At 67.6% G+C, this 230,686-nt stretch carries 189 protein-coding genes, 6 tRNA genes and 3 pseudogenes (1 of these 198 cut by a window edge); 96 read left to right on the top strand and 102 right to left on the bottom strand.

The window, feature by feature from the left end; translation table 11 throughout:
- Positions 1-186 precede the first annotated feature (186 nt).
- The 3 genes from QTN24_RS14055 to QTN24_RS14065 all read right to left on the bottom strand — a co-directional run bounded on the left by QTN24_RS14055 (position 187) and on the right by QTN24_RS14065 (position 2,790).
- Positions 187-624, bottom strand: a complete 438-nt coding sequence (locus tag QTN24_RS14055) for a YbgC/FadM family acyl-CoA thioesterase (protein ID WP_124684345.1) — start codon at positions 622-624, stop codon at positions 187-189.
- A gap of 59 nt (positions 625-683) precedes the next feature.
- Complete coding sequence (locus QTN24_RS14060) at positions 684-1,667, bottom strand: tripartite tricarboxylate transporter substrate binding protein (RefSeq protein WP_124684346.1); 984 nt, start codon at positions 1,665-1,667, stop codon at positions 684-686.
- A gap of 112 nt (positions 1,668-1,779) precedes the next feature.
- Positions 1,780-2,790, bottom strand: coding sequence for an alpha/beta hydrolase (locus QTN24_RS14065; RefSeq protein ID WP_313837766.1), 1,011 nt, complete (start codon positions 2,788-2,790; stop codon positions 1,780-1,782).
- A 280-nt stretch (positions 2,791-3,070) separates the two neighbouring features.
- On the opposite strand from QTN24_RS14065, the gene QTN24_RS14070 reads away from it, so the two are divergent.
- Positions 3,071-3,592, top strand: a complete 522-nt coding sequence (locus QTN24_RS14070) for an O-acetyl-ADP-ribose deacetylase (protein WP_124684348.1) — start codon at positions 3,071-3,073, stop codon at positions 3,590-3,592.
- Between the two features lie 33 nt (positions 3,593-3,625).
- On the opposite strand, the gene QTN24_RS14075 is transcribed toward QTN24_RS14070, so the two are convergent.
- The 11 genes from QTN24_RS14075 to QTN24_RS14125 all read right to left on the bottom strand — a co-directional run bounded on the left by QTN24_RS14075 (position 3,626) and on the right by QTN24_RS14125 (position 15,964).
- The gene (locus QTN24_RS14075; protein WP_313837878.1) at positions 3,626-4,546 is read right to left on the bottom strand and encodes an alpha/beta hydrolase; all 921 of its coding nucleotides are present in this window, start codon (positions 4,544-4,546) and stop codon (positions 3,626-3,628) included.
- A gap of 66 nt (positions 4,547-4,612) precedes the next feature.
- Positions 4,613-5,515: an SDR family oxidoreductase gene (locus tag QTN24_RS14080; RefSeq protein WP_124684349.1), complete on the bottom strand. Its 903-nt coding sequence runs from the start codon at positions 5,513-5,515 to the stop codon at positions 4,613-4,615.
- 88 nt (positions 5,516-5,603) lie between these two features.
- Complete coding sequence (locus QTN24_RS14085; RefSeq protein ID WP_313837767.1) at positions 5,604-6,539, bottom strand: glutathione S-transferase family protein; 936 nt, start codon at positions 6,537-6,539, stop codon at positions 5,604-5,606.
- Between the two features lie 39 nt (positions 6,540-6,578).
- Positions 6,579-7,421 (bottom strand): class II aldolase/adducin family protein, encoded by an 843-nt coding sequence (locus QTN24_RS14090; RefSeq protein WP_124684351.1) that lies wholly within the window; start codon positions 7,419-7,421, stop codon positions 6,579-6,581.
- A 38-nt stretch (positions 7,422-7,459) separates the two neighbouring features.
- Entirely contained in the window at positions 7,460-8,473 is a 1,014-nt protein-coding gene (locus QTN24_RS14095; protein WP_313837768.1) for an NADP-dependent oxidoreductase, read from the bottom strand.
- Positions 8,474-8,531: 58 nt separating this feature from the next.
- On the bottom strand, positions 8,532-8,963 hold the full coding sequence (locus QTN24_RS14100; RefSeq protein WP_124684353.1) for a PaaI family thioesterase: 432 nt from the start codon (positions 8,961-8,963) through the stop codon (positions 8,532-8,534).
- 45 nt (positions 8,964-9,008) lie between these two features.
- Positions 9,009-9,791, bottom strand: coding sequence for an SDR family oxidoreductase (locus QTN24_RS14105; RefSeq protein WP_124684354.1), 783 nt, complete (start codon positions 9,789-9,791; stop codon positions 9,009-9,011).
- Positions 9,792-9,852: 61 nt separating this feature from the next.
- Entirely contained in the window at positions 9,853-11,712 is a 1,860-nt protein-coding gene (locus QTN24_RS14110; RefSeq protein ID WP_313837769.1) for an acyl-CoA dehydrogenase, read from the bottom strand.
- Positions 11,713-11,910: 198 nt separating this feature from the next.
- The gene (locus QTN24_RS14115; protein ID WP_313837770.1) at positions 11,911-13,089 is read right to left on the bottom strand and encodes an acetyl-CoA C-acyltransferase; all 1,179 of its coding nucleotides are present in this window, start codon (positions 13,087-13,089) and stop codon (positions 11,911-11,913) included.
- A gap of 88 nt (positions 13,090-13,177) precedes the next feature.
- Complete coding sequence (gene pncA / locus QTN24_RS14120; RefSeq protein WP_313837771.1) at positions 13,178-13,846, bottom strand: bifunctional nicotinamidase/pyrazinamidase; 669 nt, start codon at positions 13,844-13,846, stop codon at positions 13,178-13,180.
- A 36-nt stretch (positions 13,847-13,882) separates the two neighbouring features.
- Entirely contained in the window at positions 13,883-15,964 is a 2,082-nt protein-coding gene (locus QTN24_RS14125; RefSeq protein WP_313837772.1) for a 3-hydroxyacyl-CoA dehydrogenase NAD-binding domain-containing protein, read from the bottom strand.
- A gap of 521 nt (positions 15,965-16,485) precedes the next feature.
- Here QTN24_RS14125 and QTN24_RS14130 point away from each other — a divergent pair.
- Positions 16,486-17,976, top strand: a complete 1,491-nt coding sequence (locus QTN24_RS14130; RefSeq protein ID WP_313837773.1) for an amino acid permease — start codon at positions 16,486-16,488, stop codon at positions 17,974-17,976.
- 65 nt (positions 17,977-18,041) lie between these two features.
- Here QTN24_RS14130 and QTN24_RS14135 read toward each other — a convergent pair whose 3' ends face one another.
- From QTN24_RS14135 to QTN24_RS14160, 6 genes are all read right to left on the bottom strand, one after another.
- On the bottom strand, positions 18,042-18,755 hold the full coding sequence (locus QTN24_RS14135) for an ABC transporter ATP-binding protein (RefSeq protein WP_313837774.1): 714 nt from the start codon (positions 18,753-18,755) through the stop codon (positions 18,042-18,044).
- Entirely contained in the window at positions 18,752-19,531 is a 780-nt protein-coding gene (locus tag QTN24_RS14140) for an ABC transporter ATP-binding protein (RefSeq protein WP_313837775.1), read from the bottom strand. Before QTN24_RS14140 ends, QTN24_RS14135 begins: the two co-directional genes overlap by 4 nt.
- Positions 19,528-20,838: a branched-chain amino acid ABC transporter permease gene (locus QTN24_RS14145; RefSeq protein WP_124684363.1), complete on the bottom strand. Its 1,311-nt coding sequence runs from the start codon at positions 20,836-20,838 to the stop codon at positions 19,528-19,530. Before QTN24_RS14145 ends, QTN24_RS14140 begins: the two co-directional genes overlap by 4 nt.
- 3 nt (positions 20,839-20,841) lie before the next feature.
- Positions 20,842-21,789 (bottom strand): branched-chain amino acid ABC transporter permease, encoded by a 948-nt coding sequence (locus QTN24_RS14150; RefSeq protein WP_124684364.1) that lies wholly within the window; start codon positions 21,787-21,789, stop codon positions 20,842-20,844.
- A 109-nt stretch (positions 21,790-21,898) separates the two neighbouring features.
- Entirely contained in the window at positions 21,899-23,158 is a 1,260-nt protein-coding gene (locus QTN24_RS14155; RefSeq protein ID WP_124684365.1) for a branched-chain amino acid ABC transporter substrate-binding protein, read from the bottom strand.
- Between the two features lie 145 nt (positions 23,159-23,303).
- Positions 23,304-24,929, bottom strand: coding sequence for a 3-(methylthio)propionyl-CoA ligase (locus QTN24_RS14160; protein WP_313837776.1), 1,626 nt, complete (start codon positions 24,927-24,929; stop codon positions 23,304-23,306).
- A gap of 433 nt (positions 24,930-25,362) precedes the next feature.
- Here QTN24_RS14160 and QTN24_RS14165 point away from each other — a divergent pair, with 433 nt between their 5' ends.
- The 8 genes from QTN24_RS14165 to QTN24_RS14200 all read left to right on the top strand — a co-directional run bounded on the left by QTN24_RS14165 (position 25,363) and on the right by QTN24_RS14200 (position 30,511).
- On the top strand, positions 25,363-26,913 hold the full coding sequence (locus tag QTN24_RS14165) for a protein adenylyltransferase SelO (RefSeq protein ID WP_313837777.1): 1,551 nt from the start codon (positions 25,363-25,365) through the stop codon (positions 26,911-26,913).
- Positions 26,914-26,950: 37 nt separating this feature from the next.
- Positions 26,951-27,358, top strand: a complete 408-nt coding sequence (gene msrB / locus QTN24_RS14170) for a peptide-methionine (R)-S-oxide reductase MsrB (protein WP_124684368.1) — start codon at positions 26,951-26,953, stop codon at positions 27,356-27,358.
- 93 nt (positions 27,359-27,451) lie between these two features.
- Positions 27,452-28,006, top strand: coding sequence for a septation protein A (locus QTN24_RS14175; protein ID WP_313837778.1), 555 nt, complete (start codon positions 27,452-27,454; stop codon positions 28,004-28,006).
- A gap of 46 nt (positions 28,007-28,052) precedes the next feature.
- Complete coding sequence (locus QTN24_RS14180; RefSeq protein WP_313837779.1) at positions 28,053-28,337, top strand: BolA family transcriptional regulator; 285 nt, start codon at positions 28,053-28,055, stop codon at positions 28,335-28,337.
- Between the two features lie 35 nt (positions 28,338-28,372).
- On the top strand, positions 28,373-29,167 hold the full coding sequence (locus QTN24_RS14185) for a peptidylprolyl isomerase (RefSeq protein ID WP_124684371.1): 795 nt from the start codon (positions 28,373-28,375) through the stop codon (positions 29,165-29,167).
- Positions 29,168-29,386: 219 nt separating this feature from the next.
- Positions 29,387-29,680: a hypothetical protein gene (locus QTN24_RS14190; RefSeq protein ID WP_313837780.1), complete on the top strand. Its 294-nt coding sequence runs from the start codon at positions 29,387-29,389 to the stop codon at positions 29,678-29,680.
- A 211-nt stretch (positions 29,681-29,891) separates the two neighbouring features.
- Positions 29,892-30,335 carry a hypothetical protein gene (locus tag QTN24_RS14195; protein WP_124684373.1) on the top strand — a complete coding sequence of 148 codons (444 nt, stop codon included), beginning with the start codon at positions 29,892-29,894 and terminating at the stop codon, positions 30,333-30,335.
- Positions 30,336-30,373: 38 nt separating this feature from the next.
- On the top strand, positions 30,374-30,511 hold the full coding sequence (locus QTN24_RS14200; protein WP_172966060.1) for a hypothetical protein: 138 nt from the start codon (positions 30,374-30,376) through the stop codon (positions 30,509-30,511).
- 68 nt (positions 30,512-30,579) lie between these two features.
- On the opposite strand, the gene purL is transcribed toward QTN24_RS14200, so the two are convergent.
- Together purL and QTN24_RS14210 are read right to left on the bottom strand one after the other, a co-directional pair.
- On the bottom strand, positions 30,580-34,626 hold the full coding sequence (gene purL / locus QTN24_RS14205) for a phosphoribosylformylglycinamidine synthase (RefSeq protein WP_313837781.1): 4,047 nt from the start codon (positions 34,624-34,626) through the stop codon (positions 30,580-30,582).
- A 221-nt stretch (positions 34,627-34,847) separates the two neighbouring features.
- Positions 34,848-35,426, bottom strand: coding sequence for a winged helix DNA-binding protein (locus tag QTN24_RS14210; RefSeq protein ID WP_313837782.1), 579 nt, complete (start codon positions 35,424-35,426; stop codon positions 34,848-34,850).
- Between the two features lie 301 nt (positions 35,427-35,727).
- Between QTN24_RS14210 and QTN24_RS14215 the strand changes: the two genes are divergently transcribed.
- The 6 genes from QTN24_RS14215 (at position 35,728) to pgi (ending at position 43,166) form a co-directional block, all read left to right on the top strand.
- Complete coding sequence (locus tag QTN24_RS14215; protein WP_124684376.1) at positions 35,728-36,699, top strand: TRAP transporter substrate-binding protein; 972 nt, start codon at positions 35,728-35,730, stop codon at positions 36,697-36,699.
- A 133-nt stretch (positions 36,700-36,832) separates the two neighbouring features.
- A complete protein-coding gene (locus QTN24_RS14220; protein ID WP_313837783.1) occupies positions 36,833-37,384 on the top strand; it encodes a TRAP transporter small permease in 552 nt (183 codons plus the stop codon).
- Positions 37,384-38,694: a TRAP transporter large permease gene (locus QTN24_RS14225; RefSeq protein WP_124684378.1), complete on the top strand. Its 1,311-nt coding sequence runs from the start codon at positions 37,384-37,386 to the stop codon at positions 38,692-38,694. Before QTN24_RS14220 ends, QTN24_RS14225 begins: the two co-directional genes overlap by 1 nt.
- Positions 38,695-38,771: 77 nt before the next feature.
- Positions 38,772-40,361 (top strand): NAD(P)H-hydrate dehydratase, encoded by a 1,590-nt coding sequence (locus QTN24_RS14230; protein WP_409559025.1) that lies wholly within the window; start codon positions 38,772-38,774, stop codon positions 40,359-40,361.
- Positions 40,358-41,317, top strand: coding sequence for a DMT family transporter (locus tag QTN24_RS14235; protein ID WP_313837784.1), 960 nt, complete (start codon positions 40,358-40,360; stop codon positions 41,315-41,317). The genes QTN24_RS14230 and QTN24_RS14235 overlap by 4 nt, the downstream gene beginning before the upstream one ends.
- A gap of 220 nt (positions 41,318-41,537) precedes the next feature.
- A complete protein-coding gene (pgi, locus tag QTN24_RS14240) occupies positions 41,538-43,166 on the top strand; it encodes a glucose-6-phosphate isomerase (RefSeq protein ID WP_313837785.1) in 1,629 nt (542 codons plus the stop codon).
- Positions 43,167-43,212: 46 nt separating this feature from the next.
- Here pgi and QTN24_RS14245 read toward each other — a convergent pair whose 3' ends face one another.
- The gene (locus tag QTN24_RS14245; RefSeq protein ID WP_124684382.1) at positions 43,213-43,911 is read right to left on the bottom strand and encodes an ABC transporter ATP-binding protein; all 699 of its coding nucleotides are present in this window, start codon (positions 43,909-43,911) and stop codon (positions 43,213-43,215) included.
- Between the two features lie 88 nt (positions 43,912-43,999).
- Between QTN24_RS14245 and QTN24_RS14250 the strand changes: the two genes are divergently transcribed.
- Entirely contained in the window at positions 44,000-44,584 is a 585-nt protein-coding gene (locus tag QTN24_RS14250; RefSeq protein ID WP_313837786.1) for an arylesterase, read from the top strand.
- Positions 44,585-44,692: 108 nt separating this feature from the next.
- Here the strand turns inward: QTN24_RS14250 and QTN24_RS14255 are convergent, their stop codons facing one another.
- The 8 genes from QTN24_RS14255 to mnmC all read right to left on the bottom strand — a co-directional run bounded on the left by QTN24_RS14255 (position 44,693) and on the right by mnmC (position 55,955).
- Complete coding sequence (locus QTN24_RS14255; RefSeq protein ID WP_313837787.1) at positions 44,693-46,636, bottom strand: SurA N-terminal domain-containing protein; 1,944 nt, start codon at positions 46,634-46,636, stop codon at positions 44,693-44,695.
- 377 nt (positions 46,637-47,013) lie between these two features.
- Positions 47,014-47,090: transfer RNA gene (locus QTN24_RS14260), tRNA-Asp, on the bottom strand.
- 38 nt (positions 47,091-47,128) lie between these two features.
- Positions 47,129-47,204 (bottom strand) — tRNA-Val (locus QTN24_RS14265).
- A gap of 246 nt (positions 47,205-47,450) precedes the next feature.
- Entirely contained in the window at positions 47,451-49,862 is a 2,412-nt protein-coding gene (lon, locus tag QTN24_RS14270) for an endopeptidase La (protein WP_124685116.1), read from the bottom strand.
- A 266-nt stretch (positions 49,863-50,128) separates the two neighbouring features.
- Entirely contained in the window at positions 50,129-51,406 is a 1,278-nt protein-coding gene (clpX, locus tag QTN24_RS14275) for an ATP-dependent Clp protease ATP-binding subunit ClpX (RefSeq protein ID WP_124684385.1), read from the bottom strand.
- A gap of 275 nt (positions 51,407-51,681) precedes the next feature.
- Complete coding sequence (gene clpP / locus QTN24_RS14280) at positions 51,682-52,332, bottom strand: ATP-dependent Clp endopeptidase proteolytic subunit ClpP (RefSeq protein WP_124684386.1); 651 nt, start codon at positions 52,330-52,332, stop codon at positions 51,682-51,684.
- Between the two features lie 106 nt (positions 52,333-52,438).
- Positions 52,439-53,788 (bottom strand): trigger factor, encoded by a 1,350-nt coding sequence (gene tig / locus QTN24_RS14285; protein WP_124684387.1) that lies wholly within the window; start codon positions 53,786-53,788, stop codon positions 52,439-52,441.
- A 157-nt stretch (positions 53,789-53,945) separates the two neighbouring features.
- Positions 53,946-55,955: a bifunctional tRNA (5-methylaminomethyl-2-thiouridine)(34)-methyltransferase MnmD/FAD-dependent 5-carboxymethylaminomethyl-2-thiouridine(34) oxidoreductase MnmC gene (gene mnmC, locus QTN24_RS14290; protein WP_313837788.1), complete on the bottom strand. Its 2,010-nt coding sequence runs from the start codon at positions 55,953-55,955 to the stop codon at positions 53,946-53,948.
- Between the two features lie 114 nt (positions 55,956-56,069).
- On the opposite strand from mnmC, the gene QTN24_RS14295 reads away from it, so the two are divergent.
- Positions 56,070-56,927 carry a 23S rRNA (adenine(2030)-N(6))-methyltransferase RlmJ gene (locus QTN24_RS14295; RefSeq protein WP_313837789.1) on the top strand — a complete coding sequence of 286 codons (858 nt, stop codon included), beginning with the start codon at positions 56,070-56,072 and terminating at the stop codon, positions 56,925-56,927.
- Here QTN24_RS14295 and QTN24_RS14300 read toward each other — a convergent pair.
- On the bottom strand, positions 56,902-57,240 hold the full coding sequence (locus tag QTN24_RS14300) for a VanZ family protein (protein ID WP_313837790.1): 339 nt from the start codon (positions 57,238-57,240) through the stop codon (positions 56,902-56,904). The two genes, QTN24_RS14295 and QTN24_RS14300, sit on opposite strands and share 26 nt — an antisense overlap.
- A 155-nt stretch (positions 57,241-57,395) precedes the next feature.
- Here QTN24_RS14300 and QTN24_RS14305 point away from each other — a divergent pair, with 155 nt between their 5' ends.
- Positions 57,396-57,596, top strand: a complete 201-nt coding sequence (locus QTN24_RS14305; RefSeq protein WP_409559026.1) for a DUF2188 domain-containing protein — start codon at positions 57,396-57,398, stop codon at positions 57,594-57,596.
- Here the strand turns inward: QTN24_RS14305 and QTN24_RS14310 are convergent.
- A complete protein-coding gene (locus QTN24_RS14310; protein ID WP_409559027.1) occupies positions 57,572-60,280 on the bottom strand; it encodes an excinuclease ABC subunit A in 2,709 nt (902 codons plus the stop codon). The genes QTN24_RS14305 and QTN24_RS14310 overlap by 25 nt on opposite strands.
- A gap of 700 nt (positions 60,281-60,980) precedes the next feature.
- Here QTN24_RS14310 and wecB point away from each other — a divergent pair.
- The 10 genes from wecB to QTN24_RS14360 all read left to right on the top strand — a co-directional run bounded on the left by wecB (position 60,981) and on the right by QTN24_RS14360 (position 71,208).
- Positions 60,981-62,153, top strand: a complete 1,173-nt coding sequence (gene wecB, locus QTN24_RS14315) for a non-hydrolyzing UDP-N-acetylglucosamine 2-epimerase (protein WP_124684391.1) — start codon at positions 60,981-60,983, stop codon at positions 62,151-62,153.
- Positions 62,154-62,225: 72 nt separating this feature from the next.
- Positions 62,226-62,594 carry a hypothetical protein gene (locus QTN24_RS14320; RefSeq protein WP_313837792.1) on the top strand — a complete coding sequence of 123 codons (369 nt, stop codon included), beginning with the start codon at positions 62,226-62,228 and terminating at the stop codon, positions 62,592-62,594.
- 71 nt (positions 62,595-62,665) lie between these two features.
- Positions 62,666-64,492 carry a polysaccharide deacetylase family protein gene (locus tag QTN24_RS14325; protein ID WP_313837793.1) on the top strand — a complete coding sequence of 609 codons (1,827 nt, stop codon included), beginning with the start codon at positions 62,666-62,668 and terminating at the stop codon, positions 64,490-64,492.
- Positions 64,493-64,554: 62 nt separating this feature from the next.
- Positions 64,555-65,967, top strand: a complete 1,413-nt coding sequence (locus QTN24_RS14330; protein ID WP_313837794.1) for a glycosyltransferase family 2 protein — start codon at positions 64,555-64,557, stop codon at positions 65,965-65,967.
- A gap of 2 nt (positions 65,968-65,969) precedes the next feature.
- A complete protein-coding gene (locus QTN24_RS14335) occupies positions 65,970-67,073 on the top strand; it encodes a hypothetical protein (protein WP_313837795.1) in 1,104 nt (367 codons plus the stop codon).
- A complete protein-coding gene (locus QTN24_RS14340) occupies positions 67,070-68,080 on the top strand; it encodes a hypothetical protein (RefSeq protein ID WP_313837796.1) in 1,011 nt (336 codons plus the stop codon). Before QTN24_RS14335 ends, QTN24_RS14340 begins: the two co-directional genes overlap by 4 nt.
- A gap of 78 nt (positions 68,081-68,158) precedes the next feature.
- Complete coding sequence (locus QTN24_RS14345) at positions 68,159-69,001, top strand: YaiO family outer membrane beta-barrel protein (protein ID WP_313837797.1); 843 nt, start codon at positions 68,159-68,161, stop codon at positions 68,999-69,001.
- Positions 69,002-69,003: 2 nt separating this feature from the next.
- Positions 69,004-69,804, top strand: a complete 801-nt coding sequence (locus QTN24_RS14350) for a hypothetical protein (RefSeq protein WP_313837798.1) — start codon at positions 69,004-69,006, stop codon at positions 69,802-69,804.
- A gap of 17 nt (positions 69,805-69,821) precedes the next feature.
- Positions 69,822-70,118: a hypothetical protein gene (locus tag QTN24_RS14355; protein WP_313837799.1), complete on the top strand. Its 297-nt coding sequence runs from the start codon at positions 69,822-69,824 to the stop codon at positions 70,116-70,118.
- Between the two features lie 154 nt (positions 70,119-70,272).
- Positions 70,273-71,208: a LysR family transcriptional regulator gene (locus QTN24_RS14360; RefSeq protein WP_313837800.1), complete on the top strand. Its 936-nt coding sequence runs from the start codon at positions 70,273-70,275 to the stop codon at positions 71,206-71,208.
- Here QTN24_RS14360 and QTN24_RS14365 read toward each other — a convergent pair.
- Both QTN24_RS14365 and QTN24_RS14370 read right to left on the bottom strand, forming a co-directional pair.
- The gene (locus QTN24_RS14365; RefSeq protein WP_313837801.1) at positions 71,180-73,486 is read right to left on the bottom strand and encodes a xanthine dehydrogenase family protein molybdopterin-binding subunit; all 2,307 of its coding nucleotides are present in this window, start codon (positions 73,484-73,486) and stop codon (positions 71,180-71,182) included. The two genes, QTN24_RS14360 and QTN24_RS14365, sit on opposite strands and share 29 nt — an antisense overlap.
- Entirely contained in the window at positions 73,483-73,965 is a 483-nt protein-coding gene (locus QTN24_RS14370) for a (2Fe-2S)-binding protein (RefSeq protein WP_124684400.1), read from the bottom strand. Before QTN24_RS14370 ends, QTN24_RS14365 begins: the two co-directional genes overlap by 4 nt.
- 125 nt (positions 73,966-74,090) lie before the next feature.
- Here QTN24_RS14370 and QTN24_RS14375 point away from each other — a divergent pair.
- Together QTN24_RS14375 and QTN24_RS14380 are read left to right on the top strand one after the other, a co-directional pair.
- Positions 74,091-74,999, top strand: a pseudogene (locus QTN24_RS14375) (MFS transporter); the annotation flags it as partial.
- Between the two features lie 252 nt (positions 75,000-75,251).
- Positions 75,252-75,698, top strand: a complete 447-nt coding sequence (locus tag QTN24_RS14380; RefSeq protein WP_313837802.1) for a phage virion morphogenesis protein — start codon at positions 75,252-75,254, stop codon at positions 75,696-75,698.
- A 33-nt stretch (positions 75,699-75,731) separates the two neighbouring features.
- On the opposite strand, the gene QTN24_RS14385 is transcribed toward QTN24_RS14380, so the two are convergent.
- A complete protein-coding gene (locus QTN24_RS14385) occupies positions 75,732-76,091 on the bottom strand; it encodes a hypothetical protein (protein ID WP_313837803.1) in 360 nt (119 codons plus the stop codon).
- Positions 76,092-76,250: 159 nt separating this feature from the next.
- On the opposite strand from QTN24_RS14385, the gene QTN24_RS14390 reads away from it, so the two are divergent.
- On the top strand, positions 76,251-76,868 hold the full coding sequence (locus QTN24_RS14390; protein ID WP_313837804.1) for a phage baseplate assembly protein V: 618 nt from the start codon (positions 76,251-76,253) through the stop codon (positions 76,866-76,868).
- Positions 76,869-76,910: 42 nt separating this feature from the next.
- Positions 76,911-77,134 (top strand): annotated as a pseudogene (locus QTN24_RS14395) (hypothetical protein); the annotation flags it as partial.
- 72 nt (positions 77,135-77,206) lie between these two features.
- Here QTN24_RS14395 and QTN24_RS14400 read toward each other — a convergent pair.
- From QTN24_RS14400 to QTN24_RS14425, 6 genes are all read right to left on the bottom strand, one after another.
- Positions 77,207-77,911 (bottom strand): hypothetical protein, encoded by a 705-nt coding sequence (locus QTN24_RS14400; protein WP_313837805.1) that lies wholly within the window; start codon positions 77,909-77,911, stop codon positions 77,207-77,209.
- A 324-nt stretch (positions 77,912-78,235) separates the two neighbouring features.
- Positions 78,236-78,322 (bottom strand) — tRNA-Leu (locus tag QTN24_RS14405).
- Positions 78,323-78,543: 221 nt separating this feature from the next.
- Complete coding sequence (locus QTN24_RS14410) at positions 78,544-79,869, bottom strand: MFS transporter (RefSeq protein WP_313837806.1); 1,326 nt, start codon at positions 79,867-79,869, stop codon at positions 78,544-78,546.
- 161 nt (positions 79,870-80,030) lie between these two features.
- Entirely contained in the window at positions 80,031-81,353 is a 1,323-nt protein-coding gene (locus QTN24_RS14415; RefSeq protein WP_313837880.1) for an amidase, read from the bottom strand.
- Positions 81,354-81,429: 76 nt separating this feature from the next.
- Positions 81,430-82,107, bottom strand: a complete 678-nt coding sequence (locus QTN24_RS14420; protein ID WP_313837807.1) for a DUF2848 domain-containing protein — start codon at positions 82,105-82,107, stop codon at positions 81,430-81,432.
- Between the two features lie 34 nt (positions 82,108-82,141).
- Complete coding sequence (locus QTN24_RS14425) at positions 82,142-82,855, bottom strand: GntR family transcriptional regulator (RefSeq protein WP_124684405.1); 714 nt, start codon at positions 82,853-82,855, stop codon at positions 82,142-82,144.
- Between the two features lie 233 nt (positions 82,856-83,088).
- Between QTN24_RS14425 and QTN24_RS14430 the strand changes: the two genes are divergently transcribed.
- Positions 83,089-83,871 carry an IclR family transcriptional regulator gene (locus tag QTN24_RS14430; protein ID WP_313837881.1) on the top strand — a complete coding sequence of 261 codons (783 nt, stop codon included), beginning with the start codon at positions 83,089-83,091 and terminating at the stop codon, positions 83,869-83,871.
- A gap of 394 nt (positions 83,872-84,265) precedes the next feature.
- On the opposite strand, the gene QTN24_RS14435 is transcribed toward QTN24_RS14430, so the two are convergent.
- Complete coding sequence (locus tag QTN24_RS14435) at positions 84,266-85,513, bottom strand: Zn-dependent hydrolase (RefSeq protein ID WP_313837808.1); 1,248 nt, start codon at positions 85,511-85,513, stop codon at positions 84,266-84,268.
- 261 nt (positions 85,514-85,774) lie between these two features.
- Between QTN24_RS14435 and QTN24_RS14440 the strand changes: the two genes are divergently transcribed.
- From QTN24_RS14440 to QTN24_RS14470, 7 genes are all read left to right on the top strand, one after another.
- Positions 85,775-87,352, top strand: coding sequence for an ABC transporter substrate-binding protein (locus QTN24_RS14440; RefSeq protein ID WP_313837882.1), 1,578 nt, complete (start codon positions 85,775-85,777; stop codon positions 87,350-87,352).
- Positions 87,353-87,445: 93 nt separating this feature from the next.
- Positions 87,446-88,396: an ABC transporter permease gene (locus QTN24_RS14445; RefSeq protein WP_313837809.1), complete on the top strand. Its 951-nt coding sequence runs from the start codon at positions 87,446-87,448 to the stop codon at positions 88,394-88,396.
- Between the two features lie 8 nt (positions 88,397-88,404).
- A complete protein-coding gene (locus QTN24_RS14450; protein WP_313837810.1) occupies positions 88,405-89,292 on the top strand; it encodes an ABC transporter permease in 888 nt (295 codons plus the stop codon).
- Between the two features lie 2 nt (positions 89,293-89,294).
- Positions 89,295-90,377: an oligopeptide/dipeptide ABC transporter ATP-binding protein gene (locus QTN24_RS14455; protein ID WP_313837811.1), complete on the top strand. Its 1,083-nt coding sequence runs from the start codon at positions 89,295-89,297 to the stop codon at positions 90,375-90,377.
- Between the two features lie 18 nt (positions 90,378-90,395).
- Positions 90,396-91,427 (top strand): ABC transporter ATP-binding protein, encoded by a 1,032-nt coding sequence (locus tag QTN24_RS14460; protein WP_313837812.1) that lies wholly within the window; start codon positions 90,396-90,398, stop codon positions 91,425-91,427.
- 35 nt (positions 91,428-91,462) lie between these two features.
- Positions 91,463-92,653 carry an amidase gene (locus QTN24_RS14465; protein ID WP_313837813.1) on the top strand — a complete coding sequence of 397 codons (1,191 nt, stop codon included), beginning with the start codon at positions 91,463-91,465 and terminating at the stop codon, positions 92,651-92,653.
- Positions 92,654-92,700: 47 nt separating this feature from the next.
- On the top strand, positions 92,701-93,114 hold the full coding sequence (locus QTN24_RS14470) for a DUF3830 family protein (protein WP_124684413.1): 414 nt from the start codon (positions 92,701-92,703) through the stop codon (positions 93,112-93,114).
- A 44-nt stretch (positions 93,115-93,158) separates the two neighbouring features.
- On the opposite strand, the gene QTN24_RS14475 is transcribed toward QTN24_RS14470, so the two are convergent.
- Positions 93,159-96,269 (bottom strand): efflux RND transporter permease subunit, encoded by a 3,111-nt coding sequence (locus tag QTN24_RS14475; protein WP_313837814.1) that lies wholly within the window; start codon positions 96,267-96,269, stop codon positions 93,159-93,161.
- 9 nt (positions 96,270-96,278) lie between these two features.
- Positions 96,279-97,415: an efflux RND transporter periplasmic adaptor subunit gene (locus QTN24_RS14480; RefSeq protein WP_409559033.1), complete on the bottom strand. Its 1,137-nt coding sequence runs from the start codon at positions 97,413-97,415 to the stop codon at positions 96,279-96,281.
- Positions 97,416-97,911: 496 nt separating this feature from the next.
- Between QTN24_RS14480 and hpnD the strand changes: the two genes are divergently transcribed.
- Together hpnD and QTN24_RS14490 are read left to right on the top strand one after the other, a co-directional pair.
- A complete protein-coding gene (gene hpnD, locus QTN24_RS14485; protein WP_313837816.1) occupies positions 97,912-98,742 on the top strand; it encodes a presqualene diphosphate synthase HpnD in 831 nt (276 codons plus the stop codon).
- Between the two features lie 32 nt (positions 98,743-98,774).
- Positions 98,775-100,037 (top strand): Zn-dependent hydrolase, encoded by a 1,263-nt coding sequence (locus tag QTN24_RS14490; RefSeq protein ID WP_313837817.1) that lies wholly within the window; start codon positions 98,775-98,777, stop codon positions 100,035-100,037.
- Here QTN24_RS14490 and QTN24_RS14495 read toward each other — a convergent pair whose 3' ends face one another.
- Positions 100,038-100,334, bottom strand: coding sequence for a hypothetical protein (locus QTN24_RS14495; RefSeq protein WP_253699869.1), 297 nt, complete (start codon positions 100,332-100,334; stop codon positions 100,038-100,040).
- Between the two features lie 360 nt (positions 100,335-100,694).
- Between QTN24_RS14495 and ompR the strand changes: the two genes are divergently transcribed.
- The 6 genes from ompR to QTN24_RS14525 all read left to right on the top strand — a co-directional run bounded on the left by ompR (position 100,695) and on the right by QTN24_RS14525 (position 106,584).
- On the top strand, positions 100,695-101,417 hold the full coding sequence (ompR, locus tag QTN24_RS14500) for a two-component system response regulator OmpR (RefSeq protein WP_010810107.1): 723 nt from the start codon (positions 100,695-100,697) through the stop codon (positions 101,415-101,417).
- 22 nt (positions 101,418-101,439) lie between these two features.
- A complete protein-coding gene (locus QTN24_RS14505) occupies positions 101,440-102,789 on the top strand; it encodes an ATP-binding protein (RefSeq protein ID WP_124684419.1) in 1,350 nt (449 codons plus the stop codon).
- Between the two features lie 246 nt (positions 102,790-103,035).
- Entirely contained in the window at positions 103,036-104,325 is a 1,290-nt protein-coding gene (locus tag QTN24_RS14510) for an MFS transporter (RefSeq protein ID WP_313837818.1), read from the top strand.
- Positions 104,326-104,606: 281 nt separating this feature from the next.
- Positions 104,607-105,155, top strand: a complete 549-nt coding sequence (locus tag QTN24_RS14515; protein WP_313837819.1) for a peroxiredoxin — start codon at positions 104,607-104,609, stop codon at positions 105,153-105,155.
- A 120-nt stretch (positions 105,156-105,275) separates the two neighbouring features.
- Positions 105,276-105,797 carry a carboxymuconolactone decarboxylase family protein gene (locus QTN24_RS14520; RefSeq protein ID WP_124684422.1) on the top strand — a complete coding sequence of 174 codons (522 nt, stop codon included), beginning with the start codon at positions 105,276-105,278 and terminating at the stop codon, positions 105,795-105,797.
- Positions 105,798-106,002: 205 nt separating this feature from the next.
- Positions 106,003-106,584, top strand: a complete 582-nt coding sequence (locus tag QTN24_RS14525) for a GNAT family N-acetyltransferase (RefSeq protein ID WP_313837820.1) — start codon at positions 106,003-106,005, stop codon at positions 106,582-106,584.
- 22 nt (positions 106,585-106,606) lie between these two features.
- On the opposite strand, the gene ispF is transcribed toward QTN24_RS14525, so the two are convergent.
- Both ispF and ispD read right to left on the bottom strand, forming a co-directional pair.
- The gene (ispF, locus tag QTN24_RS14530) at positions 106,607-107,113 is read right to left on the bottom strand and encodes a 2-C-methyl-D-erythritol 2,4-cyclodiphosphate synthase (protein WP_313837821.1); all 507 of its coding nucleotides are present in this window, start codon (positions 107,111-107,113) and stop codon (positions 106,607-106,609) included.
- Positions 107,114-107,146: 33 nt separating this feature from the next.
- Positions 107,147-107,935 carry a 2-C-methyl-D-erythritol 4-phosphate cytidylyltransferase gene (gene ispD / locus QTN24_RS14535; protein WP_313837822.1) on the bottom strand — a complete coding sequence of 263 codons (789 nt, stop codon included), beginning with the start codon at positions 107,933-107,935 and terminating at the stop codon, positions 107,147-107,149.
- 114 nt (positions 107,936-108,049) lie between these two features.
- Here ispD and mfd point away from each other — a divergent pair, with 114 nt between their 5' ends.
- The 6 genes from mfd (at position 108,050) to QTN24_RS14565 (ending at position 116,223) form a co-directional block, all read left to right on the top strand.
- Positions 108,050-111,502, top strand: coding sequence for a transcription-repair coupling factor (mfd, locus tag QTN24_RS14540; RefSeq protein WP_313837823.1), 3,453 nt, complete (start codon positions 108,050-108,052; stop codon positions 111,500-111,502).
- A gap of 55 nt (positions 111,503-111,557) precedes the next feature.
- The gene (gene argE, locus QTN24_RS14545; protein WP_313837824.1) at positions 111,558-112,766 is read left to right on the top strand and encodes an acetylornithine deacetylase; all 1,209 of its coding nucleotides are present in this window, start codon (positions 111,558-111,560) and stop codon (positions 112,764-112,766) included.
- Positions 112,767-112,868: 102 nt separating this feature from the next.
- Positions 112,869-113,723 (top strand): phosphoserine phosphatase SerB, encoded by an 855-nt coding sequence (gene serB / locus QTN24_RS14550; RefSeq protein WP_313837825.1) that lies wholly within the window; start codon positions 112,869-112,871, stop codon positions 113,721-113,723.
- Between the two features lie 337 nt (positions 113,724-114,060).
- Complete coding sequence (locus QTN24_RS14555; RefSeq protein ID WP_253699871.1) at positions 114,061-114,294, top strand: hypothetical protein; 234 nt, start codon at positions 114,061-114,063, stop codon at positions 114,292-114,294.
- Positions 114,291-114,581 carry a hypothetical protein gene (locus tag QTN24_RS14560; protein ID WP_313837826.1) on the top strand — a complete coding sequence of 97 codons (291 nt, stop codon included), beginning with the start codon at positions 114,291-114,293 and terminating at the stop codon, positions 114,579-114,581. The genes QTN24_RS14555 and QTN24_RS14560 overlap by 4 nt, the downstream gene beginning before the upstream one ends.
- Positions 114,582-114,591: 10 nt before the next feature.
- Positions 114,592-116,223 carry a PepSY-associated TM helix domain-containing protein gene (locus QTN24_RS14565; protein WP_313837827.1) on the top strand — a complete coding sequence of 544 codons (1,632 nt, stop codon included), beginning with the start codon at positions 114,592-114,594 and terminating at the stop codon, positions 116,221-116,223.
- Positions 116,224-116,295: 72 nt separating this feature from the next.
- Here the strand turns inward: QTN24_RS14565 and QTN24_RS14570 are convergent, their stop codons facing one another.
- The 10 genes from QTN24_RS14570 to phaC form a co-directional block, all read right to left on the bottom strand.
- A complete protein-coding gene (locus QTN24_RS14570) occupies positions 116,296-117,510 on the bottom strand; it encodes a cystathionine beta-lyase (RefSeq protein ID WP_313837828.1) in 1,215 nt (404 codons plus the stop codon).
- 95 nt (positions 117,511-117,605) lie between these two features.
- Positions 117,606-118,172, bottom strand: a complete 567-nt coding sequence (locus tag QTN24_RS14575; protein ID WP_313837883.1) for a hypothetical protein — start codon at positions 118,170-118,172, stop codon at positions 117,606-117,608.
- Between the two features lie 85 nt (positions 118,173-118,257).
- On the bottom strand, positions 118,258-119,442 hold the full coding sequence (gene bktB, locus QTN24_RS14580; protein ID WP_124684433.1) for a beta-ketothiolase BktB: 1,185 nt from the start codon (positions 119,440-119,442) through the stop codon (positions 118,258-118,260).
- A gap of 115 nt (positions 119,443-119,557) precedes the next feature.
- Complete coding sequence (gene rimO / locus QTN24_RS14585; protein ID WP_124684434.1) at positions 119,558-120,931, bottom strand: 30S ribosomal protein S12 methylthiotransferase RimO; 1,374 nt, start codon at positions 120,929-120,931, stop codon at positions 119,558-119,560.
- 157 nt (positions 120,932-121,088) lie between these two features.
- On the bottom strand, positions 121,089-121,445 hold the full coding sequence (locus tag QTN24_RS14590) for a transcriptional regulator (RefSeq protein WP_313837829.1): 357 nt from the start codon (positions 121,443-121,445) through the stop codon (positions 121,089-121,091).
- Positions 121,446-121,448: 3 nt separating this feature from the next.
- Positions 121,449-121,751 carry a type II toxin-antitoxin system HigB family toxin gene (locus QTN24_RS14595; RefSeq protein ID WP_313837884.1) on the bottom strand — a complete coding sequence of 101 codons (303 nt, stop codon included), beginning with the start codon at positions 121,749-121,751 and terminating at the stop codon, positions 121,449-121,451.
- A gap of 154 nt (positions 121,752-121,905) precedes the next feature.
- Positions 121,906-122,457, bottom strand: coding sequence for a polyhydroxyalkanoate synthesis repressor PhaR (phaR, locus tag QTN24_RS14600; protein WP_124684435.1), 552 nt, complete (start codon positions 122,455-122,457; stop codon positions 121,906-121,908).
- Positions 122,458-122,868: 411 nt separating this feature from the next.
- Positions 122,869-123,609: a 3-ketoacyl-ACP reductase gene (locus QTN24_RS14605; RefSeq protein ID WP_124684436.1), complete on the bottom strand. Its 741-nt coding sequence runs from the start codon at positions 123,607-123,609 to the stop codon at positions 122,869-122,871.
- A 111-nt stretch (positions 123,610-123,720) separates the two neighbouring features.
- Positions 123,721-124,899, bottom strand: a complete 1,179-nt coding sequence (locus QTN24_RS14610) for an acetyl-CoA C-acetyltransferase (protein WP_124684437.1) — start codon at positions 124,897-124,899, stop codon at positions 123,721-123,723.
- A 75-nt stretch (positions 124,900-124,974) separates the two neighbouring features.
- Complete coding sequence (gene phaC, locus QTN24_RS14615) at positions 124,975-126,894, bottom strand: class I poly(R)-hydroxyalkanoic acid synthase (protein ID WP_313837830.1); 1,920 nt, start codon at positions 126,892-126,894, stop codon at positions 124,975-124,977.
- Positions 126,895-127,211: 317 nt separating this feature from the next.
- Here phaC and QTN24_RS14620 point away from each other — a divergent pair, with 317 nt between their 5' ends.
- Positions 127,212-127,445, top strand: coding sequence for a hypothetical protein (locus QTN24_RS14620; RefSeq protein WP_124684439.1), 234 nt, complete (start codon positions 127,212-127,214; stop codon positions 127,443-127,445).
- On the opposite strand, the gene pgeF is transcribed toward QTN24_RS14620, so the two are convergent.
- Both pgeF and QTN24_RS14630 read right to left on the bottom strand, forming a co-directional pair.
- Positions 127,442-128,236: a peptidoglycan editing factor PgeF gene (gene pgeF / locus QTN24_RS14625; protein WP_313837831.1), complete on the bottom strand. Its 795-nt coding sequence runs from the start codon at positions 128,234-128,236 to the stop codon at positions 127,442-127,444. The two genes, QTN24_RS14620 and pgeF, sit on opposite strands and share 4 nt — an antisense overlap.
- Positions 128,220-129,428 (bottom strand): RluA family pseudouridine synthase, encoded by a 1,209-nt coding sequence (locus tag QTN24_RS14630; protein WP_124684441.1) that lies wholly within the window; start codon positions 129,426-129,428, stop codon positions 128,220-128,222. Before QTN24_RS14630 ends, pgeF begins: the two co-directional genes overlap by 17 nt.
- A gap of 16 nt (positions 129,429-129,444) precedes the next feature.
- Between QTN24_RS14630 and QTN24_RS14635 the strand changes: the two genes are divergently transcribed.
- Together QTN24_RS14635 and QTN24_RS14640 are read left to right on the top strand one after the other, a co-directional pair.
- Positions 129,445-130,275, top strand: coding sequence for an outer membrane protein assembly factor BamD (locus tag QTN24_RS14635; RefSeq protein WP_124684442.1), 831 nt, complete (start codon positions 129,445-129,447; stop codon positions 130,273-130,275).
- A 447-nt stretch (positions 130,276-130,722) separates the two neighbouring features.
- A pseudogene (locus QTN24_RS14640) lies at positions 130,723-131,319 on the top strand (sugar transferase); the annotation flags it as partial.
- Here QTN24_RS14640 and QTN24_RS14645 read toward each other — a convergent pair.
- From QTN24_RS14645 to QTN24_RS14690, 10 genes are all read right to left on the bottom strand, one after another.
- Positions 131,313-132,347, bottom strand: coding sequence for a hypothetical protein (locus QTN24_RS14645; RefSeq protein WP_124684444.1), 1,035 nt, complete (start codon positions 132,345-132,347; stop codon positions 131,313-131,315). The pseudogene QTN24_RS14640 and the gene QTN24_RS14645 overlap by 7 nt on opposite strands.
- Positions 132,348-132,375: 28 nt before the next feature.
- Positions 132,376-133,665 carry a polysaccharide biosynthesis protein gene (locus QTN24_RS14650; RefSeq protein WP_313837832.1) on the bottom strand — a complete coding sequence of 430 codons (1,290 nt, stop codon included), beginning with the start codon at positions 133,663-133,665 and terminating at the stop codon, positions 132,376-132,378.
- On the bottom strand, positions 133,659-134,867 hold the full coding sequence (locus QTN24_RS14655; protein WP_313837833.1) for a polysaccharide pyruvyl transferase family protein: 1,209 nt from the start codon (positions 134,865-134,867) through the stop codon (positions 133,659-133,661). The genes QTN24_RS14650 and QTN24_RS14655 overlap by 7 nt, the downstream gene beginning before the upstream one ends.
- Complete coding sequence (locus QTN24_RS14660) at positions 134,864-135,985, bottom strand: glycosyltransferase family 4 protein (RefSeq protein WP_313837885.1); 1,122 nt, start codon at positions 135,983-135,985, stop codon at positions 134,864-134,866. Before QTN24_RS14660 ends, QTN24_RS14655 begins: the two co-directional genes overlap by 4 nt.
- A 23-nt stretch (positions 135,986-136,008) precedes the next feature.
- On the bottom strand, positions 136,009-138,213 hold the full coding sequence (locus tag QTN24_RS14665) for a polysaccharide biosynthesis tyrosine autokinase (RefSeq protein ID WP_313837834.1): 2,205 nt from the start codon (positions 138,211-138,213) through the stop codon (positions 136,009-136,011).
- A complete protein-coding gene (locus QTN24_RS14670; protein ID WP_313837835.1) occupies positions 138,210-138,656 on the bottom strand; it encodes a low molecular weight protein-tyrosine-phosphatase in 447 nt (148 codons plus the stop codon). The genes QTN24_RS14665 and QTN24_RS14670 overlap by 4 nt, the downstream gene beginning before the upstream one ends.
- Positions 138,653-139,753, bottom strand: a complete 1,101-nt coding sequence (locus QTN24_RS14675) for a polysaccharide biosynthesis/export family protein (protein WP_313837836.1) — start codon at positions 139,751-139,753, stop codon at positions 138,653-138,655. The genes QTN24_RS14670 and QTN24_RS14675 overlap by 4 nt, the downstream gene beginning before the upstream one ends.
- Before the next feature lie 171 nt (positions 139,754-139,924).
- A complete protein-coding gene (locus tag QTN24_RS14680; RefSeq protein WP_313837886.1) occupies positions 139,925-142,033 on the bottom strand; it encodes an ATP-dependent DNA helicase in 2,109 nt (702 codons plus the stop codon).
- A 206-nt stretch (positions 142,034-142,239) separates the two neighbouring features.
- The gene (locus QTN24_RS14685; protein ID WP_124684450.1) at positions 142,240-142,443 is read right to left on the bottom strand and encodes a YdcH family protein; all 204 of its coding nucleotides are present in this window, start codon (positions 142,441-142,443) and stop codon (positions 142,240-142,242) included.
- A 55-nt stretch (positions 142,444-142,498) separates the two neighbouring features.
- Positions 142,499-143,227: a hypothetical protein gene (locus QTN24_RS14690; RefSeq protein WP_313837837.1), complete on the bottom strand. Its 729-nt coding sequence runs from the start codon at positions 143,225-143,227 to the stop codon at positions 142,499-142,501.
- A gap of 210 nt (positions 143,228-143,437) precedes the next feature.
- Between QTN24_RS14690 and QTN24_RS14695 the strand changes: the two genes are divergently transcribed.
- The gene (locus QTN24_RS14695) at positions 143,438-145,795 is read left to right on the top strand and encodes a Tex family protein (RefSeq protein ID WP_313837838.1); all 2,358 of its coding nucleotides are present in this window, start codon (positions 143,438-143,440) and stop codon (positions 145,793-145,795) included.
- A gap of 353 nt (positions 145,796-146,148) precedes the next feature.
- On the opposite strand, the gene QTN24_RS14700 is transcribed toward QTN24_RS14695, so the two are convergent.
- From QTN24_RS14700 to QTN24_RS14735, 8 genes are all read right to left on the bottom strand, one after another.
- The gene (locus QTN24_RS14700; protein WP_313837839.1) at positions 146,149-148,050 is read right to left on the bottom strand and encodes a potassium transporter Kup; all 1,902 of its coding nucleotides are present in this window, start codon (positions 148,048-148,050) and stop codon (positions 146,149-146,151) included.
- Positions 148,051-148,446: 396 nt separating this feature from the next.
- Positions 148,447-149,163: an ABC transporter ATP-binding protein gene (locus QTN24_RS14705; RefSeq protein ID WP_124684454.1), complete on the bottom strand. Its 717-nt coding sequence runs from the start codon at positions 149,161-149,163 to the stop codon at positions 148,447-148,449.
- Complete coding sequence (locus QTN24_RS14710) at positions 149,160-149,933, bottom strand: ABC transporter ATP-binding protein (RefSeq protein WP_124684455.1); 774 nt, start codon at positions 149,931-149,933, stop codon at positions 149,160-149,162. The genes QTN24_RS14705 and QTN24_RS14710 overlap by 4 nt, the downstream gene beginning before the upstream one ends.
- Positions 149,930-151,009: a branched-chain amino acid ABC transporter permease gene (locus QTN24_RS14715; protein ID WP_124684456.1), complete on the bottom strand. Its 1,080-nt coding sequence runs from the start codon at positions 151,007-151,009 to the stop codon at positions 149,930-149,932. Before QTN24_RS14715 ends, QTN24_RS14710 begins: the two co-directional genes overlap by 4 nt.
- A gap of 169 nt (positions 151,010-151,178) precedes the next feature.
- Positions 151,179-152,045, bottom strand: a complete 867-nt coding sequence (locus QTN24_RS14720; RefSeq protein WP_124684457.1) for a branched-chain amino acid ABC transporter permease — start codon at positions 152,043-152,045, stop codon at positions 151,179-151,181.
- A 111-nt stretch (positions 152,046-152,156) separates the two neighbouring features.
- Positions 152,157-153,374: an ABC transporter substrate-binding protein gene (locus QTN24_RS14725; protein WP_313837840.1), complete on the bottom strand. Its 1,218-nt coding sequence runs from the start codon at positions 153,372-153,374 to the stop codon at positions 152,157-152,159.
- Between the two features lie 74 nt (positions 153,375-153,448).
- Complete coding sequence (locus QTN24_RS14730) at positions 153,449-154,276, bottom strand: alpha/beta fold hydrolase (protein ID WP_409559028.1); 828 nt, start codon at positions 154,274-154,276, stop codon at positions 153,449-153,451.
- Between the two features lie 33 nt (positions 154,277-154,309).
- The gene (locus tag QTN24_RS14735; RefSeq protein WP_313837841.1) at positions 154,310-155,986 is read right to left on the bottom strand and encodes a benzoate-CoA ligase family protein; all 1,677 of its coding nucleotides are present in this window, start codon (positions 155,984-155,986) and stop codon (positions 154,310-154,312) included.
- Between the two features lie 264 nt (positions 155,987-156,250).
- Here QTN24_RS14735 and QTN24_RS14740 point away from each other — a divergent pair, with 264 nt between their 5' ends.
- The 9 genes from QTN24_RS14740 (at position 156,251) to aat (ending at position 164,770) form a co-directional block, all read left to right on the top strand.
- Positions 156,251-157,207: a helix-turn-helix transcriptional regulator gene (locus QTN24_RS14740; protein WP_313837842.1), complete on the top strand. Its 957-nt coding sequence runs from the start codon at positions 156,251-156,253 to the stop codon at positions 157,205-157,207.
- Positions 157,208-157,321: 114 nt separating this feature from the next.
- Positions 157,322-159,004 (top strand): 2,3-epoxybenzoyl-CoA dihydrolase, encoded by a 1,683-nt coding sequence (gene boxC / locus QTN24_RS14745; RefSeq protein WP_313837843.1) that lies wholly within the window; start codon positions 157,322-157,324, stop codon positions 159,002-159,004.
- Positions 159,005-159,044: 40 nt separating this feature from the next.
- Positions 159,045-160,469, top strand: coding sequence for a benzoyl-CoA 2,3-epoxidase subunit BoxB (boxB, locus tag QTN24_RS14750; RefSeq protein WP_313837844.1), 1,425 nt, complete (start codon positions 159,045-159,047; stop codon positions 160,467-160,469).
- A gap of 27 nt (positions 160,470-160,496) precedes the next feature.
- Positions 160,497-161,774, top strand: a complete 1,278-nt coding sequence (gene boxA / locus QTN24_RS14755; RefSeq protein WP_313837845.1) for a benzoyl-CoA 2,3-epoxidase subunit BoxA — start codon at positions 160,497-160,499, stop codon at positions 161,772-161,774.
- A 96-nt stretch (positions 161,775-161,870) separates the two neighbouring features.
- On the top strand, positions 161,871-162,257 hold the full coding sequence (locus tag QTN24_RS14760) for an antitoxin Xre/MbcA/ParS toxin-binding domain-containing protein (RefSeq protein WP_124684464.1): 387 nt from the start codon (positions 161,871-161,873) through the stop codon (positions 162,255-162,257).
- Positions 162,217-162,981 carry an RES family NAD+ phosphorylase gene (locus tag QTN24_RS14765; protein ID WP_172966062.1) on the top strand — a complete coding sequence of 255 codons (765 nt, stop codon included), beginning with the start codon at positions 162,217-162,219 and terminating at the stop codon, positions 162,979-162,981. The genes QTN24_RS14760 and QTN24_RS14765 overlap by 41 nt, the downstream gene beginning before the upstream one ends.
- Before the next feature lie 111 nt (positions 162,982-163,092).
- Positions 163,093-163,169, top strand: a tRNA-Met gene (locus QTN24_RS14770).
- 217 nt (positions 163,170-163,386) lie between these two features.
- Positions 163,387-163,971: an NUDIX hydrolase gene (locus QTN24_RS14775; protein WP_313837846.1), complete on the top strand. Its 585-nt coding sequence runs from the start codon at positions 163,387-163,389 to the stop codon at positions 163,969-163,971.
- A gap of 34 nt (positions 163,972-164,005) precedes the next feature.
- Entirely contained in the window at positions 164,006-164,770 is a 765-nt protein-coding gene (gene aat, locus QTN24_RS14780) for a leucyl/phenylalanyl-tRNA--protein transferase (protein ID WP_124684466.1), read from the top strand.
- Between the two features lie 4 nt (positions 164,771-164,774).
- On the opposite strand, the gene QTN24_RS14785 is transcribed toward aat, so the two are convergent.
- Positions 164,775-165,164 carry a hypothetical protein gene (locus QTN24_RS14785; RefSeq protein WP_313837847.1) on the bottom strand — a complete coding sequence of 130 codons (390 nt, stop codon included), beginning with the start codon at positions 165,162-165,164 and terminating at the stop codon, positions 164,775-164,777.
- 181 nt (positions 165,165-165,345) lie between these two features.
- On the opposite strand from QTN24_RS14785, the gene QTN24_RS14790 reads away from it, so the two are divergent.
- From QTN24_RS14790 to QTN24_RS14810, 5 genes are all read left to right on the top strand, one after another.
- Positions 165,346-166,143, top strand: a complete 798-nt coding sequence (locus QTN24_RS14790) for an arginyltransferase (protein WP_124684468.1) — start codon at positions 165,346-165,348, stop codon at positions 166,141-166,143.
- Positions 166,144-166,258: 115 nt separating this feature from the next.
- The gene (locus tag QTN24_RS14795) at positions 166,259-167,296 is read left to right on the top strand and encodes a quinone-dependent dihydroorotate dehydrogenase (RefSeq protein WP_313837848.1); all 1,038 of its coding nucleotides are present in this window, start codon (positions 166,259-166,261) and stop codon (positions 167,294-167,296) included.
- A 362-nt stretch (positions 167,297-167,658) separates the two neighbouring features.
- Positions 167,659-168,639 carry an ABC transporter substrate-binding protein gene (locus QTN24_RS14800; RefSeq protein WP_124684470.1) on the top strand — a complete coding sequence of 327 codons (981 nt, stop codon included), beginning with the start codon at positions 167,659-167,661 and terminating at the stop codon, positions 168,637-168,639.
- A 100-nt stretch (positions 168,640-168,739) separates the two neighbouring features.
- Positions 168,740-169,636: an ABC transporter permease gene (locus tag QTN24_RS14805; protein WP_124684471.1), complete on the top strand. Its 897-nt coding sequence runs from the start codon at positions 168,740-168,742 to the stop codon at positions 169,634-169,636.
- A 1-nt stretch (position 169,637) separates the two neighbouring features.
- The gene (locus tag QTN24_RS14810; RefSeq protein WP_124684472.1) at positions 169,638-170,432 is read left to right on the top strand and encodes an ABC transporter ATP-binding protein; all 795 of its coding nucleotides are present in this window, start codon (positions 169,638-169,640) and stop codon (positions 170,430-170,432) included.
- Between the two features lie 84 nt (positions 170,433-170,516).
- On the opposite strand, the gene QTN24_RS14815 is transcribed toward QTN24_RS14810, so the two are convergent.
- Genes QTN24_RS14815 through QTN24_RS14825 form a run of 3 tightly spaced genes read right to left on the bottom strand, consistent with a single transcriptional unit; the run spans position 170,517 to position 172,944 of the window.
- A complete protein-coding gene (locus QTN24_RS14815) occupies positions 170,517-170,786 on the bottom strand; it encodes a hypothetical protein (RefSeq protein ID WP_124684473.1) in 270 nt (89 codons plus the stop codon).
- The gene (locus QTN24_RS14820) at positions 170,786-172,195 is read right to left on the bottom strand and encodes a LutB/LldF family L-lactate oxidation iron-sulfur protein (RefSeq protein WP_313837849.1); all 1,410 of its coding nucleotides are present in this window, start codon (positions 172,193-172,195) and stop codon (positions 170,786-170,788) included. Before QTN24_RS14820 ends, QTN24_RS14815 begins: the two co-directional genes overlap by 1 nt.
- A gap of 23 nt (positions 172,196-172,218) precedes the next feature.
- Positions 172,219-172,944 (bottom strand): (Fe-S)-binding protein, encoded by a 726-nt coding sequence (locus QTN24_RS14825; protein ID WP_124684475.1) that lies wholly within the window; start codon positions 172,942-172,944, stop codon positions 172,219-172,221.
- A gap of 244 nt (positions 172,945-173,188) precedes the next feature.
- Here QTN24_RS14825 and QTN24_RS14830 point away from each other — a divergent pair, with 244 nt between their 5' ends.
- On the top strand, positions 173,189-173,974 hold the full coding sequence (locus QTN24_RS14830; protein ID WP_124685129.1) for an IclR family transcriptional regulator: 786 nt from the start codon (positions 173,189-173,191) through the stop codon (positions 173,972-173,974).
- Positions 173,975-174,067: 93 nt separating this feature from the next.
- Here QTN24_RS14830 and pbpG read toward each other — a convergent pair whose 3' ends face one another.
- Complete coding sequence (gene pbpG, locus QTN24_RS14835; protein WP_409559029.1) at positions 174,068-175,030, bottom strand: D-alanyl-D-alanine endopeptidase; 963 nt, start codon at positions 175,028-175,030, stop codon at positions 174,068-174,070.
- On the opposite strand from pbpG, the gene QTN24_RS24945 reads away from it, so the two are divergent.
- The gene (locus tag QTN24_RS24945) at positions 175,023-175,292 is read left to right on the top strand and encodes a hypothetical protein (RefSeq protein ID WP_409559030.1); all 270 of its coding nucleotides are present in this window, start codon (positions 175,023-175,025) and stop codon (positions 175,290-175,292) included. The two genes, pbpG and QTN24_RS24945, sit on opposite strands and share 8 nt — an antisense overlap.
- A gap of 236 nt (positions 175,293-175,528) precedes the next feature.
- Here QTN24_RS24945 and QTN24_RS14840 read toward each other — a convergent pair whose 3' ends face one another.
- From QTN24_RS14840 to QTN24_RS14850, 3 genes are all read right to left on the bottom strand, one after another.
- Positions 175,529-176,224 (bottom strand): nitroreductase, encoded by a 696-nt coding sequence (locus QTN24_RS14840; protein WP_124684477.1) that lies wholly within the window; start codon positions 176,222-176,224, stop codon positions 175,529-175,531.
- An 11-nt stretch (positions 176,225-176,235) separates the two neighbouring features.
- A complete protein-coding gene (locus QTN24_RS14845) occupies positions 176,236-176,697 on the bottom strand; it encodes a thioesterase family protein (RefSeq protein ID WP_313837851.1) in 462 nt (153 codons plus the stop codon).
- A gap of 127 nt (positions 176,698-176,824) precedes the next feature.
- On the bottom strand, positions 176,825-177,769 hold the full coding sequence (locus QTN24_RS14850; RefSeq protein ID WP_313837852.1) for a histone deacetylase: 945 nt from the start codon (positions 177,767-177,769) through the stop codon (positions 176,825-176,827).
- 458 nt (positions 177,770-178,227) lie between these two features.
- Here QTN24_RS14850 and phaP1 point away from each other — a divergent pair, with 458 nt between their 5' ends.
- The 4 genes from phaP1 to QTN24_RS14870 all read left to right on the top strand — a co-directional run bounded on the left by phaP1 (position 178,228) and on the right by QTN24_RS14870 (position 190,783).
- Positions 178,228-178,806: a TIGR01841 family phasin PhaP1 gene (gene phaP1 / locus QTN24_RS14855; RefSeq protein ID WP_124684480.1), complete on the top strand. Its 579-nt coding sequence runs from the start codon at positions 178,228-178,230 to the stop codon at positions 178,804-178,806.
- Between the two features lie 418 nt (positions 178,807-179,224).
- On the top strand, positions 179,225-186,964 hold the full coding sequence (locus QTN24_RS14860) for a hemagglutinin repeat-containing protein (RefSeq protein WP_313837853.1): 7,740 nt from the start codon (positions 179,225-179,227) through the stop codon (positions 186,962-186,964).
- A gap of 125 nt (positions 186,965-187,089) precedes the next feature.
- Positions 187,090-187,392 (top strand): hypothetical protein, encoded by a 303-nt coding sequence (locus QTN24_RS14865; RefSeq protein ID WP_313837854.1) that lies wholly within the window; start codon positions 187,090-187,092, stop codon positions 187,390-187,392.
- A 1,630-nt stretch (positions 187,393-189,022) separates the two neighbouring features.
- Positions 189,023-190,783: a ShlB/FhaC/HecB family hemolysin secretion/activation protein gene (locus QTN24_RS14870; RefSeq protein ID WP_409559031.1), complete on the top strand. Its 1,761-nt coding sequence runs from the start codon at positions 189,023-189,025 to the stop codon at positions 190,781-190,783.
- A 49-nt stretch (positions 190,784-190,832) separates the two neighbouring features.
- Here QTN24_RS14870 and lpdA read toward each other — a convergent pair whose 3' ends face one another.
- From lpdA to aceE, 4 genes are all read right to left on the bottom strand, one after another.
- A complete protein-coding gene (gene lpdA / locus QTN24_RS14875) occupies positions 190,833-192,635 on the bottom strand; it encodes a dihydrolipoyl dehydrogenase (RefSeq protein WP_313837855.1) in 1,803 nt (600 codons plus the stop codon).
- 39 nt (positions 192,636-192,674) lie between these two features.
- Positions 192,675-193,307, bottom strand: coding sequence for an MFS transporter (locus QTN24_RS14880; protein ID WP_253699880.1), 633 nt, complete (start codon positions 193,305-193,307; stop codon positions 192,675-192,677).
- A 59-nt stretch (positions 193,308-193,366) separates the two neighbouring features.
- A complete protein-coding gene (gene aceF, locus QTN24_RS14885) occupies positions 193,367-195,034 on the bottom strand; it encodes a dihydrolipoyllysine-residue acetyltransferase (RefSeq protein ID WP_313837856.1) in 1,668 nt (555 codons plus the stop codon).
- Between the two features lie 200 nt (positions 195,035-195,234).
- A complete protein-coding gene (gene aceE, locus QTN24_RS14890; protein ID WP_313837857.1) occupies positions 195,235-197,922 on the bottom strand; it encodes a pyruvate dehydrogenase (acetyl-transferring), homodimeric type in 2,688 nt (895 codons plus the stop codon).
- A 434-nt stretch (positions 197,923-198,356) separates the two neighbouring features.
- Between aceE and QTN24_RS14895 the strand changes: the two genes are divergently transcribed.
- Positions 198,357-200,978, top strand: coding sequence for a PAS domain S-box protein (locus QTN24_RS14895; RefSeq protein WP_124684485.1), 2,622 nt, complete (start codon positions 198,357-198,359; stop codon positions 200,976-200,978).
- Positions 200,979-201,116: 138 nt separating this feature from the next.
- Complete coding sequence (locus QTN24_RS14900; protein WP_124684486.1) at positions 201,117-201,749, top strand: response regulator transcription factor; 633 nt, start codon at positions 201,117-201,119, stop codon at positions 201,747-201,749.
- A 55-nt stretch (positions 201,750-201,804) separates the two neighbouring features.
- Here the strand turns inward: QTN24_RS14900 and QTN24_RS14905 are convergent, their stop codons facing one another.
- Positions 201,805-202,503: an energy-coupling factor ABC transporter permease gene (locus QTN24_RS14905; protein WP_313837858.1), complete on the bottom strand. Its 699-nt coding sequence runs from the start codon at positions 202,501-202,503 to the stop codon at positions 201,805-201,807.
- Between the two features lie 159 nt (positions 202,504-202,662).
- Between QTN24_RS14905 and folD the strand changes: the two genes are divergently transcribed.
- The 5 genes from folD to QTN24_RS14930 all read left to right on the top strand — a co-directional run bounded on the left by folD (position 202,663) and on the right by QTN24_RS14930 (position 208,879).
- On the top strand, positions 202,663-203,520 hold the full coding sequence (gene folD, locus QTN24_RS14910; RefSeq protein WP_313837859.1) for a bifunctional methylenetetrahydrofolate dehydrogenase/methenyltetrahydrofolate cyclohydrolase FolD: 858 nt from the start codon (positions 202,663-202,665) through the stop codon (positions 203,518-203,520).
- 144 nt (positions 203,521-203,664) lie between these two features.
- Complete coding sequence (locus tag QTN24_RS14915; protein WP_313837860.1) at positions 203,665-205,770, top strand: M3 family metallopeptidase; 2,106 nt, start codon at positions 203,665-203,667, stop codon at positions 205,768-205,770.
- Positions 205,771-205,797: 27 nt separating this feature from the next.
- Positions 205,798-206,223, top strand: coding sequence for a hypothetical protein (locus tag QTN24_RS14920; protein ID WP_313837861.1), 426 nt, complete (start codon positions 205,798-205,800; stop codon positions 206,221-206,223).
- Between the two features lie 6 nt (positions 206,224-206,229).
- On the top strand, positions 206,230-207,027 hold the full coding sequence (gene xth / locus QTN24_RS14925; RefSeq protein WP_313837862.1) for an exodeoxyribonuclease III: 798 nt from the start codon (positions 206,230-206,232) through the stop codon (positions 207,025-207,027).
- A 4-nt stretch (positions 207,028-207,031) separates the two neighbouring features.
- Positions 207,032-208,879 (top strand): SulP family inorganic anion transporter, encoded by a 1,848-nt coding sequence (locus QTN24_RS14930; protein WP_216643958.1) that lies wholly within the window; start codon positions 207,032-207,034, stop codon positions 208,877-208,879.
- Between the two features lie 183 nt (positions 208,880-209,062).
- On the opposite strand, the gene QTN24_RS14935 is transcribed toward QTN24_RS14930, so the two are convergent.
- The gene (locus QTN24_RS14935) at positions 209,063-209,326 is read right to left on the bottom strand and encodes a DUF1488 domain-containing protein (protein WP_066738920.1); all 264 of its coding nucleotides are present in this window, start codon (positions 209,324-209,326) and stop codon (positions 209,063-209,065) included.
- A gap of 331 nt (positions 209,327-209,657) precedes the next feature.
- On the opposite strand from QTN24_RS14935, the gene QTN24_RS14940 reads away from it, so the two are divergent.
- A tRNA-Lys gene (locus QTN24_RS14940) sits at positions 209,658-209,733 on the top strand.
- A 77-nt stretch (positions 209,734-209,810) separates the two neighbouring features.
- On the opposite strand, the gene QTN24_RS14945 is transcribed toward QTN24_RS14940, so the two are convergent.
- Both QTN24_RS14945 and QTN24_RS14950 read right to left on the bottom strand, forming a co-directional pair.
- A complete protein-coding gene (locus QTN24_RS14945) occupies positions 209,811-211,196 on the bottom strand; it encodes an 8-oxoguanine deaminase (RefSeq protein WP_313837863.1) in 1,386 nt (461 codons plus the stop codon).
- 109 nt (positions 211,197-211,305) lie between these two features.
- On the bottom strand, positions 211,306-212,205 hold the full coding sequence (locus QTN24_RS14950; RefSeq protein WP_313837864.1) for a LysR family transcriptional regulator: 900 nt from the start codon (positions 212,203-212,205) through the stop codon (positions 211,306-211,308).
- A gap of 126 nt (positions 212,206-212,331) precedes the next feature.
- On the opposite strand from QTN24_RS14950, the gene QTN24_RS14955 reads away from it, so the two are divergent.
- The 5 genes from QTN24_RS14955 (at position 212,332) to QTN24_RS14975 (ending at position 220,028) form a co-directional block, all read left to right on the top strand.
- A tRNA-Lys gene (locus QTN24_RS14955) sits at positions 212,332-212,407 on the top strand.
- A gap of 273 nt (positions 212,408-212,680) precedes the next feature.
- Positions 212,681-213,658 carry a tripartite tricarboxylate transporter substrate binding protein BugE gene (locus QTN24_RS14960; RefSeq protein WP_124684494.1) on the top strand — a complete coding sequence of 326 codons (978 nt, stop codon included), beginning with the start codon at positions 212,681-212,683 and terminating at the stop codon, positions 213,656-213,658.
- A 166-nt stretch (positions 213,659-213,824) separates the two neighbouring features.
- A complete protein-coding gene (locus tag QTN24_RS14965; RefSeq protein ID WP_124685131.1) occupies positions 213,825-214,196 on the top strand; it encodes a hypothetical protein in 372 nt (123 codons plus the stop codon).
- A 297-nt stretch (positions 214,197-214,493) separates the two neighbouring features.
- Positions 214,494-215,015 (top strand): MarR family transcriptional regulator, encoded by a 522-nt coding sequence (locus tag QTN24_RS14970; protein ID WP_313837865.1) that lies wholly within the window; start codon positions 214,494-214,496, stop codon positions 215,013-215,015.
- Between the two features lie 141 nt (positions 215,016-215,156).
- A complete protein-coding gene (locus QTN24_RS14975) occupies positions 215,157-220,028 on the top strand; it encodes an NAD-glutamate dehydrogenase (RefSeq protein WP_313837866.1) in 4,872 nt (1,623 codons plus the stop codon).
- Between the two features lie 87 nt (positions 220,029-220,115).
- Here the strand turns inward: QTN24_RS14975 and QTN24_RS14980 are convergent, their stop codons facing one another.
- The 3 genes from QTN24_RS14980 to QTN24_RS14990 all read right to left on the bottom strand — a co-directional run bounded on the left by QTN24_RS14980 (position 220,116) and on the right by QTN24_RS14990 (position 221,375).
- Positions 220,116-220,505 (bottom strand): hypothetical protein, encoded by a 390-nt coding sequence (locus QTN24_RS14980; RefSeq protein ID WP_124684497.1) that lies wholly within the window; start codon positions 220,503-220,505, stop codon positions 220,116-220,118.
- A 92-nt stretch (positions 220,506-220,597) separates the two neighbouring features.
- On the bottom strand, positions 220,598-220,840 hold the full coding sequence (locus QTN24_RS14985) for a hypothetical protein (protein ID WP_313837889.1): 243 nt from the start codon (positions 220,838-220,840) through the stop codon (positions 220,598-220,600).
- A gap of 124 nt (positions 220,841-220,964) precedes the next feature.
- Positions 220,965-221,375, bottom strand: a complete 411-nt coding sequence (locus QTN24_RS14990; RefSeq protein ID WP_124684498.1) for a hypothetical protein — start codon at positions 221,373-221,375, stop codon at positions 220,965-220,967.
- Positions 221,376-221,640: 265 nt separating this feature from the next.
- Between QTN24_RS14990 and QTN24_RS14995 the strand changes: the two genes are divergently transcribed.
- Complete coding sequence (locus tag QTN24_RS14995) at positions 221,641-221,901, top strand: hypothetical protein (protein WP_124684499.1); 261 nt, start codon at positions 221,641-221,643, stop codon at positions 221,899-221,901.
- Positions 221,902-221,926: 25 nt separating this feature from the next.
- Here the strand turns inward: QTN24_RS14995 and QTN24_RS15000 are convergent, their stop codons facing one another.
- Both QTN24_RS15000 and QTN24_RS15005 read right to left on the bottom strand, forming a co-directional pair.
- Positions 221,927-223,426 carry a HAMP domain-containing sensor histidine kinase gene (locus QTN24_RS15000; protein WP_313837867.1) on the bottom strand — a complete coding sequence of 500 codons (1,500 nt, stop codon included), beginning with the start codon at positions 223,424-223,426 and terminating at the stop codon, positions 221,927-221,929.
- On the bottom strand, positions 223,423-224,163 hold the full coding sequence (locus tag QTN24_RS15005; RefSeq protein ID WP_313837868.1) for a response regulator transcription factor: 741 nt from the start codon (positions 224,161-224,163) through the stop codon (positions 223,423-223,425). Before QTN24_RS15005 ends, QTN24_RS15000 begins: the two co-directional genes overlap by 4 nt.
- Positions 224,164-224,330: 167 nt before the next feature.
- On the opposite strand from QTN24_RS15005, the gene msrB (QTN24_RS15010) reads away from it, so the two are divergent.
- The 3 genes from msrB (QTN24_RS15010) to msrA are packed head-to-tail and all read left to right on the top strand — an operon-like array spanning position 224,331 to position 227,514.
- The gene (msrB, locus tag QTN24_RS15010) at positions 224,331-224,852 is read left to right on the top strand and encodes a peptide-methionine (R)-S-oxide reductase MsrB (protein ID WP_124684502.1); all 522 of its coding nucleotides are present in this window, start codon (positions 224,331-224,333) and stop codon (positions 224,850-224,852) included.
- A 26-nt stretch (positions 224,853-224,878) separates the two neighbouring features.
- Positions 224,879-226,717 (top strand): cytochrome c biogenesis protein DipZ, encoded by a 1,839-nt coding sequence (locus tag QTN24_RS15015; RefSeq protein ID WP_313837869.1) that lies wholly within the window; start codon positions 224,879-224,881, stop codon positions 226,715-226,717.
- Positions 226,718-226,761: 44 nt separating this feature from the next.
- The gene (gene msrA, locus QTN24_RS15020) at positions 226,762-227,514 is read left to right on the top strand and encodes a peptide-methionine (S)-S-oxide reductase MsrA (RefSeq protein ID WP_313837870.1); all 753 of its coding nucleotides are present in this window, start codon (positions 226,762-226,764) and stop codon (positions 227,512-227,514) included.
- Between the two features lie 243 nt (positions 227,515-227,757).
- Here the strand turns inward: msrA and tssJ are convergent, their stop codons facing one another.
- The 3 genes from tssJ to tssF all read right to left on the bottom strand — a co-directional run.
- On the bottom strand, positions 227,758-228,327 hold the full coding sequence (gene tssJ, locus QTN24_RS15025) for a type VI secretion system lipoprotein TssJ (RefSeq protein ID WP_313837871.1): 570 nt from the start codon (positions 228,325-228,327) through the stop codon (positions 227,758-227,760).
- On the bottom strand, positions 228,324-229,319 hold the full coding sequence (tssG, locus tag QTN24_RS15030; RefSeq protein ID WP_313837891.1) for a type VI secretion system baseplate subunit TssG: 996 nt from the start codon (positions 229,317-229,319) through the stop codon (positions 228,324-228,326). The genes tssJ and tssG overlap by 4 nt, the downstream gene beginning before the upstream one ends.
- Before the next feature lie 68 nt (positions 229,320-229,387).
- Positions 229,388-230,686 carry the 3' portion of a type VI secretion system baseplate subunit TssF gene (gene tssF / locus QTN24_RS15035; RefSeq protein WP_313837872.1) on the bottom strand. Its footprint extends 522 nt past the window's final position, so only the last 1,299 of its 1,821 coding nucleotides appear in the window; the start codon falls outside the window, past its right edge; the stop codon is at positions 229,388-229,390.

Consider the following 230,686-nt stretch of genomic DNA (forward strand, 5'->3'; position numbering starts at 1 on the left):
CTTTGTCATGTCGTCCTTTCCTCGTCGATCGTGATTTTCCACCTATCGACCTGTCTGAGGAAATTGGACCACTACAGAGACAACCACGAGCTTGACGACCGCCTTCGGTGTGCTCCCCTCTCCCGCTTGCGGGAGAGGGGTTGGGGGTGAGGGCCAGCGCCCCAACCCCCAACTACGCCCATCCAATCACCCCCCCGGCTTCACCACCTCCCACGCCCCGATCGTCTCCCGCACCTGTGCCGGGATCGCCGCCGACTTCTGGGTCTTCGGGTCGGCGCACACATAGACGATCTCGCCGGTGATCAGGTGTTCCTCGCCGCGATACATCTCCACGCGGAACAGCATGCTGGAGCGGCCCAGGCGTGCCATGCGGCCGCGGATGTCGAGCATGTCGTCGAAGCGGGCCGACGCGTGGTATTCCAGCGTCGACTTGACCACGAAGATGTCCACGCCGTGGGCGTGCAGCACGTCCTCGGGATAGCGGATGCCCACCGCGCGCCAGTATTCGGTCACGCAGATGTCGCAATACGTCAGGTAGTGGGCGTTGAAGACGATTGACTGCGGGTCCACCTCGGCCCAGCGCACGCGCAGCGGCATGCTGTGGCGGAAATCCTCTTTTGCCATGCGGCCCCCCAAAAGCAAAACGGGGCGCTCCGTGGAACGCCCCGCTGGTTCATTGCGGCTTACTGCGGCTTGGCCAGCCCCAGCTTCTCGATGATTGCCCGCTCGCGCTTGACCGTGTCGGCGGCAAACGCGGCGTACTGGGCGCTGCCCATGTAGTACGGCTCCATGTCGAACTTGGCCAGCGACTCGCGGTAGTTCGGCATCTCCATGGCCTGCTTGAACGCGTCATGCAGCTTCTTGACGATGGCCGGGTCCGTGCCCTTGGGCGCCACCAGGCCGAACGGCGACGTCTGCACGATGCCCATGCCCAGTTCCTTGAGCGTCGGCACGTTCGGGAAGCGGGCCGAGCGCTTGTCGCCCCACGTCGACAGCAGGCGCAGCTTGCCCTGCTCCACGTACTGGGCCCAGGCCGGCGTGTCGGCCACCGACATCACGTGGCCGCCCAGCAGCGCCTGCATCGATTCCGAATTGCCCTTGTACGGAATGTGCGAGAACTGCACGCCCTGGCGCATGGCCAGGTCTTCCATGGTCAGGTGCAGCGTGGTCATCGACCCCGGCGAGCCGTAGGTGAGCTTGCCCGGGTTGGCCTTCGCGTAGGCGATGTACTCCTGCATCGTCTTGATCGGCGAATCGGCCGGCACGACCAGGCCGAACGAGTAGCCGGCCAGGTTGATGACGTAGCTCAGGTCCTTGACCGGGTCCCAGTTGATCTTGGTGGTGTACGGCAGGCGGTAGACGGGCATGGCCACCTGGGCCAGCGTGTAGCCGTCCGGCGCGGTGGACTGCATCATCTGCGCGGGCAGCACGCCGCCGGCGCCGGGCTTGTTCTCGACGATCACGGGCTGGCCCAGGATCTTCGAGGCGTTTTCCGCGAGCACGCGGAACGGGATGTCGGTGGAACCGCCGGCGGTGTAGCCGATCACGAGGCGGATCGGGCGGTTCGGAAACTTGTCCGCCTGGGCGTGGGCCGGCATGGCGGCCAGTCCGACAGCGGCCGAAGCGGCGAGCAGGCCCACCTGGGCCAGGAAGTGGCGGCGTTGCATGAGTAGTGTCTCCTTCTGCTGCAAAAATGCACTGTTGCGACTTCGATAAAGCGTGAAACAGGTGCTGGCCCGCCCCCGGTTCTGGTGGGGGGTCGGGCCGGAATGCGTCGTGCTACGTCCCGGGCGCCGCCCCAAAGGCTTGGCGCAGGGCGGCCACGGCGTCGGCATGGGCGCCGGCCACCGCGTGGATGAAGCGCCCGAGCTTGAAGAAATCGTGAATCATCGTCGGATAGTCGGCCAGCGTTGCCGCAACGCCCGCCGCCCGGAGCTTGGCCGCGTAGGCCACGCCCTCGTCGTGCAGCGGGTCGTAGCCGGCCACGGCAAGCCAGGCCGGGCAGACGCCGCGCACGTCGGCCCCCTGCCCGCCGCCATCGAGCGGCGCAAAGCGCCAGTCGTCGCGGCTGGCGTCGCGGTCCAGGTACTGCGCGAAGAACCACTGAATCATGTCGGCCGTCAGCAGGTAGCCGTCGGCCAGCGCGCGGTGCGAGGGCGTGTCCTGCCGCGCGCTGGTGCCCGGATAGACCAGCATCTGCAGCACCGGCGCCAGGCCGGTATCGCGGGCCTCGATGGCGCAGGCCGCGGCCAGCGTGCCGCCGGCGCTGTCGCCGCCCAGGGCGATGCGCGCCGGGTCGGCGCCCAGGCGGGCCGCTTCGGCGAACACCCAGTGCAGCACGTCGAATGCATCGTTGGCGGCGGTCGGGAATTTCCAGTCCGGGCCGAGCCGGTAGTCCACCGACAGCACCAGGCAGTCCGCGCCGTTGCAGAACACGCGGCACAGCGAATCGTGCGAGTTGACGCTGCCGACCGTGAAACCGCCGCCATGGAAATAGACCAGCAGTGGCAGCGGATCGGCCCAGCTGGCCTCGCGCGGCGCGTACAGCCGCACCGGAATGGCAAACCCGTCGCGCGCCGGCACCGTGAAATCCTCCACGCCGTGCACCGGGGCCGGCGACAGATCCAGGATCGGCGCGCTTTTCTCGTAGCCGATCTTGGCGTCGGCCGGGTCTATCGTATGGATGGCCGGACGCCTGGCGCGCGCAATCAGCTCCAGCAACTGCGCGACCTGGGGGTCGAGCGGCTGGGCAGGCAGGCCGGGAACGGACGGGGCGGGCTGGGCGGACATGGTGACAGGCGGTGTCGGGCGGTCGGTCAGTGTAGACCGGCCCCGACCGGGGGCGTTCGGGTGACGGAGGTTCGAATTGTGAACGGTCGTTCGATTTCCGTATATTGCCAGCGTTTGACCCGCCCGGCAGTCCGAAATAACCCTCGACATTGCCTTTGCTGCACCTTTTGCGCGATCACCGGCCATGCTGCCAGCGGCACGTTTGCCGCCTATGCTGGAGGGGTGCCGCGCCGGGCATGACGCCCGCGGCACCGGCAGCCCCATCGAACCAGGAGACACCATGACAGGCGAACACTTGCAGGTTGTGCACGGGGATATCACGCGGATGGAGGTCGATGCCATCGTCAATGCCGCCAACAGCGGGCTGCTGGGCGGCGGCGGCGTGGACGGCGCGATCCATGGCGCGGGCGGGCCGGCCATCATGGCCGCGTGCCGGGCCATCCGCGACGCGCAGGGCGGCTGCCCGGCCGGCGAGGCGGTCATCACCACGGGCGGCCTGCTGCCCGCGCCGTACGTGATTCATGCCGTGGGGCCGGTCTGGCACGGCGGCAGCCAGAACGAGGACGCGCTGCTGGCCGGCGCCTACCGCAACAGCATCCGGCTGGCCGCGGAGCACAACCTGCGCACCGTGGCGTTTCCGAACATCAGCACCGGCATCTATGGATTTCCGCGCGAGCGGGCGGTGGACATCGCCATCGGCGCCGTGCGCGAGGCGCTGGCCCGCGCGCCCAGCATCGAGCAGGTGACGTTCGTCTGCTACGACGACGAGAACTACCGGCTCTACCGGCAGCGGCTGGCCTGAGCCGCCCCGCCCGGTCGGCCGGGCTGGCAGCGATCAGGGCAGCGCGCTGCGGATCAGCAGGTTCACCCGTTCGGGTTGCTCGTGGATGATCCAGTGCGTGCCTTCGGGAATGCGCTCCAGCCGCAAGTCGGGCACGAAGTCGCCCAGCCCGTCGACCAGCGTCTTGGGCAGCGCGCGGTCGTTCTCGCCCCAGATCACGAGCGTGGGAACGCGCACGACGAACATGGCCGGGTCCAGCCGCGAAATGTCCGGCGCGGTCTCGCCCTGGGCCGGCGGGTGCATCGGCGTGGCCCGGTAGTAGTTCACGCCGCCGGTCAGCGGATGCGAGCCGTCGTCGCCCGGCTCCGACCACGCGCCGTGATAGCGGCTGCGCGTCTCGCCGGTGAACCAGGCCGGCAGCGCGCCGGCTTCGCCAGTCAGCATCTTTTCCAGCAGCGCAAAGTCGTTGGCGGCCAGCGCCTGCTCGGCGCCGGGCTTGCGCAGCCAGTTCATGTAGGCCGACGCCTGCTGCTGCGCCGGGTCGGCCGACAGCGCGCGGGCGAACAGGTACGGGTGGGGCGAGTTGATGATGACCAGCCGCTCCACCAGGTCGGGCCGCTGCGCGGCCAGGTTCCAGCAGACGGCGCCGCCCCAGTCGTGCGCCACGATCACGCAGCGTTCGTAGCCGAGCACGCGGATGAACTGCACCAGGTCCTCGACCAGCAGCTTCGGCTTGTAGGCATCCGGGCTGGCCGGCTTGCTCGACAGGTTGAAGCCGCGCAGGTCGGGTGCCACCGCGAAGTGGGTCTGGCCAAAATCGGCAAGCTGGCGCTCCCAGGCGTACCAGAACTCCGGAAAGCCGTGCACGAACAGGATCAGCGGCTTGCCCTGCTCGCCCGCGCTGCCGTAATGCAGCCGCGTGCCGTTGGGCAGGTTGGCGAACTGCAGGTGGTGAATCACGGCGGGTGCGGTCATCATGGTCTCCCTGGCCATCTCTGCCATCACTGGTCTCCCGTTCGACGATGCAAGAATGTGGCCAGGTCAGCCGCGCAGCGCGGCCACCAGGCCGGCGCGCACCTCGGGCTTGTCGCCAAACGCATCGCCGGGGTTCTGCTGGCGGACGATGTGTTCCATGCGGGACTGCACCGTCGCCAGGGCCTGCGGGTGCGAATAAATATAGAAGCTTTCATCGCGGATGGCGTCGAATGTCAGCCGCGCCACGTCGGCGGCGGTGACCTTGCCCGAGCTGACCGCCTTGTCCGACAACGCCTGCGACACCATCTGCGAGCGCGTGGGCGGCGCCTCGTTGGCCAGCCCGGCGGGCCGGTTGCGGTGCGACTGGCTGATGCCGGTTGGCACGAAGTACGGGCACAGTACCGAACAGCGCACCTGTTCGGTGACCAGCCCCAGGTCGTGATACAGCGTCTCGGTCAGCGAGACCACGGCGTGCTTGGACACGTTGTAGACGCCCATCGCCGGCGGGTTCAGCAGCCCGGCCATCGACGCGGTGTTGACGATGTGGCCCTGGAAGGACGGGTCCTTCCTGGCGGCGTCCAGCATCAGCGGCGTGAAGATGCGTACGCCGTGGATCACCCCGTACAGGTTGACCCCGAGCACCCATTCCCAGTCCTTCTCGGTGTTTTCCCAGACAAAGCCGCCCGCGCCGACGCCGGCATTGTTGAACACCAGGTTGACTTCGCCAAACGCGGTCATCGCCGCGTCGGCCAGCGCCTGTACCTCTTCGGCCTTCGACACGTCGGTGCGCAGGCCGATGACCTGGGCGCCCTGGCCCTTGAACTCGGCCACGGTGGCGTCTAGCGCGTCTTCCTGGACGTCCGCCAGCACCAGCCGCATGCCCATCTGCGCGCCCATCCGCGCAAACTCCTTGCCGAATCCCGACGCCCCGCCGGTAATCACGGCAACCTTGTTCTCGAATTGCTTCATGGGTGTCTCCTCGATGTTGTCTTTGGTCTTTGCTCCCCTCTCCCGCACGCGGGAGAGGGGAAACACCGTTGGCTCACCGCACAGGCAGTCAGCCGGCCGCCTGCACGTGGTAGTTCTGGCGCGGGAAATGGACGTTGACGGCGCCGGCGCGGGCGTCCTGGCGGCGGATCGTCACCACGTGCTCGGTCAGCGTCAGCAGCAGGCCGGACACGGGGTCCTTGGCGTAGTCGGTGGGCGTGACGGTCACCGCGTCGCCGGCGGCAAAGCCGGCGCCGGGAATGATCGTCGGGTCATGCGGCAGCGGATCGTGGTCGTAGGCGTCGGCCAGCGCCGATTCGGACGGGATCACGCGCAGCTTGCCGTGCCCGTACGCCTGCATGCGCGCGTACCACGTCTTGACCAGCGGATAGCCGTCCAGCAGCGCCGCCAGCGCCGTGGCGCGGCGGACGAACCAGAGGCAGTGGAACAGCGAGAAATCGGCAATCGACAGCTCCGGGCCGGCCACGTGCTGCACGCCCGCCGCGAACTGCTGCTGCAGCGACCCGAGCGTTTCGTGCAGCATGGCGGCGGCCTCGGGCAGCGGCATGCGCAGCGCGTTGGTGTCGCCGCGCATGGCCTTGCGGTCGGCCATGAACGCCTGTACCTGCGCCGGCGACAGGTGCGCCAGCATCGACTGCACGCCCGCCGGCTGCATGGCGTAGGTGACAGCGGCCGTGAACAGTGCGCTGTCCAGCCACGCGGCCATGATCCGCGACTGGGCCGCCTGGAAGGCCGGATACAGCGGCGGGTTCGGCGCCATCCGGTCCAGTACGGCGCAGATCAGCGCGGTATCGCAGTAGATGTCGGCGCCGATCTGCATCACCGGCGTGCGGCGGTAGCCGCCGGTCAGCGCCGTCACGTCGGGCTTGGGCATGATCGGCGGGATTTCCACCGCGCACCAGGACAAGCCCTTGGCGCCCAGCACGAGCCGGACTTTCTCCGAGAACGGCGAGGTTGCGTATTGATGAAGGATGATGTCGGGCATCTTGGCCTTTCCAGCGGTTCGAGGTCGATCGACCCCGTCTTAATCGAGCAGATCCGGCTGTTCTTTCACGATGCGGGCGTAGAGCGGCTGGAACTGGAACCAGCCGGCCTGGGCCGTGCCGACGATCGAGTACGACTGGCGCGCCGCGGCGTCGCTGATCAGCTTCGGCGCCTGGCCGGTACGCGCCGCCGCCGATTCGGCCAGGATCTGCACCTGGCACGACCGCTCCATCGTGATGAACCACCACGCGGCCTCGTCCACGGTCTTGCCCACGGTCAGCAGGCCGTGGTTCTGCAGGATGGCCGCCTTGTTCGGCCCCAGCGCGTTGGCAATGCGCTGGCCCTCGTCCAGCTCCACCACCACCCCGCCAAAGTCATCGTACAGCGCATGGTCGTTGTAGAACGCGCAGACATCCTGCGTCAGCGGGTCGAGCTTGCGGCCCAGCGTGGACCACGCCCGCCCGTAGGTGCTGTGCGAATGCGCGGCGGCCACGGCGTCCTCGCGTGTCTGGTGGATGCGCGAGTGGATGGCAAAGGCGGCCGCGTTGACCGGATAGTCGCCCTCCACCACGTTGCCATGGTGGTCGCAGCGGATCAGGTTCGACACGTTCACCTGGCTGAAATGCACGCCGAACGGATTGACCCAGAACGTGTCCGTGAACTCGGGGTCACGGGCCGTGATGTGGCCGGCCACGCCCTCGTCGAACCCGAATTTGGAGAACAGCCGGAACGCCGCCGCCAGCCGCTGCTTGCGGTGCAGCCGCTCCTGCGCAGGCGTGTCGAACCGGGGCGGGCGCGGCAGCACGCGGTAGCGGGCCTTGATCTCCTCGGACAGGCCGGCGGCCATCTCGTCCTTGTCGACAGCGGTTTGCGGGGCGTTCATGGGCGGTCTCCTGTGCTTTTGTGGGGATGGGGCGCCGGTCAGGCCAGCTTGACGAGCTGCTTGCCGAAGTTCTTGCCCTTGAGCAGGCCCATGAAGGCTTCCGGCGCGCTGGCCAGGCCCTCGGCGATGCTCTCGCGGAACTTCAGCTTGCCCTGCGCCACGTAGCCGCCCAGTTCCTTGAGCGCCTGCGGCCAGACGTCCATGTGCTCGGACACGATGAAGCCCTCGATCCGGCAGCGCGACACCAGGATGGCGCGCGGGTTGCGCAGCGGCATGTCCTGGCCGTCGTAGCCGGCGATCAGGCCGCAGACGGCGATGCGGGCGAACGGGTTCAGGCGGGCCAGCACCACGTCCAGGATGTCGCCGCCCACGTTCTCGAAATAGCCGTCGATACCGTTCGGCGTCACGGCCTTGACCATCGCGTAGAGTTCCTTGGCGTCCTTGGCGGCCTTGTAGTCGACGCAGGCGTCAAAGCCCAGCTCGCCGGTCACGTAGTCGCACTTTTCCTTGCCGCCGGCCACGCCCACCACATGGCAGCCGGCCAGCTTGGCCAGTTGGCCAACCACGCTGCCCACCGCGCCCGACGCGGCGCTGACGACGATGGTCTCGCCCGCCTTCGGCCCGATGATCTTGTTCAGGCCGTACCAGGCGGTCACGCCGGGCATGCCCACCGAGCCCAGGTAGGCCGACAGCGGGATGTGGGTGGTGTCCACCTTCTGCATGCCGCCGCCGTCGGTGATGCCCATTTCCTGCCAGCCGAACATGCCGACGACCTTGTCGCCAACGTTCCACTTCGGGTTCTTGCTGGCGACGACCTCGCCCACGGTGCCGCCGATCATCACCTCGCCCAGCGGCTGCGGGTCGGCGTACGACTTGCCTTCGCTCATGCGGCCGCGCATGTACGGGTCCAGGGACAGGAAATGGTTGCGCACCAGCACCTGGCCGTCGGCCAGCTCCGGCACGGGCACTTCCTCCAGACGGAAGTTGTCCGGCGTGACGGCCGCCGTGGGGCGCGAGGCCAGGACGATGCGCTTGTAGGTTTGCTTCGACATGATCGTTTCCTTCGCTTCGGGGATAGAGGGTGAAAGGAGGATGGCTGGCGCGACGGGATCAGCCGTCGGCGCCGGAATCGGCCGCGCCGGTGTCCCGTTTCGGCGGCATCCGCTTGATGTACTTGAACGTGCCGGACGCCCTGGACACGATCTTGCCGTCGGCGTCGACGATCTCGCCTTCGCAGAACACCATTGTCGACGTCCGGTGCACGGTCTGGCCGCGCGCGGTCAGCTTGCCGCGCCCGGGCGCCATGAAGCTGGTCTTCATCTCGATGGTGACCACGCCGCGGCCGTCGGTGTCGGCCGAACGGCCGGCGATGGCCATGGCCACGTCCAGCAGCGTCATGATGACGCCGCCGTGGGCCATGTCCCAGCTATTCTGGTGGCGCTGCTGCAGGTCGAGCTCGATCTCGCTGCGGCCGCCCTCCATGTAGTTGCAGAGCACGCCGAGATCGGCCAGGAACGGAATGTTGAGGGGGCGCTGGGTCATGTTGGGGGCGGGTGGAAATGCGTGGCGTGATTATGCGCCGATGGACTAGACCGCGCTCACCCCGCCATCCACCGCCAGCACCTGACCCGTGATGTGCTTGCCGGCGTCCGACGCGAACAGCAGCGCGGCGCCCTTCAGGTCTTCGTCGTCGCCCAGCCGGCGCAGCGGCACGCCTTCGCACATCTTGTCCACGCCCAGCCGCTCCAGCGAGCCCTTGGTCATCTTGGACGGGAAGAACCCCGGCGCCAGCGCGTTGACCGTGATGTTGTGCTCGCCCCATTCGGCCGCCAGCGTGCGCGTGAAGTTGACCACGGCGCCCTTGGACGTGTTGTAGGCGATGGTCTCCATCGTCCCCGGCGGGTTGCCGGCCAGCCCGGCGATTGACGCCACGTTGATGATGCGGCCGTGGCGGCGCGGGATCATCGACAGCTTGCCGATCCGCTGCGACAGCAGGAACAGCCCGCGGATGTTCAGGTTCATCACCTTGTCCCACGCCTCCACCGGGTGGTCCTCGGCCGGTGCGCCCCAGGTGGCGCCGGCGTTGTTGACCAGGATGTCGACGTGGCCAAGCCGGGCCAGCGCCGCGTCGGCCAGGCGGGCGATCTCGTCGTCGCGCGCCGCGTCGGCGGCAATCCAGTCGGCCTCGATGCCGCGCGCCTTGAGGTGCGCCTGGGCCGAAGCCAGCTCGTCGGCCTTGCGCGCCGACAGCACCAGCCGCGCGCCCTGCTCGCCCAGCGCCTCGGCAATCTGCAGCCCCAGTCCGCGCGAGCCGCCCGTGATGAGCGCCGTGCGGCCCTTCAGATCGAACAGTTGCCCGATGGTCTTCATGTATGTCTCCTTGTGTACTCGGTACTTGTGTACTTGTCAGCGTTCCGGCGCGGTTGGCGGCTCAGAACCAGCTGTCCTGCATGTCGAGCGTGGTGCGATCCAGCGACGCCAGCAGGTCAAGCTGCGGGTAGACCTTCGGCAGCTCGAACCGGAAGAAGTACGCCGCCGCGGCCAGCTTGCCGCGATAGAAGTCGGCTTCCTCTCCCGCGGCGCCGTCCAGCGCCTGCCGGGCCACCAGGGCCTGTTCGAGCCAGATCCACGCCACCACCACGTGGCCGAACGCTTCGAGATAGACCGATGCATTGGCCAGCGTCACGTTCGGATCGCCGGCCGCCCACAGCGTGCGCGTGACCTCGGCCAGCCGCGCGGCGGCCTTGCCCAGCGCGGCGGCCTGCTCGCCCAGCGTGGCGTCGCCGCTGCCGGCCGCGCGCGCGCAGGTGGCCTGCACGCGCTGACCGAGCAACTGGAACGCCGCGCCGTCCTGCATCACGACCTTGCGGCCCAGCAGGTCCAGCCCCTGGATGCCGTGCGTGCCCTCGTGGATCGGGTTCAGGCGGTTGTCGCGGTAGAACTGCTCGACGTTGTATTCGCGCGTGTAGCCGTAGCCGCCGTGCACCTGGATCGCCAGGCTGTTGGCCTCCAGGCACCATTGCGACGGCCAGCTCTTGGCGATCGGGGTCAGGATGTCCAGCAGCAGCGACAGGTCGCGCTGCGTGGCCGCGTGGCCGGCCGCGCGGGCGGCATGTTCGTCGTCCACCAGGCGCGCGCAGTACAGATTCAGCGCCAGGCCGCCTTCGACGTAGCTCTTCTGCGCCAGCAGCATGCGGCGCACGTCGGCATGTTCGACGAGCCTCACCTGCGGGCTGGCGGGGTCCTTGCCCTGCGGCCCCACCGGCCGGCCCTGCGGACGGTTGCGAGCGTAGTCCAGCGCGTGCAGGTAGCCCGTGTAGCCCAGCGCCACCGCGCCCAGGCCCACGCCGATGCGCGCCTCGTTCATCATGTGGAACATGCAGGCCAGGCCCTTGTGCGGCTCGCCCACCAGGTAGCCGATGGCGCCGGCCTTGCCGCCGGGCCGGTACTTCATGCCTTCGCCAAAGTTCAGCAGGCAGTTGGTGGTGCCGCGATAGCCCATCTTGTGGTTCAGGCCGGCCAGCACCACGTCGTTATGCTCGCCCAGCGAGCCATCCTCGTTGACCAGGTACTTCGGGACGATGAACAGCGAGATGCCCTTGACGCCGGGGATCAGCTTGCCGTCCGGCCCCGGAATCTTGGCCAGCACCAGGTGGACGATGTTGTCCGACAGTTCGTGCTCGCCGGCGGAAATCCACATCTTGTTGCCGCGCAGCCGGTACTGCTGGCCCAGCGGCGATTCGCCCTCGTAGTCGGCGCGCGTGGCCACGTCGGACAGCGACGATCCGGCCTGCGGCTCGGACAGGCACATCGTGCCGAAGAAGCGCCCTTCCAGCTCCGGCCGCACGAACGTGTCGATCTGGGCCGGCGTGCCGTGCGTCAGCAGCAGGTTGGCGTTGCCGATGGTCAGGAACGGGTACGAACTCGTGCCGACGTTGGCGGCCTTGAACCACGCGAACGCCGCCTTCTCCAGCGTGACCGGCAGTTGCATGCCGCCGTACGCGTAATCCTGGCCGGCGGCCATCAGGCCGGCCTCGCAGAACGCCTTCAGCGCGGCCTTGACCTCGGGGATGATGGTGACCGTCTCGCCATCGAAGTGCGGTTCGTTGGCGTCGCTCTTCTTGTTGTGCGGCGCGAACAGGTCCGTGGCGATCTTCTCGCAGGTATCCATCGCCGCGTCGAAGGTCTCGCGCGAATGGTCGGCAAAGCGGGGAATCTGGGTCAGTGTCTCGGCCTGGAGCCATTCGTACAGCACGAAGTTGAGATCACGACGGGAAAGAATCAGCGACATGGAATGCGGGGCTCCGGGCTGAGACGACTGGAAGTCGATGGGGAAGGTTGTTGCTCCCCTCTCGCGCGAGCGGGAGAGGGGTTGGGGCAGAGGGCAAGCGGCTCAGGACACGACAGGTCGCGTGATGGAGCCGCCCCACCCTCTACCCCGGCCCCTCTCCCACAGGGAGAGGGGAAAACATCGGCCGAACGACGCGCCTTACAGCACCTCGAACAGCCCGGCAGCGCCCTGGCCGCCGCCGATGCACATCGTCACCACGACGTACTTGACGCCGCGGCGCTTGCCTTCGATCAGCGCGTGGCCGACCAGGCGAGCGCCCGACACGCCGTACGGGTGGCCCACCGCGATGGCGCCGCCGTTGACGTTGAGGCGGTCCATCGGGATGCCGAGCTTGTCGGCGCAGTACAGCACCTGCACGGCAAACGCCTCGTTCAGCTCCCACAGGCCGATGTCCTCGACCTTCAGGCCGGTCTTCTTGAGCAGCTTGGGCACCGCGAACACCGGGCCGATGCCCATTTCGTCAGGCTCGCAGCCGGCCACGGCAAAGCCGCGGAACACGCCCAGCGGCTGCAGGCCCTTGGCGGCCGCCACGCGGGCGTTCATGACCACGGCAGCCGACGCGCCGTCCGAGAACTGCGACGCATTGCCGGCCGTGATCACGCCGCCGGGCATGGCGGTGCGGATCTTCGACACGCCTTCCAGCGTGGTGTCGGCGCGAATGCCCTCGTCGGCGTCGATCGTCACTTCCCTGGTCATCAACTGGCCGGTGGCCTTGTCGGCGACGCCGGCGAGCACCGTCATCGGCACGATCTCGTCCTTGAACTTGCCGGCTTCCAGGGCGGCGGCCGCGCGCAACTGGCTCTGCACGCCGTACTCGTCCTGGCGCTCCTTCGAGATGTTGTAGCGCTTGGCCACGTTCTCGGCGGTCTGCAGCATGCTCCAGTAGATTTCCGGCTTGTTCTTGTTGAGCCAGCTTTCCTGGATCATGTGGCGGTTCATCTCCTGCTGGACGCACGAGATGGACTCCACGCCGCCCGCCACGAAGATGTCGCCTTCATCGGCAATCACGCGCTGCGCGGCCATGGCGATGGTCTGCAGGCCCGACGAGCAGAAGCGGTTGACGGTGGCACCCGGCACGGTGACCGGGCAGCCGGCGCGCAGGGCAATCTGGCGCGCGATGTTGGCGCCGGTGGCGCCTTCGGGGTTGGCACAGCCCATCAGCACGTCTTCCACTTCGCCGGCCTCGATCTTGGCGCGCGCGATGGCATGCTGCACCGCATGGCCGCCCAGCGTGGCGCCATGGGTCATGTTGAAAGCGCCCTTCCAGCTCTTGGCCAGCCCGGTGCGGGCCGTGGATACGATGACTGCCTCGTTCATGTGTTGCTCCTCGGTATCTTGGTGTCTCCGCCTGCCGCGGAGGAATGTTCGGTGTGTTGGGTAGCGCTCGGGGCGGACGGGTCGCGGATCAGGATTCGGGCAGCCACGGGTTGTGCGGGCCGCTGGTGCTGACGAGCAACGCCTGCGACGTCGTGCGCTGGACGCCGGCCCGGGCCAGGTCCTGCCACGCCCGTGCCAGCGACCCGTCGAGGTCGATGGCACGGCACGCATCCTCGACGACCACCGCCTCGAAGCCGGCGGCGCGCGCATCGAGCGCACTCCAGGCCACGCAGTAGTCGGTCGCCAGGCCCACACAGACCACGCGCCGCACGCCCTGCTCGCGCAGGTAGCCGGCCAGGCCGGTGCGCGTGGCGCGGTCCGCTTCCAGGAAGGCGCTGTAGCTGTCCACGCCAGCCTGGTGGCCCTTGCGGATCACCAGCCGCGCATGCGGCACGTCGAGCCCGGCATGCAGCGCCGCGCCCGGCGTGTCCTGCACGCAGTGGTCGGGCCACAGCACCTGCTCGCCATAGGCAAGCCTGGTGGTCTGGAACGGCGCGTGGCCGGCGTGCGACGTGGCAAACGACGCGTGGCCGGCCGGATGCCAGTCCTGCGTCAGCACCACATGCTCGAACGCCCGCGCCAGCCGGTTGATGACGGGCACCACCTCGTCGCCCTGCGGCACGGCCAGCGCGCCCCCGGGCATGAAGTCGTTCTGCACGTCGATCACCAGCAGGCAGTCCTGCGCGCCGTAGGCCATGGTTGCGGTCTCCCTGTCCGTTTCCGTCCGGGCCGGTCAGCCGTTGAAGCCCTTGCCTTCGTCGGCCAGCTTCTGCAGCAGCGGCGCCACGGTCCAGGCTTCGCCGTGGTAGCCCTTGGCATAGCGCTTCATCGACTGGGCGACGTTGAACAGGCCCACCTGGTCCGCGTACAGCATCGGGCCGCCGCGGAACAGCGGGAAGCCGTAGCCGGTCAGGTAGACCATGTCGATGTCCGACGCCTTCGAGGCAATGCCCTCTTCCAGGATCTTGGCGCCCTCGTTGACCAGCGCGAACACCAGGCGCTCGACGATTTCCTCGTCGGAGATCTTGCGGCGCGTGATACCGAGTTCCTTCGAATGCTCGACGATCATCTCGTTGACCTGCTGGTTCGGGTACGGCTTGCGGTCGCCCGCCTTGTAGTCGTACCAGCCCGCGCCGGTCTTCTGGCCAAAGCGGCCCAGTTCGCAGAGCTTGTCGGCGGTCTTCGAGTACTGGATGTCCGGCTTGTCCACGGCGCGGCGCTTGCGGATGGCCCAGCCGATGTCGTTGCCGGCCAGGTCGCCCATGCGAAACGGGCCCATGGCAAAGCCGAACTTCTCGATGGCCTTGTCCACCTGCTCGGGCAGCGCGCCTTCGTCCAGCAGGTAGCCGGCCTGGCGGCTGTACTGCTCGATCATGCGGTTGCCGATGAAGCCGTCGCAGACGCCCGACACCACGGCCGTCTTGCGGATCTTCTTGGCGATCTGCATCACGGTGGCCAGCACGTCCTTGCCGGTCTTGTCGCCGCGCACCACTTCCAGCAGCTTCATCACGTTGGCCGGGCTGAAGAAGTGCATGCCCACCACGTCCTGCGGACGCTTGGTGAACGACGCGATCTTGTTGACGTCCAGCGTCGACGTGTTCGACGCCAGGATGGCGCCGTCCTTCATCACTTCGTCCAGTTTCTTGAAGACGATTTCCTTGACGCCCATTTCCTCGAACACGGCCTCGATGACCATGTCGGCGTCCTTGATGTCGTCATAGGACAGCGTGGTGGTCAGCAGGCCCATGCGCTGCTCGACCTTTTCCTGCGTCAGCTTGCCCTTCTTGGCGCTGTTCTCGTAGTTCTTGCGGATCGTGGCCACGCCGCGGTCCAGCGCTTCCTGCTTGGTTTCCAGCATCGTCACGGGGATGCCGGCGTTCAGGAAGTTCATGGTGATGCCGCCGCCCATCGTGCCGGCGCCGATCACGGCCAGCTTCTCGACCTTGCGCACCGGCGTGTCGCCGGGGACGTCCGGGATCTTGCTGGCGGCGCGCTCGCCGAAGAACGCATGACGCAGCGCGCGCGATTCCGGCGTGCCGACCAGGTACATGAACCCTTCGCGCTCTTCCTTCAGGCCCTGCTCGAACGGCTTGAGCGATGCGGCCACGGCTTCCACGCACTTCGACGGGGCCGGGAAGTTCTTGGCCACGGCGGCCACGGTGTTCTTGGCGAAGGCCAGGAAGCCCTCGGCGTTCTCGTGGCGCACCTTCAGGTCGCGCACCTTCGGGTACGGGCCGGGGGCCGCGGCCACGTTCTGCGCGAACTTGACGGCGGCCGGCAGCACGTCGCCATCGACGATCTCGTCGAACAGCTTCGAACCAGCAAACTTTTCCGAGGGAATGGCGGTGCCGGACACGATCATGTTCAGCGCGTGCTCCAGGCCGATCAGGCGCGGCAGGCGCTGCGTGCCACCGGCGCCCGGCAGCAGGCCCAGCTTGACTTCGGGCAGCGCGATCTGGGCGCCCTTGGCGGCCACGCGGTAGTTGCAGCCCAGCGCCAGTTCCAGCCCGCCGCCCATGGCGACCGAGTGGATCGCGGCCACGACCGGCTTGGTCGACGCTTCCAGCGCGCGGATCACCGAATGCAGCGTCGGCTCCTGCGTGGCCTTGGGGGTGTTGAATTCGCGGATGTCGGCGCCGCCCGAGAACGCCTTGCCGGCACCGGTAATGACGACGGCCTTGACGGCGGCATCGTCCAGCGCACGGGTCAAGCCTTCGACGATGCCCAGGCGGGTGCTGTGACCGAGCCCGTTGACGGGGGGATTGTCGAGCGTGATAACGGCTACGCCGTCCTGTACCTGATACTGCGCTGTCATACGCGTTCCTTTGGTAGCTGGGAGCCCTTCGTTCTTCCTAGGGGCTCATGGGTTGTCTCGGGATTCGAATTCTCGAATGGAGTTCTTGCTATGGGTACCGCCAGGACTATCGGCGCCGGCCCGGCCGGGCCCGCAATCCCTTGTGCCACAAGCCCCGGGGGCTGGAGAGCGGAACAAGCATACACAAAATAGCACGGTCGTTCAATTTCAATTTTCTGCGATGGAAAGCGCGTCATGCGCGGCCTTCATGTCGCAGTTTTCCGCCGTTCATGTTGAGCCTGCAGGCACCCCGAAACCCTCAGGGGGAACCCGTAGAGCGCGGCGTTCGAAGACGCCGATTATGGAGAAAGAGGCACTTGCAGCGCGGTGCGACGAAGCACGACTCGATTATTTGACGCCGACCTCCAATCGTGGGCGGCGAGAGCCGGTAAACTCGCGCCTTTCGTTTTTCCGGATGCGCGCCTGCCCTGGCTCAGAAAGCCAACGTGCAATGCCGCGCGCCTGACGACCCAGCGACCCTGATGTCTTCCGACCCTACTTCCGACACACACCAGCATCCGGTCGTCGAGCACGACGACCTGCACCGCAAGCTCAAGGCGCGCCATCTGACGATGATCGCCCTGGGCGGCGCCATTGGCACCGGGCTGTTCGTGGCCTCAGGCGCGTCCATCGCCCAGTCCGGCCCGGGCGGCGCGCTGCTGGCCTACTGCCTGATCGGGCTGATGGTCTACTGCCTGATGACGAGCCTGGGCGAGCTGGCCGTCCACATGCCGGTGGCGGGATCGTTCGTTACCTACAGCGCGTTGTACGTGGAGGAAGGATTCGGCTTCGCGCTGGGCTGGAACTACTGGTTCAGCCTGGCCGTGACCATCGCCGTGGAGCTGACGGCCGCGCAACTGGTCATGCAGTACTGGTTCCCGGACGTGCCAGGCATCTATTGGAGCGCGGGCTTCCTGGCGCTGATGTTCGCGCTCAACGCCTTCTCGGTGCGCGGGTTCGGCGAGGCGGAGTACTGGTTCGCGCTAATCAAGATCGTGACCGTCACGGTGTTCCTGATCGTCGGCGTGCTGATGATCTTCGGCATCCTGCAGGGCGGGCCACAGTCGGGCTGGCACAACTTCACCATCGGCGAGGCGCCGTTCGTGGGCGGCCTGCCCGGCATGTTCATGGTGGCGATGATCGCGGGCTTCTCGTTCCTCGGCACGGAAACGGTGGGCGTGGCGGCCGGCGAGGCCGACGATCCGTCGCGCACCATCCCGCGCGCCATCCGCCAGACGTTCTGGCGCATCCTGCTGTTCTACGTGCTGGCGATCCTGATCATCGGCGTGCTGATTCCCTACACCGACCCGAGCCTGCTGCGTAACGACGTGACCGACGTGGGCGTCAGCCCGTTCGCGCTGGTGTTCCGCCACGCCGGCCTGGCGCTCGCGGCCGGCGTCATGAACGCGGTGATCCTGACCGCCCTGCTGTCGGCCGGCACATCGAGCATGTACGTCTCGACGCGCATCCTGTACGGCTTGGCCGTCAGCGGCCGCGCACCCCGGGCCTTCGCCCGGCTGACCAACAACGGCGTGCCGTTCAACGCGCTGCTGGCCACCACGGCCGTCGGGGCGCTCTGCTTCTTCAGTTCGCTGTTCGGCGACAAGGCGCTGTACCTGTGGCTGCTCAACACCTCCGCCATGACCGGCTTCTTCGCATGGTTCGGCATCGCGGTCAGCCACTACCGCTTCCGCAAGGGCCTGATCGCCCAGGGCTACCAGGTCACCGACCTGGCCTACCGCTCCCCGCTCTACCCGTTCGGCCCGATCTTTGCCGGCGTCCTGTGCCTGGCCATCGTGGGCGGCCAGAACTACCAGGCCTTCACCGACATCCCGGGCCGCTGGCAGGAAATCGTCGCCACCTATATCGGCGTGCCGGTGTTCCTGGCGTTGTGGCTCGGCTATCGGCTGGTGCGGAAGTCGCGGGTTGTCGCCTATGAAGACATGCCGTTCGATATTGAGAGGAAGGGGTAGCAGGCAGTGTGATCGCCGCGGCCACCGACGCCCCCTTGATCGTCAGCAACGTGGCCATCCCCGCCCTACACCTCCAGCCACTCCTTCCTGACCTGCGCGTTGGCCTTCAGGTCGCGCGGGGTGCCTTCGAACACGATGTGGCCGTGTCCCATCACGTAGACGCGCTGCGAGATATCCAGCGCGATGGCGAGTTTCTGTTCGATCAGCAGCACCGAGACGCCGCGCTCCTTGAGCGTTTTCAGGAAATCCCCGACCAGTGTGACGATCATCGGCGCCAGGCCCTCGGTGGGTTCGTCGATCAGGATCAGGTCGGGGTCGCCCATCAGGGTGCGGCACAGCGTCAGCATCTGCTGTTCGCCGCCGGACAGTACGCCGGCCGACGTATTCTCGCGTTCCTTGAGGCGCGGGAACATGCGGAACATGTCGTCCACGCTCCAGCGCGGCGTCTGCTGGCGCGGGTTGCGTTTCTCGCCGAGCAGCAGGTTCTGGCGCACGGTCAGCGTGGGGAAGATGTCGCGGTTCTCGGGCACGTAGCCGATGCCGGCGTGCGCGATCTCGAACGTGCGGCGGCCCAGAATCTCCTGGCCGCGAAAGCGGACCGACCCCTCGGCGCGGACCATGCCGAGGATGGCCTTGGCCATGGTCGAGCGGCCCACGCCATTGCGGCCCAGCAGCGCGACGATCTCGCCGTCGTCGATGTGGGCGTCCACGCCGTGCAGGATGTGGCTTTTGCCGTAGTAGGCATGCAGGCCGGTGACTTCGAGCATGGGCTGGCTCATCCAAGCGCTCCTTCTTCGGCGTGTTCGTCGAGCGTGGTGCCCAGGTAGGCTTCCTTGACGCGGCGGTTGTTGCGGATGGCCTCGGGCGTGTCCGTGGCGATGACCTCGCCGTAGACCAGCACCGAAATCCGGTCCGCCAGCCCGAAGACCACGCTCATGTCGTGCTCCACCATCACCAGCGTCTTGCCGGCCGTGACCTTGCGGATCAGTTCGACCGCATGGTCAGATTCAGACCTGCTCATGCCGGCGGTGGGCTCGTCCAGCAGGATCACGTCGGCGCCGCCGGCGATGGTGATGCCGATCTCCAGCGCGCGTTGCTCGGCGTAGGTCAGCAAGCCGGCCTGGGTGTTGCGGCGATGCTGCATGCCGATCAGCTCCAGCACCTCCTCGGCGCGCTCCTTCGCGTCGCGCAGTGCCGACAGCCGGTGCCAGAACGAATACTTGTAGCCCAGCGCCCAGAGCACCGCGCAGCGCAGGTTCTCGAACACCGACAGCCGGTGGAAGATATTCGTGATCTGGAAGCTGCGCGACAGCCCCATCCGGTTGATCTCGAACGGCCGCAGGCCGGCGATGCTCTGCCCGTTCAGCTTCACGGTGCCCGACGTGGGCGAAAACCGCCCGGAGATCAGGTTGAACGTGGTGGACTTGCCCGCGCCATTCGGCCCGATCAGCGCGTGGCGCTCGCCCTTGCCGATGGACAGCGTGACGCCGCGGATGATCTCGGTCTGGCCAAATTTCTTGCGGACGTCGGAAAGTTCCAGTGCGACCATGGTCATGCCCTCCCCGTTTCGGCCTGGATGGCGTCCAGCTCGGCCCGCACCTTGCCGCCCGTCCAGCGCCACGCCACGAAGCCCACCGCCCACAGCACGGCCGCCACGATCCACGGCGCCAGCGTGCCCGCGTCGAAACCGATGCCCAGCAGCGACATCGCCGTGCCGTTGGCGCTGTCCACCTGGACCTTGTAGACCATCTCGACGGTCAGGATGGCGGCCGCCAGCAGCACCAGCCCCGCGACGCCGGCCTGCGCGTACGACGGCAGCATGCGGCCAAACTGCTTGCGGGCCACCAGCGGCAACTGCATCAGCAGCAGGCTTGCGATGCCGCCGGGCACGAACATCACCATCATCACGAAGAACAGGCCCAGGTACAGCAGCCACGCCTTGGTCAGGTCCGACAGCGCCACGGCGAACAGCGTGAACACGATGGCGCCGATGACCGGGCCGAAGAACACGCCCGCCCCGCCGATGAACGCGGCCAGCAGCACGCCGCCCGAGCGCACCGCGCTGACGTTCTCGGCCGACACGATCTCGAAGTTGATGGCCGACAGCGCCCCGGCAATGCCGGCGAAGAACGCGGACAGGATCAGCACCAGGTAACGCACGCGCTGGGTGTTGTAGCCGATGAATTCCACGCGCTCGGGGTTGTCGCGCACGGCGTTGGCAATGCGGCCGAGCGGCGTCTGCGTCCACGCGTACATCGCCACCATCGACAGGAAGCACCAGATGGCGATCAGGTAGTACACCTGCCGGCCGGGGCCGAAGGTGATGCCCAGGAACGGGTCGCCGACCACGCGGTTGGTCGAAATACCGCCCTCGCCGCCGAAGAAGTCCGGGAACATGAGCGAGCTGGCGAACACCATCTCGCCGATGCCCATCGTGATCATGGCAAACGTCGTGCCGGACTTCTTGGTCGTCACGTAGCCAAAGATCACGCCGAAGAACGCGCCGGCCAGCCCGCCCACCAGCGGCAGCATCGACACGGGCAGCCAAACCTTGCCCGCGCCGACCATGTTCAGCACGTGCACGGCGATGAACGCGCCCAGGCCGGAATAGACCGCATGCCCGAACGAGAGCATGCCGGTCTGGCCCAGCAGCATGTTGTACGACAGCGCGAAGATGATCATGATGCCCATCTGGGACATCAGCGTGACCGCAAACCCGCCGGTGAAGATCAGCGGCATGACCAACATCAGCAGCGCGGTGGCCGTCCAGATCACCCAGCGCGCCAGGTTCAGCGGGCGGTAGCGCAGCGTGCGTCCCGTGACCACGGGCTCGGAGCGTTGTTGCATCGTCGTGGACTCCATCGCTCAGCTCTCCCGGGTACCCATGAGCCCGCGCGGGCGGAATATCAGCATCACCACGAGCAGCAGGTACGGCAGCACGGGCGCCACCTGCGCCACGGTCAGCTTCCATACCGAACTGAGCGGCGTGGCGTCTGTGACCGGCCAGCCGAAGCTGCCGAACAGCCCGGCCAGCGACGCGTCGATGGTTACCGCGAAGGTCTGCAGCACCCCGATCAGGATCGACGCGATGAACGCGCCGACCAGCGACCCCATGCCGCCGACCACCGCCACCACGAAGACGATGGACCCAACGGCCGCCGCCATCGACGGCTCGGTCACGAACGCGTTGCCGCCGATCACGCCGGCCAGCCCCGCCAGCGCCGCCCCGCCGCCGAACACCAGCATGAACACGCGCGGCACGTTGTGGCCCAGCGCCTCCACCATCTCCGGATGGGTCAGCGCGGCCTGGATCACCAGCCCGATGCGCGTGCGCGTGAGGACCAGGTAGATCGCCACCAGCATGCCCAGCGACACGAGCATCATGAAGGCGCGGTATTTCGGGAAGGACGAGGTGAAGACCGTGAACAGCGGCCCGTCGAGCTCGGCCGGGATGCGGTATGGCACGGCGGCCAGGCCCCAGACCAGCTTGACGCCTTCCTCGATCAGGTAGGCCAGCCCGAACGTGAACAGTAGCTCGGCCACGTGGCCGTATTTGTGGACGGTGCGCAGTCCGAACCGCTCCACCAGCGCGCCGGCGCCCGCCACCAGCAGCGGCGCCAGGATCAGCGCGGGCCAGAAGCCCAGCTTGGTGGCCAGCGTGTAGGCAAAGTAGGCGCCCAGCATGTAGAAGCTGGCGTGCGCGAAATTGAGCACGCCCATCATGCTGAAGATCAGCGTGAGCCCCGATGACAGCATGAACAGCAACAGGCCATAGCTGATGCCGTTCAGTAGCGAGATGACGAAGAATTCCACGGCAAGTCCCTCAGGGCGGTTCCCGGAGCTGGAACGCAACCCGGCAAAAGCCATATTGTCGGGGGTTCCCGCGTCACGGGGAACCCCATCCCACGTCGTGGCCCCGGTATCAGCCGCCGCTGCCCGGACGCTTCATCTGGCACGAGGTGGGCTGCGCCGCCACGAACTGGTCGAGCGCCGCCTCGGTCTTCCAGCCATAGCCGGTGTTTTCCTGGTCGAACTTGATGTCCTTGCCGTTGACCTTGGTCCAGGTGGCCACCACCAGCGGCTGCTGGGCCTGGTGGTCCGTGTTGCGCATCTCCACGGTGCCGTTCATGCTTTCCACCTTGATGCCTTCCATGGCCTTGGCCACCTTGACCGGATCGGTGGAGCCGCTGTCCTTGAACGCCTTGGCCAGCATGGCGATGCCCGTGTACGACGCCATCACGTAGAAATCGTCGTTGTACTTCTTCTTGTAGCCCTCCACGATGTCCGCGCCGCGGAACGTCTGGTTGTTCGGGTTGTAGTACCCCACGTACTTGACGCGCTCGGCGCCGGCCGCGCCCATTGCCGTCGGCACGCCGGTGGTGGCGGCATAGTAGGTGTAGTAGTTGACCGGCAGGCTGGCGTCCTTGCCCGCCTTGATCAACAGCGCCAGGTCGCTGCCCCAGTTGCCGGTGATGACCGTGTCGGCGCCCGACGCCTTGATCTTGGCGGCGTACGGCGCAAAGTCCTTGACCTGGGCCAGCGGGTGCAGGTCCTCGCCGACGATCTGGATGTCAGGCCGCTTGCGCTTCAGGTAGTCCTTGGCGGCGCGGGCCACCTGGTGGCCGAACGAGTAGTTCTGGTTGATCAGGTAGACCTTCTTGACGTTCGGGTCCTTGGCCAGGAACGTGGTCAGGGCCTCCATCTTCATGTCCGAGTTGGCGTCCAGCCGGAAATGCCAGTAGCTGCATTTGCTGTTGGTCATGTCCGGGTCTACCGCCGCGTAGTTCAGGTAGACGATTTCCTTGCCCGGGTTGCGCTCGTTGTGCTTGGCCACCGCGTCTTCCAGCGCCAGGCCCACCGACGACCCGTTGCCCTGCACGATGTAGCGGATGTTCTGGTCCACCACCTGCTTGAGGATGGTCAGGCTTTCCTGCGGGCTCAGCTTGTTGTCGAAGCCCACCACCTCGAACTTGTGCGCGCCGCCCCAGCCTTTCTGGTTCGCCACGTCGGCCACGTACTGCCAGCTCTTGAGCTGGTTCTGCCCCACGGGGGCCATCAGCCCCGACAACGGATCGATGAAGGCGATCTTCACCGTTTCGGCGGCCGCCATGCCCGAAGCCAGCGCCGAACCCAGTGCAACCACCGCAGCCACACTTCTTACCAGCGGACGCAACGTCGTCATACCTGTCTCCTTCACTTTGTTGTCGTTGGCGATTGGCGGCCGCCCGCGCCCTCCTCGCGCGGGCGGCCGCGTCTGCGCTTGCCCCGGTGGGGCACCGCAAATGCCTGCCGCCTGACCGGACCATCCGGCCCGGCGGCGCGCCGCCTCAGGCGGAGGGCAGCTTGTAGTCCTTGAACTGCTCGCGCAGCTTCAGCTTCTGCATCTTGCCGGTGGCCGTCAGCGGAATCTCGGTGACGAACGCCACGTCGTCCGGAATCCACCACTTGGCGACCTTGCCTTCGAAGAAGGCCAGCAGTTCCTCGCGCGTGACCTCCATGTTGGGGCGCCGGACCACCACCAGCAGCGGGCGCTCGTCCCACTTCGGGTGATAGGCCGAGATGCAGGCGGCCATGTGCACGGCCGGGTGCGCGGCGGCCACGTTCTCGACGTCGATCGACGAAATCCACTCGCCGCCGGACTTGATCACGTCCTTGCTGCGGTCCGTGATCTGCATGTAGCCCTCGTCGTCGATGGTGGCCACGTCGCCGGTCGGGAACCAGCCATCCACGAGCGGATCGTTGTCGTTGCGGTAGTAGCGGTCGATGACCCACGGGCCGCGCACGAGCAGGTCGCCGAACGCCTTGCCGTCCCACGGCAGTTCCTGGCCCTCGCCGTCCACGATCTTCATGTCGACGCCGTAGATCACGCGGCCCTGCTTTTCCAGGATCTTGTGCCGGGCGTCCTCGGGCAGATCCTTGTGGCGCGCCAGCAGCTTGCACGACGTGCCCAGCGGCGACATCTCGGTCATGCCCCAGGCGTGGATCACTTCCACGTCCAGCGCCTCCAGCGCGCGGATCATCGCCGGCGGCGCGGCCGATCCGCCGATCACCGTGCGGCGGAACGTGGAGAACTTGAGCTTGTTGGCCTGCACGTGCTGGAGCAGGCCCAGCCAGACCGTCGGCACGCCGGCCGAGAACGTCACGCCTTCCTGCTCGAACAGTTCATAGAGCGATGCGCCGTCCAGCTTGGCGCCCGGAAACACCAGCTTGGCGCCCACCAGCGGCACCGAGTACGGCAGCCCCCAGGCGTTGACGTGGAACATCGGCACCACCGGCAGGATCACGTCCTTGGCCGAGCAGCCCAGCGCGTCGGGCAGCGCCGACGCATACGAGTGCAGCACCGTCGACCGGTGCGAGTACAGCGCGCCCTTGGGATTGCCCGTGGTGCCCGACGTGTAGCACAGGCTCGACGCCTGGTTCTCGTCGAGCGCCGGCCAGGTGTACGCGCCGTCCTGGGCGTCGATCAGGTCCTCGTAGCAGAGCAGTTCCACCTTCGGGCTGGCCGGCATGTGGGCCCGGTCGGACATCATGACCCAGCCCTTCACGTTCGGGCAGTGCGGCGCCACGCCCTCCACCAGCGGCAGGAACGTGGCATCGAAGAAGACATAGCGGTCTTCGGCGTGGTTGACGATGTAGGCGATCTGCTCCGGAAAGAGGCGCGGATTGATCGTGTGGCAGACCGCGCCCATGCCCGAGACGCCGTAGTAGATCTCCAGGTGGCGGTAGCCGTTCCAGGCCAGCGTGCCCACCCGGTCGCCCTGCTGCACGCCCAGAGCCTCCAGCGCCTGCGCCACCTTGCGGGCGCGCAGTTCGCATTCCCGGTAGGTGTAGCGATGCAGATCTCCTTCTGTTCGCCGCGAGACGATTTCGGTGCTGCCGTAGTAGCGCGCAGCGTGCTTGATGATGGAGGAAATGAGCAGCGGCGCGCTCATCATTTGACCCATCAATGCCATGAAACGGTCTCCTTGGTTCGGAAGAAAACGAACAACCGTTCTTATTTTTGGCCGATCTTTCCCACACCCTGCAAAAGCATCGACAAAAATGAAGAAACTTGTTGGTGATTTTGGTGGACTGACGCGAAGGGGGGTCTCTCTCTCACAACCCAGACGCGTACCCTGCCATGCACGGGATTGATGTCCACCATATGCGTCGTTTTTTGAATGGTCTACGAGCAGCGGACAACCCTTGGCCGACAGGGGAAAACCGGTGCAAGTACAATACTGCGAGCCCTGATGTGTCTCAATATGTCGTTTTCCCCTAGCGTCATGCACGCCGTCTATGTGCACCCGAACGGGGCCCGCGGCAATGCCATCCGGCGCACGCCCCGGCCAGCGATTGCACCGGGCCGCTCAACGGCCACCACCCGCCCCCACGCCAGCGCATACGATGCCTACTGATTCCACCGACGTCCCGCCGCGCATCCCGTTCGCCGTGCCCTTTGCCACGGCCCCGGGCATGGCGGCGCTGGGCGAGCGCTTTTTCACGCGGCTGGCGCCCACGCCGCTGCCTTCGCCCTATCTGGTCAGCGCTGCGCCGGCCGCCGCCGCCCTGCTGGGCTGGGATGCCCCGGGGCTGGCCGCCGCCAGACAGGACCCGCGCTTCCTGGACACCTTCATCGGCAACGCCGTGCCCGACTGGGCCGATCCGCTGGCCACGGTCTACTCGGGACACCAGTTCGGCGTCTGGGCCGGCCAGCTTGGCGACGGCCGCGCGATCCGCCTGGCCGAGGCACAGATGCCCGACGGCCCGTGGGAGATCCAGCTCAAGGGCGCCGGCCTGACGCCCTACTCGCGCATGGCCGACGGCCGCGCGGTGCTGCGGTCGTCGATCCGCGAATACCTGTGCTCCGAAGCCATGCACGCGCTGGGCGTGCCCACCACGCGCGCGCTGGCCATCGTCGGCTCCGATGCGCCGGTGCGGCGCGAGACGCTGGAAACCGCCGCCGTGGTCACCCGGCTGGCGCCGAGTTTCATCCGCTTTGGCCATTTCGAGCATTTCGCGGCGCGCGAGGACCACGCGTCGCTGAAGCAACTGGCCGATTTCGTCATCGACCGCTTCTACCCGGCCTGCCGGGAGGCCGCCAGCCCGTACCAGGACCTGCTGCGCGAGGTGTCGCTGCGCACCGCCGACATGGTCGCCCACTGGCAGGCGGTTGGCTTCTGCCACGGCGTGATGAACACCGACAATATGTCGATCCTGGGCCTGACGATCGACTACGGTCCGTTCGGCTTCCTGGACGCCTTCGACGCCAACCACATTTGCAACCATTCCGACCAGCAGGGCCGCTACGCGTACAGCCAGCAGCCGCAGATCGCGTTCTGGAACCTGCATTGCCTGGCCCAGGCGCTGCTGCCGCTGTGGCGCGATACCGCCGCGCCCGACGCCGAAGCCGCCAAGGAAGCGGCCGTGGAAGCCGCCCGCGAGGCGCTGGACCCGTTCCGCGACCGCTATGCCGCCGCGTTCTTCCGCCATTACCGTGCCAAGCTGGGCCTGCGCACCGGTCAGGACCAGGACGAGACGCTGATGACCAACCTGTTCCGCGTGATGCACGCCAATCGCGTCGACTACACGCTGTTCTGGCGCAATCTGGCCAGCGTGGCGTCCCAGGACGCCTCCGGCGACGCGCCAGTGCGAGACCTGTTCCTGGATCGCGCCGCCTGGGACGCCTGGGCCGCCGAATATCGCGCCCGCCTGCAGGCCGAACAGTCGGACGACGCGGCGCGCGGGGTTGCAATGCGCCAGGTCAACCCGAAATACGTGCTCCGGAACCATATGGCCGAAACCGCGATCCGCGCCGCCCGCGACAAGGACTTTTCGGAAACGGACCGTCTGCTGGCCGTGCTGTCGAAACCGTTCGACGAGCAGCCCGAGGCGGCCCGCTACGCCACCCTGCCGCCCGACTGGGCGTCGGGGCTCGAAGTCAGTTGTTCGTCCTGAGCCGCGCCCCACGCGGCCTGCCCCCAAAGGAAACGAGATGACCACCAACAAGACCGACGCCGAATGGCGTGCCCAGTTGTCCGACATCGAATACCGCGTGACGCGCGAAGCGGCCACCGAGCGCCCGTTCACCGGCCGCTACTGGGACCATTGGGACCAGGGCATCTACCACTGCGTGGGCTGCGGCACGCCGCTGTTCGAATCGGCCACCAAGTTCGATGCCGGCTGCGGCTGGCCGAGCTATTTCCGGCCGATCAACGGCGAGGTCATCGCCGAGCATGTAGACCATAGCCACGGCATGACCCGCGTGGAAGTCCGCTGCAAGGAATGCGGCAGCCATCTGGGCCATGTCTTCGAGGACGGCCCCGCGCCGACCGGCCTGCGCTATTGCATCAACTCGGCTGCGCTAAAATTCGACGATCGCGATCCGGCCGACCGCGGGTGACGCCACCCGCACACCGGGCGCGTCGTCCGATCCGCCCCGCGGATCGCCCCCGGCCAGGCCACCGCGCCTGGCCGCCAACCTGATTTGGTCCGCATGAAATTCCTGTTCGACCTGTTCCCGGTCATCCTGTTTTTTGTCGCCTTCAAGCTGTTCGGCATCTATGAAGCCACCGCCGTGGCCATCGTGGCGACGGTGCTGCAGATTGCCTGGGTGCGTTTGCGCCACGGCAAGGTGGAGCCGATGCAATGGGTCAGCCTGCTGATCATCGGCGTCTTTGGCGGCGCGACGATCGTGCTGCACAACGAAACGTTCATCAAGTGGAAGCCGACCGTGCTGTACTGGCTGTTCGCGGTCACGCTGGTGGCGTCGGTCATCGGCTGGCGCAAGAACCTGATCCGCGCGATGATGGGCAAGCAGGTGACGCTGCCCGAGCCGATGTGGGGCAAGCTCAACGCCGCCTGGGCCGCGTTCTTCGCCGTGATGGGGGTGCTGAACCTCTACGTGGCGTACCAGTTCTCCACGGACACCTGGGTCAACTTCAAGCTGTTCGGCAGCATGGGGCTGATGGCCGTCTTCATCGTGGCGCAGAGCGTCTGGCTGTCGCGCCACATCCAGGAAACCCCGTCGCAGGAAGGCCGCTCCGAGTAAGCCGGCGCCCGCCCCTGCCCCCCACTATTCATTGGAAGGACTACCGATGGCCGCCGATCCCGCCACCATCGAGACGCTGCTGCACGCGGCGCTCCGCCCCACCCGCCTGACCGTGCAGGACGACAGCGCGGCCCATGCCGGCCACGCCGGCGCGGCCTCTGGCGGGGGCCACTACAACGTGCTGATCGTGAGCGACCGGTTCGCCGGCCAATCGCGCGTGGCGCGCCATCGTATGGTGTATGATGCGCTGCGCGAACTGTTCCCCTCGCAAATCCATGCGCTGGCCGTCAGCGCCTACACCGACCAAGAATATCAATCCCGCGAAGCATGACGCGACGCGCTCTCGCTACTCTCAGACCTGACCCCATGAAGACCACCGTCCTCTCGTTCAGCCTGGCGGCTGTGCTCGCTGCTGGCAGCCTGCCCGTGTTCGCCCAGAACGCCGCCGTTGTGAATGGCAAGCCCATCCCGTCGGCCAAGGTGGACAAGCTGATCGCCGGCACCGGCCAGCCCGCCACGCCCGAACTGCGCGACCGTGCACGCACCATGCTGATCGATCGGGAACTGCTGGTACAGGAAGCGTCCAAGCGCGGCATCCTGCAACGGGACGACATCCAGGACCAGCTGGAACAGGCCCGCCTGAACGTGCTGGCCGGCGCCGTCTTCGAGGACTACGTGCGCACCCACGGCGCCAACGACGACGAACTGCGCAAGCAGTACGACAAGATCAAGGGCCAGTTCGGCAACGGCAAGGAATACCATGCCCGCCACATCCTGGTGGAGAAGGAAGCCGACGCCAAGGCCCTGATCGCCAAGATCAAGGGCGGCGCCAAGTTCGAGGACGTGGCCAAGTCGTCGTCGAAGGACACCGGCTCGGCAGCCAACGGCGGCGACCTGGACTGGGCCAACAGCGGCAGCTACGTACCGGAGTTCTCGGCCGCCATGACCGGCCTGAAGAAGGGTCAGATGACCGACACGCCGGTCAAGACGCAGTTCGGCTGGCACATCATCGAACTGGTCGACGTGCGCGACGCCAAGATCCCGTCGTTCGAGGAAGTGAAGCCCCAGCTTCAGCAAATGCTGATGGGCGACCAGGCCTGGCAGCGCGAGCAGTTCCAGGCGATGATGAAGTCGCTCAAGGACAAGGCCAAGATCCAGTAACCCTGGCCCCTTGCTCAACGAAAACCGGCGCCCATGCGCCGGTTTTTGCTTTTCCGGGCCCGCCGCGCCGGCCAACCGGGTGCGGTTTGGCGCGCTCGGTAACACACTGGTGCAGTTTGCCGGTTTCCTTGCCCCGCCCCGGTCAGTAATATCGGACGGATCGACAACACGGCCGGACACCCGTCCCGGCCAGTCACCGGTTGCGGAGATTCAAGGCTTATGGGTGTGACCAACGGCTACTGGTACATGTGGCACCTGTACTCAAGCGGCATCGTCTATTGCGCCCTGGGCATGCCACACGTGGAATGCACCAACGGCCGCTGGCGCGACCTGCACCGCCATCTGCCCGCGCGAGACCGCTACGCGCAGTCCAAGCTGCTCCAGGCCACCATCGCCTTCATGGAAGTACGCGGCGAGATTGCCGTCCCGCCCGGCGCCGACCGCATGCGGCTGCTGTATTCCCGCTACCTCCCCTGGAGCGCGCGGCTGGGTGGGCAGGCGTCGCCGGCATAACGCACGGCGAGAAATCGGTCCGAAGTCGCCTGTCCCGTTGCACTTTGAGACGCGTCTCATGACCTGACTCAAGCTCCCGGTTTTCGGACACACAAGTTCACAAAACCCCTCTTGGCGCCCCATTGCCCGCGGCCTAGGATCACACCGCTGTCACCGGGCGAGCAGCCATCGCTGCCCCGCGCAGCGCTATCCATCGGCTCTCGGGGACGACATGGGAGAGGTATCCACACTGGTCGGCTGGCTCGTCTTTAACGTGGCGATTCCACTATTGGCGCCGTTCGCACTGCTGCCTTTTGCGAAGGTGGCCGTGTTCTCGCGTTCGCGCAGCCAGGGCATCGTGCGGCGGGCGATTCAGGACGGGCAACTGCTCTGGGCAGCCATCCCGATCAGCGCCAGCGCCTGCTATGCGCTGGCATGCTGGATCGACCAGTCCGATGGCGAGAGCTTCATGGCATGGGCGTTGATGGGCCTGCACGTGGCGCTGATCGTGGCCGACGCGCTGCTCGTCATGCTGGGTACGCTCGACGCCTATCCGCGAAGCCGGCGCAAGCGCGGGGAACTCGATCGGGTCCTCTACCTGTCCGTGGTCCTCAGTATCGCCAGCGCCGGGGCGTATGCGTACGCCCAGGTGGTCTTCGTGACCGGCGGCACTTGAGACCGCCACTTTCAAACCTTCCTGACTGGAGAAATCACATGAACAAGTTCCTGACCCGCCTGCTGGAAGACGACGAATTCCAGGGCAAGGCTGCACGCCGGCTGGCATGGGGCGTCATCATCTACACCACGCTGACGATCCTGTTCTGTGAATGGCTGCGCCAGACCGGGCGATGACGCCGGGACCCGACGCCAAAAAAAACGTCCGCGCGAAGGCGGACGTTGTTTCCAGGCGGCAGGTCCGGTCAACCCACCCACTTGCGCGCGTTGCGGAACATGCGCATCCACGGGCTGCCGCCGTCCGGGACGGCCTTCCAGGCGTCCGGGGCCCAGCTCATGGTGGCGGTGCGGAACACGCGCTCCGGGTGCGGCATCAGCGCCGTGAAGCGGCCGTCGATAGTGGTCACCGACGTGATGCCTTCCGGCGAGCCGTTCGGGTTCAGCGGATAGGTCTGCGTCACCGCGCCAAGGTTGTCGACGAAGCGCAGCGCCACGTTGACCTTGCCGATGTCGCCCTGCTGCGAGAAGTCGGCAAAGCCTTCGCCGTGCGCCACCGCAATCGGGATGCGGCTGCCTTCCATGCCGGCGAAGAACACCGACGGCGACTGCTGCACTTCCACGGTCACGAAGCGGGCTTCGTACTGTTCCGACTGGTTGCGCGTGAACTTCGGCCATGCACCGGCGCCCGGGATGATCGGGGCAAGGTTACTGAGCATCTGGCAGCCGTTGCACACGCCAAGCGCGAAGGTGTCCTGGCGGTTGAAGAACGCCGCGAATTGCTCGGCCATCTGGCCGTTGAACAGGATGGTCTTGGCCCAGCCCTCGCCGGCACCCAGCACGTCGCCGTAGCTGAAGCCGCCGCAGGCCACGAAACCCTTGAAATCGGCCAGGCTGGCCCGGCCGGCGATCAGGTCGCTCATGTGCACGTCGACAGTCTCGAAACCGGCCATGTCCATGCTGTAGGCCATCTCGATCTGCGAGTTCACGCCCTGTTCGCGCAGGATGGCCACGCGCGGCCGGCTGCCCGTGGCGATGAACGGGGCGGCGATGTCCTCGGCCGGATCGAAGGTCAGCACGGGGCTGATGCCCGGGTCGGCGGCGTCCAGCACGCGGTCGTATTCGCTGTCGGCGCAGGCCGGGTTGTCGCGCAGGCGCGCGATGCGCCAGCTCACCTCGGTCCAGATGCGCTGCAGGTCGGCGCGAGCGGCGCCAAAGACCTTCTTCGCATCGCGGTAGATCTCGATCTGGTCGTTCGTGTTCGGCTTGCCGATCACATGGCTGCAGGCCGACAGGCCGGCCTCGCGCAGCACGGCGAACACCGCGTCACGCTCCTCGGCCCGCACCTGGATGACCGCGCCCAGTTCTTCCGAGAACAGCGCGCGCAGCGTCTGGTCGTTGCGGCGCTCGGCAATCTGCTGGGCCCAGTTCTTGGCGTCGCCGTAGTCCTGCTCCTGGTTCGGATCCAGCGTCAGCATGTCAACGTTCAGCGAAACGCCGGTGTGGCCCGCAAACGCCATTTCGGCCACGGCCGCCATGAAGCCGCCGTCCGACCGGTCGTGATAGGCCAGCAGCTTGCCGTCGCGGTTCAGGCGCTGGATCACGTTGAAGAAGTTCTTCAGGTCCTCGGGGTTGTCCACGTCCGGCGCGCTGTCGCCCACCTGCTGCGTCACCTGCGCCAGGATGCTGCCGCCCAGGCGGTTCTTGGCGCGGCCCAGGTCGATGGCGATCAGTACCGAATCGCCCAGGTCGGTGCGCAGTTGCGGCGTCAGCGTGCGGTTGACGTCATCCACGGCGGCGAACGCCGAGATGATCAGCGACACCGGCGCCACCACTTCCTTGTCGCCGTCCGCGTCGGACCACTTGGTCCGCATCGACAGCGAATCCTTGCCCACCGGGATGCTGATGCCCAGCGCCGGGCACAGCTCCATGCCCACGGCGTGCACGGTGTCGTACAGCCGGGCGTCCTCGCCGGCCACGCCGCACGCGGCCATCCAGTTGGCCGACAGCTTGACCTTGTTCAGGTCCTTGACCGGCGCGGCGGCCAGGTTGGTCAGCGCCTCGCCAATGGCCATGCGGCCCGACGCGGGCGCGTCGATCACGGCCAGCGGCGTGCGCTCGCCCATCGTCATGGCCTCGCCGGCACGGCCCTTGTAGTCGAGCGTGGTCACGGCCACGTCCGCCACCGGCACCTGCCACGGGCCCACCATCTGGTCGCGGGCGTTCATGCCGCCCACCGTCCGGTCGCCAATCGTGATCAGGAACGACTTGCTGGCGACGGTCGGATGGCGCAGCACGTCGGTGACGGCCTGTTCCAGCGAGATACCGGTCACGTCCACCGGCGGCAGCGCCTGTGCCACGCGCTGCACGTCGCGGTGCATGCGCGGGGGCTTGCCCAGCAGCACATCCATCGGCATGTTGACCGGGTAATGCTCCTTGAGCGCCGCATCGACGTGGGCGTCCACGAGCTGCAACTGCTTCTCTTCGGTGGCGATGCCGACCACGGCAAACGGGGCGCGCTCACGCTCGCACATGGCCTGGAAGCGCGGCAGGTCGTTCGGCGCGATGGCCATCACATAGCGTTCCTGCGACTCGTTGCACCAGATCTCGGCCGGGGACAGGCCCGACTCCTCCAGATGCACCTGGCGCAGGTCGAAGCGCGCGCCACGGCCGGCGCCGTCCACCAGTTCCGGGAACGCGTTCGAGATACCACCCGCGCCAACGTCGTGAATCGACAGAATCGGGTTCTCGTCGCCCAGCTGCCAGCAGGCATTGATCACTTCCTGGGCACGGCGCTCCATCTCGGGGTTGCCGCGCTGCACGGAATCGAAGTCCAGGTCGGCCGTGTTGGTGCCCGTGGCCATCGAGCTGGCGGCGCCGCCGCCCATGCCGATGCGCATGCCCGGGCCGCCAAGCTGGATCAGCAGCGTGCCGGCCGGCAGCGGGTCCTTGTGGGTGTGTCCGGCGTCGATGTTGCCGATGCCGCCGGCGATCATGATCGGCTTGTGGTAGCCGCGCACGGTGCCGCCGACGTTCTGCTCGTAGACGCGGAAGTAGCCGCCCAGGTTGGCGCGGCCGAATTCGTTGTTGAACGCGGCGCCGCCCAGCGGGCCGTCGATCATGATCTGCAGCGGCGACGCGATGCGGTCCGGCTTGCCGGTCACGCCGGGCTTGTCGTCGGGATTGCGGTGCGCCACCGGCTGGGCCGCGTCGCGGGCGTTTTCCCAGGGCTGGACGGCGTCCGGCAGCATCAGGTTCGACACGGTGAAGCCGGTCAGGCCGGCCTTGGGCTTGGCCCCGCGGCCCGTGGCGCCTTCGTCGCGGATTTCACCGCCGGCGCCCGTGGAGGCCCCCGGGAACGGCGAGATCGCCGTGGGGTGGTTGTGCGTCTCCACCTTCATCAGCGTGTGGGTCAGCGCCTCGTGGCGGCCGTATTTCTGGTCTGCGCCGCGCGGGAACCAGCGCTCGGCCACATCGCCTTCCATGACGGCCGAATTGTCCGAATAGGCGACGATGGAGCCCTGCGGGTTCAACTGGTGCGTGTTGCGGATCATCGCGAACAGCGACTTGTCCTGCGCCACGCCGTCGATGGTCCACGTGGCGTTGAAGATCTTGTGGCGGCAGTGCTCGCTGTTGGCCTGCGCGAACATCATCAGTTCGACGTCGGTCGGGTTGCGGCCGAGCTTGCCGTAGTTTTCCAGCAGGTAGTCGATCTCGTCCTCGGACAGCGCCAGGCCCATGGCCGTGTTGGCGTCCACCAGCGCGCTGCGGCCGGCGGAAATGTCGATGAACTGCAGCGGCTTGGCCGGCAGCTCCTGGAACAGGCCGGCCGCCTCGTCGCGCGAGGCGATCACGGTCTCGGTCATCCGGTCGAACAGGTGGGCGGCCACGGCGGCACGCGTGCCGGCGTCCAGCGACTTGCGGCCGCGCAGCAGCCCTTTCTTGCAGACCACGGTGATCTCGATGCCGCGCTCGATGCGGTGCACGTGGGTCAGGCCGCAGTTGTGCGCGATGTCGGTGGCCTTGCTGGCCCACGGCGAGATCGTGCCGAAGCGCGGAATGACCACGAAGCGGTCGCCCTCGGGCTGGGCCGCGAACGGCGCGCCGTAGGTCAGCATGGCGCCGATGCGCGTCTGGTCCTCGGCGGACAGCGGCGTGTCCGAATCGACAAAATGCACGAACTGGCCGTGCACCGATTCAATATCGGCGTCGACTTGTTGGAGCGCGGCAAGCAGGCGTTGCTGACGGAAGGCGGAAAGCGCCAAAGCGCCGGGGAAGCACGAGAAATGCGCCATGATCGGTACGGTCAGGAGGCGAGGAGGTGGGGCTGAAGCGGCTGCCGGCACTGCTGAATGGAATGCCGACTGTCGGAAAACCGCTATTGTACCTTGTTGGCGCCCGCTTTTTGCATTGCGCAATGCGCCGGGGACGGACAGCGGCGGGAAATCCGGACGCGACCGCCGCCCGGTGGCGCATCCGGCGCCCGCCCTGCCCCCTCCCCGCCCCTGCCTGCCGCTCAGAGCGACGTGGCCGAGCGGGCCGCCTGCTCGTATAGCCCGGTCAGCACCCGCAGCAGCCGCGCCAGTTCGCCAATCTCCACGTTCTCGTCGCTGCCCTCGGTGAAATTGCTGGTCAGGCACTGCTCGCGGATCTCGCGATACCGGGCGCAGGCCTCGGCGCCGGCCTCGGTCGTCGCGTAGGTCGCCTCCTTGCCCACCCGCTCGCCGGCCACCAGGCCCAGCCCCACCAGCTTCTTGAGCGAATACGTCACCAGGTGGGTGTCCTCCACGTTCAGCACGAAGCAGATGTCCGCCAGCCGCTTGGCCCGGCCGCGGTGGTTGACGTGGTGCAGCACCAGCACGTCCAGGAAGGTCAGATCGCGCACGCCGGCGGCACCCATGCAGCGCACCACCCAGCGGCTGTAGGCGTTGTAGGCCGTGTTCAGGCCGAATTCGAACTCGGACAGCTCCGGGCTGCGCACCGAGACCAGGTGCGACGACGACACGATGTTGACGCCGGCGGCGCGCGCCAGCGGGCGCATCTCCCCGGCGGCGGGCGCGTCGGCAAGGCGGTCGGGGGCGGGCTTGCGGGGCATGGGGCAGGTCTCCGGAACAATAGGGGCGGTGGCGATAGGTGAAAGCCCGGGGCGGCGCCGGGCAATTTTGGCTTGACAGTTTATCGGCGAATTATGAGCATGAACACATGAATTCGTGACTGGGCATGGCCCTTGCATCGGCTGCGGCGGCAGATCGTCGCCGCACCGAAAAGGCGCCAGCCCCGTTGCCGTGACCGCAGTACCGCCCCGCAGCCCATGGCCACCGGGACGGCGGCAGTTCCAGGTAGTTCCAACCCGCGCAGCCGGGCAGCGCCCGTGCGCCACACCAGGAGAGATCGAGATGCGAGTCAAGGCAATGGCAGTCGCGGCGGCGGCACTGCTGCTGGCCGCCACGGCGGCGCGGGCGGAGACCAAGTGGGACCTGCCCACCGGATACCCGGCCACCAACCTCCACACCGAAAACCTGCAGCAGATGGCCACCGACGTGGAGCGCGCCACCGGCGGCAAGCTCAAGATCGTGATCCACCCTAACGGATCCCTGCTCAAGGCCAACGAAATCAAGCGCGGCGTGCAGACCGGCCAGGTGCAGATGGGCGAAATCCTGATGTCGCTGCTGGCCAACGAGAACCCGGTCTTCGGCGTGGACGCCGTGCCGTTCCTGGCCACCAGCTACGCCGACGCCTACCGGCTCTGGCAGGCGTCCCGGGCCACCACCGACAAGGTGCTGGACCGCCAGGGCATGAAGCTGCTCTACGCCGTGGCCTGGCCGCCGCAGGGCATCTACGCGAACAAGCCGATCAACAGCGCCGCGGACATGAAGGGCCTGAAGTGGCGCGCCTACAACCCCGCCACGTCGAAGATCGCCGAACTGGTCAGCGCCCAGCCGGTGACGATCCAGGCGGCCGATCTGGCGCAGGCGCTGGCCACCGGCACGGTCAACTCGTTCATGTCGTCGGGCGCCACGGGCGTGGACACCAAGGTCTGGGAATCGGTCAAGTACTTCTACACGGTCGACGCCTGGCTGCCGAAGAACATGCTGGTGGTCAGCAAGAAGGCGTTCAACGCGCTCGACAAGCCCACGCAGGATGCCCTGCTCAAGGCCGTGGCCGACGCCGAGAAGCGCGGCTGGCAGGTATCGGAGCAGAAGACCAAGGAATACCTGGCCACGCTGTCCAAGAACGGCATGACCGTGGCGCCGCCGTCGGCCCAGCTCAAGACCGACATGCAGAAGGTGGGCGAGGTCATGGTCAACGACTGGGCGAAGAGCGCGGGCGACGACGGCAAGGCCATCCTCGACGCCTACCGCAAGTAGACCCTGAAAGCAGTCCCGGCCGGCCTGCCGACGGTGGGCCATGCCGGTTTGCACGCAGCATGGCCGGACGCCGGGGCCGCCGCCCCGGTCCGGCCCGCCCTTCGCCGTTGCGCCTCACAGGTAGCCCGTACCCATGGAAGCCCCCATCCCCCGCAAGCGCTGGCTCGACCGGCTGCTTGACCTCTTTGCCGCGCTCGGCGCCCTCTGCATCCTGGCCGTCTGCATCGTCATGATCGCCATGTCGATCTCGCGCGAGACGCTGATCGTGCTCAAGGGCGGCGACGACATCGTCGCGTGGCTGTGCGCCGCGTCCGCATTCCTGATCCTTGGCCAGACCTTCCAGCACGGCGGCATCGTGCGCGTGGAGATGCTGCTGGAGGCCGTCGGCCCGAAACGGCGCTGGGTGCTCGAAGTGCTGTCGCTGTCGATCTGCCTCGTGTTCGCCGCCTACGCCGCCTGGGCGCTGGGCGCGTTTGCCTGGCAGAGCTGGGAGATCAACGACGTGTCGCAGGGCCAGATCGTGATCCCGCTCTGGATTCCGCAGAGCTTTGCCGTGCTGGGCACGCTGGGCTTCCTGCTGGCGGTGGCCGACGAATGGCTGCGCGTGGTGCGCCGGCAGAAGCCGCGCTACCAGCTGGCGCAGGAAGCCAAGCTGGCCGCCGGCGACTTCGGGGAGACCGTCTGATGAGCACCGTACTCGTTGCCCTGATCCTGCTGCTCGTGATGATGGTCTTCCTGGCCATCGGCGCGTGGATTCCGGTGGCCATCGCCGTGACCTCGTGGGTCGGGCTGGTGGTCTTCTCCGACCACGACGCGCTGGTCAACCTGGCCAACGCCTGGTGGTCGTCCAGCGCGTCGTACACGCTGGCGTCGCTGCCGCTGTTCGTCTGGATGGGCGAGATCCTGTTCCGCACCAAGCTGTCCGAGCAGATGTTCAACGGGCTGTCGCCGTGGCTGAACTGGCTGCCGGGCCGCCTGATGCACGTCAACATCCTGGGCTGCGGCATCTTCGGGTCGGTCTCGGGGTCGTCGGCGGCTACCTGCGCGACGATCGCCAAGTCGGCCCTGCCCGAGCTGACCCGGCGCGGCTACGACGAGCGCATCACGCTGGGGTCGCTGTCGTGCGCGGGCACGCTCGGCATCCTGATCCCGCCGTCTATCACGATGGTGGTCTACGCGGTATCCGCCGACGTGTCGATCATCCGCGTGTTCCTGGCCGGCTTTCTGCCCGGCCTGCTGCTGATGCTGCTGTTCTCGGGCTATATCGTCGTGTGGGCGCTGATGAACCCGTCGCGCACGCCGGCCGCCGAGACGTTTGGCTGGCGCGCGCGGCTGGCATCGATCCGCCAGCTGCTGCCCTGCATCGTCCTGATCGCGTTCATCACGTGGATCATGATGGCCGGCTACTCCACCGCCACGGAAGCGGCCGCCTACGGCGTGGTGGCGTCGCTGGGGCTGGCCTGGGCCGGCGGGTCGCTGACGCGCAAGGCGTTCTGGGAAAGCCTGATGTCGGCCACGCGGCTGACCGCGATGATCATGTTCGTGCTGGGCGCCACGTCGTTCCTGTCGGTGACGATGAGCTTCACGGGCATTCCGCGCGCGCTGGCCGAATGGGTGGCCGCGCTGCATCTGTCGCCGTGGGCGCTGATCGCGGTGCTGACGGTCATCTACATCGTGCTGGGCACGGCGCTGGACGGCATCTCGATGATCGCGCTGACCACGGCCACGGTGCTGCCGATGGTGCAGGCCGCCGGCTTCGACCTGGTCTGGTTCGGCATCTTCATCGTGCTGCTGGTGGAGATTGCCGAGGTGACGCCGCCCGTGGGCTTCAACCTGTTCGTGCTGCAGAGCATGACCGGCAAGGACAGCAACTACATCGCGCGGGTGTCGCTGCCGTTCTTCATGATGATGGTGGTGGCCATCGCGATCATCACGGTCTGGCCCAGCGTGGTCACGTGGCTGCCGGACGTGGTGATGGCCAAGGAACTCAAGTAGCGCGTTGTCCCCTACACTGTCTGCTTCTGGCCGGCCCGCACCCACGGGCCGGCGCCCGCCTTCCGCATGACCGTGCCATGACCGCCGTGCCACCCGCCCCAGCCCCCGCCGATCCCGCATCCGCCTGGATGCCGCTCGACACCGCCGAACCCGCCTCGCTCTACGACGTGGCCACGATCCGCCGGATCGAACAGGCCGGCCTGGCCGCCACGCCGCCCTTCACGCTGATGTCCCGCGCGGGTGCCGCGGCAGCGGATTGGGTCGGCCAGCACGTACCCGACGGGCGCATCCTGTTCCTGGCCGGCGCCGGCAACAACGGCGGCGACGCGCTGGTGGCCGCCACGCGGCTGCACCAGGCCGGGCGGCAGGTGGAGGCGTGGCTGCTGGCCGAAGCAGACCGGCTGCCCGACGATGCCGCGCGCGCCTGGCGCGAGGCCCGCGCCGCCGGGGTGCCGGTGCTGGCAATGCCGCGCGACTCGGCCGCCGCCCTGCCGCCGTGGCCGGCCGGCTGCGCCGCCGTGGTCGACGGGCTGCTCGGCATCGGCCTGAACCGGCCGGCGGACGGGGAAATGGCGCGCTGGATCGCCCATCTCAATGCGTCGCACCTGCCCGTGCTGGCGCTGGACATCCCGAGCGGGCTGTTTGCCGATACCGGCGCCGGCCAGCCCGCCGTGCGCGCGGTACGGACGCTGACCTTCCTGACCGCCAAGCCCGGCCTGCTGACGCTGGACGGCCGCGACTGCGCCGGCATCGTCGACATCGCGCCGCTCGGCCTCGACTACCCGCCCGCCACGCCGCCCGTGGCGCTGGTCAACCAGCCCGGCGCGTTTGCCGATGCCCTACCGCGCCGCGACCATGCCGCCAACAAGGGCCGCTATGGCAGCCTGGCGGTGATCGGCGGCAACCACGGCATGACCGGCGCGCCGCTGCTGGGCGCCCGCGCGGCGCTGCATCTGGGCGCGGGCCGTGTCCATGTCGGATTCCTGGCCCAGCCGGCGCCGCCTGTCGATCCGGTTCATCCGGAGCTGATGCTGCATGCCGTCGACCAACTGCCATGGGACGCCATGTCGGCCTTCGTGGCCGGACCCGGCATGGGCAGCGACGCCGCGGCCCGCCAACAGCTGGCGCAATTGATCGACCGGTGCGCCCGCGACACCCTGCCGCTGGTGCTCGATGCCGACGCACTGAACCTGCTGGCGGCAGACCCAGCGCTGGCGCGGCAACTGACCGACAGCGGGCTGGAGCCCGTCATGACGCCGCACCCGCTCGAAGCGGCGCGGCTGCTGGGCAGCGGCGTGGCCGACGTCCAGCGCGACCGGCTGGCCGCCGCCCGCGCGCTGGCAACGCGCTGGCATGCCACCGTCGTGCTCAAGGGATCGGGCACGGTCATCGCCACACCGGGCGGCGCGTCGGCCGCCATCAATCCCACCGGCAACGCCGGGCTGTCCACGGCCGGCACCGGCGACGTGCTGGCCGGCATGATCGGCGCGCTGCTGGCCCAGGGCATGGCCCGCGAGGCGGCCGCGCGCGCGGCGGTCTGGATCCACGGACGCGCGGCGGACCGCCTGGTCGCCAGCGGCACCGGCCCGGCGGGCCTGACAGCGAGCGAACTCTACCTGCCGGCGCGGGACATCCTGAACGCGCTGCTGCGCGGCGCGGCCGCATGACGCGGGCCGCGACACTACCGCAAGGCACTGACGGTGGCACGGGTGGCGACCATTCCCGTCGGCAGTTGCTGACCGGCATCGCGCTGCTGGTGGTCGGCCAATGGATCCTGAGCCTGCTCGACGCCACGGGCAAGACGCTGACCCAGCAAGGACTGCCCGTGGTGGCCGTGGCCTGGGTGCGCTACCTGGGCCATGTGGTGGCAATCTTCCTGCTGATCGGGCCGGCACGATGGCAGCGGCTGTCGCGCCCGGCCGCGCCGCGCCTGCAGTGGCTGCGCGGCGCGCTGATGCTGGCGTCGACGCTGGTGTTCTTCAGCGTGCTGAAGCTGATGCCGCTGGCCACGGCCACGGCGCTGAACTTCTGCGCGCCTCTGATCGTCGTGGCGCTGTCGCCGTGGCTGCTTGGCGAACGGCCGGGCCTGCACGCGCGCTGGACCCGCTGGATCGGCGTGGGCATCGGCTTCGCAGGGATGCTCGTGGTGGTGCGGCCGGGCGGCGAGCTCGATGCGTTTGGCGTGGCGCTGGGGCTGCTGTCGGCGTTGCTGTTCGCGCTGCTGCAGATGCTCACGCGGCGCATCGCCGCGCATGACGCACCCATGACCACGCTGATCCAGAGCGGCGTGACCGGGGCCGCGCTGACGACGCTGCTGGTGCCGTTCTTCTGGTTCGAGGCGGTGCCGACGGCGCTGCAATGCGCGCTGCTGGTTTCGGCCGGCCTGACCGGATCGCTCGGCCACTACTTCGTGATCCGCGCGTTCCAGTACGCCGACGCGTCATTCCTGAGCCCGTTCCTGTACCTGCAGATCTTCTCGGCTACCGTGGTCGGCTACTTCGCCTTCGGCCACCTGCCGGACTGGACTACCGCGCTGGGCATCGCCGTGATCTGCGCGGGCGGCGTGTGCGTGGCGGGCGGCGAGCCGCTGCTGCGCCGGATCGCCACACGGCTGGGACGCTGACGCGACCCGCCACGCACAAAGTGGCGGGCCGTGTCTATGCGGCAGGACGTCAGACAAGCGCCGATATGGCGCCGGCTGCGTGGCTGCTAACGTTGCGGATGTTCGCAAGCACGGTTACTTTTTGCTGCGACTTTCGGCTTTTGACGTCGTATCCCAGCGATATACTTGCGCAGGGCCTTGCCGGACGGCGCGGCCCCGCTCCCAGACTCCAGAACTTCGCATGCCCACTGAACTCCACGCCTGGACCGCTCTCCGCCAACACCACGATGCCATCCGCCACACGCCGATGCAGCAATGGTTTGCCGAAGCCGAGGCCGCGCGCCGTGTGGAGGACTTCTCGCTCGAAGCGGCGGGCCTGTACCTCGATTTCTCGAAGAACCGCATCACGTTCGAAACCTTCGCGCTGCTGATGAAGCTGGCCGAGGAAGCGGGCGTGACCCAGCGCCGCGACGCCATGTTCGCCGGCGAACATATCAATACGACCGAAGACCGCGCCGCGCTGCACGTGGCGCTGCGCGCCCTGCCGGATGCCCCGTTCAAGGTCGACGGCCAGTCGGTGATGCCCGGCATCCAGGACGTGCTGCACCGCATGCGCGACTTCGCCGGTCGCGTGCGCACCGGCGCCTGGACCGGCTTCAACGGCCAGACCATCACCGACATCGTCAACATCGGCATCGGCGGCTCGGACCTCGGCCCGCGCATGGTCTGCCGCGCGCTGGCCCACCTGGCGGACCCCAAGGGGCCGCGCATGCATTTCGTGTCGAACGTCGACGGCACCGAGCTGGCCGAAACGCTCGTGCGGCTGGACCCGGCCCGCACGCTGGTCATCGTCTGCTCGAAGACGTTCACGACGCTGGAAACCATGGCCAACGCGTGCAGCATGCGCGAGTGGTTCCTGCAGAACGGCGTGGCCGAAGACCAGTTGGCCCGGCACTTCGTGGCGGTGTCCACGAACCGTGAGGCCGTGGTCAAGTTCGGCATCGACCCGGCCAACATGTTCGAATTCTGGGACTGGATCGGCGGGCGCTTCTCGCTCTGGTCGTCGGTCGGCCTGTCGATCGCGCTGGCCGTGGGCTTCGACGCGTTCGAAGACCTGCTGCTGGGCGGCCGGACCATGGACGACCACTTCCGCACGGCCCCGCTGGCGCGCAACATGCCGGTGGTGCTGGGCATGCTCGGCATCTGGTACCGCAACTTCTTCGGCATGCCGACGAGCTGCATGGCGCCCTATTCCACCTCGCTCGAACTGTTTCCAGCGTTCCTGCAGCAACTGGAGATGGAGAGCAACGGCAAGTCTGTGCAGATCAACGGCGATCCGGTGCGGTCCGACACCTCGCCCGTGGTCTGGGGCACGGCCGGCACCAACGGCCAGCACGCCTACTTCCAGATGATCCACCAGGGGTCGCAGATCGTGCCCGTCGATTTCGTGGCGCCGCTGGTGCCGCCGCGCAGCCTGCCCGGCCATCACGCCAAGCTGCTGGCCAACTGCTTTGCCCAGGCCGAGGCGCTGATGCGCGGCCGGACCGCCGAGGAACTGCGCGCCGCCGGCGTGACCGACGAGGCCCGCGTGCCGCACATGGTGTTCGACGGCAACCGGCCGAGCAACATGCTGCTGATGGAAGACCTGACGCCGCACGTGCTGGGCGCGCTGATCGCGCTGTACGAGCACCGCACGTTCGTGCAGGGCGTGGTCTGGAACATCAACTCGTTCGACCAGTGGGGCGTGGAGCTGGGCAAGATCCTGGCGCGGCCCATCGAACAGGAACTGACCGGCAAGGGCGAGGCCACGCACGATGCGTCGACGGCGGCCCTGATCGCCCGTGCCCGCGGCGTCCTCGGGCGCGGCTGAGCACCCGCCCGAACAGGACGGCGGCCCCGGCGGCCGCCATGGCATTTCAGACTTCGGTACCCATCAATTCGTCGCTGGCCACGCGGCCGGCTTCGATCGTCAGGATGCGCCCGCAGCGCGCGGCCACGGAGCGGTCATGCGTGACCAGCACCAGGGTGGACCCGGCATCGCGGTTCAGCTCGAACATCAGCGCGATGACGGCCTCGCCGGTCGCGGTGTCCAGGCTGCCGGTCGGCTCGTCGGCAAACAGGATGTCGGGCCGCGCCACGAACGCGCGCGCCAGCGCCACGCGCTGCTGCTCGCCGCCGGACAGCGTCCGCGGGTAGTGCGTCAGCCGCTTGCCGAGGCCCACCCGCTCCAGCATCTCCGTGGCACGCTCGCGCACCTGCGACGTTTCGCCGCGCAACTCCAGCGGCAGCATGACGTTTTCGAGCGCCGTCAGGTGCCCGACCAGCTGGAACGACTGGAACACAAAGCCGACATGGCGCCCGCGCAGCGCGGCGCGCTGGTCTTCGTCGAGCTGGAACAGGTCCTGCCCGTGGAGCCTCACGGCGCCGGTGCTGGGCAGGTCCAGGCCCGCCAGCAGGCCCAAGAGCGTCGATTTGCCGGAGCCTGACGCGCCAACGATGGCCACCGTTTCGCCGGCCGTGACGGAAAACGAGACGTCGTGCAGAATCGTGAGCGAACCTGTCGTGTCGGCGACGGTCTTTCCGAGTGACTCGACAGCAAGAATGGAAGAGGACATGCGCGAGAAGATTCCCAACGTTGGGCGCCGGCGGATGCTGGCAGCCTGTTGTGCGACAGCCGTCGCCCTGCTTTGTTCACCCGCCGCCATGGCGCAGGCCCCGTCGGCGCCCGCCGTGCTGGTGCTGGGCGACAGCCTGTCGGCCGAGTACGGCATTGCGCGTGGCACCGGCTGGGTCAGCCTGCTGCAGGAGCGGCTGCGCCGCGAGCGGTTCGATTATAGCGTCGTGAATGCCAGCATCAGCGGCGAGACCACGGTGGGCGGCAAGACCCGCCTGCCCGACCTGCTGAAGCGGCACAAGCCGGCCGTCGTCGTCGTGGAACTGGGCGCCAACGACGCGCTGCGCGGTTTCTCGCTGCCATCCACGGAAGCCAACCTGCGCGCCATCATCGGCGACGCCCAGAAGGCGGGCGCCAAGGTTGTGCTGGTCGGCATGCGCATTCCGCCCAACTACGGCGCCGACTACACCGAGCGCTTCTTCGGCCTGTTTCCGAAGCTGGCCAAGGAGTATCGAACCGAACTGGTGCCGTTCTTCCTCGACAAGGTCGTCACGCGGCCCGACTGGTTCCAGGAAGACCGCATTCATCCCACCTCGGCCGCCCAGTCGGCGCTGCTCGATACCGTGTGGCCGGCGCTCAAGCCGCTGCTCCGGACGTCTGCCAAGACTGGCTGACCCGTCGGGCTCGTCCGGCTCGTCAGGCTTGTCCGGCAGCCAAAAGGAAAAAGCCCCTGCGGTGCGTCACCGGCAGGGGCTTCTTTTCGACAGGCGTCGTGCGCCGCGTCAGTTCGTGGCCGGGGCGCTGCCCGCCGCGTCTTCGGTCTTGGCCGGACGCAGCAGCTTCACCTTGGCCTGCGCCTTGAGCGCGTCGTAGTAGGCCGCCAGTTCGGTCTGGCCGGCAAGCTGGCTCAGTTGCTGGGCATCGGCATCGCGCTGGGCCGCATTGCTCTGGGTCGGCGTGCCAACCTTCGTGATCCGATACAGCGCATAGCCATCGGCGCCCAGGTCCACGCCCACGACGGACGGCAGCTTGGCGGCGTCGGCGCGCATGATCGCGTCCACGGCCTTCGGCGACAGGCCGTCAGCCTTGGCCCGCGACACCGTCATCACCGGGCCGAAGCCGCTGGCGCTGTCGGCCTTGCGTAGTGCTTCAAGCCTGGCCTCGCCATCCTTGCGCGCCAGTTCGGCGGACTGCTGGGCGATGTAAGCCTGGCGCACCTGGGCTTCCACGTCCTCGAACTTGCGGGCGGCGGCCGGCCGGTATTCGGCGATGCGGGCCGACACCAGCGTGGTCGGATTGACCTGGATGGCTTCGGTATTGCGCTTGTTCTTGATCGCGTCATCGCTGAACAGGGCCTTGAGCACCTTCTCGTTGTTCAGCGGGCTATCCTTGCCCAGCGCCGGGTTCGGGTTGCGCGTGACGTTGTCGGCAGTCTGGATCGTCAGCTTGAACTTGTCGGCGGCCGGCTTGAGGCTGTCGGCCTGCTCGTAGACCGTGTTGCCGAAGGCGTCGGCCAGTTCCGTGTACTTCTTGCTGGCCAGTTGCTTCTTCAGTTCGGCTTCGAGCTCCGGACGGACCTCATCGAGCGAACGCGTGGCCGACGGCTTGATGCCGGTCAGCTTGATGATGTGGTAACCGTAGTCGGTTTCGACCAGATCGCTGATCTGGCCGTCCTTGAGCGCGTACATCGCGTCCTCGAACGGCTTCACCAGCGCGCCGCGGCCCATGAAGCCGAGGTCGCCACCCTTCTCGGCCGAACCCGGGTCCTGGGAATTCTTCTTCGCCACGTCGGCAAAGGTTTCCGGATGCTTGCGCACCTCGTCCAGCAGCTTCTGCGCCTTGTCCTTGGCGGCCTTGCGATCAGCCTCCTTGGCGTCCTTCGGGGCCGTGATCAGGATATGGCTGGCGCGGCGCTGCTCTTCGGTCCGGAAACGCTGGACGTTGCTGTCGTAGTAGGACTTCAGCTCTTCCGGCGTCACCGCCTGGCTGGCGGCCAGCGCGTCGCCCGACAGCACGACGTACTCGACCTTGGCCTGCTCCGGCGTGGTGTAGGCCGACAGGTGGGCCTCGTAGTACGCCTTCAGCGCGGCGGCGTCAGGCGTGACCTTCGACGTGAAATCGGCCGGCTTGATGTTGAGCGCCTGGACGTCGCGCTGCTGGTCGCGGATGGCGATCAGGCGGTCGAGCAGCGACTTCGGCACGAACGCCGTGGTGCCCACCGCGCTGCCAAGCTGCTGCGTCGCCAGTTCGAACCGCATGCGCGATTCAAGCTGCTCGGGCGTCAGCCCTTGCTGGGCCAGCAGCTGGACATAGCCCTTTTCGTCGAACTTGCCGTCCGCGCCATAGAGCTGCGCCACGGCGGGAATGGCCGCGATCGCCTCGCGCAGCTGGTCCTTCGTCACGGTCAGGTTCTTCTTGGCCGTGGCGTCGGCCACCACACGTTGCTGGATCAGTTGGTCCAGCACGGACTGGCGCGCCGCGGCGCCTTCGAACATGCGCGGATCATAGTTGTTGCCAAGCATCTGGCGCATGCGCTCGCTCTGGTCACGCACGACGTTGTCGACCTCCTGCACGGTGATGGTCCGGCCATCCACCTTGGCAAGATCGTGCGAGCTGTCCATGAAGCGCGAGTAACTCTCGACACCGAAGAACACGAACGACGGGAAGACAAGCACCAGCAGCAGCATAAGCATCAGGCGCCGGTTGTTGCGTACGAAATCAAGCATGCTGTTCGGGTTAAAGGGTTGGGCCTTGGGCCGACGGTCAAACTTCGCGATTCTATCAGGAGCGGCGCGCTGCACCGACGGAAAGTCCCGCAGGAAGCTTTTGAGAGGTCAAAGAAATGCTTCGCCCAGTGGGAGACATCCGCGGCGCGGATCGAGCGGACAGACACAAAAAAACCCGCTGACGCGGGCATTTTTATTTGGCGGAGTGGACGGGGCTCGCCTACATCCTGCAGGCCGCGGTCGCGCTTGCAAGCGCGACCCTTCTCGCCCCGCGCGGAAGCCGCGCAGGCGGCTTCCTCCACTCCGTAATCGGACGCCCGCATCGCGGCCGAGTCACATTGCCAAATAAAAAACCCGCTTGCGCGGGCATTTTTATTTGGCGGAGTGGACGGGGCTCGAACCCGCGACCCCCGGCGTGACAGGCCGGTATTCTAACCAACTGAACTACCACTCCAGATCGGGCCCTTTTCGGCAACGCGCAACGGTCAAGTGTGGTGGGTGCTGAGGGGTTCGAACCCCCGACCTACGCCTTGTAAGGGCGCCGCTCTACCAGCTGAGCTAAGCACCCACTTGGACCGTGCAAGCCATTTGCCTGCAGGGAAATCCCGCTTCGCACGATTCGGCAGATGCTGCTGGTTGCCGCTGTTTGCGTTGCGAGGCCGCGATTGTAATACGAGACTTTTCGATTTGCCAAGCATTGATTGGAGGATGCCGCCACGCCACATCGCCGCGCCAATAGGCACCAAACGTGAGGCGCGCGGGCATAAAAAAACCGCGGGATACGATCCCGCGGTTTTTGTCCGAGCGTTGGCGCTCAGTGGTGGATGCGCTCCACCTGGGCCGCCGCCTTGTCTGCCACTTCGGCAGGCTTGGCTTCTTCCTCGGGCAGCGCCTCGGGCTTGCGCTCGAGTGCCAGCTCCAGCACCTTGTCGATCCAGCGCACCGGCACGATCTCGATGGCGTTCTTGACGTTGTCGGGGATGTCCGCCAGGTCCTTGACGTTCTCCTCCGGGATCAGCGCCAGCTTGATGCCGCCCCGATGGGCCGCCAGCAGCTTTTCCTTGAGACCGCCGATCGGCAGCACCTCGCCGCGCAGCGTGATCTCGCCCGTCATCGCCACATCCGCACGCACCGGGATACCGGTCAGCACGGACACCAGCACCGTGGTCATCGCGATACCGGCGGACGGACCGTCCTTCGGCGTCGCGCCCTCGGGCACGTGGATGTGGATGTCGCGCTTCTCGAACATCTCGTCCGCGATACCCAGGCGACGCGCCCGCGACCGTACCACCGACCGCGCGGCCTCGACCGACTCCTTCATCACGTCGCCCAGCGAACCGGTGCGCGAGATGTTGCCCTTGCCCGGCATGATCGCGGCTTCGATGGTCAGCAGGTCGCCGCCCACCTCCGTCCACGCCAGACCGGTCACCTGGCCGACCTGGTTTTCCTTGTTGGCCAGGCCGAAGTCGTACTTGCGCACGCCCAGGAACTTGTCGAGGTTCTCCGAATCGACCTTGACCGCACCCGACTCCTTCTTCAGCAGCAGGAGCTTGACCACCTTGCGCGCGATCTTCGACACCTCGCGTTCCAGCGAACGCACGCCAGCTTCACGCGTGTAGTAGCGGATGATGTCGCGGATGGCCGCTTCGGTCACGTCGATCTCGCCTTGCTTCAGACCGTTGTTGCGGATCTGCTTCGGCAGCAGGTAGCGCGTGGCGATGTTCACCTTCTCGTCTTCGGTATAGCCCGAGAGGCGGATCACTTCCATGCGGTCCAGCAGCGGCGGCGGGATGTTCAGCGAGTTCGACGTCGCCACGAACATCACGTCCGACAGGTCGAAGTCCACTTCGATGTAGTGGTCCTGGAACGTGTGGTTCTGTTCCGGGTCCAGCACCTCGAGCAGCGCCGACGACGGGTCGCCACGGAAATCCATGCCCATCTTGTCGATCTCGTCGAGCAGGAAGAGCGGATTGCGCACGCCGACCTTCGACAGGCTCTGCAGGATCTTGCCCGGCATCGAGCCGATGTACGTCCGGCGGTGGCCGCGGATCTCGGCCTCGTCACGCACGCCACCCAGTGCCATGCGCACGAACTTGCGGTTCGTGGCGCGTGCCACGGACTGGCCGAGCGAGGTCTTGCCCACGCCGGGGGGCCCCACCAGGCACAGGATCGGCGCCTTGACCTTGTCCACGCGCTGTTGCACGGCAAGATACTCGAGGATGCGTTCCTTGACCTTCTCCAGGCCGTAATGGTCCTCGTCCAGCACGCGCTCGGCGTTGGCCAGGTCGTTGTTGACCTTGCTCTTCTTGCGCCACGGCAGGTTGACCAGCGTGTCGATATAGTTGCGCACGACCGTGGCTTCCGCCGACATCGGCGACATCAGCTTGAGCTTCTTGAACTCGGCGTCGGCCTTCTTCTTGGCCTCCTTGGGCATGCGCGCGGCCTTGATGCGCTTGTCCAGTTCCTCGAGGTCGGCACCTTCCTCGCCCTCGCCCAGTTCCTTCTGGATGGCCTTGACCTGCTCGTTCAGGTAGTACTCGCGCTGGGACTTCTCCATCTGGCGCTTGACGCGGCCACGGATACGCTTTTCCACCTGCAGGATGTCGATCTCGCCCTCGAGCTGCGACAGCAGGCTCTCCAGACGCTCGGTGACCTTCACCATCTCCAGGATCTTCTGCTTCTGCTCGAGCTTGATCGGCAGATGCGCGGCGATGGTGTCGGCCAGGCGGCCGGCCTCGTCGATGCCCGACAGCGACGTCAGGATCTCGGGCGGGATCTTCTTGTTGAGCTTCACGTACTGGTCGAACTGCGACACGATGGCGCGGCGCAGCGCCTCCGTCTCGGCCGACTCGTCGGGTGCCGGCGGCACCGGTACGGCTTCGCACATGAAGTGCGAATCGTCCTCGCTCACTTCGGTGATGTTTGCACGCTGCGTGCCCTCGACCAGCACCTTCACGGTACCGTCGGGCAGCTTCAGCATCTGCAGGATATTGGCGATGCAGCCGACCTCGTAGAGGTCTTCCGCGGTCGGTTCGTCTTTGGCGGCGGTCTTCTGTGCCACGAGCATGATGCTCTTACCCGACTCCATCGCAGTCTCGAGCGCCTTGATGGACTTCGGGCGACCCACGAACAGTGGGATCACCATGTGCGGAAACACCACCACGTCGCGCAGCGGCAACAGTGGCAGGCGAATCGGCTCAGCCGGGAGGAGTTGTGTTCCGGACATCATTTTCCCCAGTCAGTCATTTAAGGCGTAAATAGGGTCGCGGGAATCGATTGCAAGATACCCATCATCAATTCCCGGGCGCTCCTGATGTGACCCAAAGCGCACCCACGACCCACTCTGAAACAGCATACCCGCGTTTGCTCCCGTTCGTTTGTGGAATTGAAGAAAAAAAGCCGCTCGCTTTCCAGCGAACGGCAGCTTGAAAGTGTCGCCAGTCTGGGAAGGACCCCGCGGGTCCCGCGCGTTCGGCGTCAGTTGGACCTCGCTCAGTTCGACCCTGCCACCTTGGGCTGCTGCTCTTCGTACATCAGCAGCGGCGGTGCGTCGCCGGTGATCGTGTTCTCGTCGATCACCACCTTCTGCACGCCCTTGTAGTTGGGCAGATCGTACATGACGTCCATCAGCGATTGTTCGAGGATCGAACGCAGGCCGCGGGCGCCCGTCTTGCGACGGATCGCCTTGCGCGCGATGGCCGACAGCGCACCCGGACGAATCTCGAGTTCCACGCCTTCCATCGCCAGCAGCTTCTGGTATTGCTTGACCAGCGCGTTCTTGGGCTCGACCAAGATCTGCATCAGCGCGGCCTCGTCGAGCTTGGCCAGCGTGGCCACCACGGGCAGACGCCCGATCAGTTCCGGAATCAGACCGAACTTGATCAGGTCTTCCGGCTCGGTCTGGGGCAGCACTTCGCTGACTTCGCGCTCTTCCTTGCTCTGGACCTGGGCGTCGAAGCCGATACCGGTCTTGTCCGAACGCTGCATGATGACCTTTTCCAGGCCATCGAACGCACCGCCGCAGATGAACAGGATGTTCGTCGTGTCCACCTGCAGGAAGTCCTGGTTCGGATGCTTGCGGCCACCCTGCGGCGGCACCGACGCCATCGTGCCTTCGATCAGCTTCAGCAGCGCCTGCTGCACGCCCTCGCCCGACACGTCACGCGTGATCGACGGGTTGTCCGACTTGCGCGAGATCTTGTCGATTTCGTCGATGTAGACGATGCCGCGCTGTGCCTTCTCGACCTCGTAGTTACAGTTCTGCAGCAGCTTCTGGATGATGTTCTCGACGTCCTCGCCCACGTAGCCGGCTTCGGTCAGCGTGGTGGCGTCGGCAATCACGAACGGCACGTTCAGCAGGCGCGCCAGCGTCTGGGCGAGCAGCGTCTTGCCCGAGCCCGTGGGCCCGATCAGCAGGATATTGCTCTTCGACAGCTCGACGTCGTCCTTCTTGCCGAGGTGTTTCAGACGCTTGTAATGGTTGTACACCGCGACGGCCAGAATCTTCTTGGCCTGTTCCTGACCGATGACGTACTGGTCGAGGCTTTCGCGGATTTCGTGGGGCGTGGGCAGATCAGAACGGGTGACCGCGGCGGCGTCCTTGTCGGTCGCGGCGGCCTCGTCACGGATGATCTCGTTGCACAGGTCGATGCATTCGTCGCAAATGAACACCGACGGGCCCGCGATCAACTTCTTCACCTCGTGCTGGCTCTTGCCGCAGAACGAGCAGTAAAGAAGTTTCTCGCTGGATGAACCTTTTTTGTCCGCCATAGGAATCAGTCACATTAGCCGTGTCGTCCCGCCAGGTCCGAGACCGGGCGGGAAACGCATTAAACGCATCATACGCCAAAACAATTGGCGCAGTCGGCGGCATCCCCTGCATGTGGGGCAAAACGCAAAAACGAGGCGTACAGCCTCGTTCCGGTGTAGCCTTCGTCATTTGGGACGACGAGAGACTCAAGCGGCAGGTCACCGGCGGGCCGGTCACCGCCCGGACACTTCCGAGTGGAGCGTCCGGACTGATGTGCCGACACACCGGCCGGATTTCAACCGCGGCGCGTGATCACCTTGTCGATCAGGCCGTAGTCCACCGCCTGGTCGCCGCTCATGAAGTTGTCGCGGTCGGTGTCCCGGGCGATCTTTTCCACGGGCTGGCCGGTCACTTCGGACAGGATGCTGTTCAGGCGCTCGCGCAGGTACAGGATCTCGCGGGCCTGGATCTCGATGTCCGACGCCTGGCCACGCGCGCCGCCCAGCGGCTGGTGGATCATGATGCGGGAATTCGGCAGCGCGCTGCGCTTGCCCTTGGCGCCGGCGGCCAGCAGGAAGGCGCCCATGCTCGCCGCCATGCCCATGCAGAGCGTCTGCACGTCGGGCTTGATGAACTGCATCGTGTCGTAGATCGCCAGGCCGGCCGAAACGGAACCGCCGGGCGAGTTGATGTACAGCGACACGTCCTTGTCCGGGTTCTCGCTTTCCAGGAACAGCAGCTGGGCCACGACGAGGTTGGCGGTCTGGTCGTTGACCTCGCCCACCATGAAGATCACACGTTCCTTGAGCAGGCGCGAGTAGATGTCATACGCGCGCTCGCCCCGGCCGGACTGCTCGACAACCATCGGCACCAGTCCGAGACCCTGGGTCTCCAGGGCGGAAGCCTGCGTGGTGGCGAGACGATCAAGCAAATCATTGCGGGTCATGCAGGTTCTCCAGATATTCAGGAATGGCGCCAACCGGCCAGCGCGCGAGGCCGGCTGGCGTCGACCGGTGCCGCGCGCCTGGCGCGGCCGCCGGTCAGGCCCGACCTCAGGCTTGCTCGGGCGCGGCGGTGAGTTCCTCGAACGACACCGACTTGTCCGAAACCTTGGCCTTGTCGCACACGAAATTTACCACGTTGTTTTCGAGCACGTAGGCTTCCATCTCGGCCAGGCGCTGCTGGTCGCCGTAGTACCAGCGCATGACTTCCTTCGGGTCCTCGTAGCTCTTGGCAAAGTCCTCGATCTCGGCCTTGACCTGGTCCGGCTTGGCTTCCAGGCCGTTGGCCTTGACGATCTCGGCCAGGATCAGACCCAGCTTCACGCGGCGCTCGGCCTGCTGGGCGAACATCTCGGCCGGAATGGGCATGTCCTTGGCGTTCGGCATGCCGCGTTGCTCCAGGTCGCGGCGGGCCATTTCCACCAGGCGCTCCTGGTCCTGCTCGATCAGGGCCTTCGGCACGTCCAGCTCGCTCACCTTCAGCAGCGCTTCCATGACCTGGTCCTTCAGCATGGCGTGCGTGCGGCGCTTGACTTCGCGCTCCAGGTTCTCGCGGATGTCGGCGCGCATCTTTTCCACGCTGCCGTCGGCGATGCCGAGCGACTTGGCGAACGCATCGTCCACTTCCGGCAGGTGCGCCCACTCCACCTTCTTCAGCGTGATGGTGAACTCGGCGGTCTTGCCGGCCACTTCCTTGCCGTGGTAGTCCTCGGGGAACGTCAGCGGGAACGTCTTGGCCTCGCCTTCCTTCAGGCCCAGCGTGGCTTGCTCGAACTCGGGCAGCATGCGGCCTTCGCCCAGCACGTACACGAAGTCCTCGGCCTTGCCGCCGGCGAACTCGACGCCGTCGATCTTGCCGACGAAGTCGATGGTCACGCGGTCGCCGTTCTGGGCGGCCACTTCGCTGCCGCCGTCGCCGTGGGCGCCGGCTTCGCCGCGGTGGTGGTAGTGCACGCGCTGCTTGCGCAGGATGTCGACGGTCTTGTCGATCTCGGCGTCGCCGATCTCGGTCTTGGTGCGGGTCACCTCGGCGGCCGACAGGTCACCGATCTTGACTTCCGGATACACCTCGAACGTGGCCTCGAAGGCCACCTCGTCGTCGGCCACGCCTTCGGTCTTGATGTCGAACTTCGGCTGACCGGCCACCTTCACGTCCTGGGCCTGGGTGATGTCGAAGAACTTGCGGGCGGCCTTGTCGAAGCGCACTTCGAATTCCACCTGCTGGCCGTATTGCTTCTCGACCATCTTCATCGGCACCTTGCCCGGGCGGAAGCCGGACATTTTCACGGTCTTCGACAGACGAGCCAGGCGCTCCTGGGTTTCCTTCTGCACTTCGGCCTTGGGGATAGCCAGGGTTACCTTGCGGTCCAGCTTGCCGAGGTTTTCAATGACGTTCGACATGGTCGTTAATCCAATCCAGAAATAGTTGTTGTCAGCGCCACCGCCTGCGCGCCTGCCGCCCGGCCGCGGCCGGTGCTCGCGAGCGGAGGTCTCCGCGCAAACGGAAAACGCGGATTATCGCACGGTTTTGGTTCGGTTCCGGCAGTTTTTACCCTAGTCAGTCATCATCCGGCTCCGCATCCGGCCCCGCCGCGCCAGCCACCTGCCCATGGCGCAGCGCGCGCAGCAGCAGCCGTGCGGGGTCGATGGCGTCGGCCAGGTCCGCCTCCAGCGGCAGCGGTTCGCCTTCGATCTGGCACGCCACCAGTTCCGCACCCAGCGCAGCCCATGTGAGGCCGCGCGACGCATAGGCAAGGGCCGCGTAGAGGCCCGGCAGGCGCGGCACGTCGCGCAGGTGGGCGCCACGCAGCGATGCGGCATGGTCACGCGCCTGACTGACGTCGGGCAGGCGTCCGATCAGCGGCAGGCGGTTGTGCGTCACCGTGCGCACGCCCACATAGCCGTGCAGCGTGGCGGGATCGATGGCGGACAGCCCGGCGGCCTGCCCGGGCAGCAGCCCAGCCAGCCGGTCGAGGTTAGCGGCATGGACGGCGGCGCTTTCTTCCAGCGGACCGTCGTCGGGCTCGTAGCTCGACCCGACGCGCGCCCCGCCCGCCTCGCCACGGGGCAGCAGGTAGCCGGCACCGGTGACGACGCAGTCGGGCCAGCCGCCCAGTGCCTGCACCTGCTCCGCGTCGAGGTCGGTCAGTTGTCCGCGCACCCGGCGCAGCGCCAGCAGATGATCCGGCAGCAGCGACTCGGCCTCGTGGGCATTGGCCAGCACCAGTACGGGCGCGCTGGCCAGCACCGCGCCGGCCGCGTCCATCACCTGCCACTGGCCGTCACGATGTTCGATGCCCGCCACGCGGCAGCCGAAGCGCGCGTCGAGCCGGTCGCCGGCCGCCGCGAGCTGGGCGCGGCAGATGTCCGGCGGCGCCACCCAGCCACCCTGCGGAAACCAGAGCCCGCCGCGCGGCACCGGCGCGCCATGCTCGCGGGCGGCCTCTTCCGCCGACATCCAGCGCACGAACGATTCGGGAAACCCCAGCGCGTCCAGCGCGGCACGCTGGGCCGCATGGTCGGCGTCATCCTCGCCGATCTGGAGCACGCCGCAGCCGTGCCAGTCCACCGGATGGCCGGCCTCCGCCAGCGCCTGCCACGCGCGCAGCGCATGCAGGTTGCCGGCGCGCGACAGTCGCGACAGCAGGCTGTCATCGGCGGATACGTGCGCGTGCATCGCCGCTGCCCGGTGACCGGACGTCTGCCGCGCCGGCCCCGCGTGGGCGTCGAACAGCGTCACGCGCCAGCCGCGCGCGGCCAGCCGCTCGGTGACGGCGCAGCCCGCCAGCCCGGCGCCGATGACGATCGCATGGCGCGTCGGCCATTGGGCGGGCTCGGGCGGCGCGTGCCGGCGATTCTTCCAGGCCGGCGCAAAGCGGGCCACGGTCATGTCCCGCTTGCCGCCGAAGCCCGGCGCCTTGCTGACATCGAAACCGGCCGCCTGCAGGCCCCGGCGCACGAAACCCGCGGCCGTATAGGTCGCCAGCGTGGCGCCGATGCGCGCCAGCCGGCCCAGGCCGCGGAATACAGTGTCCGACCACATATCGGCATTGCGGGCCGGCGAGAAGCCGTCCAGATAGAACGCGTCGGCGCCGGCCACCAGCTTCGGCAGCAGCGCCTGTACATCGCCAAACGCGAGCGTCAGCGTGACCGCGCCGTCGTCGAACGTCAGGCGATGGAGCCCCGGCAGCGCGTCGGGCCACTGTGCTTGCAGAATCTGCGCCAGCGGCACGAGATCGCCCAGGCCGGCATGCAACTGGGCCAGCCCGTCGCGCGTAAACGGGTGCTTTTCAATGGAAACGAAGTGCAGGCGGCGGCAGCGGTGGGGATCGTCGCGCCACGCCTGCCACGTGGCCAGGAAGTTCAGCCCCTGCCCGAAGCCGGTTTCGACGATGACAAACTGCTCACGCCCGGCCCAGTTGCCGGGCAGGCCGTTGCCGCCCAGGAACACGTGCCGCGCCTGCGCCAGGCCGCCGGCGGTGCTGTGGTAGACATCGTCGTACGTCGGGGAATACGGGACGCCCTGGTCGGAAAGCACGGGCGCGGCGGACTCGATGGCACGCGTCATGATGATCGGGAATACGGCCGGAAATGGCGGCGGATGGTAGCATAGCGCCCTTCGCGCCAACCGCCCGCCGGGCCTTGTTCCACCTAAGTTTGCGCGCCGTCATCCCGCCTTGCCATGCTCAGTTATCGTCACGCCTTTCACGCCGGCAATCACGCCGATGTCCTCAAGCACGCCGTGGTCGTCCAGTTGCTGGACTACCTGACGCAGAAGGACAAGCCGTTCTGGTATGTCGATACCCACGCCGGCGCCGGCCTCTACGCGCTGGACCACGCCTACGCCCAGAAGAAATCGGAGTTCGAGACCGGTATCGGCCCGCTCTGGCGCGCCCGCGCGGGCGGCCAGCCGCTGCCGGACATGCTGGAGGCGTACCTGGATCAGGTGCGCGAACTGAACCCCGATGGCAGCCTGAAGCACTACCCCGGCTCGCCGTGGCTGGCGTGGCAGATGCTGCGCGACGCCGACCGGCTGCGCCTGTTCGAACTGCACAGCACCGAAATCCAGGTGCTGCGCGACAACTTCCGCGGCGCCGGCCGCAAGGTCATGCTCTACGACGGCGACGGCTTCAATGGCATCCGGGCCATCCTGCCGCCGCCGCCCCGCCGCGCGCTGGTGCTGATCGATCCGTCCTACGAGGACAAGCAGGACTACGCACGCACGCTGGACACGCTGAAGGCCGGGCTGGAGCGCTTTGCCACCGGCGTCTATGCGATCTGGTATCCGGAAGTCCAGCGCCGGGAATCGGTGCAACTGCCGGCGCAGCTCAAGCGCCTGCCGCTCAAGAGCTGGCTGCACGTGACGCTGACCGTCAAGCATCCGGTGGAAGGCGGCCTGGGGCTGCACGGCAGCGGCATGTTCGTGGCCAACCCGCCGTGGACGCTCAAGGCCGCGCTGGAAGCGGCGATGCCGGTGCTGGTCGACCTGCTCGGCCAGGACGCCGGCGCGCAGTTCACGCTCGAATCGCTCGATAACTGAGCATCAGCCCGATGGCGATGCCGAGGCTGTCGGCCAGCAGGTCCGGCCACGAGGCGTCGCGGTAGCTGGTCAGCGACTGCAGGATCTCGATCAGCCCGCCATAGGCCACCAGCCCCACGATCACCGGCCACACCCGCCCGGGCCAGCTACGCACGCCCAGCGCGGCCAGCACGCCGAAGGCCAGCATGTGGTTGGTCTTGTCCCAGCCCGTGGTGGGCTCGGGGATGTCCGGCGGCAGCAATGACAGCACGAGCACGGCCAGCGCGCAGAGGCCGAACAGCAGCCGGAAATGGTTGGAAGTCAGACGGGGCACCGGGCGAGCGTGAAGGAACGATGGCAGCGAGCATCGTACAGGACCGCGTCCGGGTCTGTGCCGCAGGCCACAGTCGCGTGTAGGACCGCGCCCGATACAAGGGCCGGCCGCGCCGCCCGACACTTGTGCATCGGATCCTTAATGGGAGATGCATCATGGCCGACAACATCCATGTAGTGCCCACCGAGCGCAACGGCTGGGCCGTCGAAGTCGAAGGCACGGACGGCGCCACGTCCCACTACCCGTCCCAGGAAGAAGCCATCGCGGCCGGCATGGAAAAGGCCAGGCAGGACCGCGTCGAACTGGTCATCCATGGGCCGGACGGCGAGATTCAGGAGCGCAATGATTTCAGTTGAGGGGTAGAACCAAGTTCCGCCGCGAGATAGTCCGCCGTCACGCTCGCCGTGGACGTCGCGATGGCGGCGGGCGGGCCGCTTGCCACGATCCGCCCCCCTTGGTCGCCGGCGCCGGGGCCGATGTCGATGACCCAGTCCGCCTGCGCCACCACCCGCATGTCGTGTTCCACCACGACCACCGTGTTCCCGGCGTCCACCAGTCGCTGCAACTGCATCATCAGCCGATCCACATCGGCGGGATGCAAGCCGTTGGTGGGCTCGTCGAGCACGTAAAGCGTGTCGCCCCGCTGCGTACGCTGCAGCTCGGTGGCCAGCTTGATCCGCTGCGCCTCGCCGCCCGATAGTTCCGTGGCCGGCTGCCCCAGGCGCAGATAGCCAAGCCCGATATCGCGCAAAGCCGTCAGGGCGCGCATCGCCGGCGCCTCGTCGGCAAAGAATGCGCAGGCCGCGTCGACGGTCAGGTCCAGCACCTCGGCGATGTTCCGGCCCTGCCACAGGATCTCCAGCGTCTGCGGGCGGTAGCGCGTGCCGTGGCATGCCGAGCACGGCGCGTAGACACTCGGCAGGAACAGCAACTCCACGCTGACGAACCCTTCCCCCTCGCATGTCGGGCAGCGGCCCTGTGCAACGTTGAACGAGAAACGGCCGGCCGTGAAGCGACGTTTGCGCGCGGCGGGCGTGGCGGCGAACAGCTTGCGGATATGGTCGAAGAGCCCGGTGTACGTCGCCAGGTTGGAACGGGGCGTGCGGCCGATGGGTTTCTGGTCCACACGCACCAGCCTGCGCACGGATTCCATGCCGCCAGCGATGCGGCCTTCGGTCGGCGCGTCGGTTACCGCGAACAGCGGGTCGCGGTCGTCCTCGGCATCGGTGTCGTCGGTACGGCCCAGGTGCCGGTTGACGAGTTCGGGCAGCGCCTGGCTGATCAGGCTCGACTTGCCCGACCCCGAAACGCCGGTCACGGCCGTGAAGGCGCCCAGCGGGATATCCACATCCACCCGATGCAGGTTGTTGCGCGAGACGTGGGCCAGCTTGAGCCATCCCGCCGGCGCCCGGGGCGCGCGCGCCGCCTGCTCCGGCGGGCCGAACAGGTAGGCCGCGGTGCGCGAGTCCGCGATACCGGCAAGGCCGTCCGGCGGGCCGCTGTACAGCACGCGTCCGCCATGCTCGCCGGCGGCCGGCCCGACATCGACGATCCAGTCGGCCTGGCGCATGGTCCGCGTATCGTGCTCGACGACGAACAGCGAGTTGCCGGCGGCCTTCAGCCGGCGCAGCGCCACCAGCAGCGCCTCGCCGTCGGCGGGATGCAGCCCGGCCGAGGGTTCGTCGAGCACATAGACCACGCCGAACAGTTGCGACGAAATCTGCGTGGCCAGCCGCAGCCGCTGCAGTTCGCCCGAAGACAGCGTGGGGGTACTGCGATCGAGCGACAGGTAGCCCAGGCCCAGATCGATCAGCGTGGACAAGCGCTCGATCAACTCGTCCGCGATGCGTTGCGCCGCCAGCCGCTTCTCTTCGGACAGGTTCGGCGTCCGCCGCACGTCGGGGGCCGCCTTGTGGGCCGAGCCGCCGGCCGCCACGCGTCGTGCCGTATCAGCGCGGGCGGCCTTGCGGCTCAGCACGGCCCCGCCGGCATCGCCCTGCCCCGGCACCTCGCCTTGCGCGATGGGGCGCATGAGTTCGGCCACGCGGGCCAGCGGCAGGCGGGTGAATTCGCCGATGTCCAGGCCGGCGAACGTCACCGACAGCGCCGCCTTCTTGAGCCGCTTGCCGTGGCACGCCGGGCAGTCACGCCCGATCATGTACTGCGCCACGCGCTTCTTCATCAGCGGGCTCTGCGTGGTGGCAAAGGTCTGCAGGACGTAGCGCCGGGCGCCGGTAAACGTCCCCTGGTAGCTCGGCTCCAGCTTGCGCTTCAGCGCGGCACGCACCTCGCGTGGGGTGAATCCGGCGTACACCGGGACGGTCGGTTGTTCATCGGTGAAGAGGATCCAGTCGCGGTCCTTCTTCGGCAGGTCGCGCCAAGGCGTATCGACGTCGTAGCCAAGCGTCACCAGGATGTCGCGCAGGTTTTGGCCGTGCCACGCGGGCGGCCACGCGGCCACCGCGCGCTCCCGAATGGTCAGCGAGTCGTCGGGCACCATCGACTGCTCGGTGACATCGTAGACGCGGCCAAGCCCGTGACATTCCGGGCAGGCGCCCTCGACGGTATTGGGCGAGAAATCCTCGGCGTAGAGCATCGGCTGCCGTGCGGGATAGGTTCCGGCGCGCGAGTACAGCATGCGCACCAGGCTCGACAGCGTGGTAACGCTGCCCACCGTCGAGCGCGCGTTGGGCGTGCCGCGCTGCTGCTGCAGCGCCACGGCGGGGGGCAGGCCCTCGATGCTGTCGACGTCCGGCACGCCCACCTGATCGATCAGCCGCCGCGCGTACGGCGCGACGGATTCGAAGTAGCGCCGCTGGGCCTCGGCGTAGAGCGTGCCGAAGGCCAGCGAAGACTTGCCCGAGCCGGAAACGCCCGTGAACACCACCAGCGCATTGCGCGGGATATCGACGGCCACGTCCTTGAGGTTGTGCTCGCGCGCGCCGCGTACCCGGACGAAGTTGTCCGGTGCCGGCGGCACGTCTGGCGCCTCCGGAGCGGAACGGTCCTTAAGCCGGGAGGGTCTCAAATCGTCACGCATGTGCGCCTCTGCTTGGTTAGGTTGCCGGCGGCAGGCTTGCGCACGGTTCTTGGCACCAAGCCGCAGGAAGCGTGCCAGAGGTGACTTTCACCTGTCCGTTATCGCCAACGCGGCCCCAAAATAATAAAAATCACGCTTCTGCCAGAAAAGAAGTGCACGGATTTTCATTTCTGCAACCAAATCCGCCTTGTTCTGCGTGTGTACGGCAAACAAGGGACTTGATCCATTTGGATGAGGACGCCGGACTACAAAACCACGGTTAATGAACCTTGGCGCGCGCCGTGCAAATCCACTTCATCTATCTGACCGAGGCAAAATCTGCATGTGCAGGTTAGAGGGTGGCCCGGTCTGTGCGCGAAGTAACAGATAGGTTGCGTTTTCACAGCGCGTGACCGACTCGTCCTGCCGCCGCCGAAATTCATGAGATGGTTATTGTCGGCGCACTTCGCGCCCTCCGCTGTGGCGTTGGCGGCCGATTGGCGTATCGCGCGGCACGCACTGGCGGGTGACAGCAGGTTGCACGCCTGCAACCTTTGTCCGGAAACGCGAACGATGCGGTGCTTGCCGCCGGTGCGCGCCCGCCCAAGTGTTCAGGGATTCCGCCCTGCTGGCACATACATCGCTCTCTCCATCCGTCCGCATCGGTGAACCGTCAACGCCCCTGCGGGCCGATGAATCGATACGAGGGGAGAGAGCCGACATGCGCAGAAAAGTCCTCGCCGTATTTGGGACCCGGCCTGAAGCCATCAAAATGGCGCCGCTGGTCCACCGCATCAAGGCTGCCAGCGATTTCGAGCTGCGAATCTGCGTGACGGGCCAGCACCGGCATATGTTGGACCAGGTGCTGCGGCTGTTTGACATCGTCCCCGATTTCGACCTGAACGTGATTACCCAGGGCCAGACACTGGCCGGCATTACCACGCGGGTCCTGAACGGGGTGCACGAAGTACTCGACAGATTCCAGCCCGAAGTCGTGCTGGTGCATGGCGATACCACGACGACCCTGGCCGCCACGTTCGCGTCGTTCTATCGAAACGTTGCGGTGGGCCATGTCGAAGCCGGCTTGCGCACGGGCGATCTGCGCGCGCCCTGGCCCGAGGAGATGAACCGCCGCGTCACGGACGTGATGGCGTCCTGGCACTTCGCGCCCACGCAGCAGGCCATGGACACGCTGGTACGCGAAGGCGTGGATCCCGCCCGCATCCGCCTGACGGGCAACACGGGGATCGATGCGCTGCTGAACGTCAAGCAACGCCTGGAGGCCGATGCCGAGATGCAGCGCAGCATGGCCGACCTGTATCCGTTTCTCGATCCCGACCGCAGCCTGATTCTGGTGACCGGTCATCGACGGGAAAACTTCGGCGCGCCTTTCGAGCGGCTCTTCACCGCCCTGCGCACGCTGGTGGATCGCAATCCCGACATTCAGATCGTCTATCCCGTTCACCTGAATCCGCGCGTGCGCGAGCCGGTGCACGCCATCTTGTCCGGGCACCCCGATATCCATCTGATCGAGCCGCAGGAATACGTGCCATTTGTCTATCTGATGTCCCGCGCACGGCTAATCGTCACCGATTCCGGCGGGATTCAGGAGGAAGCTCCGGCATTGGGCAAGCCGGTGCTGGTCACCCGGGATACCACCGAGCGGCCGGAGGCCGTCGCGGCCGGCACGGCGCGGCTGGTAGGCACTGATCCGGCTCGCCTGATCGCGGCAGCGGAACTGCTGCTGCACGATCCCGAGGAATACGCCTGCATGTCTCGCGCCCATAACCCGTTCGGCGACGGGCGCGCGAGCGAACGCATCGTCCACGCGCTGCAAGGCAAGCGCGAGTTCAAGGCGGCAGGGATGGGGCAGCTGGCCGCTGTCGCGAGTTAGTAGCCGGTGGATCTGGCCGCGCCGGGTATGCCCGAGGCGCGCGCAACACGCCGTCTTCGCAGGAGTACGGATATGAAACGCAGTGAAGGGAAATCCCGTTGGATGCGGCCGGCAGTCGGCGTTGCCACGCTGCTCGCTATCGGCCTGTCTGCCGTCCCGGCTTCGGCCGCGACCTTGTCGTCAGAGGCGACCGCGGTGTCGGCGAACGCGCCGCTGTATCTTCCGGCGAGCCCCAGAGACCCCGGCGGCCTCCTCGGTTATGACCACGACTATCAGATCGACCTGAACTACGAGGCGCACAACCACGGCCAGAACAAGAAGGACATGGACAAGCTGAAGACCAAGAAGCCGAAGAAGGCGGTGAGCGGACCGAAGGTCAAGGCAGGCACCTACACCCTGGCCCCAGCGCCCGAGGCCGAAGTGGAGCCTGAAATCAAATGAACCGGCGTCTGCGGCAGGACACGCCATATGCGCCTGCCGTCCGTCCCGCAATCTTCCGCTGGGAGAAGGCCATGCCCTGCAAACCACAACTCATCTTTCGGCAATGCCGCGACTGGATCGTCCGGTTGCTGGCGACGCTCGCGCTTGCGCTGCCGACGATCGTTTATGCCGCGACCAATCAGATTGGATTGCTGTTGCCCGATGGCTTTCCGTTGCCGGACCCGCGTGTGTCCGCCTGGCTCGACGCCGCCCAGGAAGAGGGCCTGAAAATCACCGTCATCAACGACGCACAGGTCCAGCAGGGCATCACGACCGCCCAGTTCTCCGGCGTGATCCTGCCTGACCAGGTTCACGTGAATGCCAGCGACGCGCTGATTGCCGCGCTGGAAACCTACGCCAGCCAGGGCGGCAACCTGATGCTGGTCTACGATTTCGGCGCGCTGACGAACACCGGGTTCTATGCGTCGCCACGCAGTCGGCTCAGCAACCTGGCCGGCGTCGACTACGTGCTTTATGACCAGTTGCTCGGCAACATGATTGGACTGGGACCGATCGTGGGCCTGAGCAGTACGTTACGTACCATCCAGGTCCCGCCGGGAAAGTCGATGGTCTGGACGGCGTCCAATTCGGACCCTGTCGAGGGGATATCCGGGTACGTCTACGGCTTTCTCACGTATCCCAGCTTCGTGACGCAAGGCGCCTACACCGGCACGGCGCTGATGACATCGCCCAACTTCGGGCTCGTGGTCGGGCTGCGCAGCTTTGGCTCGGGTCGGGTGCTGTTCGTGAACACGCCGCTGTCCTATCTGAAGGGCCAGACCGACGGCATGCTGATGCACGGCCTGCTGCGGTACTTCGGCGCCAACCTGATGAAAATGCCGCGGCTGTCGGCGCAACCCAAGGCGCTCGGCGGGCTGGTACTGAACATGCACTTCTGCGCGGGCGACCAGATCGCGCCGGCCTACACGATGAAGAACTGGGGCGTCTTCAACAAGGGCCCGTTCTCGATCTCGATCACGGCCGGGCCGGACAAGATCGCCGTCGGCGACGCCAAGGGCATCAACCTGTCGCAGAACGCGAGTGCCCAGCAGCTTGTGCAGTACCTGGTGCTGAAAGGACACAAGGTAGGCAGCCATGGCGGATGGATGCATGATTTCTGGGGCGCCAACGCCAGCGAGACCAACCAGTCGACGTTCGAGCAGTACCTGGTCATGAACCGGCAGAGCGTGGATGGCGTGACCGGCCAGGCGTCGAAGGGGTATGCCGCGCCGGAAGGCAATACGCCCAAATGGTCGGTCAACTGGCTCGAAGCCCAGGGGACGAGCGCCTACTACTTCCTGGGACACACCGGCTTGGGGCCCACGCGCAGTTACCGCGATGGCACGCTCACGAACGAAGCCATCCGCGCCTTTCCGGTCATGCCGTTCGGCCAGAACGCCACCTTCGAAGAGTTCAGCGAGTTCAACGTCCCGGCCGCCGACATCACCGCCTGGTATCGCAAGCTGATCGACTTCGTGGCCCAGAACCGCACCGGGCGGCTGATCTACCTGCATCCGCTTGGCGCGGTGAGCTACCAGTCGGTGCTCAACTCGATGTTCAACCGCGCCGCGACGCAAGCGTCGAACGGCCGCTTCCGCTGGTACACGATGGAAGCGCTGGGCGATTTCAGCCAGCGGCGTCAGCAAACGAGCTGGCAGGCCACGGACCTGGGCAATGCCTGGACGATCCAGGCGAGCCACCCTACCGACCTGAGCGACATGGCCTGGGTGCTTCCGCGCAACGCATACACCCAGCCCGTCATCACCCAGGGATTTGGCATTGTCACGTGGGACGGCAACAACTGGATCGTGACGGCCGTCAGCGGCACATCGCTGACGTTTATCAGCGGCAAGCTGTAGTGCGCATGCCGGGTCCTCGCATCCGATGCGCGATGCGAGGACTCATCCAACCGGACACCCTGATGCGATCCAACAAGCCTGCAAGACTTCTCGCCGCCCGCTGGCCGCTGGCCTTGCTCGGCGCGGTCGTGGCGCTGCTGTCGCTGCCTGTACAGGCGCTGGAACGCGTCGAGGGTGATAACGGACGCGCACTGGAGGTGGTCGAAGGGACGCCCGTCGCCGCCATCTTCCTGACCACCCTGCTGCTGCTGATCGTCGCGCTGGTGCTGCTGTATGCCGTACGGCACTACCTGTTCACGCTGAACCGCCTGTTCGGCCGGCAGCGCCACCCGTATCTGGATATCGATGTGGCCACCTGGCCCACGCTGACCGTGCTGATCGCCGCGCACAACGAAGAGGCCGTTATCGCCGGCTCGCTGGAGTGCCTGTTGCATGCGGACTATCCCGCCGACCGCATCACCCTCATGCCGGTCAACGATCGCTCCACCGATCGGACGCAAGAGATCATCGATGACTATGTGGCGCGGTATCCGGGCCGCATCACGCCATTTCACCGGGTCGGCGGCAAGCCGGGCAAGGCCGCCGCACTGAAGGATGCCAGCGCGCTGGTCACCGGCGAGATCGTCGTGGTGTTCGATGCCGACTACCTGCCCCCTGTCGGGCTGCTCAAGCAACTCGTGGCGCCGTTCTTCGATCCCGAGGTCGGCGCGACCATGGGCCGCGTCGTGCCGATGAATCTCGGCCGCAACCTGCTGACGCGCCTGCTGGACCTGGAGCGCTCGGGCGGCTATCAGGTCGACCAGCAAGCCCGCATGAACCTGAACCTCGTGCCGCAGTACGGCGGCACCGTCGGCGGCATTCGCATGCGCGCGCTGGGCAGCGCCGGCGGCTGGCATGACGACGTGCTGGCCGAGGACACGGACCTGACCTACCGGCTGCTGCTGGCGGAGTGGAAGACGGTCTACCAGAACTGGTCCGAGTGCTATGAAGAGGTGCCGGAAACCTGGCCGGTACGGGTGAGGCAGATCATGCGCTGGACCAAGGGCCATAACCAGGCGCTCTATCGCCATGGATGGCGCATGGCGTCGTGCCGGCACCACGGCATCATCGAAAGGATCGACGGCGTCGCGCTGCTGGGCATCTACATGATGGCGCCGCTGATGCTGCTCGGCTGGCTGCTCGCCATCCTGCTCTTCTACTCCGGCGGTCTGGCATTGCTGGGCACGGCCGTCATGCTGTTCGCGCTGATGTCGTACGGCTCCCTGGGGAATTTCGCGGCCTTCTTCGAGATCGCGGCGGCCGTTCACCTGGACGGCAGCCGTGAGCGCATACGGTTGCTGCCGCTGAACTACTTCGGGTTCCTGGTCAGCATGCTGAGCGTCTCGCGCGCGATCCTCGACCAGATCGTGGTCGATCACTTCCTCGGCCGCGAACTGCGCTGGGACAAGACAGCCCGCTATCGGCAGGGAGGCTGACCATGTGGCCCCTGCTGCTCGCAGGGCTCACCCTGCTGGTGTTCACGCTGCCGCTGATGCCCGCGATCATCGAGTGGCAACGCCGCAGCGACATCCGCCCGCTGGCCATCGACCCCGACCACACACTCGACGTGGCCGCGGTTGCCGCCGAGTTCCGCGCCATGGTCACGCGCCTGAAGGACTTTCCGGCGCAGGCCGACATGGACGGCGCAACCACCTCGCTCGGTCCCATCTCGCACGTTAACGGCAGGTTCGCACTCGATACCACGGACACCGGCGCCGGCCAGTGCCACCAGACGCTGGTGGCCAGCGACGTGCTCGCGCTGCCGAACAGTTATACGTTCACGAAGGCGATCTACGCCCACGATGGGCTTCTCACTGGCCAGGACAACGTACTCGAATCATTGATGTCCGATGGCGTGATCGTGCTGGGCCATGGCAGCGCCTTGCGCCGCTGGGCCCACGCGCGCTGCCTGAAGATCGAACCAGAATGCAGCTTGCAAGGGCCTGTCTGCGCCCAGCACGCCATCCTTGTAAATGGCGATTGCTCGTTCACCTCGCTGCGAGCCCCCGTGATCCGCTTTGGCGGGCCCGCGCTTGCCACGGCCGACGACGGCGACGGTCCCGGTGATCCGGCGCCCCAGACGCATACGAATGCGGTCCAACCGCTCACCCCTGGCGACGCCCGTGACGGCCGCTGGTTCGTGACGCGCGACCTCACGCTGCCCCCCGGCGGCTCCTACGAGGGCGACCTGATCGTGCACGGCAGCCTGTGGATCGGCACGGGCACGCAGATCGTCGGAAGCGTCAAGGCCAGCGGCCGCATCACCGTGGCGCCACGCGTACGCATCGATGGCGCATTGATTGCAGGGGGCGGGATCGCGATCGGCGGATGTTCGCGCATTACCGGGCCGGTCGCGGGCGAGCGCGAGATCGAGGTCGGCCCCGATTGCGTGTTCGGCAGCCCGGCACGGCCCACGACCGTCGTGGCATCGGTCCTGCGGGTGTATCCGGGCACGGTGGCCCACGGCTCGGTCTGTGCGCTTGAAGACGGTAGAGCCATCGCGCCCTGTGTACAACCGCTGATAAACGAGCCCACACCATGAGGATATTGGCCAGCCTTCTCCTGCTTGCCGCCAGCTTGAGCCAGCCTTGCGCCCATGCGGCCGGCGCCGAGCTGACGCTACAGGGCTACCAGCGTGCGGACGGGGCCATCACCACCTACTTCAATGGCGATTCGGTCGACCCCTATTTTGCGTCCAAGGCACTGCTGGCCGCGCAGGATGCGGGCATTTCCACATCGACGACGGCGCAGCGCTGGATTGCCTGGCTGCTGCCGCGACAGCACCCGGATGGGCGCTTCGACAGGTATTGCATGAAAGGCCAGCAGATGACCAGTTGCCAGTTGGCCGACGCCGACGATGCGCTGATGGCGGCATGGATGGAGTTGCTGGTGCGTTCGGCGCCAAAGAGCGGCTTGCCCCCCGCGTGGCGCGCCAGCTTCGACAAGGCCAGCCAGCATCTGGAGACGCTTCGAAACCCGAAGACGCGCGTGTATCACATCTCAGCGTCGCTACCGGTAGCGCTGCTGATGGATAACGTGGAGGTCTCCAGTGCGTTCAAGGCGGTCGGCCGGTATCGCCAGAGCCAGGGCGATAACGCCGGGGCCGAGGCATGGATGCGCAAGGCCGGGCAACTGGACCGCGACATCCTGAGCGTCTTCTGGCGCGGCGAGGAAGGCTACCTGGTGAGCACGCAGCAGCCCAATACCAATCAGTTCTACCCGGACGCCGTGGCGCAGATCTTCCCGATCCTTGCCGACATCCGGCCCGCCGGCCGCCCGCGCGCTGCCGACTACGGCCTGTGGATGCAGCAGCACCGCATGACGTGGCTGGGCATGTCCGAGGTCGACTACCCGTGGGGACTGGTGGCACTCATCGCCGACAAGATGAACGACAAGGACGCGATTGCCTGCTGGCGGATGCGCTCGGTCCAGTTCCGCCATGGCAGCCACTGGAATGTCCTGGAGGAGGCGCTGTACGTCGCGTTCGAAAAACGCCTGACCCCGGACCAGGCGCTGGCGCCGCCGCCAGCCGGCTTGAAATGCCGTTGAAGGCGGCAGGCAGACGCTGGGCCCGAGGGTCCTGAAGCGACCCCTTGCTCTTGATCGATGGAAACGACAGGAGAACGCATGGAGAAGCCCGCTTGTCACACAGCCCGGTTCGCGCGGCCGCTGATTTGCGCGGGCGGCCTGCTTGCACTGCTGATCGCTGCCGATGCCAGCGCCCAGGCCGAAGCGACGCCTCCCCGGACCTTCGTGCCCTTGCTGACCGGCTTCGTCGAAGGCGGCATCGGTCACGCCAACCTTACCGGTGACAACGCCAACTGGAACGACCAGTACCTGCGCGGGGGCGTTCACCTGACGCCGAAGGACTACGTCACCGGCGAGATCAGCCACCAGAGCCATTTCGGGGACCAGGGCACCTTCTTTGGCCTGGGCTACACCCGCATCATCGATGACGACTGGTACGCGTTTCTGAGCGCGGGCACCAGCAGTGGCGGCTTCTTCCTGCCCGAAGTCCGCGTCGACGGCATGCTGTTCCGCAAGCTGCTGGAGAAGAAGAACCTCGTCGCCAGCGCCGGCTTTACCTACTACCGCGCGAAGGACGTCTATACCGACAAGGCGCTGCTGCTTGGCCTGACCTACTACTTCGACGCGCCGTGGATCGTCCAGGTTGGCGCCCGGCTCAACCGCAGCGATCCGGGCAACGTGCGCTCCAACCGCGGCACCGTCGCGGTGACCTATGGCCGTGACAAGGACCAGTACATCACGCTGCGATACGACGGCGGACGCGAAGCCTACCAGCTCACCGGCGAGCAAACGGTGCTCAGCGACTTCACCAGCCACGAGGTTTCGCTGAACTGGCGAAAATGGTTCACCAAACGCTACGGCATCAACCTGCGCGCGGTGTACTACGAGAATCCGTCCTACAAGCGCAAGCAGGCAGAGATAGGGTTTTTCGTCGAGTTCTAGCCATGAAAGACGATCGCGGCGAGCCGACCACTGCCTCGGACCCCGGCCGGGCGCTAGGGTTGCACACACTGTCTCTGGCCAGACACCGATCGCTCGATCGCCTGACGCTGTCTCCGTCGACAATGGTCGGCATCGTGCTGGTGCCCGCCCTGTTCAACGCGATCGAATGGTGTCTCAGGGGACAGTTGAGCGCCAACTGGGCCGGCGTGCTCGCTTTCTGGCTCGACAAGCTCGGCATCGACGGCACCACCGGCGAGCACAGCGTGTCGTTCATCTGGTTCAACCTGCCCCTGCCCTACCTGGAAGTCGCGGCCGGGCCGCCCGATGCGCGGACGTGGTGGACAACGCTCGTCGTCACGCTGCTGGCGTGCATACTCGCGCGGTATATCCGCGGCCGCTTTCTGCCGCTTCGTTACCTGCTGCTGTTCGCCATCTGCATCGAAGCCACGGCGCTGATGTACTTTGCCGTCGGCGGAAAGAACTTTCCGTACACGGTGAGCGGCTACGTCGACAACGGCGTCAAGACGTCCGCCGTCCTGCTGTTCGTGCTGCCCTGGGGGCACGCGCTCGTGTACTACATCTTCGATTTCTCGTGGTCGAGGAAGGTTTTGCTGACCGTCCTGAGCATTGCGTTCGTCGTGGTGGCGGTCCCTCTTCAGATGGCGCTGCACGTCTATCTGCTGTCGCGCGGCTCGCTGATGATGATGCCGCTGTTGTCGTTTGTATTCGGCCCGACGCTGATCATACTGGGCTGCATTGCCTTGTATGGCTGGGCGATGAGCTGGGAGCGGAACGTGCCGTGAACCCGGACGCTGCGTCCATGGAACCGCCGAAGGTCCCCGCCGCCAGGGATCTATTCCCCGGCAGGACGCTCTTTGCGCTGCTGGAGTCGATACGCTTCGGCGAGTACGAAGCCGAAGGAAGATGGGCGCCGACCATGGCCGCCGCCAAGGCCCTGACGCAGGACATCACGTCGGTGGATTCGCGCGAGTACCGGTTCTTTTGCGTCGCGCCGGAGCATTCCGGGGGCTATCGGATCGTGCGCGTCGTACCGTGCTCAAACGCTGTGGGGCGCAACCATACGGTCAATGGCGTACACGTCCGCAGCGATGGCTGACAAGAGCGGCAAGCATCCCCCCAAGGTCGCACGGCCTCTCGACAAAACACTTGCGCACCACACGCGCCGGGCTGAACAATAGCGGGAACATTCATGAGATGCGTTCATGGCGTCCTTCGCGGCGCCTGGACCGGATTCCCCGCAGAGAGCTGCCATGCCCCGTCACAACCTTAACGATCTGCTCGCATTGGTCACTGTCGCGCGCGAGCGGAGCTTCACGCGCGCGGCGGCTCGCCTGGACGTCACGCAATCCGCGTTGAGTCACACCATCCGCAATCTGGAGGCAAGGCTGGGCGTGCGGCTGCTGACGCGCACCACGCGCAGTGTGTCGACGACCGATGCCGGCGAACGGCTGATCCGGTCCATCGGGCCCAAGTTCGATGAAATCGAAGCCGACCTCTCCGCTGTGGCAGAGCTTGGGGAGCGCCCGGCAGGCACCATTCGCATCACGTCCGTGGACCATCCGATCGATGCCATCATCTGGCCTCGCCTGGCCAAGGTCTTGCCGCAGTATCCTGACCTCAACGTCGAGCTGACGGTGGACTATGGACTGACCAACATCGTCGGCGAGCGCTACGACATTGGCGTGCGGTTTGGGGACCAGATCGAGAAGGACATGATCGCCGTGCGCATCAGTCCCGACGTGAAGATGGCCATCGCGGCGTCTCCCGCCTATTTCAAGGGCCGCGACAAACCGATGGCACCGCGCGACCTGCTATCGCACCGCTGCATCAACCTGCGGCTCTCCACCAGCGGCGGACTCTACGCATGGGAACTGGCCAAGGGGTCCAAGAAGATTCAGGCGCGCGTGGAAGGCCAGGTGGTCTGCAATAGCGTCAACCAGATGCTCAATGCCGCCCTCGACGGCTTCGGGCTGGTGTTCCTGCCGTTGCCGGTCATCCAGCCTTATGCGGACAAGGGAAAGCTGGTCAAGGTCATGGAGGACTGGTGCCCCACGTTCCCTGGTTATCACGCGTTCTATCCCAGCCGCAGACAGTCGTCGCGGGCGCTCAAGATTGTGATAGACGCCATCCGGCACAAGCCGGACGGCGTTGCCGCGACTAAGCCTGCGAAAGCTGGTCACGGATAGGCAGCGACCGGATCCGTGTTCCCGTCGCCGCGAAGATTGCATTGCAGAGTGCCGGCGCGATGGGCGGCACGGGCGGCTCGCCCACCCCGCCGGGTGGCACCGCAAAATCGCCGCCCACCATCCACGTATGGATGGCCCGTGGCGCCATATGCGACCGCAGGATCTCGAAGTCGTGGAAGTTGCTCTGCTGCACGCGGCCGTCCTTGAACGAGATCTCTCCCAGCATCGCCAGGCTGATGCCCATCACGCAGCCACCTTCCACCTGTGAACGGATGCGCTCCGGGTTGACCTGTGGCCCGCAATCGATCGCCATGTCCACGCGCGGAATGGTGATCTGGCCCTTGGCATCCACCGCCACTTCCACGACGGTCGCCACATACGTCACAAAGCTGTAGGCCATGGCAATGCCAAGACCATGCCCCTTGGGCAGCTTGCGGCCCCAGTTCGCCCGGCGCGCGGCTTCCTCGATGACGCGGCGCATGCGGCCGGTATCGAGCGGATACACGTCCGGCGATTCGTTGTAGTTCCAGCTATCCGACAGCGTCGCGGGATCGATCCTGCGCGGCGGGCCGATCAGCTCCAGCAGGTAGTCCTTCGGGTCGCGACGGGCCTGATGCGCCAGTTCGGCAACAAAGCTCTGTACCGCAAAGGCATGCGGGATGTTGGACACCGAGCGGAACCAGCCGATGCGCGTGTGCGCCGGCACATCGGCCGACTCCAGGCGGATCGACGGAATCTGGAACGGGATGTTGATGGCCGACATCCCCGCTTCAAATGGGGCCTTGCCCTCCGCGCCGACCTTGAACGTCGAGGTGATGGTGGGCGCCGCGGACCTGTGCAGCCACGCCGTGGGCTTGCCATTGGCATCCAGCACCGATTCCATGCGCTCGACCGAGACAGTGTGGAAATAGTCGTGGTGAATGTCGTCGTCGCGCGTCCATTGCAGCTTGACCGGCGTGCCGCCCATCGCCTTGGACACCAGCGCTGCCTCGGAAATGAAGTCGGCCATCGACTTGCGGCCGAAGCCGCCGCCCAGCAGTGTCAGATGCAGCGTCACGTCCCTGGCGTCGAGCCCGACGTGCTTCGCCACGCTTTCCAGTGCACCCTGAGGCGCCTGCGACGGCGCCCAGATCTCGCACTTTCCATCGACGAAGCGCGCCGTGGCCACGGGCGTTTCCATCGACGCATGCGCAAGGTGGGGAATGTAGTACTGGGCTGCTACCTTGCGCTGGCCAGCGGCTGCCGACAGGGCGGCCACGGCATCGCCATCGTTACGCAGCGGCTTGCCAGGCTGCTGCACGGCCGCTTCCAGGGTGCGGCGGAACACGGCGGAATCGTAGCTGGCATTGGCGCCATGGTCCCATTCGAGCTTCAGCGCCGCCCTGCCCTGCATCGCCGCCCACGTGTTGGTCGCCACCACGGCAACCCCGCCCACCGGATTGAACAACGGCGGACCGTCATAGCCCTTCAGCTCGACGATGCGCAGGACGCCCGGTACCTTCAGCGCGTCGGTGCCATCGACCTTGCGCAGCTTGCCGCCATACACGGGCGGGCGCGCGATGACGGCGTAGACCATGCCCGGCAGCCGCACGTCGATACCGTAGGTGGCCTTGCCGCGCGCGATATCGCGGCTGTCGGCGGGCATGATCTTGCCCTTGCCGATATAGCGGAACGCATCCGGCTGCTTGAGGCGCAACTGGTCTTGCTTTGGCACCGGCTGGCGCATCGCGGCTTCGGCCAGTTCGCCATAGCCGATCCGCCGGCCGCTTGCCGCGTGAATGACTTCGTGGTTGCGCGCCTGCACTTCGGTGGCCGGCACTTTCCACTGCGCAGCGGCGGCGGCTTCGAGCATGTGCCGTGCCGATGCCCCCACACGACGCATCGGCGCCAGAAAATGCCGCATGCTGCGCGATCCGTCGACGTTCTGGCTGCCATAGCGGGCCTCGTTGGCGTCGGCCTGAACGATCCTGACGCGGCTCCAGTCGGCTTCCATTTCGTCGGCAACCACCATCGGCAGGCTGGTTCGCACGCCCGTGCCCATCTCCGCACGATGCGCCACGATGGTCACGGTGCCATCCCGCGCAATCGAGACGAATACCAGCGGGTTGTCCACGATGCCGCCTGGCATCGCTGCGCCGCCGTACTTCTTGTCAGCCTCCGCTGCGGCTGCCTTGGTAACCAGGCCGCCGAACTGGAGCGACAACGCGAACACCGCGCCCGCCTGCAGCAGACGGCGGCGCGCCGGTTGTTCGAGGGTGTCGAGGTCGGTGCGCGTCATGCCTTGGCTCCCGTCTTGTTGGCCGCAAGGCGTGTCGACGCCAGCTTCACCGCCGCATTGATGCGGTTGTAAGTGCCGCAGCGGCAGAGGTTGCCGCTCATTCCGGCGACGATCTGCTCGTCCGTGGGCTTGGGATTCGCTTTCAGCAGCGCAGTGGCGGTCATGATCTGCCCCGCCTGACAGTAGCCGCACTGGGCGACGCCCAGTTCGACCCATGCATCCTGGACGGCCCGGCCTACGCGATCCGATTCCATCGATTCGATCGTGCGCACCTGCTTGGTGCCCACGGCGGAGATGGGCGTGACGCAGGAGCGGACCGGCTGGCCATCGACATGGACGGTGCAGGCGCCGCAAAGCGCCATGCCACAGCCAAACTTGGTGCCCGTGAAGCCCAGCGCATCGCGGAGCGTCCACAGGAGCGGGGTGTCGGACGACAGGTCGACCTCATGAGCCTGGCCGTTGATGTTTATCTTTGTCATGGACGGATGGGAGGCGGGGGACCGGGGAATGGTATCGGATACGCGCCGATTTCATTACGCACCCTGGCTCATTACCGTCATGAACACAGATCATCAATCTGTTTCATGAGATTGGCTCATCAAGGCGCGCATTGATCGGCGTCGTCGTCGGCGGCTTCTGGTCGATGTCGGCGGCCACGGCCATCCGCCTGGTCCCGGCGCACCAGGTGCCGCGCGCGCTGGCGATCTTCAATAGCGGCAACGCACTGGCGACCGTCGTCGCGGCCCCGGTCGGTAGCTACCTCGGCGCACTCATCGGCTGGCGCGGGGCGTTCTATTGCCTGGTCCCGATTGCGCTGGTCGCGCTTGCCTGGCAATGGTTCAGCCTTCCCTCGATGCCGGTGCCGACGCCGCCCCACGGCAACGTAAACGTGTTCGCGCACCTGAAGCGCCCGGTCGTCGCGCTGGGCATGCTGGCGGCCGGCGTGTTCTTCTCCGGGCAATTCACGCTGTTCACCTACGTCCGGCCGTTCCTCGAAACGGTCACGCGGGTCGATGCTTCCAGCCTGTCGCTGATCCTGCTGGCGATCGGCGTGGCCGGATGCATCGGGACCATGCTGATCGGCGCGGTACTGACGCGGGCGTTCTACGCCACGCTTGTCATCATCCCGACGCTCATGGCTTGCATCGCGCTCGCACTGATCGGCCTGGGCCATCACACGGCCGCTGTCGTCATGCTGCTAGCGCTGTGGGGACTGGTGGCAACGGCGGCGCCGGTCGGATGGTGGAGCTGGATCACCCGCACGTTCCCGCACCATGCCGAGGCAGGCGGCGGCCTGATGGTCGCCGTGGTCCAGTTGTCGATCGCACTGGGCTCCACCGTGGGCGGCATCCTGTTCGATCGATACGGCTATCGCAGCACACTCGAAGCGAGCGCATCGCTACTGATTATCGGCGCCATCCTGGCATGGATGACCGCCCGCGCCGCGAAGACGGAGGGGGTCTGGGCTTTCGATGAGCGATCCGCTCACGTGCAAGCCGGGGAGGCACGGTGAAGGTTTCCGCTGGCGCCGGGCCCGAACCTGGATAAAGGAAAAGAGGCATTCCGGGAATTTCTGAGCAGATTTAAGAATGTGCCTAAAGGATACGTGGCGCGAAGAAAGGGAAACCAGCTCTTCCCCAGAATTTGTTCAGGGGCTTTTTGGAGGGATTCTGGGTAATCCCTCCGGGGGGACTGCCAGGCCCTCGCAAGCGCAGGCGGCCGCGCCCCCCACACATCCTGCCGCCGGCTGGAAACTGCCATCGGCATGAGCGACCTGGACGACCTCACCGCCTGGGCCGGCGCCCTCCTGCACAACCTGGCGCCCAGCCAACGCCGCACCCTCATGCGCGCTATCGCAGCCGAGCTGCGCCGGCGCCAGACCCTGCGCATCGCCGCCCAGCGCAACCCCGACGGCACCCCCTACCAGCCACGCAAGCCGCGCCTGCGCGCGAAGGCAGGCAGCGTCCGCCGCAAGATGTTCGGAAAGCTGCGGACAGCGCGGTTCATGAAGACGCAGGCGGACGCCAACAGCGCAGCCGTGGAATTCGCCGCCAGCGTCAGACGAATCGCCGCGGTCCACCAATTCGGCCTACGGGACCGGGTGAACCGCGGCGGCCTGGTGGTGGAGTATGCGCAGCGGGAGCTGCTGGGACTGGCTGACGGGGATGTGGAGCGGCTGGGGGATTTGGTGGTGGGGGTGGTGGGGGGATAGGGCGGAGGGCCGTTTTCGACCCTTAGCGGTCCTTCACGTGCGGGCAATTTTGGGTACAGGCTCGCAGAGAATCGTGATGCAAAAGTGCAGACGATCCGTCGAATCTGGATGATCCCTCGACCATTCGCGCGCCGCAATCGGGATGGTTTGGCGGCAGAGTTCCGCAGCGTCCAGTGGCGAAAGGTCTTCGAGATTCGTCGTGCCTTGCGGTGCGCTGCCATGACCGACCCGTCCATCCTCCGCCAGAATCCACCCTTCCCACCCCAGAATGTGAATCTGTTTGCTGGCGAAATAGTCAACCGCTTCAATGGCTGCATTGAGAGGTAAGACAATTTCGCGATGGGAGATTGATTGCAGCGCGAGTTCAGGGGGTAGAAATGTCAACGACCTCATTGCGAGCGTTTTCGCTATTCAAGCTAGCAGATTAGCCTGATCTCGTCCTGGCCGTCGAGTGTCTGCTCATGGCCGAATGCAGCCCCCTCTCGTTGTCCCCCCACCCCCCACAACACCCACCTCACCACCCTCCCGCGCGCCTGAGGCACGCTGGAGGGTATGCATTCCGCTGAGCTTTCCCGCCTTCTCGCCAACCTCATTCGCCTCGGCTCTGTCGTCGAGGTACGCCACGCACGGCCTCCGCGCGTGCGCGTCCGGTCTGGCGGCAATACCACCGACTGGCTGCCCTGGATTGAGTGTCGCGCCGGCGCAACGCGGACGTGGTCGCCGCCGACCGTCGGGGAGCAGGTCGTGCTGCTCTGCCCCAGCGGCGAGCTGCGCAACGGGGTGGTGCTGTGCGGCATCCCGTCCGATCACGTTGACACGCCGAGCCATAGCGCCACCGAGACCGTCACGGTCTACCCGGACGGCGCCACGACTTTCTACGACCACGCCAGCAGCACGCTGACGGTCGCCGGCGTGCACCGGGTCATCCTGGAGGCCGCCGCCAGCGTGCTGGTGTCCTGCCCGGACACGACGTTCACCGGCGATGTGACCGTAAGGGGCCTGCTGTCCTACCAGAACGGCATCGCCGGGCATGGCGGCGAGCACGGCAACGTGATCAGCGGCGCCCTGACGCACCAGGGCGGCGCGCTGTCGTCCAATGGCGTCGTCCTACATGAACACGACCACGGCGGCATCCGCCGTGGCGGCGACCGGACGGACGGCCCGCGATGAGCTACGTCGGCCTGAACCGCGCCACCGGCGGCGCCATCGCAGATCTGCCTGCACCGCAGGGACGCCCTCGACGTCCTGCGGGAGATTCCTGACGCGTTCGTCGACCTGTTCTTCACCGACCCGCCCTGGCAGCTACCGAGCCTGACCGACGCGTCCAGGCCGCCGGCTTCATCTGGCGCGGCGTCGCCGTTTGGGACAAGACGCCCGGCGGCGCCAGGCCCCGCACGGGGGGCTTTGTCATGTCGCCGCCGTTTCTGCTAGGCGCCAAAAACGCGCCCGCTCTGGCACGCCAGCCAGCATCGCTAACTCTCTCCGTACGCCCGCGGCTGCAGTTACTACTACAACGCCCCCACCGGCTCGACCGTCACAAAAAACAACTTCATGACCGGCACCGCTGAGTAGCGGATCCGCAGTCCGTCTCGATCCATTATCACCGGCTCGGGGTCGTCCTTGTTGCGCTTGATGTTTGAGCCAAGCTGTTTGGTCGCTCTGTTAAACCAATCTGCGCTCCCTCCTTGTCTACCTTTTTCCATCCAGTCGGGGAAAGTGTTGGCAAGGACGGACGCAACCAGAACGGCCGTCTCTATTGCGCCCGCTTTGTCATCACTGGCGATCCCGAACATCATCGTGTAACTGCGGAGATCGGCTTTCTCTCCGATCGTTTCGAGATGCAGGTGGGAGTTCAGGCGGATGGACTCACGTGGGCTTCCGTCGCGCAGCGGAAAACTCGCAGAGCGCTCCAGGACAGGAAGATCCCCCAGGATCTGACGGGTACTGCGTCCGATGGTCGCCGTGCCGGTGGAGGCCGACGGCGCTTTGTCGGGGCCTGTCGCCTTTTCCGTCGATTGGGTGGTCTCTTGCGCCTCAGGTTTTGAACTCCCCTCGTCCGCGCATTGGGCCAGTATGCCGATGACGATGACCGCCACCACGACGCCTTTGAGCACGGCCGTGCGGTTCGACTTCCTTCTGACGCCACAGTGCGGGCATGCCCGTGCCTTGTCAGAGATCTCTCTGTTGCATTCGCCGCAGTTAACCAAAGCCATTTCGATACGTCCTCCTATGTCCAACGTGCCTGCACAGTGCTGAGCGTGCAGCGTGAGTTGGGTTGTTGACCGTGGGGAACCAATGAGGCCACGGCCTGCTAGGGGGCGCTTGAAACTGGTTTACAGCTGGATCGAGCGAAGCATGAGCTTCGCCAATGTCATGGGGCTTCTTTGGGGGAACTTTGGGGGCGAGGCGAAAATTATATGTGTTTCTTGAAGGGAAATCCGGGGGGTGCTGTGAACGCATAACACCCGCTAATCCTTCTGGAACAGGGCATTCCGGGAATTTCAGAGCAGATGCACGAATGTGCTCTAAAGGATACTTGGTGCGAGGGAGGGGACTCGAACCCCTACACCATTGCTGGCGTCAGGACCTAAACCTGGTGCGTCTACCAATTTCGCCACCCTCGCAGTCCTGGGACCGGATCGCAAAGCAGGTTCGCAAAGCAAAAAAGGCGGCTTGAGCTGCCCGCCTTTCTTGATCTGGCTTGCTTTTGGCGCCTGGCGCGCCGGGATCCGGTTCGTGCCGCTGGCTTGACTTCTGGCCGCGGCGCGATAAGGAAGCGGATTGTAGCGCAAGGCGGACAGGGAATCCAGCCCCCTGCCCCGCCCTGGCGGCCACCTCCGCCGGGTTACTGGCGGGCGCGGATGAAGGCGATCACCAGCACGGTGGCGCAGGCCTCCAGCGCGGCCACGAAGTACAGGCCGGACGAGAGCTGGCCGGTGGTGGTCTTGAACCAGCCGATCATGTACGGCGCCACGAACCCGGCCAGGTTGCCGATGGAGTTGATCAGCGCGATGCCGCCGGCGGCGGCGGTGCCGGCCAGGAAGGCGGACGGCAGCGACCAGAACACCGGGAAGGCGGCCAGGATGCCGATCGACGCGACGGTCAGGGCGATCAGGGCCAGCACGGCGCTATGGAGCCAGAAACCGGTCAGCGTCAGGCCCACGGCGGCCAGCAGCGTGGCCAGCGCGCAGTGCATGCGCCGCTCGCCGGTGCGGTCCGAGTGGATGCCGTTGAGCACCATGGCGATCGTCCCCGCCACGAACGGGATGGCCGACACCAGCCCGATCTGCAGGTTGCCGTGGACGCCCAGTTCCTTGATGATCGACGGCGACCAGAACGCGATGGTCGCGTTGCCGCTCACCACGCAGAAGTAGATCGCGGCGCAGATCCAGACCCGGGCGTTGGCAAACGCGTCCTTCAGGTGCGAATGCTTGGCCGGGTCGCGCGCCTCGGCCTCCACGTCGCTCGTGACGATGGCCTGCTCCCGGGCGTTGAGCCAGCCCGCGTTGGCCGGCTTCTCGGGCAGCCACGCCAGCACGGCAAAGCCTGCCAGCACCGACGGAATGCCTTCGATCACGAACAGCCACTGCCAGTTGGCCAGGCCGTCCACGCCATCCATCGCGCTCATGATGAAGCCCGCCAGCGGCCCGCCAATCACGCCCGCGATGGCGAACGACGTCATGAACAGCCCGTTGATGCGCGCCCGCCGCGCGGCCGGGAACCAGTACGTCAGGTACAGCACCACGCCCGGAAAGAAGCCGGCCTCGAAAATGCCGAGCAGGAAGCGCAGCGCGTAGAACTGGCCGGGCGTCTTGACGAAGATCATCGCCATCGACGCCAGCCCCCAGAGGATGGTGATCCGCGCCAGCGTCTTGCGGGCGCCGATCTTCTCCAGCAGCAGGTTGCTCGGCACCTCGAACAGGAAGTAGCCGATGAAGAAAATGCCCGCGCCCAGGCCGTAGACGGCCTCGCTGAACTGCAGGTCCTGCAGCATCTGGAGCTTGGCAAAGCCCACGTTGACGCGGTCGATCCACGCCAGGATGAACAGGAAGACGAGGAACGGGATCAGGCGCACGGTGATCTTGCGGTACGCCTCGTTGCGTTGCTGCGCCAGTTCCGCTGGCGGCAGGTTCTCCAGGGCGCCCGGGGCGCCGGTCATCACGGAAGACATCGGTGACTACTCCTTGGGTGTGGTGGGTGGGACACCGCTACATTGGCGGCGTCCTCGCGCAGTGCGCTGTGCTGGCGCGTGCGTGCCGGGCAGGTGGGAAGCTGCCCGTCGGTGCGGGAATCGGGGACCGCGCGGCCGGGCGGGGCCGGCCGCGTGGCGCCTCAGCCCAGCGCCTGTTCGATGGCGGCCGATACCTGCAGCACGCGGGCATCGCTGCCCGTCACGCCGCAGACGCTGAGCCCCATGCCCTCGCCCATCGGCAGTGACGTGGCGCAGCCGTCCAGGAAGTTGATGACGCTCGGGTTGCGCAGCACCAGGCCGTTGATCGCGAAGAAATCCTCGTCGCGCGTCAGCGCGTCCAGCCGCGGCGGGCGCACCGCCACGCTCGGCATCAGCCAGGCGTCGGCATCGCGCAGCAGCCAGGCCGCGCGCTGCTGCATCGCGCGGCGCTCTTCCAGCAGCACGATGTAGTCCGCGGCGCTCAGCTTCTCGCCACGGCGGATGCGCTGCGCCACGCGCGGGTCGTACTGATCGCCACGCTCGGCCAGCAGCGTCCGGTGCCACGTCCACGCTTCGGCGGCGGTCAGGCCCCCGGCGGCGTTGATCTCGGGCAGGCGCCGCAGCTCGGGGAAATCGAATGGCACGATCTGGGCGCCCTGGGCCGACAACCGCTGCACGGCCGCCTCGAACGCCTGGCCGACCTCGGCGTCGATGCCGTCGAACACGAAGTCGCGCGTCACGTACAGGCGCAGGCCGCGCAGCGGCGCCGGCCGGGTGTCCAGCGTCTCGCCGCTCAGCACCGCGTCCATCGTCGCGCAGCACGCCACCGAGCGGGCCAGCGGGCCGGCCGAATCGAGCGAGGTCGAGAGCGGCACGCCGCCGTCCAGCGGCACGCGCCGCGCGGTGGGCTTGAAGCCGGTCAGGCCGCAGAACGCCGACGGAATGCGGATCGACCCGCCCGTATCGGTACCCAGCGCCGCCACGGCCATCTGCCCGGCCACGCTGACCGCGCCGCCCGACGTCGAGCCGCCGCTGATCCGCTCCGGATCGAACGGCGTGCGCGGCGTGCCGTAGTGCGGGTTCAGGCCCAGCCCGGAGAACGCAAACTCGCTCATGTTCGTCCGGCCGATCAGCACCGCGCCGGCCGCCCGCAGGCGCGCCACGGCCACCGCGTCGGCCTGCGCCGGGGCATTGCCGTCCAGCGCCTTGGCGCCCGCCCGCGTCACCTGGCCGCGTACGTCGAACAGGTCCTTGATCGACACCGGCAGGCCGGCCAGCGGCGACGCCACCGTGCCGGCCGCGCGGGCCTGGTCGGCGGCGCGGGCCTGCGCCAGCGCGCCGTCGGCATCCACGCTCAGGAAGGCGGTGCCGCCGGCCTGGCGGTGGCTGTCGATCCGGGCCAGCGCCTGCTCGGTCAGCGCGACGCTCGTGGTGCGGCCGGTCGCCAGCGCGGCGGCAAGGTCGGCAATGGTCGGGGCGGTCATCGTCATCGTGGTTCGCTCTCTCGGTTACGGAAATGGCAGGAAGTTGGGCAGGAAGGCGGGCAGGAAACGGGCTGGCTTACTCGGCCACGGCCAGCGTTTCCACGCGGTAGGCGTGGCGCAGGCTGCGGTTGCGCACGGGGTCATGCAGTTCGACTTCGAACGATTCGCCATGGCCCATCTCGCCGATCACGGCCTGCGTGCCGCAGAACATCGCCGTGCCCGGCGGCAGCTGGTCCTCGCCGGTCAGGCGGCCGATCAGGTCGCGCGGGTCCAGCAGGCGCGTGACCTTGCCCTCCTGGTACAGCGCGCGCTGGCCGTCGCGCACGCGCCAGCAGCGCATTTCCAGCGCGTCCCAATGGTCGGCCACCTCGTCGAACCGCCACACTTCGCGGCCCATCGGCTTGGCGCACATCTGCTTGGACACGGTCACGTCGTACGCCTCGACCTTGCGGTCGGTGTGGTCCGAGCCGATGCCGATGTACAGCGCGTCCGGGCCCTGCAGCAGCACGAACTCGGTTTCGCCCGACGAATCGTCGCGCGGCACTTCCAGCACGTCGGCGGTGGTCAGCAGTTGCGCGGCCAGCGGGTAGAACGTGGGCACCGTGGCGGGCGGCTTCACGCCGATGGCCTTCAGCTCGTCGATATGGTGCTGCACGGCGTCGCGGTCGCGGCCGGTCCAGCCGGCGATGATCAGTCGTTCGATGTCGAGGGCGAGTGCGCCCCCGCCGGCTACCTGGAGTTGCAGAGTCGGCATGGCTTGCTACCTTGTTGCGAGGAAAAGAAGTCGGTCAGAGGGTCCGGATGATGTTCTTCCGGAATTCGTCGATATGCGCGCGGATCGCGTCCCGCACGGCCGGCACGTCGCGCCGCTCCAGCGCATCCACGATCTCCAGGTGCTCCTGGTAGACGTTCTCAAGATGCTGCGGGTCGGAAAGCGACAGGAACCAGAAACGGGCCTGCTTCTCGTGCAGGCCACGTAGCAGTTCGGCCAGAACGCGGTTGCGCGACGCGGCGGACATCGCGGTATGGAATTTCAGGTCCAGCGACGCCAGCGCGGGGATGTCGCGGCGGGCGATCAGGTCGGGCGAACGGTCGACGATGTCGCGCATCGCCTTGAAATCGCTGTCGTGGCCGCGCTCGCAGGCCAGCGTGGCGCACAGCACCTCGTTGGTGGCGCGGACCTCGATCATGTCCAGCACCTCGTTCAGCGACAGCGGCGTCACCAGCACGCCCTTGCGCGGCAGGATCGACACCAGCCCTTCCACTTCCAGCCGATGCAGCGCCTGGTGAACCGGCGTGCGGCCCAGGCCCAGCAGCGCGGCCACCTGCGCCTCATTCAGCGGCTCGCCGGGCCGGAACTCGCACGCGATGATGCGGCGCTTGATCTCGGTGTACGCCTGCTCGCGCAGCGCGGCGCCGCTCTGGGCGGCCGTCGGCGGCGCGGACGTTGCCGCTTCGGCGCTGGGGTCGGCGTTGCCGACGAGTCGGATGGGATTGGCCACGGGCACTGCCTGGGTCGTTTGAAGTTGTTGTGATACTAGTGTGATATTTCACTGACGACAAGGCGTGGCGACGTAGGGGTAAACGCTCAGGACCTTGTCAGCACTAGGCGCGCGGGGTGGCGCCGCGTATCATGGGCCACCCCGCACGAATCGATAATCGATTCATCCATATCTTGGTGCAATATGCTGCCATCGTGGTGCAGCGGGTCACGACGATGGTGCCCGCCGCCGACATGCAAGCCACTGAAGACCGTCCCGATCCCCTGTTCAACCAGTCGCTGGAAAAAGGCCTGGAGGCGCTGCGGGCGTTCAGCGCCGTCCACCGCACGCTGACCCTGGCCGAACTGGCCGCGCTGACCGGCATGAGCAAGAGTTCGGCACAGCGCACGGTCCATACGCTGGAGCGCCTTGGCTACGTCGACAAGCACCCGCAGACGCGCCGCTTCCGGCTGACGCCGAAGGTCATGGAGATCGGCTACAACTACCTGGCCGCCGACGCGCTGATTCCCATCGCCAGCCCGTACCTTTCGCAGTTGGCCAATGCCAGCGGCGAGACGGCCAACCTGACCGAGCCGGTGGGACTGGACATGGTCTACGTGGCGCAATTGATGACCGCCAAGCACATGCCCGTGCTGACGCCTGTGGGCATGCGGATTCCGATGTACTGCACGAGTTCGGGCCGCGCCTATCTCAGCAAGCTGCCCGACGCCCAGGTGCGCGCCATGCTGGAAGCATCCACGCGGGCGCCACGCACGCCGGCAACGCTGACCGACGTCGACGCGATCTTCGAGGCGGTAGTGGCCTGCCGGACGGTTGGCTACGCGTGCAACGAGGAAGAACTGTTCCTGGGCGACATGGGCATCGGCGCGCCGATTGTGAACAGCCGCGGCGAGGCTGTCGGCGCGGTCCACGTCTCCCCGCCCGCCAGCCGCTGGACAATGGCCGACGCCCAACGCCGCCTAGGCCCGCTGGTGATCGAGTGCGCGTGGGCAATTTCAAGGTCGATCGGGCATTAGGCGGGGCGCGTCATTCGGCATGAGGTTTTACTCCCCTCTCCCGCCTGCGGGAGAGGGGTTGGGGGAGAGGGCCAGCGCATCAAACTGAGACAGGTCGGCAAGCAGAGCCTCAACGCCCTCACCCCCGGCCCCTCTCCCGCACGGCGGGAGAGGGGAGCAAAAAAATCACAGCGGGAGGGGGCAAAAAAACTACTCGATAGCCTGGACTTGTGCCTCCTGTTTTCTCCCCTCTCCCGCCTGCGGGAGAGGGGTTGGGGGTGAGGGCCAGCGCATCGAACTGCGACAGGTCGGCAAGCAGAGCCTCAACGCCCTCTCCCCCGGCCCCTCTCCCGCACGGCGGGAGAGGGGAGCAAAACTACGCGATAGCCCTGCCTTGCGCTTCTTGTTTTGCGCCCTACCCCGCATGCTCCAGCATCGCCTGCAGCAGCACGTTGGCGCCGGCCTCGATGTGTTCGGGTAGTGCGTCTTCCAGTTCGTTGTGGCTGATGCCGTCCTTGCACGGCACGAAGATCATGCCGGTGGGGGCGCGGCGGGCCACGTAGACGGCGTCGTGGCCGGCGCCGCTGACCACGTCCATGTGTGGCAGGCCCAGCCGGGCGGCGGCGCGGCGTACGCTGTCCACGCAGGCGGGCGCGAACAGGCACGGCTCGAACTTGACCACCTGGCGGATCTCCACGGCCACGCGCGCCGCGTCGGCGATGCCGGCAAACGCCGCGCGCATGGCCGCGTCCATCCGGTCCAGGCCGTCCTGGCCCAGGTTGCGGAAGTCCACCGAAAAATCCACCCGCCCCGGAATCACGTTGCGCGAATTTGGCGTGACCTCGACAAAGCCCACCGTGCCGCGCCCGTGCGGCGCCTCGTCGCGCGCGATGCGGTTCACGGCCTCGATCATCCGCGCCGACGCCAGCAGTGCATCGTGGCGCAGCGCCAGCGGCGTGGGCCCGGCGTGGGCGTCCTGGCCGGTCACGGTCACGTCGTACCACTGCTGGCCCAGCGCGCCCGATACCACGCCGATCGGCAGCCCGGCCGCCTCCAGCACCGGCCCCTGCTCGATATGCGCCTCGAAATAGGCCGCGTACATGCCGCCGGGCACCTCGCCGGCCGGCTGGGGGCCGTGGTAGCCGATGGCGGCCAGCGCGTCGCCCACGCTCACGCCGTCGCGGTCCCGCTGCGCGCGGGCGTGGGCCGCGTCGAACACGCCCGCGAAGACGCCCGAGCCCATCATCACCGGCGTGAAGCGCGTGCCTTCCTCGTTGGTCCAGAACGCCACCTCCAGCGGCGCGCGCGTGCGGATGCCCAGGTCGTCGAGCGTGCGCATGACCTCCAGCCCGGCCAGCACGCCAAAGTTGCCGTCGAACTTGCCACCCGACGGCTGCGTGTCGATGTGGCTGCCCGTGGCCACGGCCGGCGCGTGCGGGTCCGTGCCGGCGCGCCGCGCGAAGACGTTGCCGATCTCGTCCACGCGCACGTCCAGCCCCGCCTCGCGGCACCACTGCACGACCAGGTCGCGCCCGCGCCGGTCCTCGTCGGTCAGCGCGATGCGGCACACGCCGCCCCTGGGCGTGGCGCCGATCTCGCCAAGCGCCATCAGCGATTGCCACAGGCGGGCGCCATTGATGCGGGGAGTGAATTGCGAATCCATGTCTCGGTGGTCTGGGGTGAGTGAAGATGGATTGCCCCTGTGCAAGAAGCAGACCACGCGCGGCGGACGTCGCGATGGTGCATGGCCACTGGCACATCACTTGCTTGACCGGAGGCAGTCCCATCCCGCACCATCACCCATCACCCAGGAGCCCTGCCTGTGACCCAGAACACGTCTTCCCCAGCGACCGGCCTTGCCGCCGCGCTCCGTTGCGTCTCCGCCGCCGTCGCGCTCTCGCTGCTCGCCCTGCCCGGCGCGGCCATGGCGCAGAAGGTGCTGCGCATCGGCATGACCGCCGCCGACATCCCGCGCACGCTCGGCCAGCCCGACCAGGGCTTCGAGGGCAACCGCTTCACCGGCATCCCGATGTACGACGCGCTGACGCAGTGGGACCTGTCCAAGTCCAACGGCCCGAGCCTGCTGATCCCGGACCTGGCCACCGAGTGGAAGGTCGACGACAAGGACAAGACCAAATGGACCTTCAAGCTGCGCCCCGGCGTGAAGTTCCATGACGGCTCGGCCTTCAACGCCGACGCCGTGGTCTGGAACGTCAACAAGGTGCTCGACAAGACCGCCAGGCAGTTCGATCCGAGCCAGGTGGGCGTGACGGCGTCGCGCATGCCCACGCTGCGCGGCGCGCGCAAGATCGACGACCTGACCGTGGAGCTGGTGACGTCCGAGCCGGATTCGTTCCTGCCGTACAACGTCTCGAACCTGTTCATGGCGTCGCCCACGCACTGGGAGAAGAAGCTCGCGGCCGTGCCGGCGTCGGTGACCGACCCGGCCGAACGCAGCAAGCAGGCGTGGGTGGCCTTTGCCGCCGATGCCTCGGGCACCGGCCCGTTCAAGATGACGCGCTTCGTGCCGCGCGAGCGGCTGGAGCTGGCAAGGAACCCGGCGTACTGGGACAGCAAGCGCGTGCCGAAGATCGACAAGGTCGTGATGCTGCCGATGCCCGAGGCCAACGCGCGCACGGCGGCGCTGCTGTCGGGCCAGGTCGACTGGATCGAGGCGCCCGCGCCCGACGCCGTCGCGCAGATCAAGAGCCGCGGCTTCGAGGTCTACGCCAACGCCCAGCCGCACATGTGGCCGTGGCAGCTCTCGTTCGCGCCGAACTCGCCGTGGCTGGACAAGCGCGTGCGCCAGGCCGCCAACCTCTGCGTGAACCGCTCTGGCCTGAAGACGCTGCTGGGCGGCTACATGGCCGAGGCCAAGGGCATCGTCGAGGCCGGCAACCCGTGGTGGGGCAATCCCGCCTTCGACATCAAGTACGACCCCGAGGCGGCGCGCAAGCTGATGGCCGAGGCCGGCTACTCGGCCGCCAAGCCGGTCAAGGTCAAGGTGCAGGTGTCGGCGTCCGGATCGGGCCAGATGCAGCCGCTGCCGATGAACGAATACGTGCAGCAGAACCTCAAGGCGTGCTACTTCGACGTGGACTTCGACGTCGTGGAATGGAACACGCTGTTCACGAACTGGCGCATCGGCGCCAAGGACCCAAGCGCCCACGGCGCCAACGCCATCAACGTCAGCTTTGCCGCGATGGACCCGTTCTTTGCGATGGTCCGCTTCGTCAGCACCAAGACGCAGCCGCCGGTATCGAACAACTGGGGCTTCTTCGGCAACGCCGAGTTCGACAAGCTGATCGAGACGGCCCGCACGTCGTTCGGCGAGAAGGACCGCGACGCCGCGCTGGCCCGGCTGCACGCCCGCATCGTCGAGGAATCGCCGTTCGTGCTGATCGCCCACGACGTGGGCCCGCGCGCGATCTCGAAGAAGGTCAAGGGCGTGGTCCAGCCGCAAAGCTGGTTCATCGACATCGCGACGATGTCGATGGATTGAGGCTGGCGGCGGTGTCGGCGCCCCTCTCCCGCCAGGCGAGAGAGGGGCGCCATCTTGAAACGGTTTCGCTCCCCCCACAGCCGGCCACAGACCATGACTTACCTGCTTCGCCGCATCCTGTATGCGCTGCCGATCCTGCTCGGGGTCGCCCTGCTCTGCTTCTCGCTGGTCCATATCGCGCCCGGTGACCCGCTCGTGTCGGTGCTGCCGCCGGACGCGTCCGAGGAACTGCGGCTGCAGCTGACCGCGCTGTACGGCTTCGACAAGCCGTTCCTGGAGCAATTTCTCCACTGGCTGGTCCGCGCGCTGCACGGCGACCTGGGCACGTCCATCGCCACCAACCGGCCGGTGATGGCCGAGGTGTCCAACGCCGTGGTCAATTCGATCCGGCTCGCCACCGTGGCCACGCTGATCGGCTTCACGGCCGGCTGCCTGTTCGGCTTCGTGGCCGGCTACCTGCGCGATTCGGTGTGGGACCGGCTCGCCTCAGTCGTCTCGGTGCTCGGCGTCAGCATCCCGCACTACTGGCTGGGGATGGTGCTGGTCATCGCGTTCTCGGTGCTGCTGGGCTGGCTGCCGGCCACCGGCGCCGGGCCGGGCGGCTCGGGCGACTGGGCGTGGGACTGGGAGCACGTGCAGTACCTGCTGTTGCCGGCCGTGACGATGTCGGTCATCCCGATGGGCATCGTCGCGCGCACGATCCGGGCGCTAGTGGCCGAGATCCTGTCCAACGAGTTCATCGTCGGGCTGCGCGCCCGGGGCCTGTCGGACGTTGCCGTGTTCCGCCACGTGGTCAAGAACGTGGCGCCCACGGCGCTGTCGGTGATGGGCCTGCAGCTTGGCTACCTGCTGGGCGGGTCGATCCTGATCGAGACCGTGTTCTCGTGGCCGGGCACCGGCTTCCTGCTGAACGCGGCAATCTTCCAGCGCGATTTTCCGCTGCTGCAGGGCACGATCCTGGTGCTGGCCGTGTTCTTCGTGCTGCTCAACCTGGTTGTCGACGCGCTGCAGACGCTGTTCGACCCCCGCATCCAACGCCACTAGGAGCCGCCATGGAACTGACGCTGAACAAGGGCGCCGCGCCGCTGCCGGTGGAGCGCTCGCCGGGCTACTGGCGCACCGTGGGACGCCGCCTGCTGCGCAACCGGCTGGCCATGGCCGCCGCGCTGGTGCTGCTGGCGCTGATCGCCACGGCCGTGTTCGCGCCGGCGCTGATGCCGGCCGACCCCTATGCCTCGTCGATCCTCAAGCGGCTCAAGCCCATCGGCTTCGAGGGCTACCCGCTGGGCACCGACGAACTGGGCCGCGACATGCTGTCGCGGCTGATGCTGGGCGCGCGGCTGTCGCTGTTCATGGGCATCACGCCGGTGCTGCTGGCGTTCGTGATCGGCAGCGCCATCGGCATCGTGGCCGGCTACGCGGGCGGCTGGACCAACACGGCCATCATGCGCGTGACCGACATCCTCTACGCGTTCCCGTCGGTGCTGCTGGCCATCGCGCTGTCCGGCACGCTGGGCGCCGGCGTGGGCAACGCGCTGCTGTCGCTGACCATCGTGTTCGTGCCGCAGATCGTGCGCGTGGCCGAGAGCGTGACCACGCAGGTGCGCAACCGCGAGTTCGTCGATGCCGCGCGGGCCTCGGGCGCCTCGTCGCTGACCATCGTGCGCGCCCACGTGCTCAACAACGTGCTCGGGCCGATCTTCGTCTACGCCACCAGCCTGATCTCGGTGTCGATGATCCTGGCCTCGGGGCTGTCGTTCCTGGGGCTGGGCGTCAAGCCGCCCGAGCCCGAGTGGGGCCTGATGCTGAACACGCTGCGCACGGCCATCTACACGCAGCCGTGGGTGGCGGCCCTGCCCGGCGCGATGATCTTCCTCACGTCGATCTCGTTCAACCTGCTGGCCGACGGCATCCGCTCGGCCATGGAAATCAAGGAGTGACCATGGCCGAAGCGTACGTTGCCCCCGCCGCCCAACCGCTCCGCGACGTCGGCGGGCCGGCCCAGCCGCTGGTCATCGCCCGCGACCTCGTCAAGCACTTTCCGCTCAAGTCGGCCGTGCCGCTGCGCAGCGGTGGTGTGGTGCGCGCCGTCGACGGCGTCAGCTTCGACGTGCTCAAGGGCGAGACGCTGGGCGTGGTGGGCGAATCGGGCTGCGGCAAGTCCACCACGGCGCGGCTGCTGATGCAGCTGACGCCGCACGACCGCGGCGAGCTGATCTTCGACGCCCAGGGCGTGGGCTCGGCCCAGTTGCCCATGAAGGCGTTCCGCAGCCAGGTGCAGATGGTGTTCCAGGACAGCTACGCGTCGCTGAACCCGCGCCTGACAATCGAGGAATCGGTTGCGTTCACGCCGCGCGTGCATGGCGTGCCGGCCCGCGAAGCCACCGAACGGGCGCGCTACCTGCTGGAACGCGTGGGGCTGAACCCCCGGCGCTTTGCCGGCCGCTATCCGCACGAGCTGTCGGGCGGGCAGCGCCAGCGCGTGAACATCGCGCGGGCGCTGGCGCTGCGGCCCCGGCTGGTGATCCTGGACGAGGCGGTCTCGGCGCTGGACAAGTCGGTCGAGGCCCAGGTGCTGAACCTGCTACTCGACCTCAAGGCCGAGTTCGACCTGACCTACGTGTTCATCAGCCACGACCTCAACGTGATCCGCTACCTATGCGACCGCGTGATGGTGATGTACCTGGGCAAGGTGGTCGAGATCGGCGACACCGAGGCGGTCTACGCCAACCCCGCGCACCCGTACACGCGGGCGCTGCTGGCGTCGATGCCGTCGATGGATCCCGACCACCGCACGCTGGCCGCCCCGCTGGCCGGCGACCCGCCGAACCCGATCGACCCGCCGCCCGGCTGCAGCTTCCACCCGCGCTGCGCCCGCGCCGAGCCGGTCTGCGAACGCCGCGCGCCGGTGCTGTCCGACGCGCTGGCCGGCCATCCGGTCTCGTGCCTGATGGCGATGCCCGACGGCGGCCACTCGCTGCCGCTGCGCCGGCTGTCGCCGGGCCTGCACGCGGCCACGCCCTGATTCCACCGGAGGATTCCGATGTCCCAACTTCCCGACCCGGGCGCCCCGCAACCCCAGCCCACCCCGGCGCCGGCCGTCTCGGTCCGCGACCTGCACGTCACGTTCGCGGGCGGCGGCAAGCTGATCCGCGCCGTCAACGGCGTCTCGCTCGACGTGGCGCCCGGCGAGGCCGTCGCGCTGATCGGCGAATCGGGCTCCGGCAAGAGCGTCACGCTGCGCGCGCTGATGCGGCTGCACCCGCCCCGGCGCACGACCATGACCGGCCAGATCCGCGTGGACGGCCACGACGTGCCGGCGCTGGACAAGCGCGCGCTGGCACGGCTGCGCGGCGGCACCATTGCGATGGTGTTCCAGGAGCCGCTGCTGGCGCTGGACCCGGTCTACACGATCGGCCAGCAGATCGTCGAATGCATCCGCACGCACCGCAAGGTGTCGAAGGCCCAGGCCCACGCGCTGGCGTTGCAGGCGCTGGAGGCGGTGCGCATTCCCAGCCCCGAGCGGCGGCTGGCCGCCTATCCGCACGAGATGTCGGGCGGCATGCGCCAGCGGGCGATGATCGCGCTGGCGCTGTCGGCCCAGCCCCGCATCCTGCTGGCCGACGAGCCGACCACGGCGCTCGACGCCACGGTGCAGATCCAGGTGCTGATCCTGCTGCGCGAGCTGCAGCGCGCGCTGGGCCTGTCGATCGTCTTCGTCACGCACGACATTGGCGCGGCGGTAGAGATTGCCGACCGCGTGGCCGTGATGTACGGCGGGCGCATCGTCGAGGAAGGCCCGATCCGCACGCTGCTGCGCGACGCGCGCCATCCGTACACCATCGCGCTGCTGCAGAGCCGCCAGCACGGCATGGACCGTGGCCAGCGGCTGCAGGCCATCGGCGGCGCGCCGCCGGACCTGGCCGCGCTGCCGCCGGGCTGCACGTTCGCGCCGCGCTGCCCGCAGGCCCGGCCCGACTGCCTGGCCGCCGTGCCGCCGGCTGTGTCGCTGGGCGGCGGGCATCGCGTCAGTTGCCTGCGCGTCGAAGCCCCCGCCGCCGAATGCGCGGCCTGAACCCGATTCCATCCCGCCACAAGGACCCCGCCTCCATGAGCCTGGCCACCCATCCCGCCCGCGCCTTCCTGCCCTACCCCGACGCCCCCGTGCCGCACGCGCCGGGCGGCCCGCTGCACGGGCTGACGTTCGGGGTCAAGGACCTGTTCGACGTTGCCGGCTACCCCACCGGCGGCGGCAATCCGCACGTGCTGGCCCGCTCCGGCATCAAGACCGCCACCGCGCCCACGGTGCAGAAGCTGCTCGATGCCGGCGCCGCCTTTGTCGGCAAGGTGCACACCGACGAGCTGGCCTTCTCGATGAACGGCCAGAACTACCACTACGGCGGCCCGTTCAACGGCGCCGCGCCGGACCGCATCACGGGTGGCTCGTCGTCGGGCTCGGCGTCCGCCGTCTCGCACGGGCTGGCCGATATAGCGCTGGGTACTGATACAGGCGGATCGGTGCGCGCGCCGGCCAGCCACTGCGGGCTGTTCGGCATCCGGCCCACCCATGGCCGCATCTCGCTGGCCCAATGCATGCCGCTCTGCGCGTCGCTGGACACCTGCGGCTTCCTTGCCCGCGACATCGCCACGTTCGCGCGCGTGGCCGACGTGCTGTGCGGCGCCGATGGCGACCCGCTGCCCGCCAGGCCCCGGCTGCTGCTGGCCGCCGACCTGTTCGGCCTGCCCACGCCCGAGGCCCGCGCCGCGCTGGCGCCGACCGTGGCCCGGATCGAATCGGTACTGGGCAAGGCGGTGCCTGTGGAGGTAGCCGACCGGCCGCTGACGGACCTGTACTGGGCGTTCCGCTACGTGCAGGGATGGGAGGCGTGGCAGGCCGATGGCGCGCTGATTGAGCAGTACGGGCTGCAGCTTGGCCCCGACGTGGCCGGCCGGTTCGCGTTCAGCAAGGGCGTGACCGAGGCCCAGTTTGCCCACGCGTCGGCCGTGCGGCGCGAATTCACGGCGCACCTGGGCCGGCTGCTCGGCCACGACGGCGTGCTGGTGCTGCCGACGATGCCGGACATCGCGCCGCTGCGCACCACGCCCATGGAATCGCTGGAGGACTACCGCACGGCCGCCGCCCAGACGCTGTGCCTGACGCCGCTGTCGGGCTTTCCGCAACTGAGCCTGCCGCTGTCCGGGCGCGCCGGCGCGCCGCTGGGCATTTCGCTGCTGGGGCCGCGCGGCGCCGACCGCAGCCTGATTGCCGTGGCCGAGACGCTGATGGGTGGACTATCCTGAACCACGGCAACGCCGCCACCCTGCAACCCGAACCCGCCAGGACCCCCATGACCCGTCTTCGCATCACCGCCGCCGGCCACACCTTCGTCGCCGAAACCCACCCCGACGCGCCCGACACGGTAGCCGCGTTCCTGAAGCTGCTGCCGTACCGTCAGAAGCTGATCCACGTGCGCTGGAGCGGCGAAGGCTGCTGGATTCCGCTCGGCGAGTTCCGGCTGGGCGTCGGCTTCGAGAACCACACCAGCCACCCGTCGGTTGGCGACATCCTGTTCTACCCGGGCGGCTACAGCGAGACCGAGATCATCCTGGCCTACGGTAGCTGCTGCTTCGCCAGCAAGATGGGGCAGCTCGCCGGCAACCACTTCCTGACCATCGTCGAGGGCAAGGAAAACCTGCGCGCGCTGGGCACCAAGGTGCTCTGGGAAGGCGCGCAGGACGTGGTCTTCGAACTGGCGGAATAAGCCCCGGCGGGCCCCGGCGGCCCCCGGCGGGCCCGGGCGGTGGCCTAGCCCGCCATCACGCCGCGCTCGTCCTCGGGCGGCTTGACGCGGAACCACGTGGCGTAGAGCGCCGGCAGGAACAGCAGCGTCAGCACCGTGGCCACCACCAGGCCGCCCATGATCGCCACGGCCATCGGGCCCCAGAACGTCGAGCGCGACAGCGGGATCATCGCCAGCACGGCCGCCGCGGCGGTCAGGATGATCGGCCGGAAGCGGCGCACGGCCGACTCCACGATGGCCTGCCACGGCGGCAGCCCGGCGCGGATGTCCTGCTCGATCTGGTCCACCAGGATCACCGAGTTGCGGATGATCATGCCCAGCAGCGCCGTGATGCCAAGCTGGGCGACAAAGCCCATCGGCGAATGCAGCAGCAACAGCGTGGCGGCGGCGCCGATCAGACCCAGCGGGCCGGTCAGGAACACCATCACCGCGCGCGAGAAGCTGTGCAACTGCAGCATCAGCAGCGTGAAGATCAGGAAGATGCACAGCGGCAACTGGGCGGCAATCGACGCGCCCGCCTTGCCGCTTTCCTCCTCGGCCCCGGCAATCGTGATCCGGTAGCCGGCCGGCAGCGCCGCGCGGATCGGGTCGAGCTTCGGATTGATCTGCGCGGTGACCGTGGGCCCCTGGATGCCGTCGACGACGTCGGACTGCACCGTGATGCCGAAGTCGCGGTTCTCGCGCCAGATCACGCCCGGCTCCGACTGCAGCGTGACCCGGGCCACCTGCGTCAGCGGCACGGCCCGGCCGGTGCTGGTGGGCACCAGCACGTTGTTCAGGTCGGACATCGTGTCGCGCTCGTTGCGCGGCGTGCGCATGATGATGTCGATCAGCTTGTCGGCGTCGCGGTACTGGCCCACCGGCACGCCGGTCAGCACGGCCTGCGTGGCCCGGGCGATGGCGTTGGTGGTCACGCCTAGCGCGCGCGCCTTGTCCTGGTCCAGCTCCAGGCGCAGCATCTTGACGTTCTCGTTCCAGTTGTCGTTGACGCCCACCGTGTTCGGGTTGTCGTCCATGATCGCGCGCACCTGGTCCGCCACCTTGCGCACGCCGGCGGCGTCGGGCCCGATCACGCGGAACTGCACCGGGTACTGCACCGGCGGGCCGTTCGGCAGCAGCTTCACGCGGCCGCGAAGCTGCGGGAATTCGTCGGCCAGCACGCGCTCGATGCGCTTGCGCAGCGCGTCGCGCGCCTCCACGGTCACCGGCATCACGATGGCCTGGGCCACGTTCGGCTGCGGGAAGATCTGGTCCAGCGGCAAGTAGAAGCGCGGCGCCCCGTTGCCGACGAACGACGTCACGCTCTGCACGGCGTCGTCGCGCCGCATGGCGGCCTCGAACCGCTGGGTCACGGCCTCGGTCTCGGCAAAGGCGGTGCCCTCGGGCATCCACAGCTCCACCATCAGCTCGGGCCGGCTGGAATCGGGGAAGAACTGCTTTTCCACGTACTTGAACGCCAGCAGACCCAGCGCAAACCCGGCCAGCGTGATGACGATCACGGTCTTGCGCCACGTGACGCACCAGTTCACCAGGCGGCGAAAGCGGGCGTAGAACGGCGTGTCGAAGACCTCGTGGTGGCCGCCGTCGCTGGCCCGCGTCTTCAGGATCAGATAGCCCAGGTACGGCGTGAAATAGACCGCCGCCAGCCACGACAGCACCAGCGCCAGCGCCGTGACCGCGAAGATCGCGAACGTGTACTCGCCCACCGTGGACCGGGCCAGCCCCACCGGCAGGAAGCCGGCCGCCGTGATCAGCGTGCCGGTCAGCATCGGCATGGCCGTGGAGGTGTAGGCAAAGGTGGCGGCCTCCATCTTCGAGAAGCCTTCCTCCAGCTTGCGCACCATCATCTCCACCGCGATGATGGCGTCGTCCACCAGCAGCCCCAGCGCGATGATCAGCGCCCCGAGCGATATCTTGTGCAGGCCGATGCCGAAGATGTTCATGAACAGGAACGTCACGGCCAGCACCAGCGGGATGGTCAGCGCCACCACCAGCCCCGGACGCACGTCCAGCCGCAGCGGCCGGGTATGCAGCCCCAGCGCCACGAAGCTCACGCCCAGCACGATCACCACGGCCTCGATCAGCACGTGCACGAACTCGCCCACGCTGCGCTTGACCGCCTGGGGCTGGTCCTGCACCTGGTCCATCTCGATGCCCACCGGCAACTGGCCGCGCAGGCCGTCGGTCACGCGGCGCAGTTCCTTGCCCAGCGCGATGATGTCGCCGCCCTTTTCCATCGAGATGCCCAGCCCGATCACGTCCTTGCCGTTGAACCGCATCTTGCTGACTGGCGGATCGACATAGGCGCGGTAGACGTGGGCAATGTCGCCCAGCCTGATGTTGGCGATGCCGTTCGGCCCGCGCAGCACCAGGTTCTGCAGGTCTTCCACGTCGCCAAGCTGGCCGGTCACGCGGACCTGCAGGTTGTCGCTGGGGGTGACGAGTACGCCACTGCCAGTAGGATTGTTCTGCTCGGCGATCTGGTTGGCGATCGCGTTGATGTCGAGCCCAAGCTGTGCAAAGCGCGTCTGGTTGAACTCGATGAAGATCTTCTCGTCCTGCAGCCCCAGCAGCGTGACCTTGGCCACGGCCGGGATGCGCAGCAGTTCCTGGCGGACCAGGTCGGCGTACTCGCGCAGTTCCTTGTAGTTGAAGCCGTCGGCGGACAGCGCGTAGATGGAGCCGTAGACGTCGCCGAACTCGTCGTTGAAGAACGGCCCGCGCACGCCCTGCGGCAGCGTCTGCTGGATATCGCCGATCTTCTTGCGCACCGTGTACCAGATCTGCGCGGTGTCCTTGGCCGGCGAGTTGTCGGCCAGCTGGAAGATCACGGTCGTCTCGCCCGGCTTGGAGAAACTGCGAATCTTGTCGGCGTACGGCACTTCCTGCAGTTGCCGCTCGATCTTGTCGGTGACCTGCACGGCAATCTGCTCGGCCGTGGCGCCGGGCCAGAACGCCTGCACCACCATCACGCGGAACGTGAACGGCGGGTCTTCGTCCTGGCCAAGCTGGAAGAACGCCAGCAGGCCGCCCAACAGCAGCACGACCAGCAGGTAGCGCGTCAGCGGCTGGTGTTCCAGCGCCCAGCGCGACAGGTTGAAGCGGGAATGTTCCATGCGCCGCCCTCAGCCCAGGCGGCGGTCGAGGGCGCTCAGCGGCGCGCCCGGGCTGGACGCGGGCTGGGCCGGCGCCACGCTCTGCATCGGCTTGACCTTCTGGCCGGCCTTCAGCAGATGCACGCCGGCCGTGACGATGGTCTGGCCCGGCGCCAGCCCCTGGCGGATCTCGATCAGGTTGCCCTGCGCCTCGCCGAGCGTCACGGGCACCGGCCTGACCGTGCCGCTGCCGGCCTTGTCCGCCTTGTCGGCCTTGTCTGGCTGATAGATCCACACCTGGTTGGTGCCCTTGTCCTGCAGCAGCGCGGTCAGCGGGATGCGGATCGTGCCGGCATCGCCCGCGCGGGTGAACTGCACGGCGGCCGTCATGCCGATGCGCAGGTCAGCCGGCGGGTTCGGAATGCTGACCCGGGTGGGATAGGTGCGCGTCACCGGGTCCGCCGCGCCGGAAATCTCGCGCACGCGGCCCGGCAGCAGGCGGTCCGGATCGGCCCAGGTATGAACGGTGACGTCGGTGATGCCGCGCAGCATGTCGACCTGGTCCTCGGGCAGGCCGATGGCCACTTCCTTCTCGGCGGTCTGCGCCACGCGGATGACCGGCTGGCCCGGCGTGACCACCTGGCCCACCTCGGTATCGACGGCCGTGACCACGCCGTCCGCGTCGGCCGTCAGCACCGCGTAGCCGGTCTGGTTCGACTGGTTGCGCAGGTTGGCCTGGGCCTGCTCCAGCCGCGAGGCGGCCGAATCGTAGGTGGCCTGCCGGCGGTTCAGTTCGGCGGCGCTGATGAAGTTCTTGGCCGCCAGTTCCTTGTAGCGCTTCAGGTCGGCGGCGGCCAGGTCGCGGTCGGTCCGCGCGGCGTCGAACTGGGCGCGCGCGCCCGATTCGGCCAGCGCCAGGTCGGTGGGATCGAGCCGCGCCAGCGGCTGGCCCTTGCGCACCGTGGCGCCCACATCGACCAGCCGGGCCGCGATCTTGCCGCCAACGCGGAAGCCAAGCCGCGATTCGATACGCGGGCGGACCTCGCCCGAGAACTCGAACGCGGTCTTGCCGGCCGACGGGCTGAGCTGCATCACGCGCACCGGCCGCACGGTCTCCACGGGCTCCGCCTGCTTGCCGCAACCGGCCAGCGTCACCAGCCCGGCCATGGCGGCCAGCGCGGCCAGCCGCCCCGCCCGCCCGCGCACGACGCCACGGCGCCGCGTGGCGCCAGCCGGGGGGAGCATGGGGAGAACCTGAACTTCAGCGGCCGCGACTTCCGGCCCGGCGTATGGCACTGGCATGGACAAGCGTGTTGAGTCGGTGGAAAGGATGACGCTACTGCACTTCTGGAATGCTGCGGCCGGACGGCCGGGGAGGATCGGCTCCGGGGCACCTCTGGGGGTGCTTCATGGTGCCCGGAGCCGGCCGGCCGATGGGCCAGCGTCGCACGGGAAATAAATAACTTTGCGGTCAGCAATATAGCGACCGGCCTGAGGTGCGTCAAACGCCGGATGACGAACAGTCGTATGGCGCGACAAAATGTCGTCCCGCCGGCGCGGCTGGCAGCGGGATGGCACCGCTGGCGGCGGCCGCGCGCCGTGGCGCCGATGTTACAATTCGCGGCTTTGGCGCCGCCCCGCCATCCCACAGAAAGAGATTGGCGTGACGCCCGATCAGTATTGCCAGGACAAGGCCGCAACCAGCGGCTCCAGCTTTTATTACAGCAGCCTGCTCCTGCCCCCGGAGCGCCGCCGCGCGCTGACCGCGCTGCAAGCCTGGCGGCTGGAACTCGATGCCATCGTTCACGAGGACCATGACGCCGGCGTGGCGCTGCAACGGCTGGACTGGTGGCGCGCCGAACTGCGCCGGCTCTACGACGGCACCCCGAACCACCCGGTCAGCCTGGCGCTGCAACCGCACCTGGCCAGCCTGCCGCAGGCCGAGATGAGCCAGGTGCTGGACGGCACGGAGATGGACCTCGCCCAGTCGCGCTATTTCGATGACGCCGCGCTGGGCCGCTATGCGCGGCTGGTGGGCGGCACGGTGGGCCGGCTGACGGCCCGGCTGCTGGGATTCACCGACGCGCTGACGCTGGACGCCGGCGAGAAGCTGGGCCTGTCGCAGATGCGCGTGCGGATCATCCGCGAGGTCGGCCGCGACGCCCGCCAGGGCCGTATCTATATTCCCGTGGAAACGCTCCAGCGCTTTGAGGTGCCGGCGGCCGACATCATGCAGTCGCGCCATTCGGCGCCGTTCGTCACGCTGATGCGCGACCAGGCGGCGCAGGCGCGCGCCCTGTACCAGGAGGCGCTGGACCTGCTGCCCCGCGCCGACCGCCGCGCCCAGCGCGCCGCGCTGGCGCTGGCCGCCATCCACCACGCGCTGCTCGACGAGATCGAGGCCAGCGACTTCCAGGTGCTGACCCAGCGCATCTCGCTCACGCCCATGCGCAAGCTCTGGGTGGCATGGAAGACCTGGCTGCGCAACCGCTGACCCCCTCCGAAGTACCGACACCCCCCGACGCCATGACCACCGCCACCCCTTCCCTCGGCCAGTCGATCCTGGACCACGCCGACGCCCTGGCCCGCCATTCCGACATGGAAGGCGGCCTGACCTGCGCGTACCTGACGCCGGCGCACCGCCAGGCCCAGGCGCTGCTGGCGCGCTGGATGGAAGACGCCGGCATGGCGGTGCGCGTGGACGCCATCGGCAACGTGATTGGCCGCTATGCCGCCGATCCGGCTGAGGCGAACCCCAAGGTGCTGATGACCGGATCGCACTTCGACACGGTGCGCAACGGCGGCCGCTACGACGGGCGGCTGGGCATCCTGCTGCCGATCGCCGTGGTCGGGGCGCTGCGCGACGCGGGCATCCGGCTGCCGTACCACCTGGACGTGGTGGCCTTTGCCGAGGAAGAAGGGCTGCGCTTCAAGACCAGCTTCCTGGCCAGCAGCGTGCTGGCGGGCCGCTTCGACCCGGCGCTGCTGGACCGCACGGACGCCGACGGCGTGACGATGCGCGAGGCGCTGGCGGCGGCCGGCTTGCCCGGCGGCGGCGGCCTGGACGCGCTGCGTGCGGCGGCGGTCGATCCCGCCACGCTGGCCGGCTTTGTCGAGGTCCATATCGAACAGGGGCCGGTGCTGCTCAACCGTGGCCTGCCGCTGGGCATCGTCACGCAGATCGCCGGCAGCAGCCGGTTCCAGGTGCGGGTGGAGGGGCTGGCCAGCCATGCCGGCACCACGCCGATGGACATGCGCCGCGACGCCGCCACGGGCGCGGCCGAGATGATCCTGCTGGTGGAGCAGCGCTGCGCGCAGGTGCCGACGCTGGTGGGGACGGTCGGCCAGTTGCAGGTGCCCAATGGATCGAGCAACGTGATTCCGGCCGCCTGCGTGTTCTCGATGGATATCCGGGCCGGCGAGGACGGCATCCGCGAGGCCGCCATCGCCGATATCGTGGCCGGCATCGAGCGGATTGCCGCGCGGCGCGGGCTGACGGCCGCCGTGGAACGCGTGACGCCGGTCAATAACGCGCCATGCGCGCGCTGGCTGATGGATCAGTTCGCGGCGGTGCTGAAGAAACGGGGGGCGCAGGCGTTCGAACTGCCGTCGGGCGCCGGGCACGACGCCATGATGATGCAGCGGATCACCGACGTCGCCATGCTGTTCGTCCGGTGCGGCAACGGCGGCATCAGCCACAATCCGCTGGAGACGATCACGGTGGAAGACGCCCAGCAGGCGGCCGAGGTATTCGTGGATTTCCTGCGGCACTTCCGGGCGGCGGCCTGATCAGCTGCCCCGGTACATTTCCTTGCCGATGTCGTAGAGGTTCTTGCGCAGCGTCTTGCGCTCGTCGGGCGACAGGCGCTGGCTGCCGCCGCGCTGGCCCTGGCGCGACGCGCGCTCGGCCATGTCGCGCTCGGTCTCGGCGCGGTCGCCGCGCCGGGGCGGCTGGCGGTTGCGGTCGGGCGGGGGCGGGTTGCCGCCCTGCCCGCCGGGCGGCTGGCCCTTGGGGTGAAGCAGGTGTGCCATGCCCGCCGACTGGGCGTGCGCCGAGGCGGGCGCCACGGCCATCAGCAGGGTCATACCGGCAAGCCAGGCCACGCGCGCGCAGAATGTGCGACGCAGGGTTTGCCCGTGCCGGTTTTGCTTCACTTTCATTGGATAATGGCGGTTTCGACTGTGGCCTCCGGACGGTCCTCATGACCGCGCCGGCAGCGCACCGGCATGTCCCCCAGGGCGACCGCAAGGGCGGTGCCAGCGTCGCGGGAAGGCATGCGCGATGCCCGTGGCGACCGTCCGCAAGGCCCCTGTGTCATCGGGCCCTGGCAAACGGTTTGCGGAGTGTAAATGCACAAAAGGTGCACGCCGCCATACCACGGGGTAAAGTATGTAACCTTTTGTTAAGCCATTTTGAGCGAAAGCGATAGTCGCTAAGATACCGCCATGGAAAATACCAGCCACAAGATTCTCGTCGTGGATGACGACCCGCGCCTGCGCGACCTGCTGCGCCGCTATCTCGGCGAGCAGGGCTTCACGGTACTCGTGGCGGAAAACGCCACGGCCATGAACAAGCTCTGGCTGCGCGAGCGTTTCGACCTGCTGGTGCTGGACCTGATGATGCCCGGCGAAGACGGGCTGTCCATCTGCCGCCGTCTGCGCGGGGCCAACGACCAGACCCCGATCATCATGCTCACCGCCAAGGGCGAGGACGTGGACCGCATCGTCGGCCTGGAAATGGGCGCCGACGATTACCTGCCCAAGCCTTTCAACCCGCGCGAGCTGATCGCGCGCATCCACGCGGTGCTGCGCCGCAAGGGCCCGGCCGAAGTGCCGGGCGCCCCGTCCGAGACGCCCGAGACGTTCGCGTTCGGCGATTTCGTGCTGAACCTGGCCACCCGCACGCTGACCAAGAACGACGAGGAAATCACGCTCACCACGGGCGAGTTCTCGGTGCTCAAGGTCTTTGCCCGCCATCCGCGCCAGCCGCTGTCGCGCGAAAAGCTGATGGAAATGGCGCGCGGCCGCGAGTACGAGGTGTTCGACCGCAGCCTGGACGTGCAGATCTCGCGCCTGCGCAAGCTGATCGAACCCGATCCGAGCAACCCGCGTTTCATCCAGACGGTCTGGGGCCTCGGCTACGTCTTCATCCCCGATGGCGTGAAGTAATTCCGGTCGCACAGGCAGCATCGTGGCGACCGCCCTCGGCCGTACCGCAACGCGGTTCTTTGGTTCGCTGTTCTGGCGAACCTTCATGCTGATCGCCCTTCTGCTGGCGATCTCGCTGGGTATCTGGTTCCAGAGCTACCGGCTCTTCGAACGCGCGCCGCGCGCCCAGCAGATCGCCATGCAGGTGGTCAGCGTGGTCAAGCTCACCCGCGCCGCCCTGCTTTACTCGGACCCTGCCCGGCGCCGGTTCCTGCTGCTCGACCTCGTGCAGAACGAGGGCATCAAGGTCTATCCGCGCGAAAAGGACGACGACTTCGCCGCGCCTAAGGCCAACCCGTTCCTGACCCAGCTTGTGCAGCAGGAAATTCGCGGCCGGCTGGGCGAGGACACGGTGCTGGCCACCACGGTCAACGACATTCCCGGCGTCTGGGTCAGCTTCGAGATCGAGGGCGACGACTACTGGGTGGCCATCAGCCCCGAGCGCTTCGAGCGCGTGCCGGGCATCCAGTGGCTCTGGTGGAGTATCGCCGCGCTGCTGCTGTCGATCATCGGGGCCGCCTTCATCACGGCCCGCGTCAACTACCCGCTCAAGCGGCTGGCCAACGCCGCACGGCTGATCGGCTCGGGCGGCGAGGCCCCGCCGCTGCGCGAACAGGGCGCCAGCGAGGTGGCCCAGGCCAACCGCAGCTTCAACCAGATGGTGCGCGACCTGCGCCAGCTCGACGACGACCGCGTGGTCATGCTGGCCGGCATCTCGCACGACCTGCGCACGCCGCTGACCCGGCTGCGGCTGGAAACCGAGATGTCCCCGGTGGACAACACCACGCGCGACGCGATGATCGCCGACATCGAGCAGATGGACGCCATCATCGGCCAGTTCCTGAACTACGCCCGGCCCGGCCAGGAGGTGGTGGAGCCGGTGGACCTGTCCACGCTGGTCCAGGAATCGGTCGGCGTCTATGCCGCGCATGACGACGTGCGCGTGCACGTGCGCTCCGACGGCCCGGTCATGGCCGTGGCCAACCGCATGGAAATCCAGCGCATCCTCGACAACCTCGTGGAAAACGCGCGCCGCTATGCCAAGGACGAGGAAACCGGCATGGCCGACGTGGAGATTTCCACGCGCGTGGAGGACAAGGAGGCCGTGCTGATCGTGGCCGACAACGGCCCCGGCGTGCCCAACGAGCAGCTGTCGCTGCTGACCCGGCCGTTCTACCGGCTGGACACCGCGCGCAGCGAGGCCAAGGGCGCCGGGCTGGGCATGTCGATCGTCAACCGCATCCTGCAACGCAACGGCGGCCGGCTGGTGCTGGCCAACCGCCCCGCGCCCCGCACGGGCCTGGTGGTCAGCGCGCGCTTCCGGCGCGCCTGAGCGCCAGGTTGCGCCGCCGCACCACCGGTTGCGCGTTGACAGGTTTTCTTCAGCATTTGATAGGCAACTGAAAGGTCGCTGACAGGCGAATGACAGCGTCATTGCGCACACTTCACGCCATCGACAGGCCGATGCATACCACGGCATCCAATGTCATGGCGCGCCTGCCGCAACCCTGATCCGCCATGGCTCACAACGATCGACCACATGCCGCCGGGTCCACCGGCGGCTGACCGAGAGACAGCCATGTCCAGCACCCCCCCCTCCCAGCACGGTTTCCGGACCGTGTTCCGCGTTGTCAGCGGCAATTTCCTCGAAATGTACGATTTCATGGTCTACGGCTTCTATGCCGCGGCCATCGCCCGTACGTTCTTCCCGTCCGGCAACGAGTTCGCGTCGCTGATGCTGTCGCTGGCCACGTTCGGCGCCGGCTTTCTGATGCGCCCGCTGGGCGCGATCGTGCTGGGCGCCTATATCGACCACCACGGCCGCCGCAAGGGGCTGATCGTCACGCTGGTGCTGATGGCGCTGGGCACGCTGCTGATCGCGCTGGTGCCCGGCTACGCCACCATCGGCGTGGCCGCGCCGCTGCTGGTGCTGCTGGGACGCCTGCTGCAGGGCTTCTCGGCCGGCGTGGAGCTGGGCGGCGTGTCGGTCTATCTGGCCGAGATTGCCAGGCCGGGCCAGAAAGGCTTCTACGTGGCGTGGCAGTCGGCCAGCCAGCAGGTGGCCGTGATCTTCGCGGGCCTGCTGGGCGTGGTGCTGCATGCCACGCTGGCGCCGGCGCAGATGGACGACTGGGGCTGGCGCGTGCCGTTCCTGATCGGCTGCCTGATCGTGCCGTTCCTGTTCATCATCCGGCGCTCGCTGGAGGAAACCGAGGCGTTCCGCGCGCGCAAGCACCGGCCGTCGGTGCAGGAGATCTACCGGTCGATGCTCGATAACTGGCGCATCATCGTCGCCGGCTGCCTGCTCGTGGTCATGACCACGGTGTCGTTCTACATGATCACGGCCTATACGCCGACGTTCGGCAAGACCGTGCTCAAGCTCGACGACGTGGACAACCTGATCGTCACGATCTGCGTGGGCCTGTCGAACTTCATCTGGCTGCCGCTGATGGGCGCGCTGTCCGACCGCGTGGGCCGCAAGCCGCTGCTGGTGGTCTTCACCGTCGCCACGCTGGTGACGGCGTATCCGGCCGTGTCGTGGCTGGTGGCCGCGCCGTCGTTCCAGCGCCTGCTGATGGTGGAGCTGTGGCTGTCGTTCCTGTACGCCAGCTACAACGGCGCGATGGTCGTGACGCTGGCCGAGGTCATGCCGCCGGCCGTGCGCACCGCCGGCTTCTCGCTGGCGTACAGCCTGGCCACGGCGCTGTTCGGCGGCTTCACGCCGGCCATCTCGACCTACCTGATCCACAGCACCGGCAACAAGGCCGCGCCGGGCCTCTGGCTGATGTTTGCCGCCGCCTGCGGGCTGGTGGCCACGCTGGTGATCTTCCGCGCCCGGCGCGAACAGGCGGCGCTGCATCCGGCCTGACGACGCGCGCCGCCTTCATGCGGCTGACACGTTCGCGTGGCACACGTAGCGGTGGTGCCGCAGGCTTGCCCGGCGGGTGCATGGCATACTTGCGGCTGTCCATTTGTGCAGCGTTCCGGACGCCGCCTATCGGGCCGGTTAAGAAAACCAATTGGCCTTGGCGCGCGGCGGCACGCATACTCACAGCTTTCGTGCAAATGCGATGGACTTCCCGGGCGGCAATGGGAACCACATCGCGCAGTGCAACGCCTCAATCTGTTCAACCGTATCAGGAGAAGTCAATGAAGACCGTTGGTGACAAGCTCGAAGCCTTCAGCATCGTTGGTGTCAAGCCGGGTTTCAACAACCACGAAGAGAATGGCCAGTCGGCTTTCGAAGACATCACCGAAAAGTCGTTCGAGGGCAAGTGGAAGATCATCTACTTCTACCCGAAGGACTTCACGTTCGTGTGCCCGACCGAAATCGTGGCATTCGCCAAGCTGAACAACGACTTCGCCGACCGCGACGCCATCGTGCTGGGCGGCTCGACCGACAACGAATTCGTGAAGCTGGCATGGCGCCGTGAACACAAGGACCTGAACAAGCTGAACCAGTGGCAGTTCGCCGACGTGACCGGCTCGCTGGTGGACCAGCTTGGCGTGCGTGACAAGGCCGCCGGCGTGGCCCTGCGCGCCACCTTCATCGTCGACCCGGACAACGTGATCCAGCACGTGTCGGTGAACAACCTGAACGTCGGCCGCAGCCCGGACGAAGTGCTGCGTATCCTGGACGGTCTGCAAACGGACGAACTGTGCCCGTGCAACCGCGCCGTCGGCGGCGCCACGCTGTAATTGGCACTGCCTGCCGGCCACATCAGGTGCCCGGTACGTCGCATGGAGGGGCCCGCGGCCCTTCCATGCCGAAACCCGCTATGTGCGGGTTTTTTGAGCCCTCGTCGATAGGAGAAATAAATGGAATTCCTCAGCACGATTAAGAATCTGGTTCCCGACTACGCCAAGGACATCCGCTTGAACGTGGATGGCACGATTGCCCGCTCGACGCTGGAAGGCAACGACGCGGTCGGCGTGGCGCTGGCGGCGGCCTTCGCGGCCAAGAGCAAGGTGATCGTCGACGTGATCCGCAATGCCAACGTGCTGTCGCCCGAGGAAGTGACGGCCGCGCAGACGGCCGCCGCGCTGATGGGCATGAACAACCTCTGGTACCCGTACGTCGAGATGGCCGAGGACCCGGACCTGGCCAGCCAGCCGGCCGGCCTGCGCATGAACGCCTACGCCACCCACGGCGGCGTGGACAAGCGCCGCTTCGAGATGTACGCGCTGGCCGCGTCGATCATCGGCAAGTGCCATTTCTGCGTGAAGTCGCACTACCAGCTGCTCAAGAACGAGCAGGGCATGAGCGCCCAGCAGCTGCGCGACGTGGGCCGCATTGCCGCCGTGATCGGCGCGGCAGCCAACGTCATCGCCGCCGAATAAGCGGCTTCGCGGCCCAACGGGCCGCAAGTACCGCGCGGCACGCCGCAAGGCGGGCAAGGCCGGCGGACGCCTGGGAGCGTCCGCCGGCCTTTTTCCTGTCTCGGTCAATTGGTGTTGTCCGACACGCGAACCAGCGGAACGACCCGGTGCATTTGTGGATGGCGCGGCCTACAATCGACGCAAGGTCACGAACTTCGCTGTCGCCATGAGCACCTTGCCTTCCCCGAACTCGCCGCGTTTCAGGTTCCGGCTGGCCGCGGTACACGACTGGGGCGATATCGCCGCGGTCACCCAGCAGGCCTACGGGCAGTATGAACTGGAGATCATGGAGGATTGCCGGGCGTCGTTCCAGCGCGGCATGCAGTCCGTGCTGGCCGCCAAGGACAATCCCGACATGGAATGGTGGGTCGCCGAGACCGACCACGGCATCAGCGGCGCCGTGCTGTTCTGCCATCCAGGCGCCACGCTGCCCGCGCTCGACGATTCCACGATCACGCTGACGCAGCCCGAGGCCCGGCTGCTGTCGGTCAGCCCGCAGGCGCGGGGCCTGGGGCTGGGCAAGCGGCTGATGCAGATCTGCATCCAGCGCGCCCGCGATATCGGCGCCCAGACGCTGGTCTGCCGCGCGATGCCCGAGATGGACTCCGCCATCAGGCTCTGCGAGCAGATGGGCTTCCAGAAACGCACCGAAGCGGGCTCGCGCCACGGCGCCATGGCGCGGCTGATCGACTACGTCTACCCGATCACGGCCGAGGCGCCCGCCGCACCGTCGCCGGCCGCCTCCTGAGCCGCCGGGCGGCCGCCGGCCGTCAGTCCTGCGCGTCTTCCGGCCGGCGGTAGATCAGCACCGCCGCCTGGGCGACGATCCCCTCTTCCTTGCCTTCGAACCCCAGCTTTTCGTTGGTCTTGGCCTTGACGTTGCAGCGCGTGACGGGCAGCCCCAGGTCCTCGGCCAGGTTCGCCACCATGCCGCCGATGTGCGGCGCGAGCTTGGGCTTCTGCGCGATGACGGTGGCATCGACATTGCCGATCTCGAACCCGGCCTCGCGCACGCGCCGCGCGGCCTCGCGCAGCAGCACGCGGCTGTCGGCGCCCTTGAACTCGACGGCGGTGTCCGGAAAGTGGCGGCCGATGTCGCCCAGCGCGGCGGCGCCGAACAGCGCGTCGGTCACGGCGTGCAGCAGCGCGTCGGCGTCCGAGTGGCCCAGCAGGCCGCGGTCATGGGGAATGTCCACGCCCCCGAGGATCAGCTTGCGCCCCGGCACCAGGGCGTGCACGTCATAGCCCTGCCCTACGCGAATATCGAACGGATTCAAAACGACTCCTTGCAAAAATGGTTCGGGGCCGGCTCAGGCGGCCGGATGCCCGGTGCGCAGCAGCACGTCGGCCAGCGCGAAGTCTTCCGGGTAGGTCACCTTGAAGTTGCGCAGCGAGCCGTTGACCAGGCGCGGATGCAGGCCCAGCCGCTCGATGGCGCTGGCCTCGTCGGTGACCACGGCGCCCGCGGCCATGGCGTCTTCCAGCGCATGGCACAGCACGCCGATGCGGAACATCTGGGGCGTCTGCGCCTGCCACAGGCCGTCGCGCGGCACGGTGCCGCCAATGCGCGCGGTGGCGTCGGCGCGCTTGAGCGTGTCGGGCACCGGCACCGCCAGGATGCCGCCGATCGGCTCGCTGGCCGTGTCGTCTGACTCCACGGCCCGCACCAGCGTGTCGATCATCGCCGTGGTCAGGCCGGGGCGCGCGGCATCGTGGACCAGCACCCAGTCGGTGTCCCGGGCGCCCAGCGTGCCCAGGTGATGCAGGCCGGCCAGCACCGAGGCGTGGCGCGAATCGCCGCCGACGAACGCGGTATCGAACCGCAGCCCGGCAAACGCCTCGGCGCCAAAGCGCGACGCCAGCGGCATGTCGTCGGGCGCCAGCACCAGCGCCGTGGCGCTGATGGCCTCGCTGGCCGAGAACGCGGCCAGCGCATACCAGAGCATCGGCCGCCCCGCCACGGTCTGGTACTGCTTCTGCACGGCGCCACCGGCACGGCTGCCGGTTCCGGCACAGGGAATCAGGGCAAATCGACGATCGGACACGTTTATGGGGCCTGGGGAAAAAGTGAGCCGGCCAGCGGGCCGGCCGGTGCGCATTCTATAATACGGCCCTCGCCCGCCGCCATGGCTGGCATGATCGACCGCCCTGCCCGCTGAGCGCCCCGCGCCCCTGCCGGCGGGGTGTCGTCGTTTTTGCGTTTACTGCTGCCAATGCCTGACACCGTTACCGCATTTCCCTTCGCCGCCCTGCCCCTGGTCAAGCCCGGCCTGCGCCATGCCGTGAGCGGCCTGACCGGGTCCGCCGACGCGCTCGTGGTGGCCGCCTACGCCCGCCAGCATCGCGGCACCGTGCCGATGGTGGCCGTGGTCTGCGCCAACGCCATGGACGCGCAGCGGCTGGCCGAGGAAATCCCGTGGTTCGCGCCGGAACTGCGGGTGCGGCTGCTGCCCGACTGGGAAACGCTGCCCTACGATAGCTTCTCGCCGCATCAGGACCTCGTCTCCGAGCGCCTGGCCACGCTGCACGACATCCAGACCGGTCAGTGCGACGTGATGATCGTGCCGGCGTCCACGGCGCTCTACCGGCTGGCCCCGCCGTCGTTCCTGGCGGCCTACACGTTCTTCTTCAAGCAGGGCGAGCGGCTGGACGAGGCCGCGCTCAAGGCGCAGTTCACGCTGGCCGGCTACGAGCACGTGAGCGCCGTGATGCGTCCCGGCGAATACAGCGTGCGCGGCGGGCTGATCGACCTGTATCCGATGGGGTCGGCGCTGCCGTACCGGATCGACCTGTTCGGCGACGAGATCGAGACCATCCGCGCGTTCGATCCCGATTCCCAGCGCAGCCTTTACCCGGTCAAGGAAGTCCGGCTGCTGCCGGGCCGCGAGTTTCCGCTGGACGAGCCCGCGCGCACGGCCTTCCGGGGCCGCTGGCGCGAGGTGTTCGAGGGCGATCCGACCAAGTCGCCGATCTACAAGGACATCGGCAACGGCGTGCCGTCGGCGGGCATCGAGTACTACCTGCCGCTGTTCTTTGAAGAAAGCGCCACGCTGTTCGACTACCTGCCGGCCGGCACGCAGCTGGCCTTCGCGGGCCAGGTCGACGACGCCATCCGCCGCTTCTGGGCCGATACCACCCAGCGCTACACGTTCATGCGGCACGACCGCGAGCGGCCGCTGCTGCCGCCGGCCGAGCTGTTCCTGTCCGAGGAGCAGTTCTTCGTCGGCGCCAAGCCGCTGGCCCGGCTGGTGCTGCAGCGCGAGCCGTCGCCGGCCGACCAGCCGTCGTTCGCGGCCAGCCTGCCCGACGTCTCGGTCAACCGCCGCGCCGAGGACCCGCTGGTCAACCTGGAAGCGCTGCTGCTGAACAAGGCCACGCGCGTGCTGATGTGCGCGGACTCCGCCGGCCGGCGCGAGACGCTGATGCAGCTGTTCGCCGAAAGCGGGCTGCGGCCGATGGTGGTGGACGATTTCGCGGCGTTCCTGGCCGGCGATTCACATTTCTCGATCGCCGTGGCGCCGCTGCAGACCGGCTTCGCGCTGCCCGGCGCCCAGCTGGCCTTCGTCACCGAGAACGAGCTGTACGCCGGCACCGCGCGCCGCGCCGGCCGCCGCAAGCAGGAGCAGGCCAGCACCGTCGACGCGATGGTGCGCGACCTGGCCGAGCTGAAGATTGGCGATCCCGTGGTGCACAGCGAGCACGGCATCGGCCGCTACCAGGGCCTGGTCACGCTGGACATGGGCCAGGGCGACGAGGAATTCCTGCACCTGGACTACGACAAGGGCAGCAAGCTCTACGTGCCGGTGCACCAGTTGCACGTGATCTCGCGCTATTCGGGCGCCGATCCGGACACCGCGCCGCTGCACTCGCTGGGCACGGGCCAGTGGGACAAGGCCAAGCGCCGCGCCGCGCAGCAGATCCGCGACACGGCGGCCGAGTTGCTGAACCTGTACGCCCGCCGCGCGCTGCGCCAGGGCTTTGCGTTCCCGCTGCAGCCCAAGGACTACGAGACCTTTGCCGAAAGCTTCGGCTTCGAGGAAACCCCGGACCAGGCGGCCGCCATCTCGGCCGTCATCGCCGACATGACGTCGGGCAAGCCGATGGACCGGCTGGTCTGCGGCGACGTGGGCTTCGGCAAGACCGAGGTGGCGCTGCGCGCCGCGTTCGTGGCCGTGCTGGGTGGCAAGCAGGTGGCCATGCTGGCGCCCACCACGCTGCTGGCCGAGCAGCATTTCCAGACCCTGTCCGACCGCTTTGCCGAATGGCCGGTGCGCATCGTCGAACTGTCGCGGTTCAAGACCAGGAAGGAAGTGGATGCGGCGATCAAGCAGATCAACGAGGGCACGGTGGACATCGTCATCGGCACGCACAAGCTGCTGTCCGACGAGGTGAAGTTCCAGCGGCTGGGCCTGGTCATCATCGACGAGGAACACCGCTTTGGCGTGCGCCAGAAGGAAGCGCTCAAGACGCTGCGCGCCGAGGTGGACGTGCTGACGCTGACCGCCACGCCGATCCCGCGCACGCTGGGCATGGCGCTGGAAGGGCTGCGCGACTTCTCGGTCATCGCCACGGCGCCGCAGAAGCGGCTGGCGATCAAGACGTTCGTGCGCCGCGAGGAAGACGGCGTGATCCGCGAGGCCATCCTGCGCGAGCTCAAGCGCGGCGGGCAGGTCTACTTCCTGCACAACGAGGTGGAGACGATCGAGAACAAGCGGGCCCGGCTGGCCGAACTGGTGCCCGAGGCGCGCATCGCCGTGGCGCACGGCCAGATGCACGAGCGCGAGCTGGAGCGCGTGATGCGCGACTTCGTGGCCCGCCGCGACAACATCCTGCTGTGCACGACCATCATCGAAACCGGCATCGACGTACCCACCGCCAACACGATCCTGATCCACCGCGCCGACCGCTTCGGCCTGGCGCAGCTTCACCAGTTGCGCGGCCGTGTGGGCCGCAGCCACCACCAGGCCTACGCCTACCTGCTGGTGCATGACGTGGACGGGCTGACCAAGCAGGCGCAGCGCCGGCTGGAGGCCATCCAGCAGATGGAGGAACTGGGCTCGGGCTTCTACCTGGCGATGCACGACCTGGAGATTCGCGGCGCGGGCGAGGTGCTGGGCGACAAGCAGTCGGGCGAGATCCAGGAGATCGGCTTCCAGCTTTACACCGACATGCTCAACGCGGCCGTGAAGTCGCTCAAGGCCGGCAAGGAGCCGGACCTGATGGCGCCGCTGGCGGCCACCACCGAGATCAACCTGGGGACGCCGGCGCTGCTGCCGAACGACTACTGCGCCGACGTGCACGAGCGGCTGTCGCTCTACAAGCGGCTGGCCAACTGCGAGACGGCCGACCGCGTGGACGACATCCAGGAAGAGCTGATCGACCGCTTCGGCAAGCTGCCGCCGCAGGCCCAGGCGCTGATCGAGACGCACCGGCTGCGCATTGCCGCCGCGCCGCTGGGCGTGCGCAAGATCGACGCCGGCGAGGCCACGGTCAGCGTGCAGTTCGTGCCGAACCCGCCGATCGACGCCATCCGGATCATCGACCTCGTGCAGAAGAACAAGCACATCAAGCTGGCCGGACAGGACAAGCTGCGCATCGAGGCCAAGATGCCCGACGTGGGCGCCCGCGCGCAGACCATCAAGCACACGCTGCGCCAACTGGCCTGACCGGGCCAGCCGGTGTAGCATCACACCCTTGACACATCAACGTTTTCGACCGCCCATGCAAGCCGCCGCCCCCCGCACCGCCGACCACGAAGCCCCGCAGCGCGGCAGCGCGCTGGACTGGACCCAGCGCCTGGTGTCGTTCGACACCACGTCGCGCCACTCGAACCTGGGCCTGATCGAAGTGGTGCGCGACCACTTCCTGGCCAAGGGCCTGCGCCCGCACCTGAGCTACAACCCGGCCGGCGACAAGGCCAACCTGTTCGTCACGGTGCCGGCCGCCAACGGCGCCACCGACGGCGGCATCGTGCTGTCCGGCCACACCGACGTGGTGCCCGTGGACGGCCAGAACTGGACCACCGACCCGTTCAAGCCCGTGATCCGCGACGGCCGGCTGTACGGCCGCGGCACCTGCGACATGAAGGGTTTCATCGGCACCAGCCTGGCGCTGCTGCCGACCATCCTGGACGCAAGGCTGCGCGAGCCGGTGCACTACGCGCTGTCGTTCGACGAGGAAATCGGCTGCATGGGCGCGCCGTACCTGCTGGCCGAACTGCGCGACCGCGGCGTAACGCCGGCCGGCTGCATCGTCGGCGAGCCGACCAGCATGCGCGTGATCGTGGCGCACAAGGGCATCAACGCCTACCGCTGCTGCGTGAAGGGCCAGGCGGCCCACTCGTCGCTGACGCCCAAGGGCGTCAACGCCATCGAGTACGCGGCGCGGCTGATCTGCTATATCCGCGACATCGCCGACGAGTTCAAGGCCAACGGCCCGTACGACCAGGCGTTCGACGTGCCGTTCACGACCGCGTCCACCGGCACGATCCACGGCGGCATCGCGCTGAACACGATCCCGGCCGAGTGCGAGTTCGTGTTCGAGTTCCGCAACCTGCCCGGCGTGGACCCCGAGGCCATCCTGGCGCGGATCCAGCAGTACGTGAACGACGTGCTGGTGCCGAAGATGCGCGCCGAGCACGTGGATGCCGGCATGGCGATCAGCAAGATCGCGGCGGCGCCGTCGCTGGACGCGGCCGAGTCCGACGCCATCACGCAACTGGTGCGCGCGCTGACCGCCGACCGCGAGACCAACAAGGTGGCCTACGGCACCGAGGCCGGGCTGTTCCAGCGCGCCGGCATCCCGGCCGTGGTCTGCGGCCCCGGCGACATCCAGCAGGCCCACAAGCCCGACGAATTCGTCGCGCTGGACCAGCTGGCCGCGTGCGAAGCGTTCCTGCACAAGGTCGTGGACAGCCTGCGCGTGGCCTGATCGGCCAGCCGGCCCCCGCCCGTGCGGGAGCCGGCCGCCGCGCAGTACAATACCGCCCTCCCGGCCGCCCCACCCGGCCGCCCGTATCCGTTTCCTGCCGTCATGCCCCTGATTCTCCAGAGCCTGTCCCCGCTGTCCGCCGCTGACCTCGATGCCGTGCGCAAGGTGGCCAACGCTTCCGCCTTCGCCCCGCGCAGCGACACCGTGGCCGCCGCCGAGGACTGCGATTCGCTGACCCCGGCCCTGCGCGACGCGCTGGACGCCGTGTGCGGCGCACGCGGCATCGACTGGGCCGTGGTGCCGGCCGGCCGCAAGCTGTCGGACTTCCGGCTCGTGGCGATGGATATGGATTCGACGCTGATCACGATCGAATGCATCGACGAGATTGCCGATTTCTGCGGGCTCAAGGCCGAGGTGTCGGCCATCACCGAGGCCGCCATGCGCGGCGAGATCACCGATTTCAACGAAAGCCTGCGCCGCCGCGTGGCGCTGCTCAAGGGCCTGGACGCCAGCGTGCTCGACCGCGTCTACGCCGAGCGCCTGCGCCTGTCGCCGGGCGCCGAGCAGATGCTGGAGGCCGTGCAGGCGCTGGGGCTGAAGACGCTGCTGGTGTCGGGCGGCTTTGTCCACTTCACCGACCAGCTCAAGCCCCGGCTCAAGCTCGATTTCACGCGCGCCAACACGCTGGAAATCGTCGACGGCAAGCTGACCGGCAACGTGGTGGGCGAAATCGTCAATGCCGATGTCAAGGCCCGCACCGTACGCGAGGTGTGCGCGCAGATCGGCGCCGATCCGTCGCAGGCCATCGTCATGGGCGACGGCTCGAACGACCTCAAGATGATGGCCGTGGCGGGGCTGTCGGTGGCCTTCCGCGCCAAACCCGTGGTGCGGGCGCAGGCCAGCGTCGCGTTCAACCACGTGGGGCTGGACGGCCTGCTGAACCTGTTCCCCCGCTGAGCGGCGTACCGGCCACGCGGCCGGCTCCCCTGTTCCGCCGCTGACGTCCGTCGGCGGCAGCTTCACTACCTGCCCGCCGTCCGGCACTGACTGCGCGCACAGTTCGATGCGCCTGTCACATTACATTTCCGTCATTGGCATTTCGGTCACATGCGCACGGCACTGCAACATAAGGCCTTGATTTCCTTGTGAAATCAAATGCGAATCATTATTATTAGTCCTTTCCCGCCTGACCGATCCCCACCGGGTTGCCCGACGCATGCAAGCGTTTGCCGTACTTCTATCCCTGGCCGCCGCGGCGTGCCTCTATCTTTCCGCCCCTAACCAGGTGCTTTGCGTGGACGCCAGCAACGACGGCCGCGCCCCGCTGCCGCCGCGCCTGCTGTTCTGGCTCGGCGTCGCGCTGGCCGTGGCCGGCACGTGGGTCATGAGCGTGCCCGAGGGCTGGCCCGTGGCCATCGCCGCCACGCTGGTGACGCTGACCTGCAGCCTGTCCGCCTGGCCGTTCATCGGCACCTGGATCCACCACAAGCGCTACGACGACATGCCGGGCGAAGGGAGCGCATCATGATCGGCACCAAATGGCTTGCCGGCGCGCTGCTGGGCCTGCCGCTGGCCATCGCGCTCTGCACGCTCGGCATTCTCTGGCTGCCGGGCGGCTGGGAAGGCGGCGTCGTGCTCGCCATCATGCTCAGTTTCGTCCTGTGGGTGGCCATCATCAGCCTGAGCCTGCTGTGCCAGACCAGCCGCGCCGCGTGGCTCTGGCTGATCGGCGGCAACCTGTTCTGCTACGGCACGCTCTGGGCGGTCCGCCTCATGCATGCAATGCCCCCCGCGTCGACGGGCTTGGGCCATTGAGGAAATGCTCATGAAACCCAATACCCTGCGCGTCTTCAATACGCTCCATACCTGGGTCGGCCTGATGGCCGGCTGGGCGCTGTTCATCGCGTTCTTCGCGGGCGCCATCACCGTGTTCCACCACGAGCTGCACGTGTGGCAGAACCCGGACCGGCTGGAAGGCCGGCACGCCACGGAGGTCCACGTCGAGGGGCCCGCCATCGACGCCTTCGTGCAGAAGCTGATCGCCGTCCACCCGGACGCCGCCAACAGCGTCTACGTTGGCCTGCCGAGCGAGGAAGAGCCGGACTTCAACGCCTACTGGCAGGACAAGGCCGGCGAGTGGCACACGATGAGCGGCGAGCGGCTGGGCGGCGACAAGGCGGCCCAGAACGACACGTCGCTGGACCACGTGACCGGCGAGCTGTCGGCCTTCCTGAACGCCCTGCACTACTCGCTGGGCCTGGGGCTGAACGGCATGTACTTCATGGGCGTGATCTCGGTGCTGTACGGGCTGGCGCTGGTGTCGGGCGTGATCCTGCACCTGCCGCGCCTGAAGAAGGACCTGTTCTCGGTCCGCCCGGGCCGCAACCTCAAGCGGTTCTGGATGGACACCCACAACGTGCTGGGCCTGTTCAGCCTGCCGTTCCACCTGATCTTCGCGGTGACGGGCGCATTCTTCTGCCTGTCGCTGGTCATGGTGATGGTGTTCAACATGCTGACGTTCGACGGCAAGCTGTTCGAGGTGGTGCCGCGCGTGACCAGCGCCACGCCCGAGGTGTCGGCGTCGGGCCGGCCCTCGCCGACGATGTCGTCGGCCCAGTTGCTGGCCATCGCACGCGAGCACGGCGGCGAACGCTTTACCCCGAGCGCGATCCGCTTCCAGCGCTATGGCGACGCCAACGCCGTGGCGGAAGTGCGCGGCGACAGCGTGCGGGCGCTGGGCAACGGCGGCTCGGTCGGCATCCATGCCGCCGCCAACGAGCCGAACGCCGGCCAGTTGATCGCCAACCAGACGGCTGGCGCGCGCGACACGAACCACATGGTGTACAGCGCCATGTTCGCGCTGCACTACGGCACCTATGGCGACCTGGCCGTGCGGCTGGTGTACCTGATCGCCGGGCTGGCCGGGGCGTTCCTGTTCTACTCGGGCAATCTGCTGTGGATCGAGACGCGGCGCAAGTCGCGCCAGGCCGAGCAGCCGCGCGTGCACAAGCTGCTGGCGCAGGCCACGGTCGGCGTCTGCATCGGCACCTGTATCGGCGTGGCGCTGTGCTTCCCGGCCGCGCTGCTGTGGCCGGAGCGTGCCGTCAGCTACGTGTTCTGGCCGGCATTCGGGCTGTCCCTGGCCTGGGCGCTGATCCGTCCGCCGATCCGGGCGGCCGTGGAGCTGCTCTACGTGGCGGCGCTGGCGACGCTGGCCGTGCCGGTGTCCAACTGGGTGCTGACCGGCGACCACCTGTTCGCGGCGGCGCTCAACGGCCGCTGGGTGATTGCCGGGTTCGACATTGGCGGCCTGGCGCTGGCGGTAGGCTACGTCGCGCTGGCCCGTGCCACGCAGCGCCGCGCGCAGAACGGCCCGGCCGAGTCGGTCTGGGCCATCCGCAGCGCGACGCCCGAGGCGGCGCCGCAGGCCACGATGCGCAAGGCCGACGCCTCCTGAGATCGGACTTCCCATGCAAAAGCCCCGCATTCGCGGGGCTTTTTTGTTGGCCGGATGGCGCGGGGCGGAGGTTCAGCGGAGCTGGGTCTCCATCGCCTGCTTCAGGTCGCCGATCAGGTCGCGGGTGTCCTCCAGGCCGATATACAGCCGCACCAGTTCGCCGGCGTTCTCCCAGCCGGCGGGCGGCCACGTGCCGGCCGGGCGCATCGTATCGACGTGGTACGGCACCGCCAGGCTGTGCGCCCCACCCCATGACCAGCCGATGGCAAACAGCTTCAGCGCCTCGACAAAGGCGTCCACCTGTTCGCGCGAGTACCGGTCGTGCAGGATGATCGAAAACAGGCCGCCGGCGCCCGTGAAGTCGCGCGCCCACTCGGCATGGCCGGGGCAGTCGGGCAGCGCCGGGTGCAGTACCCGCGTGACTTCGGGCCGCTGCTTCAGCCATTCCGCCACTTCGCGCGCCGCGCGGTCATGGGCGGCCAGCCGCACGGGCATGCTCGCCAGCCCGCGCAGCACCAGGAAGCAATCGTCGGCCGAGACGCCCCAGCCCATGATCATGCGGGTGCGCTTGAGCCGGTCGTGGACCTCGTCGTCGCGCGTGATTACGGCGCCCATCAGCACGTCGCTGCCGCCCGACTGGTACTTGGTCAGCGCCTGCACCGAGATGTCGATGCCCTTGTCGAACGGCTTGAAGTAGACGCCCGCCGACCAGGTGTTGTCGATGGCGGTCAGCACGCCGCGCGCGCGGGCGGCGGCCACGATGGCGTCGCAGTCCGGCACTTCCATCGTCACGGAGCCGGGCGCCTCCATCCAGATCAGCCGCGTGTTGGGCTGGATCAGCGCCTCGATGCCCGCGCCGATGGACGGGTGGTAGTAGCGCACCGTCACGCCATACTCACGCGCCAGCCATTCGCCGTGGTCGCGGTTGGGGCCGTAGACGTTGTCCGGCACCAGCACGTCGTCACCCGACCGCAGCAGCGCAAAGTAGACCAGCGAGATCGCCCCCATGCCCGACGGCAGCAGCAGCGTGTGGCGGCCGCCTTCGATCTGGGCCAGTTGCTGGCACAGCGCCTCGCTGGTGGGGGTGGCGTGCAGGCCGTAGCGCCAGTAGGTTTTGCTGGCATCGCCATAGGCGCGCAGCTCGGCCAGGTTGCGGAACACGATGGTGGAACCGCGATACGTGGGCGTGGAGAACGAGGCAAAGCCCGGCGCGATGTCGAGATCGGGTTGGACGGCGGTGGTCTGGATAAAGCGCGGCGGGTGGTTGGACGAGTCGGAAGCGGACACGGCGTGGTTCCCTGGAGAAGACGGATCGAACGTCCGAGCTTACCAGCAAATGCCGCGCCCGCCACGCGGCTGGGCGCCGCTGCCGGGCGGAGAACCTAGCGGGGCTTGGTCGTCGTGATCGACGACTTGGGCGGCGGTGGCGCGTAGGTGACGCCGCTGCTGGGCGTCATGTCGAATGGCGGGATCACCAGGTAGCCGCCGAACGGCCGGATCAGGAACGGCAGGACGATGGCCGGGTCGTAGGCGTCGGTCCACGTGCCGCGCACCGCGCCGTTCCGGTCGATCTGGCCTTCCCAGTTGCCGGACACCCGCGTGCCGTCGTCGGACTCCTCCATCAGGAAGGTGCCGTTGTCCCATTCGCCGGACAACAGCCGCACGCCCTTGCCGTCGCCAATCGAGTACTCGCCCTGCAGGCTGTCCCGGGTGTCGGTCTTGGGCGCGATGCGCATCTTGACCGGTTTGTCGCCAACCGTGCCGACGTAGACCGGGTACTGCGAATATTCCTGCCGGGGTGCCAGCATCCGCGCCGGCCCGGTCGACAGGCTTGTCCCGCGCCTGGCCTCGCCGGACTTGATGGCATCGTTGATGCCGAAGCCGCCCTGCCCGCCCGTCGACAACGACTCCGGCCCGGCGGCCAGCGCTGCGGCGGGCAACGCCAGCATTCCGGCCAGGATCGACAGGCAAAACGTGCGGGGCAGGACAGGACGGGACAAGGGCGCTTCCTCGGGCGATGGGCGTCGGGTGACTTTAAACGCGCTCGAAGATTGCGGCAATCCCCTGGCCGCCGCCGATGCACATCGTCACCAGCGCGTAGCGGCCCTGGACGCGCTGCAGCTCGTGCACGGCCTTGACCGTGATCAGCGCGCCGGTGGCACCGATCGGATGGCCCAGCGAGATGCCCGAGCCGTTCGGGTTGACCTTGGCCGGATCCAGGCCCAGCGCCTTGGTGACGGCGCACGCCTGGGCGGCGAATGCCTCGTTGGCTTCGATGACGTCGAGGTCCTTGACCGACAGGCCGGCGCGCTCCAGCGCGATCTTGGTGGCGGGCACCGGGCCGATGCCCATCGTCTTCGGATCGACGCCGGCATGGCCGTACGACACCAGGCGCGCCAGCGGCTTCAGCCCGCGGCGCTCGGCTTCGGCGCGCTCCATCAGCACCACGGCCGCGGCCGCGTCGTTCAGGCCGGACGCATTGCCGGCCGTGACCGTGCCGTTTTCCTTGACGAACACCGGCTTGAGCTTGGCCATGTCGTCCATCGTCGCCTCGTGCCGCACGTGCTCGTCGGTGTCGAACACCACGTCGCCCTTGCGGGACTTCAGCGTGACCGGGACGATCTGGTCCTTGAAGTAGCCGGCCTTGATCGCGGCCGACGCGCGGCGGTGCGATTCCAGCGCCGTCTCATCCTGCTGCTGGCGCGAAATGTCGTATTCCCGGGCCACGTTCTCGGCCGTCACGCCCATGTGGATCGTGTGGAACGGGTCATGCAGCGCGCCCAGCATCATGTCGATCAGCTTGGCATCGCCCATGCGGGCGCCCCAGCGCGCCATCGGCGCCAGGTACGGCGCGCGGCTCATGCTCTCGGCGCCGCCGCCGATGGCGACCTCGGCGTCGCCCAGCAGGATGGTCTGCGCCGCGCTGACGATGGCCTGCAGGCCCGAGCCGCACAGGCGGTTCACGGTCATGGCCGGCGCGTGGATCGACACCCCGCCGTTCACGGCCGCCACGCGGCCCAGGTACATGTCCTTGGGCTCGGTCTGGATGACGTTGCCGAACACCACGTGGCCGACGTCGTCGCCGGACACCGACGCGCGGGCCAGCGCCTCGCGTACCACCAGGGCGCCCATTTCGGTCGGGGCCAGATCCTTCAGGCTGCCGCCGAAGGTACCAATGGCGGTGCGCACACCGCTGACAACCACCACTTCACGTGCCATGTCTCGTCTCCATGCGTTCATGTTGCGGTGCACAGTATAGTCGTCCACCGCCAAAAGCGAACGACCGTACTTTTACCTAATTGTCTGGTTGAGCACGCCGGCGGGACGGTCTCCGTCAGGCGATTTCACCCCACAGGTCGTGGCCGTCGGCGCCGGTAATCCGGACGTTCACGAAGTCGCCAGTCTTGTAGCGCTGCGACGGCTTGGCGGCAGGGTCGATGTAGACCAGCCCGTCGATCTCGGGCGCGTCGGCCGACGACCGGCCGATGCCCCCATCCTGGTTGACCTCGTCCACCAGCACGCGCAGCGTCTGGCCCACCTTGCGCTGCAGCCGGCGGGCCGACACGGCCTCGGCCACTTCCATGAAGCGCGCGCGGCGCTCTTCGCGCACCGCGTCGGGCAGCGCGCCCGGCAGGTCGTTGGCCGTGGCGCCCTCCACCGGCGAGTAGGCAAAGCAGCCCACGCGGTCCAGTTCGGCTTCGGCGATGAAATCGAGCAGCGTCTGGAATTCGGCCTCGGTCTCGCCGGGGAAGCCGGCGATGAAGGTGCTGCGGATGGTCAGCTCCGGGCAGATCTCACGCCAGGCGCGGATGCGGTCGAGCGTCTTTTCGGCATTGGCCGGACGCTTCATGCGCTTGAGCACGTCGGGGTGGGCGTGCTGCAGCGGCACGTCCAGGTACGGCAGCACGTGGCCCTGGTTCATCAGCGGGATGACCTCGTCGACGTGCGGATACGGGTAGACATAGTGCAGGCGCACCCAGGCGCCGTACTGGCTGGCCAGTTCGCCCAGCGCCGCCACCAGTTCGGTCATGCGGGTCTTGAGCGGCCGGCCGGCCCAGAAGCCCGTGCGGTACTTGACGTCGACGCCATAGGCGCTGGTGTCCTGCGAGATGACCAGCAACTCCTTGACGCCGGCCTTGAACAGGTTCTCGGCTTCGAGCATGACTTCCGCCACCGGCCGCGACACGAGGTCGCCGCGCATCGACGGGATGATGCAGAACGAGCAGCGGTGGTTGCAGCCTTCCGAAATCTTCAGGTAGGCGTAGTGCTTGGGCGTGAGCTTGATGCCGGCGGCCGGCACCAGGTCGGTGAACGGGTCGTGCGGCTTGGGCAGGTGGGTGTGCACCGCCTGCATGACCTCGCCCAGCGCGTGCGGGCCGGTCACGGCCAGCACCTTCGGATGGACCGACGACACGATATCCTGCCCCGCCGCGTCCTTCTTGGCCCCGAGACAGCCGGTGACGATCACCTTGCCGTTCTCGGTCAGCGCTTCGCCGATGGCGTCCAGGCTTTCCTGCACCGCTTCGTCGATAAAGCCGCAGGTGTTCACGACCACCAGGTCGGCGCCGTCGTAGGTGCCGCTGATGGCATACCCCTCGGCGCGCAATTGCGTGATGATCTGCTCCGAATCCACAAGGGCCTTCGGGCAGCCAAGTGACACAAAGCCGACTTTCGGCGCAGGATTGGACAGATTGGTTTCAGACGACATGGGGCACCGCGAATGTGGGGGTATCTGGGCGGCCGACCGTCCCCGGTGGCGCGCCGCGCTGGACTGACGGCATGCGGCGAGCCTGCCGGGCGCCGTCCTTGCCGTGAAAGGCGGAGATTTTACCCTGATCGGGCGTCCTCCGGGCGGGGCGTCCGAATCAGGCGATCAGCACCTCGGCGGGAATCTTCAGCTCCTGGTTAAGCCGGCGGATCATCGACAAGCTCAGGCCGCGCTTGCGGTTGAGCACTTCGTACACTCGGTTCAGGTTGCCAATGTACGGCTCCATGTCGCGCGGTGTCAGCCCGCCCTGCTCCATCCGAAACCGGATGGCCTCGATGGGGTCCGGGTGCTCCAGCGGAAAGCGGGCGGCTTCGTAGCGCTCGATCAGCGTCGCCATCACCTCCAGGCGGTCACCTTCCGGGCTTCCCGGGGCGGGATCCATGTCGACGAGCGCCGACACATCGGCCAGCGCGGCCTTGTAGTCGTCTTCAGTGTGCAGAGGTCGAATGTCCATGCCTTACTCCATTTCCACAGTCGCCGCGTCGACGGAATCGTATTCCGCGTGGGTGCCTACGAACTTCACGTAGACGACGCCGAGCTGGTAGGCCACAGCGACAATCAGCCGGTACTTGTTGCCGCCGATGTTGAACACCACGCGGTTACGGCCGACGAAGCTTGCCGACCCGTAGCGGTCCTTGATGTCTTGCGGCGTTGCCCACTTTCCCTGCAGCGCTTCCTCGTGCCACGCCAGCAGCGGTTGCCTGGCCAAAGGATGCCGTTCGCAGAAGGCCAGCAGGTTTCGTTTCGCAATGACTCGCATGCCATGCATCTTAGTCCCATTTTGGGACCAAGGCAACGGTGCGCGATCAATGCCTTCCAAGCCACTTTGTCCATTGCGCCCCGCCAAAGCAAAAAGCCCTGCAAACCTCGCAGGGCCCTTCTTCCAGCCGCCTTCGGGCGGCCGCCAGGCGGCGTTACTTCTTGTCCGTCTGGTTGAACGGGAACGTGCCGAACATGCTCTTGGCCTGGTTCTGCATCTGTTCCTGCATCTGCACGAACAGGTTCTTGCTCTGCTCGATGTAGTTGCTCATCATGCCCTGCATCATCGGGCCCTGCAGGTTCATGAACTGCGACCACATGTCGGGGCTGAACGCCTCGCCCGAATACAGGCCCTTGGAGTTCTCGGCCAGCTTGTTCTGGATGTCGATGAACGCCTGGATGTTCTTTTCCAGGTAGGTGCCCATCATGCCCTGCATCGCGTGGCCGTAGAAACGGATGATCTGCGACAGCATGGCGCTGGAGAACATCGGCACGCCGCCCGTTTCCTCTTCCAGGATGATCTGCAGCAGGATGCTGCGCGTGAGTTCCTCGCCCGACTTGGCGTCGACGACCTTGAAGTCCTCGGTGTCCATGACAAGCTGCTTGACGTCCGCGAGCGTGATGTAGGTGCTGGTCTGCGTATCGTAGAGCCGGCGATTGGGATATTTCTTGATCAGTCGCTCTGCGCCTTTCTTGGTCGTGGCCATCGATGCTCTATCCTTTTGTCGTCGCTGATGCCGGCGGGGGCATCCGCTGCTGCGCCGCCTCGGCAACGCTGCTGCACCGCATGCGATGCAGTGCGCAATTGGGGCCGCGTCCCGGGGGTGCCGGGCGCCTGCGCCGCGCAAGATACAACCGGACCAGACCCTAAGCCAAGCGCTCTACTTTGGTGCCGGTTGCGCCATTGCCCTGATTCTATGCTCAAGAAAGCACTATGGAAAGCGGGCCGGCTTTAAGGAAAACCCGCAGCAAAACGGCGTTTCAAACAAAAACGCCGCCCGGCGCCAGCAGGCGCGGGACGGCGTTGGGCCGGCAACCGGGGACGGCGGCCCCCGGCTTGTGCAGTGCGCTGGATGCGGCGCATCAAGCGGCCGCGCTGCGCACCGCGCCGCCGGGCGTCAGCCCATGTGCAGGCCGCCGTTCAGCGAGAAGTCGGCGCCGGTCGAGAAACCCGACTCCTCCGACGCCAGCCAGGCGCAGATCGACGCAATCTCTTCCGGCTCGCCCAGGCGCTTGACCGGAATCGTCGCCACGATCTTGTCCAGCACGTCCTGGCGGATCGACTTGACCATGTCCGTGGCGATATAGCCCGGCGACACCGTGTTGACGGTCACGCCCTTGGTCGCCATCTCCTGCGCCAGCGCCATCGTGAAGCCGTGCAGGCCGGCCTTGGCCGTGGAGTAGTTGGTCTGGCCGAACTGGCCCTTCTGGCCGTTCACCGACGAAATATTGACGATGCGGCCCCAGCCGCGGTCGGCCATGCCGTCGATGACCTGCTTGGTCACGTTGAACAGCGATGTCAGGTTGGTGTCGATCACCGCGTCCCAGTCGGCGCGGGTCATCTTGCGGAACACCACGTCGCGCGTGATGCCGGCGTTGTTGATCAGCACGTCCACCTCGCCGACCTCGGACTTGACCTTGTCGAACGCGGCCTTGGTCGAATCCCAGTCGGCCACGTTGCCTTCGGACGCGATGAACTCGAAGCCAAGCGCGCGCTGCTGTTCCAGCCATTTCTCACGGCGCGGCGAGTTCGGGCCGCAGCCCGCCACCACCGTGAAGCCGTCCTTCGCCAGGCGCTGGCAGATCGCGGTTCCGATGCCGCCCATGCCGCCGGTCACATATGCAATGCGCTGAGTCATATCCACTCCTGGTTGCTCGATCGTCGGGATCGAAGCTTGGTCGTTATTGTCGATCGCGGCGGCCGCCTTCCTCGGTACGGGCCGCCGGATCACCCCTCAATGCACTGCCCTTCAACGCTCCACTGCCAGCGCCACACCCATGCCGCCGCCGATGCACAGCGAGGCCAGGCCCTTCTTCGCGTCGCGACGCTTCATTTCGTGCAACAGGGTCACCAGAATGCGGCAGCCCGATGCACCGATCGGATGGCCGATGGCGATGGCGCCACCGTTCACGTTGATCTTCGACTGGTCCCAGCCCATCTGCTGATGCACGGCCAGCGCCTGGGCGGCGAACGCCTCGTTGATCTCCATCAGGTCCAGATCCTTGACCTCCCAGCCCGCGCGCGACAGGCAGCGCTTGCTGGCCGGCACCGGGCCCATGCCCATCACGGCCGGGTCCACGCCGGCGTTGGCGTACGCCTTGATCGTCGCCAGCGGCGTCAGGCCCAGTTCCTTGGCCTTGGCGGCCGACATGACCACCACGGCGGCGGCGCCGTCGTTCAGGCCCGACGCGTTGGCGGCCGTCACCGTGCCGGCCTTGTCGAACGCCGGCTTCAGCCCGGCCAGGCTGTCCAGCGTGGCGCCGTGGCGCACGAACTCGTCGGTCTTGAACGCCACCGGGTCGCCCTTGCGCTGGGGAATCATCACCGGCACGATTTCCTCGTCGAACTTGCCCGCCTTCTGGGCAGCCTCGGCCTTGTTCTGCGAACCGACGGCGAATTCGTCCTGCGCCTCGCGCGTGATGCCGTATTCCTTGGCGACGTTCTCGGCCGTGATGCCCATGTGGTACTGGTTGTACACGTCCCACAGGCCGTCGACGATCATCGTGTCGACCAGCTTGGCGTCACCCATGCGGAAGCCGTCGCGCGAGCCCGGCAGCACGTGCGGGGCGGCGCTCATGTTCTCCATGCCGCCGGCCACCACGATCTCGGCCTCGCCGGCCAGGATGGCATTGGCGGCCAGCATCACGGCCTTCAGGCCCGAGCCGCACACCTTGTTGATGGTCATGGCCGGCACCATGTCGGGCAGGCCGGCCTTGCGCGACGCCTGGCGCGCCGGGTTCTGGCCCGAGCCGGCCGTCAGCACCTGGCCCATGATCACTTCGCTCACCTGGTCCGGCTTGACGCCGGCGCGCTCCAGCGCGGCCTTGATCACGATGGCGCCCAGTTCCGGCGCGGGAATCTTCGCCAGGGAGCCGCCGAACTTGCCAACTGCGGTGCGGGCTGCGGAAACAATGACGATGTCGGTCATTTGAGGTCCTTTCAAGAAATCGGATCGCGGATCGGTTCGATGCGGGCCGGACATGCCGCCCGGCCCAGGTGAGAATCAGGCGCGCTGCTTGACGTAGCGTCCCGGCGCGGGTTCGATGACCGGGTAGTGGGCGTTGCCCAGCGACGCCGCCGCGGCGCGCTTCTGCCCCGCCTGCTTGCCCAGCCAGGCCATCCAGTCGGGCCACCAGCTACCCGGATGCTCCTGCGCGCCGGCCAGCCATTCCTGCGCGGTGGCGGGCAGCGCGTCGTTGGTCCAGTGGCTGCGCTTCTTCTTGGCCGGCGGATTGATCACGCCGGCAATGTGCCCGGACGCGCCCAGCACGAAGCGCAGCTTGTTGTTCAGCAGCGCGGTGGAGGCGTATGCCGACGTCCACGGCACGATGTGGTCCTCGCGCGACCCGTAGATATAGGTCGGCACGTCGATGGCGCCCAGGTCCACCGGCGCGTTGCAGACGGTCAGCTTGCCGGGCACCTTCAGTTCGTCCTGCAGGTACGTGTGGCGCAGGTACCAGCAGTACCACGGCCCCGGCAGGTTGGTGGCGTCGCCGTTCCAGAACAGCAGGTCGAACGGCACCGGCGTGTTGCCCTTGAGGTAGTTGTCGACCACGTAGTTCCAGACCAGATCGTTGGGCCGCAGGAACGAGAACGTGTTCGCCAGCTCCACGCCGCGCAGCAGCCCGCACGGCGCGCCGGCCGCGCCGCCCAGCGTGGCTTCGCGCAGCTGCACGTGGGCCTCGTCGACGAAGACGTCGAGGATGCCGGTGTCCGAGAAATCGAGCAGCGTGGTCAGCAGCGTCAGGCTGGCGGCCGGCTGTTCGCCGCGCGCGGCCAGCACGGCCAGCGCCGTGGAGACGATGGTGCCGCCCACGCAGAAGCCCAGCACGTTGATCTTGTCCTGCCCGCTGATGTCGCGCGCCACCTCAATCGCACGGATGGCCGCGTGCTCGATGTAGTCGTCCCAGGTACGCTCGGCCATCGACGCGTCCGGGTTGCGCCACGACACCAGGAACACGGTGTGGCCGTTCTCCACGGCATGGCGCACCAGCGAGCTTTCCGGCTGGAGATCGAGGATGTAGTACTTGTTGATGCACGGCGGCACCAGCAGCAGCGGCCGCGCGTAGACCTTGTCGGTCAGCGGCTGGTATTGCAGCAGCTGGAAGTATTCGTTTTCGTAGACCACGGCGCCTTCGGTCACGGCAACGTTGCGGCCCACCTCGAAGGCGGCCTCGTCGGTCTGCGAGATCTTGCCGCGCTGCAGGTCTTCCAGCATGTTGCGCACGCCGTTGCGCAGCGATTCGCCGCCCGATTCGATCAGGCGCTGCTGGGCATCGGGGTTCAGCGCGAGGAAGTTGGCCGGCGACATGGCGTCGACCCACTGCGACACGGCAAAGCGGATGCGCTGGCGCACCTTCGGGTCCGCCTCGACGGCGTCGGCCATCTCGGTCATCGCGCGGGCGGTCAGCAGGTAAAACGCGGCGGTGTAGCGGTAGGGGGCATTGTTGCGCCAGGCCGGGCTGGCAAAGCGGCGATCGGACAGGCGCTGGCTGGCGGCCCCGCCGTCGCCATTGCCGGCAGGCGTGCCGTTGGCGGCCATGGCGCCCTCGCCCATCTCGCGCCACAGTTCGGCAAAGTCCTGCATGTAGCGCTGCTGGATGGCGGCGAGCTGGTCCGGGGCGATCTTGACTGCGGCGCCGTTGACGCCGCCGGCCGCAAAGGCTTGCTGGAACGCCTTGGCGAAGGCGTCGCCGCCGGGGAATCCACCAGGAAATCCGCCCGGCATGGCGCCCTGGAATCCGGCCGGGAACGCGCCGGCCAGGCCCGCCGGAAAACCGGCCGGCATGGCGCCGTTGGCTTCGGGTACCCACTGACGGGACCATTCCAGCCATGCCGCTGGATCGAATGGCCCCGGCGCAAATTGAAACGGTTGGGACTTGTCTTCCGGTCCGGAAGATGCCGCACCTTTGCCGGTCGCCATGATGTGATCGTCTCTCTGCCAGTCGTGATGGTCGACGGCTCGGGGTAACTGTCTCCCGACCCGCCCCGTATCCGGGTTGCGTCCGCTGAGCGCCTGAGGCCGCCCGCTTCTTACGCTATGCTTGCCGGCGAAACCCTGGGAAAGCTTCCCGGTTCCGATACATTTCGAGGCATTGTTGCCTTGCAATGTAGACGCTGTCAATGCGGAATTCCGGATTGCGGCACGGCGCCCCGGGAAGTGAAGCCCGACCTACCGGACGGTAATCCTGGCGCGGGTTCCCGGCCTCCGCATTCCTACCCGAGAGAGATGAAGGTCTGATGTATATCGTGGCAATTGGCTGGCTCTACGTGGCCCTGATGATGGCCATCACGGAGACCAGCGTGGTCGCCGGCGTGGCCACCTTCCTGGGCTATGGTCTGGCGCCCGTGTCGCTGGTGCTGTACATCATGGGCACCCCGGGACGCCGCCGGCGCCGCAAGGCGCGCGAAGCGGCGGAAGCGGAGGCGGCGCGAGTGTCGCCGCCGCCCGCCGAGGAACGCAACGGCGGCTAGTCCGCCAGCCAGACCAGCGTGGCCATGCGGCCCGTGGTGCGGTCCCGTCGATACGAATAGAAACGGTCGGCGTCGCTGAGCGTGCAGGTCCCGCCGCCGAACACCTGCTGGCAGCCGGCGCGCGCCAGCCGGGTCCGCGCCAGCGCGTACAGGTTTGCCAGGTACTTGCCCGGCGCGCCCGGCACGAAGGCGGCCGCCACGGCGTCGCGCTCGGCCGGCAGCGCCTGCTGCAGGAACGCTTCGCGGACCTCGGCCCCGACCTCGAACGATGCCGGCCCGATGGCCGGCCCCAGCCATGCCAGCCACTGCGCCTGGCCGCCCGCGCGCGCCGCCATGCGCGCCAGCGTGGCCTCGATCACGCCATCGCAGAGCCCGCGCCAGCCCGCGTGGGCGGCGCCCACCACGGTGCCGGCGGTGTCGCAGAGCAGCACGGGCAGGCAGTCGGCGGTCATGATCGCGCAAACGTGCCCCGGCGTCGTGGCGATGCTCGCGTCGGCCCGAGGCACATCGGCATCGGCGCCATCGTCGGCGGTCACCACCCCGCAGCCATGCACCTGTTCGAGCCAGCGCGGCATGGCCGGCAGCCGGCTGGCCAGCCGGGCGCGATTGGCCGCGACGGCCGCAGGGTCATCGCCGACATGCGTACCCAGGTTCAGCCCGCCGGCCGCGCCGCCAGCCAGCCCGTACGGGCCGACGCTGACCCCGCCGCGCCGCGTGGTCTGCAACGCCCGCACGCGCGCCGGCGCGGGCCAGTCCGGCACGATCCAGTCCGCGTCAGTCGTCGTGGTCATCGGCTTCCCCCTCGTACCACTCGGGCTCGTCATGCTCGTCATCGGCGTCGTCGTCCGCCTGACCCTCGAAGTCCAGCGCATCGATCAGCGCCTGCAGGTCCTCGGGCGGCTCGGCTTCCCAGGATTTCTTGCGGCCGGTCACCGGGTGCACCAGCCCCAGCCGGTAGGCATGCAGCGCCTGGCGCGTGAACGGCACCGGCAGCGGCACGCGCACGGCGGGCCGCTGGCCGCGCTGCGTGGCCTTGTGGTAGACCGGGTCGCCCACCAGCGGGTGGCCGATCGATTCGAAATGCACGCGGATCTGGTGGGTGCGGCCCGTTTCGAGCTGGCACATCACCATCGACACCTTGGCGCGGCCCAGCGGCACCGTGCCCAGCGTCTCGAAGTGGGTGCGCGACGGCTTGCCGCTGTTCGTATGCACGATGGCCATGCGCGTGCGCTCGCGCGGATCGCGGGCGATGGGGGCGTCGATGGTGCCCTCGTCGGGCGTCTCGCCCCAGACCAGCGCGATGTACGTCCGCTTGACCGTGCGCGCCTGCAACTGCCGCACGAGGTCGGTCTGCGCGGTCAGCGTGCGGGCGACGACCATCAGGCCCGACGTTTCCTTGTCCAGCCGGTGCACGATGCCGGCGCGTGGCAGGCGCGCGGCGGGCGGGTCGCGATGCAGCAGGCCGTTGAGCACCGTGCCGCTCCAGTTGCCGGCCGCCGGATGCACCACCAGCCCGGCGGGCTTGTTGATGACCAGCAGCGCGTCGTCCTCGTAGACCACGTCCAGCGGCACGTCCTCGGCCGTGAACGCCATCGACTCGGGCGCGGCCTGCGGGTGGATCTCGATCTGCTGGCCCATCTGGACCGATGCCTTGGCCCGGCTCGGCTCCCCGTCCACGCGCACGGCCCCGTCCTCGATCCATTGCTGGATGCGGCTGCGCGAGAATTCGCTGAAGTGGCGCGCGAGCAATTTGTCGAGCCGCTCGCCGTGGGCGGCGCTGTCGACTTCCAGGTAGAGGGGCACCAGGTCTGGCGCGGCGGGCGCCGTGGCGGGCACCTCGTCGTTGAACTCGCCGGCGTCGTCGAACTGGTCGTCCAGGTCGTCGGATTCCGCGGCGGTCACTTCCGGCGCGTCGGGGTGGCGTTCCAGACCGTTTTCGGTGCTGGGGCTTCGGCTATAATGCTTGGCGCTATTTTTTTTCATCCGGAACAGGTTGCCCATGCAATTGCAGAGCATGAAACGCGCGCAATGGCGCGCGAAAATTGGAGCGGTTTTGCTCGCAGGCGGATGCGTCATGCTGTCTGCATGCGGCCTGCTGGGAGACCAGCCTGACGAAACGGCCGGCTGGTCGGCCAACAAATTATATTCGGAAGCCAAGGATGCCCTGGATGGCGGCGACTACACGCGCGCCGTCAAGCTCTACGAGAAGCTGGAGGGCCGCTACCCGTTCGGCCGCTTCGCGCAGCAGGCCCAGATCGACACGGCCTACGCCAACTACAAGGACGGCGAGACCGCCGCCGCGCTGGCCGCCGTGGACCGCTTCATCCAGCTCCACCCGAGCCACCCGAACATTGATTACGCCTACTACCTCAAGGGCCTGATCAACTTCAACGACAACCTGGGCTGGCTGGGCCGCTTCTCGGGCCAGGACCTGAGCGAGCGCGACCCGAAGGCCGCGCGTGCCGCCTACGACGCGTTCCAGACGCTGATCACGCGCTATCCGGACAGCAAGTACGCGCCCGACGCCACGCTGCGCATGCAGTACATCGTCAACTCGCTGGCCCAGCACGAAGTCCACGCCGCCCGCTACTACTACCGCCGCGGCGCCTACCTGGCGGCCGTGAACCGGGCCCAGCAGGCGCTCAAGGACTATGACGGCGCGCCGGCCAACGAGGAAGCGCTCTACATCATGGTCCGGTCCTACGACGCGCTGGGCATGAAGGACCTGCGCGACGACGCCGCCCGCGTGATGGAGCGCAACTACCCGAACAGCGACTTCATCAAGTACGGCCAGCGCCGCAAGGACAAGTCCTGGTGGGAAGTGTTCTGACCGACTGACCTGCCACCCCGGCAACGGAAAAGGCCGAGCCCCGGAAACGGGCCTCGGCCTTTTTTTGTCCCTGCGGAATGCCCTGGCCAGGCATTCGAGCCCCACGCCGCGCCACCACCCCGCGCGCCCTGCCCGCCCAGCCCCCTTTTTCTGCATCGTCAGCAACCCCCTTCACGCCCGGCAACCGCGGCAAGGCTGGCGAAGCGGCAACTGACCAAGAGTCGAATAAATACTAGGGTGTCGATAAATGGCACTGACTATGATTCTTGCCAGTTGACGGAACGAAGCCGACAGGCAACGCGAGCGCCTCGCGCCACGCATGGCCCGGCTGATCATTCCGCGCGCCCCCATACGACGGCAGGCGGCCACGGCGCACGCCTGCCGGCCCGCCACCCTACTGTATGGAGTCTCGCGATGCCCGCACGGAAATGCCGGGTTCAATGGCGCGTCAAGCGTACGCTCGATATCGTCATTGCCACCACACTACTTTTGGCACTTTCCCCCCTACTGGCGCTGCTTGCGCTGCTGATCAAGCGCGATGGCGGCCCCTGCTTCTTCAGCCACCCGCGCGTCGGCATGCATGGGCGAACGTTCAGGTGCCTGAAATTCCGTTCGATGGTCCGCGACGCCGACAAGGTGCTGAATGACCTGCTTGCGTCGGACCCCAAGGCGCGCGCCGAATGGGAGCAGGACTTCAAACTGCGGAACGACGTGCGTGTGACCCGGCTGGGACGCTTCCTTCGCCGTACGAGCCTGGACGAACTGCCCCAACTCTGGAATGTGCTCCTGGGCGACATGAGCCTGGTTGGCCCACGGCCAGTCGTCGAGAAGGAACTCGGGCAGTACGGCGAAGCGGCCGGCTACTACCTGCGCGTGCTCCCCGGCATCACCGGCCTATGGCAAGTCAGCGGCCGCAGCGAGACGTCCTACGAGCGCCGCGTGCTGCTGGACGTCAGCTACGTCAAGAACTGGTCGCTGGCGGGCGATCTCCGCATCCTGTTTCGGACGGTTGGCGTCGTGCTGGGCGGACGGGGCGCCTATTGACTGGGAGGCCGGCCCTGCCCTGGGCCAGCCGTCAGCAGCCGCATGGACAGCAGCGCGACGCTCGACAGATGCCGCATGTAGCTGCCGAGGTCTGGCTCGAACAGCATGGACACGGCAATGTGTGCCGCCACCAGGTACGCCGGGACGGCCTGCGTAGGCCGCACCGACAGCATGCCCCGCATCAGGCGCATCCCCGGTGGCACTACCGCCAGCAGTACCCAGCCCTGCATCGCCAATTCCTTGATGCCAGGGCTCCAGAGCAGGGCCAGGTTCAGCCGCGCCATGGCATACAAGTAGTTGCCGACGAATGCCGCCAGGCTCGTGGGAGAAAACGGATTGTAGAAACTGGTACGCGCGCCGTAGGGCGACTGGGAGACCAGATAGTCGACCGCCAGGTCCCGGGGCTGCTGGAGCGCAACGAACACTGCGGACGGCAGCCACGCCATGCCCAGCGACAGCGCGGCCACGATCACGATCCGCCAGCGCCAGCCCACACGGCAGAGCAGATACAGCCCAAGCGCCAGTCCCGCGATCAGCGCGAAGTACGCGCGCAGCGTGACGGCGTAGACCAGGTACAACGCGAGCATGGCCACCCAGCCGCGCAACGGACGGTCGTCGCGGCCGGCCGCCGCGGCGATGACGAGCGCCATCACCACCACCAGCGTGTCCTTCGTGGCAACGAACAGATTGAAGACAACGCACGGCGCCGCCAGTACGATGGCCCCGGCCAACAACCCCAGCCGCTCGGCGCGGATCAGCATCGACCAGAGGAACCACGCGCCGGCGCCCATCACCAGTCCATCCAGAGCAGGCCCCATCGCCGCGAACAGCCGGCCCACCGCGTCAAAGGAACTGCCGGCGTAGGTGTCGGCGCCGAGCATCTGGTCCTGAATTTTCTGCGCATCCCGAAAGATGGCCGCGGGCAGCAGCCGTGCCGCATTGAGGTACACCAGCCCGTACAGCAGCGCGGCGCCCCCGGCAATCACGCGCCGGACGCCAGGGCTCAGCCATGGTCCGGCCCTCAGCATGCCGGAACCCCGGCCGCCCGCGTTGTCGTCAAGACACACCCCTGTCAGCCGCAGCCGGCCGCGCCAGGCCAATCCCGGCCAGCCGGCGGTACAGGGTCACGCCGAGCCAGCCTGCCACGGCAAGGCTGACAATGCCATGCGCCAGTGCTGCGCCAGTCACCCCGGCGGTGTGCACCGCCATCCATGCCAGCGGCACTCCGGCCAGCGCCACCAGCGCCATGCCGAGCAGCGTGATGCCCCGCAGCTCCAGCGCGATGGCTGCCGCCCATTCGATATCGGCGACCGACCGCAGGACAAACGACACGAGCAGGATGCCGAAGATCAGCCCGTCGTCCTGGCTGGCTGCCTTGCCCGCCATCATCAGGATGGCATCGCACGCCAGCCAGAGCGCGCCCGCCATCGTCAGCGTAGCAGCCAGCGTCCATGCCAGTTGCCGCCCGAGCAGCTTCCGGACCCCCGATCCTCCCTGATGCGCGGCACGCGCCAACGCGGGCCCGGCCGTGGTGGCAATGGCCGCGTGCGCGAGCGTCTGCACGGCGTTGGCGATGGCCCAGAGGAACACATAGCGCCCGAGTTCCTCGGCAGGCAACAGCGCGGCCCCGAGAAAGCGCTCGGCATACTGCAAGCCAGCAAGCAGGATCGCAGCCAGATAGATGGCAGCCCCCGCGCGCCAGACGTTCAGCAGCCTCCCCGCCGGCCGGGCCTCCGGCAGGCGACGCGGCTGGACCGGCGCGGATGAGCACCCGCGCAGGCCCAGGATCAGGTACCACCCGATGGCAATGACCAGCACATCGCCGCAGATCCACAGCATCAGCACGGCCAGCATGCTGCCGATGACACCGCTGGCCAGTCCGGCGATGGCAAGCAGCGCCCACAGCCCGTTACGCGCGAACATCAGCCACGACGCCGCGCGAGTTTGATGCAACGCGAACAGGTAGCCGCTTACCTCGAAGGCCTGGTGCTCCACCATGACCAGCACCGCGATGACCACCGCTATCGGCGCCGTGAAATAGTCCGGCGGCGCGATCCCGCCATACCGCCAGAGCAGCGTGCCCCCTGCCGCCAGCAGGCCGTAGCAGGCCGCATGGACGCCGGCGAGCCGTCCGATGTCCCCGAGCGCTGCCGCCGGGATGCTGGCCAGCCGTCGGTTGCATTCGGCGGAGAAACCCAGCCCCAGCATCTTGGTGCCGATCACCGCCGCCGCCACGGCCATGCCGTACTGCGCCATCGCTGCATACCCCAGCTCCCGCGCAATCGCCAGCGTGAGGGCGAACTTGGCGCCCAGCGACAACGCGCGCAACGCCAGCCTCATCAGCATCGGACATCCATCGGACTGGCTGGGCCATATGGCCACGTGCCACGCAGCGTGGCGACGATCTCCTGCCGCTGCGCCCGTAGCGTGGCGGCGCGCGCCTGCAGTCCGGCGTGGAACGACGCCACCGCTGCCGGCGCAAGCACGGTGTCGAGCACGTCGGACGCCTGGAAATCGGCGGCGTTGCTGACCCAGTCCGTCAGCCCCAGATCCTCGTACGCGCCGAAGCCCTTGCGCTCGTAGCTCAGATGGTAGGCCGGCACACCGGCCAGGACCGATTCCAGCGCGCCATGCAGCCGCACCGACACCACTGCGTCCGGGCGATCGTTGCGCAGCACGTCCCGCAGCAACCCGTGCGGCGTCAAGCCAAGCGCGCGATAGAACGCCGTATCGTCATTGCCGCGCACCGCGCTCTGCACGGCGAACGATACCCGGCATTCACACCGCAGCCGCTCGATCAGCCGGCGCAGCATCAGCCTGTAATGCTCGCGCCGATCGGGATGCCAGGCCGGCGCTTCTCGCAGCACCATGCAGACGTTGCGGACGCGATGCTGGCGGCTTTGGGCTGCCTCGGCGGATGCCACTGCCCCGCCCAGCCGATGACCCAACTCCAGCACGGCCAGATCGGGGGCCCGCCGCACGTTGGCGCGGCCATCGAGCCACGCCAGCGACCGGTGATCGCGGACATAGTCACGCGCCAGCGTCCCCAGTTGCCTTGCCAAGCCATCGCCCAGGCTGGACGACGGGCCGCCCGGCCCGGCTACGACAGGCCCGATGCTCTGCGGCAGGTAGATGGCCGGGCGCCCGGACGCTGCCGCCGCGCGCAGCTGCACCAGATGGCCGGCCTGCAGTTTGAGCGCCTGCCAGGTATTGCGTGCACGCAGATAGCCACCGCCCACGCCCACGATCACGTCGGCCGAATCCAGCACCCGGGCAAGGCGCCGCGTCTCGGCGGTTGGTATGGCGACCAGCGCCAGCCCGCACGCCCAGACGCGACGCCAGCCTTGCCGGGCAATCACCGGGGCGGGCAGGACATGATCCATGTCCCCGAATGAAGCGGGGTCCGATGCGACGAGCGTGATCTGGCAGTGCTGTCCCAGCGCCTCCCGGATCATGCGGACAGACAGATCCACCAGCAGGCCGTCTCCGGCATTGCGCCGGCTGTAGGCGTGGAGCAGCGCCACGCGGCAGATGCGCGCCATCGTCATGTACGCTCCTCGACAAGCTGGCGATAAACCGCGGCAGTGCGCGCGACCATGGCCTGCGCGGTGTAGCGGCCCAGCGCGGCCGCGCAACGGCTCGCCAAGCGCCCGCGCAGCGCCGCGTTGGCGTACAGCGTGCGCACCGCCCCGGCCATGGCCTGGGGGTCGTCCTGATTCACCACGACAAGGCCGATCTGCTCGGCATCGACCAGTTCGCTGGCCCCGGCCACGCGCGCCGTCACAATTGGCAGCCCGGCCGCCATCGCTTCCAGATAGACATAAGGAAATCCCTCGTAGCGGCTGGGCACCAGCAGCACGTCGAATGCAGACAGGTACTTCCGCGCAAGGTCGACCCTGCCGATCACCCGCACATTGGCTGGCAGGCGCTCAACCGGCCGCCCGGCCGCCGCCTGGAGATCGCCGGTCCCGATCAGGGCGAACTCCAGCGCGCCGCCGACATCGGCCTGAAGCAGTTCGGCCACCCGCACCAGCCGATCCAGTCCCTTTTGATGCGCAAACCGGCCGACAAAGCCGACCATGAACCGCGTAGGGTGCAGGCCCAGTGCGGCCCGTGCCGCATCGCGCCCCAGCAGGCAGACCGGCTGCACGCCGTTGGGAATCGTCACGATGCGGGACGACGGAATACCCAGCGACTCTTGCGCATGCCGTGCCTCCGTCTGCGATACGGCAATCAGGCGATCGGTACGGTGGCGGCCGAGCAATGCTTCCACGCCGCCGAACACCCGGCGCTGAAGCCTGGATAACGACGGATTGAGCGTGTACAGCGCATGCGGCGTGTACACCTGGCGCCATGGCCCCCGGCAGGCCCGGGCCAGCACGCCCGCCTTGGAACTATGACTGTGCACGATGTCGGGCCGCACGCGGGCCAGCAGGCGGGACAGATTCCAGCAGGCCGGCACGTCGCGCCAGCCGATACGTCGCGGCATCGGCAGGCAGGTCACACTGGCACAGCAATGCCGCACCGACGCGTCGATGACGGCCGGGTCCAGCCTGTCACCGGCCGGCACCGCCAGGTGCACGTGTTCGCCCAGCGCCGCGAGCCCGCGCACGAGGTCCGCAAGATGCGTTGCAACGCCGCCCGCCGCCGCCTCGGCCACGATCATCACGTTCAAGGGCGATCCGGGGCTCATGCCACGCCCCCGTCGCGCCGTCGCCGGAAGCTGAAGCCACGAGGCCGCGTGCGCCCCGGCATATCCGCGCCATACCCGCCGTAGCCAGCATAGGGATAGCCGTAGCACCCCAGGCGAGGCACCAGATCGTTCAGGACCACGCCACCCACGGCCGCGCCGCACTGGCGCAACTGCTTGCACGCCGCGGTCAGATCGGCCAGCCGCGAATGGCCCGCCCGAGCCACCAGCAGCACCAGGTCGGCATGCCGCGCCAGCCGGGCCGCGTCGGCGGCGGCCAGTGCGGGGGGTGTGTCGATCAGCACGACGTCGTAGCGCTGGCGCGCTTCGCCGAGCAGCGTGTCGACGTCCGCGCGGGCGAGCATGTCGCCAACATGGGGCTGCGGATCGCCGCAACTGATCAGGTCCAGGCCACTGGCCAGTTCCCGCTGCACCACCTGCTGCCAGTCGGCTGCATGGGCCAGCACTTCGGACAGGCCCGGGGCGGCGCCGCGCCCGAACATCCAGTGCAGGGTGCCGCGGCGCATATCGCCATCGATCAGCAACACCTTCTGCCCGGCCGCAGCCAGCACGGCTGCCAGATTGGCGCTGACGAACGTCTTGCCGGCCGCGGGCTCGCTGCCCGTCACCAGCAGCACGTTGCGCTCACGGCTCAAGCTGGAAAGCTGCAGCGCCGTCAGCAGGCTGCGCAGGCTTTCGATGGCCGGATCGGATTTCGCCACACCGCACAACAATCGCTCGTCGGGGCGCTGCCGCGCCGCATCCAGCGCCGCCTGCCGGGCCGAGCGCGGCACCACCCCCAGCACCGGTACACCCAGAACATGCTCGATCTCGTCCGGCTCGCTGACGGCGCTGGCCATCCAGTCGGCGGCGAATGCTGCGCCGGCCCCTGCAACGATGCCCGCAAGCATGGCCGCGACCAGCACCATCAGGCGATTCGGCGCCACGGGGTCCTCGGCCACCTCGGCCGGATCCACCACCCGTGCACTGGCCACGCGCCCCGCCTTCATCAGCGCCAGTTGCTGCGCGCTGCCCAGCAGCGACGTGTAGCGCTCGGTGGCGATCCGAACATCGAGTGCCAGTTGCGCGGTCTGCCGCTGCAGCGCCGGCAGGCCGCGCATCACCTTTTCCATGTCCTGCTGCTTCTGCCTGACCACGTCGAGCTGGCGATCGATGGCCATCACGCCCGGATGGGCTTCGGTAAAGCGTGTCACCAGTTCCTGCCGCTTCTGGGTGAGCCAGAGTCGCTGCGTGCCGGCGTCGGACGCGGCCTTGAGGGCGAGCCTCGCCTCCTCGTTCAGGTCCACCACGCCGTGCCGCGCCGTCATTGACGTGTAACGGTCCTGGGCCGCCTCCAACTCTTGCTTGAGGCTCGGCAACTGCCGTTCGAGGAACACCAGTGACTGCGCCGCCTCCGCCGACTTGCGTTCGACGTTCTGCCGCACATACTGGTCGCCGATCTCTCGCACCAGCGCCCGCAGCCGCTCGGGATCATGCCCGGCCAGCGTGACGATCAGCACGCCAGACTGGCGGGCCTTCTCCTGAACGACCAGCCGCTTGCGCACGTCGGCCACGGTCTTCCGCCAGGAATGGCGTACCAGTTCGAACCGGGCATCCGGCTGGCACGCGCAAGCCGCCACCTGTACCCGGAAGTCACCCACGGCGGTGGACCGCACCTGCTCGATGCCCGCGCGGACCCGCATCGGCACGTCGAGCCCCGGCCCCTCAAGCCGCCAGCCTTCGCTTTCCATGGTCAGCACAAACGGCTCGCCCTCCAGGCCGGCCGGGACATCGAAACGCACCACCTCCGGCACGGGTCCCGGCGCGGCGCGCCAGCGCGCCAGCCAGCTGCTGGCGGCCGGCTCGATGCCAATATGCAGGCGCAGCTTGTCCACCGCCCGCTCCACGACGAGCCGGGAGCCGATGATCTGCGTTTCGGCCGCCGGCGACGACTTCATGTCGAACAGGGACGCCGCATCGCCCAGCAGGCTCCATGTCGACGACGACGTGGCCGCGTCGTCCAGCTGGATCATCATGTCGGCCTGGTAGACGGGCCGCGCCAACAGGACGTAGGCCATGCCAGCCAGCGCGAAGGCCATGGCGATGCCGAGCGCCAACCGCCGATAGTGCGACAGCGCCGCAACCAGGCGCCCAATCGTCACGTCGGTCCGGGCAGTGGAGGACTTGAGCGGTGGCAGCGTCATCGCGCGTCCTGCCGCTGTAGCGCCCGGATGCGCGGCGCCCAGTCCCGCACGCCCTCGCCCAGGCACGCAAATGCATGCTCGAAAGCCGTCCGCGACCGCCCGCGCGGGTCCGCCACGTCGCCCACCGTGCGATCGCCCAGGCGGAACACCCGCCCCGAGTGCATGGGGTAGCGCAGTTGCAGCGCGGACTTTTGCGCCTCCTCCATCACCAGGACCAGGTTCGCCGCGCTGATCCGCACCCCGGTCAGTTGCTCGGCGCGATGGCCGGTCAGGTCGAGGCCGGCATCGGCCGCCACCGCACAGGCGCGGGGATCGGCCGGTGCACCCACCGGCGCCGCCAGCCCGGCCGACCACACGGTGAGATCGGGCAATGCCTGACGCAGCAGCGCCTGTGCCATCGGACTCCGGCAGAGATTGCCCACGCACACGACAAGGACGATCATTTCAGGACGTTGGCGGTGGAGTTGACGTACTGGGCGCTCGGAATCAACTGGTTCACGACCCGCGCCCAGCGCGTGATGTCTCCGGCGTCGACGTAGACCACGTCGCGCGGCTGCAGCGGGAACCCTTCGGCCAGCGCCATCGCCACCGGGGAGGCGGCGTCCAGGTGGAACACTTCGGGGCGGCCCGAGTCGTGCCTGCGCACCACGTAGATCTGCCGCGGGTCGCTGGTCTGCGGATTCACGCCGCCCGCTTCGCCGAGCGCTTCGTTAAGCGTCAGGCGGCCGTTGCGCGGCAGCACCGCGACGGGCTTGTTGACCTCGCCCAGCACGAATACCTTGCCGTCCTCGCGCTGTTCCACGCGCACGATGTCGCCGCTGCGCAACTGGATGTCTGCGGGGTTGCGCCCGGCGCGCAGCAGTGCCGGCAGGTCAACAACCCAGCTCCGCGCCTTGCGGGAAATCCGGATCCGGCTGCTGTCGCCGGTATTGACGTTGACACCGCCGGCCCGGCCTAGCGCCTCGATCAGGGTCATCGGCACGTCGTCCACGTATTGCGGCCCCGGCAGCCTGACCTCGCCGTCCAGGTATATCCGCTGGCTGCGGTACGCCAGCACCCGCACCGTGACCTGGGGCTGGCGCACCACGCCGGCCAGCGCACGGGTCAGGCGCGTGCGCACCTGGTCGACCGTAAGGCCGGCCACTTTGACCACACCCGCGTAGGGAAACTGGATGTCGCCGTGATGGCTGACGACGTAGCCGGGCACGCTGGCCGCTCCGCTATAGCCGGGAATTTCGTAGCCGATGCCAACGGTGTAGGTCTGGCTCGGAAAGACCAGCTCGGGATGGTCCCACACGACGATGGACAGGATATCGGCGGGTCCGATACGGTAGGGCTGCACCGCGCCCAACAGGTCGTCGATGTCCTGGGTGCTGCGCGTCGATCTCAGCGCGTTGACCAGGTCCCACGAAATCGGCGTCACGCCGTCCGGGGCGCTCGCCGCCGGCGCATCGCGGTCGACCCGCATCCCGGGCGCCCATGCGCAGCCAGCAAGCAGGGTGCCGGCCAGCAAAAGCGCCATCGTGATTTGACTTCGCATGGAATCCCGCCTCGTTCAGAAGGCGCGATACTAGCGAGAACCCCGCTGCAAGTTTCTAGGATTAATCCGAAAACGCAGGCCAGCCTGACGGCGGGCCACGGTTCCACGCCCGGCTTGCGATGGCGCCAACCGTTCTGGCTGCGTCTGCGCAGCGGGCGCGGGCAAGGCGCCTTAGCCTTGCGCGTCCGCCGGTGGCGCCGCGCGCAGCCCTTCGAGGAAGCGGATCACCGTGTCGGCCTCGCGGGTGCGCGTGAACGGCGGCAGGCTCTGCCAGATCTGGCGCCCGTAGGGCTTGTCCACCAGCCGGGTGTCGCAGATCGTCAGCACGCCGCGATCCGATTCCGACCGGATCAGCCGCCCCGCGCCCTGCTTCAGCGTGATCACCGCATGCGGCAACTGGTGCACCGCGAACGGGCTCAGCCCCTTTTTCTGCAGCACCTCCATGCGCGCGGCCAGCACCGGGTCATCGGGCGGCGCGAACGGCAGCTTGTCGATGATGACCAGCGACAGCGCCTCGCCGCGTACGTCCACCCCTTCCCAGAAGCTCTGGCTGCCCACCAGCACCGCGTTGCCCAACTGGCGGAAGCGGTCCAGCAGTTCGGTGCGGCTGGCCTGGCCCTGCACCAGCAGCGGCAGGTCGATGCCCCGCGCGGCGAACAGGTCGTACAGCATGTCAGACGCCTTCTGCACCGCGCGCAGCGTCGTGCACAGCAGGAAGGTCCGCCCGCCGGCCGCCTCGATCAGCGGCAGCGCCTTTTCCACCACGGCCTCGGTGAACTGGGGCGAATTGGGCGGCGGCATGTCGCGCGGCACGTACAGCAGGCCCTGCTTGGCGTAGTCGAACGGGCTCGGCAGCGTCAGCGACTGTTCCTTCGGCAGTCCGAGCTGCGCCGCGTAGTGCGCGAAATTGCCCTTGACCGACAGCGTGGCCGATGTGAAGACCCAGGCGCGCGGCTGGCCCTCGCGCTGGCGCGTGAAGATCGGCGCGATCGACAGCGGCGTGCGGTGCAGTTGCACCGTGTGCGAGAAGACTTCCACCCAGCGCACGGTATCGGGCCCTAGCTGGGCCGGTTCGGGCGCCGGTGCGACGTCGTCGGTGGCGGCGGGCGTCTCGCCTTCCGCCGGAGCGGCCGGGGCGGGCGGCGGGCCGGTGCGGTCGTCGCGCCAGGCTTCCAGCCGCTCGGACAGCTCCACGGCGCGCCGATGGCACTGCTCCAGCGTCTCGGCCCGCTCGGCCTGCGACGCCAGCGCCTCCACAAAGCCCGCCAGCGCCTCTTCCAGCGCGTCGAGCGTCTCGTAGAACGGCTCGGCGGTACGCGGATCGGCGTCGATCTGGCCCATCGCCATGCGCACGTTGTCCCGGCCAAACGCCAGCCGCAGGTCGCGCGCCGCGCGTTCCACCGGGGCGCCCAGCGCCACCCAGTCCACGGCGTCGCGCGCGTGGGACAGCCCCTCGGCCACCGTGTCGCGCGCCAGTTCCAGCAACTGGCTGGTGGACAGCGTCTCGCCGAAGAACAGCGTGGCGGTCTCGGGTAGCTGGTGGGCCTCGTCGAAGATCACGGTGTTGGCGGCGGGCAGCAGCTCGGCCATGCCGGTATCGCGCAGCACCACGTCGGCAAAGAACAGGTGATGGTTGACCACCACCACGTCGGCCTGCTGCGCCTCCTTGCGCGCCCGCATCACAAAGCATTCCTTGTAGTGCGGGCATTCGCTGCCCAGGCAGTTGTCGCGCGTGGACGTCACCATCTGCCAGACCGGCGCGTTCTCGGGCACGGCGGCCAGTTCGGCCTTGTCGCCGGTGGTCGTGGTCTGGGCAAAGCGCCCGATGTCGCGCAGCCACGCCGCGTCCTGCTTCGACGCCAGCCGGCCGCTGGCCTGCGCGCGCTCCAGGTGGTAGTGGCACAGGTAGTTGGCGCGGCCCTTGAGCAGCGAGACCGACACCGGCACGTTCAGCGCGTGCCGCACGGTGGGGATATCGCGCTGGAACAGCTGGTCCTGCAGGTTCTTGGTACCGGTGGACAGGATGACCTTGCCGCCCCAGAGCATGGCCGGCACCAGGTAGGCAAAGGTCTTGCCGGTGCCGGTGCCGGCCTCGACGATGACCGTGTCGTTGCGCGCGATGGCATCGGCCACGGCCTCGGCCATCTTCTGCTGCGACGCCCGCGGCCGGTAGCCGGGGATGGCCGTGGCCAGCGTCCCGGTCTCGGCAAACATCTGCGAAAGCTGCGCGGACTGCGTGGCCGCCTGGCTGGCCGATGCGGCGACCAGGGCGTCGGCCAGCGTGTCGGTTTGCTGGTCGGTCTGCTGGTCGGCAGGCTGGTCGGCCGCCGGGCCCGCGGCGCCGTCGGCGGCGGGGTCGTGGGCGTCAGGCGTCGGGGCGGCAGCGGACAGGAGGTCGTCGGTGGAAGCTGGCAAGGTGGGGAGTGTCTTGTGTCGCCCCGGCCGGGCGTTGCGCCGGGGGCGGTGTGTGCTGCGGGTGCCAGGTGTCAGGCGGGAACGTCGGGCTCCAGATGCAGTTGCAACAGCGTGATTGCATCCTTGAGCTTCAGGCGGCGCTTCTTGAGCCGGCGCAGTTGCAGTTCGTCGTGGGTCGGGTCGGCGGACAGGCGGTCGATCATGTCGTCGAGGTCGCGATGCTCGATCTGCAACTCGATGATCTGCCGCTCCAGCGTATTGAGGTTTTCATCCATGGTCGATGCTCCCTGGCGGCCGCTGGCGGCCAGCCGCCCGGCCGTGCCACACGAATCAGAAGCCGAACGGGCTGGGCGTGGAGCCCTGGCTGCCCTGCTTCTTCTTTTCCTCGGCCTTGGCGCGCCGCTCGTCCAGTTCTTTCTGGCGGCGCACGGCGTCGGCCTGCTTCTGCTGGTAGGACTGCACGTTCTCCTGCCGCTGGCGGGCCTGCTCGGCGCCCTTCTGCTGCGCCTCGGTCATGCGCGTGTTGAAATCGTCCTGCTTCTTCTGGTACGCCTCGGCGTTGGCGGCCCGCTGGGGCGCCTGCTGGCCGGTCTGCGCGTCGCGCAGCGCCTGTTCCTGCTGCTTGCGGTCGAACGCCTCGCGGCTGGCCTGCTCGTTGGCCGCGCGGCCCGGCTGGGCCGCTTCGTACTCGGCGCGGCGGATGGCCTGCTCGCGGTCGCGCCGGGCGGCGTTGAAGGCGCGCTCGGCGTCGCCCACCTCCAGGTCGCGCTCGCGCAGCACGTGCAGTTCCGCGCGCTGGACTTCCTTGGCCTGCTCGATGCAGCGGTTGACCAGGAACTTGCCGTAGCACTCGCGCTCGGCCAGCGCGAAGCGGTAGTTGGTCCACGCGCGCGAATCGCCGATGGCCTTGCGTTCGGCGTCGAAGTCGCGGGGCTTGCCGGGGTCCGCGGGCAGCGCGGCCGTCGCGGCGGGCGCGGACGCCTGCGCATGGGCGGCGCCCAGGGGGGCGGCCAGCAGGCAGGCGGCCAGTGCGAGCGGGAAAACCGGGGAGGAAGTCATGTAAACCAGGCGAGCCATGACGGCCGGAAGGGGCTTGACGATCATGCCGCGATTCTAGCATCCGGGACCCATCGCCACGGCGCCGCGCGTGGCGCCCGGGCGCCGTCGCCGGCGGGCGCCGAAAAGACGGGGGAAAAGGTGTCTTCCCGTCACCGGAGCGGCCCGGCGCTTGTGGCACAATGCCCCGCTTTCGACTGACACGTATTCTCGATGTCCAATCTGCCTGCTTCCGTCCTGCAAAAGATTGTGTCGCTGATCGCGGCCGAACTGTCCGTGCAACCCCGCCAGGTGGCGGCCGCCGTCGGCCTGCTGGACGAAGGCGCCACGGTGCCCTTCATCGCCCGCTACCGCAAGGAAGTGACCGGCAACCTGGACGACACGCAGCTTCGCAACCTCGAAGAGCGCCTGCTGTACCTGCGCGACATGGAAGACCGCCGCGCGACCATCCTGGCCTCGATCGAGGAACAGGGCAAGCTCACCGACGCGCTGCGCGCGGCCATCGAGGCCGCCGAGACCAAGCAGACGCTGGAAGACCTGTACCTGCCCTACAAGCCCAAGCGCCGCACGCGCGCCCAGATCGCGCGCGAGTGCGGGCTGGAGCCGCTGGCCCAGGCGCTGCTGGCCGACCCAACGCTCGACCCGCAGGCCGAGGCCGCCAAGTACGTCAACGGCAATCCCACCGCCGATGGCGGCGTGCCCGACGTCAAGGCCGCGCTCGACGGCGCGCGCGACATCCTGTCCGAACAGTTCGGCGAGACGGCCGAGCTGCTGGGCAAGCTGCGCGACCACCTGTGGCAGAACGGCGTGGTGACGTCGTCGGTCATGGAGGGCAAGGAGACGGCCGAGGAAGAGAAATTCCGCGACTACTACCAGTACAGCGAAACCATCCGCACGGTGCCGTCGCACCGCGCGCTGGCGCTGTTCCGGGGCCGCAACGCCGGCGTGCTGCTGGTCAAGCTGGGCCTGGGCGAGGAGCAGGACGCGATGGTCCCGCACCCGTGCGAGACGATGATCGCGCGCCATGTCGGCATCGAGAACCGCAACCGCCCGGCCGACAAGTGGCTGGGCGACGTCTGCCGCTGGTGCTGGCGCGTCAAGGTGCAGCCGCACCTGGAAACCGAACTGCTGACGCAGTTGCGCGAGACGGCCGAGGGCGAGGCGATCAAGGTGTTCGGCCGCAACCTGCACGAACTGCTGCTGGCCGCGCCGGCCGGCCCCAAGTCCGTTATGGGGATCGACCCGGGCATCCGCACCGGGTGCAAGGTGGCCGTGGTGGACCACACCGGCAAGCTGCTGGAAACGGCGACGATCTACCCGCACGAGCCGCGCCGCGACTGGAACGGCTCGCTGGCCACGCTGGCGCGCCTGGCCAGACAGCACAACGTGGCGCTCTGCTCCATCGGCAACGGCACCGCCAGCCGCGAGACCGACAAGCTTGTGCAGGACCTGATGAAGGCCGCCCCCGAGCTGAAGCTGACCAAGATCGTGGTCAGCGAGGCCGGCGCGTCGGTCTATTCGGCGTCCGAGCTGGCCGCCAAGGAATTCCCTGATCTGGACGTTTCGCTACGCGGCGCGGTGTCCATCGCCCGCCGCCTGCAGGACCCGCTGGCCGAGCTGGTCAAGATCGATCCGAAGTCGATTGGCGTGGGCCAGTACCAGCACGACGTGAACCAGCGCGAGCTGGCCCGCGCGCTGGACGCCGTGGTCGAGGACTGCGTGAACGCGGTGGGCGTGGACGTCAATACGGCGTCGGCCCCGCTGCTGGCGCGGGTGTCGGGCCTGAACGCGGTGCTGGCGCGCAATATCGTCGATTTCCGCGATGCCAACGGCGCCTTTCCGAACCGCGACGCGCTGAAAAAGGTGCCGCGCCTGGGCGACAAGACGTTCGAGCAGGCCGCCGGCTTCCTGCGGATCAACACCGGCGACAACCCGCTGGACCGCTCGTCGGTGCACCCGGAGGCGTATCCGGTGGTGCAGAAGATCCTGGACCACATCAAGAAGGGCCTGCCCGATGTGATGGGCAACCGCGACGCGCTGCGCGGCCTGTCGCCGCAGGAGTTCGCCGACGACAAGTTCGGCCTGCCGACCGTGCGCGACATCCTGACCGAACTGGAAAAGCCGGGCCGCGACCCGCGCCCTGAGTTCAAGACCGCGACCTTCCAGGAAGGCGTGGAGGACGTGAAGGACCTGCAGCCGGGCATGATCCTCGAAGGCGTGGTCACGAACGTGGCGGCCTTTGGCGCGTTCGTGGACATCGGCGTGCACCAGGACGGGCTGGTCCACATCTCGGCGCTGTCGAGCAAGTTCGTCAAGGACGCCCACGAGGTGGTCAAGGCCGGTCAGATCGTCAAGGTCAAGGTCATGGAGGTGGACGTCAAGCGCAACCGCATCGGCCTGACCATGCGCCTGGACGACGAGCCGGGCCAGCAAGCCCCCCGCACGGGCGGCGGCGACCGCAGCAACGACCGCGCCCCGCGCGGCGGCGGCAACCGCGGCTTCGGCGGCGGCCAGCGCCAGCCGGATACGCAGGGCGCGATGGCCGCCGCGTTTGCGAAGCTGAAGCGCTGAGCGGAAAGGGCTGCGCGGGCGGAGCTTCCGTCCGCTGGCTGGTTTGCTTCCCTCTCCCGCGCGCCGCCAGTTCTCGCTCCCCTCTCCCGCGCGCCGCCGTTTCTCGCTCCCCTCTCCCGCGCGCCGCCGTTTCTCGCTCCCCTCTCCCGCGCGCGGGAGAGGGGTTGGGGGTGAGGGCGTTGCGGTGCAAATTGCGACCTGTCGTTGCTTGACCCGCCGGCCCTCACCCCCGGCCCCTCTCCCGCAGGCGGGAGAGGGGAGAAAAACGTAGGCCAGCTCAAGCCCGCCTCCCAAAACAAAAACGCCCCGCATCCGCGGGGCGTTTTTCCTGGCAACCGCCAAGTTCTCACATCTCAAATCTCGACCTTGGTGCCCAGTTCCACCACCCGGTTGGCCGGGATCGAGAAGAAGTCCGACGGCTTGGCGCCGTTCTGATGCATCCACGCGAACAGGCGCTCGCGCCACATCGACATGCCGGGCAGCTTGGACGGGATGACGGTCTCGCGGGCGATGAAGAACGACGTCTCCATCAGCTCGAAGTGCATGTCGAGCTTGCGCTGGGCCAGGTCGAGCACACGGTTCACGTCCGGGGTCTCCTTGAAGCCGTACTCCGAGGCCAGGATGAACACGCCGCCGCCCAGGTCCTTGCAGGTCAGGCGGTGGTCGTCGTCCACGTAGGGAATGTCGCGCGTGACAAAGCTCAGGAACACCACGCGCTCATGCAGCACGCGGTTGTGCTTCAGGTTGTGCAACAGCGACACCGGCACGGACTCGGTGCTGCCCGTCAGGAACACGGCCGTGCCTTCCACGCGGTGCGGCGGGTGGGCCAGCAGGCCGGCGATGAACGGCTCCAGCGGAATGCCGTCCTCCAGGCTGCGCGCGCGCAGCAGCTTGCGGCCGCTGTGCCACGTCATCAGCAGGAAGAACGCCGTGCTGCCCATCAGCAGCGGGAACCAGCCGCCCTCGGCCACCTTGAGCAGGTTGGCCGAGAAGAACGACAGGTCGACGATCAGGAACGACGCGCCGAGCACGGTCACCAGCACGCGGTTCCACTTCCAGAACCGGCGCATGACGATCACGGCCAGGAACGTCGTGATCAGCATCGTCGTGGTCACCGCGATGCCGTAGGCGGCGGCCAGGTTCTCGGACTTGCGGAACGACAGCACCACCGCAAACACCAGCACCAGCAGCGCCCAGTTGATCACCGGCAGGTAGATCTGGCCGATTTCCGCCGCCGACGTGTACTGGATCCGCATGCGCGGCAGGAAGCCGAGCTGGATGGCCTGGCTGGTCAGCGAGAACGCGCCCGAGATGACCGCCTGCGACGCAATCACGGTGGCCGCCGTGGCCAGCAGCACCATCGGCAACTGCAACAGGTCTGGCACCATCAGGAAGAACGGGTTCTCGATGGCCTGCGGGTTGCTCAGCAGCATCGCGCCCTGGCCGAAGTAGTTCAGCATCAGGCACGGCATGACCATCACGAACCAGCCGTAGCGGATGGGCCTGGCGCCGAAGTGGCCCATGTCGATGTACAGCGCCTCGGCGCCGGTCAGCACCAGGAACACGCTGCCCAGCACGATGAACGCCTGCAGCGAGTGCTCCAGCAGGAACGAAATGCCGAACCACGGGTTGATGGCGGCCAGGATGTACGGCGACTGGATCAGGTTGTAGACGCCCAGCCCGCCCAGCGCCAGGAACCACGCCACCATGATCGGGCCGAACAGCTTGCCCACCGCGCTGGTGCCGTGGCGCTGGATGAAGAACAGCACGCAGAGGATGGACAGCGTGATCGGGATCACGAAATGCGACAGCCCCGGCGCGGCAATCTCCAGCCCTTCCACGGCCGACAGCACCGAGATGGCCGGCGTGATCACCGCGTCGCCATAGAACATGCAGGCGCCGAAGATGGCCGACATCATGATCAGCTTGGCCATGCGCGACCGGGGCGCCGCCGTGCGCAGCGCCAGCGCCATCAGCGCCAGCACGCCGCCTTCGCCGTTGTTGTCTGCCCGCATGACGAACAGCACGTACTTGATCGACACCACGACGATCATCGCCCAGAACAGCAGCGAGATGATGCCGAGCACGGCTTCGTGGCTGAACGGGATGCCGTGGTCCTTGCTGAAACACTCCTTGAGCGCGTACAGGGGGCTGGTGCCGATGTCGCCAAAGACGACGCCGATCGCGCCGATCACGAGCGCACGGGTGCTCGGGCTTTCGACGAAATAATGGCTGGTAGTTGCGGATTGGGTCATGGATTTGGGTCAGGTGAACCGGCTCGCGCCTCTACGTGCCCGACTCTGGCTGCGCGGGCGTGACACCACGGCGCAGTCCCTCCAAAGTGAATCTCCAGGCACATCTTCTCTCACGCTAGCGGCTCCGGTCCCCGGTGGGGCGTGTTGGCCTTCTCAGTTTCTATTGCATTGCACAAACGCGCGCATTCTAGATGAAGAGTCGTGCGACGACCACTGTGGAAGATGCCGGTGTCCACCGGCACGACCGATCAAGCATGGGAAAGAAGGCGGAGATGGTCAAGCCCGGCCTGCGCGGCGCGCGAGCCACGGGCGCCGGGCGGGACGTTGCGAATCGGCGACAGAAGTGGCGCCGGCGCAACCTGATGAAACGCCCGTCAGAATCCTGGCCCGCCCTGTTCAGACGCCCAGGTAGCGGTCAAGCGCGGCCGGCGCGGCGGCCAGCTGGGCGGCGGGCCCGGCCATGACCACCAGCCCCTTTTCCAGCACGACCACGCGGTCGGCATGGGCCAGCACGGCGCGATAGTTGCGGTCCACCACGATCGACGCGATGCCGGTGCCGCGCACGGTGGCAATCACGTTCCAGATCTCGTGGACGATGCGCGGCGCCAGGCCCTCGGTGGCCTCGTCCAGGATCAGGCAGTCCGGGTTGGTCATCAGCGCCCGGCCAATCGACAGCATCTGCTGCTCGCCGCCCGACAACTGCTGCCCGCCGTGGCCCAGCCGTTCCTTGAGCCGGGGGAAGAGGTCGAGCACGCGGGCCTCGTCCCAGTCCCGGCGGCCGTTGCAACCGGGCCGCGCGGCCATCAGCAAGTTCTCCCGGACGCTCAGATTCGGGAAAATGCCACGTCCCTCGGGCACGTAGGCGATACCCAGCCGGGCCACCTCGTGCGGCCGCGCGCGCGACATCTCGCGCCCGGCCACGTGGATCTTGCCCTCGCGCTCGCGCACGTGGCCCAGCAGCGTCCGCAGCAGCGTGCTCTTGCCCATGCCGTTGCGGCCCAGCAGGCCCACGGTCTCGCCGGCGTTGACGTGGAAGTCGATGCCGCGCAGCACGTGGCTGGACCCGTACCAGGCGTTGAGCCCGCTGGCGTCGATGATCGGCGTGGGATTCATGCGCCGGCCTCCTCTTCCTCGCCCAGATAGGCCAGTTGCACCTCGCGGTTGGCCCGGATGCCGGCCGGATCGCCCGACGCGATGACCGTGCCGTTGACCATCACCGTGATCCGGTCGGCCACGGCGAAGACCGCTTCCATGTCGTGTTCGACCAGCAGGATGGCGTGGCCCTCGCGCAGCCCGCGCAGCAGGTCGAGCATGCGGGCCGATTCCTCGGCGCCCATGCCGGCCAGCGGTTCGTCCAGCAGCAGCGCCACGGGTTCGGTAGCCAGGCACATCGCCACTTCCAGCTGGCGCTTCTGGCCGTGCGCCAGTTCGCTGGCGACGCGATTCGCATGCTGGGCCAGCCCGGCGCGTTCCAGCGCCTCGTCGGCCAGCGCGCGGCTGGTGCGGCAGCCCTGCGCCGGCTCCCAGAGCCGCCACGCGCGCTGCGCCCGCGACTGGGCCGCCAGCCGGCAGTTCTCGCGCACGGTCAGCGGCAGGAAGATGTTGTTGCGCTGGTAGCTGCGCCCCACCCCGTGGCGCGCCAGCCGCGGCTGCGGCCAGCCCGTGACGTCCTGGCCCTGCAGGTGCAACCGCCCCTCTGACGGCGGCAGCTCGCCCGACAACAGGTTGATCAGCGTCGACTTGCCCGCGCCATTGGTGCCGATGACGGCGTGGATTTCGTTCAGGTGCAGCGACAGGTCCACCTGGTTGACCGCGGTCAGGCCGCCAAAGCGGCGCGTCAGCATGTCGGCCTGCATGACCGGTACCGGGTTGCGCGCGTTCATACGGCCTCCCGGCTGTGCGGGGCGGCGGCGTCGGCGCTGCCGCCGTCGGCCCCGTCCGGGCGCCGCGTCCGGCGTGGCGACCGGTGGCGCAGCACCGCCGGCACGCTGACCAGCCCGCGCGGCAGCAGCGCCACGGCCGCGATGATGAAGCCACCCATCAGCAACTGCCAGTGCTTGGTCAGCGACCCGAACCATTCGGCCAGCAGCACGAACGAGAACGCGCCCAGCACGGCGCCGGCCAGGCTGCCCACGCCGCCCAGGATCACCATCAGCATGGCGTTGCCCGACTGGTGCCACGACGCGATCTCGGGGTTCACAAAGCCGAACTGGATCGCGTAGAGAAATCCCGCCAGCCCGGCCAGCATGCCGCCGGCCACAAAGGCGCCCAGCTGGTAGCGATAGGTGGCAAACCCGGCCGCCCGCATGCGCTGCTCGTTATGGCGGATGCCCACCAGCGCGTGGCCAAAGCGCGACCGCAGCAGCAGCGCCAGCAGGCCCAGCGTCAGCAGCAGCGCGGCCAGCACCAGCCAGTAGAAGCGCACCGGATCGTTGACCGTCAGCGGCAGTTCCGAGAACAGCCCGAACTCGGGCCGGAAGTAGATATAGGTGCCGTCGCTGCCGCCCGCGATCTTGGTGTCGTGGAACACGAAGTAGACCATCTGCGCAAACGCCAGCGTGACCATGATGAAGTAGATGCCGCGCGTGCGCAGCACCAGCGCCCCCACCACCAGCGCCAGCGCCCCGGCCGCGCCCACGCCGGCCAGCATCAGCAGCCAGCCGTTGCCCGCGCCGCTCTGGGGCGCCAGCATGGCCGTGGCATAGGCCGACATCGCAAAGTAGGCCGCATGGCCCAGGCTGACCAGCCCGGTGTAGCCGATCAGCAACTGCAGCGACAGCGCGAAGATCGCCATGATCATGACCTTGCTGAGCAGCTCGATGTAGTACTTGTGGCTGTCGGCGGTCAGCACCATCGGCGCCGCGCAGAGCAGGCCAAAGGCGACCACCCAGCCGGCCGCGGCCAGCCAGGGCGGACGCCGCGGCACCACCGGCTCAGGGGTTTCGGTGTTGGATTGCATGTCGATATCCGTCAAATTGGGTGCTCCCCTCTCCCGCTTGCGGGAGAGGGGTCGGGGGAGAGGGCCTGGCGGTTCCAGGCCTGACCGGTCGGCATACGAAGCGCCGCGCCCTCTCCCCCAGCCCCTCTCCCGCGATGCGGGAGAGGGGAGCAGACCGGCGGTACATTCCCTACCCCGCCTTGAACAGCCCCTGGGGCTTCCACAGCAGGATCACGGCCATCAGCAGGTACACCAGCACGCCGGCGGCGTCCTGCCAGAACACCTTGCCGAACGTGTCGACGAAGCCGATCAGCAGCGACGCCACCAGCGCGCCCTTGACCGAGCCGATGCCGCCGATCACGACCACCACGAAGCAGATGATCAGCACCTGGCCGCCCATGCCCGGGTACACCGACGACACCGGCGACGCGATCATCCCGGCCAGCACGGCCAGCGCCACGCCCAGCGCGAACACAAAGCGGTACAGCACGGTCACGTTGATGCCCAGCGACTGCACCATCTCGCGGTTCGACGCGCCCGCGCGGATCATCATGCCCACGCGGGTGCGGCGGATCACGTAGTACATCGCGCCGGCCACCAGCAGGCAGATGGCCGAGATGAACAGCCGGTAGACCGGATAGGTCATGTCGTTGCCGATGGGCAGCGCGCCGTCCAGCAGCGCGGGCACCGGCACGCCGTGCACGTCGTCGCCCACCAGGATGCTGCGCAGTTCCTCGAACACCAGGATCAGGCCGTAGGTCATCAGCACCTGCTGCAGGTGGTCCCGCTGGTACAGGTAGCTGAAGAACGCCCATTCCAGCACGTAGCCGAACGCCACGGCCAGCACGATGCCCAGCGGCAGCGCGATGAACAGGTTGCCCGTCAGGCTGGCCAGCGTGAACGCCAGGTAGGCGCCGAGCATGTAGAAGCTGCCATGGGCCAGGTTGATCACGCCCATGATGCCGAAGATCAGCGTGAGCCCGCTGGCCACCAGGAACAGCAGCAGGCCGTACTGCACGCTGTTCAGGCACTGGATCAGAAAGGAGACGATGTCCATGGCGATGCCGGCGCGCTGCCGTCCGGGGAGTCCTGGGGGTCGGTGGGGTCGGTGAATTCGGGAGGGTCGATGGGCGCGGCGCGGGGGGCGCCAGGCCGGCGCCCCGCTGCGTCAGAGCCGGCAGCCGCGCGCCGGATCGGCCAGCGCCTTCACGGCCACGCCGCTGACCTTGTTCTCGCGCCCGTCCACCTTGCGCAGGTAGAAGTCCTGCACCGGGTTGTGCGCCTTCGACAGCGTGAACGCGCCGCGCGGGCTGTCCACCCGGGCCGATTCCATGGCCTTGATGATGTCCGGCTTGCGCGTCATGTCGCCCTTGACCGCGTTGGCGCCCACGGCCAGCAGCTGGGCCGCGTCGTAGCCCTGCACGGCGTACACGTCGGGCTGGAGCTTGTACATCTTGGCGTAGTCGAGCCGGAAGGTCTTGTCGCGCGCGTTGCTGAGGCCGTCGGCATAGTGCAGCGTGGTTTCCAGCCCCTGCGCGGCGGCGCCCTGGGCGTCCAGCGTGCCGTCGGTCAGGAATCCGGACGCGTAGAGCGGAATCTTGTCCTTGAGCCCGGCCGCCTGCCAGTCCTTGACGAACTTCACCGCGCCGCCGCCGGCGAAGAACACGAACACGGCGTCCGGCTTCAGCGACGCCACCTCGGTAATCAGCGCCTGGAACTCGACGTTCGGGAACGGCAGGCTCAGTTCCTTGACCACCTTGCCGCCCTTGGCCTCGAACGCCTCCTTGAAGCCCTTGACCGACTGCTCGCCGGCCGCGTACTTCCACGTCAGCGTGACCACCTTCTTCATGCCGCGCTCGGCCAGCACGTGGCCCATGGCATAGCCGGGCTGCCAGTTCGAGAACGACGTGCGGAAGATGTTCGGGCCGCACAGCGGGCCAGTGGCCTCGTCGACACCCGCGTTCGGAATGATCAGCAGCGTGTTGTTTTCCTTGGCCACCTTGACGATGCCCATCTGCACGCCCGAGTGGACCGTGCCGACCACCACGTCGACCTGGTCGCGCTTGACCAGCTTGGTGGCGTTCTCGGGCGCCTTGGCCGGGTCCGATTCGTCGTCGACCTTGAAGTACTCCACATCGCGCCCGCCCAGCTTGCCGCCCTGCTGCGTCACATACATCCGGAAACCGTTCTCGATGGCCGTGCCCAGCGCCGCGTAGGTGCCCGTGTACGGCAGCATGAACCCCACCTTGACCTTGCCCCCGGCGGCCGGCGCGGTCTGGGCGGTGGCCAGGCCGGTGGCGGCCAGCAGCACCGCGGCGGTGCCGGTGGCCAGGGTGGCGGAAAGACGACGAGCGTGCGGCAGCCTGCGCGATGCAATGCGATGCATGGAATCTCCTCCGGATGGTCTCAAGCCAGCGGCGCCGTGCGGCCCGGATCGGGGGCGATCGGCCGCGTCGCCAATTATTTTAGGATTGAAGTATTTGCAGTTATAAACGCCACGGTCGCCGCCGTCAATGCGCCCGTCTGGTCGCGGTGCGGCGAATGCCCACAGCGCGCGAGTTTAAGCAGTACGGTCTGCGGGGCATATCGCTGGATACCCTCGATCTGGGCCATCGTGCCGTACTCGTCGTCCTCGCCCTGCACGGCCAACACCGGGCAGCGGATGCCGTCCAGCAGCGGGCGCAGGTCGAAGTGCCGGAAGGCCGGATCGAGCCAGATGTCGTTCCAGCCCCAGAACGCCGAGTCCACGTCGGCATGGTGGCGCGCCAGCCGCGCGCGCAGGTCGGTGTGCAGGAAGGTGTCGCGCGTGGTGGCGATGCTGCGCACCGACAGGTCCTCCACCACGATGTGCGGCGCCAGCACGGTCAGGCCGTCCACCGCGTCAGGAAAGCTCGCCGCGTGGATCAGCGCGATCGACCCGCCGTCGCTATGGCCCAGCATCCACGGCCGGCCATGGCGCCGGCCCGGCCCGATGCCCAGCGCCTCGAACAGCGCGGGCAGCGCCTCGCGCGCCTGGCGGTGCATGAAGTCGACGTCCCACTTTTCGTCCAGCGGGCGCGGCGTGGACCGGCCGTAGCCGTAGCGCGAGAACACCAGCCCCCGGAAGTCGCCCGCCTCGCAGAACTGGCGCGGAAAGTCGCGCCACATGCTGATTGATCCCAGCCCCTCGTGCAGGAAGACGACCAGCGGCCGCCGCTCGCGCCGGGGCCGCAGCCACTGGCACTCGATCTCGATCTGCCGCCCGTCGAACGGAATCCGCACCACTTCGTCCAGCATGTCGCCACCCATTGCCACCCCTCCCCTGCTCCCTGCGCTGCCGGACTACGACAGCCGTGCCGCTTCCTCGCGCTGGCGCAGGCGGAAACGCTGGATCTTGCCCGTGGCGGTCTTCGGCAGCTCCGCCACGCATTCGATCTGGCGCGGATACTTGTACGGCGCCAGCCGGGTCTTGACGAACGCCTGCAGCTCGGCCGCCATGCCGTCGTGCCACTGCTGGCCCGGGCGCAGCACGACGAACGCCTTGGGCTTGACCAGTTCGTCGGCATCGGCCACGCCGATCACCGCCGCCTCCAGCACGGCCGGGTGCTGGGCCAGCGCCGCCTCCACCTCGAACGGCGACACGTAGATGCCGCCAACCTTGAGCATGTCGTCGCTGCGGCCCGCGTAGGTGTAGTAGCCGTCGGCGTCGCGCACGTACTTGTCGCCGCTGCGCGTCCACGCGCCGACGAACGTGTCGCGGCTCTTGTCGCGGTTGCACCAGTACATCAGCGCCGCCGTCGGCCCCTTGATATAGAGGTCGCCAATCTCGCCGTCCGCGCACGGCTCGCCGCGCTCGTCCAGCAGCTTCAGCTCGTAGCCGGGCACGGGCTGGCCCGTGGTGCCGTAGCGCACCGCGCCGGGCCGGTTCGACAGGAAGATGTGCAGCATCTCGGTGGAGCCGATGCCATCCAGGATGTCGCAGCCGAAATGGGCCAGGAAGCGGTCGCCAATATCGCGCGGCAGCGCCTCGCCGGCCGACGTGCACACGCGCAGCGCCACGCTGGCCCGGGCCGGCAGATCGGCGGCCGCCAGCATGCCCGCAAACAGCGTGGGCACGCCGCAGAACACGGTGGGCCGATGGGTAACCAGCCGCTGGAACACGGCCTGCGGCGTCGGGCGCTCGGCCATCAGCACCGTCGTGGCCCCCACCGACAGCGGAAACGTCAGCGCGTTGCCCAGGCCATAGGCAAAGAACAGCTTGGCGGCCGAGAACACCACGTCGTCATCGCGCAGGCCGAGCACGCGCCGGGCGTAGAGATCGGCCGTGTGGAACAGGTTGCCGTGGGTGTGGACCGTGCCCTTGGGCCGGCCCGTGGAGCCGGACGAATAGAGCCAGAATGCCATGTCGTCGGGGCCGGTGGGCGCCACGCGGGCCGTGGGGCGGGCCGCCTCGACCATGCGGGCGACGCTGGCGTCAGCACCGTCTTGCGCGCCCGGCGCCGCGAGGATCAGGTCCGGGGACAGTCCGGACTTGTCGATGGCCGCCTGCATCGTCGCGCGCAGCGGGGCCGACACCACCACGGCCCGCGCGCCGCTGTGCTCCAGCATGTAGGCGTAGTCGTCGACGGTCAGCAGCGTGTTGACGGCCACCGGCACCACGCCGGCCAGCAGGCAGCCCAGGAAGACGGTCGGAAAGTCGATGGTGTCGAGCGCGCAGACCAGCACGCGCTCCTCGCGCCGGAAGCCCGCGTCGTGCAGCGCGCCGGCAAAGCGGCGGCAGCGGTCGTCGAGCGCGGCAAAGGTCAGCGAGGTGGCATCGTCGATGTAGGCGGTCCTGGCGCCCCGCCCGGCCGCGAGGTTGCTGGCCAGCAGGTCGTCGGCGGCGTTGTAGCGGGCCGGCAGCGTGGCCACGACCGGATCGGTCGCGCCGGCGGGCACGGGCGATGCCTGGGATACGGCCGGGCGCACCGCCGACTCTGCCGGGGCGGCAGCGGCGGTGCTCGTCATCGGGGGCGTCATGTCTCCACTCCTCTGGCCATCCGGCACGTCGCCAGCACCACCGCGCGCCCGATCTGGCTTCCAGCAGTTTGTCTTGTTGTTCCGACAGCCATGCGCTGCGCCATCGTTATGACGATGCATTTTATTTCATATCGACTATTATGCAAGCAAGGGTATGCACTATATGGCAGTGCCATGGTGCCCGCCTTGGCCAGCCGCCACGCATTTTGCTGCACGTATAATGCGGCGCCGATCGACCCGCCCTTCCTGTCTACGACTGCCTGCATGCGCCGCGACCCCGACACGCTCCTGACGCCCGACCAACCCGCCGCGCCCCACGCGGAGCCGCGCGCCGCCGAACGGGACCCCTACCTGACGCACCTGGGCGAGCGGATCCGCTCGCTGCGCGCCGCGCGGGGCATGTCGCGCAAGGACCTTGCACGGGGCGCCGATGTGTCCGAGCGCTATTTGGCCAATCTGGAGACGGGCACCGGCAATGCGTCGGTGCTGCTGCTGCGGCAGGTGGCCGGCGCGCTCGACGTGCCGCTGCCCGTGGTGCTGGCCGAGGTCGACGGTCACGCCGCCGGCCATGGCAGCCCGCGCGCCACCGAGTTCTCGCAACTGGTGCAGTGGCTGGCCCAGCTACCGGCCAGCGATCTGGCGCGCGTGCGCGAGGCAGCCCAGCACGCGCTGTCGCCGGCCGAGTCGCACGACGCGCGCCACCGCCGCATCGCGCTGATCGGCCTGCGCGGCGCCGGCAAGTCGACGCTGGGCCGGGCGCTGGCGGCGGCCGAGGACATGCCGTTCGTCGAACTCAATGTCGCGATCGAGCAGGAAGCGGGCGCGAGCCTGTCGGAAATCCACTCGCTCTACGGCCAGGCCGCCTACCGCCGCTATGAGATGCGCGCGCTCGAACGCGTGCTGCGCGACCACGACACGATGGTGCTGGCCACGCCCGGCAGCCTGGTGTCGGAACCGGCCACGTTCAACCTGCTGCTGTCGCGCTGCCTGACGGTCTGGGTGCGGACGTCGCCCGAGGAACACATGGCGCGCGTGGTGGCCCAGGGCGACATGCGGCCGATGGAAGGCAATCGCGAGGCGATGACCGACCTGCGCCGCATCCTGCAGGCGCGCAGCCCGCTCTATGCCCGGGCCGACGTGGCCATCGACACCAGCGGCCAGGACGCCGCCTCGTCACTCCAGGCGCTCCAGACGCAACTGCGGCAACTCACCGCCCCCTGACCCTTCTCCCGGTCCAGACAACCCATCGCACGGCGGGCCTTGCATCGCCTCCGACGATGCACTATATTTCATCGCAAATGAAATAGCACTATAGTGCATCAAGGAGACGCCCCCATGTCGACGACGGACCTCGCCATCGAATCCCCCGCCGCGCCGGTGACCTTCGAGCGTCACCCGGACCACTACCGCCACTGGCAACTCACGTTCGACGGCCCGGTCGCCACGCTGGCCATGAACGTGGACGAGGAAGGCGGCCTGCGCCCCGGCTACGCGCTGAAGCTCAACTCGTACGACCTGGGCGTGGACATCGAACTGCACGACGCGCTGCAGCGCATCCGCTTCGAGCACCCCGAGGTGCGCACCGTCGTCCTGACCAGCATGAAGGAACGCATCTTCTGCTCCGGCGCCAACATCTTCATGCTGGGCAAGTCCAGCCATGCGTGGAAGGTGAACTTCTGCAAGTTCACCAACGAGACGCGCAACGGCATCGAGGACGCCAGCCGCCATTCCGGCATCAAGTTCATCGCCGCCTGCAACGGCACCACGGCCGGCGGCGGCTACGAGCTGGCGCTGGCCTGCGACGAGATCGTGCTGATCGACGACCGGTCGTCGGCCGTCAGCCTGCCCGAGGTGCCGCTGCTGGGCGTGCTGCCCGGCACCGGCGGCCTGACCCGCGTGACCGACAAGCGCCGCGTGCGGCGCGACCACGCCGACATCTTCTGCCTGACCACCGAGGGCGTGCGCGGCCAGCGCGCCAAGGACTGGCGGCTGGTGGACGAAGTGGTCAAGCCGGCCCGCTTTGCCGAACACGTGCGCGAGCGCGCGCAGGCGCTGGCGGCCGGCAGCGACCGGCCGGCTGGAGACGCCGGCGTGCCGCTGACGCCGCTGTCGCGCCAGGCCAGCGATGCCGGCTATGTCTATGACACCGTGCGCGTCGACATCGACCGCGCCGCCCGGCACGCCACCATCACCATCGCCGGGCCGGTCGGCGGCCAGCCGTCCGACCTCGCCGGCATCGTCGCGACCGGCGCGCAGTGGTGGCCGCTGAAGATGGCGCGCGAACTCGACGACGCCATCCTGACGCTGCGGACCAATCATCTCGACATCGGCATGTGGCTGCTGAAGACCCAGGGCGACGCCGCGCAGGTGCTGGCCGCCGACGCGCTGATGGACGCCCACGCGAGCCACTGGTTCGTGCGGGAGACCATCGGCATGCTGCGCCGCACGCTGGCGCGGCTCGATGTGTCGTCGCGCAGCCTCTTCGCGCTGGTCGAGCCAGGCTCGTGCTATGCCGGCACGCTGCTGGAACTGGCGCTGGCCGCCGACCGCAGCTACATGCTGCAACTGCCCGACTCGCCCGGCCAGGCGCCGCGCCTTTACGCCGATGCTGCCAATTTTGGCCGTTATCCGATGCCGAACGGCCTGACCCGGCTGGCCGCCCGGTTCTACGAGGACGCCGACGCGCTGGCCGCCGTGCGCGCGCAGGCCGGCCAGCCGCTGGACGGCCCGGCCGCCGAGGCGCTGGGGCTGGTCACCGCCGCGCCGGACGACATCGACTGGGAAGACGAGATCCGGATCGCCATCGAGGAGCGCGCGAGCCTGTCGCCCGACGCGCTGACGGGCCTGGAAGCCAACCTGCGCTTCGGCGGCCACGAAACCATGGAAACGCGCATCTTCGGCCGGCTCACCGCCTGGCAGAACTGGATCTTCAACCGCCCGAACGCCGTCGGCGAGCACGGCGCGCTCAAGGTATTCGGCACCGGCAACAAGGCACGCTTCGACTGGGACCGGGTCTGACCCTCCCGGCACATCTGGCATATACCAAAGGAGACCTGCGATGAGCATCGATTACAGCCAGAAGATTCCCAACAACGTGAATCTGTCGGAGGACCGGGCGCTGCAGCGTGCGCTGGAACACTGGCAGCCGGCCTTCCTGGACTGGTGGCGCGACATGGGCCCGGACGGCTCGCACAATTTTGATGTCTACCTGCGCACGGCGGTGTCCGTGGACCCGTCGGGCTGGGCGCATTTCGAGCACGTCAAGATGCCCGACTACCGCTGGGGCATCTTCCTGCAGCCGGCCGATGCCGAGCGCAAGATCCATTTCGGCGAGCACAAGGGCGAGGCCGCGTGGCAGGAAGTGCCGGGCGAGCACCGCGCCAACCTGCGCCGCATCATCGTCACGCAGGGCGACACCGAGCCGGCGTCGGTGGAGCAGCAGCGCCATCTGGGCCTGACCGCCCCGTCGCTCTACGACCTGCGCAACCTGTTCCAGGTCAATGTGGAGGAAGGCCGCCACCTCTGGGCGATGGTCTACCTGCTGCACCGCCACTTCGGCCGCGACGGCCGCGAGGAAGCCGAGGCGCTGCTGGGCCGCCGCTCGGGCGACGAGGACAACCCGCGCATCCTGGGCGCCTTCAACGAACGCACGCCCGACTGGCTGGCGTTCTTCATGTTTACCTACTTCACCGACCGCGACGGCAAGTTCCAGCTCTGCGCGCTGGCCGAGTCGGGCTTCGATCCGCTGGCCCGCACCACGCGCTTCATGCTGACCGAGGAAGCGCACCATATGTTCGTGGGCGAATCGGGCGTGTCGCGCGTGATCCAGCGCACCTGCGAGGTGATGCGCGAGCGCGACATCCGCGACCCGGCCGATGTGCGCGCGGCCGGCGTGATCGACCTGGAGACGATCCAGCGCTACCTGAACTTCCACTACAGCGTGACGATCGACCTGTTCGGCGCCGACCAGTCATCGAACGCGGCCACGTTCTACAGCGCCGGCCTCAAGGGCCGCTTCGAGGAAGGCAAGCGCGCCGACGACCACGTGCTCAAGGGCGACGTGTACCGCATCCTGGAAGTCCAGGACGGCCGGCTGGGCGAGCGCGAGGTGCCGATGCTGAATGCGCTCAACGAGGTGCTGCGCGACGACTACATCAAGGATTCGATGGGCGGCGTGGCGCGCTGGAACAAGGTGATCGAGAAGGCCGGCATTGACTTCCGGCTGACCGTGCCGCACAAGGCGTTCAACCGCAAGATCGGCTCGCTGGCCAACCTGCACGTGTCGCCCGAGGGCCAGGTCATCAGCGAGGCCGAGTGGCAGGCCCGCCAGCACCAGTGGCTGGCCACCGACGCCGACCGCCAGTTCGTGGCGTCGCTGATGGGCCGCGTGGTGGAGCCTGGCAAGTTCGCCAACTGGATCGCGCCGCCGGCCATCGGCATCAACCGCCAGCCGGTGGATTTCGAGTACGTCCGCTTCAACTGAACACCGACCGACACGGGACCGACGATCATGGGCGCCGCCGACATCATCAAGCAACATCTGATCGATCCGGAAATCTGCATTCGCTGCAACACCTGCGAAGACACGTGCCCGATCGATGCCATCACGCACGACGACCGCAACTACGTGGTCAAGGCCGACGTCTGCAACGGCTGCGGCGCGTGCCTGTCGCCCTGCCCGACCGGCGCCATCGACAACTGGCGCACGATGTTCAAGGGCCAGGCGTACACGCTGGACGCCCAGTTCGGCTGGGACGAACTGCCGCCCGAGGTGCCGCTCAGCGAATCGGCCATCGAGGCCGCGGCGGAGGCGGAGGCAGCCGACGCGGCCGCGGATGCCGCCGGGCAGGCCATCGGCGACGCCGCGCAGGCCAGCCGGGCCCCGGTGCTGCAGCAGGTGGAAACCAGCCGCCACACGTCGCCGCGCGCGCCGTGGTCGGCCGCCCATCCGTACGTCAACCTGCACGGCATCCGCGAGCCGCTGACCGCCACCGTGGCCGGCAACTACCGGCTGACCGAGGCCGATGCGTCGAGCGACATCCACCACATCGTGCTCGACTTCGGCAACCAGTTCTTCCCTGTGCTGGAGGGCCAGGCCATCGGCATCGTCCCGCCGGGCACCGATGCGTCGGGCCGGCCGCACTACATCCGCATGTACTCGGTAGCCAGCCCGCGCGACGGCGAGCGGCCCGGCTACAACAACCTCGCCCTGACCGTGAAGCGGGTGGACACCGACCACGACGGCAATCCCGTGCGCGGCGTGGCGTCGAACTTCCTGTGCGACTTGGAGAAAGGCGCCACGGTGCAGGTGACCGGCCCGTTCGGCAACACGTTCCTGATGCCGAACCACCGCGAAGCCAGCGTGATGATGATCTGCACCGGCACGGGATCGGCGCCGATGCGGGCCATGACCGAGCGGATGCGCCGCAACATGGCGCAGTTCGACGGCCGCCGGCTGCTGTTCTTCGGCGCCCGCAACCGCCGCGAACTGCCCTACTTCGGCCCGCTGCTCAAGCTGCCCAAGGACTTCCTGGACATCCACTTCGCGTTCTCGCGCGACCCCGACGTCCCGCGCCGCTACGTGCAGGACGCAATCCGCGAGGCCGCCGCCGACGTCGCCACCCTGTTGGCGGACCCGCACGGCTATAGCTACATCTGCGGGCTCAAGGGCATGGAGGAAGGCGTGCTGGCCGCGTTCCAGCAGGTCTGCACCGACGCCGGCCACGACTGGCCCGCCATCGAGGCGCAGCTGCGCGCCGAAGGACGGCTCCATATCGAAACCTACTAACGCGTTGGTGCGGCAGGCCGCCTTCGGCCTCGATTTGCAACTTCCCATCTGAAACCTGATACCTATAATGTTTCTCAAGAAACAGGAGTTCAGGCGATGCAATCGAGGCAGATCCCGGAGACCGCGTCCGACGGCCCTGACGCCGGCGTGACGCTGACGAAGGCCGTGATGCGCGCCGCCGGCTTCCTCGGCATCAGCCAGGCCATCGTCGCCAACGTACTCGGCATCAGCACCGCCTCGGTCTCGCGCATGGCGTCGGGCGGCTATGTGCTCGACGCGCATCGCAAGGAATGGGAGTTCGCCATCCTGTTCGTCCGCCTGTTCCGCTCGCTGGACGCCATCCTGGGCCACGACGAGCAGGCCCGGCTCTGGCTGACCCATGACAACATCGCGCTGGGCGGCAAGCCGCTCGAACTGATCCGCACCACCGAGGGCCTTGTCCGTGTCGTTCACTACCTGGACGCCACCCGCGGTCGCCTCTGAGCGCCGGCCGTTCGCGCTGACGCTCTGGCGCGCCGTCGAGGCCCAGCACGTGGTGTCGACCATGGCCCTGGTCGACACGCTCGCCGAACACGCCGTACTCGAAGCGGTGATCGACGCCGGCAAGCCCGCCGTCCCGCCCGACGCGCGCCACCTGCACTACCTGATTTCCACCCCCTTCCGCTATCCACCCACCGAAGCCGGATCGCGCTTCCGCGGCGGCCAGGACCCCGGTGTCTTCTACGGCGCCGAGTCGCTTGCCGCCGCCTGCGCCGAGCTGGCCTACTGGCGCTGGCGGTTCCTGATGGAAAGCCCGGCACTGCCCCGCATCGACGCCCGCGCCCAGACGCTGTTCCAGGCGGGCGTCAAGACCACCGGCGTCGCGCTGGACGCGCCTCCGTTTGCCGACGATGCGGCGCACTGGTCCGACCCGGCCGACTACGACGCCTGCCAGACCTTCGCGCGCGTCGCACGCGAGGCGGGCGCCGGCCTGATCCGCTACCCCTCGGTGCGCGACCCGTCCCACGGTGCCTGCGTGGCCGTGCTCACCCCCCGCGCATTCGACCCGCCGCAACCGCTGGCCGCCACCCAATGGATGCTGACCGTCCGCCACGACCGCGTGATCTGGCAGCGCGACGACCTGCGCCAGCGCGAGAGCTTCGAAGTGGAAACCACCGCGTGGCAGCCGGTGCGGCAACGCACAAGCGAAAGTCCCGACACGCCTTGAACGCGCGACCCGAATCCCGCTCCAATGAAAGAGCAGACGTCGGTATCACATAAGTTTTAAGTTTCTGTTGCAATGCGCCAACCGACCTCCTATAATCACAGCTTCGACGGACGCGGGGTGGAGCAGTCTGGCAGCTCGTCGGGCTCATAACCCGAAGGTCGCAGGTTCAAATCCTGCCCCCGCAACCAACCGATCCTTGCTCAATCGGTACCGTCAACAGCAAGCCCGCATCAAACCCGCCACTGGCGGGTTTTTTGTTTTCCGGCGCCCGTCATCCGCCGCTCGTCCGGCCCCCGTTGCGCCCGGCTCCGCACCCCGCGCCCTTGGCGCGTTGTCTCACGCAGGCGCCCCGGCGAGCCCCCGTCGCGGTGATACACTTGCCCCCATTCTTCCCGGACGCCTCCCATGAAATTCTGCTCGAACTGTGGTCATGCGGTTGTGCTGCGCGTGCCAGAAGGCGATAACCGCCCGCGCAGCATGTGCGACAACTGCGGCACGATCCACTACGTCAATCCGCGTAACGTCGTCGGCACGATCCCGGTCTGGGAAGACAAGATCCTGATCTGCAAGCGCGCCATCGAGCCCCGCTACGGCTTCTGGACGCTGCCCGCCGGATTCATGGAAATTGGCGAAACCACGGCCCAGGCCGCCGCGCGCGAGACGCTGGAAGAAGCCGGCGCCCGCGTGGAGGTAGGCGAGCTGTTCTCCATGCTCAACGTGCCGCACGTGCATCAGGTGCATCTTTTCTACCTGGCGCGCCTGAACGACCTGGACATCGCGCCGGGCGAGGAAAGCCTGGAAGTGAAGCTCGTCGACGAGGCCGACGTGCCCTGGGACGACCTGGCCTTCCCCACCGTGATCCATACGCTGCGCTGCTTCTTTGCCGACCGCACCGCCGGCAAGATCGACGCAGGCAATTTCCGCCTGCATACGCTCGACATCGACAAACCCATGCGGCCGCTGACCAGCCGCGCCACCGTCACACCGTGACCGCGACGCCCGTCGCGACGCCTTCCCACCCGGCATGATTACCTGGCTCGACCCGCAGGATCCGTTTCCGCCGGTCGACCGCGCGCTCGGCCCCGCCAGCGACGCGCCCGGCCTGCTGGCCGCCAGCCGCGACCTGACGCCCCAGCGGCTGCTGCTGGCCTACCGGCAGGGCATCTTTCCCTGGTATTCCGAAGGCCAGCCAGTCCTCTGGTGGAGCACGGACCCGCGCATGGTGCTGACGCCGTCCGCACTCAAGGTGTCGGCCACCTTCCGCAAGACCCTGCGCCGCGTGCTGCGCGATCCCGACTGGGAAATCCGCGTCGACGACAACTTCGTGGCCGTCATGCGCGCCTGCGCCATGACCCGGCGCGACGGCCAGCTCGGCACGTGGATCACCGACGAGATCATCGCGGCCTACACCGCACTCCATCGGCTCGGACTCGCCCACTCGGTGGAAGCCTGGTACCAGGGCGAGCGCGTGGGCGGGCTCTACGGCGTGGCGCTGGGCCGCATGTTCTACGGCGAATCGATGTTCGCGCACCGCACGGACGCCTCCAAGATCGCGCTGGCCGCGCTCTGCGGATTCCTGGACAGCCACGGCGTGACCATGATCGACTGCCAGCAGGAAACCGACCACCTTGCGTCGCTGGGCGCCGCGCCGATCCCGCGCAGCACCTTCATCGCCCACGTCCGCGCCGCCGCCGGGGCTGGCGCGATCGAGCCATGGCGTTTCGACAAGCGCGAACTGGCACGCTGGACCGGCCCCAACGGCCACGCCGACGCGCCCGGCGCCGCCTGACCGCCTACCGGCTGGCCCGCCCTTCAAGCCGGCCCACGCGGACGCCGACTTCCGCCACCGCCTTGGACAAGCCATCGAGCCGCAGATTGGTCTCGTCCATCCACCGGTTCGCATCGTCGATGCGGCGGTTGGTGTCATCGATACGCCGGTACGTATCGTCGAACCGGCCACCGATGCGCTTGTCCATTTCGTTCATCGCCACGGTCAGCGGCGTGACCTGCGCGTGGATTTCGGTCCGGACCATGCCGACGAACAGCTGGCGCTGGTAATCGAGAATGCCGAAGACGCTGACGACGATGCCGAGGCTGACCCCGACCAGCGCCGCCAGGTCGGCATGACGCCCCCTTTTTTGCTGGCCGACCCGGCCCCCGGCTTCGATAGGCAATGACGCCATGATGTGCTCCTGAAGTATCAGTGCCGCCATCGTACAAACCCAGGGCGCGCCGCACCATGCGACGAGTCTCAAAATGGGGGCCGGCGATCCATTGTTGTCCTGCAGACGTTGCCCGATGGGCTCTGATAGACTGCCACTCAGGCCGACACAGGCGTCCGACGCGCCCCCTTCATTCGACGTCATGAGCAAGCTGAAGGAACTTCCGCTATCCGCGCTGCAGTTTTATGCGACGGCGCCGTACGCCTGCAGCTACCTGGAGGGCCGCATGGCGCGGTCGCAGGTGGCCACGCCCGCCCACCTGATCAACGCCGACGTCTACTCCCGGCTGGTGCGCGCCGGGTTCCGCCGCAGCGGCATCTTCACCTACCGCCCCTATTGCGACGAATGCCGCGCGTGCACGCCGTGCCGCGTGCTGGTGGACCAGTTCCAGCCCGACCGCAGCCAGCGCCGCGCCTGGCGCCAGCACCAGGGCCTGCAGGCGCTGGTGGCGCCGCTGACCTACGTCGAGGAACACTACGCGCTGTACCTGCTCTACCAGTCGATGCGCCACGCCGGCGGCGGCATGGACCAGGACAGCCGCGACCAGTACGAGCAGTTCCTGCTGCAAAGCCGCGTCAATTCGCGGCTGGTGGAATTCCGCGAGCCGCCCGGGTCTGCCGAAGCCGGCAAGCTGAGGATGGTCAGCATGATCGACGTGCTCGACGACGGCCTGTCGTCGGTCTACACGTTCTACGATCCGCTCGTCGCCGGCGCCAGCTACGGCACCTACAACATCCTCTGGCAGATCGCGCAGACGCGGGAGCTGGGCCTGCCGCACCTGTACCTGGGCTACTGGATTGCCGACAGCCGCAAGATGGCCTACAAGGCGCGTTTCCAGCCGCTGCAGGTGCTGACCGGCAACCAGTGGCACGCGTTCGAAGGCCCGGCGGTAGTGCCCGAGCCGCCCGCGCGGCCGCAGCCGGGTCCGGCGCAGGAATAGGCACGGGACCCGGCGCGCGGCGCCGCCATCCACGGCGAACCGGGGTCTGGCGGACCCGAACGGCTACAATGCCGCCCTGTTCCGACACCTCGCCGGCCCCGCCGCCCTCCTGACCGTGCTCAACGCGCTCTATCCCCTGTTTCGCCCCGCCCTGTTCTCCATGGATGCGGAGGACGCCCACCATTTCACCCTGAACAACCTGATGCGCGCGCAGCGCCTGGGGCTGGCCGGCTGCATCGGCAATGCCATTCCCGACGATGCGCGCACCGTGATGGGCATCCGCTGCCCGAATCCCGTGGGCCTGGCGGCCGGGCTGGACAAGGACGGCGCCTATATCGACGGGCTGGCCGCGTTCGGCTTTGGCTTTATCGAAGTGGGCACGGTCACGCCGCGCGCGCAGGCCGGCAACCCACGCCCGCGCATGTTCCGGCTGCCGCAGGCCGATGCGCTGATCAACCGCATGGGCTTCAACAACGGCGGCGTGGATGCGTTCATCCGCAACGTGCAGGCGTCGCGCTGGAAGGCCGAGGGCGGCGTGCTGGGGCTGAACATCGGCAAGAACGCCGACACGCCGATCGAGCGCGCGGCCGACGACTACCTGTACTGCCTGGAGCGCGTCTATCCGCACGCCAGCTACGTGACGGTGAACATCTCGTCGCCCAACACCAAGAACCTGCGGCAACTGCAGGGCGCCAGCGAGCTGGACAGCCTGTTGTCCACGCTCAAGGCCGCCCAGCAGCGCCTGGCGGACCAGCACAAGCGCTACGTGCCGGTGGCGCTGAAGATCGCGCCGGACCTCGATGACGACCAGATCCGCAATATCGGCGACGCGCTGGTGCGGCACGGGATCGACGGGGTGATCGCCACCAACACCACCATCTCGCGCGACGCCGTGCAGGGGCTGCCCCATGCCGACGAGGCCGGCGGCCTGTCCGGCCGGCCGGTGTTCGAGGCGTCGACGCGCGTGGTGCGCGAGCTGCGCCGCGTGGTTGGCAATGATCTGCCAATCATCGGCGTGGGCGGCATCTTCGACGGCGCCGGCGCGCGGGCCAAGATCGACGCCGGCGCGCAGCTCGTGCAGGTCTACAGTGGCCTGATCTATCGCGGCCCCACGCTGGTGCGCGACTGCGCCGCCGCGCTGCGCCGAGGCTGACCGCGGCCCGGAGACGCCTGTCGGCCATCAGGCGCTTTCGCGCCGAAATCGACATTTCGGCGCAATTTCTTGCGGCGCACCCCTCCCCCGCGGGTATTTATCGGCAGGATATGCCGCCATGCAGCACCAAAAGCGATCCCAGCGGGGGCCGAAAATGGTATGCTCGCAGGCTTCGCGCCGTCGTATCCGATGTGACCACGCGCCCCGCCCGCACCTGCCGCCGGGCGTGCGGCGCACTCAGCCGGACCGCCGGGCAGCCCCGCGGCATCCGGCATGCCGCCGGCGCCCGGCAGGACGGCTGCGCGTACCGTTTGCGGCTGACTGACTGAAAAGCACCGAATCCTTCGGGGGAGAACAACTACATGCTGCGTCTCAAGGCATCCACCACCCAGTCCATCCTCGGCAGCGCGGTTGCGCTGGCCCTGCTCTACGGCGGCGCCGTGCAGGCCCAGACGGCGACCGTGAAGGTCCTGTCGATCGTGGACCACCCGGCGCTCGACGCCATCCGCGACGGCGTGCGCGACGAGCTGAAGGCCGCCGGCTACGACGCCGACAAGAACCTCAAGTGGGAATACCAGAGCGCCCAGGGCAACCCGGGCACCGCCGCCCAGATCGCCCGCAAGTTCGTGGGCGACCAGCCGAGCGCGATCGTGGCCATCGCCACGCCGTCGGCCCAGGCCGTGGTGGCCGCCACCAAGAGCGTGCCCGTGGTGTACTCGGGCGTGACCGATCCGGTGGCTGCGCAGCTTGTGAAGGCGTGGACGGCATCGGGCACGAACGTGACCGGCGTGTCGGACAAGCTGCCGCTGGACAAGCAGGTGTCGCTGATCAAGCGCGTGGTGCCCAAGGCCAAGACGGTCGGCATGGTGTACAACCCCGGCGAGGCCAACTCGGTGGTGGTGGTCAAGGAACTGAAGGACCTGCTGGCCAAGCAGGGCATGTCGCTGAAGGAAGCCGCCGCGCCGCGCACCGTGGACATCGGCCCGGCCGCCAAGAGCCTGATCGGCAAGGTCGACGTGATCTACACGAACACCGACAACAACGTGGTGTCGGCCTACGAATCGCTGGTCAAGGTGGCCAACGAGTCGAAGATCCCGCTGGTGGCGTCCGATACCGACAGCGTCAAGCGTGGCGCCATTGCCGCGCTGGGCATCAACTATGGCGACCTGGGCCATCAGACCGGCAAGGTCGTGGTGCGGATCCTGAAGGGCGAGAAGCCGGGCGCGATTGCCTCGCAGACGTCTGACAACCTTGAGCTGTTCGTGAACACGGGCGCCGCCGGCAAGCAGGGCGTGACGCTGGCGCCGGACCTGGTCAAGGAAGCCAAGACCGTCATCAAGTAATACTGCCGCACGCCGCGCGCCCTACCCTGCGGCGCGCGGCCCGAGGCGCCCCCCATGGCCCTATCCGGGCCGGCCGGACGGCCCGCAAAGGATTTCCCCAATGTCTCTCTTTTCCCTGCTGGGTGCCCTGGAGATCGGCCTGATCTTCAGCCTCGTCGCACTCGGGGTGCTGATCTCGTTCCGCATCCTCAACTTTCCCGACCTCACCGTCGATGGCAGCTTTCCGCTGGGCGGCGCCGTCGCCGCGACGCTGATCTCGGCCGGCCAGGACCCGATCCTGGCCACGCTGGCGGCCATTGTGGCCGGCGCCATTGCCGGCTGGATCACGGGCTGGCTCAACGTGCGCCTGAAGATCATGGACCTGCTGGCCAGTATCCTGATGATGATCGCGCTCTACTCGGTCAACCTGCGCATCATGGGCCGCCCCAACGTGCCGCTGATCACCGAGCCGACGCTATTCACCATGTTGCAGCCCGAATGGCTGCCCGACTACGTGCTGCGCCCGCTGGTGCTGTTCGTGGTGGTGGTGGCCGCCAAGCTGGCGCTGGACTGGTTCTTCTCATCGCAGCTTGGTCTGGCGATGCGCGCCACCGGCGCCAACCCGCGCATGGCGCGCGCCCAGGGCGTGCCCACGGGCCGCGCCACGCTGGCCGGCATGGCGCTGTCGAACGCGCTCGTGGCGCTGGCCGGCGCGCTGTTCGCCCAGACGCAGGGCGGCTCGGACATCTCGATGGGGATCGGCACGATCGTGATCGGGCTAGCCGCCGTGATCATCGGCGAGACGATCATCCCGGCGCGCCGGCTGGTGTTCGTGACGCTGGCCGTGGTGATCGGCGCCATCCTGTACCGCTTCTTCATCGCGCTGGCGCTGAACTCGGAGTTCATCGGCCTGAAGGCGCAGGACCTGAACCTGGTGACCGCCGCGCTGGTGACGCTGGCGCTGGTGCTGCCGGCCACGCGCAAGAAACTGTTCGCCCGCAAGAACGGAGGTGCCTGACATGCTCCGCGCAGAGAACCTGAAGCTCACCTTCAACCCGGGCACCCCGATCGAGAACCGCGCGCTGCGCGGCCTGAGCCTGGAGATTCCGTCGGGCCAGTTCGTGGCGGTGATCGGCTCCAATGGCGCCGGCAAGTCGACGTTCCTGAACGCCGTCAGCGGCGACACGATGGTCGACAGCGGCCGCATCCTGATCGACGACACCGACGTCACGCGCCAGCCCGCGTGGGACCGTGCCCACCTGGTGGCGCGCGTGTTCCAGGACCCGATGGCGGGCACCTGCGAGGCGCTGACGATCGAGGAAAACATGGCGCTGGCCATGGCGCGCGGGTCGCGGCGCGGCTTCCGGCCGGCGCTGAACAAGGCGTCGCGCGAACTGTTCCGCGACAAGCTGCGGCTGCTGAACCTGGGCCTGGAAAACCGGCTGACCGACCGGATCGGCCTGCTGTCGGGCGGCCAGCGGCAGGCGGTGAGCCTGCTGATGGCGTCGCTGCAGCCGTCGCGCATCCTGCTGCTCGACGAGCACACCGCCGCGCTGGACCCCAAGACGGCCGCGTTCGTGCTGGAACTGACCGCGCGCATCGTCGAGGAAAGTCAGCTTACGACGATGATGGTGACCCACTCGATGCGCCAGGCGCTGGACTACGGCCAGCGCACGGTCATGCTGCATCAGGGACAGGTGGTGCTGGACGTCTCCGGCGACCAGCGCAAGGGCCTGGACGTGCCCGACCTGCTGAAGATGTTCGAGCAGACCCGGCACGAACAGCTCGACGACGATGCGTTGTTGTTGAGCTGAGCCTCCCACCACCGGAGACTGGCTCCCCCTCCCGCACAGCGGGAGAAGGGAGCAAACCATCTGCGCGGCCGACGGCTGTATCTGCTACTGAACCGCCCCGGCCTTCTCCAGCCACTTCGCCAGCTGGTCCGTGACCGCCGTGCTCGAAAACGAGCAGCTATCTTGGGCGAAGGCGGCCGACATCTCCATCCGGCGTAGCAATTCCTCCATGACCTGCCCGAACGCGGGCGGCAGCGACAGCGACGCGGCCGATGCGCGCCAGCGGGCGATCAGCTCGCCGACGGGCAGCGTGCCGGCCACGTGGGCATCCAGTGCCTGGCGCATGACGGCCAGCGTGTCCTGATTGGCGCTCATTACCGCGCCCTCCTTTCCTTGTAGAGTTCGCGGAACGTGCGGCCCGCCGGGGCGGGCATGTCGCGGGTGTCGGTCCAGCCCTTGCCGGCCATTGGCAGGCTGGCGATCAGCTTGCTGCGCCCGCCCATGCGGGACAGCAGGCGGGCGCCGATGCGCGTCAGGAATGCATAGAGGTCCGGGCGGCGCGCCACGTAGCCCCACGCCTGCAAGGCCACGCGCTCCTGCCACGGCCGCAGGTGGCGCTCCATCTGCTTCTCGCGCAGCTTGCGCAGCAGGTCGGACAGCGGGATCGATGCCGGACACACCCGGTTGCACTCGCCACACATGGTTGCAGCCTGCGGCAGGTCCACGGCATTGGCCAGCCCCACGTAGCTCGGCGTCAGTACGCTGCCCATCGGTCCCGGATAGACCCAGCCATAGGCGTGCCCGCCGATCTTCTGGTACACCGGGCAGTGGTTCATGCAGGCGCCGCAGCGGATGCAGCGCAGCATTTCCTGGAATTCGCCGCCGATCAGGCCGCTGCGGCCGCCGTCGACGATGACGAAATACATGTGCTCCGGGCCATCCTGCTCGCCGGGCGCGCGTGGGCCGGTCAGGATCGAGAAATAGTTCGAGATGGCCTGCCCCGTGGCCGAGCGCGGCAGCAGCCGCATCACCGTGGCCAGGTCTTCCAGCGTCGGCAGCACCTTCTCGATGCCGGTCACGGCCACGTGCACGCGCGGCATGATCGTGCACATGCCCTCGTTGCCTTCGTTGGTCACCACGGCCACCGAGCCGGTCTCGGCAATGATGAAGTTGCCGCCGGTCACGCCCATGTCGGCCGACAGGAACTCGGGTCGCAGCACCTCGCGGGCCTCGCGCGTCATCTCGGGAATGTCGGTCAGGCGCGGCTTGTTGTGGACCTTCGCGAACAGGTCGGCAACCTCGTCCTTGTCCTTGTGGATCACGGGCGCGATGATGTGCGACGGCGGCTCGGCATCGTTGATCTGCAGGATGTACTCGCCCAGGTCGGTCTCGATGCTCTGCACGCCCATCTCGCCCAGCACCTGGTTGAGCCGCATCTCCTCGGTCACCATCGACTTGCTCTTGATGACCTTCTTCACGCCGTGCTTCTGGGCGATCTCGGCCACCAGCCGCGCCGCGTCGGCCGTGGATTCGGCGAACAGCACCGTGGCGCCGCGCTGCGTCGCATTGTCTTCAAAGGTGGCGAGCCAGACGTCCAGGTTCTCCAGCGCGCGGTTGCGGCGCTCCTTCAGCGCGGCGCGCGTGGCGTCGAAGTCGATGTCGCGGATGGCATCGGCGCGGGCCGTGACGAACTTCGTGGACAGTTTCTTAAGGTTCTGCTGCAGCCGCTGGTCGGCCAGCTTCTGGCCGGCGCGCGCCTTGAACTCCATGCTGTGGACTTGCATCGTGGGGGCTTCCTTTTGTCGCGTCAGGCGTCGCCGGCCAGTACCTGCGCGATATGCAGCACGCGCGTGCGCGAATCGCCGGTGCGGCGCAGCCGGCCTTCGATGTTGAGCATGCAGCCCAGGTCGCCCAGCACCACGGCATCGGCGCCGCTGGCCTGGATGTTGGCGCATTTCTCGTCGACGATGGCCGTCGAGATGTTGCCGTACTTGACCGAGAACGTGCCGCCAAACCCGCAGCACGCCTCGCAGTCCTTCATCTCGGTCAGTTGCACGCCGGGCAGCTTGTCCAGCAGCGCGCGGGGCTGCTGCTTGACGCCCAGTTCGCGCAGGCCCGAGCACGAATCATGATAGGTGACATGGCCGGCAAAGCCGGAGTCGAGCGTGTCGATCCGGGCCACGTTGACCAGGAAGTCGGTCAGCTCGAACACCCGCTCGCGCAGGCGCTCGTAGCGGCCGTGGAGTTCGGGGTCGTCGCGCAGCAGGTCGTGGTAGTGATGGCGGATCATCCCGCCGCACGATCCCGAGGGCACCACCACGTAGTCGAACATCTCGAACTCGCGCAGGAATTTCTCGGCCAGGTCGCGCGAGACGGTGCGCTCGCCGGAGTTGTACGCGGGCTGCCCGCAGCACGTCTGCGCCTCGGGAACCATCACCTCGTAGCCGGCCGATTCCAGCAGCTTGAGGACGGAGAACCCGATGTCGGGACGCATGAGGTCCACCAGACAGGTGGCGAACAGTCCGATTCGCATGACTTCCCTTTTCCAGACCCAGAAACCCCGCAATTATGCCCCGCCACCCTGCCGCTGCGGGCACCGGGCGCCGCAATCCTGCTCATGGCCGGGCCAAATGTGGCTCATCGACGGCGCGCTGCCGGGCAGTATCGGCCGAAGGAAATCTCGGAAATCACGTTTCACCCGTTGAAATTTTCACGATGCGAGATAGAATCAGGCAACCGCTTAATATGCCGCACGGCAACATTTTCCCATGGCAGAAATGGCAGAAGCCGACAAGGCGCCCGGCAAGACCTCGATCCAGGTGATCGAGCGCATGATGACGCTGCTCGACGCGCTGGCCCAGCACGCCGACCCCGTCAGCCTGAAAGAGCTGTCGGGGGCCACCGGCCTGCACCCTTCCACCGCCCACCGGATTCTCAACGACATGGTGGCGTGCCGCTTCGTCGACCGGTCCGATCCCGGCAGCTACCGCCTTGGCATGCGGCTGCTGGAGCTGGGCAACCTGGTCAAGGCGCGGCTGTCGGTGCGCGACGCGGCGCTGGCGCCGATGCGCGCGCTGCACCGGGTGACCGGGCAGACCGTGAACCTGTCGGTGCGCCAGGGCGACGAGATCGTCTATATCGAACGCGCCTACAGCGAGCGATCCGGCATGCAGGTGGTGCGCGCCATTGGCGGGCGGGCGCCGCTGCACCTGACCTCGGTCGGCAAGCTGTTCCTGGCCGCCGACGAAGGCCCGCGCGTGCGCAACTACGCCACGCGCACGGGGCTGGCCGGGCATACGCGCACGTCGATCACCGACCTTGCCAAGCTGGAGCGCGAACTGAGCTGGGTCCGGACCAACGGCTACGCGCGCGACAACGAGGAGCTGGAACTGGGCGTACGCTGCATCGCCGCCGGCATCTACGACGATTCGCGGCGGCTGGTGGCCGGCCTGTCGCTGTCGGCGCCGGCCGACCGGCTGCAGGATAGCTGGCTGCAGAACCTCAAGGAGACTGCGCTGCAGATCTCGCGCGGCATGGGCTACGTGCCGGAACCGGCGGCCTGACCGCGCCGCCGCCCTTCATCGCCAGACGGCCAAAAAAGAACGCGCCGGGAGCGCAAGCTCCACGGCGCGTTTTCCATGCGCGACGGCAACCGCTCAGGTGCCGTGCGACTGCTGCGATGCCAGGACCGCCGCAGGGGATTTAGGACCCTGCGTAAGATTGGGTGTAGACGGAAAAGGGCGCGGCTGGCCCCCTGCCGACGGTGGCTGGTGCTCAAGCCATTGGCGCACCCGCGTGGCATCGGCAAAGCGCGACAGCTTGCCGACCGAATCCAGGAACACCATCACCACGTTGCGATCGTTGACGCGCGTCTGCATCACGAGGCACTGGCCGGCTTCCGAGATATAGCCGGTCTTCTGCAGGCCGATCTCCCAGCTGCCGCCACGCACCAGGCGATTGGTGCTGACGTAGTGCATCGTGCGGCCGGCGACGCTGACCTCGTGCTCGGGCTGCGTCGAGAATTCGCGGATCGTCGGGTTGCGGTAGGCGGCGTTGACCAGGCGAGCCAGATCGACGGCGCTGGACACGTTGCTGCTGGACAGGCCGCTCGAATCGACGAAGTGGCTGTCGTTCATGCCCAGTTCGCGGGCCTTCTTGTTCATGGCGCTGACAAACGCGGGCAGGCCGCCCGGATAGCTGCGGCCCAGCACCGACGCGGCGCGGTTCTCCGACGACATCAGCGCCAGCAGCAGCATCTCGTGGCGCGTGAGCGTGGTGCCGAAGCGCAGGCGCGAGCTGCTGTGCTTCTCGGTGTCGCGGTCGTCCTCGGTCACCGTAAGCATCTCGTCCATCGGCAGGCGGGCGTCCATCACCACCAGCGCGGTCATCAGCTTGGTGATCGAGGCAATCGGCAGCACGGCCGTGGAATTCTTCTGGAACAGCACCTCGTTGGTGTTCTGGTCCATCACCAGCGCCACCGACGAGCGCAGCGACAGCGCGTCTTCGGTATCGCGCAGGCCCATGGCCTCGCCCAGCGACGGCTTGGCCGGCACGAAAGCGGCCCGCACCGGCGCCGCATGGCGGGCCGCCACGACGGAGCGCTTGCCATTCTTGAGCACGATCACCTTGCGCGGCGACGCTGTCGCCTTGGCAGAAGCAACCGCTTTGGTGGATTTAACAGCTTTTTGGGTCTTTTTCGCCGACGTTTTCGCCGCAGTCGACTTCGTCGCTGCGTACGTGGCCGGCGCGGCCATCATGGCAACCGACACCAGCGCCGCAGCGGCGAAGGCGGTCAGTCGAGGAAGGCCGAAGCGTAGAGAAATCATGGATTCGGTCCGGAACATGTCTGTTCAGCGCGGAAACGGAATGGCGCTAGTGTAGGAAATTAAGAAATTCTTAGCAAGATTAACGACTTACAACGGCTCTTTAAAGTTCGATTGCCAAACATTTCCACAATGTGGAAAAAGAGACGTTTCAGTCATCCCCTGCCTAACGTAAATACAACAATACTTTTGCGCCGGCGGCGCCGGGATCACCCCACCCTTCAGGCCCCGGATAACGTCATAACGGCCTGCATGGTGGAATCCTAATACCGGAAAACGCCGACTGCGGGTGAATCAGGAGAGGAAACGCACGAACTGGCTAACCGGTTCACGTTCCGTCGTCAACTGGTTGGCCGTCGCGTCGGGGTCTGCATAGCCGAGCGACATGCCGCACACCACCATTTCCTCCTCGGTCAGCCGCAGGTGCTGCTTGATGATCGTATGGAACTGCGTGAACGCCGCCTGCGGGCAGGTGTCCAGCCCGCGGGCCCGCGCCGCCACCATGATGCTCTGCAGGAACATGCCGTAGTCCAGCCAGCTGCCCTGCTCCATGATCCGGTCGATCGTGAAGATTAGCCCCACCGGCGCGTCGAAGAATCGGAAATTTCGCGCGTGCTGCTCGTGCATCCGCGCCTTGTCCTCGCGCCGGATGTCCAGCAGGCTGTACAGGTCCCAGCCGAGCTTGCGGCGGCGCGACAGGTACGGGTCCACCCACTCGCGCGGGTAGTACGGATACTCCTCGCGGTACTTGGCGTCGCGTTCGGGATCGTCGTAGGCGGCCAGCACGTCGGCGCAGAACCGCGCCTTGGCTTCGCCCGATAGGACATAGACCTTCCACGGCTGGGTGTTGGTACCGGACGGCGCCCGGCTCGACACGGCCAGGATGGCCTCGATGGTCTCGCGCGGCACCGGGGTGTCCAGGAACGCGCGGACCGAGCGGCGCGTGGTGATGGCGCGATCGACAATCGCGGCGTCATCTGGGGGCGACATCGGGTCTCCTGTCATGCCTGCTGTCTGTTGTCCTCGGGCCGGTCGACGACCAGCGCCTGCAATGCCTGCCGCAGCGCCGGCGGCAACGCCACCGGACGCCGCGTCTCGCGGTCCACGTAGACGTGCACGAAGTGCCCCTGCGCGGCCGTCACATCGTCATCGTTGCGGAACAGCCCCACCTCGTAGCACACGCTCGAATTGCCAAGCCGCGCCACGCGCAGGCCCGCCACGACCGTATCGGGAAAGCTCAGCGACGAGAAGTAGTTGCACTGGGTCTCGATGACGAGCCCGATCGTGCCGCCCCGCTCGATGTCGAGCACGCCTTCCCGGATCAGGTACGTGTTCACGACGGTATCAAAGTAACTGTAGTAGACAACGTTGTTGACGTGGCCATAGACGTCGTTGTCCATCCAGCGTGTGGTGATGGGCTGGAAGTGCGCGTACGCGCTTCGGCAATCGGGTTCAGGCTTCATCGGATGCGATCCAGGTCGGCAGGAAGCGAAGACGGGATGAGCGTCGCCGCAGCCACACGGGAGGTCCGTATGAGCGCACGGCAAACCACAAGGTTCCCAGGATTTTGCGATGTATGCGACGCCATCGTCAGACCGCCGCGGCCACGGACGCGGCCGGCAGGCCATCGAGCGCGCGATAGCGGGCGTGATAGCCGGCGGCCAGCATGACGGTTTGCCGGTGCACGGCCACGGTGTTCTCGATCTGGTTGCCGTAGCCGCCGGCCATCGCCACGGCAATCGGCAGGCGCTGCGACAGCGCGAAATCGAACACCATGGTGTCGCGCCGGGCCAGCCCCGCCATGGTCAGGCGCAGCCGGCCGAGCCGGTCGTCCTCATGAGGATCGGCGCCGGCCAGGTAGATCAGCAGGTCGGGCGCAAAGCGGGCGCGCAGTGTGTCGAGCGCACCAGCCAGCGCGGCCGCATAGCCGTCGTCGTCGCACCCATCGGGCAGGCCGACGTCGAGATCGCTGGCCTCCTTGCGGAACGGGTAGTTCTTCTCGCCATGCAGCGACAGCGTGAACACGGTGGGGTCGTCGCGCAGAATCGACGCCGTGCCGTTGCCCTGGTGGACGTCGAGGTCGATCACGGCCACGCGGCGCACGCTGCCGTCGCGCTGCAACTGGCGCGCGGCGATGGCGGCGTCGTTGAACACGCAGAAGCCGCCGCCCTTGTCGGCATAGGCGTGATGGGTGCCGCCGGCCAGGTTGACCGCCACGCCCTCGGCCAGTGCGGTGCGGCATGCGGCAATCGTCGCACCGGCCGACCGGCGCGAACGCTCGACCATCTCGGCCGACCACGGGAAGCCGATCTCGCGCTGGCGCGCCGCGTCGAGCTGGCCGCTGGAGACATCGGCGATGTAGTCGGCGGTATGGGCCAGCGCCAGCGCGGCATCGTCGGCGCGCGGCGCTTCGTGCAGGACCAGGCCCGGCACGTCGCGCACTACGGCGTCGCGCAGCATGCTGTATTTGCGCATGGGGAAGCGATGGCCGGGCGGCAGCGGCAGGACGAAGTGGTCGGCGTAGAAGGCTTGCATCGAACGAATGGGAGGCGCGGGATGCCCGGCGGCGCGCGACGCGCTGGCGCCATTCCCCGACCGGGCAGTCAGCGATGGTAGCACCGCCGCTGCCGGCGTGTCCGCACCCGCCTGAAACGGGCGTTTTTCTCGCGTTGCACCACCAGAACCGGCATCTGCCGACTCAGGAAAAACCCTGATCTGGCGCCGGATAGTGGCTCACGATGCCTTTCCCGGCCCCTTCCTGCCCCTATTTTTTGTGCGACGCACAAAAACCGCTTGACACATATCGTCGAATTCTTAGAATTGGAATTGTTGCGGCGCATCAAAGCGCTGGACGGTCGGCAACGACAGTCCGGACGGCGCCGCCGGATACGAAGGTACGCTCGGGCTGGCCAGACATTCAAGTCATGGCCTTGACATCTGGGCGGCTTAATTTCTTTACGCTTGACCTTGAAGTTCACCACTGGAGACCAGCAATGATCCTGACCCCGGAACAAGTTGCAGCCGCACAAAAAGCCAACCTCGAGACCCTGTTCGGTCTGACCTCGAAGGCCTTTGAAGGCGTCGAGAAGCTCGTCGAGCTGAACCTGCAAGTGGTCAAGGCTACGTTTGCCGAGAACGTCGACAACGCCAAGAAGGCGCTGTCCGCCAAGGATGCCCAGGAACTGCTGGCCATCCAGGCCTCGCTGGTGCAGCCGGTTGCCGAGAAGACCCTGGCCTACACGCGTCACCTGTACGAAATCGCTTCGGAAACCCAGAGCGAGTTCACGAAGGTTGCCGAAGCCCAGCTCGCCGAAGGCACGAAGAACGTGCAGGCCCTGGTCGACAACTTCGCCAAGAACGCCCCGGCCGGCTCGGAATCGACCGTCGCCATCGTGAAGTCGGCCATCTCGGCCGCCAACAACGCCTACGAATCGGTCCAGAAGGCCACGAAGCAGGCTGTGGAAATGGCCGAAAGCAACTTCCAGGCTGCCGCCACCGCCGCGACCAAGGCTGCCCAGCAAGCCAGCGCCACGGCCCGCACGGCTGCCAAGAAGCCCACGGCTGCCGCCTAAGCTTCTGCGTCTGTAACACTCCAGCGTACCGGCTCCGGCCGGTCCGTTGGCAGAGCGCCCTCTCCGCCCGTCGACCAGGACGCTCCGCCAACGGCGGCGACCCCCGCAGCATCCCTATCGCCCGCACCGTACCGCTGTCTCCTCGGTGCCGATCCAAAAGGTATCGATTCAAACCCGGCCCCTGCCAGCAGGTCGCCGGGATTTTTTTCGTCCCGGCATTGGTGGACGGCGGAGATGCTTGGCGGTTAATTGAGAAATAGTGCCGATATCAAGATCCCGCGAATTCCAATAAGGCGTTGATGTTTATAGCGAAAACGCCATTCCCACCAATTCGCCCAGCATTGACATGCGTTAAGGCCTGACCAGGCACCCGGCGGTTACAGTCCGCGCCATCCCGCAATCCGCGCCAGGCCGAATCGTGAATCGCAGTCGCTACCGCCTCGTCTTCAACCATCATCGCCGCATGCTCATGGCCGTGGAGGAATCCGCCACAAGCCAGGGCAAGGGCCGGGAGGCAGGCAGCCGGGCCGGCACGCGCGGCACCCCCACCACCGCCGTGCGTTTTGCCGTGCCAACACTGGTCCTCTTGGCCTGGATCGCGGCGGGCCTGCCCGTGGATGGCTGGGCGCAGGTGGTGGCCGACCCGAACGCGGGCGCGCACCGTCCGACCATCAGCCAGACCGCGAACGGCCTGCCCCAGGTCGATATCACCCGGCCCTCGGGCGCGGGCGTATCCATCAACGACTACAGCCGCTTCGACGTGCCGAAGTCCGGCGTCATCCTCAACAACTCGCCGAGCGCCGTCGCCACCCGGCAGGCCGGGTTCATCAACGGCAACGCCAACCTGCTGCCGGGCGGCTCGGCCCGGATCATCGTCAACCAGGTCACCAGCGCCAACCCGAGCCAGCTACGGGGTTACCTTGAAGTGGCCGGGCCGCGCAGCGAGGTGATCGTGGCCAATCCCAACGGCATCCTCGTGGACGGCGCCGGCTTCATCAACACCAGCCGTGCCACGCTGACCACTGGCGCGCCGGTCTACGGCGGCGGCAGCAGCCTCGACGCGTTCCGCGTGACCGGCGGCCGGATCGCCGTGCAGGGCGACGGGCTCAATGCCACCAATGTGGACCAGGTCGACCTGATCGCCCGCGCGGTACAGGTCAACGCCGCGCTATACGCGAACCAGCTGGGCGTGGTGGCCGGCGCCAACGAGGTCAGGCGCGATACGCTGGCCGCCACGCCAATCACGGGTGCCGGCCCTGCCCCGTCCGCCGGCATCGATGTCGCCGAACTGGGCGGCATGTATGCCAACAAGATCCTGCTGGCCTCTACCGAGCATGGCGTGGGCGTGTCGCTGCGCGGCGTGGCGGCGGTACAGGCCGGCGACCTGACGCTGACTTCCGCGGGCCGTCTGGTGCTGGCCGGCCAGGCGTCGGCGAGCGGAAACGTTGTGGCCCGCGCCCGCGACGGGATCGACCACACCGGCACCACCTACGGCATGCAGGATGTCTCGATCGAAACCGGCGGCGCGCTGTCGAACCGCGGCACGCTGGCAGCGCAACGCGGGATGTCGATTGCCGCCGGCAGCGTGGCATCGACGGGCACGCTGGCGGCTGGCGTGGACCGGGACGGCACGGCCGGCGCTCCGGCGGATCTCGGCGTGGTGGCCACCGCCGGGACGTTGTCCGCGACCGGCCAGAACCAGGCCAGCGGCAACGTGACACTGCAAGGCGCGGGGCTCGATCTCGCCGGCAGCCAGACCGCAGCGGGCGGGAATCTCGACCTGCGGGCCGGCCTTGGCGATCTCGATTTGACCGGCGCCACCGCGACGGCGGGCGGCAAGCTCTCCGCCAACGCTGCACGCGCCCTGACCAATGATCGGGGCCAAATCGCCAGCAATGGCGACATGACCCTCTCGGCGGGCAGTGTGTCGAACCGGGGCGGACAGATCGGCACGCAAGGCAGCGCCTTGATGGCAGCGGCCCGCATCGACAATCGTGACGGGGCGGTACAGGCGGCAGGCGCCCTATCGTTCGTGGGGCCGGTGGCGCTGGACAACCGCAAGGGCCTGCTCTACGGCGGCAAGCGCTTCACGCTCGATCACGTCGGCGCCACGCTCGCCAATGCCGGCGGCCAGGTGCTCGGCGGCACCGATGTCACGATTCGCGTCGACTCGCTCGACAACCTCAAGGGCGCCATCAAGGCCAACCGGGACGTGACCGTGGCCGGCGCCGTCTCGGGCAATGGCGAGATGGCAGCGGGCCGAAACTTGTCGCTCGATGTCTTGGGCGACTACGAGAACGATGCCGACAACAGGCTGCGCGCCGACGAAGACATGCGCGTCTCGGCCAGCGGCAAGCTGACCAACACCGGCACGCTGGCGGCGGTGGGCGGCTTGACCGTGCAAGGCGCCGATGTGGTCAATGCCGAGGGCGCCGGCATGGTGGGCCGCTCGACTACCGTCGAGGCCGGGCAATCCCTCGCCAACGCCGGCCGCATCGAAGGCGATACGGTCCGCACGCACGGTGCCACGACCACCAACACCGGCACGATCATCGGCAACGACGTCACGGTGCAAGGCGGAATCATGGTCAACCATGGCCCGGCGGCACTAGTGGCCGCGGTGAAAAACCTGCGCGTCCACGCCACCGATTCGGTCCACAGCCTTGACGGCGCCACGCTCTACAGCGCGGGCGACCTGCAGATTGCCCGCGATGGCGAACGGGATGCGGAGACCGGCCTGCTCGTCAACCAGATGGCCAAACTGGTCAACCGGTCGGCCACGATCGAGGCCGAGGGCGATATCGACATTGCAGCCACCGATATCAGCAACACACGGACGAGCATCGTGACCGAGGCCGGGTCGCCCACGTCAACCACGAAGAAGCTGAAGCTGTGGCAGGCAGGGCTGAAGGGCTGGGACCTGCACTACTACGCAAGCATCACCTTTCCGGCCTGGCGCTGGGGTACGGAAAACGCCGGCGTCAGCACGCCGCAGACCGACGCACTACGCACGCCGGTCACCATCACCGTAGACAAACGGACCGTGGCGAACCTCGACACCGGCAAGCGCAGCCTGACATTCCTCGAATCTCCCATCGAACTGTTCCGGGGCCAGGATGCGGAAAGGGGCTGCGACATGGAGACCTACGTCTGCTCGCGCGCGCTCACCACCCATCCCACCCAGTATTTCGAGGAGATCCGGGACAACGGCGATACGTACAGCATCACTTTCTGGCCCGACTTCGACCCGGAAATCCATATCCGGCCCGACGAAGTCCGCCAGCAGCACATTGGCACGGACCACAACGAGATTTTCCGGACCATCACCACCACCACCGCGACCGACCGGCTCGTCAGTGCGTCGGACCCGGCCAGGATACAGGCCGGCGGCGCGATCCGGATGCAGAGGCGGGGCGGCAAGATCCTGAACCATTCCTCGATCATGGCGGCCGGCGGCGATCTGGTCCGGGTGTCCGACGCCGGGGCGGTGCAAGACATCGGGACGGTCCTGCAACGGACCGTGACGACGACCGAGACGTCCACGCTCTACAGGCACCAGCGCAGCGGGAGCCGCGAGAGCTTCTACGACATCGCCTTCCCCACCACACCCCAGGCGCCGACGACCGTCGCCAGCCTGCCGGCCATCGCCACGGCCAACCAGGCCGTCAAGACCTCCGGACAGACCATCGACATCGCCACCGTGAACCGCTCGGGCGAGACCGTCACGGGCGGTGATGGTGGCGGCAACGGCTTGCGCGAGGGCCTGCCGGACCTGCGATTGCCGACCAACGGCCTGTATCGCCACCAGACCGCGCCGGACGACACCTACCTGATCGCCACCGATCCGCGCTTCACGCAGTATTCACAGTTCATTTCGAGCGACTACATGCTCGGCCAGCTTGGGCTCGACCCGATGCAGACGCAGAAGCGGCTCGGCGACGGCCACTACGAGGCCAGGCTGATCCGGGATCAGGTCACGCAACTGACCGGCCGCACCTTCCTCGGCGCGCATGGCGACAACCTGGCGCAGTACCAGGCGCTGATGGACAGCGGCGTGGCCCATGCCGGCGCGCTGAACCTGACCCCCGGTATCGGCCTGACCGCGGACCAGATGTCGCAGCTCACCTCGGACATGGTGTGGATGGTCAGCCAGGATGTGACCCTGCCCGATGGCATGCAGCAGAGCGTGCTGGTGCCCAAGGTCTACCTGGCGCAAGCCAGCACCGTCGACCTGCAAGGCTCGGGCGCGCTGGTCAGCGGCAAGCAGGTCAGCATGCAGGCCACCGGGACCGTGGCGAACAGCGGCCGGATCGTCGGCGACCTCGCCACGCGCGTGGTGGGCACGAACGTGATCAATCAGGGCGCCATTGGTGCGGTGGGCACGACGCTGGTGGCGGCACAGGAAGACGTCCGCAATCTGGGCGGCCGGATCGCCGGCACCGATACGCTGGTGACGGCCGGACGAGACGTGATTAATACCGCATACACGATCACGAACACCACGAGCCTCGCCAACGGCAACACTGCGAGTGCCACGGGCGTGGGCGCGGCGGGATCGATTTCCGCCACGAACAGCGTCGGCGTGCTGGCCGCGCGCGACATCGACATGGCAGGCGGCAGCGTCAATGCGGGTCAGGACGCCCTGCTCGGCGCCGGCCGTGACCTGACGCTAGGCACGGCGACCACAGGCACCACGCAGGATGCCAGCGCGAACGGTGGCAGCGACTTCCTGCGGGAGCGGACCAGTACGGGGGTCGGCAGCCACGTGCAGGCCGGCGGCAGCTTGACGGCCGTGGCCGGACGCGACGCGTCGCTGATCGGCTCGGCCATCGAGGCCGGCGGCAACGCTACCCTGCTCGCGGGGCGCGACGCCACGGTGACCGCGTCGCTGGATACGCAGTCGCGCGAGTCCGCCTCGCTCAGCAACAAGCGGTCGCAATCTACGGCATCGTCGTTCGACGAAACTGCGCGCGGCAGTGCGATCCAGGCGGGCAGCAATGCCACGTTGGGGGCCGGACAAACCGCCGCCGTGAGCGCGTTCCTGCAGGCCAACGGCATCACCCCGGTGGACGCCGGCCCGCAGCGGGCCGGCAACGTCGCCATCCTCGCCTCGTCGGTCAGCACGGGCACCGCTGACAGCCCCGGCGGCGCCGTGGCGCTGGTAGCCACCGGCGACATCGGCATTGGCACGGTTACCGAACGGCACGCATCGCAAAGCTGGTCGCAATCGAAGAAGTCGGGCTTCATGTCGAAATCCGAGACGACCAAAACCACCAGCTCGCGCGAGACCGTGGCCGTGGGCTCGGTGGTTTCCGGCGACGCCATCGTCGGCAGCGCGGGCCGCGATCTCGCCATCAGCGGATCGACCGTGGCCGCAACGCGGGACCTGGGCCTCGAAGCCGGCCGCAACCTGACCATCGCCGCCGCCGAGAGCACGAGCGAGCGCAGCAGCTACTCGCGCACCCGGGCCTCAGGTTTTGGCGCGACGGGCGGCGGCCTTTCCTATGGCTCGCGCGACCAGAAGGACACCTACAACGACAGTACAGTGACGCAGACCGGCAGCCTGGTCGGCAGCACCGACTGCAACGTCAGCCTGCGGGCCGGGGCCACGCTGCAGGTGACTGGCAGCCAGTTGATCGCTGCCAAGGACCTCAAAGGGGTGGGCGCGGACGTGGTGATCGAAGCTGCCAAGGGCAAGGAGAACCACGATGAGACCCACGAGATCAAGCAAACTGGCCTGACGCTCGGCGTCAGCGGCGGCGCCCTGGGCTCGGCCATCAACGCGGGGCAAAAGGTCGGTTCCGCATCGAAGAGCCAGGATGGCCGGGCATCGGCACTGTGGGGTATCGCCGCGGGACGCGATGCGTACGACGCGGCCATGGGCGCCGGCGACGCGGTCAACAGCCTGGCCGGCGGCGGCGGTCTGGCGGGCACCGCGATTACGCTTTCGCTGGGCACCAGCAAAAGCAAGACCACCCTCACGCAGGACAGCACCACGCATACCGGGTCGAACGTACAGGCCGGCGGCAAGGCTGTCTTCATCGCCACGGGCACTGACGCCGACGGCAACCAGACGGCCGGCAACCTCGACATCATCGGCTCCGGCGTCTCGGGTGCCCATGTGGGGCTGGCGGCCACGGGCCAGGTCAACGTGGTCTCCGCCACCGACACCTACGAGAGCCACAGCACGAGCAAATCAAGCAGCGGCAGCATCGGAGTGTCGTATGGCGCACAGGGTTTCGGGGTGTCGGTGTCGGGCTCGAAGAGCAAAGGCAACAGCGACACTACCGGCACCACGCAGGTCAACAGCCGCGTGACGGGCAACGAAACCGTGTCGATCGTCTCCGGTGGCGACACCAACATCCTCGGCGGCGTGGTCAGCGGCGGCAAGGTGGCGGCCAACATCGGCGGCAACCTGACCATCGCCAGCCGCCAGGACACCGAGGAAACCAAGGCGCGGCAACAGAGCATGGGCGGCGGCCTCAGCTTCAGCCAGGGCGGCGGCCTGAGCGGCTCGTTCTCGGCGTCGAAGGGCAAGGCTGACGGCAGCTACGCCAATGTGGCCGAACAATCCGGCATCCGGGCCGGCGACGGCGGATTCGATGTCCAGGTCAAGGGCAACACCGACCTCCAGGGCGCCGTCATCGCCAGCACGGCCGACAGGGAAAAGAACAAGCTGACCACCGGCACCCTCAGCTGGAGCGACATCGAGAACAAGTCGGACTTCAAGGGCACCTCGTTCGGGGTGGCCGGCGGCTTCACCTTCGGACCGAAGGCCAAGGACGAAAAATCCGGCCAGACCGCGGGCAAGAATACCGGTGGGATAAGTCCCATGATTCCCCAGAGCGAAAGCGGCAGCCAGCGCGGGCTGGCCCAGTCGGGCGTCGCCGAGGGCACCCTTCAGATTACCGATCAGGGCAACCAGCAGCAGGACGTGGCAACCCTCAACCGCGATACGACCGATACCAACTCGGGCGTGGGCAAAGGCCCGGACCTCAAGAACCTGCTCAACAAGCAGGCCGACATGATGTCGGCCGCCCAGGCGGCTGGCGAGGCCGTGGCCAAGTCAGTGGGCGACATCGCCGGCAGCAAGCTCAAGGACGCGGCCGCGGAACAAAAGAAAGCGCAACAAGCCTTCGACGCCGACCCCAGCGAGGAAAACCGCGCCGGACTGGCCAAAGCCACCGCCGATGTGGAAGGCTGGAAGGAAGGCGGTGATTACCGCGCCGCCCTCCACGCTGCCGGCGGGGCGATGATTGCCGGGTTGGGAGGTGGCAATGCGCTGGCCGGGGCGGTGGGTGCAGGGGCTTCCTCGCTCGCGGCTGGGAAGCTGGCTTCGCTAGGACAGTCGGTGGCGGAAGGCGTTGGCAGTGGGAATGCCGGTTTGGATGAAGCGATTGGGAATCTGGCAGCGAACGTGCTGGCTGGGGGGATCGGGGCGGCTGTTGGTGGTGGGTCCGGGGCGGCGACTGGGGCGAATGTGGATCGGTTTAATCGGCAGTTGCATCCGGATGAACGCGAGTGGGCGAAGGAGAATGCCAAGGAGTTTGCGGAGTTTTATGCGGAGCGGGCTGGTAGGGAGATCACGGAAGAGCAGGCTCAGAGTATGCTGCTGGCGTCCGGATATCGCCTTGTTGACGGCATGGCAAGTAAAGGGCTTTCCGATGAACTGCTGCCGATTGAGTTTATCGGCCAGTTCGCGGGTTCAATGTTCAGCGCAACACCCACTGAATATAACAATCCATTTCTGCATGGAAACGAGAGCGGTTCGCTAACCCCGGAGCAAAAAGCGTTGCCCGGTGCAACCCCGGCAATTAACCCCGACTACACAAGCGCGGTTGGCGCCGGAGCGGGACTTTTGGGGAATGCGACAGTCAATCTACGGAACAGCCAGCCATATTTGGGCGCCGGGGGAGCCGTTCCCTTAGCCCCGTCTGGAAGCTTCGTGTGGGGGTTCATTTTCAATAAAAAAGGCGACCCTGCAGAGGCCACCGATAGATTCCTGGACGGCGCTTCATATGTAGGGGGCGGCTGCTTCGGTGTTTGTTTGAACGTAAATAAGTCAATTGGTGGCAGCTATGCACTGGAACTTGGCTTTGGATCACCAGGTATTTTACTAGGCACGGGGGTTAGCAAGCCAATTGGAAAAAGCCGGTGAATAATAAAAACTTTGCACTCTTAATTCCCTTCCTTACGGCTATAGCGATAGGCCTCGTGCATTCGTGTCTATCGGGGCCTTCGCTTGGACAAATAAGGAAAGCGCGAGAAATGCTCCGAGCGGATATGAGCATACTTAGAAAACAAGTCAGCAACGTTGCAAGCTTTGACGATGACCGCAAAACTAAAGTGGGTAGTGCGATTCTCTCACTGGAAATAACCCCTGCTTCTTGGACACAAAGCGGAACGCCAAGTTACGTAACACTTCTCGATGGATTGGGTTGGAAACGGGCAGCCATCGCCACTGGAATTATTTTCATGTGCAAGCAAGGCGCCTCAGCTTCCATAATCGAACCACCATCTGAAATCAATGGTCACGGATATATTAACATGAAATACCCAGCCGATCCCCGCGCTAGATGTCAATGAATCCGAACTGAAAGGATAAAGGATGAATCTTAGCGAGCATTGACACAGGAGCCTCCACGGACCACGCAAAAAACCCTTAGAAACCGGAACAAGAGGATGGTGAACATAGTATCGGCGGCGCTGCCGTCGGAACAATAGCAGGGTATTTTGCAGGGCAAGGTATTGCGAAGCCCTTCGCCCACATCAAGGGTGATTTGGATCCGCTCAGACCAGATTGGATAGACCTCGGTTACGGAATCTCCAAATGGAATGCAGCCAGCCCAATACCAGGCATTGTTGGGGCTGCGGGATCTACTATCGAACAGGAACGCACAGGGAACAGCGTAAAGAATCTTATCGAGGGGCTGCAAAAATGAATCCGCAATTCCGGCACTGGATCGGCCAGGGCATACAGCTTCTGCTTTTATTCTCCGTCACAATGATTGCGCTTGTTTTAGCATTCGATATTTTCATCGTTCCATTACTTAATGCAATCTTCTTAAGTACAAAAAATTGGTGCGGCATTATTTATCAATGTTCCACGGGAAAACTACCCTCACTAAGTCAATTTCTATTGTCAGCCGCACCCTGGCAAAATTCAATAAATGAGCATACGTGGCCAAATATAAAGAAAGGCGTCATGGCTGGCGCCATAATGGCCTTTATATGGACTTTGTATCTTGTACCTAGGCGGAGGTAACGGCACAAAAGACCACTCCCAAAGGAAACAAGAATGACGCCCACCCCGGGGATCTTCGGCGGATTTGGATCCACCATAACGCAGGAACTATTGGGGAACGAAGCAAATCAGATTGAAAGAGCACGAAAATGACACGAGCCACATACGCTCTCTTGCACAATATTTTATGCGTCACGGCGATATTTACCGCATGCTTTTTCGGACTTATCGTAGTAATAAAGTTTGCTTTCGTTCCTTTTTTAATTGCCCTCATCCATAACTCACCTCAATGGTGCGGAATCGTGTCCGCATGCCAAGTGCGTGGGATGCCAACGCTGATGCAAGTGATGACGTCTAGCTCTACGTGGACGGATATAACAGACATCCAAATCTGGCTCAGCCTCAAGAAATGGGTGGGAGTAGGAATATTGGGTGGATTGGCCCGGTCTTTACTTCACGCGCCGTCACGCAAACAAACCTGAAATCGGCATGGCTCAGTCGATAAAACGACACTCGAAGTAAAGCAACCCTCTAAGCTCTACTTTTGACACCAAACGTTAGTGATCCGACAAATAAAGGTGACCCATCTGAACAGGCGCAGCGGATGTTGCTGGCGAGTGGGTATCGGCTTGTCGACGAGATGGCAAGCACCGGAATCGCTGGTGACAACTACGCTGTGGCATTTATCGGCGCAAATGCAGGGAGTTTATTCAGTGCGACGCCGGAAGAACGCCGCAATCCGGGACTGCTTCGTGGGCCGTTGAGGCTGGTGCGAATCCCACCTATGGCATTGGATTGGATGGCAAAATCAATCTCCTTGAATTTTATTATTTACCGTGGATGTTATTCTGGGTTCACACAAGATACCGATGCACGAGGACCATAGTGCTATCAGCACCATACAACCCGCTTTCGAAATCAACCTACTAATTCCAACCGGCCCGGACGCCCCCTCTGGCCTCTCCAACGCCGATGTTTTCAACACCTTCCCAATTCGCCACCGCCGCCGCGCTTGCGGTCGGTTTTTTGAGCGTGCCATCCGTCTCGATGGCGCAGACATCTCCAACTCCCCGCCAAGCCGCAGCCCTGAACAACGCCGAGCAGGAGCAGCGTAATCGCCAGCAGCAGGAAGCGCGGGAGCGTAGTGCCGCCGTGGAAGCCCCGGCAGTGCTGGTCCCTTCGGCCGAGCAGGCGGAGTTTCCGCCGCTTTCGAAAGAGGCCCCCTGCTTTCCCATCCAGCGTTTCGTTCTTGAAGTGCCGGCCGACCTGCAGGCCAGCAGTGCCTCGGCCTTGCCGATGGACCCATTCGCCTTCGCACGCGCCTGGCTTGACCATTACCGGGGCGAATGCGTTGGCGGTCAGGGCGTCGGGACGCTGGTCAAGGGGCTATCCCAGGCGATTCTTGCGCGCGGTTATGTGACCACGCGGGTGCTGGTGCCCGAGCAGGATCTGACGTCTGGTACGTTGAAGCTGGCCCTGATTCCCGGCGTGATCGGGGAAATTCGATTCAGTGAGGCCGATGTTTGGGGGACATGGAAGGCGGCGTTTCCGACCTCGGCCGGGGAACTGCTGAATCTGCGCGATCTGGAGCAGGGGTTGGAGCAGATGAAGCGCGTCGCGAGTCAGGACGTTGACATGCAGATCATGCCGACGCCGGTACCGGGAATCAGCGACGTGGTCATCACGGTCAAGCGCGGCAAGCCGTGGACGTTGGTGGCATCGGTCGATAATTCCGGATCGCGTTCCACGGGCACATGGCAGGGAAATCTGAGTCTGGGCATCGATAACCCGCTGGGTCTGAGCGATATTCTTAATGTCGGCTTCAGTCAGGATGTGATGGTCGATGACAAGGAATATGGCACCCGTGGCTGGAACACTTTCTACGCGATTCCATGGGGTTACTGGACCGCGACCCTATCCGCATCGAGCAGCAACTATTATCAGCAAATCGCCGGCGTCAACCAGACGTTTGTTTCCAGCGGAAAATCCGAGAATGTCGACCTGAAGCTTCATCGGGTGCTGCGCCGCAGCCAGAACGATGTGCTGGGGGTGCAGATGCGATTGACGCGCCGCTTCGGTCGGAGTTTTATCGCGGATTCCGAACTTCCCAATCAGCGCCGGAACAATACGATACTGGAATTCGGCATTACGGATAGGCATTATTTCGGTCGGTCCCAGCTCGACGCCACGGTTTCATACCGCCAGGGTATCGGGGCTTTTGGCGCGCAGGATGACCGGCTGGCAGCCGAAGGCGGGGCGACGTGGCGCTACCGGATGGTGGTGATCGACGCGAACCTCTCCGTGCCATTCAAGCTGGCAGATCAGCCATTACGTTACGTCACGACGGTGCGCGGACAGTTCACCAACGACCGCCTGTATTACGTCGACGACCTGACCATTGGCAGCCGATATACCGTGCGGGGATTCGACGGGGAAAGCATGCTGGCGGGCGAACAAGGATTCTACTGGCGCAATGAACTGCAGGTTCCGTTGGGGACTTCAGGGCAATCCATATACGCGGGGCTGGATTATGGCCGGGTTGCTGGGCCAGCCACGAAAAATCAGGTTGGAAAACAACTGGCGGGCGCCGTGATCGGCCTACGCGGAGGGCTGGGCGGATCGAGACTCGGTAGTTTGTCGTATGACGCGTTTGTCGGAACGCCGGTTTATAAGCCAGAGCATCTGCATACGGCCGGACTGACTGCAGGCCTGCAGATGACATATCAGTACTAAGAAAGAAAAACCCGCCTCTCGGCGGGTTTTTCTCATTCAACAGCCAAACTCAGCGCTTGCGCGGCGGCGGCACGTCCGTGCACACCCCTTCGTAGATCTCCGCAGCCATGCCGATCGACTCGCCGAGCGTCGGGTGCGGGTGGATGGTCTTGCCGATATCCACCGCATCCGCGCCCATCTCGATGGCCAGGCAGACTTCGCTGATCAGGTCGCCCGCGTGGGTGCCGACGATGCCGCCGCCGATGATCCGGTGCGTTTCCTCGTCGAAGATCAGCTTGGTGAAGCCTTCGTCGCGGCCGTTGGCGATGGCTCGGCCCGACGCGGCCCACGGGAACACGCCCTTGCCGTACTTGATGCCCTGCTGCTTGCACTGGTCCTCGGTCAGGCCAGCCCAAGCCACTTCCGGATCGGTGTAGGCCACCGACGGAATCTGCTTGACGTCGAAGTATGCCTTCTCGCCGTGGGCGGCTTCGGCGGCCACGTGGGCCTCGTGCACGGCCTTGTGCGCCAGCATGGGCTGGCCGACGATATCGCCAATGGCGAAGATGTGCGGCACGTTGGTCCGCATCTGCTTGTCGACGTCGATGAAGCCACGGTCGGTCACGGCCACGCCGGCCTTCTCGGCGCCAATCTTCTTGCCGTTCGGCGTGCGGCCCACGGACACCAGCACCGCGTCGTAGCGCACCGGCTCGGCCGGGGCGCCCTCGCCTTCGAACTTGACGTAGATGCCGTCCGGCTTGGCTTCCACGCCCACCGTCTTGGTCTTCAGCATCACGTTGTCAAAGCGATGCTTGTTCATCTTGTCCCAGACCTTTACCAGGTCGCGGTCGGCGCCCTGCATCAGGCCATCGAGCATTTCCACCACGTCGATGCGCGCGCCCAGCGTGCTGTACACCGTGGCCATTTCCAGGCCGATGATGCCGCCGCCGATGACCAGCATCTTGTTCGGGATGTCGCGCAGTTCCAGCGCGCCGGTCGAATCGAAGATGCGCGGATCTTCGGGGATGAACGGCAGCTTCACGGCCTGGCTGCCGGCCGCGATGATCGCCTTTTCAAAGCGGATCACGGTCTTCTTGCCATTGGTGGCCTTGCCGTCGCCCTCGGTTTCCTGCACTTCCAGGTGATTCGGGTCCAGGAACGTCCCCACGCCGCGCACCACCTGCACCTTGCGCGCCTTGGCCATGCCGGCCAGGCCGCCGGTCAGCTTGCCGACCACGGTTTCCTTGTAGTGGCGCAGGCCGTCCAGGTCGATCTTGGCTTCGCCGAACAGGATGCCGTGCGCGGCCAGCGCCTTGGCCTCGTCGATCACGGCCGCGTTGTGCAGCAGCGCCTTCGACGGGATGCAGCCCACGTTCAGGCAGACGCCGCCCAGCGTGCCGTAGCGCTCCACCAGCACCGTGTTCATGCCCAGGTCGGCCGAGCGGAAGGCCGCCGAGTAGCCGCCGGGGCCGGCGCCCAGCACGAGCATGTCGCACTGGATGTCGGCGCTGCCGCCGTGCCGGGCGGCCGTGGGGGCCGGGGCCGCTGCGGGGGACGGCGCTGCCGCCGGCGCCGGGGCCGGGGCCGGGGCCGGGGCCGATGCAGGAGCCGGAGCCTGCGCTGCTGCCGCCGCCGCGCCGCCTTCCACCGTGCAGATCACGGTGCCCTTGGCAACCTTGTCGCCTACCTTCACCTTGACGTCCACCACCTTGCCGGCGGCCGACGACGGCACGTCCATGCTGGCCTTGTCGGACTCCAGCACGATCAGCGACTGCTCTTCCTCGACCGTGTCGCCGGCCTTGACCAGCACCTCGATCACTTCCACCGCGTCGAAATCGCCGATATCCGGCACCTTGACTTCGATCACACTCATGCTTTTCCTCCTGGATGCGCGCCCCGCCCGCCGTGGGGGTCAGGCCGCGTCGTCTTTGTTGGTTGCCGCGTCGCCGGGTTCCTGGGGCGCCGCCTGGATGCTGCCAAGGAGCTGTACCGTATGCACGTCGATCGGGCCGGCCGAGCTCTTGTCGAACTCGATCCCGGCATCCACGCCGATTCGCGCGATGTCGCCCGCGCCCAGGTCGGGCCGGTCGTAGACCGCGTGCATGGCCCCGAGCGCATAGTTGCGGCCCGAGCCGATGCCCCAGAAACGGTCGAACGAGAACACCTCGCGGTAGGAATAGACGCCAAAGATGCCGCCCGGGTTGGCGATCAGGCAGACGATCTGCGAAGACTCGTACGGGTCGTCGTCGTCTTCCTTGGTGTTGATGAAGTACTCGGTCTTGAGCCGTTCATGCACCTTCAGGAAGGTCCGGAACACGTCGTCGCGCGTCAGCAGCCGGCATTCGTCGCCCATGCCCGTCAGCAGCGCGCGCATGACCGGGAAATGCGCGGTGGTGCCCGCCAGCGCGACAAAGCTCTCGCCCACGGGAATCACCTTCTGGTTGCGCTCGTAGGCACGCGACAGCCGCGTATCGCCGAACGTCACCAGCGCATCGGCCGCAATCGCTACCTCGTCACCCTTACGTACGACAACGCAGGTCGTCATGGCTCGCCCCTCGAATCGAATCGGCGGTCAGCCGGAAGCCCGGCGGACCGCCCAGGTACTTAGAGCAGGATGCGGCGGAAGTCTGCCAGCAGTGCCGCAAAGTACGTGTTGAAGCGCGCGGCCTCGGCGCCGTCGATCACGCGGTGGTCCCACGACAGCGACAGCGGCAGCGTCAGGCGCGGCGCGAACTGCTTGCCGTCCCACACCGGCTTCATGTACGACTTGCACACGCCCATGATGGCCACTTCCGGCGCGTTGATGATCGGCGTGAAGTACGTGCCGCCGATGCCGCCCAGCGACGAGATCGAGAAGCAGCCGCCCTGCATCTGGTCCGGCTTCAGCTTGCCGTCGCGGGCCAGCTTGGCCAGCTCGCCCATTTCCTGGCTGATCTCCAGCACGCCCTTCTTGTCGGCGTCCTTGATCACCGGCACGACCAGGCCGTTCGGCGTGTCAGCGGCAAAGCCGATGTTGAAGTACTTCTTCAGCACCAGGTTGTCGCCGTCCAGCGAGGCATTGAAGTTCGGGAACTTCTTCAGCGCCGCCACGGTGGCCTTGATCATGAACGCCAGCATCGTCACCTTGATGCCGGCCTTCTCGTTTTCCTTGTTCAGCTGCACGCGGAATGCTTCCAGCTCGGTGATGTCCGCCTCGTCGCAGTTCGTGACGTGCGGGATCATGACCCAGTTGCGGTGCAGGTTGGCACCCGAGATCTTCTTGATGCGCGACAGCGGCTTGGATTCCACCTCGCCGAAGCGCGTGAAATCGACCTTCGGCCACGGCAGCAGGTCCAGGCCGGCGCCCGAACCGCCGGCGGCGGCAGCGGCGGCCGGGGCAGCGGTCTGGCCCGACATCACGCCCTTGACGAAGCCCTGCACGTCCTGCTGCGTGATACGGCCCTTGGGGCCGGTGCCGGGCACGCGCGACACGTCCACGCCCAGTTCGCGCGCGAACTTGCGTACCGACGGGCTGGCGTGGGCGGCCTTGCCAGTCACGCCTTGCGCGGCGGCGGGCGCCGGGGCGGCGGCCGGGGTCGGTGCGGGCGACGGCGCGGCGGCAGCGGGTGCCGGTGCCGGTGCAGCGGCCGGAGCCGGCGCCGAGGCGGCCGGTGCGGCGGCGGCCGCGCCACCAGCGGCTTCCAGGATCAGGATCAGCGTGCCTTCGGCGACGTTGTCGCCGACCTTGACCTTCACTTCCTTGACCGTGCCGCCCTGCGGGGCCGGCACGTCCATCGTGGCCTTGTCGGATTCCAGCGTGACCAGCGCGTCCTCGGCGTTGATCGTGTCGCCGGCCTTGACGTGGACTTCGATCACCGGCACGGCGTCGTAGTCGCCGATGTCCGGCACCTTGACCTCGACGGTGCCACCGCCGGCCGGAGCCGGGGCAGGTGCCGGGGCGGCCGCGGGGGCCGGCGCGGCGGCTGCGGGCGCCGGGGCCGGTGCGGCGGCGGCCGGAGCCGGTGCGGGCGCCGGTGCCGACGCGGCGGCGCCGGCCGGTTCCAGCATTACCAGCACGGAGCCCTCGGCCACGTTGTCGCCGACCTTGATCTTCACTTCCTTGACCGTGCCGGCCTGCGGCGACGGCACGTCCATGGTGGCCTTGTCCGATTCCAGCGTGACCAGCGCGTCTTCCGCGTTGATCTGGTCGCCCGGCTTCACATGCACTTCGATGACGGGAACGGCGTCGTAGTCGCCGATGTCCGGCACCTTGATTTCAATCGCTTGACTCATTCAGTGTCTCTCCTGGGCAGCCGGCACCGTGGTCCGTTACGCGCAACGCGGCAAACGCAATCGGCGAGGTTACTCTCGCCGCACGCATCTGTCACGCTGCCGCGCATCACCTGCGCCGCCGGGCGCCGCCGGACCAGCCGGGGGCGCCCGCGGCGCGGCGGGGCGCCGTGCTGCGGGGGTTCAGTCGTGCAAGTCCGGGGTCAGACCGACATCGGGTTCGGCTTGTTCGGGTCGAGGTTGTACTTCTTGATCGCCTCGGCCACCTTCTCGCGGCCGATCGCACCCTCGTCGGCCAGCGCCTTCAGCGCGGCCACCGTCACCCAGTTGCGGTCCACTTCGAAGAAGTGGCGCAGCTTCTCGCGCGTATCCGAGCGGCCGAAGCCGTCGGTGCCCAGCACCACGTAGCGGCGCGGCACGAACGGACGGATTTGCTCGGCGAAGGCGCGGATGTAGTCGGTCGACGCGATCACCGGGCCGCGCACGCCCTTGAGCTTCTGGGCGACGAACGATTCGCGCGGTGTCTCGGTCGGGTGCAGCAGGTTGTAGCGCTCCGTGGCCTGGCCTTCGCGGGCCAGCTCGGTGAAGCTCGGGCAGCTCCAGATGTCCGATTCCACGCCCCAGTCCTTCTTGAGCATGTCGGCGGCGGCGATCACCTCGCGGAAGATCGTGCCCGAGCCCAGCAGCTGCACGCGCGGCGCGTTGCTGTTCTCCACGCCCTTGCGGAACTGGTACATGCCCTTGACGATGTCGCGTTCCACGCCAGCCGGCATTTCCGGATGCTCGTAGTTCTCGTTCATCACCGTCAGGTAGTAGTACACGTCTTCCTGCTCGGCGTACATGCGGCGCAGGCCGTCCTGCATGATCACGGCCAGCTCGTACTGGAACGTCGGGTCGTACGAGATGCAGTTCGGGATGGCAGCGTGGAACACGTGCGAGTGGCCGTCCTCGTGCTGCAGGCCCTCGCCGTTCAGCGTCGTGCGGCCCGACGTGCCGCCCAGCAGGAAGCCGCGCGAGCGCATGTCGGCGGCGGCCCAGCACAGGTCGCCGATCCGCTGGATGCCGAACATCGAGTAATAGATATAGAACGGGATCATCTGCACGCCGTGCGTCGAGTACGACGTGGCGGCGGCAATCCAGTCGCACATGGCGCCGGCTTCGTTGATGCCTTCCTGCAGCACCTGGCCCGTCTGCGATTCCTTGTAGAACATGAGCTGGTCATGGTCTTCGGGCACGTACTTCTGGCCTTCCTGGTTCCAGATGCCGACCTGGCGGAACAGGCCTTCCATGCCGAACGTGCGCGACTCGTCGGGCACGATGGGCACCACGTGCTTGCCGATCTGCTTGTCCTTGAGCAGCGTGTTCAGGATCCGCACGAACGCCATGGTCGTGGACACCTCGCGGCCTTCGCCGGTGGCCTTGAGCAGCGCGTCGAACGCCGACAGCTCGGGCACCTTCAGCGCCTCGGCCTTCTGGCGGCGGGTAGGCAGGTAGCCACCCAGGTTCATGCGCGCCTGGCGCATGTATTCCAGTTCCTTCGAACCTTCCTCGAAGGTCAGGTACGGCACTTCCTCCAGCTTCTCGTCCGGCACCGGAATGCTGAACTGGTCGCGGAACGCGCGGATGGCGTCCACCGGCATCTTCTTCTGCTGGTGGGCCACGTTCATGGCCTGGCCGGCGTCGCCCATGCCATAGCCCTTGATCGTCTTGGCCAGGATCAGCGTCGGCTGGCCCTTGTGCTCGCTGGCGGCCTTGTACGCGGCGTAGACCTTGTGCGGATCATGGCCGCCACGGTTCAGGCGCCAGATGTCGTCGTCGGACCAGTCGGCCACCATGGCCTTCAGTTCCGGCGTGTTGAAGAAGTGCTCGCGCACGTAGGCGCCGTCCTTGGCCTTGAAGGTCTGGTACTCGCCGTCCACGGCCTCCATCATCCGCTTCATCAGCAGGCCCTTGGTGTCGCGCGCCAGAAGCTGGTCCCAGCGGCTGCCCCAGACCACCTTGATCACGTTCCAGCCCGAACCGCGGAATTCCGATTCCAGTTCCTGGATGATCTTGCCGTTGCCGCGCACCGGACCGTCCAGGCGCTGCAGGTTGCAGTTGATCACGAAGACGAGGTTGTCCAGCTTCTCGCGGCCGGCCATGCCGATTGCGCCCAGCGATTCCGGCTCGTCGGTCTCGCCGTCGCCCAGGAAGGCCCAGACCTTGCGGTCGCCGGCCTTGGCCAGGCCGCGGCTGTCCAGGTACTTCATGAAGCGGGCCTGGTAGATGGCCATGATCGGGCCCAGGCCCATCGACACGGTCGGGAACTGCCAGAAGTCCGGCATCAGCCACGGGTGCGGGTACGACGAGATGCCCTTGCCGTCCACTTCCTGGCGGAAGTTGTCGAGCTGCTCGGTCGTCAGGCGGCCCAGCAGGAACGCGCGCGAGTAGACGCCCGGAGCCGAGTGGCCCTGGACGAAGACTAGGTCGCCGCCGCTCTGTTCCGACGGGGCGCGCCAGAAGTGGTTGTAGCCCACGTCATAGAGCGTGGCCGCCGAGGCGAACGACGAGATGTGGCCGCCGACGTTGGTGTGCTTGTTGGCGCGCAGCACCATGGCCATGGCGTTCCAGCGCGTGTACGAGCGGATGCGGTGCTCGATGTCCTGGTCGCCGGGAATGCGGGCCTGCTGCTCCACCGGGATGGTGTTGATGTACGGGGTCTCGGCGTGGAACGGCTGCGTCACGCCATTCACGCGCGCGTATTCGATCTGCTTGTCGATCAGGAAGGCTGCGCGTTCGGCGCCTTCCGCGTTCAGGACGCCCTGCAGGGCATCCAGCCATTCGTGCGTTTCCTGGGGATCTGCGTCGTTGGCGCTGCTGGCGCCGAGGATCTGCTCTGGTACAGCGGACATGACTGTCTCCTGGGTAAATTCCTGCCCCGGCGGCCGCCCGGTGGGGCGGTTATCGGTCGGCCGGTCTGACGGTGTTGACGTCGCGGCGAAAGCCTTGCCTTCCTGCCCTGGCATCGGTGTACGGTCCAGGACGGGGATCTTTCTTGTCGGGTCGCATCGCCCGGATCCTCAAGCTCAAGCGCATGGCTGGCGCCCGCATTTGTTCGGTCGAAGCGATTCTATGGAAGCACAGCAACCGCTGACAAGCTAAATTTTCAGATTACGAAGTCCTTTCTTATAATGTGAAATATTGCCGCAGTGCACCAGAAACCGCCCGGTGGCGCGGGCTGGCGGGTCGCCGGGCGCCGCGCCCCGGCTTGTGCCGGATAGGCGCTTTCCCCAAGCGACGCACTGCAATAAAGCCGATACACTGGCCGGTCGACCGTCAATCCCTTATGCAGTTCTTCGAACGAATCCTCTCCGGCCTGCGCACGGCCATCCTGCCCCCGGGCTCCGCCGGCACGGTCGGCGACGCCTCCCACGAGGTGCCGCCCGGCGTGGCATCGGCCCGTCACGGCGATGCGCACCCCGACCACCCCGACCACGGCGACCCGGCCGATCACGTCGACCATCCCGACGCGATGGAGCCGCTGGCCGCCCCGCCGCGCCGGCTGTGGATCATGCGCTGGCGCAACCTTGTGGCAACCAGCTGGTTCATGTTCATCCCGCTGGTGGCCATCGTGCTGTTTACGGTGGCGATGGGGGTGATCCTCTGGTCGCTGCACGAGACCGAGCGCCAGCAGCAGCGCGACGCGCTGTACCGCGACGCCGCCTGGGCGCAGCAGCGCGTGCGGCTGTCGCTGCTGAGCAACCAGGACCAGATGGCCTCGCTGGCGCGCGACATCGCCGCCGCACAGCTGGACCAGGGCGCCTACCGCACCGCCGCGCAGGAAATCCTGCGCGAGAACCCCGAGATCGTCTTCATCAACTGGCTCGATGCCACCAAGCGCGGGCGCTGGTCGCTGCCGTCGACGTCCGAGTTCGCCGGCCGGCTGCGCGAGACCGTGGACAAGCCGCTGGAACCCGAGGTGCTGGACACCTTCGACGCCGCGCGCGAGACCCAGCGCGTGGTCTACTCGCGCCCGCTGACCAACGACCGCGGCGACAGCTTCATGCTGATGGAAGTGCCGATCGTGCGCGACAACGAGTTCCTGGGCACCCTGGGCGCGCTCTATTCGATCAACGGCATCCTGACGCACCTGCTGCCGCCCGAGCTGACCGAGCGCTACCGCTTCTCGCTGATCGACAAGAACAACCAGACGCGCGCCAGCACGTCGGTGCGCCCGGTGCCGGGCAACGCGCTGTCGTACGAGGTGCTGCTGGACCCGCCCGGCCATTCGCTGTCGCTGCGGGCCGACGCCTATCCGCCGCCGTCGAACCTGCCCAACAACATGCTGCTGTGGCTGGTGGTGGGGCTGTCGTGCTTCCTGCTCTGGAGCCTCTGGAGCATGTGGCGGCACACGAGCCGCCGCTCCGAGGCCCAGCGCGCGCTGCTGGCCGAGACGTCGTTCCGGCGCGCGATGGAAAACTCGATGCTGATCGGCCTGCGCGCGCTGGACCTGAACGGCCGCATCACCTACGTGAACCCGGCGTTCTGCCGCATGACGGGCTGGGCCGAGACCGAGCTGGTCGGCCGCATCCCGCCCTTCCCCTACTGGCCGCCGAACGACCAGCAGGAGATGCAGAAGCAGATCGACCTGACGCTGCAGGGCAAGTCCCCCGCCACCGGCTACGAGATGCGCGTGATGCGCCGCGACGGCAGCAGCTTCTTTGCGCGGATGTACGTCTCGCCGCTGGTGGACAGCCGCGGCCGCCACACGGGCTGGATGAGTTCGATGACGGACATCACCGAGCCCAAGCGCGCCCGCGAGGAACTGGCCGCCGCGCACGACCGCTTCACCACGGTGCTGGAAAGCCTGGACGCCGCGGTGTCGGTGCTGGCCACCGACAAGGCCGAACTGCTGTTCGCCAACCGCTACTACCGCCAGTTGTTCGGCTGGGAGGCCGAGGGCCACCTGAAGCTGGCCGGCGACGACTTCGACAAGGAGCAGATGTCGAGCGACAACACCGACTTTGTCGATGCCTACGCCGGCCTGCCCGCATCGGAGCTGATGCCGTACGCGTCTGACGCGCGCGAGGTGTTCGTGCCCGACATGCAGAAGTGGTTCGAGGTGCGCCGCCGCTACATCCAGTGGGTGGACGGCCACCTGGCGCAGATGCAGATCGCCACGGACATCACCGTGCGCAAGGCGGCCGAGGAAATGGCCCGCCAGCACGAGGAACGCATCCAGTTCACCAGCCGCCTGACCACGATGGGCGAGATGGCGTCGTCGCTGGCGCACGAGCTGAACCAGCCGCTGGCCGCCATCAACAACTACTGCATGGGCGCCGTGGCGCGGCTGCACTCGGGCCGCAGCACGCCGCAGGACCTGATTCCGGTGCTGGAGAAGACGTCGGCCCAGGCCGTGCGGGCCGGCACCATCATCAGCCGCATCCGCGGCTTCGTGAAGCGCAGCCAGCCGCAGCGGCGCGAGGCGGCGCTGCACGACATCGTGGCCGACGCCGTGGGCCTGGCGGACCTGGAAGCCACGCGCCGCCGCGTGACCATCCTGACCCGCCTGCCCGCCCCGCCGCTGATGCTCTACGTCGACCCGGTGCTGATCGAGCAGGTGCTGGTCAACCTGCTCAAGAACGCCGTGGAAGCCATGGCCGGCCTGCCCGCCATGCGCGCCGCCGGCGTGGTGCGGCTGCACGCGCGGGTCGAGAACGTCGAGTTCGGCCAGTGCGTCTGCATCGACGTGATCGACCAGGGCCCGGGCGTGGACGAGGCCACCAAGGAACGGCTGTTCGAGCCGTTCTTCAGCACGAAGTCCGACGGGATGGGCATGGGCCTGAATATCTGCCGCTCGATCATCGAATCGCACCAGGGGCGCCTCTGGGTCGAAAACAATGTGGACGGCATCGGTTGTACGTTTAAAATCACCCTGCCGCTGCAGCCGGCGCTGCCCGAACAGTAACGGGCGCACCCCCTGGCATGCCGGGCGACCCTCTGCCGCGGGGCATCGGGAGGCCGCCCGGACCGTTTGCCCAGGGGTGTTGCGCACCGGCGCATGCAGTTACACTTCGTTGCAAACGACTTTGCCCCAGGAGACTTCATGACCGCAACGCCCAGCCCAACGCCGCATCGTGGCGAGACCGTCTTCATCGTCGACGACGATGAAGCGATGCGCGACTCGCTGACCTGGCTGCTAGAGGGCAACGGCTACCAGGTGCGCAGCTTCAACAGCGCCGAGCAGTTCCTGTCCGCCTACGACGCCGGCGCGGTGTCGTGCCTGATCCTCGACGTGCGCATGCCGGGCATGAGCGGCCCGGAACTGCAGGAGCGCATGATTGCCGAGAACATCGACATCCCGATCGTGTTCATCACCGGCCATGGCGACGTGCCGATGGCCGTGTCGACCATGAAGCGCGGCGCCGTGGACTTCATCGAGAAACCGTTCGACGAGTCCGAACTGCGCGCGCTGGTGGAACGGATGCTGCAGAAGGCCCGCACCGACCATTCCGCCGCCCGCGAGCAGCGCGCCGCCAAGGACCTGCTGGCCAAGCTGACCACGCGCGAACAGCAGGTGCTGGAGCGCATCGTGGCCGGCCGCCTGAACAAGCAGATTGCCGACGACCTGGGCATTTCCATCAAGACCGTGGAGGCGCACCGCGCCAACATCATGGAAAAGCTCAACGTCAACACCGTGGCCGACCTGCTGCGCCTGGCGCTGTCGCGCAACGCCTGAGCCGTCCGCGCCCGGCCTGTTCCCCCTCCCGCCGCGCGGGAGCGGGACGCCCCCCCTACTTCCCCCGCAGATAGTCCTCGTCGGCAAACGTCACCACCCATTGCGGGCGGTAGATGACGAAGATCGCCACCAGCATGCCGCTCAGGAACGCCTCGCCAAACGCGATGACGACCACGCCGGTCAGGCTTTCGGCGGCCGACAGGCCCACGTCGGCCGGAAATCCCGTGTGCGCCAGCCACGCCACGCGCAGCGCGCCGGCCACGATGGCCGCCAGCAGCGCGGCAAAGTAGCCGTGGCCCAGGATGAAGATGAACAGGTGGCGCGGCAGCCAGCGCCGCATGGCCGCCTGCAGCGCCACCGTCACGAAGGCGGGCACGGCCGCCATCCAGACGAAGCGCGGCGCCAGCGACACCCAGTGGATGTCCTGCCAGGCCAGGCCGGACAGGTAGGCCAGCCCCAGCAGCGAGATCACGTTGGCAACCGCCAGCGACACCAGCGCCAGCGGCAGCCCGAACATCGTCACGGCCAGCGTGGCGCCCATCAGCTGGATCACCACCCCGCCGCCCAGCGTGGCGCGCGCCGACCAGAGCAGCGCCAGCAGCACCAGCGTGCCCAGCCAGGCATGCTGCAGCGGTTCCCGGTCCAGCACCCGCCACGGCCGCTGGGCCAGCGCCCAGGCCAGCACCGCCACGGCCAGCGTGGGCAGCGGCCAGGTCGCCAGCAATTCCTGAATTGAAGATTCTTCGATGTCCATCGCCGGATGCTAGCAGCCGCCGGGGCCCGTTTGCTTGCATCGCGTCAAGGCGTCGCCGAATGCCGCCGACCCCTTATAATTCGGCTTTTGCCCCGCGCAGGCCCCCTTGGCGCGCGGCGCGCCGCCCCATCCTTCCAGCCTTTCCAGTCACGTACACCCATGTCCGCCCAACTGATCGACGGTAACGCCCTTGCCAAACAAATCCGTGCCGAGGCCGCCCAGCGCGCCGCCCGCCTGACCGCCGCCGGCCACCAGCCGGGCCTGGCCGTGGTGCTGGTGGGCGAGGACCCCGCCAGCCAGGTCTACGTGCGCAACAAGGTCAAGGCGTGCGAGGACAACGGCTTTTACTCGTCGCTGGACCGCTATCCGGCCGATCTGTCCGAAGCCGACCTGCTGGCCCGCATCGACGCGCTGAACCACGACCCGAAGATCCACGGCATCCTAGTGCAGTTGCCGCTGCCCAGGCACATCGACAGCCACAAGGTGCTCGAAGCCATCGCCCCCGAAAAGGACGTCGACGGCTTCCACGTGGCCAACGCCGGCGCGCTGATGACCGGCGCCCCGCTGTTCCGCCCCTGCACGCCCTACGGCTGCATGAAGATGCTGGAGTCGATCCAGTACCCGCTGCGCGGCGCCCGCGCCGTGGTGATCGGCGCCTCGAACATCGTCGGCAAGCCGATGGCCATGCTGCTGCTGCAGGCTGGCGCAACCGTCACCATCTGCAACAGCAAGACGCGCGACCTGGCCGCCCATACCCGTGACGCCGACGTGATCGTGGCCGCCGTGGGCCGCCGTAACATCCTGACGGCCGACATGGTCAAGCCGGGCGCCGTGGTAATCGACGTGGGCATGAACCGCAACGACGAAGGCAAGCTCTGCGGCGACGTGGACTTTGCCGGCGTGCGCGAGGTGGCCGGCCACATCACGCCGGTGCCGGGGGGCGTGGGCCCGATGACGATCACGATGCTGCTGGTGAACACGCTGGAAGCGGCCGAGCGCACCGCCGGCCTGGCCTGATACCGGGCGCCGGGGCGCGCCGGACGCGCGCCAATCGGCCCGATAGCAAAGTCGTACTGGATATTTGGCCGCCAAGGCCTCATCTTGCACAGGTACATCGTGCCGCCGTGCGCTGTTGCCGCGGCACGCCAACCGGGAATCGCCATGACTGACACCACCGACCGCGCCAACAATCCCCTGCTGGATTTCTCCGATCTGCCGCGCTTTGCGGAGATCCGCCCCGAGCACATCGGCCCGGCGCTCGACGTGCTGCTGGCCCAGGCCCAGGCCGCCGTCGATCGCGCCGAAGACCCGGCCACCCCGGCCACCTGGCTGACCGCCGTGGAAGCGCTGGAAGCAGCCACCGAGCCGCTGGGCCGCGCCTGGGGCGTGGTGGGCCACCTGAGCGCCGTGGCGGACACGCCCGAGCTGCGCAAGGCACACGCCGACAACCTGCCGCGCATGACCGAGTTCTGGTCGTCGCTGGGCCAGAGCCTGGCCCTGTACGAAAAGTACAAGGCCGTGGCCGCCGGGCCCGAGTTTGCCGGGCTGTCCCCGGCCCGCAAGCAACTGCTGGAAAACGAGCTGCGCGGCTTCCGCCTGGGTGGCGCCGAACTGCCCGAGGACAGCAAGCCGCGCTTTGCCGAGATCCAGGAGCAGCAGGCGCAGTTGTCCAAGGCTTTCTCGGACCACGTGCTCGACGCCACCAACGCCTACGCGCTCTACGTCGAGGACGAGGCGCGCCTGGCCGGCATCCCGGCCGACGCCCAGGAAGCCGCCCGGCTGGCCGCCGAGAAGGACGGCAAGGGCGGCTGGAAGTTCACGCTGCACTTCCCGTCGTACTTCCCGGTGCTGCAGTACGCCGACGACCGCGCGCTGCGCCAGACGATGTACGAGGCCAGCGTCACGCGCGCGTCTGAACTGGGTCCGCAGTACAACAACGGCCAGGCCGACTGGGACAACACGTCCAACATGCGCGAGCAGCTGACGCTGCGCCGGGAAGAGGCGCGGATGCTTGGCTACAACAACTACGGCGAAGTGTCGCTGGTGCCCAAGATGGCCGAATCGCCGGCCGACGTGCTCAAGTTCCTGGACGAACTGGCCGTCAAGGCCCGCCCCTACGCCGAGGCCGACTGGAAGGAACTGCGCGCGTTCGCGGCCGCCGAGCTGGGCCTGGACGAGATCGCGCCGTGGGACGTGGCCTATGCGTCCGAGAAGCTGCGCCAGAAGCGCTACGCGTTCTCCGACGACGAGGTGAAGCAGTACTTCCAGGAGCCCAAGGTGCTGGAGGGGCTGTTCGGCGTGGTCGAGAAGCTGTTCTCGGTCAGCATCCAGCCGGACCAGGCCCAGACCTGGCACAAGGACGTGCGGTTCTTCCGCGTGGTGTCGCCGCAGGGCGCGCTGCTGGCCCAGTTCTACATCGACCTGTACGCCCGCGAAGGCAAGCGCGGCGGCGCCTGGATGGACGACGCCCGCGGCCGCAAGGAGCGCGACAACGGCACGGTGCAGACCCCGGTGGCCTACCTGACGTGCAATTTCACGGCGCCCGTGGGCGGCAAGCCGGCGCTGTTCACGCATGACGAAGTCATCACTTTGTTCCACGAGTTCGGCCACGGCCTGCACCACATGCTGACGCAGGTGGGCGACCTTGGCGTGTCCGGCATCAACGGCGTGGAATGGGATGCCGTGGAGCTGCCGTCGCAGTTCATGGAGAACTTCTGTTGGGAGTACGAGGTGCTGGCCACGATGACGGCCCACGTCGACACCGGCGAGCCGCTGCCGCGCGTGCTGTTCGACCGCATGCTGGCAGCCAAGAACTTCCAGAACGGCATGATGACGCTGCGCCAGATCGTGTTCTCGTCGTTCGACATGCACCTGCACACCGACTACGACCCGCAGGGCGACGTGTCGGTGCTGGAACTGTCGCGCCAGATCAACGACAGCAAGCACGTGGTGCCGCAGTCGCCGCTGTCGCGCTGGCCGAACACGTTCAGCCACATCTTTGCGGGCGGCTACGCGGCCGGCTACTACAGCTACAAGTGGGCCGAGGTGCTGTCCGCCGACGTCTATGCCGCGTTCGAGGAAGCGGGCCAGCTCTCGGGCAGCGTGCTCGATGGCGAGGTAGGCGAGCGTTACCGCCGCGAGATCCTGTCGGTGGGCGGCAGCCGGCCGGCCATGGAGTCGTTCGTGGCGTTCCGCGGCCGCGCGCCGCAGATCGACGCGCTGCTGCGGCACGGCGGCATGGCGGAAACGGCAGCCGCCGCGGCCTGACCGCCCTGCCCCGCGCGCGCCCGGCCCATGGACTCCGCGATCCCGATCCGCACGGAGTGTCCGCCGGGCGCCTGCGACTGCCGGCGCGAACTGCTGCTGGACGACCCGGCCGCCGACCGCCGCATCCTGATGCTGACCCAGCACGAGGAAAAGCGGCTCGTCGCGCGGCTGGAGGCCATCGAGACCCTGGCCGACCTGCGCCGGATGCAGGACCGGATGCGCGCGCAGCTTGGCATCGTCGTGACGATCACCCCGAGCGACAACGAGGTGCGCACGGTCAAGGGCTTCGACATCGACGTGACCGACCAGCCGGGCCTGTGCCGCAAGACGCGCGCGGCCATCCCGGCCGCCATCCGGCGCTGCATGAAAACCCAACCGCAGATCGCCTTCGACCTGCTGAACGAGCGCGACCTGCTTGGTGGCCTGTTCGGCCAACCACCCTCACAAGAATAACGACCGATGAGAATCGCGAGCTGGAACGTCAACTCCCTGAAGGTGCGCCTGCCGCAGGTGCTGCAATGGCTGGCCGCGCAGGACGCCGCGGGCACGCCCGTCGACGCGCTGTGCCTGCAGGAACTGAAGCTGCCCGACGACAAGTACCCGCTGGCCGAGCTGGAAGCGGCCGGCTTCCACAGCATCTACACGGGCCAGAAGACGTACAACGGCGTGGCCATCGTCGCGCGCGACGGCACCATGCCGGCGCCGACCGACGTGGTGCGCAACATCCCCGGCTACGAGGACACCCAGCAGCGCGTGGTGGCCGGCACCTACGGCGACGTGCGGCTGATCAGCGCGTATTTTCCGAACGGCCAGGCGCTCGATTCGGTCAAGTTCGTCTACAAGCTCGACTGGCTCAAGGCCATGACCGACTGGCTGCGCGCCGAGATGATCAAGTACCCCAGGCTGGCGCTGCTGGGCGACTTCAACATCGCGCCCGAAGACCGCGACGTGCACGATCCGGCCAAGTGGGAGGGCCAGAACCTGGTCTCGCCGCCCGAGCGCGACGCGTTCAAGGCGCTGATCGCGATGGGGCTGGTCGATTCGTTCCGCATGTTCGAGCAGCCCGAGAAGACGTTCTCGTGGTGGGACTACCGGATGATGGGCTTCCGCCGCAACGCGGGCCTGCGCATCGACCACATCCTGCTGTCGCCGGCGCTGGCCGAGCACTGCACGACCTGCCTGATCGACAAGGAACCGCGCCGCTGGGAGCAGCCGTCCGACCATACCCCGGTCGTCGCCACGCTCCAGCTCGCCTGAGCCGATGAGCGCCGTCCGCGCCAACGCCGCCGCCACCCCTGCCCTGCACCGCTGGTTCCCGTGGCTGGCGCGCGTGACGCCGCTGACGCTGCGCGCGGACCTGATCGCCGGGCTGCTGGGCGCGGTGCTGGTGCTGCCGCAGGGCGTGGCGTTCGCCACGCTGGCCGGCCTGCCGCCGCAGTACGGCATCTACACGGCCGTGGTGCCGTGCATCGTCGCCGCGCTGTTCGGATCGAGCTGGCACGTGATGTCGGGGCCGACCAACGCCAATTCGCTGGCGCTGTTCGCGATGCTCAGCCCGGTGGCGTTCGCGGGCAGTCCGGCCTATATCGCGCTGGCGCTGGCCGTGACGATGCTGGTGGGCATCCTGCAACTGGCGGTGGGCGCGCTGCGGCTGGGGTCGCTGGCAAACTTCATCTCGCCGTCGGTGCTGCTGGGCTTCACGTGCGGGGCGGCCACGCTGATCGGGCTCTACGCGCTCAAGGACCTGTTCGGGCTGGCCGTGCCCACCGGCACCAGCGCGTTCGGTGTGGTGCGCTATCTGGCGGAGAACGTCGACACGATCAACGTCGGCGCGGTGATCGTCGGCGCCGTGACGCTGGCCGCGACCGTCGCGGTCAAGCGGATGTCACGCAAGCTGCCGTTCATGCTGCTGGGCCTGCTGGCCGGCTATGGCGTGGCGATGCTGCTGAACCATGGCGGCTGGCTGGGCGGCAACGCCGGGCACGTCGACGTGGTGGGGCCGATCCCGTCGGCCATCCCGCCGTTCCACCTGCCGGACATCAACTGGCGCACCGTGCCGGACCTGCTGGGCATTGCCGCCGCGCTGACCATCGTCGCGCTGGGCCAGTCGATTTCGATCGCCAAGGCCGTGGCGCTGCGGTCCGGCCAGCACGTGGACGCCAACCGCGAGTTCATCGGCCAGGGGCTGTCGAACATCGCCGGCGGGCTGTTTTCGAGCTACATCTCGTGCGGGTCGCTGAACCGGTCGATGCCGAACTTCGAGGCCGGCGCGCGGACGCCGCTGGCCAGCGTGTTCTCGGCGCTGCTGCTGGTGGCGCTGGTCACGGTCAGCGCGCCGCTGCTGGCCCAAATTCCGCTGGCCGCCATCGCCGCCATGCTGCTGCTCGTGGCGTGGGGCCTGTTCGACTTCCAGCGGCTGCGGCGGATTGCGCGGCTGTCGCGCACCGAGTTCGCCATCGCGGTCGGCACGTTCGTCGCCACGCTGGTCATCCGGCTGGAAATGGCGGTGCTACTTGGCACGATCCTGTCGCTGGTGGCCTACCTGTACCGCACGTCGCGCCCGGCCGTGCGCAGCCTGGTGCCGGACGCCGACGACCCGGGCCGGCGCTTTACGCCACTGGACGAACTACGACGTCCGCAGCCCGAATGCCCGCAGCTCAAGCTGCTGCGCATGGAAGGGGCGATCTACTTTGGCGCCGTGCAGTACGTGACCGATCGCCTGCACGGGCTGCGCACCGGCGATGCCGGGCAGAAACACCTGCTGGCGATGACCAAGAGCATGAACTTCATCGACCTGGCGGGCGCGGAAATGTGGGAGGCGGAACTGACCGAACGCCGCGCGGCGGGCGGCGACCTCTACTTCCACCGGCCGCGCACGCAGGTGCTGGAGACCTGGGAGCAGACCGGCTTTACCGACAAGCTCGGCCGCGACCATGTCTTTCCGACCAAGCGGCAGGCACTGCACACGATCATCGCGCGGCTGTCGCCCGAGATCTGCGCCCAGTGCCAGGTGCGCATCTTCGAGGAATGCGCGCAGCAGCCGGGCGGCCCGCACTACGCGCCGGCCCCGGACAAGGCCAGCCAGCCGGCACCCGTGCAGCGGGCCTGAATGGCAAAGCCTGCCGATGGCCGGCGTCGTCGACGCGGTCGGACCTTGAAAAAACTGCAAGAAAAACAGCAAGAGACAGCTTGAAAGGATGCGCCGGGGAATCCGGGCACCTGGCGCGCCGGCCGGCCCGCGGTGAAGCGGAACCGAAGCCGGCGGCGGAGGGTTGTTACCGTCGGTCGGTCTTCAGACCGGCGCCACGTGCGCGCGCTTGACCACGACCGGCTGGGGCACGCCCTGCTCGATCAGCACCACGGCCGCGCGTTCGATCGTGTCACGACCGGCGCGGAACGCCTCTTCCAGCGACAACACCTGGTCGGCACTGAAGCCTTCCCAAAGCGCTTCGCGTGTTACCACGCATGTCACTTGCTCGCCATCGACAAGCGCGTGGAACAGCAAACCCTCGTTGTTGATGTCGTAGCGGTCTTGCTCCTGGAATTTGATTTCCATCATCACAGCCCTCCATATGCAAGTGGAAAAGAATCCTAACATGGCTTTGCGGAAATCGTCTTCGATCCCCTGCACTGCGCAGGCAGAATGCGATTCGTCTCAATGACCGGTGGCGGGTACGGCAAGTTCCATCGACGTGCGTCGCGATGGGTCGGTTCACACCGTCGCCCGTCGGTCGATCGCCGAGCATCGCATGCGCGTGTGTCAGCGCGATGTGCCATGGTGCCGGACGCGCGCGACGCGGCCGGTGCGCGCGTCCGGACCATTCATGCGGGCCCCGCATGAAACGTTTGACAAAGCCAGAAATGCTGCTAGAATCTCGGTCTTCGTCGGGGCGTTAGCTCAGTTGGTAGAGCAGCGGACTCTTAATCCGTAGGTCGAGTGTTCGAGTCACTCACGCCCCACCAGACACCAGAAAGGCCGGAAGCAGCAATGCTTCCGGCCTTTTGCTTTTCCACGATTGCCGCGATTGTCGGCGCCCCGCTCAGCCCGCCAGCGACGCCTCGAACAGCGTGCGGGCCAGGCGGCGATGATCGGCCAGCACGTTCGGCAGGTCCACCGTCAGCAGGCGCCCGTCGCGCACCACCACGCGGCCGTTGATGATGCTGGTCGACACATTGGCCGGCGTGCAGAACACCAGCGCCGCCACCGGGTCGAGGCCGGCGCCCGCGTAGCCCACCGCGGACATGTCGAACGAGACGATGTCGGCCGACATGCCCGGCGCCAGCGCACCGATATCGTCGCGGTTCAGCACCCGGGCCCCGCCCAGCGTGGCGATCTCCAGGGCCTCGCGCGCGCTCATCGCGGCCGGGCCAAAGCCCACGCGCTGCAGCAGCATGGCCTGCCGCGCCTCGCCCAGCATGTGCGCGCCATCGTTCGATGCGCTGCCATCCACGCCCAACCCCACCGGCACCCCGGCGTCGCGCATGCGGCGGACCGGCGCGATGCCGGACGCCAGCCGCATGTTCGAGCACGGGCAGTGCGCCACGCCCGTACCGGTGCGCGCGAACAGCGCCAGCCCTTCGTCGTCCAGCTTCACGCAGTGCGCGTGCCAGACGTCGTGCCCCACCCAGCCCAGGTCCTCGGCATACTGCGCCGGCGTCATGCCGAACTTCTCGCGCGAGTAGGCGATGTCGTTGTCGTTCTCGGCCAGGTGCGTGTGCAGCGACACGCCGTAGTGCCGCGCCATCGTCGCCGATTCGCGCATCAGGTCGCGCGACACCGAGAACGGCGAGCACGGCGCCAGCACCACGCGCTGCATGGCGTGCCGCGACGCGTCGTGGTACTGCTCCACCAGCCGCTGGCTGTCGCGCAGGATGTCGGCCTCGCGCTCGACCACGACGTCGGGCGGCAGGCCACCCTGGCTGCGGCCCACGCTCATCGACCCGCGCGCCGCGTGAAAGCGCATGCCGATCTCGTGCGCGGCGCTGATCGAATCGTCGAGCCGCGACCCGTTCGGATACAGGTACAGGTGGTCGCTCGTGGTCGTGCAGCCGGACAGCATCAGTTCGGCCATCGCGGTCTGGGTGGACACGCGGATCATCTCCGGCGTCAGGTGCGACCAGATCATGTACAGGTTGGTCAGCCAGCCGAACAGCTCGGCGTCCTGCGCCGCCGGCACGGCGCGCGTCAGGCTCTGGTACATGTGGTGGTGCGTATTGACCAGGCCGGGCATCACCACGTGGCCGTGCATGTCGGCCACCTCGGCGCGGCCCTCGTCGATCATGCGGCGATAGGTCTCGGGCAGGTCCGCCGTGGCGCCGACCCATTCGATGGCCGGGCCGTTGGCGACGAGCGCGCCGTCGGCGATCTCGCGGCGCTGGGCGTCCATGGTGACCAGTACGTCGGCGTGCTTCAGGATCAGGGTCATGGGATGTCGGGGTCGGTGGTGGTCAACGCCCCGGAGTCTACGCAGCCCGGCCGGCCGCGCCCAAGCGCAGAATTTCGCGCGGCCTGTCCACAAATTGTGGACAGCGCCCCTAGCGGGACAGTGCCTGCAGCGTGTCGGCCATGGCGTCGGCCATCAGGCTGGCGGCCGGCGTCAGCGGGCTGTGCGCACGGGCCACGAGCCGCAGCATCTGGCGCCGCAGGTCGTCGTCGCGCAGCGGCACGAACACCACGGCGCCGCGCGAGCGTTCCTCCATGACGTCGAGCGGATTGAGCAGCGCCACGCCGGCGCCGGTGGCCACCAGCCGCTGGATCAGCACCACCGACGTCGACTCGACGATCGGCACCACGGCGGTCGACTGGCGCGCGAAACCATCGTCCACCAGCGCGCGGATCGACAGCGACGGCGCCGGCAGGATCAGCGGATACCCCGCGCATTCGGCCAGCGTGGCCGACGCCTGCGCCGCCAGCGGATGCCCCGGCGCCACCACCGCGCCTATCGACCACTCGCGGCTGGCCACCACGCGGAAGGCCGCCACCTCGGGCAGGTCGTAGCCCAGCCCCAGGTCCGCGTCGCCCTGCTCCACCGCCTTGACGATGCCATCCACCGGCAAATCGGCCACGCGCACGACGATGCCCGGCTGATGCTGGCGGAAATCGTGCACCAGCGACGGCATCAGCGCACCGGCCAGGCCCGACGTGGTGGCAATGGTCACCATGCCGCGCCGGGCGCCCTTGATCTCGGCCACGCGCGCCAGCAGCCCCTGGTGCTCGCGCAGGGTCTGCCGCACATGGGCCAGCACGGCCTCGCCCAGCGGCGTCAGGTGCAGGCGCTTCTGGATGCGGTCGAACAGCGGCACGCCCAGTTCGGCCTCCAGTTCCAGGATCTGGCGGTTGATGGCCGTCGGCGCCACGTGCAGGTGCTCGGCGGCGCGGCGGATGGACCCGCGCCGGACGACTTCATCGAAATAGCGGAGGACGCGCGCGTGCATGGGCTGTCAGCGGGGAAGAGGCGTGTTCGGGCATCCGCGCATTGTACGGGTCGCAAAATCCTCAAAAAAATAGTGCAAAGGGGCTTGCGCGATACTATTCGCCTTGCTAGAATCTCGTTCTTCGTTGGGGCGTTAGCTCAGTTGGTAGAGCAGCGGACTCTTAATCCGTAGGTCGAGTGTTCGAGTCACTCACGCCCCACCAGCGAATTCCCGAAAGGCCCGAAGCCACCAGCTTCGGGCCTTTTGCATTTCACTTTTGCATTTCCGCCCTCTCCTTCGTCTCCACGGCCGTGCCGCCGTACCGAGTGGTCATATGTCCACGGGTTCCTCCCTATACCCCGTCCCCGCCTTTCCGGGTTGAATGCATCTCGGCGCATATCATGGAACGTAGTTCCGTGATGCGGAACCGATAGCCTGTCCCGCGACGGACGGGCAAGACAAGCAGCAACACGCGCAATACGTTGGGAGGCATCTCTTGAAAGCAGTTCTGAAAGCGGGCGCTGTGGGCGCCCTGGCCGCTCTGGGTCTGGTGGCAACGGCGGCACACGCACAGTCGTATCCGAACAAGCCGATCCGGCTGATCGTGCCGTTCGCGGCGGGCGGCACCACCGACATCGTCGGCCGCGCCGTGTCCGACGCGCTGGGCCGCGAACTGGGCCAGCCGGTGGTGGTGGAAAACCGCGGCGGTGGCGGCGGCGCCATCGGGGCCGACGCGCTGGCCAAGTCCGCGCCGGACGGCTACACGCTGGGCATCGCCACGGTCAGCACCATGGCCACCAACCCGGCCACGAACGCGAAGAACCCGTACGACCCCATCAAGGACTTCGCGCCGATCACGAACCTGGTCAACGTGCCGAACGTGCTGACGGTGAATCCGAAGGTGCCGGCCAAGAACCTCAAGGAATTCGTCGCGCTGCTCAAGGCCAACCCGGGCAAGTACAGCTACGCATCGGCCGGCAAGGGCAGCATCTCGCATCTGGACGGCGAGCTGTTCAAGTTCATCACCAAGACCGACATGGTCCACATCCCGTACCGCGGATCGGGCCCGGCGCTCAACGACACGCTGGCCGGCCAGGTGAACGCCCAGTTCGACAACCTGCCGTCTTCGATGCCCCACATCCAGGCCGACAAGCTGCGCGCGCTGGCCGTGGCCGCGCCCAAGCGCGTGGAGGGCCTGCCCAACGTGCCGACCTTTGCCGAGGAAGGCATGAAGGACATGAACAACATGGCCTGGTACGGCCTGGTGGCGCCGGCCGGCACGCCTGCGGCCATCGTCACCAAGGTGCACGATGCCGCGGTCAAGGCGCTGCAGGACCCGAACGTCAAGAAGCGCCTGCACGACGCCGGCGCCTACCCCGACGGTAACACGCCGCAGCAGTACGCGGCCCAGATCAAGCGCGAGCTGGACCTGCGCAAGAAGATCGCCACCGACCAGAACATCACGCTGGAATAACGGCGGCGAGCGCCTCATAGGTGACGTATCTGCCGCACGTGCGTGGTTACCACAGTGCTGCGGCAGACCGTCGCGAATCCCGGTACAGTGTCAGTCGATGCAGACATTTTCGACAGATTCCCTATCTGGCTGGCACCCTGCCCGGCCATCACTTGTGAGGATGATGATGCTGAAGAAGACCGTACCGGCGCTGATCGTTGCCGCCCTGACCGCCCTGGGCGCCGTGCAACTGGCGCATGCACAGAAGAACTACACGGACGGCGGCGATCTCTATAGCGGCAGCCGGACCAAGAACCAGGCCAACCCGAACCAGAACCCGGCCAAGTCCGGCAAGTTCGACCCGTACACCGACGGCGCCAAGAAGTCGACCCGCACCGACCTGGCCCCGAACCGCAAGCCGGACCCGTACACCGACGGCGCCAAGTCGGGCAAGCCCGATCCGTACCTGGACGGCGCCAAGACCGGCAAGCCGGACCCGTACCTGGACGGTGCCAAGTCGGGCAAGGCCGACCCATACACGGACGGCGCCAAGAAGTAATCGACGCCACGCCGCGGGCTCGCGCCCGCATGGCAACGCCCGCGCAAACCCCCGCCCCACGGCGGGGGTTTTTCTTTGCGCAGGCGCCCCCTGCGGCGCCTCGGCCATAAGATTGACTAGGACATACCCGACCTGTCACGCAAATGTCCCAACATTACTGCTAGTGTTCGCCATACCGATTTTTCATAGAAGCGACCGGCCCGATACGAGGCAGGCGCCACCGCCGTCCGGGCCGGCCAAAGCACCGGCCCAAGAAGTGTCCCAGGCGGCAGCACCCTAATAGGGAGACCTGAGCAAATGCAGCCCAAAGCACTCGAAATTCACGAGCCCGTCGTGCTCTCGCTCGTCGATGCGGTCACCGCATGGCAGGGCGCCCTCGACCAGACCCTGAGCGATTCGGGGCTGACCTATCCCAAATGGCTGTTGCTGCGTGCCATCCGGCTTGGCGATTTCACGCGCGGCGAGCCCTGCCAGGGCGCCATCTTCCTGGACGTGCCGCAGACCGAGCGGCTGCTGCGCGAGCTGCATGCCGATGGCTGGATCGACTTCCCGGCCGACGGCACGCCGCATATCGCCGCCGATGCCTGCCCGCGCCTGGATCGCGCCGCCCAGGCCGTGCGCGCGCTGCATTCGGTGTCCGTGGGCCAGTTGGCCCCGGCCGAGCGCGCCGCGCTGACCAGCCTGCTGCATCGCATGACCACCACGCTCGAAGACCACGCGGCGCGCCACACCCGCCGCGCCGCGCGCGACGCCCACGAACTCTCGCTGATCGTCTCCGACCAGGCCAGCCGCAGCGCGCGGCAGGCCCTGGCCGCCTGACACGCACCCGCCTGCTTCTTCCCGCCGCACCGAGACGCCCCGCCCAGCGGGGCGTCGCCGTTTTGTCGCACCGGCGCCTCAAATCTTTCCTACAGTGTGAGGATGCACCGGCACACCACCGAGAATGACCGAGGAGACGCCATGCCCCCGGAAAACGAAGAAAAGGTCGCGCAACTGCTGGAGGATCTGGTCGCATTCGCACGCGAGCGCCTGCCCGCCGCCACCTTCGCCATCGTCGAGCCGCTGTTTCGCCATTACTACGACCTGGCCGATGCCGAGGACCTGCTGGCGCGCGACGTGGCCGACCTGTACGGCGCCGTGATGGCGCACTGGCAGACGGCCCAGAAGTTCGTGCCCGGCGCCGCGCGGCTGCGCGTCTACAACCCGAACCTGGAAGAGCACGGCTGGCACTCGGACCACACGATCATCGAGATCGTCAACGACGACATGCCGTTCCTGGTCGATTCGGTGACGATGGAAATCAACCGCCACGGCCTGACGCTGCATTCGGCCATCCACCCGGTGTTCCGCATCTGCCGCGACGCGCGCGGCGCCATCGAGAGCATCGGCCTGGGCGGCACCGAGGCCAGCACCGATAGCTGCCGGCTGGCCTCGTTCATCCACTTCGAGGTGGACCGCACCGGCGACGCCACGCGGCTCGACGCGCTGCGGCTGGGCATCGCCGCGGCGCTGGGCGACGTGCGCGCGGCCGTGGAAGACTGGCCGCGCATGCGGCAGATCGCGCAGGAAACCGTCGCCGGCATGGCCCGCGCGGCCGACGCCAGCTCGCCCGAAGCCACCGAGGCGCGTGCGTTCCTGGAATGGATGCTCGACGACCATTTCACGTTCCTGGGCCAGCGCGACTACGAACTGGTGGCGCGCGACGGCCAGTATTTCCTGCGCGGCGAGCCGGGGTCGGGCACGGGCATCCTGCGCGAGGCGCTGCGCGACCCCGGGTCGGACGACCTGACGCCACTGCCGCCGGCCGCGCGCGCGATCATCGAGGGCGCGTCGCCGATCTTCATCACCAAGGCCAACTCGCGCGCCACGGTCCATCGCCCCGGCTACCTGGACTACGTGGGCGTCAAGCTGCTCGATGCCGATGGCAAGCTGTTCGGCGAACGGCGCTTCGTGGGGCTGTACACGTCCACGGCCTACATGGTCAGCACCAGCGAAATCCCGCTGATCCGACGCAAGTGCGCCAACATCCTGGCCCGCGCCGGCTTTCTGACCAAGGGCCACCTGTACAAGTCGCTCGTGACGATCCTGGAGCAGTATCCGCGCGACGAACTGTTCCAGGCCGACGAGGACGAGCTGGCCGAGATCACGCTGGGCATCCTGCGCCTGCAGGAACATCAGCGCACAAGGCTGTTCGTGCGGCGCGACCGCTTCGACCGCTTTATCTCGTGCCTGGTCTTCGTGCCGCGCGACAAGTACAACACCGACCTTCGCCAGCGCATCCAGAAGCTGCTGGTGGAGTCGTTCAACGGCACGAGTTGCGAATTCACGCCGCAGCTATCCGAATCGCCGCTGGCCCGCATCCAGCTGACCGTGCGCGGCGAGCCCGGCACCATGCCCGAGGTCGACACGCGCGAGCTGGAACAGAAGATCGTGCAGGCCACGCGCCGCTGGCAGGACGACCTGGCGCAGGCGCTGCACGACAGCCGGGGCGAGGAACAGGGCAACCGCCTGCTGCGCCGCTACGGCGACTCGTTCCCGGCCGGCTTCCGCGAGGACTACCCGGCCCGCACCGCCGTGCGCGACATCGCGCTGATGGAACACGCGCGGCAGCACCCCAGCGGGCTGGCGATGAACCTGTACCGGCCCATCGAGGCCGCGCCGGGCGCGTTCCGCTTCAAGGTGTTCCGCGCCGGCGAGCCCATCGCGCTGTCCGCCAGCCTGCCGATGCTGGAGCACCTGGGCGTGCGCGTGGACGAGGAGCGGCCGTACCTGATCGAGCCCGAGGGCGGCGAGCCGGTCTGGATCCACGATTTCGGGCTGGAGATTGCGGCGGACCCAGACGGCCGGCCGCTGGACGTCGAGATCGAGAAGATCAAGCCGCTGTTCGAAGACGCCTTCGCGCGGGCCTGGAACGGCGAGATCGAGAGCGACGACTTCAACCGGCTGGTGCTGCGCGCGGGCCTGTCCGCGCGCGACGTGACGATCCTGCGCGCCTACGCCAAATACCTGCGCCAGGTGGGCTCCACGTTCAGCAACGCCTATATCGAGCGCGCGCTGACGGCCAACCCCGGCATCGCGGCCATGCTGGTGTCGCTGTTCCACGCGCGCTTCGACCCGGCCACCGCCCGGCCGGACGGGCCGGCGGACCAGCGCGGCCAGAAATGGCTGGCCGACATCGAGGCCGCGCTCGACAAGGTGCCGAACCTGGACGAGGACCGCATCCTGCGGCTGTTCCTGAACGTGATCGGCGCCACGGTGCGGACCAACTACTTCCATCGCGGCGCCGACGGCCAGCCGCGCCCGTACGTGTCGTTCAAGTTCAACCCGGCGCTGGTGCAGGGCCTGCCCGAGCCGCGCCCGATGTTCGAGATCTGGGTCTACTCGCCGCGCGTGGAAGGCGTGCACCTGCGCGGCGGCCGCGTGGCGCGTGGCGGGCTGCGCTGGTCCGACCGCCGCGAGGACTTCCGCACCGAGGTGCTGGGCCTGATGAAGGCGCAGATGGTCAAGAACACGGTGATCGTGCCGGTGGGCTCCAAGGGCGGCTTCGTCGTCAAGCGCCCGCCCCCGCCCACCGACCGCGACGCCTTCCTGGCCGAGGGCGTGGCCTGCTACCAGACCTTCCTGCGCGGCCTGCTGGACCTGACCGACAACCTCGTGTCCGGCGAACTGGTGCCGCCGCCCGACGTGGTGCGCCACGACGAGAACGACCCGTACCTGGTGGTGGCCGCCGACAAGGGCACGGCCACGTTCTCGGACTACGCCAACGCCATCTCGGCCGAATACGGCTTCTGGCTCGACGACGCCTTCGCGTCGGGCGGATCGGTCGGCTACGACCACAAGAAGATGGGCATCACCGCGCGCGGCGCGTGGGAAAGCGTCAAGCGCCACTTCCGCGAGATGGGCGTCGATATCCAGAGCACGCCGTTCACGGTGGTGGGCGTGGGCGACATGTCCGGTGACGTGTTCGGCAACGGCATGCTGCTGTCGCCCCACATCAAGCTGCTGGCCGCGTTCGACCATCGCCACATCTTCCTGGACCCCGATCCCGATCCGGCCAGGAGCCTGGCCGAGCGCCAGCGGCTGTTCGACCTGCCCCGCTCCAGCTGGGCCGACTACGACACCGCACTGATCTCGGCCGGCGGCGGCGTGTTCCCGCGCACGGCCAAGACCATCCCGCTGTCGCCGCAGGTGCAGGCGGCGCTGGGCATCCAGGCCGCCACGCTGTCGCCCAACGAGCTGATGCACGCCATCCTGGCCGCGCCGGTGGACCTGCTCTACAACGGCGGCATCGGCACCTACGTCAAGGCCAGCACCGAGACGCACCTGCAGGCCGGCGACCGCTCCAACGACGCCATCCGCGTCAACGGCAGCGACCTGCGCTGCAAGGTGGTGGGCGAAGGCGGCAACCTGGGCTTCACGCAGCTTGGCCGCATCGAGTTCGCGCGCAATGGCGGCCGGATCAACACCGATGCCATCGACAACTCGGCCGGCGTGGACTGCTCCGACCACGAGGTCAACATCAAGATCCTGCTGGGCCTGGTGGTGGCCGACGGCGAGATGACCGAAAAGCAGCGCAACGCGCTGCTGGCCGAGATGACCGACGAAGTGGGCCTGCTGGTGCTGGAAGACAACTACTTCCAGACCCAGGCGCTGTCCGTGGCCAACCGCGAGGCGCCCACGCTGCTCGACGCCGAGGCGCGGCTGATCCGCTGGCTGGAACGCGCCGGCCGCCTGAACCGGCCGCTCGAATTCCTGCCCGCCGACGACGAGATCGCCCAGCGCAAGGCGCTGAACCAGGGGCTGACGTCGCCCGAGCGCGCCGTGCTGCTGGCCTACAGCAAGATGTGGCTGTACGACGAGTTGCTGGCCTCCGACCTGCCCGAAGACGCGCTCGTGGCCAACCTGCTGGTCGACTACTTTCCCAAGCCGCTGCAGGCCCGCCACGCGGCGGCCATGACGCGCCACCCGCTGCGCCGCGAGATCCTGGCCACGCACCTGACCAACATGCTCGTGAACCGCATCGGCGCCACGTTCGTGCACCGGCTGATGGAGGAAACCGACGCGCGCCCGGCCGACATCGTGCGCGCCTGCCTGCTGGCGCGCGACGTGTTCGGGCTGACCGCGCTCTGGCAGCGCATCGACGCGCTGGACAACCACGTGGATGACGCCATCCAGGCGCGCATGTTCGGCGCGCTGGGCCGGCTGCTGGAACGGGCGACGCTATGGTTCGTGCGCTACCTGCGCGGCGGCGGCACCGTGGATGCCGGCGCCACCCGCTTCACCGAGGCCGCGCAGTGGTTGTTCCCGCAGCTCGCGGCGCTGCTGCCGCCGGAGACGTCGCAGGCGATGGCCGATGCCGCGCTGTCGCTGACCGAGGCCGGCGTGGACGACGACCTGGCCCTGCGCGTGGCCGCCAGCGACAACGCGGCCGCCGCGCTGGACATCGCCGAGGTGGCGGCGTCGTGCCAGCGCAGCCTGGCCGCCGTGGCGGCCGTCTACTTCGCGCTCGATACGGACCTGAACTTCGGCTGGCTGCGCGAACGCGCGCTGTCGCTGCCGTCGGACACGCACTGGGACTTGCTGGCACGTACCACGACGCTGGAAGACCTGGGCCGGCTCAAGCGCGCGCTGACCACGAGCGTGCTGGCGCAGGCGCACGACGGCGAAGACGCCTCGGCGCTGATCGACCACTGGCGCGGCAGCCGCCAGACCGCGCTGGACCGCTACGCGCAGATGCTGGCCGACCAGCGCGCATCGGGCGTGTCGGGCGCGGCCGGGCTGTCGATGCTGTCGGTGGCGGTCAGGGAGATCGGACTGCTGGACCGGGCTTGATAAGGCTTGATAAGGCTTGATAGGGCTTGATAAGGCTTGGGAGGCAAGCAGGACGACCGGGCAGGCCGCGCGGCGGCGGCCCGGGCCTCAGTCGTCGTCGATGACGTCGTCGTCGTCGATGTCGCGCAGCGGCGGCGCGTCGTCGCCGTCGTCCATCAGGTCGTCGTCGGCGCCGTCGCCGCGCGCGCGGAATTCCAGCCCCAGGCGCAGGAAGAGCTCGAACGCATCGGCCAGCAGGTGTTTCTGACGCGGCAGCAGGCTGGCATACGGCATGTCGTAGATCGACTGGTGCGTGCCCCGCGCGCCCTTGAGCCCGCGGTCACGTGCGATGTCAGACAGCAGCGCGGCAAAGCCCGAGAGATCCTCCGCGGCCAGCGCGGTGTTCAGCACACGGGCGATGACCTGGGAGGATGCGCCCGCCCAGCCAATGACTTCGGCATTGGAGGCGGAATCGTGGGAGATGTCGCTAATGTCCATGATTGTCTTAACGGTACGAGACCGCGCAGCCTTGAGGCGACAATCGCGACAACACGTTTCGCGGTTGACGTTGCCCCTCTTGCGCGGGGACGTCAGTGCCGTTTTCTGCCGCGCGGCGGCGGCGGCGGGCCGGGCCGGCGCGCCGGGGCGCTGGGGGCGGGTGCGTGCGACACCTGCCGATACCGTGGCGCACCATCGGGCCCGGGGCGGGCCTCCAGCGGGTTACGCGCGCCGCACAGCGGACAACGGAACAGCGGGCCCTGGCCCTCGTTCCTGATTTCCACCTCGTCGGGCGACCACTGCGCACCGCAAGGCTGGTTCTGGCAAACAAACATCATGGACTCCGGATGAAGCGAGTCATCGTACCACGCGGGTCTCGCGCATCACACCGCGCGCGTGTCTGAAACACGCCCCACGTCGGCGGGATGGCGTGGCGGCATCGATGCCACGCCGGTGCGCCTACCCGTTGTTCTGGATCCAGTGGCGCGCCCACGCGCCGGCAGCGAGCCGCGCTTCGCCGGCCGTCAGGAACGTGGACGGCGGGCCGCCCGCTTCCTGCACGACGGCGCCGGCCTCCCAGATATCGCACCACGCGCGATAGCGCTCCGGACCCAGCGCCTGCCAGAACAGATGGACGACGAAGCCACGGTACTCGAACATGTCGGCCCCGCCATCGGTCTCGCGCGATGCCGCCGCCGGCCGCGAAGTGCCAGCGCGCGGGTCGGTGGACCCAGCCTCGGCCTCCGCGCCGCCCTGCGCGCCCGCGCGACGCGCATGCTGGCTACCCAGCAGCGCGCATAACCCGGCCGTGATGGCGCCGGTCAGCAAACCCGCCGCAAACCAGCACGCCCTGCTCTCGCGTTCCACCATGCGTCGCCTCCGCTTCGGGTCGTCTCTACGATGTCGAGATGCGCCGGAGATCGGCGGTTCCTACAGGTCAGGTTATACCAATCCGGCACCCGGACAGGCGGCAGGCGCCGCCATGTCGACCAGACCCGACTTGGCGCGCCCGGCGCAGCGAGCATTTTGAGAATCGGGCACGTGCAAGGCGGCAGCGGCGTGGCTATACTACTGTACGTTTATACAGTATCCGCCTGACTACGCCTTCCGACCCATTTCGACCCCTGCCCACCCCATGCCCGCCTATCAAGCCGCCTCGATCCTGCTGGAAGCCCATTACTTCGGCGACGACGCCGAGCTGCTGCGCCTGCCCTGTGACCGCGTCACCGTGCAGGCGGGCGCCATCGTCGTCGACGGCCTGGAGACCCGATATCTGCGCAACCTGCGCTGGACGCCCGACTACCTGTCGTTCGAGGCCGGCGGCGACCGGCATCGCTACCCGGTGAGCCGCCCGGCCGTGGTCGGGCCGCAGGCCGCCCGCTTCGCGCTGCTCTAGGCTGTCGGGGTGGGGAGTGGAAACCCTAGCGCCCGGCCGCGCGCAGCGCGAACGTCAGCGTGGTGCCGGCGGGCCGGTCCACGAGCCGTACCTGGCTGCCGTTGAGCTGCAACATGCGCTGGACGATCAGCAGGCCCAGGCCGCCGCCGCGATGCGCGCCGCCCGACGGGAACGGCCGCTGGAAGATCGACTCGCGCAGCGCGGGCGGGATGCCCGGCCCCGTGTCGCTGACCGTGACGGCGACGTTGCCGTCCTGGGCGGCGAGGTCGATCTCGACCGTGCCGCCGGCCGGCGTGTGGCGAATGGCGTTGTCGAGCAGATTGGTCAGCACCCGCTCGATCATGCCGAGGTCGGCCGAGACGGCGGGCAGGGCCGGCGGCACGCCGGCGCGCAGTTGCAGGTGCTTGGCTTCGGCCGGCAGCGCGAATTTTTCGAGCACGTCCTGCGTGAGGTCGACCATCGAGAAGGTCTCCGGCACCGCCTGGACCATGCCGTGCTCCAGCCGCGCCAGCTCGAACAGCGACTGGGCCAGCCCGCCGACCTTGGCGCTTTGCGCCAGCGCAATCGCCAGATACCGCTGGCGTTCGTCGGCGCTGAGGCTGTCGGCCTTGACCGAGAGCGTTTCCAGATAGCCGTGCAGGGATGTCAGCGGCGTGCGCAGGTCGTGCGAGATATTGGCCACCATCTCGCGGCGCTCCTGATCCTGCTGCTTCAGGGCCCGCCACTGGCTGTCGATGCGCGCCGACATCTGGCGAAACGCCGATTCCAGCGCGGCCATTTCATCGCGTGTCCCGTCTCGTGTCCCGTCTCGTGTCCCGTCGTGGGCATCGTCCCGGGGCGTCGGCGGCGGCACGGCCGGCGGGGCGTCGGCGCTGCCCGCGCCGCCGGCCGACTCGAACTGCCGGATCTCGTGGGTCAGCCGCCGCAGCGGGCGCGTGATCAGCGCAAAGGCCACCAGGCCGGCGATCAGGCCCAGCCCGGCCACCAGCGCCATCGACCACAACGTGGTGCGCATGACCGCGTCCTGCGACGCGCGGGCGGCCAGCTTGTCGTGCGCCTCGCCCATCAGCACGACGTAGATGTAGCCGCCCTGCCGCAGCGGCGCGGCGCTGAACACCTTGCGGCCGGACGCGCTGCGCGGGTCGTCGCCCAGGATCGGCAGCGCCCCGCCGTCGATCAGCTTCCTGACCGGGGCCAGGTCGACGTGGTCGCGCAGCAGGTGGCCGCTTGGCGCGTCGTGGCCGCGGATGCGGCCCGTGTCGTCGAGCAGGTACACCTCGACGCTCGGATTGACGACCATCAGTTGGCCGAACAGTTGCCGCAGGGCCTGCGGCGCGATGGCGCTCTGGTCCTCCAGCAGCGCATTGCGGGCGATGTAGGCGGCCAGCCCGCGCGACAGGCTCTGCACGACTTCCTTCTCGTGCATCGTGTTGGCGCGCACCTGCAGCCAGGCCGACGCCCCGCAGCACGCCAGCAGCAGCGCGGCGAAGACGGCCGACAGGCGCTGGGTCAGGGACAGGTTCACGATCCGCCCTCCCCGCCTTCCGGCCCGGCCGCCGGGTCCGCCACGAAGCGGTAGCCACGCCGCCAGACCGTCAGGATGCGCCGGGGCTGGGCCGGGTCTGCCTCGATCTTGGTGCGCAGCCGGTTGATATGGGTGTTGACCGTGTGCTCGTAGCCCTCGTGCTGGTAGCCCCAGACCGCGTTAAGCAGGTCCATGCGCGAAAACACCTGGTCCGGGTGCCGCGCGAAGTAGTACAGCAGGTCGAACTCGCGCGGCGTCAGGTCCAGGCGCCGGCCATCGACCGATGCCTGGCGCGCCAGCGGGTCGATCGCCAGCCCGGCCAGGTCCAGGCTGCCCGCGTCGGCGCGCACGTCGCGCGCCATCGCCTCCACGCGGCGCAGCAGCGCCTTGACGCGCGCCACCAGCTCCAGCACCGAGAACGGCTTGGCCAGGTAGTCGTCCGCGCCCAGTTCCAGGCCCAGGATGCGGTGGACCTCGCTGGAGCGCGCGCTGGTGATGATGATCGGCGTATAGCGCGTCATGGCGCGGGCGCGACGGCAGATCTCCAGGCCGTCGACGCCGGGCAGCATCAGGTCCAGCACCAGCGCATCCCAGCCGCCCTGCTCCAGCAGCCGCAGGCCCTCGGCGCCGTCGGCGCTGTGCACCACCTCGTAGCGCTCGTCGCGCAGGTGCATGGCCAGCACGTTGGCAATGCCGGCATCGTCCTCGACCAGCAGGATCCGTTTCGGATGTTCCATGTTGCACCCCGTGGCAGGGGTCTCGGGAATGGGATAGGTGTCGCTATTGTGCAGAATTCCGGCCGGCCAGTTATCACGAATTGTTTAAGGTTTGGCGAGGACTCCGAGACGCCCCGTTGCCTACCATCCGATCAATCCCTCAATCCTTCTCGATCACGGAGTCCATCATGCGCATCACCCGACGCTTCCTGCTGTCCGGCGGCACGCTGGCCGCGGCCGTGGCCACCGTGGGCGGCTGGCGCCTGCTGGCCGGCCCCGCCGCCGTGGCGGCCACCCCCGGGCAGGCCCCCGCCCGGTTCGACGTCACGCTGAGCGACGCCGAATGGCGGCGCAAGCTGACGCCGGCCCAGTACAACGTGCTGCGCCAGGAAGGCACCGAACGGCCGTACAGCAGCCCGCTCAACGACGAGCACCGCAAGGGCGTCTTTGCCTGCGCGGGCTGCCAGCGCGACCTGTTCTCGTCGAACACCAAGTTCGACAGCGGCACCGGCTGGCCCAGCTTCTGGGCGCCGCTGGCCGGCGCGGTGGGCACCACGCAGGACGTGTCGTTCGGCATGATCCGCACGGCCGTGCATTGCAGCCGCTGCGGCGGCCACCTGGGCCACGTGTTCGACGACGGCCCCAAACCCACCGGGCAGCGCTACTGCATGAACGGCGTCGCCATGACCTTCCGGCCCGTGCCGGCCTGATCCCCGCTGCCACGGAGTCCATCGCCATGTTGCTGCTGATACTTGCTTACCTGGGCGGGGTCCTGACGATCCTGAGCCCCTGCATCCTGCCCGTGCTGCCCTTCGTCTTCGCGCGGGCCGACCAGCCTTTCGTGCGCAGCGGCCTGCCGCTGCTGGCCGGCATGGGCGTCACGTTCGCCGGCGTGGCGACGCTGGCCGCCGTGGGCGGCGGCTGGGTGGCGCAGGCCAACGAGTTCGGACGCTGGCTGGCCATCGCGCTGCTGGCGGTGTTTGGCCTGACGCTGCTGCTGCCCAGCCTGGCCGAGCGGCTGACCCAGCCGCTGGTCCGTGCGGGTAGCCGCCTGACCAACGCCGCGCAGGCCGACGGCCGCCCGGCCGGCCCGGCGTCGTCGTTCCTGCTGGGCATCGCCACGGGCCTGCTCTGGGCGCCATGCGCCGGGCCGATCCTGGGGCTGGTGCTGACCGGCGCGGCGCTGCAGGGCGCCAGCATCGGCACCACGCTGTTGCTGCTGGCCTATGCGGCCGGCGCGGCCACGTCGCTGGCGGTGGCGCTGCTGATCGGCGGGCGCGTGTTCGCGGCGATGAAGCGGTCGCTCGGTGCCGGGGAATGGATCCGGCGCGGCATCGGCGCGGCCATGCTGGTGGGCGTCGGCGCCATTGCGCTGGGGCTCGACACCGGCATCCTGACGCGGATCTCGACAGTGGCCACGGGCGGCCTGGAACAGCGGCTGGTCGACACGTTCGCGGCACGCAAGCCCGACACGGGCCCCGGCAACCCGGGCAGCGCGATGATGATGCAGGCCGCCGCCACCAACGCGATGGCGCCCAAGCCCGAGGCAGGCGGGTCGATGATGATGCGCGCGGCCGGCAACGCCGGGGCGTCGGCCCTGCCGGTCGAGGGCACGTTCCCGGGCCTCGATGGCGCCGTGGCGTGGCTCAACTCGCCGCCGCTGACCGCCGAGGGCCTGCGCGGCAAGGTCGTGCTGGTCGATTTCTGGACGTACTCGTGCATCAACTGCCTGCGGTCGTTGCCCTACGTCAAGGCGTGGGCAGACAAGTACCGCGACCAGGGCCTCGTGGTGATCGGCGTGCACGCGCCCGAGTTCGCGTTCGAGCGCAACCTCGACAACGTGCGCAAGGCGACGAAGGACCTGGGCGTCACCTATCCGGTGGCAGTCGACAACAACTTTGCGATCTGGCGCGCCTTCCGCAACAACTACTGGCCCGCGCACTACTTCATCGACGCGCAGGGGCGCGTGCGCTTCCACCATTTCGGCGAGGGCGAGTACGACAAGTCCGAGGCCGTCATCCGCGCGCTGCTGGCCGAGGCCGGCCACGGCGCGGCGATGGAAAAGACCGCCATGGCCGCGCCCGGCGCCATGCAGGGCGTGGAGATGGCGGCCGATGCGGGCGCGGTGCGGTCTCCGGAGACCTACGTCGGCTACGGCCGGGCCGAGAACTTTGCCTCGCCGGGCGGGCTGCGGCAGGACGCCAGCCGCGCCTACACGGCGCCGGCGCAGCCCGCGCTGAACCAGTGGGGCCTGGCGGGCCAGTGGAAGGTGGGCGAGGAGAACGCGACACTGGTGCAGCCGGACGGCCGCATCGTCTATCGCTTCCACGCCCGCGATCTGCACCTGGTGCTGGGCCCGGGCAGCGACGGCAAGCAGGTGCGCTTCCGCGTGACAATCGACGGCCAGGCCCCGGGCGACGCGCACGGCACCGACGTGGCCGCCGACGGAACCGGCACCGTCACGGACCAGCGCCTGTACCAGTTGGTGCGCCAGGGTGGCGACATCCGCGACCGCACCTTCGCAATCGAATTCCTCGACCCCGGCGTACAGGCCTACGCCTTTACGTTCGGCTGAGGCCCGCGCCCCACCTTGACGCCGACTACATTAGGAAAACAACCATGAAAGCGACCCCGAACACTTTGACCCTGCTGCAACGCTGGACCCGCCCCACCACGCTCAAGATGATGGGCCTGGCCATGCTGGCGGCCGTGGCCACCACCTGGCGCGTGCCCGCCCTGTCCGCCGAGGACGCCGTGCGCATTCCCGCGCCAACCGTCGACGAGAAGGCCGACGCGAGCCATAGCGCGACGGCCATCTTTGCCGGCGGGTGTTTCTGGGGGGTGCAGGGGGTGTTCCAGCATGTACGCGGCGTAACACTCGTCACATCCGGTTACGCCGGCGGCGCGGCCAATACCGCGCAGTACGAAAAGGTGGGCACGGGCCGCACGGGGCACGCGGAGTCCGTCGAGGTGCGCTATGACCCCACGCAGATCAGCTACGGCAAGCTGCTGCAGATTTTCTTCTCGGTGGCGCACAATCCAACCCAGCTCAACTACCAGGGCCCGGACCACGGCACGCAGTATCGTTCGGCGATCTTTCCGCTAACGGCCGAGCAGAAGCGCATCGCCGACGCCTACATCGCCCAGCTTGGCGCGGCCAAGGCGTACCCGTCGCCAATCGTCACGCGCGTGGAGCCCGGCAAGCCGTTCTATGCGGCCGAAAGCTATCACCAGGACTATCTGACGCGGAACCCGAACGACATGTACATCGTCTTCAACGACCTGCCGAAGATCGGCAACCTGAAGAAGATGTTCCCGGACGTCTATCGGAACGATCCGGTGCTGGTATCGGGCGCCAAGACGGCCAGGTGAGGCGCGGGCCGTTCACTCCAGCAGCCGGACTGCCGCCGTCACTACCCATCCCGCGGCCACGCAGGCCCCAATCCAGCCAAATCCGATCAGCAGTACGTCTCGCCAGGTCATCGGTAAAAAATGCAGCCGCACGATGCAACACCGTCGTGCGGCTTTTCTGTTGGAAGCAATGGGGTCAAGGCTAGACGATCTATGACGCAGAACAATGTCGGAGATGTAAGGAAAGGTTGCCGTGCGCGGGCTTCAACCTGCCGCCGGCGGGGCGCCCCGTTGTGGTGCCGGCGACGTGACACGCGCAGGCTTGGTGCCGATCACCTCCAGCACGTTGTCGCTCACCACGATCTTCACCGGGTCGGTGTCCTTCCACTGCTTGCGGGGCAGCACGATCTTCCAGACGGCCGGGGCGTCCGCGCGCCGGAAGAAGGCGACGACGCCCACGTAGTCGGCATCCTCGTCCATCGGCTCGCTGATGCTTGCCGCCGTGTCCGGCCGCAGCACGACATCCTTCGTCGCCAGCAGGTCGGCCTGCAGGCGGTCGAGATCGTCGTTCTGGAAATCGGCATAGTCCATCTGCTCGAACGCCTGCGGCGACTTCAACTGGTACAGCCGCACCACGGTCGACAGCGACTTGCCCTGCCCGTCCGTGTTCAGCGCCGACCGGCTGACCAGGTCGACATTCATGGCCTTGACCTGCGTCGTGAACGCCCATTTGGCGGCATCGACCGTGCTGTCCTTGACGGCCTGCCCTACCCCGCAGCCGGCCAGCAGGGCCGCGCCCACGGCGGCAGCCACGTACCTGATTGTCATCGTCATCTTGTGGTTCCTATCGGTTCATGCGGATGGCTGGCCGGCGGCATGCTGCCCCGCCATGTGCCCAGCCTTACGCGGGTCAGTCGCCCGGGCGGGCTGTCGGCATCAGCCGTCGGTGCCGGCAGTTGCGACGTGTAGCCAAGGCGGACGTCCGGCGCGTTGAGCCCCGGCGCCGGCATCAGCGGCCGGCGCACGTGCATTTCGAGCTGAGCATCGGCTTCGTGGCCCAGGTAGAAGCGCAGCAGCGCCATGACCGCGCGGTGCATCGGCCGGCCGGGCACGAGGTCCAGCACCGTCTCGCGCGCCGACGGCGTGATCACCACCCGCACGGTATTGGCCCGGTCGCGGAAGCCGCGCCCCAGCACGCAGTTCTCGCCCAGCGGCATCGGCTCCGGCGTGTCGATGCGGATCCAGACCGGATGGAATTCCTCCACCCGGACCGCCGCGTCCGGCACCGCGTGCTGCAACACGCCGGCCAGCCCCTCCGCCGTGCGCGTGCGCTGGCTGGCCAGCCCGAGCATCGACAGCAGCGTCTGCGTGGGCACGTCGCGCCCGCCCGGCCGGGGCGCCAGGCCCAGGCCCAGGAAGCTGAGCAGGTAGCGCGACACCTCGTCGCCGCCGTCCTTGCGAAAGCCCACCGGATAGCGATACTTGCGCCCCGCGCGATAGAACTGCGTGACGATGCGGTGGTGGAACAGGTCCAGGAACGCCGCCAGCGGCTCGGCGCCATCGCGGCGCTGCGCGACCTCGTCGACGAAATACGACGGCATGCGCGCGTCCACGCCATGCAGGCCCAGGAATGTGGTGCGGACCGTCGGCGGCCGGGCGGGCGCGTCGGCGTCGATCTCGACCGTGTCGATCTCGCGCCCCGGGAACCCGAGCCGCCCGCTCGCGCGGAACCGCACCGGCTCGTGGGCCGGCGAATCGGTGGTGCCCAGCGGGGCGCGCGCCGGGTCGGCCAGTTCCAGCAGTTCGCACAGCCGGAAGAAATGCATGCGCGGCGCGTGGGCCAGCAGCGCGCCCAGCAACGGCGCGGCGTCGTCTGTGCGCAGGTCGGCTTCGCTCAAAACGGTGCCCCCTCGCCCTTGCTGTCTGGCCATTGCTGCCGCTTGCCGCTGGGCTGCGACACGATGACCAGCCGCGTGTACAGGTTCACGGTGGCATACAGCGACAGGAAGCGGTTCAGCAGTTCGCCGAACAGGCCGATGTCGCCTTCTCCCGCAAACCGCGTGCTGTCCAGCGTCACCTCGATCTCCACGCCACGCAGCAGGCCGCCGCGCACCAGCTTCTGCAACGGCCGGTGGCGCACGTGCCGGATGCCGTCGATCCGGCGACGGTTCAGCTCGCCGTCGGTCCAGTCGTAGAGCGCCAGGCTGCCGCGCAGCACCTCGGCGTCGAGCAGCGACAGGTAGTTGGGCGCCAGATGCGACAGCACGCGCCAATGGAAGCGGTCCCGCGTCGGCGGGTAGACGGGCAGCGTGGGCGCGGTCAGGTTGCGCACCGCCGCGATATGGGTAAAGCCGCCGCGCATCCGCGTGATGCCGGCCTCGCGCAGCCCCTTGCGCGGCAGCATGCCGTTGGTGCCGGTCACCGACAGCGACAGCGTCTCGCGGGGCAGCGCGTCCTTGTGCTCCCAGGCATGGCCGCCCAGCACCAGCCACGTGTCGAAGCGGCCCGACGGCCCACGCCGCATCCGCGTGTGGAAGTAGCGCTCGGGCATCTCGTGGCGCAGCATTCCGCCCCGGTGCCGGAACGCCGCGAACGGCGCATATTCGAAGCGCGCGCCGGTCTCGGCCTCGAAGCCGCGCACGGTATCCACCGAGTACGGCTCCACGTGCTTGCCGTGGTGCTCCATGGCCCGCACGCGGTACTCGGTGTCGAACTGGTTGACCGTGATCGGGTCGGCTTCCAGGTCGAACAGGTTGATGATCGGCGTGCAGTAGAGCCGGATATTGTCGGCCGTGAACCGCATGTCGTCCGGAAACGGCTTTGCCAGCACGATCTCGATGTCGACGAAGGCGCTGTCGTCGGGCACGGCGTCCAGGTCGAGGCCGACGAGGTCGACGAACATGAACTTCTCGGGGAACGTGAAGTATTCGAGCAGCAACTGGTAGCCGCCGAACGCGTTGTCGGCCTTGGGCCAGAGCCGCTCGGCGGGGCCAAAGCCCACCGGCTCCAGCCGCAGTCCCGGCATCGGCTGGGGCGCGCCCGGCCGGTCGGACGGATGCCCCGGCATGCGCACCTGCACGGCCAGCGGCGGCGCGGTCAGCGCGGCATGAAGCGCCAGCGCCACGGGCCGGTCGGCATGCAGGTACATCCGCAGGCGCGGCACGTCGCGTTGCTCCCGCCGCGACTGGACCTG

The sequence above is a fragment of the Cupriavidus sp. SZY C1 genome (assembly GCF_032190535.1).
In the GTDB taxonomy this organism is placed as follows: Bacteria; Pseudomonadota; Gammaproteobacteria; order Burkholderiales; family Burkholderiaceae; genus Cupriavidus; species Cupriavidus pauculus_C.

Coding starts and splice junctions, on each gene's coding strand:
- QTN24_RS14055 (WP_124684345.1), bottom strand. CDS start 624: ATGGCAAAAGAGGATTTCCGCCACAGCATGCCGCTGCGCGTGCGCTGG.
- QTN24_RS14060 (WP_124684346.1), bottom strand. CDS start 1,667: ATGCAACGCCGCCACTTCCTGGCCCAGGTGGGCCTGCTCGCCGCTTCG.
- QTN24_RS14065 (WP_313837766.1), bottom strand. CDS start 2,790: ATGTCCGCCCAGCCCGCCCCGTCCGTTCCCGGCCTGCCTGCCCAGCCG.
- QTN24_RS14070 (WP_124684348.1), top strand. CDS start 3,071: ATGACAGGCGAACACTTGCAGGTTGTGCACGGGGATATCACGCGGATG.
- QTN24_RS14075 (WP_313837878.1), bottom strand. CDS start 4,546: ATGACCGCACCCGCCGTGATTCACCACCTGCAGTTCGCCAACCTGCCC.
- QTN24_RS14080 (WP_124684349.1), bottom strand. CDS start 5,515: ATGAAGCAATTCGAGAACAAGGTTGCCGTGATTACCGGCGGGGCGTCG.
- QTN24_RS14085 (WP_313837767.1), bottom strand. CDS start 6,539: ATGCCCGACATCATCCTTCATCAATACGCAACCTCGCCGTTCTCGGAG.
- QTN24_RS14090 (WP_124684351.1), bottom strand. CDS start 7,421: ATGAACGCCCCGCAAACCGCTGTCGACAAGGACGAGATGGCCGCCGGC.
- QTN24_RS14095 (WP_313837768.1), bottom strand. CDS start 8,473: ATGTCGAAGCAAACCTACAAGCGCATCGTCCTGGCCTCGCGCCCCACG.
- QTN24_RS14100 (WP_124684353.1), bottom strand. CDS start 8,963: ATGACCCAGCGCCCCCTCAACATTCCGTTCCTGGCCGATCTCGGCGTG.
- QTN24_RS14105 (WP_124684354.1), bottom strand. CDS start 9,791: ATGAAGACCATCGGGCAACTGTTCGATCTGAAGGGCCGCACGGCGCTC.
- QTN24_RS14110 (WP_313837769.1), bottom strand. CDS start 11,712: ATGTCGCTGATTCTTTCCCGTCGTGATCTCAACTTCGTGCTGTACGAA.
- QTN24_RS14115 (WP_313837770.1), bottom strand. CDS start 13,089: ATGAACGAGGCAGTCATCGTATCCACGGCCCGCACCGGGCTGGCCAAG.
- pncA (WP_313837771.1), bottom strand. CDS start 13,846: ATGGCCTACGGCGCGCAGGACTGCCTGCTGGTGATCGACGTGCAGAAC.
- QTN24_RS14125 (WP_313837772.1), bottom strand. CDS start 15,964: ATGACAGCGCAGTATCAGGTACAGGACGGCGTAGCCGTTATCACGCTC.
- QTN24_RS14130 (WP_313837773.1), top strand. CDS start 16,486: ATGTCTTCCGACCCTACTTCCGACACACACCAGCATCCGGTCGTCGAG.
- QTN24_RS14135 (WP_313837774.1), bottom strand. CDS start 18,755: ATGAGCCAGCCCATGCTCGAAGTCACCGGCCTGCATGCCTACTACGGC.
- QTN24_RS14140 (WP_313837775.1), bottom strand. CDS start 19,531: ATGACCATGGTCGCACTGGAACTTTCCGACGTCCGCAAGAAATTTGGC.
- QTN24_RS14145 (WP_124684363.1), bottom strand. CDS start 20,838: ATGGAGTCCACGACGATGCAACAACGCTCCGAGCCCGTGGTCACGGGA.
- QTN24_RS14155 (WP_124684365.1), bottom strand. CDS start 23,158: ATGACGACGTTGCGTCCGCTGGTAAGAAGTGTGGCTGCGGTGGTTGCA.
- QTN24_RS14160 (WP_313837776.1), bottom strand. CDS start 24,929: ATGGCATTGATGGGTCAAATGATGAGCGCGCCGCTGCTCATTTCCTCC.
- QTN24_RS14165 (WP_313837777.1), top strand. CDS start 25,363: ATGCCTACTGATTCCACCGACGTCCCGCCGCGCATCCCGTTCGCCGTG.
- msrB (WP_124684368.1), top strand. CDS start 26,951: ATGACCACCAACAAGACCGACGCCGAATGGCGTGCCCAGTTGTCCGAC.
- QTN24_RS14175 (WP_313837778.1), top strand. CDS start 27,452: ATGAAATTCCTGTTCGACCTGTTCCCGGTCATCCTGTTTTTTGTCGCC.
- QTN24_RS14180 (WP_313837779.1), top strand. CDS start 28,053: ATGGCCGCCGATCCCGCCACCATCGAGACGCTGCTGCACGCGGCGCTC.
- QTN24_RS14185 (WP_124684371.1), top strand. CDS start 28,373: ATGAAGACCACCGTCCTCTCGTTCAGCCTGGCGGCTGTGCTCGCTGCT.
- QTN24_RS14190 (WP_313837780.1), top strand. CDS start 29,387: ATGGGTGTGACCAACGGCTACTGGTACATGTGGCACCTGTACTCAAGC.
- QTN24_RS14195 (WP_124684373.1), top strand. CDS start 29,892: ATGGGAGAGGTATCCACACTGGTCGGCTGGCTCGTCTTTAACGTGGCG.
- QTN24_RS14200 (WP_172966060.1), top strand. CDS start 30,374: ATGAACAAGTTCCTGACCCGCCTGCTGGAAGACGACGAATTCCAGGGC.
- purL (WP_313837781.1), bottom strand. CDS start 34,626: ATGGCGCATTTCTCGTGCTTCCCCGGCGCTTTGGCGCTTTCCGCCTTC.
- QTN24_RS14210 (WP_313837782.1), bottom strand. CDS start 35,426: ATGCCCCGCAAGCCCGCCCCCGACCGCCTTGCCGACGCGCCCGCCGCC.
- QTN24_RS14215 (WP_124684376.1), top strand. CDS start 35,728: ATGCGAGTCAAGGCAATGGCAGTCGCGGCGGCGGCACTGCTGCTGGCC.
- QTN24_RS14220 (WP_313837783.1), top strand. CDS start 36,833: ATGGAAGCCCCCATCCCCCGCAAGCGCTGGCTCGACCGGCTGCTTGAC.
- QTN24_RS14225 (WP_124684378.1), top strand. CDS start 37,384: ATGAGCACCGTACTCGTTGCCCTGATCCTGCTGCTCGTGATGATGGTC.
- QTN24_RS14230 (WP_409559025.1), top strand. CDS start 38,772: ATGACCGCCGTGCCACCCGCCCCAGCCCCCGCCGATCCCGCATCCGCC.
- QTN24_RS14235 (WP_313837784.1), top strand. CDS start 40,358: ATGACGCGGGCCGCGACACTACCGCAAGGCACTGACGGTGGCACGGGT.
- pgi (WP_313837785.1), top strand. CDS start 41,538: ATGCCCACTGAACTCCACGCCTGGACCGCTCTCCGCCAACACCACGAT.
- QTN24_RS14245 (WP_124684382.1), bottom strand. CDS start 43,911: ATGTCCTCTTCCATTCTTGCTGTCGAGTCACTCGGAAAGACCGTCGCC.
- QTN24_RS14250 (WP_313837786.1), top strand. CDS start 44,000: ATGGCGCAGGCCCCGTCGGCGCCCGCCGTGCTGGTGCTGGGCGACAGC.
- QTN24_RS14255 (WP_313837787.1), bottom strand. CDS start 46,636: ATGCTTGATTTCGTACGCAACAACCGGCGCCTGATGCTTATGCTGCTG.
- lon (WP_124685116.1), bottom strand. CDS start 49,862: ATGTCCGGAACACAACTCCTCCCGGCTGAGCCGATTCGCCTGCCACTG.
- clpX (WP_124684385.1), bottom strand. CDS start 51,406: ATGGCGGACAAAAAAGGTTCATCCAGCGAGAAACTTCTTTACTGCTCG.
- clpP (WP_124684386.1), bottom strand. CDS start 52,332: ATGACCCGCAATGATTTGCTTGATCGTCTCGCCACCACGCAGGCTTCC.
- tig (WP_124684387.1), bottom strand. CDS start 53,788: ATGTCGAACGTCATTGAAAACCTCGGCAAGCTGGACCGCAAGGTAACC.
- mnmC (WP_313837788.1), bottom strand. CDS start 55,955: ATGACGCGTGCCATCGAGTCCGCCGCGCCCGTGCTTTCCGACCAGGGC.
- QTN24_RS14295 (WP_313837789.1), top strand. CDS start 56,070: ATGCTCAGTTATCGTCACGCCTTTCACGCCGGCAATCACGCCGATGTC.
- QTN24_RS14305 (WP_409559026.1), top strand. CDS start 57,396: ATGGCCGACAACATCCATGTAGTGCCCACCGAGCGCAACGGCTGGGCC.
- QTN24_RS14310 (WP_409559027.1), bottom strand. CDS start 60,280: ATGCGTGACGATTTGAGACCCTCCCGGCTTAAGGACCGTTCCGCTCCG.
- wecB (WP_124684391.1), top strand. CDS start 60,981: ATGCGCAGAAAAGTCCTCGCCGTATTTGGGACCCGGCCTGAAGCCATC.
- QTN24_RS14320 (WP_313837792.1), top strand. CDS start 62,226: ATGAAACGCAGTGAAGGGAAATCCCGTTGGATGCGGCCGGCAGTCGGC.
- QTN24_RS14325 (WP_313837793.1), top strand. CDS start 62,666: ATGCCCTGCAAACCACAACTCATCTTTCGGCAATGCCGCGACTGGATC.
- QTN24_RS14330 (WP_313837794.1), top strand. CDS start 64,555: ATGCGATCCAACAAGCCTGCAAGACTTCTCGCCGCCCGCTGGCCGCTG.
- QTN24_RS14335 (WP_313837795.1), top strand. CDS start 65,970: ATGTGGCCCCTGCTGCTCGCAGGGCTCACCCTGCTGGTGTTCACGCTG.
- QTN24_RS14340 (WP_313837796.1), top strand. CDS start 67,070: ATGAGGATATTGGCCAGCCTTCTCCTGCTTGCCGCCAGCTTGAGCCAG.
- QTN24_RS14345 (WP_313837797.1), top strand. CDS start 68,159: ATGGAGAAGCCCGCTTGTCACACAGCCCGGTTCGCGCGGCCGCTGATT.
- QTN24_RS14350 (WP_313837798.1), top strand. CDS start 69,004: ATGAAAGACGATCGCGGCGAGCCGACCACTGCCTCGGACCCCGGCCGG.
- QTN24_RS14355 (WP_313837799.1), top strand. CDS start 69,822: ATGGAACCGCCGAAGGTCCCCGCCGCCAGGGATCTATTCCCCGGCAGG.
- QTN24_RS14360 (WP_313837800.1), top strand. CDS start 70,273: ATGCCCCGTCACAACCTTAACGATCTGCTCGCATTGGTCACTGTCGCG.
- QTN24_RS14365 (WP_313837801.1), bottom strand. CDS start 73,486: ATGACGCGCACCGACCTCGACACCCTCGAACAACCGGCGCGCCGCCGT.
- QTN24_RS14370 (WP_124684400.1), bottom strand. CDS start 73,965: ATGACAAAGATAAACATCAACGGCCAGGCTCATGAGGTCGACCTGTCG.
- QTN24_RS14380 (WP_313837802.1), top strand. CDS start 75,252: ATGAGCGACCTGGACGACCTCACCGCCTGGGCCGGCGCCCTCCTGCAC.
- QTN24_RS14385 (WP_313837803.1), bottom strand. CDS start 76,091: ATGAGGTCGTTGACATTTCTACCCCCTGAACTCGCGCTGCAATCAATC.
- QTN24_RS14390 (WP_313837804.1), top strand. CDS start 76,251: ATGCATTCCGCTGAGCTTTCCCGCCTTCTCGCCAACCTCATTCGCCTC.
- QTN24_RS14400 (WP_313837805.1), bottom strand. CDS start 77,911: ATGGCTTTGGTTAACTGCGGCGAATGCAACAGAGAGATCTCTGACAAG.
- QTN24_RS14410 (WP_313837806.1), bottom strand. CDS start 79,869: ATGTCTTCCGTGATGACCGGCGCCCCGGGCGCCCTGGAGAACCTGCCG.
- QTN24_RS14415 (WP_313837880.1), bottom strand. CDS start 81,353: ATGACCGCCCCGACCATTGCCGACCTTGCCGCCGCGCTGGCGACCGGC.
- QTN24_RS14420 (WP_313837807.1), bottom strand. CDS start 82,107: ATGCCGACTCTGCAACTCCAGGTAGCCGGCGGGGGCGCACTCGCCCTC.
- QTN24_RS14430 (WP_313837881.1), top strand. CDS start 83,089: ATGCAAGCCACTGAAGACCGTCCCGATCCCCTGTTCAACCAGTCGCTG.
- QTN24_RS14435 (WP_313837808.1), bottom strand. CDS start 85,513: ATGGATTCGCAATTCACTCCCCGCATCAATGGCGCCCGCCTGTGGCAA.
- QTN24_RS14440 (WP_313837882.1), top strand. CDS start 85,775: ATGGCGCAGAAGGTGCTGCGCATCGGCATGACCGCCGCCGACATCCCG.
- QTN24_RS14445 (WP_313837809.1), top strand. CDS start 87,446: ATGACTTACCTGCTTCGCCGCATCCTGTATGCGCTGCCGATCCTGCTC.
- QTN24_RS14450 (WP_313837810.1), top strand. CDS start 88,405: ATGGAACTGACGCTGAACAAGGGCGCCGCGCCGCTGCCGGTGGAGCGC.
- QTN24_RS14455 (WP_313837811.1), top strand. CDS start 89,295: ATGGCCGAAGCGTACGTTGCCCCCGCCGCCCAACCGCTCCGCGACGTC.
- QTN24_RS14460 (WP_313837812.1), top strand. CDS start 90,396: ATGTCCCAACTTCCCGACCCGGGCGCCCCGCAACCCCAGCCCACCCCG.
- QTN24_RS14465 (WP_313837813.1), top strand. CDS start 91,463: ATGAGCCTGGCCACCCATCCCGCCCGCGCCTTCCTGCCCTACCCCGAC.
- QTN24_RS14470 (WP_124684413.1), top strand. CDS start 92,701: ATGACCCGTCTTCGCATCACCGCCGCCGGCCACACCTTCGTCGCCGAA.
- QTN24_RS14475 (WP_313837814.1), bottom strand. CDS start 96,269: ATGGAACATTCCCGCTTCAACCTGTCGCGCTGGGCGCTGGAACACCAG.
- QTN24_RS14480 (WP_409559033.1), bottom strand. CDS start 97,415: ATGGCCGGGCTGGTGACGCTGGCCGGTTGCGGCAAGCAGGCGGAGCCC.
- QTN24_RS14490 (WP_313837817.1), top strand. CDS start 98,775: ATGACCACCGCCACCCCTTCCCTCGGCCAGTCGATCCTGGACCACGCC.
- QTN24_RS14495 (WP_253699869.1), bottom strand. CDS start 100,334: ATGACCCTGCTGATGGCCGTGGCGCCCGCCTCGGCGCACGCCCAGTCG.
- ompR (WP_010810107.1), top strand. CDS start 100,695: ATGGAAAATACCAGCCACAAGATTCTCGTCGTGGATGACGACCCGCGC.
- QTN24_RS14510 (WP_313837818.1), top strand. CDS start 103,036: ATGTCCAGCACCCCCCCCTCCCAGCACGGTTTCCGGACCGTGTTCCGC.
- QTN24_RS14515 (WP_313837819.1), top strand. CDS start 104,607: ATGAAGACCGTTGGTGACAAGCTCGAAGCCTTCAGCATCGTTGGTGTC.
- QTN24_RS14520 (WP_124684422.1), top strand. CDS start 105,276: ATGGAATTCCTCAGCACGATTAAGAATCTGGTTCCCGACTACGCCAAG.
- QTN24_RS14525 (WP_313837820.1), top strand. CDS start 106,003: ATGAGCACCTTGCCTTCCCCGAACTCGCCGCGTTTCAGGTTCCGGCTG.
- ispD (WP_313837822.1), bottom strand. CDS start 107,935: ATGCGCACCGGCCGGCCCGCTGGCCGGCTCACTTTTTCCCCAGGCCCC.
- mfd (WP_313837823.1), top strand. CDS start 108,050: ATGCCTGACACCGTTACCGCATTTCCCTTCGCCGCCCTGCCCCTGGTC.
- argE (WP_313837824.1), top strand. CDS start 111,558: ATGCAAGCCGCCGCCCCCCGCACCGCCGACCACGAAGCCCCGCAGCGC.
- serB (WP_313837825.1), top strand. CDS start 112,869: ATGCCCCTGATTCTCCAGAGCCTGTCCCCGCTGTCCGCCGCTGACCTC.
- QTN24_RS14560 (WP_313837826.1), top strand. CDS start 114,291: ATGATCGGCACCAAATGGCTTGCCGGCGCGCTGCTGGGCCTGCCGCTG.
- QTN24_RS14565 (WP_313837827.1), top strand. CDS start 114,592: ATGAAACCCAATACCCTGCGCGTCTTCAATACGCTCCATACCTGGGTC.
- QTN24_RS14575 (WP_313837883.1), bottom strand. CDS start 118,172: ATGCTGGCGTTGCCCGCCGCAGCGCTGGCCGCCGGGCCGGAGTCGTTG.
- bktB (WP_124684433.1), bottom strand. CDS start 119,442: ATGGCACGTGAAGTGGTGGTTGTCAGCGGTGTGCGCACCGCCATTGGT.
- rimO (WP_124684434.1), bottom strand. CDS start 120,931: ATGTCGTCTGAAACCAATCTGTCCAATCCTGCGCCGAAAGTCGGCTTT.
- QTN24_RS14590 (WP_313837829.1), bottom strand. CDS start 121,445: ATGGACATTCGACCTCTGCACACTGAAGACGACTACAAGGCCGCGCTG.
- QTN24_RS14595 (WP_313837884.1), bottom strand. CDS start 121,751: ATGCGAGTCATTGCGAAACGAAACCTGCTGGCCTTCTGCGAACGGCAT.
- phaR (WP_124684435.1), bottom strand. CDS start 122,457: ATGGCCACGACCAAGAAAGGCGCAGAGCGACTGATCAAGAAATATCCC.
- QTN24_RS14605 (WP_124684436.1), bottom strand. CDS start 123,609: ATGACTCAGCGCATTGCATATGTGACCGGCGGCATGGGCGGCATCGGA.
- QTN24_RS14610 (WP_124684437.1), bottom strand. CDS start 124,899: ATGACCGACATCGTCATTGTTTCCGCAGCCCGCACCGCAGTTGGCAAG.
- phaC (WP_313837830.1), bottom strand. CDS start 126,894: ATGGCGACCGGCAAAGGTGCGGCATCTTCCGGACCGGAAGACAAGTCC.
- QTN24_RS14620 (WP_124684439.1), top strand. CDS start 127,212: ATGTATATCGTGGCAATTGGCTGGCTCTACGTGGCCCTGATGATGGCC.
- pgeF (WP_313837831.1), bottom strand. CDS start 128,236: ATGACCACGACGACTGACGCGGACTGGATCGTGCCGGACTGGCCCGCG.
- QTN24_RS14630 (WP_124684441.1), bottom strand. CDS start 129,428: ATGAAAAAAAATAGCGCCAAGCATTATAGCCGAAGCCCCAGCACCGAA.
- QTN24_RS14635 (WP_124684442.1), top strand. CDS start 129,445: ATGCAATTGCAGAGCATGAAACGCGCGCAATGGCGCGCGAAAATTGGA.
- QTN24_RS14645 (WP_124684444.1), bottom strand. CDS start 132,347: ATGCTGAGGGCCGGACCATGGCTGAGCCCTGGCGTCCGGCGCGTGATT.
- QTN24_RS14650 (WP_313837832.1), bottom strand. CDS start 133,665: ATGCTGATGAGGCTGGCGTTGCGCGCGTTGTCGCTGGGCGCCAAGTTC.
- QTN24_RS14655 (WP_313837833.1), bottom strand. CDS start 134,867: ATGACGATGGCGCGCATCTGCCGCGTGGCGCTGCTCCACGCCTACAGC.
- QTN24_RS14660 (WP_313837885.1), bottom strand. CDS start 135,985: ATGATCGTGGCCGAGGCGGCGGCGGGCGGCGTTGCAACGCATCTTGCG.
- QTN24_RS14665 (WP_313837834.1), bottom strand. CDS start 138,213: ATGACGCTGCCACCGCTCAAGTCCTCCACTGCCCGGACCGACGTGACG.
- QTN24_RS14670 (WP_313837835.1), bottom strand. CDS start 138,656: ATGATCGTCCTTGTCGTGTGCGTGGGCAATCTCTGCCGGAGTCCGATG.
- QTN24_RS14675 (WP_313837836.1), bottom strand. CDS start 139,753: ATGCGAAGTCAAATCACGATGGCGCTTTTGCTGGCCGGCACCCTGCTT.
- QTN24_RS14685 (WP_124684450.1), bottom strand. CDS start 142,443: ATGGATGAAAACCTCAATACGCTGGAGCGGCAGATCATCGAGTTGCAG.
- QTN24_RS14690 (WP_313837837.1), bottom strand. CDS start 143,227: ATGACTTCCTCCCCGGTTTTCCCGCTCGCACTGGCCGCCTGCCTGCTG.
- QTN24_RS14695 (WP_313837838.1), top strand. CDS start 143,438: ATGTCCAATCTGCCTGCTTCCGTCCTGCAAAAGATTGTGTCGCTGATC.
- QTN24_RS14700 (WP_313837839.1), bottom strand. CDS start 148,050: ATGACCCAATCCGCAACTACCAGCCATTATTTCGTCGAAAGCCCGAGC.
- QTN24_RS14705 (WP_124684454.1), bottom strand. CDS start 149,163: ATGAATCCCACGCCGATCATCGACGCCAGCGGGCTCAACGCCTGGTAC.
- QTN24_RS14710 (WP_124684455.1), bottom strand. CDS start 149,933: ATGAACGCGCGCAACCCGGTACCGGTCATGCAGGCCGACATGCTGACG.
- QTN24_RS14715 (WP_124684456.1), bottom strand. CDS start 151,009: ATGCAATCCAACACCGAAACCCCTGAGCCGGTGGTGCCGCGGCGTCCG.
- QTN24_RS14720 (WP_124684457.1), bottom strand. CDS start 152,045: ATGGACATCGTCTCCTTTCTGATCCAGTGCCTGAACAGCGTGCAGTAC.
- QTN24_RS14725 (WP_313837840.1), bottom strand. CDS start 153,374: ATGCATCGCATTGCATCGCGCAGGCTGCCGCACGCTCGTCGTCTTTCC.
- QTN24_RS14730 (WP_409559028.1), bottom strand. CDS start 154,276: ATGGGTGGCGACATGCTGGACGAAGTGGTGCGGATTCCGTTCGACGGG.
- QTN24_RS14735 (WP_313837841.1), bottom strand. CDS start 155,986: ATGACGCCCCCGATGACGAGCACCGCCGCTGCCGCCCCGGCAGAGTCG.
- QTN24_RS14740 (WP_313837842.1), top strand. CDS start 156,251: ATGCGCCGCGACCCCGACACGCTCCTGACGCCCGACCAACCCGCCGCG.
- boxC (WP_313837843.1), top strand. CDS start 157,322: ATGTCGACGACGGACCTCGCCATCGAATCCCCCGCCGCGCCGGTGACC.
- boxB (WP_313837844.1), top strand. CDS start 159,045: ATGAGCATCGATTACAGCCAGAAGATTCCCAACAACGTGAATCTGTCG.
- boxA (WP_313837845.1), top strand. CDS start 160,497: ATGGGCGCCGCCGACATCATCAAGCAACATCTGATCGATCCGGAAATC.
- QTN24_RS14760 (WP_124684464.1), top strand. CDS start 161,871: ATGCAATCGAGGCAGATCCCGGAGACCGCGTCCGACGGCCCTGACGCC.
- QTN24_RS14775 (WP_313837846.1), top strand. CDS start 163,387: ATGAAATTCTGCTCGAACTGTGGTCATGCGGTTGTGCTGCGCGTGCCA.
- aat (WP_124684466.1), top strand. CDS start 164,006: ATGATTACCTGGCTCGACCCGCAGGATCCGTTTCCGCCGGTCGACCGC.
- QTN24_RS14785 (WP_313837847.1), bottom strand. CDS start 165,164: ATGGCGTCATTGCCTATCGAAGCCGGGGGCCGGGTCGGCCAGCAAAAA.
- QTN24_RS14790 (WP_124684468.1), top strand. CDS start 165,346: ATGAGCAAGCTGAAGGAACTTCCGCTATCCGCGCTGCAGTTTTATGCG.
- QTN24_RS14800 (WP_124684470.1), top strand. CDS start 167,659: ATGCTGCGTCTCAAGGCATCCACCACCCAGTCCATCCTCGGCAGCGCG.
- QTN24_RS14805 (WP_124684471.1), top strand. CDS start 168,740: ATGTCTCTCTTTTCCCTGCTGGGTGCCCTGGAGATCGGCCTGATCTTC.
- QTN24_RS14810 (WP_124684472.1), top strand. CDS start 169,638: ATGCTCCGCGCAGAGAACCTGAAGCTCACCTTCAACCCGGGCACCCCG.
- QTN24_RS14815 (WP_124684473.1), bottom strand. CDS start 170,786: ATGAGCGCCAATCAGGACACGCTGGCCGTCATGCGCCAGGCACTGGAT.
- QTN24_RS14820 (WP_313837849.1), bottom strand. CDS start 172,195: ATGCAAGTCCACAGCATGGAGTTCAAGGCGCGCGCCGGCCAGAAGCTG.
- QTN24_RS14825 (WP_124684475.1), bottom strand. CDS start 172,944: ATGCGAATCGGACTGTTCGCCACCTGTCTGGTGGACCTCATGCGTCCC.
- QTN24_RS14830 (WP_124685129.1), top strand. CDS start 173,189: ATGGCAGAAGCCGACAAGGCGCCCGGCAAGACCTCGATCCAGGTGATC.
- QTN24_RS14840 (WP_124684477.1), bottom strand. CDS start 176,224: ATGTCGCCCCCAGATGACGCCGCGATTGTCGATCGCGCCATCACCACG.
- QTN24_RS14845 (WP_313837851.1), bottom strand. CDS start 176,697: ATGAAGCCTGAACCCGATTGCCGAAGCGCGTACGCGCACTTCCAGCCC.
- QTN24_RS14850 (WP_313837852.1), bottom strand. CDS start 177,769: ATGCAAGCCTTCTACGCCGACCACTTCGTCCTGCCGCTGCCGCCCGGC.
- phaP1 (WP_124684480.1), top strand. CDS start 178,228: ATGATCCTGACCCCGGAACAAGTTGCAGCCGCACAAAAAGCCAACCTC.
- QTN24_RS14865 (WP_313837854.1), top strand. CDS start 187,090: ATGAGCATACTTAGAAAACAAGTCAGCAACGTTGCAAGCTTTGACGAT.
- QTN24_RS14870 (WP_409559031.1), top strand. CDS start 189,023: ATGTTTTCAACACCTTCCCAATTCGCCACCGCCGCCGCGCTTGCGGTC.
- lpdA (WP_313837855.1), bottom strand. CDS start 192,635: ATGAGTGTGATCGAAGTCAAGGTGCCGGATATCGGCGATTTCGACGCG.
- QTN24_RS14880 (WP_253699880.1), bottom strand. CDS start 193,307: ATGACGACCTGCGTTGTCGTACGTAAGGGTGACGAGGTAGCGATTGCG.
- aceF (WP_313837856.1), bottom strand. CDS start 195,034: ATGAGTCAAGCGATTGAAATCAAGGTGCCGGACATCGGCGACTACGAC.
- aceE (WP_313837857.1), bottom strand. CDS start 197,922: ATGTCCGCTGTACCAGAGCAGATCCTCGGCGCCAGCAGCGCCAACGAC.
- QTN24_RS14895 (WP_124684485.1), top strand. CDS start 198,357: ATGCAGTTCTTCGAACGAATCCTCTCCGGCCTGCGCACGGCCATCCTG.
- QTN24_RS14900 (WP_124684486.1), top strand. CDS start 201,117: ATGACCGCAACGCCCAGCCCAACGCCGCATCGTGGCGAGACCGTCTTC.
- QTN24_RS14905 (WP_313837858.1), bottom strand. CDS start 202,503: ATGGACATCGAAGAATCTTCAATTCAGGAATTGCTGGCGACCTGGCCG.
- folD (WP_313837859.1), top strand. CDS start 202,663: ATGTCCGCCCAACTGATCGACGGTAACGCCCTTGCCAAACAAATCCGT.
- QTN24_RS14915 (WP_313837860.1), top strand. CDS start 203,665: ATGACTGACACCACCGACCGCGCCAACAATCCCCTGCTGGATTTCTCC.
- QTN24_RS14920 (WP_313837861.1), top strand. CDS start 205,798: ATGGACTCCGCGATCCCGATCCGCACGGAGTGTCCGCCGGGCGCCTGC.
- xth (WP_313837862.1), top strand. CDS start 206,230: ATGAGAATCGCGAGCTGGAACGTCAACTCCCTGAAGGTGCGCCTGCCG.
- QTN24_RS14930 (WP_216643958.1), top strand. CDS start 207,032: ATGAGCGCCGTCCGCGCCAACGCCGCCGCCACCCCTGCCCTGCACCGC.
- QTN24_RS14935 (WP_066738920.1), bottom strand. CDS start 209,326: ATGGAAATCAAATTCCAGGAGCAAGACCGCTACGACATCAACAACGAG.
- QTN24_RS14945 (WP_313837863.1), bottom strand. CDS start 211,196: ATGACCCTGATCCTGAAGCACGCCGACGTACTGGTCACCATGGACGCC.
- QTN24_RS14950 (WP_313837864.1), bottom strand. CDS start 212,205: ATGCACGCGCGCGTCCTCCGCTATTTCGATGAAGTCGTCCGGCGCGGG.
- QTN24_RS14965 (WP_124685131.1), top strand. CDS start 213,825: ATGCTGAAGAAGACCGTACCGGCGCTGATCGTTGCCGCCCTGACCGCC.
- QTN24_RS14970 (WP_313837865.1), top strand. CDS start 214,494: ATGCAGCCCAAAGCACTCGAAATTCACGAGCCCGTCGTGCTCTCGCTC.
- QTN24_RS14975 (WP_313837866.1), top strand. CDS start 215,157: ATGCCCCCGGAAAACGAAGAAAAGGTCGCGCAACTGCTGGAGGATCTG.
- QTN24_RS14980 (WP_124684497.1), bottom strand. CDS start 220,505: ATGGACATTAGCGACATCTCCCACGATTCCGCCTCCAATGCCGAAGTC.
- QTN24_RS14985 (WP_313837889.1), bottom strand. CDS start 220,840: ATGTTTGTTTGCCAGAACCAGCCTTGCGGTGCGCAGTGGTCGCCCGAC.
- QTN24_RS14990 (WP_124684498.1), bottom strand. CDS start 221,375: ATGGTGGAACGCGAGAGCAGGGCGTGCTGGTTTGCGGCGGGTTTGCTG.
- QTN24_RS14995 (WP_124684499.1), top strand. CDS start 221,641: ATGCCCGCCTATCAAGCCGCCTCGATCCTGCTGGAAGCCCATTACTTC.
- QTN24_RS15005 (WP_313837868.1), bottom strand. CDS start 224,163: ATGGAACATCCGAAACGGATCCTGCTGGTCGAGGACGATGCCGGCATT.
- msrB (WP_124684502.1), top strand. CDS start 224,331: ATGCGCATCACCCGACGCTTCCTGCTGTCCGGCGGCACGCTGGCCGCG.
- QTN24_RS15015 (WP_313837869.1), top strand. CDS start 224,879: ATGTTGCTGCTGATACTTGCTTACCTGGGCGGGGTCCTGACGATCCTG.
- msrA (WP_313837870.1), top strand. CDS start 226,762: ATGAAAGCGACCCCGAACACTTTGACCCTGCTGCAACGCTGGACCCGC.
- tssJ (WP_313837871.1), bottom strand. CDS start 228,327: ATGACGATGACAATCAGGTACGTGGCTGCCGCCGTGGGCGCGGCCCTG.
- tssG (WP_313837891.1), bottom strand. CDS start 229,319: ATGCATTTCTTCCGGCTGTGCGAACTGCTGGAACTGGCCGACCCGGCG.